Origin of the sequence: Streptomyces seoulensis, from assembly GCF_004328625.1 — a bacterium.
Classification (GTDB): domain Bacteria; phylum Actinomycetota; class Actinomycetes; order Streptomycetales; family Streptomycetaceae; genus Streptomyces; species Streptomyces seoulensis.
Genome location: NZ_CP032229.1, coordinates 2,089,227 through 2,314,600 on the forward strand (window position 1 = coordinate 2,089,227; position 225,374 = coordinate 2,314,600).

The window sequence follows — 225,374 nt, forward strand, 5'->3', positions numbered from 1 at the left end:
GTTCTTCTCCTCGTTCAGCGGGGGCTCCTGGAGCAGGATGCCGACGCTGTACCCGGGGGAGATGAAGGCGTCACCGTTGGAGGGCTGCTGCAGCCCCGCCATGATCTGCAGCACGGTCGACTTACCGGCACCGTTCGGACCGACGACGCCGATCTTCGCCCCCGGCAGGAAGTTCAGGGTGACGTCGTCGAGGATCACCTTGTCGCCGTGCGCTTTGCGCGCCTTGCGCATGGTGTAAATGAACTCAGCCAAGAGAAACCGTCCGGCAGCTTGAAATCTGGCAGTGGGCAGATACACCCCATCTTGCCTGACCGCCACCCCTGGGGGGAAACGCGATCAGCCGGGGCACTCTGACCTGGGGCTTCGCTGACGCGGGCTGCGGCTCACCTGTCACTGTCGGTCGCCAGCGGTCGGCCTCGGGCACCCTCGAGGCATCCCTGGCCACGGATCACGAGTGCCGGATCAGATACCGGACAGCGTCGTGGCCGCTGACTGGAACCACGCTCCGTGAGAGTACGGCTCAGGCGGGGCGACCTCCATGCCGAGTTCGGCGGCCGCCAGGGCATGGTCGGCCTCGTCCATAGGCAGGGCGAGCAGCTCGTGGAGCTCGCCGACCAGGCGGGCAACCAGCTGAGGGTGGGTGGTGGCGGCGTAGTCGGCGAGGGCGGCGGCGTGGTCGGGGAACTCGTCGACAATGTCCTGGGAGAACCAGCCACCGAGCAGTTGCGAGGTCTCGGGGAAGCGGGTGCGCCATTCCCAGTGCGTCTGCGGCGACGACGGCTCCGGTACGACGCCTTCCTCGACGCTCCTCTTCAGGTGGTCGGCCACCACCGTCAGCCAGCCGCCGATCTCCGACTGGGGCATTCCGGTGTCGGGGATCGCGTAGAACTCGCCCAGTTCCTGCCGGAGGCGGCCCGGAGGGTTGCGGCTGTACTCGCGCAGCTGGCGTTCCGCCTCCGCGATGGCCGAGGGGCGGGTGTGCCAGGTGTGACGGAGGTATGCGTCAAGGGCACGGCTGCGATGCTCCGGGGTGTCGTCGGCGCGCTGTCCCAGGTATGCGCGCATCACCTGGTCCAGCTCACCGTACCGGCGGTCGTGTTCAAGGGGCTTCATGGACATCTGCGTGCGGCCCCTACAGGTAGAACGGGATGGTCGTGTGGACGACGAAGCCGTGCGGACTCGACGGCTCGCGGCGCAACACCACGCGTGCCGCGCGGACGTCGACAGGCCCGTGGCCGGCCAGGAGGTCGCCTTCGAGCTGGACCCGCCCCACGGGTTCGTCGCGGGAGGGCCAGGCGGCCTCGATGGTGAGGCGGGCTCGGGTGCCCTGGGCCAGCCAGCGGTGAATGACCTGCTCGTTGGCGTTCACCACCTGCTGGGTGGCCCAGTGGGCGGTCACCCGGTCGGGATAGGAAGCGGAACGGCTCAACAAGGGGGGCGTCCTCTCAGTAGTCGGAGAAGTTCCAGAACATGCCGATCTCGGTGTCCGAGACGACGATCAGACCGCAGTCCTCCGAGTGGACGCTGAGCGGGCTGTACCCCCAGTTCGGGACCGAGAAGTCGAGCGTTCCTGGCGCGGCGCCGGGCCGGTCGACGTTGGTGTGGTAGGTGGCCGTGTCTCCGTATCGCGCGAGAATCGTGCAGGCCAGGACTCGTAGTTCTTCCTCGCTCTCCGTGAAGCGCCGAAGGTTGGAGAGCGTGCAGCCGTCGTCCGTGAGGGCCAGGAGCAGGTTCTCGGCACTGCGCCGGTCGATCTCCCGGAGGCGCGTCCTGATGTAGTCCGGGGAGTGGGAGACGAAGGGGTAGGTGGGGAACACGGCTCGCTCTGCGCTCTGGGCAGCGTCGTCAAGGCCGGCCCAGCCCCGCGGGTCCCCGACCCGCGCCATCAGCGCGAGGACGTCGAGGACCCAGTCCTCGTGACGACGTGGGCCGGTGGCGTCGTACGGGTACGCATCCTCGAAGAGGTGACGTACCGCGGCTTCCCAGGACGCCTGGTCGACGGACATGCGATGGGGGGCCTTTCTGGGGAGCACTAAGATTTGGACGGCATTGATGTCATGACGGTGAACGGCGGAATGCGACTGCTGTCGTACCGGATCCGCGTGTCGATGCCCGTGACGTCGTACGCCTTGGCGTTGATGCCACCCTGCTTGTATCCGGACAGAGGGTCGTTCGGGTCCACCGGCTGCTTGCTCACGCTGCGGCCACTGGTCTCGCCGTTGGGTGCCGTGGAGTAGAACGATTTGACATCTCCGTCGGACGCCGGCGGCGGGCCCTTGATCCACCTTTCGATATCGGCCTTGTTCTTGTTGAGGTTGTACTCGGTCAGGTCTTCCGCTCGCTGATAGTTCGGAAAGGCCGAAGAACCGCTGGGCATCGGCTTGCCGTGCGGCCATGCCTGCGTCGGGCCGCTTGACTGCTGGTCGCGCAGTCGCTGCGCGAGCTGCTCGTCGGTCTTGCCGACGTGCTTGTCCAGGGTATGGCCGTTCGCCATGTACTCGTTGGCGGCGAGGTTCAGGTCGTATTTACCTTTCGAGTCGACCTTCAACCAGACCTGTGAGTCCTTGAACTCCTCCAAGGCTCGCGTGCCGAAGCCGTGGGCGCGGGCGACGCCGGCCTCGAATCGGGGGGCGCTCAAAAACGCCTCGTCCAGAGGACTTTTCAGTGCCTCCATGCGGGTGGTCAGACCCCCCAGGATGCCGGTGTAGGTGTCGACGATCCGGTTAAGTCTTGCCGTGTCGAAGTTCAGCACGGTTTTGACGTCGAACGACAGGAGCAGACCTGCGCCTTTGCCGATGACCGACGTCACCTTGCCAAGTAGATCTTTCGGGTTCTTGGGCTTCTCCAGGTCGTCGATGATCTCTTTGGCAGCTTTCAGCATGGCGCGGTGGAGTTCGTCAGCGACGTCACGGTTGAGGTCGACGGCAGCCTCGGCATACTCGCGCAGGATGGTGCCGATGCTGTCCGCCGTGTCCTTGAGTACGGCCAGGACGGGCTCGCTGCCGGTGGGAAGGCGAGGCGTTCCGGGGCCGGAGTTGGCGATCTGTGCCCACTGGTAGCCGTGCCGCTGCTGTCCCCAGGCTGTCCCTCCCCACAGGGCGCTGCAGAACGTCCGCATGGCGGCTTCCCAGTCGGCTTGCTGGTGATTGGTGATGGTGCCGACCGCCTGGGTGAGCTGGTCCGCCACCAGCGAGGCGCAGATGGAGGCGTTCATCCAGCTGTGGCACAGGGAGTTCAGGTAGTGCTGTTGCGGGAAGGGGTGGACGTCCGCCACTCGTCCGACTCGGAACACGTGCTTGCACAGTGGCTGAAGGATGTCCCGGACGATTTCGGGGATGAGCTCCATTGCGCCGCGCAGGATGTCGTCGCCACCGTCGTCATCACCCCACTTGATGTCCGGTATCTGACCGAACTTCGGGGCCTGATCGATGACGGCGGGGCGGGGGCGCTGCTCGGGAATGATTCCTGGTTTGGGGTGGGCCGCCGCGTCTGCCTGGGTGTAGGCATTGGCGGTCTCGGTGAATCCGACGGCTACGCCACCGACGCCGAGCACGGACTTTCCCCATACCTCCAGCCAGCGGTCGCCGATCTTCTTGTACTCGCGGGCGAACTGTTGAGCCTCGGTGCCTGCGCCTCCGGCGTCGGGGTGTTCGCGCAGCTCCTCCAGGAGCTTGTTGGCGCCTCGTACCAGAAGGTCCTGCTGCGCGGCGACTCGGCCGGAGACCGACCAGAGGTCGCTCGGCTTCACGTCGATGGCGCCACTGTCGCCCGGTGACCGGGCGGGGGTGGACGATCCGGCCATCAGACGCCGCCTCCCCAGCCTTCGAGTACGGACCTGTTGGCCGCGGCGTAGTTGAGGTGTCCAGTGACTACGATCTCATGGAGCCACGCCTGAGCCGCCTTGAGGTCGTCCGCTGAGCGACTCCACTTGTCCATCTCGTCGATGAAGGCATCCCGGGCCTCGCCGTCCCAGCTCAGGACGACCTTCGCGGCCCGCCCGTACAAGGCGTCCAGCTTCTCGTTGAGGGTGCGGAGGATATCCTCCAGGTCCCCCGACAGGTGCTGGAGCGCGGCGAGGTCGACGGTGATCCGGTCTTCGTCCGTCATGCTGCTGATCCCCCGTGGTTCAGATATCGAGAATGCGGCTCCGCGGCTGGCTGCCGTGCGGGCCGGCGTTCGGCGCGGGCGCCGGGTCAGGCACGGTCAGGGTGCTAGCGGCGGCGGACACGTCCTCGGCGTCCTGCATCCGCCGGATCCGGGCCAGAGTGTCGAGCTCCTGCTCGGTGAAGCCGTCACGCGAGGCACGCATGGCGGCTTCGAGGAGGACCATCACCTGGCGGATGCGTACCGCGTCCTCGGCGACGCCACGGTGCAGGGAGCGGTAAGCGGTCGCGGTGGGTCCCTGCCAGCCCGCGGCGACCTTGTCGACGATCTTGTCCATGCGGCGAGTCTGCTGTTCGAGGTGGCGCCGCATCGTGTCGAGCTCGCCCGCCAGCCTGGTCAGGCCGTCCTCCGAGACATCCAGATCGGCGTTCCCCACCCTGAGCCCCCGCTCGCCGCGATGTTCGTGCATGTGTTCTCTTGCTCGGTCACCGAGCCTAACGGGCGGGTCCAGCCGATCGTAGCGAAGGCATGGACAGGACTGGATATCGACGAGGCCCCAGGGCGCTGCCGAGAATTCAATGGCTGTCCGAGCCCAGCGACGGCCAACAGCCATCAGGGTCCCGCGCCCAAGCGGGCACTCACTCCCCCGCCTTGTTCTCCCGCCCCCGCAGAATCACCAGCACCGCCCCGCCGATGACGACCAGGCCGATCGCCGCGCCCGTGATCACCGGGGTCAGGGCGGAGCCGCCCGTCGCTGCCAGGTCCGTGCCCGTCGGAGCCTCGCCCGGGAGGGTGATGGGGGTCGGTTCGCTCAGGGTCTGGGCGGAGGCGGCTGTCGCGGGGCCCTGGGTGGCGCAGTCCAGTACGCCGGTGAAGCGTTGGGTGAAGCCGTTCGGGCCGGTGACGGTGACGTCGTAGGACTGGTCCTCCTTGAGGGGGACCGTGATCGTTTCGATCTTGCCGGGGGCGACCGTGTGGGAGGTGCCCATGAGGTCGAAGGTGAACGGCTCGTCGCCCTTGTCGGCGACCGTGACGTCCACGCCACCCTTGGCGCAGTTCTTGCGGGCCGAGACCGCCGGTACGGCACCCTCGGCGGCCCAGGAGGCGTCGACCGTGGCCGAGACCGTGGACTCGCTGGAGCCGGCGAGGATCTGCGTCTGGCTGCGCGACTCGGAGGCGAAGGCGCGGCCCACCGGGACGGTGGTGGACGCCTGCACGCCCACCTGCACCGCTGCGTCCGGCGCGCCCTCGGGTACGTCGAAGTACAACTGGCTGCCGTCGTGCGCCGAGGTGATCACCTTGCCGGTGCGGTCGATGATCCGCATCCCCTGGGCCGCCGCGTCCGCCGGCGGCGAGACGATCACGCCGGCGGCGTCGGTGTGCACGGTGACCGGTCCCAGCAGGTCACCGGGGCGGCCGGAGACCGCGGGCGGGTCCAGCGTGAGCGAGGCCCGGGGCTCGGCCGAGGGGCTCGCGCTCTTCTCCAGGTAGTCCGCGAGCTTCTCCGCCTGCGGGTCCACCGCGTCGACCTTCGCCGCGTCCGAGTAGCGCCAGATGGCCACCTGGGTCCCGGCCGCCGCGTCCTGCTCGGTCAGCCCGGTCGCACCGGCCTTGCGGGCGAGCGCGTCCAGGTCGTTCACCTGGGGGTAGGAGTTCTGGAGTATCCAGCGGATGCGCCCGGCGTTGACGTTGGTGCCCAGCGAGGTGCCGCTCCAGGGGGTCTCCTGGTACTTGGCGTCGCGCTGCGTGGGGTTATGCAGGTCGACGCAGTACGTCTGGAGGGTGCCGCCGCCGTCCACGGACATGTCGAACAGGCCCGCCGGTACCCGCAGGTCGGTGCCGCCGTCCTCGTGGATCACGGCCTCGCCGTACGCCTTGAGGCCGTTGATCGTGGCCGTCGCCCCGTTCTGCGTCTGCGGTCTGTCGTCGGCCAGGGCCGTGCCGGCGCCGGACAGCACACCCGCCGCCGCCAGCCCGCAGGCCAGGGTCAGGGCACCGGCCTTCACGGGCGCGGTGGACCGGGTCAACCCAGAGAACGCAGAGAGCACAGAATTCCCCTTCGAGCAGGACCCGTTGGACTTGGGGGGCGGTCCCACCAGCAGAAATCACCAACCCCTAGGGGGTGTTCGCCTGGGCATCCTATGGATCAACGAACCCCGTACCCGGCGGTCGGACGGTCGCAGGACTGATCCGAGCTGTAATCGTTATCGCGAAGGCGTGTCACGAGCTGGGCTTATCGACAAATCCACCACTTTGGATGGGGTGTTCTCGGCGCATTCGCCGATAAGCCACCTCTCGGCCAGCCGACGGGTGACGTCATGTCACCAACACTGTCTCCGGATCCTGTTGAGCATCCGGTTCCGAAGGCGGCGGCGTCTCCCACTGCGGCTCCGGACGCGTCTCCGCCCGAGCTGGTGTCTCCGGTTTCGCCGAGCGCCGGAACGCCGCCGTCCCCCGCGTCAGATCGTGGCCGATCGTCACCGCGTCGATGTCGGCCGACGCCCACGCCTGCTGCTGCCCCTCGCGCATCTCGGTGCGCACCTTCAGCCGGCCCTGCACCACGAGCGGCTGCCCCACCTCCACCGACGCGGCCACGTTGACCGCGAGCTGGCGGTTGGCCCACACCGTGAAGAAGTTGGTGTGCCCGTCGGTCCAGACGTTCTTCTCCCGGTCCCAGTACCGCGCGGTCACCGCGAGCCGGAACCGGGCCGACGGGCCGTTCGGCAGCTCCCGGTACACCGGCCGCGTCGCCACATTGCCCACCACGCACAGCACGGTCTCGTTCATCGTGATCCCCTCCCTCGCCCGGCGCTCCCCGCCGGACAGCCGGTGCCGCGACGGGCCAGTCCCGTACGGCTTCCTGATGCCGTGCGGCGCGCACCCGGTCTCACTCATGGCGCGCCGCACGACCGCCGATCACGAAGCCCGCCCATCCCCCCGCCCGGAGACCCGGGCCGGGCAGGCGGTGCGATCGCCGTGGCACCAGACTGCGCCCACCCGGCCCCACCCCGCCGAGCGCTGTGGACAGCCCCACGATTGTGGACAACTCCGTCACCCGATCAGGTGGCCACGCTGTCCACAGGCCGCCACAGCCCACCCCGGCCGCCCCCTTCAGCCCGCCAGGCCCCTACCGCCCGACCCCCACTCCCGCGATCCGCCCGTACTGCTCCCGAACCTCCCGGTACCGCAGCAACTCCGCCGCCACCGGGTCCAGCACCCGAGCCCGTCCACAGCTCGCCGCCGCCTCCCGCAGCCGCCGCTCCGCCTCCTGCCCGTACCGCCGCGCGGGCCCCCGCGCCGCCAGCCGGCACCCCCACTCCACCAGCGGCCCCCCGACGATCCCGCACAGCATCAGCAGCACCGGCACGCCCAGGTTCGGCGAGAGCACCCCCGCGATCTGCCCGACCAGCCACGCCCCGCCCACGATCTGCAGCAACGTCATCGCCGCCTGCACCAGTACCGCCACCGGCCACCAGCCCGGCCGGGGCGGGCGGCCCGGCGGCAGCCCGGCCTGCTCCGCCAGCTCGTCCAGTGACTCCGACAGGCCCTGCGAGCCGCGTACGGCCGCCTCGCGCACCGCCTGCGCCCAGGGCGTGGGCAGCTCGGCCGCGGCCTGGTCGGACACCGTGCGGACCGCCTGCTCCACCCGCTGGCGCGCGGTCGCCTCGGCGTCGGTCTGACGGCGCACCGGAAGGCTGCCGGTCTGCGGGCCGCCCCGGTCCTGGTACCAGCGCCACAGCCGCAGCCAGGGCGTCCCGCACGCGCGGTTGGCGCTGCGCAGCCAGGCGCGTTCGGCGGCCTCCCCGGCGGCGGTGGCGCCGACCGCGTCCGCGAGCCGCCCGGAGAACTCCTCGCGCGCCTCCTCGCTGAGCCCGACGCCCTGCCCGGCCGCGTACACCGGCCGCAGGCCGACGGCGGCCGCGTCCACGTCGGCCGAGACCCGGCGGGCGGCAGCACCGCGCTCGGCCACGATCTTGCCGAGCGTCTCGCGCAGGTCGCCCACGCCGTCCCCGGTGAGCGCGGAGAGGGCGAGGACGGTGGCGCCGGGTTCGTCGTACTCGCCGAGCGCGATGCCGTCCTCGTCCAGCAGGCGGCGCAGGTCGTCGAGGATCTGCTCGGTCGCCTCGGCGGGCAGCCGGTCGGTCTGGTTGAGGACGACGATCATCACCTCGGCGTGGCCCGCCATCGGCCGCAGATAGCGCTCGTGCAGCGCGGCGTCGGCGTACTTCTCCGGGTCGACCACCCAGATGACCGCGTCGACCAGCTTGAGCACCCGGTCGACGTGCTCGCGGTGCTGTACGGCGGCGGAGTCGTGGTCGGGCAGGTCGATCAGGACCAGCCCGCGCAGCTGCGCCTCGGCCTCCGCGCTCTGCAACGGGCGGCGGCGCAGCCGGCCGGGGATGCCCAGGCGGTCGATGAGGGTCGCGGCGCCGTCGCTCCAGCTGCACGCGATGGGCGCGGCGGTCGTCGGACGGCGCACGCCGGTCTCGGAGATGGGCACCCCGGCCAGCGTGTTGAACAGCTGCGACTTGCCGCTGCCGGTCGCGCCCGCGATGGCGACGACGGTGTGCTGCCCGGACAGCTTGCGCCGCGCGCCGGCCTCGTCCAGGACGCGCGCGGCCTCGGCGAGGGTCTGGTTGTCGAGGCGGGCGCGGGAGAGGCCGACGAGTTCGCGCAGCGCGTCGAGCCGGGAGCGCAGGGGGCCGTCGTAGGCCAGCGGGGCCGGGGGGCCGCTCGTCGTCCCGCGCGCGGGGGCCTCCCGGGGCGGGCCGCCCTCGGTGACGCGGCGGGCGATGAGGCCGTCGTCCCAGGAGACCTCGTCATCGGGGCGCTGATCGCCCTCCACGCGCGCGTGGGGCTCCTCGTCGGCGGGGGCCGTGGCATCGACGTGATCCATCTGGTCCTTCTGGGCGGCGGCGGTCACCGGTCACCTCTCCTTCTGCAGTACGGACAGCGCGGCGATGAGTTCGGCCTGCGACTCGGCGTGGACGTCCAGGGCGTCGATGGGGGCGAGGCGGCGCTCGCGTTCGCCGTGCAGCACCCGGTCGACGTGCTCGGTGAGCAGGCGCCCGGCGCGGTCGCGCAGCCGCAGCGCGCCGTGCGCCCCGATCCGCTCGGCCAGCCCCTCGCCCGCCGTACGCGCCCGGCGCCCGCCGAGGACGACGGCTGCGGCGAGCGCGGCGACCGTCTCGGCGTCGGGGGCGTTGCCGCGCTCCAGCTCGCGGACCTCGTCCTCGGCGTACTCCTCCAGCTCGCGCCGCCAGCGCCGTACGGCGAGGCCGATGCGGTGCTCGGCGCTCTCCGGGGAGGGGTCGCGGTCGGTGAGTTCGGGGGCGCGGGCGGCGGGTTCGCGGCGCCAGGACTCGTCCACGCGCTCGTCGGCGGCGGTGACGGCGCACAGCAGCAGCGCGCCGAGGCTCTCGGTGAGGGCGTCGAGGAGTTCGCCGGCGGTGCAGTCCAGCGGGAAGGCGCGCCAGCGCTTGAGGGCGTCCCCGGCGAGGACCGTGCCGGACTGGAGCCGGCCGCGCACGCGCGCGTGCTCGCTGTCGTAGGCGCCGTCCACGGCGGACGTGAGGCGGAGGGCGGCCGCGTACTGGGCGGCGGCGGCGCTCGCCAGCTCCGGCATGCGGGCGCCCAGCGAGTCGAGCAGACCGTACGCCGTACGGGTGAGGGCGCTGCGACGGGCGCCGGGGTCCTGGGCGTGGTGGTGCAGCCAGGTGCGCAGCGACGCGACGGCGGAGGCGGGCAGCAGACCGCCGCCCCAGGCCGACTCGGGCAGCTCGGGCACGGTGAACCGGGGGACCTCGCCGAGGCCGGCCTTGGTGAGCAGGGCGCCGTACTGCCGGGAGACCTCGGCGACGACCTGGTGCGGGACGCGGTCCAGGACGGTGATCAGGGTGGCGCGGTACTCCTTGGCGGTGCGCAGCAGGTGCCAGGGGACGGCGTCGGCGTACCGGGCGGCCGTCGTGACCATGATCCAGATATCGGCGGCGCAGATGAGCCGGCCGGCGAGTACGCGGTTGTCGGCGATCAGCGAGTCGACGTCCGGCGCGTCGAGCAGGGCGAGTCCGCGCGGGAGGGTTTCGGCGGTCTCGACGTGGAGCACGCGCGCGTGCTCGTCGACGGGCGTGTCGCTGTCCTTGGCGGGTTTCTCCTGATGCGGCACCCAGCGGCGGGTGAGGTCGGGCAGTACGCGCATGCCGCTGAACCAGTGCTGGTCCTCCGGGTGGCAGACGAGCACGGGGGTACGGGTGGTCGGCCGGAGCACGCCCGCCTCCGTGACCCGCCGTCCCACCAGGGAGTTCACCAGCGTCGACTTCCCGGTCCCGGTCGATCCGCCGACGACGGCCAGCAGGGGCGCCTCGGGCGAGCGCAGCCGGGGTACGAGGTAGTCGTCCAGTTGGGCGAGCAGTTCGTCCCGGTTGGCGCGCACGCGCGGGGCTCCCGCCAGGGGGAGCGGGTAGCGTGCGGCGGCGACACGGTCGCGCAGAGCAGCGAGTGCGTCGAGTAGCTGAGGGCGTACGTCCAAGGTCACCACATGCGAAGAATGCCCAATTTTAGGGGAATTCTGAAGCATATGGACATGCCTGCGCGCCGAAGGGACAGACCGGACGGAAGGGATGACTGGGACGCGGGCCCCCTCCCGGCATAACGAGTGCACAACACCCGGCGCGTCAGGGCGCAAAAGCGATGCATGATTCGTACCCGCCTGCGATTATCTTGACCGCTTCACCGAACCTCCACATCGAGCCACGGAGGCGCGGCGACGGGGTCAAGGAACGGGGAGCTTTATCCTTGACCCGCACCAGGCCCCCGTAGCTCAGTGGATAGAGCAGGCGCCTTCTAAGCGCTTGGCCGCAGGTTCGAGTCCTGCCGGGGGCGCGTCTTCTGGCCCTTCCTCCGGGAAGGGCTTTTTGCTGGTCGGGCACAGTTTCGGCGAGCATGACGAGGCCCCGGCCTCTCCCCTGACGATCATGGGAAGACTCCGGGGCCGTCCGGCTGTCACCGGGTTCTGGCGGGTGGCCGTGTCGAATACGTGTCGAAGTTTTCGTGGGCTCCGTCAGCCGACATCCGGCCGCTCGGGCAGATCTCCGGCAGCCTCCAGTCGCCGTTTGAGATCAGGAAGCTGTCCCTCGACGCACCGGGCGTAGGTGGCCAGAAGCACGGGCACGCTGTTGCCGGCCCAGTCGGCGACCTGGGCGGGCGGGATCCCGTCGTTGAGCCACTTGGTCAGGCGCGTATGCCGGATGTCGTACACCCGCTTGCCTGTGGGCGACTCGAAGACGTGAGCGGGCATCACTGCTTTGCGGGCGCCGCGCCAGGCTCGGCGGATGACGGAACCAGCGAGGACACTGCCCTTCTCCCCCTGAAACAGCAGGTCGCCGGGCCGAAGCTCCTCGTTCTCGATGTGCCGCCGCAGGATGCGCGTCAGGGCCGGATGACCCGGAACGGTGCGCGTCTCCCCCTCGGCACGACCCTTGAGGTCCCGCTCCTCATGGATCTTGCCGGTGTCGGTCCACTGCTTGCCCACTTCCGGCGTGGCTGTGTGGATCAGCAGCTCGCACCACTGGTCGCGGCTGTCGGGGTCCGGCAGCGTTACGTCCTCCACCCGCATCGCCACGGCTTCCTCGGGGCGCGGTCCGCAGTAGTACAGCGTGGCGAAGAAGGCGTGCAGCCTCTTGCCTCCGCGCGGCCGACACCGGACCCAGTCGAGGAGGGCCGCAGCCTGATCCGGGTTGACCAAGGACCGCTTGTCCACAGCGTTGGTGGTCTTGGTGGCGGCCGTCGTCTCCTTCCCCTTGGGAAGCGGGTTGGTCCGCAGGATGCGCCGTCGGATCGCGTACTTCATGGCGACGTTGAGAATCCGGCGATGCCGCTTACGAGACCACGCGGCGGCCTGCCTGCCGTCGAGAAGCGTGTCGAGGGCCCGCAGAACCTCATCGACCTTGTCCGGCTCCTCCCAGGCCGAGACGGGCAGCGAGTTCCGCTCCACCCATTTGAGGATGACCGCCACATCGCCGGGAGCCGCAGCGCGCTGGTTCTTGTTGAAGGCCCACTCGCGAAGGGCCGTGCGGACGGCTGCCGGTTCGAACTGGGCGGGCTTGGTTCGAAGCAGTGCGATCGTGGTGGCCGTCATCGTCTTGGCGAGGTTCTTCCGGCTGTTGCCGCCGAGTTGAGCCCAGCGCGCGTCCACGTACTCGACGGCGAACTTGTACCAGCCCATGGCGGCCGACTTGGAGCGGCGCGACACCGGCAGGCCGGTGGCGATGACGAACGCTTCCCCCTTGCCGGTCGCGGAGATGAGTTCCGAGCGGAAGCCTTCCGCGAGTGCGACCGTGCCGAACGGCTCGCGCCAGCGCTTGCCCGCCACCACCCAGCGCACGGTATGGGTGGTCTTCCTGGCGCCCTTGTAGGTGAGGATCTTGTAGATCTTGACGTCGTAGGTCGTCTCCGTCGTCTCCATCAGGCGGCGTCCTCACGGTCGTCCAGCCAGCGTTCGAGGTCGCTTCGCCGGACTCTGAGGTCGCCGTTCGGGAGCTTGATGCAGCGCGGTGCGCGTCGTTTGGCCCGCCAGTCGTAGAAGGTCGAGCGCGAGACGGCGAGTTCCTCGCAGACCTCCGCGAGGGTGAGCATGTTCCGTGACCGAACGGCCGTGGTCATTCCACGCTCCCTTCGGCCCGGAGGGCGTCTCGGGCGGTCTCCCGGTTGGTCTGGAGATCGCGGGCGATGGTGGCCGCGAGGGCCGCTTCGCCGGGAGTGTGGCCGTGGCCGGCGTACTGCCAGTCGGCCAGGACGAGGACCGTGTCCGGGTCGCGGTCGGCGAGGCCGAGGGCAGCGGCTTCCTGGACGGCTCGGTAGTCGGCGCGTTCCTGGCGGAGGCTGCCGAGGGTGGTGGAGTAGGTGCGCGACTTGGACGAGAAGTGTCCGCGGAAGCCGAGCATGTGCGCCCAGGCCCAGAGACGTCGGTCCGGGTACAGGACGTCCAGGTCGCGGCACGCCGTGATCAGACGCCGAGCGTGGTCGGGGACGTCGTGACGGTCGAGTTCCGCGAGTTCGCCGATACGGCGGTCGAGGGTGCCGGTGTTCTCAGCGGCCTTGGTCGCGTACTTGGCGACGTACGAGGCAACGGCCTGCTCGGTGATGTCAGAGCCGTCCCCGAAGGCTTTGACCGGGCGGACATCGAGTTGTCGGCCCCAGCAGAAGGTCCGCGCTGGCTGGTCGCCGGCGGCCGGGACCGAGACGGACGTGTACGAATGCGAGGCGGCAGCGCGAACCGCGTCGGTGAGGAGATCAACCGTGGCCCAGCCGGGCGGCGGCGCTCCGGGGCCGTCGGGACCGTCGAGCCGCACGACAGCGTGGAAGTGCAGGGCGCCGCGCTTCTGGAACTCCGCGACCTTGCTGTACGAGACGCGCAAGTGGTCAGCGAGTTCCCGGCGAGGCAGGCCCGCGCGAGCGGCGAGTTCGCGGCGGAGGCGCGTGGTGAAACGCTGCCAGAGCTGACCGGCATGGTTGTTGAAGAGGACCGCGCCCGCGTAGTCGTAGGTGTCCGGGTCGAGCGGTGTGCCCAGTTCGGAGCTGTCCGGGGCGTGCGGGGTGCCGCAGCGGCACGCGCCGCGGTCGGGGCGGTTGTGTACCGGGCCGAAGGAGGGGGCCGTGAGGGTGGCGAAGACGCGCGGGTGTTCACGGACGGCGGCGGGGATGTCCCGTCGGTCGTCTCCGGCGAGGCCCGCACGGATCAGGTGGTACGTGTCGCCCGCGTAGGTCCAGGCGCAGGCGGGGCAGCGGGACGCACGGCGGTTGCCGCAGGCGAGGCGGAGTCGGCCGCCCGGCTCGTTGGCGGTGGAGTAGTGGTGCAGCGTCTCGCCGGTGGTCTTGTCCTTGTGGAGGGTCCAGCCGGTGAGGTGGACCGGGTCGGAGCAGCCACCCGTGCGACGGACCTGGTCTTCCCAGCGGGTGTAGTCGGAGGCCGAGGCGACCCGGAGGACGTCTCCGAGGGTGATCGGGTCGAGTCGTTGCGCGGACGTTGCCGGCTTTTGTGTCCTGGGTGTGGCCCGGTAGGCCATGCTGAAGGTTCCTTCCGGTTGAGAGATCGGACAGGGACGGCTCCTGGGCGGCGGATGCTTGGCGGTATCGAGGCCGCCCAGGAGTCGGTCAGCGGCGCTTGGCGTCCGAGGCGAGCAGGGAGCGCAGGACGACCGCGCAGACGGCGACCGAGGCACCGGTGATGGCGACCGCCAGGAGCAGCGAGACCAGGACGGTGCCGAGGACCAGGACGACGGCCGTACCGCCGCCGACCAAGGCGAGGGCGGTGCCGGGCGTGAGCTGGACGACCGGGCGGGCCGGCGCGGGGGCGACAGGTGACGGCGGGGCCGGGGTGTCCTGGCTGCCGACGGTGACGCTGGTCGGTTCGATCACGGCGGGCAGGCTGGTCGGCTGCGGCATGGTGGGGAACTTGGGCCGGAACATGGGCGGTTCTCCTTTCGTGACGGGCTACTTGACGGCGGTGTTGATGACGGGGGCCAGCACGCTGTCGGCCAGGAGGTAGCCGCCGAGGAGGAGCACGGCGATGAGCCACCAGGGCGGGCGGATGAGCTTGACGCCGAGGCAACCGACGGCCAACAGGGCAAGCCAGAGAGGGACGTTCATGGACGGTGTCTCCTAGCGGACGTGGCAGCGGTGGGTGCGAGCGGCGAGCTGGGCGGCCATTTGGCTGGAGTAGTCGGCGGACCAGCCGCAGCGGTCGGCGGTGCAGACGGCGGCGTACGTGGTCCGGCCGCTGCGGTCCCGGTGCGTCCCGATCTGCACGGGACCGATCCGCATCACGGAGTGGAAGTTCTCGCGGGCAGGCATCGCGGGGCTCTCCTTCCGGTCAGACGAGCTGGGCGGCGATCGCGTCAGCGAGTTGGGACGGGACGCCGAGGCGGGATCGGAGGGTGTCGGGGTCGATCGGAGATCCGGTGCGAGCCCGGTACTCGTCGGCGACCTTGCGGGCGTGCTCGATGAGGACAGCGGGGATCTGCGTAGGGGGTGCCACCAGCGACGTCGAAGCGGGTTCGTCCGTGACGGGAGTGGGGACCACGTCGGGCTCGGGTACTACTTCCGGTTCCAACTGCTCGCCCTCCGGCGCGTCGGCAACGGCTGCCAGTGGAGCCTGGTTCGGCTCCGTCTCGGGCGAGTGGGCAAGGAGCGTGCCGCCGAGAAACGCGACTGCGGGCCATCCGGCGATGCCAAGACGGAGCAGTGCGGGCGGGTTCGCCAGGTCGAGGAACCCAGCAGTGGCGACGTTGGCGCCGAGCGAGGCGAACAGCGCGACGACGAACCAGCACCAGGCCAGCCGGGACGGTCCTTCGCTGCGCAGACGTCGCCAGGCGGCGACCAGGAGCAGGTCGACGCTGACCGGGTACGCCCACGCCTTCCATCCGTTCTGCCCGGCAGCGGCGGCCAGGTCGTGCAGGTGGGCGAAGGAGAGGGCGCCGGCGATGACGGCCTGGACCAAGACCGCGTCGACCCGGAGACCGCGACGGGCTCCCATCAGGAGTCACCAGGGCGGGCGGGGCCGCCGTCGGAGTCGTAGCCGTCGGGGAACATGCCGGGCGGCGGCTCGGGCAACGACACGGCGAGGCCCGGGCTGACGACCTCCACGAAGTCGAGGTCGGCGCCGTCCATGTCGGCGTACAGGGCGAGTTGACCCAGCAGGAGCACGGTTCGGGCGAAGTCTTCGCAGGCGGGGCACATGACGGTTCTCCCTTGTTTGGGCATGGCGGGGTAGGGACATGGCGCGGGAGTGGTCGGCCTAAGGGGCCGGAGGAGTCAGGCAGTGGCCGAGGACGCCTTGGCCAGCGACACGGGCGCGGCGGCGGAGGCGGAGAGAACGGGCCGGAATGCGGCCAGCTCAGGCAGAACCGGTGTCCGTTCGGCGTACCGGTTGCAGACGTTCACGGCCTGACGGAGCGAGGTATGCGGGGCGCGGATGCGATGCCAACCCCCGGAGGAGTCCCCCGCGATGGCGAGCCCCCGCATCTCGGCAGGGATCTGGATAGCGGCGAGAACAGCGTCCGGGGCGATGTCACCGAAGGCCATGTTGGCGGACGTCTCGTCGTTGACACGGTGGGCGGTGCGGCCGGTGAGCTGGGCACGGAGCATGGTGATGCCCTTGCCGAGTTCGGAGCCGAAGCGCTGCCCGCAGATTTCGAGGTAGATGCCGGCCGCGCGGCCGAGCTGGGCGAGACGGACCAGAGCGGTGATGATCCGGTCTCTGCGCTTCTCCTCGTCCTTGCTGGCGTACAGGGCGAGTTCCGCGACCTCGTCGACCAGGACCACGACTGGGACCGGGCGCAGGTCGTCGGGGAGGTCCCAGATGTCGGCGGCGATCTCCGCATCCGGCACGTCAGAGGTGATCCGCTGCTGAGACCGTATGAGCTGGTAGACACCTTCCATACGGCTGACCAGGGCATCGAGCACTTCAGCGGCGGTGTCGGCGTCGTCCGCCAGCGCGGAGAACCGACGGGCCAGGGGGTACAGCTCCACCCCTTGCTTGCAGTCGATACCGACGAGGGCGACATCCATCGGTGCGAGTCCGGCGACCAGGTTGCGTTGGTAGACGGACTTCCCGGACTCCGTGGCGCCGAGGGTGAGGGCGTGGGGTATCGCCCGGTAGTCGCGGTAGTGCACCGAGCCGTCCTGCCGTAGGGCAACCGGGACTCGCATGGGTCGTGGGTCGGTCTCGGCCGGCATCTGCACCCGCTTGAGCACGTCGTAGCCGGTCATCCGCAGCTCGACGACGCCGGACCGGAGCTCCCGCGAGGCGACGCCGTACATCGAGAACGAGTGCCGTAACCGGTCCGAGGCGGCAGCGACGTCGAAGGCGTCCTGTCCGGGGCGCAGCTTGAGCCGCAGGACCAGGCCGGTGCGGGTCGGCCTCATCCGCAGGATGCGCGGCGAACGCGGTTCCGGTATCGGCCGGTTGGTGGCTCGCGCCAGGGCGAGGCGCCACCGCGCGGCCGGAACCGTCAGCCCGCAGGCGTCCATGACCGACCTGTACCGGACCAGGACTCGCACCACGGCCAGCGTGACCCCGAAGGTCAACCAGTACCAGGCGGGGCGCCGCCACCGCAGAACGCCTACGGCAGCGGCGACCAGCACCAGGGAGACCGCGTAGACGGTCATGATCAGGCCGCCTCAGCACCTGCGGCAGCGCCCGCGAGGGACGTGACCGCGACCGCGCGGAACGCGATGCCGTGCCGCTTCTGCCCGTTGAAGTCGTTCTCCCACGGCCGGGCGATCAGACCGGTGAGCGCGACGGGCGTACCCATGGCCAGCTCACCGGAGATACCCGGCTCCGGAACGGTGACAGAAAGGATCTCCACCTCCTCGTTGGCCGCGAACATCACGTCCACCGTCATGAGCTTCGCCCCGGTCTCGGTGTCGGTGGCGATCTCACCGGTACGGCGGTCACGGACCTTGACCTGCGGGGACTTGGCGACCATGACGACGGCGCCGGAGGTGTCGACGGGGATCTGACGCACAGAGATCACTCCTCTATAGATGCCGCACTCCTGCACTCATGTACATGAGTGATACGAAGAAGAGTGCATGACTCCTGTACATGAGTCAACCCGCCGCGAGGAAGAACTCACGACGGGTTGCGAGAAGTTGAGCGACCGTCAGTCGTCGGCAGGGATCCGGTACTCGAAAACGAACTGGTCAGCGGCCATGAGGGTGTCGCACACCTCGACCACGAGACCCGCGGTCGTACGGGCTTCGCGGATCAGGTGGACCACGGGAGCCCCTGGGCTCAGTGCCAGCTCCGAGGACTCCGCCTTGGAAGCTGGCCGCGCTTGCAGCGTCTCGACGAACTCCGCGAACTCGTGTCCGTGGTCTTCCAGTCGGGCATAGATGCCACCGCCGCCCGGGTTCTCGGCGAACAGTTCCGGGATGTCCTTCACTACGCCCCAAGGCAGGTAGGACGTCGCGGACTCGACCGGAGTGCCGTTGCGGAAGTAGAGACGCCGACGAGCCAGCACCTGCGCGCCGGCAGGGATGCCCAGACGCTGGGCGGCGTCCTCGGGGGCGTCCATTGGGCCGATGTAGAGAACGCTGACCTTGGCGGTGGCGCCGGACTGTGCCGACTCGGCGAGGTAGGCCGCCTGCCCGCCCTGCCGAAGCGAGCGCCGGAAGCGGTCCGAGGACCGGTGCCGCACTGGAGGTCGGCTCTTCACAATCGAGCCCTTGCCATGCCGGGTCTCGACCAGCCCGCTGGCCCGCACTTCGACCATGGCTTTACGGATCGTCCCTCCGGAGACGCCGTACCGCTCCACCAGCTCGGATTCACTCGGCACCATGTCACCGGGCTTGAGGATTCCCGCCCGGATCTGCTGCACGATCTCGTCCGCGATCTGCACGTACCGAGGCCCGGAACCGACCCCTCCCGCCGCAGTTCCCATAGTCCTTCTCTGCCTCCTATGCTCCTTTACATGAGTCAACCACAGGAAGCGAACCCGTCTCCCCTGCACTCCGTGTCCGTAGCCGGAGTGGTGGTGCGCGAGGACGGCCGCCTCCTGGCGATCCGCCGAGCCGACAACGGTGCCTGGCAACTCCCCGGCGGCATCCTCGAACTCGACGAGACCCCCGAGGCCGGCGTGGCCCGCGAGGTCCTGGAGGAGACCGGCATCCACGTCGAGGTGGACGAACTGACCGGCGTCTACAAGAACTTGTCCCGCGGCATCGTGGCCCTGGTCTTCCGCTGCAAGCCGTCCGGCGGCATCGAGCGCACCTCTAGCGAGTCGACGGCTGTCTCGTGGCTCACGCCAGACGAGGTCAGCGAGCGTATGTCGGAGGTCTTCGCGGTCAGGCTGCTGGATGCCTTGGACGGCAACGGGCCGCATGTGCGGAGCCATGACGGCAAGCGCCTGATCCCAGAGGGATAAGACTTTCTCTACTTCATCAAGGCGGCTCGCTCCGCTCCCCGCGCGCGGCCCGGCCCCCGGCCGGGCCTGCGCTCCTGCCTTCGTCCCGCTCCAGCCCGGCCGGCGCCCGTGCCGCCTGCACAGCGATCAGCCTTCCGACGTCCCCCCTGGCCATGTCCGACCTCGAACGAGGCGAGCCATCGGCCAAACCCGATGCACCGGGCACCTGTTCACCTCTACTCACGGTGACCTTCGGGAGATCGCTACCGCTCGACACGGTTCCAATGAGAACATCATCACCATGGAGCAGAGGGACTTCTCGGTGACGGACTTGAGCCTTGACAGCCAAAACCCCCGACACGCCATGCCCACACCAACGACACGTGAGGCTATCTCAGCCCTCCTCCAGAAGGACCCTGAAAAGCTAGCGCGACTAGCACAGGATATTGCCGAAAAGGGTTTGAACCCAACAGAGTTGCCGATCGTCGTCCACGAGGATGGCAAAGTAGTCGTCATTGAGGGTAATCGTCGGCTGGCCACCCTAAAAGCATTATCCGACCCGTCCCTAGTGGATGACCACAAGATTCGCCAGCAGATGGGCATCATCGCTCGTCGCCACTCCATTCCTCGCACCATGCGTTGTGTAGTCGCAAGGAGTCGCGAGGAAGCAAACCATTGGATCACACTCAGGCATACTGGAGAAGCCGAAGGTGTCGGAGTAGTGCCGTGGACCTCCGAACAGAAGACTCGGTTCGCTCAGAAAGAAAATGCCACTGCTAGAGCTCTCCGGTTTATCGAACAGGTTTCGGAGTGGTATAGCACCGACAGTAGCCTGCTGCAGGATATAGCGACGGTCCGTTCAACTAGGCTCACCACCTTGGCGCGTCTACTGTCTGATCCCAAAGTTCGAAACTCCCTAGGCTTCGATTTTCAGAATAGCGGCATTTTGGCCGACTATGACCCAGAAGTAATGCACAGCTCAGTTCGCAAGCTTTTCTCCGATCTAGCGACGCACCTCTCCGTCACTCGAGTAAAAAGCAAAGAGCAGCGCCGCGATTACATTGGCGCGATCAAGGATCACTTGCCACAAGCCTCAGAGCGACTCCCCCAACCTCGCCTGATTTCCCCAAGGGTACAGAGTGCGGATCACGGAGATCGTAAGGAGACAAAGAGTGCCGAATTGCAGCCAGCCGCACCCGCGCCTGCCGCTAGCCCGCCCAAAAGGGATAAACGGGTATTCCAGAACGTCATTCTGAAGAATGTCAGCCCTAGGACCGCCAAGGTACTGAATGAAGCAAAGAAGATCGTAATCGCCGATTCCCCTAACGTCGCTGCCATCATGATCAGAGCTGTAATCGACATCACTGTGACCGAGGCGGCAGAACGACAGGGATGGCGTCGACGTCAGGACAAACTTAGAGAACGCATTGGCGTGGCTCTTCGGCACATTGACCCGGACGATGCAGATAAGCAGCTCGATGAAGCGCGCAGGATGTCTCAGAACGACGGCGCCTTGTCTGTGAAGAACCTGCATAGCTTCATCCATCAGTGGGACGTGCATCCCATGATTTTGGACATCACAACTCTAAGTGCGGTTTATACACCCATGCTCATGAAGTTGGATCAATACTTGGGGGAAAATCCCAAGTGATGCGATATATCAGCCCTCTTCGCTACCCGGGCGGAAAAGCCCGCTTGGCGAATTACATAAAGCATCTAATAGACTCGCAGGGACCGCGACCTACCCACTATGCAGAACCCTTCTGTGGAGGCGCTGGCGCGGCACTTAAGCTATTAGTCGACGGCAGCGTAGATCACATTCATTTGAATGACGCCGACCCAGGTATCGCCGCCTTCTGGCGCAGCGTTTTCGGTGCTACCAGCGACCTTGCAGCCATGGTACGCAGCGCTGACGTCACGATCGATGGCTGGCACAAAGCCGCCGCAGTGTACGCCAGTCCGATCGGCAAGACAGACCTGGACTTGGGCTTCGCCACTTTCTTCCTCAACCGTTGCAACAGGTCAGGAATTCTCAGAGCTCGCCCCATTGGGGGCTACGAGCAAGCCGGAAAATGGAAGATTGATGCACGCTTCAATCGTGAGGCACTCGCGGAGCGAATTGAATTCCTGGGGACTTACCGAGACAGGGTCTCTCTGTCGCAGCAAGACGGCCGGCAGCACGTTCGCAGTCTGGAGTCTTTGGGAGAGCATGTCTTGGCGTACGTTGATCCGCCATATCTAGTACAGGGCGACCGGCTGTACATGGATTCCCTCAGCTCCGAGGATCACAGCGAACTAGCACAGGTTCTCTTTAAGAGTCCCATCAAGTGGTTCTTGACGTATGACGCCGAAAGTCGCATTACGGATAGCCTGTACCCTGATCACCGGTGTATGCAATTTGAGATAGCTCATAGTGCGCAGGTACGGCACCTAGGCGTTGAGTACGCTGTTTTCAGCAACAGTCTCAGCATTCCTGATTTCGATGGCGTCATCGGGAAGGACGATTATCTGTGGTTGATGAGTTGAGGGCATAATGAGCGTCGTACACTTCCCTGAGTATCGGGCCTACGAGCAGGACAGAATTAAGGCCAGTGATGCCATGATGGCTTTGTTGGCCGGCTCACGACTAGCAGAGAACACGCTACGTTTGACTGACGGCAGCTCTCGCTTTCTGCCTGAAATATTTCCTGCTGTCCCTCACATTCAACGCATGAATCTCACCACGGCGAACGCCCGAACGTTGCTCGCTGACGCTGAGCAACACCTAAGCGCCATGGCTGTCCCTTATGCGCTTGCCATTCACGAGGACTTCGTCCAGACGTGCTTCGGGCTGTTAATCAAAGCAGGTTTAACGACCCGCGGAGAGGTTGCCGGTACTAATGCCTCATCAATGCATAGACTATTCGAGCAAAAAGCGGGTCAGCAGCTCCCGAGAGAACCATTGGAACAGTTTCATTTGATTCGCCAGATGCGAAATGCCGTGATTCACGCGGGAGGGAAACCCAAACAGGGTCTCGTAACGGCAGCCAATAACCTTTCACCTAACGCGCTCGCTGATTGGATTAAAGTTGCTGGCGAGCATCCATCTGCTCGAGTCACGCTAGGAGTTCCGGTTACTTTTTCTCACGGCGAACTCATTTTGGCTCTCGCGGTGACAAAGCGGATCTCACAGAAAATGAACTTCGCACTCAGAGATAGACTACCGCGAGAGATTTGGACGGACTGCGCCCTTATTGATTTCACTGCAGAGCATCCGAATTTGAATCATCTCTCGCAGCGAAAGAGGAAGCTTACTGGATTCCTTCGCACCTACTACCAACCGCTCAATCTGACGGAAGCAGAAATCGCTTCAGGAATACAGAGAGCAGGATGGTAGAAGTAAAAAGAGGGCGCTCTCCCAGTTAAGCTACCAGCCGGGACTCGAACCCGGACCTCCCTCTTCTGTGGATGCCAGCGGTCGTGAACCACAACGGGCTTCTTAGGCCTCGCACCCCATCTGCAGAACACATTAGCATACCCTGATGCGGCCTGGCCAAACCTCAGGTCTCCTCGGTTCAAGGCAAGTTGGGGTCGAGCGTGTGACCAGCCGATGAGCCAGCGATGGAGATCCAGGACGCTTCCCTATCGACAGGGCCGGCACATGCCGCTTCCCAAGCGAAGGGCTCTGGCGCCATCGTCACGTGCCGACCGTCGCGGCGTGCTCTGGTCGACGGCACTGGCAGCGTGGCTGAGGTCTGTGGGGGTGCAGCGACGCATACGCGCGCCTGGTCCGTTGGCGCACCCGCCGTCGTGGCTGGCTTTCGTCGGCTGAGCTTCGTGCCACTGCCGTGCCAGACGCAGCGGTCAGCCACGGTCAACGAGTGTGTCTGAAGGTCGAGTTGCTGCGCATCGCGTCAGGCATCGAAGCCGCAGGTCACCGGCCCGACGCCTCACCCTCTCTCCTAAAGCGGTGCTGGCACAACGCCATGGCTGACACGGCAGCGGCAGAGTGCCAGCGGGACTCAGTCCTCGCCAACCTGCAGCAACACCACGGTGAAGGACCCGCCGGTCCCGGCAACGACCCCATCGAAGGTATGCCGGGTGACCGGGTTCCACGCTCGCGCTCCGGGCGAGAGGTCGGTAATGTTCGTGTACCAGGCGGCCTCATAGCCCAGCAGACGGACAACCCGTTCCGCCGCTCTACGGGCGTGGGCGCAATTTCGGCGTGCTGGGCCCGGGAACACGAGGTCGTAGGTCGCCAGGTAGGTCAAGAGATCCGCTGCGCGCTCAGCATCGATCTGCAAGAGTGCGTCGTCGATCTCTACTGGTGTGTCCGGGCCAACTGCACCTTCCACTGCATACTGCTTCCAAGCTTCTTCGGCCTCGGCGGCCACTTGGCGAACGAGTCCCGGAACGGATCCGCCTGCCTGGTCGACCACGCGGCCGAAGACCCCGTCTTCTCGCGACAGAGAGCCAGTAAGAGCGCGCAATTCCGCAGCTACGTCCACCGTGCCATTCTCTACTGAGCCAGCCCCGACCCGGCCACGGCTGTGCCGCATCGTGCGATCCGGCGGTGAGTGTCTAACTGCGTGACAACGCCGGCGGACAGCGGCGGACAAGCACGGACGCCCGCGGATCACCGCCGCAGGTGAAAGACGCACTCGCCGCAGGTCGAGCCTCCACCCAAGTTGCTTCGGGACGAAGAAGTCCCGAGCTAAAGGCCATCGCGCTCGATGAGCGAGCCGTCAGGGCTCACGGTGAAGAAGCGCGGCGGACTCATGGCTTCCATGGCCCCTTGCAGCACCGCTTGCTGCTCTGCGGGATCAAGGCCGTGCGGATCCCGGACCCGGAATCCGTGCAGGTGGATGTTGTCCGCGTCGATGTCGTCCGATTCGAGGTGGCCCTCCAGGACGAAGCCGCAGAGTGCTCGCAGTGCGTCTTCGCCAAGTTCCAAGGGGTGGAAGGGCAGTGGGTACGGCTCTTCGTCCTCGTCCGGCCAGGGGATGACGTCGGCCGGGCGATCCCCGGACCAGTAGGGCAGCTCAAAGGGGAGGGGTTCGCCGATGTTCTCGATGATGCCGCTGTCCGGGGACAGGCTCACGGAGCGGACGAGCCGACCGTCCTCCCATACGGCGAACGCGAGCCAGTCCACGGCGCTGTGCATGGCGTGAAGCACGAGCCGTCGGCCGGCGCTTGCCGCCACGAGGTGCTCCGGCAGTTCCGAGGGAGCGTCGATCATCACCCTCTGGTCACCGATGAACTCCAGGCCCGGCCAGCTGGCCGCGTAAGCCGTCCCCTCCGGCGGGTAAACGCCGCCGCTGAGCTTCGAGCCCTTGCTCTCCTCGATCTCCCAGCCTGGGTAGAGCCGCCGCATCATGTTGGCGGTCTGTTCCAGATCCGCTGCGCCCACTTCGCGCAGCAGCCGCGGCACGTCGCCATCGGCGTACACCAGAAATCCCGTCTTGGCTCCCAAAGCCCCTCCCCATGGTGTTGCCCTCGCTGGCGGATGCACGGTAGCCGCCCACACCGACAACGGAGCCGACTCGCTCGGTCCGCGCGGGTCGGGCTGGGCCGTCCCTGGGCCGTGCGAGGGCACCCAAGGCCGACCAACGGCGACCGACAGTGACAGACGAAGCGCAGCCCGCAGCCGCGAAGTAACAGTTCAGAGCGCTCAGACTCAACGCGTTTCCGCCCAGGGGTGGCCGTACGGCAAGATGGGGTGTTTCTTTCCGTCGGCATGCGTCAGGCTGCTGGTCGCTGAGGCACAAGGAAGTCGAGCAAGATCCGCCCAACGAACGAAGGGAGGAACCCAGTTGATGCCTAGGCTCCTGCCTCCGTTCGAATGGACCTGTCTTGGCAGGCGCCGTTTCGTGGCAGTCTTCAGAGCTTGTGCGGATCGCTGACAGCCAACAGGCAGCCTCGGCTGATTGCGACCCGCGAGACGTCGCGCAGTGCACTGGCCAAGTCCCGTGCCAGGCTGCGGATCTCGTCCGGTTCCGCGCCCGCGTCGTCGAGCGTGTCCGGGACTTGGTCCAGCAACTCAGTAGCGAAGTCGAGTTGGGCCGACTCGACGTCGTCTGCCAAGCGGGAGATGTAGCCACTACGGTCGTCGGTGCTCAGGTAGCAGGGCTTGTCTTCCGGACCCACCCAAGGAAGAAGCCGGAGTTCGCTCGGGGCTGTCATGGCGAGGGATGCCTCTCGTTGATCACGTGGTGGGAGGTGAAGACCGCGTCGACGCCATCTCCCGGAAACGCCAGGAGAGCGGCCTCTGTGATGCGTCCAGTGAAGTCGGTGGCGACACGGGTGACGGCGAGGACAGCCGTCGCGGAAGGGATCTTCAGGGCCGAGGCTTCGTCCGGTGTCGCTGAGCGAGCGCAGACCGTCTCCCGGATGGCGGCCGGTGGTGGACCGACGACGGCGAATCTTGCGAGCGCTTCTCGGCGCGCGGGGTCGTGGTCGAGTACTCCGGCTGGCGCCAGGTCTCGTGGCGTGTAGATGCGGGCCAGTCCTTGGGGCGTCTCGCCGTCGAGGCTGAGGCAAGAGAGCTCCGCAAGGGGGCTGCCTGTCGGCACCATCAAGAGAGCTGCGAGGCTGCCGCGGGCCGAGACCGTGGCGCTACGAACGGTGATGTGCAACGCCGGTCCAGTGGCCGTCAATGGGTCCAGCGTTCCCCAGCCGCCGACGTACATGATCTTGCGTGGTGCCCGTCGGACGAAGTTGCCCTTGCCGTGGATCTTCTCTACGAGGCGTTCGCCCTGGAGCACTGCGAGGGCATGGCGCAGCGTCACCGTGCTCACGGCGTACCGCTCAGCCAAGGCCACCTCAGACGGCAGTCGTTCGCCGGCTTGGAGACGGCCGGAGGTGATCTGCCGCCGTAGATCGTCGGCGATGTCATGGTGGCGAGGAGGCATCAGTACCATCACCGCCTTCTCATCGGCCGCGCGGCGACGAGTCGGGTGCGCGTGTGCATGGTCAGCAGCTCGCCCGACTCGAAGACCAGTTGCTTCGCCCCGTGTGGGAGCTGGAGCAGATCGCTCACGCGGCAGGCACAGCCGCCGAGTTGAATGACGTCGCCGCGCTGCACCGTGCTGGCGGTGATTTCGACGCTCGTTACCGGTGCGCTGCCGGCGATCGGGGGCCTCACCGCGTCACCCCCACGGGCGCAGGCAGGTCGACGGCCCGATGGCACAGGCAGTCGCACGCTTCGTAGATCACCGGGAGATCGATCGGTGCCGGTGCCGGGGGCGACTCCACGCAAGCGGAGTGCGTACCGATGTGGCACGCAGTCGAGCGGTAGGGGCCCGGCATGCCTTCCGTGATCGATGACTGTCGGCAGGGCGGCATCAGTGGACCCCCGCAAGGGCCGACCATGCTTCGGCGGGGAGGTGAGGGACGACAACCAGAGCGCGCGGCCGTGCGCGCCTCTCCCATGCCAGCACGTACGGGCGGACCAGGGCGACTTCCTCACCCCCAAGGGAAGCCAGACAAGACTTCGTTGTGGAAGGCCGACGCAGGACGACGGTCGATGCGTCGGTGGGCGCGAGGGAGGAGGCCGACGGGTCGGAGGGCCGTAAGGGGCGGCGATGCCTGCCCTTGGTCGAGGTCCGCACCCTAGATAGGGAAAGGGCACGGCGGATACGGTTGAGCACGCTGCTCAGCTCCTATCGCTGATGGCTCGGTCCCCCGACATCGCCCGTCGTGGGGACCGCTTTGCGTACGACCGCCCAGAGTGTGCGGGCGTTCAAGCTGGTGGCGAGGAGGCCGAATTGGTCGGCCGCAGACACCGCGTCCAGGACCTCTCGCCATGTCTCGGCGGAGATGTCGTCCGGCATCTCCGCTGCGGCCGTCGTGTGCCGGGGGTGTTCCTCCACTCGCGTGAGAAATCCGAGGGCGGACAGCCGGGCGGCGATGGCCTCCGCGCGAACTCCCGAAGCGGGCACAGGGCAGCCTCCGTCAACCGGCGATCACTTTCAGTAAAGCTAGTTAACTAGATTAGGGCTAGTGGACTAGATTTTCCATATGTCTGAGCAACCGCCGTACCTCCGCATCGCCGATGAGCTGAGGCGCCGGATCGCGGAACGTGTGTGGGAGCCGGGAGACCGTCTGCCGTCCCGCGCTCAGATCGGCCAGGAATGCGGCGTGGGCGAGAACGTGGTGCGCCGGGCGCAAGAGTTGCTGATCTCCCAGGGAGTGCTGGAGGGCCGCGCCGGTTCAGGCACGTACGTCGCCGAGCCACGACAGCGCGTGCGGGTCGTACGGTCATCGGCGCGGGAGCAGCCCGCGGGCTCGCCTTTCCGGGCGGACATGAAGGCCGTCGGCAGACAGGGCGACTGGGAGAGCCGGACGGACGCCAAGGTGCCGGCTCCCGCGGACATCGCGGCGCGGCTGGGGGTCGACGAGGGCGCGTTGTGCGTGCGGACGTCTTACGAGTTCCTGGCAGACGGCAGGCCCGTGCAACTGTCCACGAGCTGGGAGCCGTACGACCTCACCGCTGGCACCCTCGTCGTCCTTCCCGAGGGAGGGCCGCACGCGGGCGCCGGGGTCGTGAACCGTATGGCCGCGATCGGTATCAACGTCAGCCATGCGGTGGAGCAGCCGGAGCCCAGGCAGGCGACCGCCGAGGAGGCATCCCTACTCGGCATCCAGAAGGCTGCGCTCGTCACACACATCCGGCGGACGTACTACAGCGACCAAGGGCAGCCCGTGGAGACAGCGGACATCGTCGTGCCCGTCGCTCACTGCGAGATCGTCTACGAAATCCCGATCAACCGCTGAGCGGTCACCCCCTACAAAACCCCATGGCAGCGCGGATGATTGGGGGCATGGGGATCGATGTGGAACTGCACTCTGCTCGGCCGACTCGTAGCTGGAAGAAGTCTCGCGCGACGTTCTTGCGCGGGTCTTACGGGCACGGTGATGCGTTGGCCGATGCCTTGGGCGCGCTTCACTGTCTCGGTGTCCCTGGGCGGCTTACCGCTGTCGACCTCTACGGAGACACGGTGATGAACGAGCAGGACGCCGAAGTTGCCCTCGCCGAAGTGCCAGGCTTGAGGGAACGGTGCGCGGACGAGCGGCAGCGCGCGGCGCTGGATGATCTCGCGTCGGTGCTGAAGGAGTGTGTCTCCACCGCGGGCAGTTACGTATGGTTCGCCGGCGACTGAGCAGCACGCCGGTTCTGGTGCACTGTCGAATGGGTGTCGAAGGGCGGGCATCGTGGTGCCAAAGGTGAGAAAACGCGCAGGTCATCCAGGGGGCGAACGTCATCACACCAGGCGCCTTCTAAGCGCTTGGCCGCAGGTTCGAGTCCTGCCGGGGGCGCGTCTTCTGGCCCTCCCTCGGGAGGGCTTTTTGCTGGTCGGGGGAGGTTCAGGCCGGCCGCCCCCTTAGCCTGCGCCGTATGAGCCCCGACGATGTTCCCGCTTGCCCCACCTGCGGGCTGCCCATGGAGGCCGGTGGCCTCGTGCTGTCGAGGCGGGTGGACGACGGGCAGCGGGTTTGCCGGTTGCTCTGGCGGTGTGGCCGTCGGCACGTCCGGTGGGGCTGGGTCGACCGGCCGGAGGAGGGGCTGGAGGTGTGTCCTGTTCCGGAGCTTTTTCGCTGACGTGGGCGGGTCGTCGGAAGGGCTCACGAGGTCCGCTGAGGCGGGCATGTCACAGATCGCCGGGCCGGACCGTCTCCCCACCGGAAGGAACCTCGACCGGTAGGGAAGTGGCACGGATGGACCTCGCTCTCTGGATCAGCGCCTGGGTGCTGGCCGTTGTGGCTCTCGTCGGAGGCGTCAGCAAGACCTTTGTGGCGAAGGAGAAGCTGGCCGGCGTACATGGGGGAGGGTGGACCGAGGGGGTCGGGGAGCGGAGTGTCAAGGTGCTCGGGGTGCTTGAACTGCTCGCTGCCGCAGGGCTCGTACTGCCCGCGCTCCTGGACCGCGTGCCCGTCCTCGTCCCGGTGACCGCCGCCTGCTGGGTGCTGTTGATGATCGGGGCGATGGTCACCCACGGGCGGCGCCGCGAGTTCGGGTTCGTGGTGCTGAACCTGGCCTACCTCGCACTCGCCGCCTTCATCGCCTGGGGGCGGTTCGGGCCGGAGTCGTTCACCGGATGATCGGGCGCCTCCCACCTCGGACACATCCTCCTTAATCACCCCAGCCCCAGATTCACCCCCTGTAAAAGGGTGATCCCCCACCTTTCCCCCGTGACCCCCTCCCCCGCGCGCCGTTGTACGGGAAGTGCGGCGGCGATCTCGGCCGCTCCACTCCCCCCGAGCGACACAAGCGACATAAGGAGAACGTGATGTCTCGCATTGCGAAGGCAGCCGTCGTGGCCCTCGGCACCGGTGCCGTGATGGTCGGTGGCGCCGGTCTGGCGCTGGCCGACGCGACCGCCGGGGGCGCGGCCGTCGGCTCGCCCGGCGTGGCGTCCGGCAACGTGGTCCAGGTTCCGGTCAACATCCCGGTCAACCTGTGCGGCAACACCATCGACGTGGTCGGCCTGCTGAACCCGGCCTTCGGCAACACCTGCGCCAACGTCAGCACGCCGGCGCCCATGCAGGAGGCCCCCGAGGGTTACGGCTACGGCAACTGAGCCCCGCCCCCTCCGCGAAGAGCCCCGGCACCCTGAGCGCCGGGGCTCTTCGCATGCCCCCAGAAAACGCCCCCTCACCCGTACCTGTAGATCCCGCTCACATCCTCCAGCGAGTCCGGCGTGACGTTCCACGGCGGCATCTTGTCCAGCCGTGCCACGACCCGTCCCCGCTGCTTGTCACCGGGGCCCGGCTGGGTCGCCGGCAGGTAGCGGTGGGTCTTGTGGGCCTGTTGCCAGCGGTACCACTGGTAGTCGATGAAGGCGTGGTGCAGCCAGAACACCGGGTCGTTGACCGAGGCGCCGCCGAGCATCACGCCCCCGACCCACCGGTGCACCCGGTTGTGGTTGTGCCAGGAGGCGCTGCCGCCGCCCGTCCCCCACCCCTCCAGCTTGTTGCGGAAGCCCCGGGTGACGGTCGAGTCCCACGGGGAGACGTCGTACGCCGGGTCGTCCAGCGCCCACTGCAGCTCGCTCTTGGTGGGGAGCTGGAGCGGGGAGGCGGCGCGGCCGAGGTCGCGGGTGAGGTACTTGCCGTCGGTGATGCCCTCCTTGATGGTCCAGTGCCCGGCCGCGTACGCGAACGGCCCGGTGGTCACCTGCCGGTCGCTCTTGCGGCCGTTACCGCCGAGGAGGTCCTTGGTCCAGGGCGCCGAGGCCGTACCTCGGTCGCGGGTCCAGTCCCAGTACGGCACGGTCACCGAGGAGTCCACCCGGCGCAGCGCCCGCTCCAGCTCCAGCAGGAAGCGCCGGTGCCAGGGCAGGAAGGAGGGGGCCATGTGGGCGGCGCGCAGGCCCTTCTCGCCGTCCGCCGTGTAGTAGTCGATGTGCGTCCGCACGAACGCGTCGTACTCGCCGCGCCGTTTGACCTCCAGCATGGCGTTGACGAAGCGCCGCTTCTCGTTCGCGGTGAGCGCGGCGGCGTTCTTACGCACGTACGCCATGCGCGCCCCCCATCCCGTGTCCCGTGTGCCCGCCGCCGACCGGTCCCGGGGCCATCTCGCGCAGCCGCTGGCCGGGGCCGATCTCGTCCACGGCGGCCCGCGCCGCCTCCAGCGGGGTGGCGTACGAGGTGTAGTGGTCGACCATGCTCATCCAGGTGCCGTCGGCGCGGCGCATCAGGTGCAGCGGGCGCCCGTCGACGGTGATCTGCCACTCGCCCTCGTCGGCCCGGCGCGCGGCGGCCGGGACCAGGAAGCCCTGGATGCGGTGGCCGCGGTAGGTCTCGTCGAAGGCCCTGTCCTCCGCACTCCCGGCCGGGGGCAGTGGGCGGGACGCGGCGACCACCGGGGCCAGTCCCAGGGCGGCCACCGAGGCCAGCAGGCCGCGCGTCACCTCCCGCCGTGACGGTTTACCCCCTCTGACCTGCCGTTCCGTCCCCACGGCCACACCACCGGCACCGACGACCATCACTCACTCCCTCGTCCGCAGTTCGGCTTGTCACAGCGGTAACCGCGCGAGGGCGCCCGGGGTCACCGCACAGCGGCCATCCGGGGGGCGAGCAGGAGTCAGCGCAGGCTGCGGGCCGGGAGCATGACGTGGGCCGCGGTCATCAGCGTCTCGTCGGCGCCGGCGAAGGCGGCCAGCGCGGCGGGGTCGACGGTCACACCGGGGCGGCCCTCGGGCCAGGCGCGGGTGGTGAAGACGAGGTAGGCGTGGCCGCGCCGGGCGACGGCGTCGAGCCACTCCGGCGGGGCGTCGGCCTGGGCGACGAGCTGGGGCATCCGGACGACCGCCTGGCCGGCCTCGACGAGCAGGGTGACGGGGAGGCTCGGCCGGGTGGCGCCGTCGACGACGGTGCCGATGGTCAGGCCGTTCATCTCCAGGAGCTGGGTGACGGCGGCTGAGGTGGCGCGCGGTCCGCCCTCGGCGTCCCCGAGGGAGTACGCCAGCAGGTAGGGCATGTCGCCGCCGTCGGGGGCCTCGCCGCTCCAGGCCAGGACGACGAGGGTGCCGAGCTCGGCGGCGCGGAAGGCTTCGCTTGTGGTTGAGGTCACCGCGCGACCCTATCCACGGCCGGCGGGCGGACCGGGGGGCCGCTCACTCGTCCGGGGGACGGCCGGGAGGTGCTCCACACGATCGGGGGAAGCGGCCTCGAAACCGGGCGACGCGCTCGAACACCAAGCGCTCGGACACCAATCACTCGGACACCGAGCGCACGGACACCGAGCGGGCGGACACCGAGCGCACGGACACGAAGGGAGGGCCGGTCCGCGCGGCGCGGTCCGGCCCTCCCTTGGCCACACTCGCTCAGCTCTGCAGCGGCAGCCCGCCGAGCATCGGGTTGTGCGTGTTCAGGGCGGTGGTCGCGCCCTTGACGGTGCTGAGTACGGAGTCCTTGTTCTCGGTGTTCAGCGCGTCCGACTGGTGCTGGAGCGGCATCACGTCACGCACCTTCAGACCGCCCTTGGCGATCTGGTCCACGGCGCCGTTCAGGCTGCTTGGCGTCAGGTCGCCGGAGTAGGCGAACGCGGGCGCGGCGACGCCGGTGAGGGCGATGGAACCGGCCAGGACGGCGGCGGCCTTCAGGGACTTCATCATGTTCCTCTCCTCGGCAACTCGCGTCGCCCCGGGGTGTTCCGACGCCATGCCCAACGAGTCACGGCCGGGGCGGAAACCCTGTGTGCACAAGACATATGAAATCCCGTGCACCCAGGGGGTACCCACATACGACAGCGGCCCGGCCGTCCGTGCGGACAGCCGGGCCGAAGTGCGCGTCGGACGACCTCAGTCGTTGACGCAGGTGTTGCCGAAGGCCGGGTTCAGCAGGCCGATGACGTCGATGGTGTTGCCGCAGACGTTGACCGGCACGTGGACCGGGATCTGGACGACGTTGCCCGAGAGAACGCCCGGCGAGTTCGCGGCGACGGCCTGCGCGCCGGAGTCGGCAGCGGCGATACCGGCACCGCCGGCGACGGCCGCCACGGCGGCGGAGGTCAGGACCAGACCCTTCGCAATACGCGACATGGAGAGGTGCTCCTTGGAAATCGAGACAAACATCCGGGCGGGCTGCCCGACGCACTGTCAACGCGAGCCGCCGCGAGGGGTTGTGCCGCCAAAGGGGTGATCTCCGCGAGAACGGTGGCCGCGTCCGCCGCACGCTCGCGTCGTTGCGCCGCTCCGGCCGCCGCGCTCACTAGAGTCGCGGCCCTCTCCTCCGTACCAGGTCCGGACGCCGCGCGTGGCGGGCACCGGCTCACGTTTCAGGGAGGCGCCGTGCCGCGCCGTCGTACGCCGGGCGCACGGAAGTGGCCGGGCGCGGGTCCACCGGACGACGTACCGGAGCGCACGACCGGCGCGGCAGGGCGCGTACGGGTCCGGCGCCAGGCCGGCTACGCCAGGCCGTCCGGACGCGGGACCGAGGGTGGCCGATCTCGGGCGCGTCGCGCGGGCGCGGCGGTGACCCGCCGGGCCATCTGCTCGTTCCCCACCGGGACGCGGCGAGGGCCGGTGTGCTCTTCACCGCGGAGGACGCCCGGCAGCGAGGCGCGGTCCCGACCAGACCTAAGCGCCCCTGTGAGCGAGGTATCCCGCCCATGCACCAGCCAGTTTCCGACGCCCGAGAACGGGTGCTGCATGTTTCGCAGCCCGTCGACGGCGGAGTCGCACGGGTCGTGCTCGACCTGGCGCGCGCCCAGCTCGCGGCCGGCGTGCGCGTCGTGATCGCCTGCCCAGGCGGCCGACTGGCCACGGAAGCACAGGAGATAGGCGCCGAGGTGCGGCTCTGGCGGGCCACCCGGTCACCGGGTCCCGCGCTGCCCGGCGAGGTACGGCGGCTCGCCCGCCTCGTCGGGGAGGTACGGCCCGCACTGGTGCACGCGCACAGCGCCAAGGCCGGTCTGGCCGGCCGTCTCGCCCTGCGGGGCCGTATTCCGACCGTCTTCCAGCCGCATGCCTGGTCCTTCGAGGCCGTCGGCGGTCTCACCGGCGCGCTCGCCCTGCGCTGGGAGCGGTTCGCCGCGCGCTGGGCCGAGCGGGTGGTGTGCGTCAGTGAGGCGGAGCGCGAGACCGGCGTACGCGCCGATGTGCGCGCCTCGTACGCCGTGGTGCCCAACGGCATCGACCTCGGGCGGTTCTCCCCCGCGCCCGCCCCGGCGGCCCGCGCCGGACTGCCGGGGCTCGGGGCCGGACCGCTGGTGGTGTGCGTGGGACGGCTGTGCCCGCAGAAGGGCCAGGACGTGCTGCTGGCCGCGTGGGAGCGGGTGCTGACCGTGCTGCCGGAGGCCCGGCTGGTGCTGGTCGGCGACGGACCCGACCGGGAGACGCTGGGCCGGTTGGCGGGCCCCCGCGTTCAGTTCGCCGGTGAGGTGGCCGACGTACTGCCCTGGTACCGGGCCGCCGATCTGGTGGTGCTGCCCTCGCGCTGGGAGGGCATGGCCCTGGCCCCGCTGGAGGCGCTGGCCTGCGCCCGGCCCGTGGTGCTCAGCGACGTGGACGGCGCCCGCGAGAGTCTGCCGCCCGCGCTCGCCGGACGCTGCCTGGTGCCGCCGGAGGACCCGGACGCGCTGGCCGCCGCCGTCACCGGGCTGCTGTGCGACGCGCCGCTGCGCGCGGACCTCGGCGCCCAGGGCCGCCGGCACGTCCTGACCACGCACGACGTACGGCTGACCGGGGAGCGGATCGCGGACCTCTACCGCGACCTCCTCGGCACCCTGCCGTACGTGTCCACCGAGCGCAGGGAGTCGACCCACCCGTGACCGCGGAAAGCATCGTCCCCTCGCCCAGCGCCTCCGGCATGGACTCCGGGTACGCCGTACGGCCCGCGCGGGGTTTCCGGTTCCCGGCCCGGCGCCCGCACTCCCCCCTCGTCTCCCCGCTGCCGCTGCTCACCGCCGACCTCGCCGCCGCCGTGGCGGGCGCGGTCGTGCTGGACGCGGCCGTGCGCGGGCCGCTCGTCGTGGCCGCGCTGATCGGCACCGCCCTGCTGCCGCGGCCGCGTCCGGCCCGCGCGGTGACCGGCGTGCTCGACGAACTCCCCTCCGTCTGCGGCCGGATCGCGGTGGTCTGGCTGGCGCTCGGCGCGCTGACCGCCGCCCTGGAACCCGCCCATGCCCTGGCCCTGTCCGCGCTGGCCGTCGGCTGGTGCGCGCACGCGGTGGTGGCCTGCGTCGGCCGGGCCGCCGTGCACCGGCGGCGCCGGGTGCTGCGGCTGCGCCGGCCGAGCACCGCGCTGGTGATCGGCCCCGCCGCGACCGCCCAGCGGGTCGCAGCCGCGCTGCTGCGGCAGCCGGACTGCGGGGTACGCCCCGTCGGCGTGGTCACCGACCACCCGGACGGCAGCGCCGGGCTCCCCGTGCTGACCTGCGGCGAGCAGGTCGAGCGGGCGCTCATCCAGAACGGCGTCGGCACCGTCCTCACCGTCGACCCCGCCGTGCGCACCGAGAAGGGCCCGCTGCTGCGGGCGCTCGCCGAGTCGGGCTGCGCGGTGTGGGAGGTGGACGCGGACTGCCCGGCGTACGAGATGCGGGAGCAGCTCGCCGGGTTCTCGGTGCGGCGGCTCGGTCTCGGCGCCCGGCGGCGCGGCAGCGCGGGCAAGCGACTGCTGGACCTGGTGGTGTCGGGCACCCTGCTGGTGCCGGCCGCGCCGCTGCTGCTGGTCTGCGCGCTGGTGCTGCGGCTCAGCCAGGGTCCGGGCGTGGTGTTCCGGCAGGAGCGCATCGGCAAGGACGGCCGCCCCTTCACCCTGCTGAAGTTCCGCACGTACCGCCCGGTGGACGAGCGGGAGTCGGCGACCCGGTGGAGCGTGGCGGACGAGCGGCGGATGAACCCGTTCTGCCGGTTCCTGCGCCGGACCTCGCTGGACGAGCTGCTCCAGCTCTGGAACGTCTTCCGGGGCGACATGAGCCTGGTCGGCCCGCGCCCCGAACGCCCGTACTTCGTCACGCAGTTCAGCCAGTGCTACCCCGGTTACGCGGCCCGGCACCGGATGCGGGTGGGCATCACCGGGCTCGCCCAGGTCAGCGGGTTGCGCGGGGACACCTCGATCGAGGACCGGGCACGCTACGACAACGCCTACATCGACAACTGGTCGCTGTGGCAGGACGTCTGCATCCTGCTGCGCACGGCGGCCGCCGTCGTACGGTCCACCGGGAGCTGACGGATGAGCCTCGCGCTGCCGCTCGGCCGCCCCCGGCACTGGTCCCCGCTGCTGCCGGTGCTCGCCGTGCTCGTCCTGCTCGCGCTGCCCCTCTCCTCCAGCGAGGGGGGCGGCGCGGGCCCGGCCGACGCGGCGTCCGCGCTGGTCGTCGGCGCCTGTCTGGTGCGGCTGCTGCGGGAGCGGGCCCGCCCGCTGTCCGCCCGGTCCGCGCTGGTGCTGGGGCTGCCGGTGGCCGGGGCGGCGCTGGCCGCGATGGGCGCCGCCTCCCCGGGCGCCGGTCTCGCCGGACTCGGCCGCTACCTCCAGGTCTTCGTCCTGGTTCCGGCCGCCGTGCTCCTTCTGATCCGCGACCGCCGGGACTTCCGGCTGCTGGCCTGGGCGCTGGTGGGGCTCGCGCTCTGGCAGGGCGCGGTCGGCGTCAAGCAGTACGTCACCGGGACCGGTGCCTCGTACCAGGGCCGGATGATCCGCGCGGTCGGCACCTTCGGGCCGTACGACGTGATGGGGATGGCCACCGTGGTGGCGTTCGGGCTGCTGTGCGCGGTGGGGCTGGCGCTGGGGAGGGCGCCGGTGCGGGAGCGGGCGGCCGCGGCCGGGTGCGCGCTGGCGCTGCTGGTGCCGCTGGCGCTCTCCTTCAGCCGGGGCGCGTGGATCGCCACCGCCGTCACCCTCACCGCGCAACTGCTGCTGGCCGGGGTCCGCCGGGCGCTGAAGGTGGGCGCGGTGGTGGTCGCGGCCGGGGTGGTGCTGGTGGGCGGTCTCGGGGTGGGCACGGCGATGCTCCAGGAGCGGATCGACAGCATCACCAAGGTCGCCGACGCCCCCGACCAGTCGGTCACCGACCGGTACACCATGTGGGCGGCTGCCACCGGGATGTGGCGCGAACACCCGCTGACCGGCGTGGGGTTGAAGGGCTTCCCGGAGTACCGGGACGGCCACGCCTCGCTCGCGCTGTCCTCGGGCAGCGACACCGAGGGCGCGGGCGTCGGTTTCCGCCGGGAGCCGCTGCTCTCCCCGCACAACATGTACCTGCTCGTCCTCGCCGAGCAGGGCCTGATCGGGCTGCTGTGCCTGGCGGGCGGCTGGCTGGCGATGCTGGTGCTCGGGCTGCGCGGCCTGCGGGCCGCCCACCGTACGGGCCGGGGCCTGGACTGCGCGCTGATCGGCTGCGGTCTGCTGCTCTGGCAGCTCGTGGACTTCGTGTACGCCGACATCGGCGGCCCCTCCACCGTGCTGACGGCGGTGTGCCTGGGCCTGGTGGCGTGGTGGGCGCTGGTGGGCGCGGCCCCGGCCGTGCCGGACGGGGGTGCGCGATGACGCTGACGCCCGCTCCCGGACCGGAGACGACGACCCGGCAGCCTCCGCCGGCCGAGCCCGAACACGCGCCGGTGACACGGCGGTTCCTCGCCCGCGCCGCCCTGCTCACCGCCTCCCTGTCCGCCGCCGGCGCCCTGCTCGGGCTGGTCCGGGACCAGTCGCTGGCCCGGCTGTTCGGGGCCGGGCGGGACACGGACGCGTTCCTGGTCGCCTGGACGGTGCCCGAGTTCGCGGCCACCCTGCTGATCGAGGACGGGCTGGCCTTCGCGCTGATCCCGGCGTTCAGCATGGCGCTGGCCCGCCGCGCGCAGGGCGCTCCGGGAGATCCCGTACGGGCCCTGGTCCGGGGGACGCTGCCCCGGCTGACGCTGGCCTTCGTCGTGGTGGGGGCGGTGCTCGCGCTCGGCGCGCCGCAGCTCGTGCAGGTGCTCGCGCCCGGTCTGCCCGACCCGGCGCTCGCGGTGGACTGCACCCGGCTCACCGCGACCTGTGTGCTCACCTTCGGGCTCGCCGGGTACTTCAGCGCGGCCCTGCGCGCCCACCGCCGCTTCCTGGCACCGGCCGCGATCTACGTGGCGTACAACACGGGCATCGTCACGGCGATGTTCGCGCTCGGCGGGGTCTGGGGGGTGCGGTCGGCGGCGGTCGGGGTCGCGGCGGGCGGGGTGCTGATGGTCCTCACCCAACTCCCTTTCCTGGTGGGCCGGTTACGCAGCCGCCGGACGACGGAGGTGACGCCGGAGCCCCTCCCGGCCAAGCCGCCCTCGGTGAACCTGCCGCTGATGGCCACGGTGCTGCTGTTCGCGCTGTGCCGGCAGTCGCAGGTGCTGATCGAACGGTTCCTCGCCTCCAGCCTGCCCTCCGGGGCCATCTCGCACCTGAACTACGCCCAGAAGATCGCCCAGATCCCCATGACCATGTCGATGATGCTCTGCACGATCACCTTCCCGGTGGTCGCGCGGGCGCTCGCCGAGGGCGACACCGAGCGTGCCCGGGTCCGGGTGGAGCGGGACCTCGCGGTCGCCTCCGGCCTGGTGCTGCTGGGCACGGCGGCGGTCGTGGCGTGCGCCCCGCAGATCGTCCAACTACTGTTCCAGCGCGGCGCGTTCACTGCCGGGGACACGGCGGCGACAGCGGGCGTGATGCGCGTGTACGCCGTCGGCCTGCTCGGCCAGACCCTCACCGGTGTCCTGGTCCGCTCCTACTTCTCGGCGGGCCGCCCCACCTGGTACCCGCTCGGCGCGATGTCCGCCGGGGTACTCGCCACCTGCGCCATCGGCGCGGCCACCGTCGGCACCTGGGGCGTGACCGGCATCGCCGCCGCCAACGCCACCGGCATCACCCTCACCGCCGCCCTGCTGCTCTCCGGCATGCGCGGCCCCCGGCACGGCAGGCGGCGCGGGGTGCAGATCCGCACCCGGCACGTGCTGCGTGAGCTGAGCCGCCCGGCCGGAGCCGCGCTCGGGGCCGCCCTCGCCGGGGCCTGGGCCGCGACCCTGCCCGTGGGGGCACTGGCGGGGCTCGCCGCCGGGGGCCTCACCGTGCTCACCGTCTTCGTCCTGCTCGGCTGGGCCCTGGGCGCCCAGGGCTTCGCACCCGCCCTCCGTTCCGTACGCACCCGCACCCGAAGGCTCGCTCATGCCGTCTTCCGTTGAGTCCGCGCCCGTCCTCCGCACCGGCTCCCCCCGGCCCCGCGGAGGGGGGCCCGTCCCGTGGATCGCCATGTACCACTCGGTCGGCGACTGCTCCGACGACCCCTATCGCGTCACCGTGACCCCGGCCCGGCTGGAGCGCCAGCTGCGCTGGCTGCGCGGGCGGGGGCTGCGAGGCGTGTCGGTGGGCGAGCTGCTGGCCGCCCGCGCGCGGGGCGCCGGACGCGGTCTGGTCGGACTCACCTTCGACGACGGGTACGCCGACTTCGTCACCGACGCGGTGGCGCTGCTGGCCCGCTGGGAGTGCACGGCCACCCTGTTCGTGCTGCCCGGCCGGCTCGGCGGGGAGAACACCTGGGACCCGCTCGGCCCGCGCAAGCCCCTGCTGACCGCCGACTCCGTGCGCGAGGCCCACCGGGCCGGGGTGGAGATCGGCTCCCACGGCCTGACCCACGTCGACCTCACCGACGCCGACGACGCCGTCCTGCACGCCGAAGTCAGCGACAGCCGCGCCCTGTTGACCGAGCTGACCGGCGCCCCCGTCCAGGGCTTCTGCTACCCGTACGGCACGGTCGACCGGCGTGTGACCGAGGCCGTGCGGGAGGCCGGTTACGACTACGCCTGCGCCATCGACCCCGGCGAGCTGAGCGGCCCGCACGCGCTGCCCCGCGTGCATGTGGGGCAGAACGACAACGCCCTGCGGCTGTTCCTGAAGTACCGGCTGCACCGGCTGCGCCGCCGTCCGGTGGCGGGGCTGTGATGCGGGCGCTGCACATCATCACCGGCCTCGGGGTCGGCGGCGCCGAGCAGCAACTGCGGTTGATGTTGCGCCACTTGCCGGTCGAGTGCGACGTGGTGACGCTGACCAACCCCGGCCCGGTGGCCGCCGGGCTGCGGGCCGACGGGGTGCGGGTGACCGACCTCGCCATGAGCGGCAACCGCGACCTGGCCGCGCTGCCCCGGCTGGCCCGGCTGATCCGGCGCGGCCACTACGACCTGGTCCACACCCACCTCTACCGGGCCTGTCTCTACGGCCGCCTGGCGGCACGGCTCGCGGGAGTACGCGCGGTGGTCGCCACCGAACACTCCCTGGGCGACTCCCAGATGGAGGGCCGCCCGCTCAACTCCGGTGTACGCACGCTGTATCTGGCCGGGGAGCGCCTGGGCCGTTCGACGGTCGCCGTCTCCCCCACGGTCGCCGCCCGCCTGACCCGCTGGGGCGTACCGGAGCCGCGCATCGCGGTCGTCCCCAACGGCATCGACCTGGAGCCCTTCCGCTTCGACCCGGAGCGGCGGACGCGGGTCCGGGCCCAGCTGGGCATCCCTGAGGACGCGTTCGTCATCGGGGGTATCGGACGGCTGGCCCCCGGCAAGCGGTTCGACATCCTGATCGAGGCGCTCGCCCAACTGCCGCCCGACTGTCGCCTGTTGCTGGTGGGAGGCGGAGCCGAAGAAAACGCTCTCCGCCGTACCGCCACCGGCGCCGGGGTGGCCGGCCGGGTGCTGTTCACCGGCGAGGTCCCCGGCCTCCCCGACGGCTCGGCCGGCCTCGACCTGCCCGCGCTGACCTCCGCGATGGACGTGCTCGCCGCCCCCTCCCCGGAGGAGGCGTTCGGGTTGGCCGTCGTGGAGGCGCTCGCGGCCGGACTCCCGGTGCGCTACGCCTCCTGCCCCGCCGTCGAGGACCTCCCGCCCGGGGCAGCGCCCGACGCCGTGCGCGTACGCGGCGGCGCCGACGCGTACGCCGCCGCACTCGCGGACGTCCGCGCCGCCGGACCGGGCCCGCGTGCCGTCCCGGAGGCGGCCCGCCACTACTGCATCACCCGCAGCGCCGCCCGGCTGATGGACGTCTACGCGGCGGCGCTCACCCCTGCTCTCCCCTCGCCCCGACACCCTCACGGAGGCAGCCCCTCATGACCGACAACCCCACCCGGCGCCGTCGCACCGGCCGACTGCCGGGCTCACGTTCCCTGCCGCCCTGGTCGCTGGTGGCCGCCGGGGTCGTCGCGGGCGGGCTGATCGGCGGCGGGTACGGCCTGCTCAAGGCTCCCACGTACACCGCGACCAGCTATGTCGTCGCCGTGCCCGCCGAGCACTCCGACACCTCCACCGCGCTCGGCTTCGCCCAGGCGTACGGCAGGGTCGCCACCCAGCCCGCCGTGCTCGCCGCGGCGCAGGAGCGGGCCGGGGTGCCGGTGACGACCCTGGCCGCGAGCGTGCGCACGGCCACCTCGCCGGACGCCCCGATGGTCGCCGTCTCCGCCACCTCGGAGCGGCCCGCGCAGGCCGCCGCCATGGCCAACGCGGTCGCCGCCGCGCTCAGCGAGCAGGCCGACGCGAGCGAGAAGGCCACCCATGTCGAGCTGCTCCCGTTCTCCCGCGCGGTCCGCCCGGCCGAGCCGTCATCGGCCTCCGCCGGAGTGACCACGCTGGTCGGCGCGGGGGCGGGCGGGCTGCTCGGCGGGCTCGCGCTGCTGGTCCGGCCGGGACGCCGGGAGGAACCCGGGACCGCGCTCCCGGCCCCGCTGCCCGGCCCGGCCTACGCCGCCGACGTCCACAGCCGGCTGTGACGGCGACGTACGCGGCGCGCCCCGCCTCCTTGGCGCGTCCCGCGCTCACCACCCAACTCCTCACCGACGAGATGGCGTTCGCCGCCCTCGCCCCGGCCTGGGGCCTGCTGCACCGGCGCTGCGCCACCGCGACGCCGTTCCAGAGCCACGCCTGGCTGCACTCCTGGTGGCAGTCGTACGGCAGGCCCGGCAGGCTCCGCGTCGTCCTGGTCCGTTCGGGCCGCGACCTGCTGGCCGCCGCCCCCCTGACCCTCACCCGGCACCCCTTCCCCGCCCTGGTCCCGCTGGGCGGCACCGTCTCCGACTACGGCGACGTGCTGCTCGACGACGCCGACGACGGCCGCGCCCTCACCGCCCTGACCGACGCCCTGTGGACGGCCGCCCGCACCGCCCTGATCGACCTGCGCGAGGTACGCGCCGGGGGCGCGGCGGAACGCGTCTACGACCGCTGGCCCGGGCCGCGCCGCCGGGTCCCGGACTCCCTGTGCCTGGAGCTGCCCCCGGTATCGATGGACGAGCTTCTCACCCGGCTGCCGTCCGGCAAGGCCCAGCGGGTACGGGCCAAGCTGCGCAAGCTGTCCGCGCTCGGGGTGGCCCGGCGCACGGCCGGTCCCGGCGAGGCGGAGGCGGCGGTGGCCCGGCTGCTGGAGCTGCACCGGCTGCAGTGGCAGGGCCGGAAGGTGACGCCCGAGCATCTGCGGCCCCGCTTCCGGGAGCACCTGATGCGCGCGGTGGAGCCGATGGTCCGCTCCGGGGACGCGGTCGTCACCGAGTTCCGCATCGGCGAGGAGGTCGTCGCCGTCGACCTCACCCTGCTCTCCCCGGGCCTCGCGGGCGGCTACCTCTACGGCGCCCATCCCTCGCTGCGCGAACGCAAGGCCGACGTCGCCGTCATACTGCTGGACGCCTGCGCCACGCACACCGCCGCGGGCTCCCACGGCACGCTGAGCCTGATGCGCGGCGACGAACCGTACAAGCACCACTGGCGCCCCGACCCGGCGCCCAGCGGGCGGCTGCTGCTGGCCCGGCGCCGTACCGCGCCGCTGCTGTCGGCCGCGCTGTCCGACGCGACGGCCCGGCGCCACGGCAAGGCGGCCCTTGCCCGCCTCGGCGAACGCCGGCCCTAACGGGCGTCCGGCGTCCCGTCGAAGCGGAGGCAGACCCGGCCCCCGAGCCAGAACTCCACCCAGTTCCCCATCGCCACCTCCGAGCAGTCGGCGGGGATCTTCGCCCCGGACGAGGGGGTGGGGGTGGGCGTCGGCTCAGGGGCCGGAGTCACCGGGGCCGTGGGCGTCGGGGTCGGAGTGGGCGTGGGGGTGGGGGTGGGGGTCGGTGTGGTCAGGCCCGTGCGCCCGTACAGCGACGTCCGGTACACCTTGGCCGCCTGCGGGTTGGCAGGGCACTGCCAGACGCCGTGCGGGCAGTAGTCGGTGAGGGTGTTGTAGAGCGCCCGGTGTTCGTCCATCCAGGCGAGCATCCGCCGCATGTACTCGGGGTTGTCGCCGTTGCGGAACAGCCCCCACTCCGGGTACGAGACCGGCTTGCCGTGCGCCTTGGCGAAGTCGACATGCGCCTGGAGGCCGTAGGGCTCGGAGATCTGCTCGTCGAAGGGCATCCCGGCGGGCTGGTCGTAGGAGTCCATGCCGATGATGTCGACGGTGTCGTCACCGGGGTAGCACTCGGTCCACGGCACGGCGTCCCGGCCTCTGCTCGGCGTGAAGTCGAAGCGGAACCGCTGTCCCGGCACCGCGCGCATGGTGGCGACGATCCGGTTCCAGTACGCCTTCCACGCCGTGGGGTCGGGCCCGCAGCGGTGGGTGTAGGTGATGCCGTTCATCTCCCAGCCGAGCACCAGCACGGTGTCCGGCGCCCCGAGCTTGACCAGCTTCTCGGCGAGTACGCGGAAGTGCTGGTCGAACTGCCCGGCGGCGGCCTGCTTCAGCAGCAGCCGTACCTCGGCGTCGGAGAGGTGCTCCTCGTTGCGCTCCTGCATCGGCACGTTGAGGACGAGGGTGCGGTCGGCCTTGTCGCGCCGCCACCGCGCCCACGGTTCCAGGAAGCCGGGCGGGCCCTCGATGTCCCGCCACTGTCCGCCGGGCAGATAGGTGTGCGCGACCTTCAGCGCGGCGCCGCCCAGCCAGCTGCTCAGGGCGGGCATCCGGGCGATCCCGAGCGGGCCGGAATCGAGGAACGCCCCGAAGTCGGGACCCCGGTTGACGGGCGGGGGTGCCGGGGTCGCGGTCGGCGCGGGGGCCGGTCCGGGCGCCGTCCGCTGCGGTCCGTCCGCGACGCCGGGTCCTGCCAGGACGACCGACACGGTGATCGCCGCGACGAGGAGGGACAGCCGCCCTCGCCGGGTCCTGCGCCACTGCGGAGCCATCTCGGCCCCTCCCTCCACCCGGCCCTGCCCTCGCGCCCTGTCCGGCGCCTGTACTGACACCCAGTCACACGCACCGGGTACTCGCCAGCGCGGTTGGGGCTTGCGGGTGGCCACGGCCCCCGCCCGGGTGAACGGCGAAGGCCCCGCCGGGGTTATCCGCGCGGGGCCGCCCGGCTGGCCGCTCCCGGCCTGTCGGCGTGGCGAGCCGCCGGACGGGACGCGGCCGGAAAGGATGCGTACGGCGCCGTGGCGGTACGGCGCCGTCACCTCTGGGTGCCGGGCGCTCGGGTCCGGCACCCGGTGGTCAGCGGTGCCGGGACATGGTCCGGCCACGCCGGAACAGCAGGACTCCGGCCGCGATCAGCATCGCACCTGCGCCCGAAGTCGCCCACAGCATGCGGGAGTTGTTGCCCGTGTGCGGAAGGCTGGGCGGGGTGGTGTGCTCACCGGGAGGCGGGGTGGTGTGACCACCCGGAGGGGGCGTGGTGTGCCCGCCGGGAGGCGGTGTCGTGTGGCCGCCGGGAGGAGGCGTGGTCTCCTCGCCGCCGTACGGAGGCGGAGTGGTCTCGTTCCCGCCGTAAGGAGGAGGCGTGGTCTCGTTCCCGCCATAGGGGGGAGGCGTGGTCTCGTTGCCCCCGTAGGGCGGAGGGGTGGTCTCCTCCCCGCCGTAGGGGGGAGGAGACGTTTCTGCACCGCCGTAGGGAGGCGGAGTGGTCTCCTCGCCCCCGTAGGGCGGAGGCGTCGTCTCGTCGTCGCCGTACGAGGCGGGCGGCTTGGTCTCCTCGGCGCCGTACGCGGGCGGGGGCGTCGTCTCGTCGTCCCCGTACGAAGGGGGCGGCGTCGTCTCGTCGTCGTCGCCGTACGAGGCGGGCGCGGTGGTGGCCGGGGCGCTCGGCTCTTCGTGGCCGTAGGAGGGCGGCGGGGTGGTCTCGTCGTCCCCGTACGAGGCCGGCTTGGTCTCCTCGGCGCCGTACGCGGGCGGGGTCTTGACCGGGGTGCTCGGCTCGTCGTCGTCACCGTAGGACGACGGCGCGGTGGTGCGGGGCGCCTTGGGGAGGGCGTCCTTGACACAGGCGTTGCCGACGGCCGGGTTCAGCGCGGCCGACACATCGACGGAGCGCCCGCAGATGTCGACCGGGACGTGCACCGGCACGTGCAGGGTGTTGCCGGACAACGCGCCGGGAGAGCCCTGTGCGGCTCCGTGCGCTCCCGAATCGGCGAGCGCCTGACTGACGTACAAGGACAGCACACCCGTCGCGGCGGCGGCCACGACCATGCCCTTGCTCAGGGTCTGTCGCAATCTCGTGGTCTTCCTGCTCGTAGAAGTGGGAAGGCCGGCCCCGGAACGCGGATTCACATGGGATCAACGGTCCGGGGCCGGCCTGAACGCAGCCGTGGGGCTGGTGCCTTGCGTTATGTGCGTCAGCCGTTGACGCAGGCGTTGCCGAACGCCGGGTTCAGCAGCGCGATGACGTTGACGGAGTTGCCGCACACGTTCACGGGGATGTGGATCGGCACCTGGACGACGTTGCCGGACAGCACGCCCGGCGAACCGACCGCGGCACCCTCGGCCCCGGCGTCGGCGAAGGCGGGAGCCGCCCCACCCAGAGCCAGGATGGCGCCGGCGATGACAGCAGCGCTCTTCTTCATGGTCTTTCCCTTCTCTGCGGTCATGCCCTGTGACGGCCGAAACCGAGCGAGCACAGCTTGAACGGCTCGCACCATGACCGGCAGGCTGTAGAACGAGGAATAGACGGCGGAAGAAACTATGGAACGCGCGCCGCCGGTCAATTCACTCGAACGCCCCCAGGGAATTGACAGCATGGAGCAGCGAAAACCGCCCGGGGCACGGAAATCCGTGCCGCCGGGCGGTTTTCTCGAAGCGCTCGCGCCCGCGTCAGTTGTTGGCGACGCCGTTGCCCGCGAGGACGGAGACGTCGTCGACGAGGTGCGACAGCGGCTCGTCGTTCTTCGCCTGGGTGGAGTTCTCGGCGCACTGCTGGTTCTGCGGCGAGGACAGGACGGGGATGTCCTGGACACCGACGTTGACCAGGGCCAGCACCGACTGGACGTTCGCCTTCACCGGCAGGCCGACGCAGAGCTTGTTCAGGGAGCTCTGCACGAGCGTGGCCTGCGGGCTGAGGTCGCCGTTGGTCACGTTGTTGCCGAACGCCTCGGTGGCGCCGTTGCCGCTGAACGACGTGGTGCCCGTGTCGTTGCCGATGGCAAGCGCCTGAGGGGCCACCGCCGCCGACACGCCCATGACGGACGCGGCGACCGCCGCCGCGGCCATTGCCTTCTTCAGCATTTCGCTTTCCTTTCCTGGCTGCTCGCCAGACGCTTTCCTGGCTGCTTCGCCAGACGTTCGTTCCTGCGGAGACATCAACCCACGGGGCGCCGATTGGTTGCGGCAAGTCACCCGATCGGATCGCTTCCGGTGCACGGAGGAGACGGAATTCCCGCCGGGGCGGGCGGCCGGTTTTCCGCGCGTCGGTCGGCCGTTGGAGTGAACGGAAGCGGCCGGGAGCAACCCCGTCCCCGGCCCGGCAGTTGAGCCGGGCACTCCGATGGACGGGGTTTCTCCAGAAGGGAATCGCAAGTGATCAAGAAGGTTCTGGCCGCCGCCGCGGTCGCCGCGTCCGTTGCCGGCGTCTCCGCCGCCGCCGCGTCGCCGGCCCTGGCCATCGGCAACGACACCGGTACGACCTCGTTCAGCGGCAACGGCGCCTCCCAGGCGTTCGGCAACTCCGCGACCTACGGCAACATGAGCCCGCAGATGGCGCTCATCCAGGGCTCGCTCAACAAGCCCTGCATCGGCCTGCCCGCGAAGGTCAACGCCCAGTCCCTGGTGGGTCTGCTCAACGTCGGCGTGCAGGACATCCCGATCCTGTCCTCGCCGCAGAACCAGCAGTGCGTCGAGAACTCGACCCAGGCCAAGGGCGACGAGCCGCTGTCGCACATCCTGGACGACATCTCCGCGCTGTCCGGCAACGGTGCCGCCAACAACTGACGCTCCCGCAACACCGACGGGCCGCCGATGCGATCGGCGGCCCGTCGGTGTTTCCCGGGGCAGTCGATCCGAGGGGGGCGTTTGTGCACTCATCGGACTGCGCTGCCCCGATAGGGTCAAAGACCGCAACCCCGGCGCCCGCTTCCCCGTTGACGATCACGCAGCTCCTCCCCGGAGTCCGCCTTTCGAAGGGAACCAACATGAAGAAGCTGTGGGCAACCGCGGCCGTCGCCGCCTCCGTCGCCGGTCTCGCGGGCGCGGCCGCCCCGCAGGCCCTGGCCATCGGTGACGACCACGGCACCACGTCGTTCAGCGGCAACGGCGCCTCGCAGTCGTTCGGCAACTCGGCCACCTACGGCAACATGAGCCCGCAGCTGGCTCTGGTCCAGGGTTCGCTGAACAAGCCCTGCATCGGCCTGCCCGCGAAGCTCAACGCCCAGTCCCTGGTGGCCCTGGTCAACGTCGGCATCCAGGACATCCCCGTCCTGTCCTCGCCGCAGAACCAGCAGTGCGTCGAGAACTCGACCCAGGCCAAGGGCGACGAGCCGCTGTCGCACATCCTGGACGACATCTCCGCGCTGTCCGGCAACGGTGCCGGCAACGGCTGATCGAGCCCCCCGCAGCGGCGGCCCACCGGTTCCGACCGGTGGGCCGCCGCCGTGTGTACGGGAGTTCGCTAGGAGACGATGTCCTTGCGGGTGAAGCCCCGGAAGGCCAGGGCGAAGAGGACCAGGGCGTAGGTGACGGAGACCGAGGCGCCCTGCGCCATACCGGCCCACTCCGCGTGCGGCTGGAGGAGGTCCGCCCAGGCGAACTGCCAGTGCGCGGGCAGGAAGTCCCGCCAGTGGCCGAGCGCGGTCACCGCGTCCAGGACGTTGCCGACGATGGTCAGCCCGACCGCGCCGCCCACCGCGCCGAGCGGGGCGTCGGTCCGGGTGGAGAGCCAGAACGCGAGCCCGGCGGTGACCAGTTGCGAGACGAAGAGGTACAGCACCACCACGCCGAGCCGCCCGACCGCCGTCCCCGCCTCCACCGCCCCGCCGGTCGGCACCAGCAGCGGACCCCAGCCGTACGCGGCCGTGCCCACCGCCAGCGCGACCGTGGGCAGCAGGATCATCGCGGCCAGGCTCATCCCGAGCCCCACCACCAGCTTGGACCACAGCAGCCGGGCCCTGGGCACCGGAGCCGCCAGCAGATAGCGCAGCGAGGACCAGCCGGCCTCGGAGGCGACCGTGTCCCCGCAGAACAGGGCGACCGGGATCACCAGCAGGAAGCCGGCCGAGACGAAGAGGCTGACGGCGGCGAAGTTGGCGCCGGACGCGGTGGCCGTGTCCATCAGGGTGATCCGGCGCCCCCGTCCGGCCGGGTCCCCGCCGATCGCGAACGCGGCCAGCAGGACCAGCGGCAGCGCGGCCAGGATCGCGCCCATGACCAGCGTGCGGCGCCGCCCGAGCTGGCGGACCAGCTCCACGCGTACGGGCAGGGTGCGCGAGGCGCGGTAGCCCGGTGCCGTCTCCGCGGTCTCGGTGAGCGTGCTCACGCGGAGCCTCCGATCAGGGTGAGGAAGGCGTCCTCCAGACGCCGGTGCGGGCCGACGGAGAGCACGGGCACCTCCAGGCGGACCAGTTCCACGACGAGTGCGCCCGCCGTGGTGCCGGGTTCGAGGCGGACCAGCAGCCCGTCCTCGGTCCGTACGGCGGAGGCGACGCCGTCCAGGGCGGCCACCTTCTCCACGACCGGCTCGGCGACGGGGGTGCCGGTGCCGACGAACAGGGTGTCGCCGGAGCCGGTGATCTCGCCGACCGGGCCCGTCTGGACCAGCCGGCCCCGGTCCATGACCACCAGATGGGTGCAGGACTGCTCGACCTCGGCCAGCAGGTGGCTGGAGACGATGACGGTGCGTCCGGCGGCCGCGTACCGGATCATGACCTCGCGCATCTCGCGGATCTGCGGCGGGTCCAGGCCGTTGGTGGGCTCGTCCAGGATGAGCAGGTCGGGCAGGCCGAGCATGGCCTGGGCGATGGCCAGGCGCTGGCGCATGCCCTGGGAGTAGGTGCGGACCGCGCGGGCCAGGGCGTCGCCGAGGCCGGCGATCTCCAGGGCCTCGGCGAGGTGGGCGTCCTCGGGCGGGCGGCCGGTGGCCCGCCAGTACAGCTCCAGGTTCTCCCGGCCGGTCAGGTGGGGCAGGAAGCCGGCGCCCTCCACGAAGGCGCCGACGCGGGAGAGGACCGTGGCGCCGGGGCGGATGGCGTGGCCGAAGACGCGGATCTCGCCGCCGTCGGGCCGGATCAGGCCCATCAGCATGCGCAGGGTGGTGGTCTTGCCCGCGCCGTTGGGCCCGAGCAGGCCGAGCACCTGGCCCTTCTCGACGCGGAAGGAGAGGTCGCGTACGGCGTACCGGTCCGACGACTTGGCGTAGCGCTTGCTCAAGTCGGTGATGACCAGCGGGACTTCGGCCAGCTCGGGGTCGGGTGCGGGGGCCGTGGTGCGGCGCCGGGCGGTGAGGAGGAGGGCGAGGGCCGCCGCGGCACCGGCGAGGGGGAGCCACCAGACCCAGGAGGGCAGCGGGGTCGCCGCGGTGGTCACGCCGGGGGCCGTGGGGACGCTCAACGGGCCCTTGAGGGAGACCGTGTAGGTCGCGGGGGCGGTCGGTGAGGCGTAGGCGAGGTCGGTGGTGGCGAGGACCAGGCGGAGGCGGTGGCCCTGCTGCACCTCGTGGTCGACGGGCGGGAGGGTGACGGTGACGTCCTTGCCCGCCTTGGCGCCGGTGACCCTCAGGGGGGTGACGAGCTGGCCGGGGAGTACCTGGCTGCCGCCGGGGCCGACGTCGTAGAGCTTGGCGAAGAGGACCGCGTCGGCGCTGGTGGACTTCACGTGGACGCGGGCGGTCGGGGTGCCGGTGACACGGAGGGCGGTGCGCTGCGGCGGTGCGTCGAACTTGGCGTACTGGCCGGGGAAGTCGAGGGAGACGCCGGTGCCGAGGGCGGAGAGCTGGGCGAGGCCGCCGCCGCCGAGGCCGGGCAGCGCGGAGACGGCGGGCGGGCTGGCGCCGGCCGGGTTGGCGACGCGCTGCTCGCGGCCGGTGAGGGGGATCGTGCGGGGGTCGCCGCGCAGGCCGGGGTAGGTGTCGGCGGTGGCGCCCCGGCTGCGGGTGCTGCCGTCGGTGGAGTCGACGCCCCCGGTGCGGGTGATCCGGAAGGCGGGGCCGGTGCCGGCCGACGTGCCCTTGAGGTAGTGGTCGAACCAGTCCCGCACCCGCCCCTGGACGCGGCCGGTCTCCAGGTCTCCCCCGTCGTGGCCGCCCGCGATCCAGTCGACCTTGACGGGCGCGCCGTTGGCCCGGATCGCGCGCTCGGCCGCGTCGGACTGGGCGAGGGTGAACAGGGAGTCGGTCTGGCCCTGGAAGAGCAGGGTGGGGACCTTGATCCGGTCGGCGACGGCGGCGGGCGAGCGCTTCTCCAGCAGGGCGCGGGCGTCGGCGTCGGGGACGCCGGACTGGGCGACGCGCTGGTACATCGCGCACAGCGCGGGCTCGAACTGGGCGCATCCGCCACCGGAGTTGAAGAAGACGCCGGTCCACAGCCTCTTGAACACGCCGTTCGGGAACAGGGCGTCGGAGAGGTCCCAGTAGGTGACGGCGGGCGCGATGGCGTCCACGCGCGGGTCGTGTCCGGCCGCCAGCAGGGAGATCGCCCCGCCGTACGAGCCGCCCGCGATGCCCACGCGCGGGTCGCCGGGCTTGTCGAGGCGGACCTCGGGCCTCCTGGCCAGCCAGTCGATCAGACGGGAGACGTCGGTGACCTCGTGCGCCGGGTCGTTGAGCCCGATCCTGCCCGTCGAGTGGCCGAACCCCCGGGCGGACCAGGTGAGTACGGCGTACCCGTGCCCGGCGAGGTCCTCGGCCTGGGCGCGCAGGTCGTCCTTGCTGCCGCCGAAGCCGTGGGCGAGGAGGACGGCGGGCCGGCGGCCGCCGCCCGGGGAGGTGAAGTAGGAGGTGTCCACGCGGGTGCCGTCGGCCATGGTCAGGACCCGGTCGGTGCGGTGCGGGCCCGGCGTGTCGGACGCGGTCGCCGTCCAGGTTCCGGTGGCGGCGAGCAGTACGGCGGCCCCCAGCGCGGCGGCGGCCCGCCGGGGCCGCTTCAGCAGCCGGGGCACTCGAAGATCCATGACCCAACGGTACGGGCCGCCCTCCCCGCCGGACGGCCCCGCCGGGCTGAACCCCCGGCCCTCCTTCGGGAGTACGGGTCCGGGCGGGCGTACCGCGGGTGCGGTAGACCGGGGTGCGGGGTCAGGCGCGGGTGTCCTCGGGGAGCGAGACCAGCCAGTGGGTGTCGCGGCGGGGCCGCAGGTACAGCGCCCAGTACAGGGTGGCGACGGCGGTGATGCCGCCGGTCCACAGCAGGTAGGCGGGGTCCTGCTGGACGAGGACGTAGCCGAGGACGGCGATGAGCAGCACGGGTACGGCCGGCCACAGCGGCATCCGCCAGGCCGGGGTGTGCCGGTGGCCGTCGCGGCGGCCCAGCAGGGCGGCGATCGCGACGAGCAGGTACATCGCGGTGACGGAGACCCCGGTGACGCCGTAGAGGGTGTCCAGGTCGACGAAGCAGAGCAGCGCGCCGGGGACGCCGACGGTGAGCGTGGCGACCCAGGGCGAGCCGAACCGGCCGAGCCGGGAGAGCAGGCTGTTGACCGGGGTGGGCCACGCCTTGTCGCGGGCGGAGGCGAACAGGACGCGGGAGTTCTGGATGACCATCACGATGCCCGCGTTGACGATGGCGAGGGCGACACAGAGGCTGACGAACGTGCCGACGGCCGTGTTCGACCAGGCCGTCACCATCGCGCTGAGGTCCCCGCCGGTCAGTTCTCCCAGGTCGGTGGCGCCCATGGTGATGGCGGCGACCGGTACCAGGATGATCACGGTGGAGATGGCGAGGGTGGCGAGCACGGTACGGGCCACGTCCCGGCGCGGGTGCTCCAGTTCCTCGGAGAGGTAGACGGCGGTCGAGAAGCCCTGGGTGACGAAGAGGGCGATGGCGAGTCCGGAGACGACCAGGGCGGCGGTGACGGGGTCGGTGCCGCCGTGGGCCCCGGCCACCTGCATGGACACCAGGCTCCCGGCGCCCCGGTGGGCGTGGGAGAAGCCGAGCACCGCGACGACGGCCGCCGCGATGACCTCCAGGACCAGGAAGACGCCGGTGATCCAGGCGTTGGCGCGCAGGTCGAGCAGTCCGGCGAGGGTGGCGAGCAGCATGACCCCGGCGCCGGTGAGGGCGGGGTCCACGTGGACGAGGGGGGCGATGTAGTCGGCGGTGCCCATGGCGATGACGGGCGGCACGATCACCACGACCAGCAGCGACAGCACGAACACCAGCCAGCCCGCGAGGCGCCCGGCGAGGGTGGAGACCATGGCGTACTCGCCGCCCGCGCTGGGGATGAGGGTGCCCAGCTCGGCGTAGCAGAACGCCACGGCGACACAGAGCAGCGAGCCGATGGCGATGGTGAGCGCGGTCGCGGTGCCGAGGGTGCCGAAGAGGTCCGGGACGACCACGAAGAGGGTCGAGGCGGGCGTCACGCAGGAGAGCGTCAGCAGGGTGCCGCCGACGACGCCGATGGAACGCTTGAGTTGCCGCCGGCCGTCGCCGGTCTCTGCGGCGCTGGCTGGCTCGGCGGGGCGGAGCGTGTCGGTCATGCGGCGTCCGATCGACTCGTGCGGTGAGGACTCGGGCGGGAGCGGTATCGCCTCCGGCGGCTCGCTGTGTGTCGTACGTCTCGCTCCCGGCGCTGCATGGAACACCGACGAAAACCACCACGTCAATGGGTGTCGTCCTACGAAATCCGCACCCCCGACGCCCTACCGGCGACCGAAACAGCAACATCTCGCAGACACCCGCGCCGTTGTCGGGCGTACGGGAACCGCAGTCCGTGGCCGAAAAAAGCCGGGCCCGAAGCCAGCGAAAGCTGCCTTCGGGCCCGGATGACGGTGTCGGCTCAGTGGTTGCGCGGGAAGCCCAGGTCGACGCCTGCCGGGGTGTCGGAGGGGTCGGGCCAGCGGGTGGTGACGACCTTGCCGCGGGTGTAGAAGTGGGTGCCGTCGTTGCCGTAGATGTGGTGGTCGCCGAAGAGGGAGTCCTTCCAGCCGCCGAAGGAGTGGTAGCCGACGGGGACCGGGATGGGGACGTTGACGCCGACCATGCCGGCCTCGATCTCCAGTTGGAAGCGGCGGGCGGCGCCTCCGTCGCGGGTGAAGATGGCGGTGCCGTTGCCGTAGGGGGAGGCGTTGATGAGGGCGACGCCGTCCTCGTAGGTGTCCACGCGCAGCACGGACAGCACCGGGCCGAAGATCTCGTCCTGGTACGCCTTCGCGCTGGTCGGCACCTTGTCGAGCAGGGAGATGCCGATCCAGTGGCCGTCCTCGTGGCCCTCGACGGTGTAGCCGGTGCCGTCGAGCACGACCTCGGCGCCCTCGGCGGCGGCGCCCGAGACGTAGGAGGCCACCTTGTCGCGGTGGGCCGCCGTGATGAGCGGGCCCATCTCCGAGGCGGGGTCGGTGCCGGGGCCGATCTTGATCTTCTCGGCGCGCTCGCGGATCTTCCGCACCAGCTCGTCGCCGATGGAGCCGACCGCGACGACCGCCGAGATCGCCATGCAGCGCTCGCCCGCCGAGCCGTAGGCGGCGGACACGGCGGCGTCGGCGGCCGCGTCGAGGTCGGCGTCCGGCAGCACCAGCATGTGGTTCTTGGCGCCGCCGAGGGCCTGGACGCGCTTGCCGTGCGCGGAGGCGGTGCTGTGGATGTAGCGGGCGATCGGGGTGGAGCCGACGAAGGACACCGCCTTCACGTCCGGGTGCTCCAGCAGCCGGTCCACGGCCACCTTGTCGCCGTGCACGACGTTGAAGACACCGTCCGGCAGCCCGGCCTCGGCCAGCAGTTCCGCCAGCTTCAGGGCGGCCGAGGGGTCCTTCTCCGACGGCTTCAGCACGAAGGTGTTGCCGCACGCGACGGCGAGCGGGAACATCCACATCGGCACCATCGCCGGGAAGTTGAACGGGGTGATGCCCGCGACCACGCCGAGCGGCTGCCGGATCGCGGCCACGTCGACGTTGGTGGCGACCTGGGTGGACAGCTCGCCCTTGAGCTGGACGCTGATCCCGCACGCCAGGTCCACGATCTCCAGGCCGCGCGCGACCTCGCCCAGCGCGTCGGAGTGCACCTTGCCGTGCTCGGCGGTGATCAGCGCGGCGATCTCGTCGCGGTGCTCGTCCAGCAGTGCCCGGAACCTGAAGAGGATGGACGTGCGCTGGGCCAGCGAGGACTGGCCCCAGGTCGTGAAGGCGTCCTTGGCGGCGGCGACCGCCGCGTCCACCTCCTCGACGGAGGCGAAGGCGACCTTGGTGGTGACCTCGCCGGTCGCCGGGTCGGTGACCGGCCCGTACGTGCCCGACGCCCCCTCGGCGGTCTTGCCGCCGATCCAGTGGTTGACGATCTTCGTCATGTCCTCGGGCTCCTTGTCACAGATGACGGCGGCGGGCCGGCAGATGCCGTTCGTACAGCTCGCGTGCCTCGACCGCGGACGGCCTGGTCGCGGTCTCGGCCACAGGAACATCCCACCAGGCCGCGGCGGGAGGCGCGCCCGACACACTGTCGGACGTTTCGGTCTCCACGTAGACACAAGTGGGAGTGTCGGCGGCGCGCGCCTCGGCGAGGGCGCCGCGCAGCTCGGAGACCGTCCGGGCGCGCAGCACCCGCATGCCCAGGCTGGCCGCGTTGGCGGCGAGGTCGACGGGGAGCGGCGGGCCGGTGAGGGTGCCGTCCCCGGCCGGACACCGGTAGGCGGTGCCGAAGCGCTCGGCGCCGACCGACTCGGACAGCCCGCCGATGGACGCGTACCCGTGGTTCTGGATCAGCAGCATCTTGATGGCCACGCCCTCCTGCACGGCGGTGACGATCTCGCCCGGCATCATCAGATACGTCCCGTCGCCGACCAGCGCCCAGACGTTCCGCTCGGGAGCGGCCAGCTTCACACCGAGGGCGGCCGGGATCTCGTAGCCCATGCAGGAGTAGCCGTACTCCAGGTGGTACTGGTCGCGGGCGCGGGTCCGCCAGAGTTTGTGCAGGTCGCCGGGGAGGGAGCCGGCCGCGTTGACGAGGATGTCGCTCGCGTCCACCAGGGCGTCGAGCGCGCCGATCACCTGGGTCTGGGTCGGGATCGCGTCGGGGTCGTCGGCGGCGAAGCAGGCGTCTACCCGGCGCTCCCAGTCCACCTTGGCCGCCGTGTAGCTCGCGAGGTACGCGTCCGGCACCCGGTACCCGTGCGTCCCCAGCGCCTCGGTCAGCTCGGTCAGCCCGCTGCGGGCGTCGGCGACCAGCGGAAGACCGGCCATCTTGTGACTGTCGAAGGGCGCGATGTTCAGGTTGACGAAGCGCACGCCGGGGTCGGCGAAGAGGGTGCCGGAGGCGGTGGTGAAGTCGGTGTACCGGGTGCCGATCCCGATCACCAGGTCGGCCGCGCGGGCGAGTTCGTCGGCGGTGTGGGTGCCGGTGTGGCCGATGCCGCCCACGTCCTGGGGATGGTCGTGGGGCAGGGAGCCCTTGCCGGCCTGGGTGGCGGCGACCGGGATGCCGGTGGCGGCGGCGAACTCCGCGAGCGCGTCCTCGGCGCGGCTGTGACGGACCCCGCCGCCCGCGACGACCAGGGGACGCCGGGCCGCCCTGATCTCCCGTACCGCTGCAGTGAGTTCGGCCGGGTCGGCGCCGGGCCTGCGCACGGTCCAGACCCGGTCGGCGAAGAACTCCTCGGGCCAGTCGTACGCCTCCGCCTGCACGTCCTGCGGGAGGGCGAGGGTGACGGCGCCGGTGTCGGCCGGGTCGGTGAGCACCCGTACGGCCGCGAGCGCGCTCGGGATCAGGGCCTCGGGGCGGGTGATCCGGTCGAAGTACCGGGACACCGGGCGCAGGGTGTCGTTCACCGACACATCGCCCGCGTGAGGGAGTTCGAGCTGCTGGAGGACCGGGTCGGCGGGGCGCGCGGCGAAGACGTCGCCGGGGAGCAGCAGGACGGGCAGGTGGTTGATCGTGGCGAGGGCGGCGCCGGTGACGAGGTTGGTGGCGCCGGGTCCGATGGAGGTGGTCACCGCGTGGGTGGCGAGGCGGCCCGACTGGCGGGCGTAGCCGACGGCCGCGTGCACCATCGCCTGCTCGTTGCGGCCCTGGTGGTAGGGCATCAACTCCCGGTATTGCAGCAGGGCTTGGCCGATCCCGGCGACGTTGCCGTGGCCGAAGACGCCCCAGGTGGCGCCGATGAGCCGCTGCCGTACGCCGTCGCGTTCGGTGTACTGGGCGGCGAGGAAGCGGACGAGCGCCTGCGCGACCGTGAGCCTGGTGGTCACCGGTAACCCCCTCGGTGGTCGGGGTGGAAACTGATCCGCCATTCCCGGTCCGCGCCGGGTCCGGCCATCACGTTCAGGTAGTACATGGCGTGGCCCGGCTGGGCGATCGACGGGCCGTGCCAGCCGTCGGGGACGAGCACCGCGTCACCCGTGCGGACCTCGGCGAGCAGGTCGGCGCCGCCCGCGCGGGAGGGGAAGACGCGCTGGTAGCCGAGGCCGCCGTCCTCGATCTCGAAGTAGTAGATCTCCTCCAGCTCGGACTCCTCCCCCGGCCGGTGCTCGTCGTGCTTGTGCGGCGGGTACGACGACCAGTTGCCGCCGGGGGTGACGACCTCCACGGCGATGAGTTGGTCGCAGTCGAAGGTGTCGGCGGCGGCGAAGTTGCGCACCTGGCGGGTACAGGTGCCGCTGCCGCGCTGTTCGACGGGGACCTCCGGCGCGGGGCCGTAGCGGGCGGGGAGTCGTCGCTCGCACTTCGCTCCTGCCAGGGCGAAGCGGCCTCCCGCGCCGGAGGCGATCTGGACCCGGCTGTCGCGGGGGGCGTACGCGAAGTCGGAGACTGCCGCGAACACGTTCTCCCGGCCCCGGATCTGAAACTCGTTCTCGTCAATTTGTACGGTACATGCACCTTGCAGGGGGAGCACGATCCACTCGGTGTCACCGGTGCCGAAGGTGTGGGCGGCGCCCGCCGCCAGCTCCACGACGCGCAGTCGTGTGTGTGCCCAACCCTCCTGACCTGGCCCGATGTCGAGCGCGTACGGGCCGTTCGCGGCCTCGCCGTGCGGCAGATGGAGTCGGGTGCTGGTCATGCGGGCCCTCACAGCAGTCCTGCGGCGGTGTCCACGGCGGCGGCCACGTCGCCGTGCGCCGGGTACAGCAGTGTGCGGCCGACCACCAGGCCGCGCACGGTGGGCAGTCGCAGCGCGCCGCGCCACTTCTCGTAGGCGGCGGCCTGCTCCTGCGGGGAGCCGCCGGTCTCGCCGCCGAGCAGGACGGCGGGCAGTGTGGTGGTCGCCATGACGTCGGCCATGTCGTCCGGGTTCTCCGTGACGGGCACCTTCAACCAGGTGTACGCGGAGGAGCCGCCGAGCCCGGAGGCGATGGCGAGGGAGGTGGTGACCGCCTCGGCGGACAGATCGTTGCGCAGACGCCCGTCCGGGCCGCGTCGGCAGAGGAACGGCTCGACGAACAGCGGGAGTCGGCGCTCCGCCATGGCGTCGACGGCGCGGGCGGCGGACTCCAGGGTGGTCAGCGAGCCGGGGTCGGCGGGGTCGATGCGCAGCAGCAGCTTGCCCGCGTCGAAGCGGCTGCGGGCGATGTCCTCGGGGCGGTGTCCGGTGAAGCGGTCGTCCAGTTCGAAGCGGGCGCCCTGGAGACCGCCCCGGTTCATGGAGGCGAGGACGACCTTGCCCTCGAGGGCGCCGAGCAGCAGCAGGTCGTCCAGCACGTCGGCGCTGGCCAGCACCCCGTCGACACCGGGTCGGGACAGCGCCACGCACAGCCGGTGCAGCAGGTCGGCCCGGTTGGCCATGGCGAAGGGCCGGCCGCCCGCGCCGAGCGCGCCCCGCGCCGGATGGTCGGCGGCCACGATCAGCAGCCGTTCGCTCGCCCCGACCAACGGCCGCCGCACCCGCCGCGCGGCCGCCTCCGCGATGGCCTCGGGGTGCCGGGTACGGAGGTGGACGAGGGCGGCGACGTCGACGCGGGCGGTACTCATCGCGGGGCTCCGGAAGCGGGGCAGACTCCCGAGGCACTCCAGCCCCATGCGCCGGCCGCCCCCGCCCGGCCAGGGCTCACCGCACCGCCCCCGCAGCCAGCGCCGACGCCACCTCGTCCGGGGTGGGCATCGCCGAGGAGCACTCCAGCCGCGAGGCCACGATCGCGCCGGCCGCGTTGGCGTGCCGCACGACCCTCTCCAGGTCCCACCCCGCCAGCAGGCCGTGGCAGAGCGAGCCCCCGAACGCGTCGCCCGCGCCGAGGCCGTTGAGGACGGTGACCGGCAGCGGAGGCACCTCCGCGCGCTCCCCGTCGCGGTGGACGGCGAGGACGCCCTTGGGCCCCTGTTTCACCACCGCCAGCTCCACCCCCGCGTCCAGCAGGGCGCGGGCGGCGGCGTGCGGTTCGCGGGTGCCGGTGGCGATCTCCACCTCGTCCACGTTGCCGACGGCGACGGTGGCGTGCCGCAGGGCCTCGGCGTAGAAGGGGCGGGCGGAGCCGGGGTCGTCCCAGAACATCGGCCGCCAGTCCAGGTCGAAGACGGTGATGCCGGACCGGGCGCGGTGGGCGAGGGCGCCCAGGGTCGCGGTGCGGCTGGGCTCCTCGCTCAGGCCGGTGCCGGTGACCCAGAAGACGCGGGCGGCGCGGATCGCGCCGAGGTCGAGTTCGCCGGGGTGGATCTCCAGGTCGGGGGCCTTGGGCAGCCGGTAGAAGTAGAGCGGGAAGTCGTCCGGCGGGAAGACCTCGCAGAAGGTGACCGGGGTGGGCAGGCCGGGCACCGGGGTGACCCAGCGGTCGTCCACACCGAAGCCGCGCAGCGCCTCGTGGAGGTACGTACCGAACGGATCGTCACCGGTACGGGTGATGACGGCGGTTCCGAGTCCGAGGCGGGCGGCGGCGACGGCGACGTTGGTGGCGGAGCCGCCGAGGAACTTGCCGAAGGAGGTCACCCGGTCGAGCGGGACGCCGGTCTGGAGGGGATAGAGGTCCACTCCGATCCGTCCCATGGTGATCAGGTCGTACGCCATCGGCTCCCCTTCGCAAGGACTCGTCAGGACCCCCGGCCGGACTCTCCCCCGGCTTTCTAGTCCGGTCCGGTGAGCCCTGTCAACGTTTTGTCCAGACATTCGGACCACGTATTGACACCTTTTCGGACGGCCCGCACGCTGGCGCCCATGACGTCGATGCCGTCCTCCCCGCTGTCCCGTGTCCGCGTCGGCTCGGCGCCCGACTCCTGGGGTGTCTGGTTCCCGGACGACCCCGCCCAGGTCCCGTGGCGGCGCTTCCTGGACGAGGTGGCCGCGGCCGGCTACGAGTGGATCGAGCTGGGCCCCTACGGATACCTGCCCACCGACCCCGTCGTACTCGCCGAGGAGACCGCCCGGCGTGGCCTGAAGGTGTCGGCCGGAACCGTGTTCACCGGGCTGCACCACGGCCCGGCGGTGTGGGAGAAGACCTGGGAGCACGTCTCCTCGGTCGCCGAACTGACCCGGGCGACCGGCGCCCGCCACCTCGTCGTCATCCCCTCCTTCTGGCGGGACGACCGCACCGGCGCGGTGCTGGAGCCGGCCGAACTGACCCCGGCCCAGTGGCGCGACCTGACCGGACAGACCGAGCGGCTGGGCCACGAGGTGCGCGAGCGGTACGGCCTGACGATCGTCGTCCACCCCCACGCCGACACCCACATCGACACCGAGGCCCACGTCACCCGCTTCCTCGACGCCACCGACCCGGCCCTGGTCTCCCTGTGCCTGGACACCGGCCACTACGCCTACTGCGGCGGGGACAGCGTCGAGCTGATCGAGACCTACGGGGAACGGCTCGGCTACCTCCACCTCAAGCAGGTCGACCCCGAGATCCTGGCCCGGGTGCGCGCGGAGGGCACGCCCTTCGGGCCGGCGGTCGCGCGGGGCGTGATGTGCGAACCCCCCGCCGGGGTCCCCGCGCTGGGCCCGGTGCTGGAGGCGGCGGCCCGGCTGGACACCGATCTGTTCGCCATCGTCGAGCAGGACATGTACCCCTGCGCGCCGGACCGGCCGCTGCCGATCGCCCGCCGCACCCGCGCGTTCCTGAGGTCGTGCGGCGTATAAGCGCACCGCCTGCCCCCCGATAAACGCACCGCGCGCCCGGAAGAGCGACGGCCTGGCCCGTACGGGTCAACGCGCCACGCCCGCCGCACCCCCACTTCCTCCGCTGTGGTTCTGTCACGAACGCACCCCTCCTGTCACATATGTCTCGCGTACGCGGGTTCTCCGTCACACCCGGCCCACAGCCGCTTGCTCGTGGTCACTCTGCGTCGTTGACCGGGCACAGGCTTGGTGATCACCAGCACAGCGCCGGGCTCCCCCGACGGCCGTCCCCCGGCCGCCGCCGCGGCGCGCGCAGGAGGTGCGACTCATGACCGACCGCAGGCTCTGGTCCTACAAGGAGATCGCGGCACACATCCGGGTGCAGCCGGACACCGTTCGGTCCTACCGGAAACACGGTCTGCTCCCACCGCCGGACCACGTGGAGAGCGGCAAGCCCTATTGGTACGCCGACACCGTGCGCGCCTGGGTCGCCGCCCGGCCCGGCAACCGGGGCCGCAGAGAGGGCTGACCTCCGCGCCACCCGACCGGGAACGCCCGTACGCCTCCCCCGTGGGACGGCGTGCGGGCGTTCGCCGTACTGCGACAAAGCGGGCGTATACATAGGGTGCCGGTGAATTCCCCCCGCACTCGGCACCCCCTTGGGGAATACCCCCTAGGGGTATAGTGTTCGAAGAGTAAGACCCCAGTACGACGAGGAGAACGACATGAGCGCCCAGACCGACACCCCCGGCTCCGTCACCGCCGTCTACCAGGTGAGCGGCATGAGCTGCGGCCACTGCGAGGGCTCCGTCTCCGCCGAGATCTCCGAGATCCCCGGCGTCAGCTCGGTGAAGGCCGTCGCCTCCTCCGGCGAGGTCACCGTCGTCTCGGCGGCCCCGCTCGACGAGGAGGCCGTGCGCGCCGCCGTCGACGAGGCCGGCTTCGAGCTGACCGGCCGGGCCTGAGCGAGAAACCCTTCCCCGACCGGGCCGTACCGACCAGCTCATACTGGATTCCGTAAGGTCCGGTCCGATGTCTGGAGTCCGGGCATGACCAGCACCACCGCAGAGACAGGGCGTACGGCGCCCATAGCGGACGAGAACCGGGTCGAGCTGCTCATCGGCGGCATGACTTGCGCGTCCTGCGCCGCGCGGGTGGAGAAGAAGCTCAACCGCATGGACGGCGTGAGCGCCACCGTGAACTACGCGACGGAGAAGGCGAAGGTCAGCTTCGGCGACGGCGTCCATGTCGCGGACCTGATCGCGGTCGTCGAGAAGACCGGGTACACCGCCGAGGAACCCCCGCCCCCGGAGCCGGAACCGGCCATCGGCGCGGACGGGTCCGCCGGGCCGGCCGAGCGCGACCCCGAACTGGCCGCGCTGCGGCAGCGGCTGCTGGTCTCCGCCCTGCTCGCCGTGCCCGTGATCCTGATGGCCATGGTCCCGCCGCTCCAGTTCGACAACTGGCAGTGGCTCTCGCTGACCCTCGCCGCGCCCGTGGTCGTCTGGGGCGGGTGGCCCTTCCACCGGGCCGCCTGGACCAACCTGCGGCACGGCGCGGCCACCATGGACACCCTGGTCTCGGTCGGCACACTCGCCGCGTTCGGCTGGTCGCTGTGGGCCCTGTTCTTCGGCCACGCGGGCATGCCCGGCATGCGGCACGCCTTCACCTTCACCGTCGCCCGCTCCGAGGGCACCTCCGTCATCTACCTGGAGGTCGCCGCCGGGGTCGTCGCGCTGATCCTGCTCGGCCGCTATCTGGAGGCCCGCTCCAAGCGCCGGGCCGGTGCCGCGCTGCGGGCGCTGATGGAGCTGGGCGCCAAGGACGTGACCGTACTGCGGGACGGGCGCGAGACGCGGATACCGGTCGGCTCGCTCGCCGTGGGCGACCGGTTCGTGGTGCGGCCCGGCGAGAAGATCGCCACCGACGGCACGGTGCTGGAGGGCACCTCCGCCGTGGACGCCTCCATGCTGACCGGCGAGTCCGTGCCGGTCGACGTCTCCCCCGGCGACCAGGTCACCGGCGCCACCGTCAACGCGGGCGGACGGCTGCTGGTCGAGGCGGACCGGGTCGGCGGGGACACCCAGCTGGCCCGGATGGCCCGGCTGGTGGAGGACGCGCAGAACGGCAAGGCCGAGGTGCAGCGTCTTGCCGACCGGATCTCGGGTGTGTTCGTGCCCGTGGTCATCCTGATCGCGCTGGGCACCTTCGGCGTCTGGCTGGGCGTCACCGGGGACACGGTCGCCGCGTTCACCGCCGCCGTCGCCGTACTGATCATCGCCTGCCCCTGCGCCCTGGGCCTCGCCACCCCGACCGCGCTGATGGTCGGCACCGGGCGGGGCGCGCAGCTCGGCATCCTCATCAAGGGCCCCGAGGTGCTGGAGTCCACCCGGCGCGTGGACACCGTCGTGCTGGACAAGACCGGCACCGTCACCACCGGGCGGATGACGCTCCAGGAGGTGTACACCGCCCCCGGCGAGGACGAGAAGCAGGTGCTGCGGCTGGTCGGCGCCCTGGAGCACGCCTCCGAGCACCCCGTCGCCCGCGCCGTGGCGGAGGGCGCCGAGGAGCGCGTCGGCACGCTGCCCCCGGCCGAGCACTTCGAGAACGTCCCGGGCCGGGGCGTACGCGGCCGTGTGGACGGCCACGAGGTGGCCGCCGGACGGCTCTGGGACGACCTGCCCGGGGACCTGGCCGCCGCGCGCTCCCGGGCCGAACAGGAGGGCCGTACGGCCGTCGTGGCGGGCTGGGACGGCGTGCCGCGCGCGGTGCTCGCCGTCGCGGACGCGGTGAAGGACACCAGCGCCGAGGCGGTACGCGAACTGCGCGCGCTCGGTCTGACGCCGGTGCTGCTCACCGGGGACAACCGCACGGTCGCCGAGGCGGTCGCGCGCGAGGTCGGCATCGACGAGGTCGTCGCCGAGGTGCTGCCCGAGGACAAGGTGGACGTGGTCCAAAAGCTGCAACGCGAGGGACGCACCGTCGCCATGGTCGGGGACGGGGTGAACGACGCGGCCGCGCTCGCCACCGCCGACCTCGGTCTCGCCATGGGCACCGGCACCGACGCGGCGATCGAGGCCGGGGACCTCACCCTGGTCCGGGGTGACCTGCGGGTGGCCGCCGACGCCATCCGGCTCTCCCGGCGCACCCTGGCCACCATCAAGGGCAATCTGGTGTGGGCCTTCGGCTACAACGTCGCCGCGCTGCCGCTGGCCGCCGCCGGACTGCTGAACCCGATGATCGCGGGGGCGGCGATGGCCTTCTCCTCGGTGTTCGTGGTGACCAACAGCCTGCGGCTGCGCCGGTTCCGCTGAAGCGGGCCAGGAAGTGCCGTGAGTGGCCGGAAGAAGTCCCCCGAGGAGAAGTAAGAGTCCCTCTGGAGTCCGGCCCCTGCCTCACATATCCTCTTCACAAGGCTCGCGCATCTTCCTTACGCTTGGGTCCCGATCGCCGTATCGGGGCTCTTGCGCACCTATGGGACGTATGCAAGAGACGCAAGTCACAGTGACGCGAACGTAACCATCGAAGGGGTTCGAAGGTCTAAGTTGGCGGTGTCAGTCCAGCGTCTTGGGGGGCGCCGGCTGGCATCTGGAGTCGTCTTGGGGGACTTCTCCGGATGGGGGTACCCCCTGCTCGAACGAAGTTGAGAGCTTGGGGGAGCGTAGCCGGGGCACGTACACCGGGAAGCTTTGAGCGGCCCTCCCAGCGTGCGCTGTCCCGGCAGACCGCACACACGTTTCACATCACTGACAGCGAATTCAGGCGCTGTCTCTCCAAGCGCCCGGCCCGGATCCCGTGGGGGGAATCCGCACCGGGGCATGGGAAGGCGCCCTGGACGTCGGCCCGTGGGGGGACCGACGCCAGGGCGCCTTCCGCTTTTCTACGTGTTCAGCGCTGCTCGACCGGCACGAAGTCACGCTCGACGACGCCCGTGTAGATCTGGCGCGGGCGGCCGATGCGGGAACCCGGCTCCTTGATCATCTCGGTCCACTGGGCGATCCAGCCCGGCAGGCGGCCGAGGGCGAACAGGACCGTGAACATCTCGGTCGGGAAGCCCATGGCCCGGTAGATCAGACCGGTGTAGAAGTCCACGTTGGGGTAGAGGTTGCGCGAGACGAAGTAGTCGTCGGAGAGCGCGTGCTCCTCCAGCTTGAGCGCGATGTCCAGCAGCTCGTCGGACTTGCCGAGCGCGGAGAGGACGTCGTGCGCGGCGGCCTTGATGATCTTGGCGCGCGGGTCGAAGGACTTGTACACCCGGTGGCCGAAGCCCATCAGGCGGACGCCGTCCTCCTTGTTCTTCACCTTGCGGATGAAGGTGTCGACGTCGCCGCCGTTGGCCTGGATGTTCTCCAGCATCTCCAGCACCGACTGGTTGGCGCCGCCGTGCAGCGGGCCCCACAGCGCGTTGATGCCGGCGGAGATCGAGGCGAACATGTTGGCCTGCGAGGAGCCGACCAGACGGACCGTGGAGGTCGAGCAGTTCTGCTCGTGGTCCGCGTGCAGGATCAGCAGCTTGTCCAGCGCGGAGACGACGACCGGGTCGAGGTCGTACTCCTGGGCCGGCACCGAGAACGTCATGCGCAGGAAGTTCTCGACGTAGCCGAGGTCGTTGCGCGGGTAGACGAACGGGTGGCCGATCGACTTCTTGTAGGCGTACGCCGCGATCGTCGGGAGCTTGGCGAGCAGCCGGATCGTGGAGAGGTCGCGCTGCTTCTCGTCGAACGGGTTGTGGCTGTCCTGGTAGAAGGTGGACAGCGCCGAGACCACCGAGGACAGCATGGCCATCGGGTGGGCGTCGCGCGGGAAGCCCCGGTAGAAGTTCTTGACGTCCTCGTGCAGCAGGGTGTGCCGCGTGATGTCGCCCTGGAACTTGGCCAGCTCGTCGACGGTCGGCAGCTCACCGTTGATCAGGAGGTACGCCACCTCGAGGAAGGTGGAGCTCTCGGCGAGCTGCTCGATCGGGTAGCCGCGGTAGCGGAGGATGCCCGCCTCGCCGTCGAGGTAGGTGACGGCGGATTTGTACGCGGCCGTGTTGCCGTAACCGCTGTCCAGGGTCACCAGACCGGTCTGGGCGCGGAGCTTCCCGATGTCGAAGCCCTTGTCGCCGACGGTGCTGTCGACCACCGGATAGGTGTACTCGCCGTCGCCGACCCGCAGTACTACCGCGTCGTTCTTGGTGTGCTCGCTCACGTCTTCCCTCACCGACTTAGTGCCTCATCTTCGAGGTGCCCTGACTGTCTCTACCATCCCCCATTTGGCTCAGGAGAGTGCACTCGGGGTCGCCACTTGGCCCACTGGCGGCACTCAGTGCCGTCAACCTGCTCATCCTGCCCCCTGGGCGGGGCATCCGGAAAGGCTCTGTGACCTTCATGACTCATTTGATCGATCATTTTCGCCGAGGTGTACGGAACCGGCGAGCCTGAAGTCGAGCGCCGTGCACCGCCGGCCGGCCGACACGGTGCGTACGGCCTGGCCGATCGCCTTGCGCGAACCCACCAGCACCACCAGCTTCTTGGCGCGGGTGACCGCCGTGTAGAGCAGGTTGCGCTGGAGCATCATCCAGGCTCCGGTGGTGACCGGGATCACCACGGCCGGGTATTCACTGCCCTGGGAGCGGTGAATGGTCACGGCGTAGGCATGGGCCAGTTCGTCCAGTTCGTCGAATTCGTACCCCACCTCCTCGTCCTCGTCGGTCAGTACCGTCAGGCGCTGTTCGACCGGGTCGAGCGAGGTCACCACGCCCACGGTGCCGTTGAAGACGCCGTTCGCCCCCTTGTCGTAGTTGTTGCGGACCTGGGTGACCTTGTCGCCGACCCGGAACACCCGGCCGCCGAACCGCTTCTCCGGCACATCGGGGCGGCCCGGGGTGACGGCCTGCTGGAGCAGGGCGTTGAGGGCGCCGGCGCCCGCCGGGCCCCGGTGCATCGGCGCGAGGACCTGCACGTCCCGGCGCGGGTCGAGGCCGAAGCGGGCCGGGATGCGGCGGGCGGCCACGTCCACGGTGAGCCGGCCCGCCTCCTCGGTGTCGTCCTCGACGAACAGGAAGAAGTCGTCCAGCCCCTCGGTGAGCGGATGTCGGCCCGCGTTGATCCGGTGCGCGTTGGTGACCACCCCGGACCGCTGGGCCTGACGGAACACGCGGGTGAGCCGGACGGCGGGCACCGGACTCCCCTGGGCCAGCAGATCCCGCAGCACCTCCCCGGCGCCGACGCTGGGCAGCTGGTCCACATCGCCGACGAACAGCAGATGGGCGCCGGGCGGTACGGCCTTGACCAGCTTGTTGGCGAGCAGCAGGTCCAGCATGGACGCCTCGTCCACCACCACGAGGTCGGCGTCCAGCGGGCGTTCGCGGTCGTAGGCGGCGTCCCCGCCGGGCCTCAGCTCCAGCAGCCGGTGCACGGTGGACGCCTCGGCGCCGGTCAGCTCGGCCAGCCGCTTGGCGGCGCGTCCGGTCGGCGCGGCCAGCACCACCTTGGCCCGCCGGGCGCGGGCGAGTTCGACGACCGAGCGGACGGTGAAGGACTTGCCGCAGCCGGGGCCGCCGGTGAGGACGGCGACCTTCTCGGTGAGCGCGAGCCGCACGGCCGCCTCCTGCTCCGGCGCGAGGTCGGTGCCGGTACGGCCCCTCAGCCAGGCGAGCGCCTTGTCCCAGTTCACGTCCCGGAAGGCGGGCATGCGGTCCTCGCCGGTGCGCAGCAGCCTCGACACCTGGGCGGCGAGGGAGAGTTCGGCCCGGTGGAAGGGGACGAGGTACACGGCGGTGACGGGCTCCCCGCCGTCCGGTCCGGGCACCCGCTCCCGTACGACTCCGGGCTCCTCGCCCTCCTCACCGGGAGCGGCCAGCTCGGCCAGGCACTCGATGACCAGGCCGGTGTCGACCTGGAGGAGCTTGACCGCGTCGGCGATGAGGCGTTCCTCGGGCAGATAGCAGTGGCCCTGGTCGGTGGACTGGGAGAGGGCGTACTGGAGCCCCGCCTTCACGCGTTCGGGGCTGTCGTGCGGGATGCCGACGGACTGGGCGATCTTGTCGGCGGTGAGGAAGCCGATGCCCCAGACGTCGGCGGCGAGCCGGTACGGCTGGTTCTTCACCACGGAGATCGAGGCGTCGCCGTACTTCTTGTAGATCCGCACGGCGATGGAGGTGGAGACCTCGACGGTCTGGAGGAAGAGCATCACCTCCTTGATCGCCTTCTGCTCCTCCCAGGCGTCGGCGATCCGCCTGGTGCGCTTGGGCCCGAGGCCGGGGACCTCGATCAGGCGCTTCGGCTCCTCCTCGATCACCGTCAGGGTGTCCAGGCCGAAGTGCCGGGTGATGCGGTCGGCGAAGACCGGGCCGATGCCCTTGACCAGGCCGGAGCCGAGGTAGCGGCGGATGCCCTGCACCGTGGCGGGGAGGACGGTCGTGTAGTTCTCGCAGGTGAACTGCTTGCCGTACTGCGGGTGCGAGCCCCAGCGGCCCCGCATCCGCAGCGACTCCCCCACCTGGGCGCCGAGCAGCGCGCCGACCACGGTGAGCAGGTCGCCGCCACCCCGGCCGGTGTCGACGCGGGCGACGGTGTAGCCGGTCTCCTCGTCGGCGTAGGTGATGCGCTCCAGCACCCCCTCCAGCTCGGCCAACTGCCGTTCGCCGGTGGTGTTCCCCGTCTGCCGAGACGCCTGCTGAGCCATGGACCGACGGTACCGGCGGGGGCGGACAGTGCACCCCGCATCCGAAGTGCTCATCTGAGCGGGGTTCATCACGATCTGATTTCAGCCACCCCGGAGGGTCTTGCCGGGAGCCCGTGTAATCGATTCCAATCCTCCGGAACACATCGTTGTAAACGATTCCACAAGGAGGTGGAGCCGTCGATGGCGAGCATCAAGGACGTCGCCGCCGCGGCGGGTGTCTCCGTCGCCACGGTCTCGCGCGTGCTGAACGCTCATCCCTCGGTGAGCGCCGACGCGCGCTCCCGGGTCCTGGCCGCCGTGGCCGCACTGGGCTACCGGCCCAACGCCGTGGCCCGTTCCCTGCGCACCGACCAGACCCACGCCCTCGGCCTGGTGATCGGCGATGTGCTCAACCCGTACTTCACCGAGCTGGCCCGGTCGGTGGAGGAGGCGGCCCGCGCCCTCGGGTACAGCGTGATCATCGGCAACGCCGACGAGCGCCCCGATCTCCAGGACCACCACGTCCGCACCCTGCTGGACCGCCGGATCGACGGTCTGCTGGTCTCCCCGGCCCCCGGTGACTCCCCGCTGCTGCTGGACGCGGCGCGCGCGGGCACCCCGGTGGTCTTCGTGGACCGCTGGATCCCCGGCGCCGAGGTCCCGGTGGTCCGGGCCGACGGACGGCGGGCGGTACGGGATCTGGTGGCGCATCTGCATCTGCTCGGGCACCGGCGGCTCGCCATCATCGCGGGCCCGGCGGGCACCACGACCGGCAGCGAGCGGGTGACCGCCTTCCGGGACGCGCTGGCCGCGTACGGGCTGCCGCTCACCGACGAGCTGGTCGGCCACGGCGACTTCCAGGCGGCCAGCGGACGCCGGGTCACCGAGGGCTTCCTCGACCTGCCCGAGCCGCCCGACGCGGTGTTCGCCGCCGACAACCTGATGGCACTGGGCGCGCTGGACGCGATCCGGGCGCGCGGGCTGCGGATGCCGGACGACATCGCGCTGGCCGTGTTCGACGACATCCCGTGGTTCGTGCACACCGACCCGCCGATCACCGCCATCGCCCAGCCCACCGGCGACCTCGGCCGGGCCGCCGTACGCGCCCTGGTCGACCGGATCGAGGGGCGGACCGCGGAGTCCGTGACCCTCGACGCCCGGCTGGTGGTGCGCCGCTCGTGCGGTGCGCCGGCCCCCGTACTCATCCCTCCCACGTCCCCCATGCGAAGGAGCACACCGGTGCAGAGGAGCACACCGTGAGCGATCCCGACGAACTGCTGCGCGTCGAGGGCATCCGCAAGGCATTCCCCGGTGTGGTCGCGCTGGACGGCGTCGACTTCGGCCTGCGCCGGGGCGAGGTCCATGTCCTGCTCGGCGAGAACGGCGCGGGCAAGTCCACGCTGATCAAGACCCTCTCCGGCGCCAGCCCGCCGGACTCCGGGCGCATCCTGGTCGACGGCACCGAGGTCCGGGTGCGCTCCGCGCGGGACGCGGAGGCGCTCGGGATCGCCACGATCTACCAGGAGTTCAATCTGGTCCCCGATCTGACGGTGGCCGAGAACATCTTCCTGGGCCGCCAGCCGCGCCGGTTCGGCATGGTGGACCGGGGCAGGATGGAGGCGGACGCCGAGGCCCTGCTCAAGCGGGTCGGCCTCGACGTCCACCCGCGCACCCGGGTCCGCGAACTGGGCATCGCCCGGCTGCAGATGGTGGAGATCGCCAAGGCGCTCAGCCTGGACGCCCGGGTGCTGATCATGGACGAGCCGACCGCGGTGCTCACCTCCGAGGAGGTCGGCCGGCTGTTCACGCTGGTGCGCTCGCTGCGCGCGGACGGCGTCGGCATCGTCTTCATCACCCACCACCTGGACGAGATCGCCGCGCTCGGCGACCGGGTCACCGTGATCCGGGACGGCCGCAGCGTCGGCCGGGTCCCGGCGTCCACGCCCGAGGACGAGCTGGTCCGGCTGATGGTGGGCCGTTCCATCGAGCAGCAGTACCCGCGCGAGCGCCCCGAGCGGGGCGAGCCGTTGCTCGCCGTCGAGGGGCTGACCCGGGACGGCGTCTTCCACGACGTGAGCTTCGAGGTGCGCGCCGGTGAGGTCGTCGGCATCGCCGGGCTGGTGGGCGCGGGCCGTACCGAGGTGGCGCGGGCGGTGTTCGGCGCCGACCCGTACGACGCGGGCACGGTGAAGGTGCGCGGCACCGTGCTGCGCCGGCACGACGTGGACGCGGCGCTGACCGCCGGGATCGGCCTGGTGCCCGAGGACCGCAAGGGCCAGGGCCTGGTGCTCGACGCCTCCGTGGCGGAGAACCTGGGCCTGGTGACCCTGCGTTCGGCGAGCCGGGGCGGGCTGGTGGACCGCAAGGGCCAGCACGCGGCGGCCGGGCGGATCGCCGAGCGGCTGAACGTGCGGATGGCGGGCCTCGGCCAGCACGCGCGCACCCTGTCCGGCGGCAACCAGCAGAAGGTCGTCATCGGCAAGTGGCTGCTGGCCGACGCGCGGGTGCTGATCCTCGACGAGCCGACGCGCGGCATCGACGTCGGCGCCAAGGTCGAGATCTACCAGCTCGTCAACGAACTCACCGCGGCCGGTGCCGCCGTCCTGATGATCTCCAGCGACCTGCCCGAGGTGCTCGGCATGAGCGACCGGGTGCTGGTGATGGCCCAGGGCCGGATCGCGGGCGAACTCGACGCCGCCGAGGCCACCCAGGACGCCGTCATGTCCCTCGCCGTGGGCACCCCCACGATCGGAACCAGTAGCGAAACGGAGGCCCCCGGTGGCCACTGACACCCTCAAGAGCCGGGCGGACTCCGGCAGTTCCACGGCGGGCGGCTTCGGCCGGCTGCTGCTCGACAACGGCGCGCTGACCGCGCTGATCGTCCTCGTCATAGCCCTGTCGGTGCTGTCGGGCGACTTCCTGACCACCGACAACCTGCTCAACATCGGTGTGCAGGCCGCCGTGACGGCGATCCTCGCCTTCGGTGTGACCTTCGTGATCGTCTCGGCGGGCATCGACCTGTCGGTGGGCTCGGTGGCCGCGCTGTCGGCGACCGTGCTGGCCTGGAGCGCCACGTCGCACGGCGTTCCGGTCGCCCTCGCGGTGGTCCTGGCGCTCGCCACGGGCATCGCGGCTGGCCTGGTCAACGGCTTCCTGACGGCGTACGGGAAGCTGCCGCCGTTCATCGCGACGCTGGCCATGCTGTCGGTGGCGCGCGGTCTGTCGCTGGTGATCTCCGGGGGCGTGCCGATCCCGTTCCCGGACTCCGTCTCCCACCTCGGGGACACCCTCGGCAACTGGCTGCCGGTGCCGGTGCTGGTCATGGTGGTGATGGGGCTGCTCGCGGCGTTCGTGCTGGGGCGGACCTACATCGGCCGGTCGATGTACGCGATCGGCGGCAACGAGGAGGCCGCACGCCTGTCCGGCCTGCGGGTGAAGCGGCAGAAGCTCGCCGTGTACGCGCTGTCCGGTGTGTTCGCGGCCGTCGCCGGTGTGGTGCTGGCCTCCCGGCTCTCCTCGGCGCAGCCGCAGGCCGCCGACGGCTACGAGCTGGACGCCATCGCGGCAGTCGTCATCGGCGGAGCCTCGCTGGCGGGCGGCACCGGCAAGGCGTCGGGCACCCTGATCGGCGCGCTGATCCTCGCGGTGCTGCGCAACGGCCTCAACCTGCTCTCCGTCTCGGCGTTCTGGCAGCAGGTCGTGATCGGTGTGGTCATCGCGCTGGCCGTGCTGCTGGACACCGTGCGCCGCAAGGCCGGGACGACCCCGGCGGCGGCCGGTACCGGTGGCGGGAACCGGGGCAAGCAGGCGGCGACGTACGGGCTCGCGGCCGTGGTGACGGTGGCGATCGTCGGCGCGACCTCCTTCCTGCACAGCGGCTCGGCTTCCGCGAACCCCAAGCTGGGTCTGTCGCTGTCGACGCTGAACAACCCGTTCTTCGTGCAGATCCGGGACGGCGCCCAGGCGGAGGCGAAGAAGCGGGGCGTGGACCTCACCGTCACCGACGCCCGCGACGACGCCTCCCAGCAGGCCGACCAGTTGCAGAACTTCACCAGCTCCGGCTACGGCGCGGTCATCGTCAACCCGGTGGACTCCGACGCGGCCGGCAACTCGGTGAAGGCCGCGGGGAAGGCCGACATCCCGGTGATCGCGGTGGACCGGGGGGTCAACAAGGCGAAGGTGGCCGCGCTGGTCGCCTCCGACAACGTGGCCGGCGGCGAGCTGGCCGCGAAGACGGTCGCGGAGAAGCTCGGCGGCAAGGGCCGGATCGTGGTCCTCCAGGGCCAGGCGGGCACCTCCGCCGCGCGTGAGCGGGCCGAGGGCTTCGCCAAGGGGCTCAAGCAGTTCCCCGGCATCAAGGTGCTGGCCCAGCAGCCGGCCGACTTCGACCGGGCCAAGGGTCTGGACGTGATGTCCAACCTGCTCCAGGCCCACCCCGACGTGCAGGGCGTCATCGCGGCCAACGACGAGATGGCCCTCGGCGCGATCAAGGCGCTCGGCGCCAAGGCGGGCAGGTCCGTGCAGGTCGTCGGCTTCGACGGCACCCCGGACGGACTGAAGGCGGTCAAGGACGGCAGTCTGTACGCGTCGGTGGCGCAGCAGCCGACCCAGCTCGGCCGGATCGCCGTCACCAACGCTCTCAAGGCGCTGGACGGCGGCAAGGTGGCACCGATGGTGAAGGTGCCGGTGAAGGTCGTCACCCGCGAGAACGTGGCCGGCTTCACCGGCTGACCGCGCCTCACCTCTTCGTAGGGAGCCTTGATGTACGACTACGACCTGCTGGTCGTGGGGTCCGCCAACGCCGATCTGGTGGTCGGCGTGGAGCGGCGGCCGGGTGCCGGGGAGACGGTGCTCGGCGGTGACCTGGCCGTCCACCCGGGCGGCAAGGGCGCCAACCAGGCGGTCGCCGCCGCCCGCCTCGGCGCCCGTACGGCGCTGCTGGCGCGGGTCGGCGACGACGGCCACGGCCGGCTGCTGCGGGACTCGCTCCGCTCGGCCGGGGTGGACACGGCGGCGGTGCTGACCGGCGGGGCGCCGACCGGGGTCGCGCTGATCACCGTCGACCCGTCCGGGGACAACAGCATCGTGGTCTCCCCCGGCGCCAACGCCCGCCTCACCGAGGACGACGTGCGGGCGGAGGTGCTGGGCGCGGCAAGGGTGGTGTCGGCTCAACTGGAGATCCCGCCGGCGACGGTCGCGGCCGTGGTGCGGGCGCTGCCCGAGGGCACCCGGTTCGTGCTGAACCCGTCCCCGCCGCGCCCGCTGCCCGGCGAGGTGCTGGCCGCCTGCGATCCGCTGGTGGTCAACGAGCACGAGGCGCGGGTGCTGCTCGGTGACGAGGAGACTGGCGGGACGGGCGAGCCCGGTGAAGTCCCGGCCGACCCGGCCGACTGGGCACGGCGCCTGCTGGCCCTCGGCCCGCGTTCGGTGGTGGTGACGCTGGGCGCCGAGGGCGCGCTGGTCTGCGACGCCTCGGGCGTGCGGGCGGTGCCGTCGGTGGCGGTGGCCGCCGTGGACACCACGGGTGCCGGGGACGCGTTCACGGCCGCGCTCGCCTGGCGGCTGGGCGCGGGCGAGGAGCTGCCGGTGGCGGCGGCCTACGCGGCCCGGGTGGGCGCGGCGGCGGTGACCCGGCGCGGGGCGCAGGAGTCGTACCCGACGGCGGCGGAGGTCGCGGCGCTGGACGCCTGAGAAAGTTTCGAGGGGGCGTCCCCGGTCTCATCGACCGGGGACGCCCCCTCGGCTTTCCCCCTGCGTGCCGGAGCTTCGCAATCCCCCCACGGAATTCCCCCCGAAGCCCTGACGCGTAGTACGACACGGGATGGGGGCGAAGGGTTGTACGCCCGGGAGCGGTTTTTTCGCGGGCTCCTAGTAGCTCAGTCCGTACCCCAGGGGATACAGCTCCTTCGCCGGGTCGTCCGCACGTGCGATCGGCACCGGGAGCTTGCCGCGTGGCTTCACGCGGCCCGCGATGACCCGTGCGGCGGCGCGGAGTTCGACGTCGGTCCAGCAGTAGGCGGCCAGGTGCGCCTTGACCTCCGTGAGCTGGGCGATGTCGTACGGGTTGCGGATCGCCAGCGCGACGACCGGACGGCCGGTGGCCAACAGCCTTTGGGCCAGCGTGCGTTGGGAGCTGGACGCCGTGACGTTGTACGTGGCCACGACGACCGCGTCGGCGTCCTGGGCGGCGGTGACCGCCTTGGTGATGGCGTCCGCCGTGGGGGCGGTGCCGGTGGACAACGCCGTTGCCGTGAAGCCCAGTCCGTTCAGCGCGGCGGCCAGGACGCCGGTGGGCGGGCCGGTGGTGCCGGACGGGGAGGCCGGGTCGGCGCCGACGACCAGGACCCTCGGCTGCCTGCGCCGGTCCAGCGGGAGCAGCCGGCCCTCGTTGGCCAGCAGGGTGGTGGTGCGGTCGGCGATGTGGTCGGCGGCGGCGAGGTGCTGCTTGTTGCCGACGGTCCGGTCGACGCCGGCGCGGGTGACGCGGGTGCCCTGGAAGAGACCGAGCCGCGCCTTCATGCGCAGGATGCGGAGAACCGATTCCTCGATACGGGCCTCGGTCAGCTCGCCGTTGCGGACGGCGGCCAGCACCGCGTTGTAGGCCACCTCCATCGAGGGCGGGTTGAGCAGCTGGTCCACCCCGGCCTTGAGCGCGAGCACCGGCACCCGGTCGTCGCCGTACTTGGTGCGGACGCCCTCCATGCCGAGGGAGTCGGTGATGACCACGCCGTCGTAGCCGAGTTCGCCGCGCAGGATGCCGGTGACGATGGGGTGGGAGAGGGTGGCGGGGTCGCCGGAGGGGTCGAGCGCGGGGAACTGGATGTGCGCGGTCATCACCGAGTCGATTCCCGCGGCGACGGCGGCCCGGAACGGCACCGCGTCCAGGGTGTCCCACTGCTCCCGGCTGTGCGTGATGACGGGCAGGCCGGTGTGGCTGTCGACGGCGGTGTCGCCGTGGCCCGGGAAGTGCTTGGCGGTGGCCGCGACCCCGGCCGCCTGGTAGCCCTTCACCTCGGCCGCCACCAGGGTGCCGACGAGGGCCGGGTCGGCACCGAAGGACCGTACGCCGATGACCGGGTTGGCCGGGTTGACGTTGACGTCGGCATCCGGCGCGTAGTCCTGGTTGACGCCCATCGCGCGCAGCTCGGTGCCGGAGATGCGGCCGGCGGTGCGGACGTCGGTGCGGGAGCGGCCGGCGGCCAGTGCCATGGCGCCGGGGAGCAGGGTGGCGGGCTTGCCGATCCGGCAGACGGCGCCGTGCTCCTGGTCGGTGGCGATGAGCATGGGCAGCCCGCGCGGGCGGGTCAGGGACGAGCGCTGGATGCCGTTGGAGAGGTCGGCGATCTGGTGCGGGTCGCGGGTGTTGTGCGCCCAGGTGAAGTAGATGATGCCGCCGACCCGGTACCGCTCGATCAGCTCGTCGGCGGTGCGGACGCCGAGTTCCGCCAGGTTGGCGTCGATGTCCGCCTGGTCGGGGGCGGTGGCGGAGTGGCCGTAGATCCGGGAGACGAAGAGCTGGCCGGCCTTCTCCTCCAGCGTCATCCGGGCGATGACCGCGCGCAGCGCCGCGTCGTCCGGGGTGGCGGCGTGGGCCGTGCCGGAGGCGGCGGGGACGGCGAGCGCGGCGCCGAGGCCGGCCGCGCCGGCGAACAGGGAGCGTCTGGAGGGTCCCGCGGTGTTTCCCGTGCTTCCCGTGCTGGTGTGGTGCACGTGCGCCCCTTCCGAAGGAGAGAACCGCTGAAGGAAACTTTCGGAAGTCACCAATATCCGGGAAGTTTCTTTCCGTCAAGGGAACTCACGGGCCGTCACCCGTCGCGTCCGGAATCGGCGAAGGGGGCGCCGGACGAAACCCGGCGCCCCCTCCCCCGCCTCACCTACGGGCGCAGCGCGGGCTCGCGCTCCACGTCCCGTACGTCCAGCCTGCTGTCGAACCGGGCCAGCGGCTCGGCCGCCGACGGGTCGGCCTGGACCGCCGGGGACGCCACCCCGGCCCACTTGAGGATGCGGGCGGTGGCGAAGGCCCGCTCGTCGGCGACGAGCCCGGCGACGTTCGCGCCGTGGTTCATGCCGGGCGCGGTGAACACGTACGCGTCACGGGCGCCCGCGCCGGGGCGGAACCGCTCCGAGCCCCAGGGGTCGTTCTGCCCGTACACCCAGAGCATGTGCCGGGCGTCGTGCCGGACCCAGTGGTCCACGTCCCGCATGGCGCCCTGCTGGAAGCGCATCGGGATGGAGCGGGGCACGAAGTTGCGCGGCGGCTGGTAGCCGTAGCGGATCAGCTTCCGCTCGATGTGCGGGAAGTGGATGGTGGGCGCGCCGAGCTGGGTGCCCGCCTGGTAGTAGTACGGCGTGTACTGCTCCAGGCCCTGGTCGGTGTAGGCGGAGAAGCCGGAGATGGTGTCGACCGAGTCCCAGATCGCGTCGTCGGTCGCGGTGGCCGCGCCGGACGGGACGGAGTCGCAGTCGGCCAGGCCGCTGTACTGCCAGAAGCCCCACACGTAGTCCAGGACCACGGCCTCGTACGCCTTGTCCAGGGAGCCGATGGTGGTGAAGGTGTAGCCGTTGTCGGCGGCGTACTGGGCGTACTTCTTCTCCAGCGGCTCGCGACGGACGAGCGCCTCGCGCTGGACGGCGTTCAGCTTGTCGCGGCACTCCTTGGTGCCGACGCGCTCGAAGAAGCGGTCGTAGGCCGAGTCCTCGTCGTTCACCACGTCGTTGGGGGCGACGTAGGCGACCACGCCGTCCATGTCGCGGGGGTAGAAGCGCTCGTAGTAGGTGGCCGTCATGCCGCCCTTGGAGCCGCCGGTGGCCAGCCAGTTGGCGGAGTACAGCGGCTTCAGCGCCTGGTACACGGCGTGCTGGTCGCTCGCCGCCTGCCAGATGTCCAGCTTGGACCAGTCGGCCGGGGCCGGGCGGGACGGGGTGAAGAAGCGGTACTCCAGCGAGACCTGGTTGCCGTCCACGATCTGGGTGGGCTCGCGGCGGGACGGCGTGGTGGAGACGTTGTAGCCGCCGGTGTAGAAGACGGTCGGGCGACTGGTGTCCTTGTGCAGCACGGTGATCCGCTGCTGGAAGGTGCCCCGGTCCGGGTGCCGGTGGTCGACCGGCTGGGTGAAGTTCAGGACGAAGTAGCGGTAGCCGGTGTACGGCTTCTCCTCCACCAGGCTGATGCCGGGTATCGCCAGCAGCCGGTCCTTGATGTCCGTGGGTGCCGGCGGTGCGGTGGTGGCCGCCCCCGCTGTGCCCGCCGTGCCCAGTGTGCCGATGAGCACCGTGAGCGCCAGCAGCCATCTCAGCGCCTTGCGCATGCGCACTCTCCCCTGTGAGACAGATGTCCGCCGGAAGCTATCCGAGCAACTGCTCTCACACCAGAGGGGGTTGGCCGCTCCGCGCGATCAGCACAGAATCCAGCCGGAGGCCACGGCGCCCCGGCCGGCCGCTCCGCGCACCCGCACGCACCGGTGCCCGGCATGCACGGTCACCGGCCCGGCGTGGTGCTTGTAGTGGCCCCGGTCGGTCACCGGCCGGTTGCCCCGCGCCTGCACGCTGACCAGCAGGATGCCGGAGCCGGGCTTCTTGGGGACGGTGGTCGCGCACACGAAGCCGTTGCTCCGGTAGAGGTGGACGGTGCCGGTCAGGAAGGGCAGCGTCCGCACCTCACGCCCCGCGCACCGCCCCACGGCCGCCGCCTGGGCGGTGCCGGGGGCCGCGAGGGCGAACACCCCGGACAGGGAGAGCGCGGCCGTGCCGAGTGCCGCCCACCGCCGTATCGCCCCACCGTCCACCGCTCGTCCTTCCCCGCCCCATGGGCACACTTTTGCGATCTACGTACTGATGTACGGACGCTTCGGATGTGCCGGATGGTTGCGCGGACCCCGGCGATCACGCCCCTCAGGAGGTGACGCCGACCGGCTCCTCCGGCTCCGACTGCCCGATGAAGGTCCGCCACATGTCCGCGTACCGGCCGTCACGGGCGAGGAGTTCGGTGTGGTGGCCGTCCTCCACGACCCGGCCGTGCTCCATCACCACGACCCGGTCGGCGCGGGCGGCCGTGGTCAGCCGGTGCGCCACCACCAGGGTGGTACGGCGGCCCGCGAGGCGGTCGGTGGCGTGGTTGACCTGCGCCTCGGTGGCCAGGTCCAGCGCGGCGGTCGCCTCGTCCAGCAGCAGCACGTCGGGGTCGACCAGCTCGGCGCGGGCCAGCGCGATCAGCTGGCGCTGGCCGGCCGAGAGGTTGCGGCCGCGCTCGGCGACCTCGTGCAGATAGCCGCCGTCCAGGGTGGCGATCATCTCGTGCGCGCCGACCGCCCGCGCCGCCGCCTCCACCTCGGCGTCGGTGGCGTCGGGCCGCCCGTACGCGATGGCGTCGCGGACCGTGCCGGGGAACAGGTACGCCTCCTGCGGCACCACCCCCAGCCGGTGCCGGTACGAGGTGAGGTCGAGCGCGCGCAGGTCGGTGCCGTCGGCGGTGACCCGGCCCGAGGTCGGGTCGTAGAACCGCGCCACCAGCTTGACCAGGGTCGACTTGCCCGCGCCGGTCTCGCCGACGAAGGCCACGGTCTGCCCGGCCGGGATGGCGAGATCGATCCCGGTGAGCGCCTCCTCCTCGTCGCCGTACGCGAACGTGACGTCCTCGAAGGCGATGTCGCCGCGCAGCGAGAGCACCTCCAGCGGGGCGTCGGCGGACCCGGTGGACGCCGGTTCGCGCAGCAGCTCCTGGATGCGGCCCAGCGAGACGGTGGCCTGCTGGTAGCCGTCGAAGACCTGGGACAGCTGCTGCACCGGGGCGAAGAACAGGTCGATGTAGAGCAGGTAGGCGACCAGCGCGCCCGTGGTCAGCGTGGCCGCCTCCACCCGCCCGGCGCCCGAGATCAGCACGGCGGCGGCCGCCACCGAGGACAGCAGCTGCACGAAGGGGAAGTAGATCGAGATCAGCCACTGGCCCCGGACGCGGGCCTGCCGGTAGGAGTCGCTGCGCTCGGCGAACCGGCGCCCGCCGTCCCGCTCGCGGCGGAACGCCTGCACGATCCTCAGGCCCGCCACCGACTCCTGGAGGTCGGCGTTGACCACCGACACCCGCTCCCGCGCCAGCTCGTACGCCTTCACGCTGGCCCGGCGGAAGAAGAAGGTGGCGAGGATCAGCGGGGGCAGGGTGGCGAACACGACGAGCGCGAGCTGGACGTCCAGCACCAGCAGGGCGCCCATGATCCCGAAGAAGGTGACGACCGAGACGAACGCGGTGACCAGGCCGGTCTGCAGGAACGTGGACAGCGCGTCCACGTCCGTGGTCATCCGGGTCATGATCCGGCCGGTCAGCTCGCGCTCGTAGTAGTCCAGGCCGAGCCGCTGGAGCTGGGTGAAGATCTTCAGCCGTAGCGCGTACAGCACCCGCTCGCCGGTACGGCCGGTCATCCGGGTCTCGCCGTACTGCGCGGTCCACTGCACCAGCACGGTGAGTAGGCCGAGCAGGGAGGCCGCCCAGACCGCGCCGAGGGCGGTACGGGTCACGCCCTCGTCGATGCCGTGCCGGATCAGCACCGGCAGCAGCAGGCCGGAGCCCGCGTCGACGGCGACCAGCGCCAGGCTGACCAGCAGCGGGCGCCCGAAGCCGTGCAGCAGGCGGCGCAGTCCGTAGGAGTCCTCGGCGCGCACCGCTCGGGCCTCGTCCACGTCCGGGGTGTCGGTGGCCGGGGGCAGCGCCTCGACCTGGGCGAGCAGCTCGGGGGTGGCCGGGGTGCCGGAGAGGGTCTCCTCCCTCGGCGTGCGGTCGCCGGTCCACAGCCGGGGGGTGACCCCGCGCTCGGCGTCGAACTCGGCGTCCAGCTCCTCGCGGAGCGTGGTGTCCTCGGCCTGCTGGGCCGGGCGGGCGTGGCCCGGCGAGGGGGCGCCCAGTTCGTCGGGGTCGGTGAGCAGCCTGCGGTAGAGCGGACAGCGCTCCTGGAGTTCCTCGTCGGTGCCGAGGTCGACCAGCCGGCCGCCGTCCAGCACGGCGATGCGGTCGGCGAGGCTGAGGGTGGAACGGCGGTGCGCGATGAGCAGAGTGGTGCGGCCCGCCATGACATGGGCGAGCGCCTCGTGGATCTCGTGCTCGACCCTCACGTCCACCGCCGAGGTGGCGTCGTCCAGCACCAGCAGGCGGGGGTCGGTGAGCAGGGCGCGGGCGAGCGCGAGGCGCTGGCGCTGGCCGCCGGAGAGGGTCAGGCCGTGCTCGCCGACCTTGGTGTCGTACCCCTCGGGCAGCTCGCGGACGAAACGGTCCGCCTGGGCGGCGCGGGCGGCGGCCTCGATCTCGTCCTGGGTGGCGTCGGGACGGCCGTACGCGATGTTCTCGCGGACCGTGGTGGAGAACAGGAAGGAGTCCTCCGGGACCAGGCCGATCGCGGCGCGCAGCGAGTCCAGCGTCAGCTCGCGGACGTCGTGGCCGCCGACCAGGACGGCGCCGTGGGTGACGTCGTAGAAGCGTGGCAGCAGCAGGGAGAGGGTGGACTTGCCGGAGCCGGAGGAGCCGACCACGGCCAGGGTCTCGCCGGGGCGGATCTCCAGGCTGAGCCCGTCCAGCACCGGGCGCTCGGGGTCGTAGCCGAAGGAGACGTCGTCGAACTCGACGGAGGCGGGGGCGTCGGCGGGGAGGGCCTTGGTGCCGCCCTTCAGGGACGGCTCGGTGTCGATCAGCTCCAGCACGCGTTCGGTGCCCGCGCGGGCCTGCTGGCCGATGGTGAGGACCACGGCGAGCATCCGGACCGGGCCGACGAGCTGGGCGAGGTAGGTGGAGAAGGCGACGAAGGTGCCCAGCGTGATGTGCCCGCGCACCGCCAGCCAGCCGCCGAGGGCCAGCATGGCGACCTGCCCGAGCGCCGGGACGGCCTGGAGGGCGGGGGTGTACTTGCTGTTCAGCCGGATGGTGCGCAGCCGCCCCGCGAACAGCCTGCGGCCGACCTCGCGCAGCTTCCCGGTCTCCTGCTCCTCCTGCCCGAACCCCTTCACCACGCGCACGCCGCTCACCGCGCCGTCGACCACGCCCGCGACGGCGGCGGCCTGGGCCTGGGCGTACCAGGTGGCGGGGTGGAGCCGGGTCCGGCTGCGGCGGGCGATCCAGCCGAGCGCGGGGGCCACGGCGAGCGCGACCAGGGTCAGCGGGAGCGACAGCCAGGCCATGATGCCGAGCGAGATCAGGAAGAGCAGGACGTTCCCGATGGTCATCGGGAGCATGAACAGCAGGCCCTGGATCAGCTGGAGGTCGCTGGTGGCGCGGCCGACGACCTGCCCGGTGGACAGCTCGTCCTGGCGGCGGCCGTCGAGCCGGGTGATCGTGTCGTACATCCCGGTGCGCAGGTCGTACTGCACGTCCAGGGCGAGCCGGCCGCCGTAGTAGCGGCGGACGTAGGTGAGGACGTAGATCAGCACGGCGGCGGCGACCAGGGCGCCGGCCCAGGGGGCCATGTCGCGGGTGTGGTCGCCGATCACGTCGTCGATGATCACCTTGGTGATCAGCGGGACCACGGCCATGACGGCCATCCCGCCCAGGGAGGCGCCCAGCGCCAGGACGACGTCCTTGGGATGGCGCCAGGCGTATCCCGCCAGCCGTCGCGCCCATCCTCGTTGCGGTCCCACCCGGGTGTCCTCCGTCGCTCTGCCCGATCTTCCGTGAGACACAAACACGGGGGTGCGAGGGGGTATTCCGGGCACTGGCGTGTCGCCCGGCGGGCGGGGTGCCCCGGTCTGTGCTGGAATGCGTCGCGTCGTACGGACCCTGCGCTGGAGGCGGGCATGGACAAGGGCAACATCGACACACCGGACGCGGCCGACCTGGACGCGGCTGCCCGGCGCTACTGCGCCTCGGAGGGCTGGGCCCTGCCGGACGGCAGCTACCCCGTCAGGCCGGCGGACCGGCACGGCGCGGAGGATCTGCGCCGGGCGATCCACGCGGTGGGGCGGGGGCGACGCGATCCGCACGACGAGATCCGGCGGCACGTGGAGGAGCGGGCGGGGGCGCTGGGGCTGACGGCGGAGATCCCGTCGGACTGGAACGCGGACGGGAGTCTTGGCTGAGGGAGTGACGGCGGGGGCCGCGAGCGCCGGTCACCGTGGGGCGGGCACGGTGACCGGCAGGGGGGGGCGCCCGGTGAGGTTCAGCCCTGCGGCGGGGTGGCGACGAACGCCTCGCGCGGGGTGTTGGTGGGGACGTAGGCGGCGGACCTGACGGCCGTCGGGACGAGGTCCTTGTGGATGACCTTGGCGACGTTCTGGATGGTGGTGACGCCGTAGTCCATCGTGCTGTTGTCCTGGGTCAGCACGGTGATCGTGTAGTCGTGGCCGCCGCCGTTGAAGGTGCCGAGGCTGTGGACGCGCCAGCCGTGGGTGGAGCGCTGGAGCCAGCCGTTCTTGACGTGCACGGCGACGGTGGAGGGTGCGCCGGCGGGGGTGCCCCAGCGCTGGGACGAGACGACCTTGCCCATCAGCTTCTGTATGTAGGCACGGGAGTTGTCGCTCAGCACGGAGTTCTTGGCGGTGACGAGCTTCAGCAGCTTCTGCTCGTCGGTGACGTTGATCTGGGTCAGGCCCCAGTAGCCGTTCGCGCCGGGCGTCGTCTTCGTCATCCCGGCGGCCGCCAGGAAGCCCTTGACCTTCGTCGTGCCGAGCTGCTTCCACAGCTTGCTGGTCGCGGTGTTGTCCGACTTCGTGATCATCGCGGTGGCGAGCGAGGTCTCGGTGCTCGTCAGGTACCGGTTGTGCTTCTTCGCGTCCCACAGCAGGGTGGCCAGCACGGTGACCTTGACGGTGCTGGCGGAGTCGTACGCGCTGGTCGCCCGCAGCGTGCACGTCGTCTTCGTGCCCGCCTCGTACACCCCGAGCGCCACACTCCCCTTCCGCGTGGCGAGCGCGGCCCCGATGTCCTTGCTGAGCTTGGCCGCGAGCCCGGCCTTGGCGGAGGTGCAACTGACCGCCGTAGCGGCGGATGCGGGGGCGGCCCCGAGGACGGGCACGAGCAGCGCCCCTCCGACCACGGCAGCGAGCGCGCCTTTCCGGGCGCGGGGTGATATCCGATGCGTCATGCACGGATTGACTCTTGGGGAGGGGGGAGGGTTGCACTGGTGTTCGTGGAGGTCTGGGGGGCGGCACCTCCGCCCGACGTGATCATGACGCGATCTCTGCCGCCTCTTGACGTTCTCTTCGATTGCAAACGACCGTCCCCACCAGGGTCGTTGGGTTGGCGCGTCGACGGAGCGGACGAGAGCGGCACATGGGCGACCGGGGCAGCGACGGCAAGATACTCGACATCAAGATCGCCGATCTGAAGAAGACGGCTCCGCGTCTCCAGACGCACAGTCACGACGGAGAAGATCGGGCACGCCGCGTCCATCCTCTCCGACGGCATGGCGAGCGTCCACGAAGCGATGAGCTACCTGCAGAACGTGCTCGGCTTCTCCCCGCTCGCGGCCGGGCTGGCCTTCGGCGTGCTGGGCGCGGGTACGGTCCTCGGCGGCTCGGCGGCGCCCCGGGTCATCGCCCGGCTGGGCAACAGGCGGACGCTGATCGTCGGCGGCCTCGTCCAGGCGGCGTCCACGGCCGCACTGCTGGGCCTCGGCGAAGGACACGGCTCACTGGCGCTCCTGCTCGCCGCCACCTTCACCGGCGGCGTCGGCAACATGCTCGTCATCGTCGGCTTCATGGCCACCGCCGCCTCCGGCCTGGCCGACCACGAACAGGGCCTCGCCACCGGCCTCACCACGATGACCCAGCAGATCGGCATCACCATGGGCACCCCGATCATGAGCGCGACCGCCACCACCGCAACGCCCGGCACGACCGCCCCAGCCGTCCTGACGGGCCTGAAGACGGCGATCACGGTGAACACGGCCTAGGGGCCCCAAGCAGCCCTCAAGACAGCCGACTTGCCAGATCTCGTCACACAACGGCCACTCCCCCTTCACCGTCACTTAGGCGTGTCCATGTCACGCTCGTTGTCCGTTCAGTCAACCCGCGTAGATCGGCACCCTCATGCCCGTGACGCACATGCACCGTTGGAAGGCTCCGGCGCTGGCCGTTTCGGCTCTGCTTGTCGGACTCACCCTGCCCGCCGCGGCCGCCGGCCCGGCGAGCGCGACGACGACCTCGTACGACACCACGTACTACAAGAACGCCGTCGGCAAGACGGGCGCGAGTCTCAAGTCCTCGCTGCACACCATCATCAGCAGCCAGAGCAAGATCTCGTACTCGGCGGTCTGGGACGCGCTGAAGGTCACCGACCAGGACCCGAACAACAGCAACAACGTGATCCTGCTCTACAGCGGCGTCTCGCGTGCCAAGTCCCTGAGCGGGGGCAGCACCGGCGACTGGAACCGCGAGCACGTGTGGGCCAAGTCGCACGGCGACTTCGGCGAGGTGACCGGCCCCGGCACCGACCTGCACCACCTGCGCCCGGCGGACGTGTCGGTCAACAGCGTCCGCGGCAACAAGGACTTCGACGACGGCGGCAGCGCGGTCAGCGGCGGGGGCGGCAGCCTCACCGACTCCGACTCCTTCGAGCCGCGCGACGCGGACAAGGGCGACGTGGCCCGGATGATCCTCTACATGGCCGTCCGCTACGACGGGGGCGACGGCTTCGCCGACCTGGAGCCCAACGAGAAGGTCGACAACGGCAGCAACCCGTACATCGGGAAACTGTCCGTCCTCAAGCAGTGGAACGACGAGGACCCGCCGAGCGCCTTCGAGGAGAAGCGCAACCAGGTCATCTACGACACCTACCAGCACAACCGGAACCCGTTCATCGACCACCCGGAGTGGGTCGACGCGATCTGGTAGGAGCAGCACGACGGTGGTGAACTCCCCCGCGCGAAGGGGGAGTTCACCACCGTGCGGCCGGTCAGCCCAAGTGCGTGGGCGCGAACATCCGCAGTACCGCCGGCAGTACGACCACCGACGGGCCCGGTGCGGCCAGCGCCTTGGCGAGGTCCGCTTCCAGGGTCTCCGGGGAGGTGCGGACGCCCGGTACTCCGAAGGACTCCGCGAGGGCGACGTAGTCCGGGCGGGTCAGCTCGGTGGCGGTCGGCTCGCCGAAGGCGTCCGTCATGTACTCGCGGAGGATGCCGTAGCCGCCGTCGTCGACGATGAGCCAGGTGACGGGGAGGCCGTACTGCTTGGCCGTCGCCAGCTCGGCGATGGAGTACAGCGCGCCCCCGTCGCCGGAGACGGCGAGGACCGGGCGGGTCGGGTCGGCCGCGGCCGCGCCGAGGGCGGCGGGGAAGCCGTAGCCGAGGCCGCCCGCGCCCTGGGCGGAGTGCATGGTGTTGGCGCCGCGCGGGTCGAAGGCGGACCAGGCCCAGTAGGCGAGGATCGTCATGTCCCAGAAGGACGGCGAGCCGGCCGGGAGCGCACGGCGGACGGAGGCCAACACGTCCTGCTCCAGGCTGAGTTCCTGACCGGCGATACGGTCACCGATCCGGGCGAGCACGTCCCGGACCCGTTCCGGCGCCGTGCCGTCGGTCCGCTCGGACACCGTCTCCAGCAGGGCCTGGAGCGCGAGGCGGGCGTCGGCGTGGATGCCCAGCGCCGGGTGGTTGGACTCCAGCTTGCCGAGGTCGGCCTCGATCTGGATCACCCGGCCGCGCGGCTTGAACGTGTGGTAGTTCGAGGAGAGTTCACCGAGCCCCGACCCGACCACCAGCAGGACGTCCGCGTCCTCCAGCAGGTCGGTCATGTGCCGGTCCTCCAGCCAGGACTGGAGGGACAGCGGGTGCTCCCAGGGGAAGGCACCCTTGCCGCCGAAGGTGGTCACCACGGGGGCGTCCAGCTTCTCCGCGAGCCGGCGCAGCTTGCCCGAGGCGTCCGCCCGTACGACCCCCCCGCCCGCGATGATCGCGGGTCGCAGCGCACGGGACAGCAAGTCGGCTGCCACAGCCGTGAGTTCGACGCGCGGGACGAGTTCCTCCGGGGTCGCGTCCGGGGCCGTCACCACCGGCAGCGAGGTCTGAGCCAGCAGCACGTCCTGCGGGATCTCCACCCACACCGGCCCGTGCGGAGCGGTCAGCGCCGAACGCCAGGCTTCCGCGATGGCCGACGGGATCTGCGACTGCGAGCGCACCGTGTGAACCGACTTCACCACCCCCCGGAACGATGCCGACTGATCCGGGAGTTCGTGCAGATAACCGTGCCGGCCACCGCCCAGGCCGGCGGTCGGGATCTGGCTGCTGATCGCCAGCACCGGCGCCGACGCCGACGCCGCCTCCTGGAGCGCCGCCAGCGAGGTCAGCGCGCCCGGCCCGGTGGAGAGCAGCAGCGGCGCCGCCTCCCCGGTGATCCGGCCGTACGCGTCCGCCGCGAAGCCCGCGTTGTTCTCCACCCTGAGGCCGACGTAGCGCAGCGAGGAGCGGCGCAGCGCGTCGAACATGCCGAGCGCGTGCTGGCCGGGCAGGCCGAAGACGGTGGTCGCGCCGAGCCCGGCCAGGGTCTCCACGACCAGGTCGCCGCCGTTGCGCCCCGGCGGGGGATTCAGGGCCGCCTCTGTCTGCGCCTCGGTCGGGCGGAGTTCCAGGTCGTGGTCGTGCGTCACGTCGCTTACGCGTCCTTCCGGGCCGCCGCGATCTGACGGCTCATGATGGTGGTGAGTTCGTACGCCGTGTGCGAGGCCGCGACCGACGTGATCTCGGCGTGGTCGTAGGCCGGGGCGACCTCGACCACGTCGGCCGAGACGAGGTTGCAGGAGGCGAGGCCGCGCAGGATCTCCAGCAGCTCGCGGGAGGTCATGCCGCCCGCCTCCGGGGTGCCGGTGCCCGGGGCGTGCGCCGGGTCGAGGCAGTCGATGTCGATGGAGATGTACAGCGGGCGGTCCCCGATGCGCTGGCGGAGCTGGTCGGCGACCTCGTCCGCGCCCCGGCGGTAGACGTCGGCGGAGGTGACGATGCCGAAGCCCATCTTCTCGTCGTCCGTCAGGTCCTGCTTGCCGTACAGCGGGCCGCGCGTGCCGACGTGGGACAGCGCCTCGGTGTCGAGGATGCCCTCCTCCACCGCGCGGCGGAACGGGGTGCCGTGGGTGTACTCGGCGCCGAAGTAGGTGTCCCAGGTGTCGAGGTGCGCGTCGAAGTGCAGCAGCGCCACCGGGCCGTGCTTCCTGGCGACCGAGCGCAGCAGGGGCAGCGCGATGGTGTGGTCACCGCCCAGCGTCATCAGGCGGGCGCCGGTGCCGAGCAGGTCGTCGGCGGCGGCCTCGATGGTGTCGACGGCCTCGTTGATGTTGAACGGGTTCACCGCGATGTCGCCGCCGTCCGCGACCTGCGCGAGGGCGAAGGGCGAGGCGTCCTGGGCGGGGTTGTACGGGCGCAGCAGCCGGGACGCCTCGCGGATGGCGTTGCCGCCGAAGCGGGCGCCGGGCCGGTACGAGACGCCGGAGTCGAACGGCACGCCGACCACGGCGACGTCCGCGCGGCCGACCTCGTCCAGCCGGGGCAGCCGGGCGAAGGTCGCGGGGCCCGCGTAGCGCGGGACGCGGGAGGAGTCGACGGGCCCGCGGGGCGTCTCGGAGCTGCTCATTCTGAAATGCCTTCTTCCTTGCGCTTCGTCGCGCATGTACTGCTTTCCGTACGACTCTACTGGTGAGCCGGTACCGGTTCGGACGGGAGTTCGGGGGACTTGCCGGCGAGGCGGTCGCGCCAGACGGCGAGGACGCGTTCGTCGGTGGGCCTGGTCGCCAGGGAGACCACCAGATAGGCGGCGAGGGAGGCGAGCAGGCCGTAGTAGACGGGCTCGTTGGCGAGGATGCCGTAGCCGGCCATCAGACCGATCACCGCGAGGCCGCCGACGATCACGGCGGCGAGCGCGCCCTGCACGGTGCCGCGCTTCCACAGCAGGCCGCCGAGGATCGGCACCAGCAGCCCGCCGACGAGCAGGTTGTAGGCGACGGTCAGCGCCTCGACCACGTTGTTCAGCGCGATGGCGGTGCCGATCACACCGACGCCCATGATCAGGATGAAGACGCGGTTGCCCCTCACCTCGTCGTGCTCCTCGCCGCCGGGGCGGACGATGCCGCGCAGCCGGGACCAGATGTCGTTGTTGGCGACGGTCGCGCAGGCGATCAGGGCGCCGGAGGAGGTGGACATCACGGCGGCGAGGGCGGCGGCCAGCACCAGACCCCGTACACCGATGGGGAGTTCGTCCTTGACGATGGTGGCGAAGGCGTCGTCGGGGCTGGCGAGCCCCGGGTAGAGCACCTTGGCCGCGGTGCCGATCACCGAGCCGGCCACCGCGTAGACCAGACAGTACGTGCCGGACGCGGTGCCTCCCCACCGGGCGGTGCGGTCGTCGCGGGCGGTGAACACGCGCTGCCAGATGTCCTGGCCGATCAGCATGCCGAAGGTGTAGATCAGGACGTAGGTGAAGATCGTCTCGCCGCCGATGCCCAGCGGGTCGAAGTACGAGGTCGGCAGCTTGGCCTTCATCCCGGAGAAGCCGCCCGCCTTGACCACCGCGATGGGCAGCAGCAGGAGCAGCACGCCGATGGTCTTCACCACGAACTGCACCATGTCGGTGAGCGTGATCGACCACATGCCGCCGAGGGTGGAGTAGGCGACGACGATCGAGCCGCCGAGGACGATCGCCAGGGTGCGGTTCATGTCGAACAGCACGTCGAAGATGGTGGCGTAGGCGATGGTCGAGGTGACCGCCAGCATCAGGGTGTACGCCCACATGACCACGCCGGAGATGACCCCGGCCCGGCCGCCGTAGCGCAGGTCCAGCATCTCGGAGACGGTGTAGACCTTCAGCCGGGCGATGCGGGCCGAGAAGAACACCGACAGGGCGAGCAGGCCGAGGCCGATGGTGAAGACCATCCAGGCGCCGGAGAGGCCGTACTTGTAGCCGAGGCCGACCCCGCCGATGGTGGACGCGCCGCCGAGCACGATCGCGGCCATGGTGCCGGAGTACATGACCGGGCCCAGTCTGCGGCCGGCCACCAGGAACTCGCTCTTGGACTTGGCACGGCGCATGCCCCACCAGCCCATGGCCAGCATCCCGGCGAGATAGACGACGATCACTGTGTAGTCGACGGCCATGGGCTGGGGCCCTCCTTCGCGCGCTTGTCCGGTGGCGTGTCGTGCTCTGGCGTGGGGGTGTCGACGGCAGCGGTTCGCGGGGACATCCGCCCGTACCCGCGGCTGCCGTTCCGCTAGACGATAGGTGGCCGGAAAGCGACTGCGAAGTGTACGTTTCATCCATATGAACGGGGTGGACCGGAGGATGTGCACACCATGTCGGAGCCGACCGCCCCGTCCGTCCCGCCGACCCCGCCCGTACCGCTCTCCGCGCTGCTGGCCCGCGAGGACCTGGGTCTGCGCCAGATCGCCGGTCCCCCGGCGCCGGACACCGTGATCCACTGGGCGCACACCTCGGAGATGGCCGACCCGTACCCGTATCTGCTGGGCGGCGAGCTGCTGCTGACGGCGGGGGTGCACGTGCCGGAGGCTGCTGGAGCCGATGGGGGTGCCCCCCGCTCGAGCGAAGCCGAGAGCTCGGGGGACTACTTCGAGGACTACGTGTCCCGGATCGTCGCGGCCGGCGGCGCGGCCCTCGGCTTCGGGCTGGCCCCGGTGCACGACACGGTGCCACGCGCGCTGGTCGCCGCCTGCGAGGCGTACGGGCTTCCGCTGCTGGAGGTGCCGCCCCGGACCACGTTCTCCGGGGTGGCCCGCGCGGTGTGGCAGCTGATGGCGCAGGCCCGGCTCGCCGAGCTGCGCCGGGTCACCGAGGCCCAGCAGAGCCTCGCGGCCGCCGCCTCCCGTCCCGACCCGGTCCCCTCGGTGCTGCGCCAGCTCGCCCAGCGCCTCTCCGCGCACGCCCTGCTGTACGGCCCGGACGGCACGGTGATCGCGAGCGCGGGCCGCGCCCCGGTGCCGGGCACCCAGGAGGCGCTGCGGAAACTGACGGCGGTGGTACGGCCGGACACCGCACGGGAGGCTCCCGCCTCGGCCACCGATGCCCTGGCGGACACCCAGCTCGCCGCCTACGCGCTCGGCGGGAGCAGCGGGTTCGTGCTCGGTGTTGCCACGCGCGGGCGTGAACCGGCCGACCACACCATCGCCTCCGTCGCCGCCGTCCTGCTCTCCCTGCTGACCGGCGAGCACCAGAGCGGGGCGGGCGCGGCCCGGTCCTCGGCACTGGTGCGGCTGCTGCTGGGCGCGGCCCCGGCGGAGGTGGCCGGGCTGCTGGGGAGCGGCGGGCGGTGGCTCGTCGTGCACGCCCGCCCGGAGCACGGCACCCCCGACCCCGTGGGCGCGACCGCCCTCGGCGCGGCGCTCGGCTCACCCCTGATCGACCTGGGCCGGGACGTCGTACGCGTCCTCGTGCCCGCCGGGCGGGAGCCGGCCGCGCAGCCCGGCTGGACGCTGGGCGTCGGCGCGCCCGCCGAACCCGACGGCTGGCCGGCCGCCGACGCGCAGGCCGCCCGCGCGCTGGCCCGCGCCCGCGCCACCCGCGCCCCGCTGGTCCGGCACGGCGTCCGGCCGGGCCTGACCGAACTGGTGCCGCGCGCGGACGCGGAGGAGTACGCGCGAACCCTCCTCGCCCCGCTCGCGGCGGCCCCGGCGCTCACCGAGACCCTGCGCACCTGGCTTTCCCTGCACGGGAGTTGGGACCGTACGGCCGTCGCGCTGGACGTGCACCGCAACACCGTCCGCCAGCGCGTCACCCGCTGCGCGACCCTCCTCGGCACGGATCTGGACGATCCGGACGTACGCATGGAGCTGTGGTTCGCGCTGCGCGACCGATGATCCACCGGGATCGCCCGGAAGAGGGGCGTCCCGGAGACGGCGGATCGTTCGCTGCCCCACAATGGGGGGCATGCCGATATCCGGGACGCCCAGCCGTGCTCAGCTCGTCGACCATCTGGTGAGAACGCGGATCGCGGGGGACGTGGCGACACCCCGCGAGAACAACCTCTCCCACTACCGCAGGCTGGCCAACGGCGACCGGCACTACTGGCTCGGCCTGGAGCTGGGCGACCGCTGGACCGACGAGCAGGACGTGCTCGCGGTGATGGCCGAGCGGGTCGGCGTGAACGACGACGCCGAGCACCGGTACGGGCAGGACACCATCGACCCGGAGCTGACCGTCGCCGCGCTGGAGCGGCTCGCGCTGCGGCTGCGCAAGGCGGCCGAGGACCGCCAGCGGGTGCTGTTCGCCACCGGGCATCCCGGCGGCCTGCTGGACGTGCACCGGGCGACCGCCGCCGCGCTGCGCGCCGCCGGCTGCGAGATCGTCGTCATCCCGGAGCGGCTGCAGACCGACGAGGGGTACGTCATGCAGTTCGCGGACGTGGCCGTGCTGGAGCACGGCGCGACCTTGTGGCACACCCACTCCGGGGACCCGATGCGCGCCATCCTCACCGGACTCGAACGCGAGGGCCGCGAACTGCCCGACCTCGTCGTGGCCGACCACGGCTGGGCGGGATACGCGGCCCAGCACGGCGTCGACGCGGCCGGGTACGCCGACTGCAACGACCCGGCGCTGTTCCTCGCCGAGGCCGAGGGCACGCTCCAGGTGGCGATCCCGCTGGACGACCACGTGGTCAGCCCCCGTCACTACGACCCGATGACGGCGTACCTGCTGGACCAGGCCGGACTGGCCTGATCCTGTCCCCGGACGCGGGAGTGCGACCCCCTCGGGGGCCGCACGTCTCGCTCAGATTGCGGTGTTGTCAGCGACCGTGACCGCCGCCACCGTGACCGCCACCACCGTGACCGCCGCCGTAGCCGCCGCCGTGACCGCCGCCGTAGCCGCCGCCATGGCCGCCACCGTAGCCGTAGCCGCCGTGGCCGTAACCGTTGTGGCCGTAACCGCCGTGGCCGTAGCCACCCCAGTAGTTGTCGTTGTCACCCCAGTTGTTCCAGTTGTTCCAGTTGTTGCGGTGGTGACGGCCCCAGCCGTCATCGTTCCACCAGCCGCGGTCGTGGTTGTACCTGTTGTGACCGTCCCGGTAGTCCCGGTCGTAGGAGCTGTGGTGCCCGTTCTGGGTCGCCGAAGCGGTGCCCGCGGCGCCCACCGCTGCTCCGCCGGCCAGCAGAAGGCCGGTGGCGGACAGGGCGACAAGACGCCTCGCGCGCGTTGATCGCATGAGAAATTACCTTCCATCTCCATCGTCTCTCGCGATCCCGATCTGGGTGCGAGGTGGATGGCCGTCACCGCGAAGAGGAAGATTGCGGCACGGTCTTCAGGTTTCACCGCAGTGAACTGAGCGGCACGGTCGTGCTCCGCCGACGCCTTACAGACCACCTGTGCGCGTTCACGCGACCAGATGCTGCGGCTGAGGTCCGGGAAGCCGGAATCCTCGTCACCGGGCATGCCGTGTGCTGCGGCTTTCACTCATGAAGCCTAGTCCCGGATGCGTCGCGCGTCCTGTTGAGCGGTCTACTGAGTGACCAGGTGTCTCAGGTGCCACGCGCACGCTGCGGCAGCTCTCGCGACCAAGGGTGTCCGAGCAGGTCAACTTCGGCTCCGGGCAACCGTTTTGACGCCTCAGCGGGGTACGCGGACCACGCCCTCCTGGACGACGGAGATGGCGAGGGCGCCGTCCCGCGTGTAGATGCGGGCCTGGCCCAGACCCCGGCCGCCGTGTGCGGAAGGGGACTCCTGGTCGTAGAGGAGCCACTCGTCGGCGCGGAAGGGGCGGTGGAACCACATCGCGTGGTCCAGGGAGGCCCCGACCACGTCCCCGACGGCCCAGCCGCCGCGCCCGTGGGCGAGCAGCACCGAGTCGAGCAGGGTCATGTCGGAGACGTAGGTGGCGAGGACGACGTGCAGCAGAGGGTCGTCGGCCAGCTTGCCGTTGGCGCGGAACCAGACCTGGCTGTGCGGCTCGCGCGGGGCGCCGAACTCCCCGTACGGCGGCTCGTCCACGTACCGCAGGTCGATCGCCTCGCGGGCCTCCAGGAAGCGCTCCACGACCTCAGGGTCGAGGTGGGCGTAGCCGCGCAGGCGCTCCTGGGACGTCGGCAGGGTGGCCGGGTCGGGCGCCTGGGGCATGGGGGCCTGGTGGTCGAGGCCGTCCTCGTACGCCTGGAAGGACGCGGAGAGGTGGAAGATCGGCTTGCCGTGCTGGACGGCGACCACGCGGCGGGTGGTGAAGGAACGGCCGTCGCGGATGCGGTCGACGCTGTAGACGATCGGCGCGCCGGGGTCGCCGGTGCGCAGGAAGTACGCGTGCAGCGAGTGGGCGGCGCGGTCGGCGGGGACCGTGCGCCCCGCCGCGACCAGCGCCTGCGCGGCGACCTGGCCGCCGAAGACGCGGGGGACGACGGCGGAGCGGGACTGCCCGCGGTAGATGTCCTCCTCGATCCGCTCGAGGTCGAGCAGATCGAGGAGGTCCTGAAGTGCCTGGCTCATGTCGTGTGGTTGTACCGGCCAGTCATTTCGGGGGCCTTACAGACCCATGTCCTTGGCGATGATCGACTTCATGATCTCGCTGGTGCCGCCGTAGATGCGGTTGACGCGGTTGTCCGCGTACAGGCGGGCGATCGGGTACTCGTTCATGTAGCCGTAGCCGCCGTGGAGCTGGAGGCAGCGGTCGATCACGCGGTGGGCGACCTCGGTGCAGAACAGCTTGGCGGAGGCGGCCTCGGCGGGGGTCAGCTCGCCGGCGTCCAGCGCCTCGGTGGCACGGTCGGCGACGGCCTCGGCGGCGTCGACCTCGGCCTGGCAGGCGGCCAGCTCGAACTTGGTGTTCTGGAAGTGCGAGACCGGCTTGCCGAAGACGGTGCGGTCCTGGACGTAACTCTTGGCGAAGCGGACGGCCGCCTTGGCCTGGGCGTAGGCGCCGAAGGCGATGCCCCAGCGCTCGGAGGCCAGGTTGTGGCCGAGGTAGGAGAAGCCCTTGTTCTCCTCGCCGAGCAGGTCCTCGACGGGGACCTTGACGTCCACGAAGGCGAGTTCGGCGGTGTCGGAGGTCTTCAGGCCGAGCTTGTCCAGCTTGCGGCCGACCGAGTAGCCCTCGGACTTGGTGTCCACGGCGAAGAGGGAGATGCCGAACCGGCGGTCGTCCTCCTTCGGGGCGGAGGTGCGGGCGCAGACGATGACCTTGTCGGCGTGCACACCGCCGGTGATGAAGGTCTTGGCGCCGTTGAGGACGTAGTGCGTGCCGTCCTCGGAGAGCTTGGCGGTGGTCTTCATGCCCGCGAGGTCCGAGCCGGTGCCGGGCTCGGTCATCGCGATGGCCCACATCTCCTCGCCGGTGACGAACTTCGGCAGGAAACGCTTCTTCTGCTCGTCCGTGGCCAGCATCTTGATGTACGGCAGGGCGAGCAGCACGTGCACGCCGGAGCCGCCGAACTGGACGCCCGCGCGGGCGGTCTCCTCGTAGAGGACCGCCTCGAACTTGTGGCTGTCGAGGCCCGCGCCGCCGAACTCCTCGGGGACGTTGATCCCGAAGATGCCCAGCTCGCCGAGCTTGTAGTAGAAGTCGCGCGGAGCCTGACCGGCGGCGAACCACTCGTCGTAGACCGGCACGACCTCGGACTCGATGAAGTCCCGGAGAGTCTCCCGGAACGCCTCGTGATCCTCGTTGAACACCGTACGGCGCACGCCGCCACCTCCACGTACCTCGGCATGACACAGGGCATGTCTAAGCGCTTGCTCAACCGAAGGTACCGGCGAGTACGTTCACCGTCCAGGGTGAGCTTCCCCACCCCGGGCGACGCTCAGTTCCCGGCCTTGCCGTATCGCCGGAAGTCGGCGGTGTCGATCAGCCAGGGGCCGAAGGGGACGGTGTCGCCGAAGATGTACACGTCCTTGCGGACGTAGCGGCCCTTGCAGGGGTCGGAGTGGGCTTCGATCGTGCCGGTGCGGGGGTCGACGATCAAGTAGTGGGCGATGCCCATGGCGGGGTAGTCGGCCAGCTTCTCGGTGTAGTCACTGGCCGGGTTCGACGGAGACACGATCTCGACGACCCCCAGCACCTGCGCCGCATCGACCGCGATGCCCTCTTCGTCGAGGGCGTCCTCGGGAATGACGACCGCGTCGGGGAGACGCATACGGCCGATCGCCGGGTGTTCGATCTCGGGGCCGCTCGCGCAGATATAGCCGGGATGGGTGCGGAGAAGCTGTTCATCCAGCTGCTTGCAGATGCGGCGAACCGTGCCCTCATGACGCTTCGACGGGCACATCATGGCCAGTACCGGGCCCGACGGACCGATCTCGACGCTCCAGGCTCCTTCGAGCCGCTCGGCGTAGGCGCCGAGCTCCCCGGCGATCGCGCGCATCTTCGCGTAGTCCATGAGGTCAGCGTACTGAGATGCCTCCTGCTGCGGGCCCGTTCAGGACCCGGCCGCCTCGAACGCCCCCCGGGCCATCCGGTGCAGCAGGGTCGCTGTGGCCGCTCGGCCGGGGAGGGTGCCGGCTCGGCCGAGGTGGGGGGTGGAATTGAGGAGGCCGAAGACGGAGTGGACGGCGGAGCGGGCGGCGGGTTCCGTCAGGGCGGGGTGGGTCTCGCGGACGACGCCGACCCAGAGTTCGACGTACTGGCGCTGGAGCTGGCGGACGAGCTTGCGGTCGCTGTCGCGCAGCCGGTCCAGCTCGCGGTCGTGCAGGGTGATCAGGGGGCGGTCGTCCAGGGCGAAGTCGATGTGGCCCTCGATGAGGGAGTCCAGGACGGCGAAGGCGCCCGCCTGTCCGTCCGCCTCGGCGACCCTGCGCCGCGCGCCGGTGAGGAGCTGGCCGCTGATGCCCACCAGCAGCTCGGCGAGCATCGCGTCCTTGCCGGGGAAGTGCCGGTAGAGGCCGGGGCCGCTGATGCCGACCGCCGCCCCTATCTCGTCCACGCCCACGCCGTGGAACCCGCGCTCGGCGAAGAGGCGGGCGGCCTCCTTGAGGATCTGCTGCCGCCGGGTCGGGGCGTCGGTTCTGCTGGCCATGCGGGTCATTGTAGACAGCGAGGTTAGCGGTCGTTAACCTGAGGGAAATGCGTTAACGCTCATTAACAAGGTGAGGGGTTCGCAGGATGCACGAGGCACCGGAGCTGACGAGCGCGGCAGACCCCGCGTCGACGGCCTGGCAGGCCAATGAACAGGCCCATCTCGCCCTGGGCGAGGAACTGCGCGCCAAGCTGGCGGCCGCGGCCCTCGGCGGCGGCGAGAAGGCGCGCGCCCGCCACACCGCGCGCGGCAAGCTGCTGCCGAGGGACCGGGTGGACGCCCTGCTCGATCCCGGCTCCCCCTTCCTGGAGCTGGCCCCTCTCGCGGCCGACGGGATGTACGAGGGCCAGGCCCCGGCGGCGGGGGTGATCGCCGGCATCGGCCGGGTCAGCGGCCGCGAATGCGTGATCGTCGCCAACGACGCGACCGTCAAGGGCGGCACGTACTACCCGATGACGGTGAAGAAGCACCTGCGCGCCCAGGAGGTGGCCCTCGACAACCGCCTGCCCTGTGTCTACCTGGTGGACTCCGGCGGCGCCTTCCTGCCCATGCAGGACGAGGTCTTCCCCGACCGCGACCACTTCGGCCGCATCTTCTACAACCAGGCCCGCATGTCCGCGGCCGGCATCCCGCAGATCGCCGCCGTCCTCGGCTCCTGCACGGCCGGCGGCGCGTACGTCCCGGCGATGAGCGACGAGGCGGTGATCGTCCGCGACCAGGGCACGATCTTCCTCGGCGGCCCCCCGCTGGTGAAGGCCGCCACCGGCGAGGTCGTCACGGCGGAGGAGCTGGGCGGCGGCGAGGTCCACTCCCGCGTCTCCGGCGTCACCGACCACCTCGCGGAGGACGACGCGCACGCGCTCAGGATCGTGCGGAACATCGTCGCCACCCTCCCCGCCCGCAAGGACGCCCCCTGGGAGGTGACGGCGGCCGTCGAGCCCAAGGTCGACCCCTTCGGGCTGTACGGCGCGGTCCCGGTCGACTCCCGCACCCCCTACGACGTCCGCGAGATCATCGCCCGCGTGGTGGACGGCTCGCGCTTCAGCGAGTTCAAGTCCGAGTTCGGCCAGACCCTGGTCACCGGCTTCGCCCGCATCCACGGCCACCCGGTCGGCATCGTCGCCAACAACGGCATCCTGTTCTCCGAGTCCGCCCAGAAGGGCGCGCACTTCATCGAGCTGTGCGACCAGCGCGGCATCCCGCTGGTCTTCCTCCAGAACATCTCCGGCTTCATGGTCGGCAAGGACTACGAGGCGGGCGGCATCGCCAAGCACGGCGCCAAGATGGTCACCGCCGTCGCCTGCACCCGCGTACCGAAGCTGACGGTCGTCGTCGGCGGTTCCTACGGCGCGGGCAACTACTCGATGTGCGGCCGCGCCTACTCCCCCCGCTTCATGTGGATGTGGCCCGGCGCCAAGATCTCCGTCATGGGCGGCGAACAGGCCGCCTCGGTGCTCGCCACGGTCAAGCGGGACCAGATGGAGGCGCGCGGCGAGGAGTGGCCCGCCGAGGACGAGGACGCCTTCAAGGCCCCGATCCGCGCCCAGTACGAGGGCCAGGGCAGCGCCTACTACGCCACCGCCCGCCTCTGGGACGACGGCGTGATCGACCCGCTCCAGACCCGTCAGGTGCTCGGACTCGCCCTGACCGCCTGTGCCAACGCGCCGCTGGGAGAGCCCCGGTTCGGCGTCTTCCGGATGTGAGAGGGAGGGGAACTTCCGTGTTCGACACAGTGCTGGTCGCCAACCGGGGCGAGATCGCCGTACGGGTCATCCGTACGCTCCGTGCGCTCGGCGTGCGCTCGGTGGCGGTCTTCTCCGACGCCGACGCCGACGCGCGGCACGTCCGGGAGGCCGACACGGCCGTCCGGATCGGCCCGGCCCCGGCTTCGGAGAGCTATCTGTCGGTGGAGCGGCTGCTGGAGGCCGCCGCCCGCACCGGCGCCCAGGCGGTCCACCCCGGCTACGGCTTCCTCGCCGAGAACGCCGGCTTCGCGCGCGCCTGCGAGGAGGCGGGGCTCGTCTTCATCGGGCCGTCCGCCGACGCCATCGCCCTGATGGGCGACAAGATCCGCGCCAAGGAGACGGTGGCGGCGTACGGGGTGCCGGTCGTGCCGGGCTCCAGCGGCAGCGGCCTGACCGACGCCCAACTGGCCGACGCGGCCCGGGAGATCGGCACCCCCGTGCTACTCAAGCCCTCGGCGGGCGGCGGCGGCAAGGGCATGCGTCTGGTGCGGGACGTCTCCGCCCTGGAGGACGAGATCGCGGCCGCCCGCCGCGAGGCCCGCGCCTCCTTCGGCGACGACACCCTGCTGGTGGAGCGGTGGATCGACCGCCCCCGGCACATCGAGATCCAGGTGCTCGCCGACGGCCACGGCAACGTGGTCCACCTCGGCGAGCGCGAGTGCTCGCTCCAGCGGCGCCACCAGAAGATCATCGAGGAGGCGCCCAGCGTCCTGCTCGACGAGGCGACCCGCGCCGCGATGGGCGAGGCGGCCGTGCAGGCGGCCCGCTCGTGCGGCTACCGGGGCGCGGGCACGGTGGAGTTCATCGTGCCGGGCAACGACCCGTCCTCGTACTACTTCATGGAGATGAACACCCGTCTCCAGGTCGAGCACCCCGTCACCGAGCTGATCACCGGCCTGGATCTGGTCGAGTGGCAGCTGCGGGTGGCCTCCGGCGAGCCGCTGGGCTTCGCCCAGGAGGACGTGACCCTCACCGGGCACGCGGTGGAGGCGCGCATCTGCGCCGAAGACCCCTCGCGGGGCTTCCTCCCCTCCGGCGGAACGGTCCTGCTGCTGACCGAGCCGCAGGGCGACGGCGTCCGCACCGACTCCGGGCTCAGCGAGGGCACCGAGGTCGGCAGCCTGTACGACCCGATGCTGTCCAAGGTGATCGCCTACGGCCCCGACCGCGCGACCGCCCTGCGCAAGCTCCGCGCGGCCCTCGCGGAGACGGTCACCCTGGGCGTCCCGACCAACGCGGGCTTCCTGCGCCGCCTCCTCGCCCACCCTGCCGTGATGGCGGGCGAACTGGACACCGGGCTGGTGGAGCGCGCGGTGGACGACCTGATCCCGTCCGGCGTGCCGGAGGAGGTCTACGAGGCTGCGGCGGCCGTGCGCCTGGAGGAGCTGCGCCCCTCGGGCGAGGGCTGGGTGGACCCCTTCTCGGTGCCGGACGGCTGGCGGCTGAGCGGGACTCCGAAGCCGGTGTCGTTCCCGCTGCGTGTCGGGGGACTCGAACCCGTCACCCGGACCGCCCGCGCTGCCGAGGTCACCGATGACCGGGTGACCGTCACCCTGGACGGCGTCCGGCACACCTTCCGCCGCGCCGCCGACTGGCTCGGGCGGGACGGGGACGCCTGGCAGGTGCGGGACCACGACCCGGTCGCCGCCTCGCTGAGCCGCTCCGCGCACGCGGGCGCCGACTCGCTGACCGCGCCCATGCCGGGCACGGTGACGGTGGTGAAGGTGGCCGTGGGCGACGAGGTCGAGGCCGGGCAGAGCCTGCTGGTGGTGGAGGCGATGAAGATGGAGCACGTCGTCTCCGCCCCGCACGCCGGCACGGTCGCCGAACTCGACGTGACGCCCGGCAGCACGGTCGCCATGGACCAGGTGCTGGCCGTCATCGCGCCGAAGGAGGAGACGGAGTGAACGCGCTGCCCATGGTCGTCCCCGAGCCCGGCCTGCCCACGCGGGTCCGCATCCACGAGGTGGGCGCGCGCGACGGCCTGCAGAACGAGAAGACGGCCGTACCGACGAAGGTGAAGGCGGAGTTCATCCGCCGCCTGCGCACGGCGGGCCTGACCACCATCGAGGCGACCAGCTTCGTGCACCCCAAGTGGGTGCCCCAACTGGCCGACGCCGAGGAGCTGTTCCCGCAGATCTCCGACGTGGACGCCGAACTGCCCGTGCTGGTCCCCAACCAGCGCGGCCTGGACCGGGCGCTCGCCCTCGGCGCGCGCCGGATCGCGGTGTTCGCCAGCGCCACGGAGTCCTTCGCCAAGGCCAACCTCAACCGCACGGTGGACGAGTCGCTGGCGGTGTTCGAGCCGGTGGTGCGGCAGGCCAAGGACGCGGGCGCCCATGTGCGCGGCTATGTGTCGATGTGCTTCGGCGACCCCTGGGAGGGCGAGGTACCGCTCCCCCAGGTGGTCCGGGTGTGCACGGCCCTGCGGGACATGGGCTGCGACGAGCTGAGCCTCGGCGACACCATCGGCGTCGCCACCCCGGGCCAGGTCCGCGCCCTGCTCACCCTGCTCGACGAGGCGGGCCTGCCCACGGCGGAACTCGGCGTGCACTTCCACGACACCTACGGCCAGGCGCTCGCCAACACCTACGCGGCGCTCCAGCACGGCGTCACCACCGTCGACGCCTCCGCGGGCGGCCTCGGCGGCTGCCCCTACGCCAAGTCCGCCACCGGCAACCTCGCCACCGAGGACCTGGTCTGGATGCTGCGCGGCCTCGGCATCGAGACCGGCGTCGACCTGGAGGCGCTGACCGCCACCAGCGTCTGGATGGCCGGCCACCTGGGCCGCCCGAGCCCCTCCCGCACCGTCCGCGCCCTCGGCCCCACGACCCAGCCCGACAAGGACCAGTGATCAGCATGGACCACCGCCTCAGCCCCGAGCTGGAGGAACTCCGCCGCACGGTGGAGGAGTTCGCGCACGACGTCGTGGCGCCGAAGATCGGCGACTTCTACGAGCGGCACGAGTTCCCGTACGAGATCGTCCGCGAGATGGGCCGGATGGGCCTGTTCGGGCTGCCGTTCCCCGAGGAGTACGGCGGGATGGGCGGCGACTATCTGGCGCTGGGCATCGCGCTGGAGGAGCTGGCCCGGGTGGACTCCTCGGTGGCCATCACCCTGGAGGCCGGCGTATCGCTGGGCGCCATGCCGATCCATCTGTTCGGCACCGAGGAGCAGAAGGCCGAGTGGCTGCCCCGGCTGTGCTCGGGCGAGATCCTGGGCGCCTTCGGGCTGACCGAGCCGGACGGAGGCTCGGACGCGGGCGCGACCCGTACGACGGCCCGGCTGGACCCGGACACCGACGAATGGGTCATCAACGGCAGCAAGTGCTTCATCACCAACTCCGGCACCGACATCACCGGCCTGGTGACGGTCACCGCGGTCACCGGCCGCAAGCCGGACGGCAGGCCGCTGATCTCCGCGATCATCGTCCCCTCGGGCACACCGGGCTTCACGGTCGCGGCGCCCTACTCCAAGGTCGGCTGGAACGCCTCCGACACCCGTGAGCTGTCCTTCCAGGACGTGCGGGTCCCGGCCGCCAACCTGCTCGGCGAAGAGGGCCGTGGCTACGCGCAGTTCCTGCGCATCCTGGACGAGGGCCGCATCGCCATCGCCGCGCTGGGCACCGGGCTCGCGCAGGGCTGCGTGGACGAGTCGCTGCGGTACGCCAAGGAGCGGCACGCCTTCGGCCGGGCCATCGGCACCAACCAGGCCATCCAGTTCAAGCTGGCCGACATGGAGATGAAGGCCCACACCGCCCGTCTCGCCTGGCGTGACGCGGCGGCCCGGCTGGTGGCCGGCGAGCCTTTCAAGAAGGAGGCGGCCATCGCCAAGCTGTACTCCTCCACCATCGCCGTCGACAACGCCCGGGACGCCACCCAGGTCCACGGCGGCTACGGCTTCATGAACGAGTACCCGGTGGCCCGCATGTGGCGTGACTCCAAGATCCTGGAAATCGGCGAGGGCACCAGCGAGGTCCAACGCATGCTGATCGCCCGTGAGTTGGGCCTTACCGGCTGACCTCGGAGAAGACTCCGACGGGGGCGGATGCCCCAGCCCTGGACAATGAGCAAGGTTAGGCTAACCTTGCTGCGAATTGGTCAGGCGGTGTCCGCCCCGGTCGAAAGCAGTCATACCCATGCCCCACACCCGTGCCACCCACCTCACTCGCCGCGGCATCCTCGCCGCGGGCGGCGCCCTCGGTCTCGGCGCCGTGCTCGCCGCCTGTGGCGACGACAAGGGGAAGAGCGGTGGCTCCGAGGGCGGGGCCAAGCCCGGCAAGTCCGGCGCGTGGAGCTTCAAGGACGACCGCGGGCAGACCGTGAAGCTGGACTCGGTCCCCACGAAGATCGTCGCCTTCACCGGTGTCGCCGCCGCGCTGTTCGACTACGGCATCGAGGTCAAGGGCGTGTTCGGCCCGACCAAGACCAAGGACGGCAAGGCCGATGTGCAGGCCGGCGACATGGACGTCAGCAAGCTGACCGTCTTCGGCAATGTCTTCAACCAGTTCAACGTCGAGGAGTACGCGGCCTTCGCCCCGCAGGTCCTCATCACCACCACCTTCGACCCCAGGGGCGCCCTCTGGTACGTGCCCCTGGAGTCCGCCGCGAAGATAGCCGAGCTGGCGCCCAGCGTCGCCGTCTCGGTCTACGACCGCCCGCTCACCGCCCCGCTCCAGCGGATGTGGGAGCTGGCCGAGTCCCTCGGCGCCGACACCAAGTCCGCCAGGATCACCGACGCCAAGAAGCGCTTCGAGGCGGCCACGGCCCGACTGCGCAAGGCGGCCAAGTCCCGCCCCGAGATCAAGGTGATGGCCGGCTCCGCCGCGCAGGACGCGTTCTACGTCTCCGGCACCAACCTCTCCGCGGACCTGGAGTACTTCAAGTCCCTCGGCGTGAACTTCGTCGAGCCCTCGGAGGCGGCCAAGAAGCCCACCGGCGGCTGGTTCGAGACGCTGAGCTGGGAGAACGTCGACAAGCACCCGGCCGACGTCATCATCATGGACGACCGTTCCTCGGCCATCCAGCCCGCCGACATCACCAAGGCCACCTGGAAGAAGCTGCCCGCCGTCAAGGCCGGCCAGGTCATCCCCCGCTCCGCCGAGCCGATCCTGTCCTACGACAAGTGCGCCCCGCTGCTGGAGAACCTCGCCAAGGCCATCGAGACGGCCAAGAAGGTCGGCTGACCCCTGCCCGAATGACCCCTTCCTGACGTTCAGGAGCCCCGCATGACGACGGCCGTAGCCGCCCCGTTCCGTTTCTTCGCCCTCCAGGTGGCCCGGACGAGGCGGCTCGGTCCGTCTCTGCTGCGGGTCACCTTCAACGGGCCCGAGCTGGCCGGGTTCCACTCGCTCGGCCGCGACCAGTCCCTCTCGCTGTTCCTGCCGCACCCCGGCCAGAGCGAGCCCGCCGTCCCGCTGGAGCTGGGCGACGACTGGTGGCACGGCTGGCGTGAACTCCCGGACGACGTACGGGCGGTGATGCGCTCGTACACCCTGCGCGCGCTGCGCCGGGACCCGGACGAGATCGACGTCGACTTCGCCCTGCACGGCACCGAGCCCGGCGCCCCGGTCCCGGCCGGCCCCGCCTCCCGCTGGGCCGCCGGTGCGGTCGCGGGCGACCGGGTGCTGCTGCTCGGCCCGGCGCTCGCCGACAACCGGGCGATCCGGTTCCGGGCCCCGGAGGACACCGATCTGATCGTCATGTGGGGCGACGAGACCGCCGTACCGGCCGCGACCGCCGTACTGGAGTCGCTGCCGGCGTCCGCCCGGGTGCACGCCTGGCTGGAGGTGCCGCACGCCGGGGACATCCAGGACGTGCGCACCGAGGCGGACGCCCGCGTCACCTGGCTGGTCCGGCGCCAGGGCGCCCCCTCGGCCGTTGAGGCCCTGCGCGCGGCCCCACTCCCGGCGCACACCAGCCCGTACGTCTGGCTGGCCGGTGAGGCGAGCCAGGTGCGGGAGCTGCGCCGGCACGTCGTCGGAGAGCGCGGCACCGACCGGCGGCGGGTGACGTTCGTCGGTTACTGGCGGCGCGGGATGACGGAGGAACAGCTCCGCGCGAGCGCCGCGTAGGCACGGAGACCCTCGGGGTGACCGTCGTCACGGGAAGGGTGTGATCACGCATTGACTTAGGTTAGGCTTACCTAAGTTGAAGCCGCGGAACTTCACGCCCCCTCGTGTTTCCCTCGGAGGACCCCCTCATGCGCTCGCACCTGCTCAATGGCCTCACCGCGGAGACGTACCGCCGCTCCGTGACCGAAGGAGTAGAGCGGGTGGCGGCCAAACTCGCCACCGCCGCACGCCCGTTCACCGGCGTCACGGTCGACGACCTCGCTCCCCGCGTCGACTCCGTGGACCTCGACCAGCCGCTCGGCGACACCGCCGCCGCGCTGGACGAACTGGAGGAGGTCTACCTCCGGGACGCCGTCTACTTCCACCACCCGCGCTACCTCGCCCACCTCAACTGCCCGGTGGTCATCCCGGCGGTGGTCGGCGAGGCCGTGCTCTCCGCGGTCAACTCCTCCCTGGACACCTGGGACCAGTCGGCCGGCGGCACGCTCATCGAGCGGAAACTGATCGACTGGACCAACGCCCGCATCGGCCTGGGACCCGCCGCCGACGGCGTGTTCACCTCCGGCGGCACCCAGTCCAACCTCCAGGCGCTGCTGCTGGCCCGCGAGGAGGCGAAGGCAGAGTCCCACGACCGCCTGCGCATCTTCACCTCCGAGGTCAGCCACTTCAGCGTGAAGAAGTCCGCCAAACTCCTCGGCCTCGGCCCGGACGCGGTCGTCGTCATCCCGGTCGACCACGACAAGCGGATGCACACCGTCGCGCTCGCCCACGAGCTGGAGCGCTGCGTCCAGGACGGGCTCGTCCCGATGGCCGTCGTCGCCACCGCGGGCACCACCGACTTCGGCTCCATCGACCCGCTCCCCGAAATCGCCGAACTCTGCGAGCAGTTCGAGGTGTGGATGCACGTGGACGCCGCCTACGGCTGCGGGTTGCTCACCTCGCTGAAGCACCGGAGGCGCATCAACGGCATCGAGCGCGCCGACTCGGTCACCGTCGACTACCACAAGTCCTTCTTCCAGCCGGTGAGTTCCTCCGCCGTCCTGGTACGGGACGCGGCCATCCTCGGGCACGCCACCTACCACGCGGAGTACTTGAACCCCCGCCGCATGGTCCTGGAGCGCATCCCCAACCAGGTCGACAAGTCCCTCCAGACCACCCGCCGCTTCGACGCCCTCAAGCTGTGGATGACGCTGCGCGTGATGGGCGCCGACGGCATCGGCGGACTCTTCGACGAGGTCTGCGAACTCGCCCAGGAGGGCTGGCGGATGCTCGCCGCCGACCCCCGCTACGACGTGGTCGTGGAGCCCTCGCTGTCCACCCTGGTCTTCCGCTACATCCCGGCGACCGTGACCGACCCGGCCGAGATCGACCGCGCCAACCTGTACGCCCGCAAGGCCCTGTTCGCCTCCGGGGACGCCGTGGTCGCGGGCACCAAGGTCGGCGGCCGCCACTACCTGAAGTTCACCCTGCTCAACCCCGAGACCACCGCGGCCGACATCGCCGCCGTCCTCGATCTGATCGCCGGCCACGCCGAGCAGTACCTGGGAGAGTCCCTTGACCGCGCTTCCTGAAGCCAGCCCCGTCCTTGACTTCGTGGGGATCGGCCTCGGCCCCTTCAACCTCGGCCTGGCCTGCCTCACCGAGCCCATCGAGGAACTGAACGGCGTCTTCCTCGACTCCAAGCCCGACTTCGAGTGGCACGCCGGGATGTTCCTGGACGGCGCCCACCTCCAGACGCCGTTCATGTCGGACCTGGTCACCCTGGCCGACCCGACCTCGCCGTACTCCTTCCTCAACTACCTGAAGGAGAAGGGCCGGCTGTACTCGTTCTACATCCGGGAGAACTTCTACCCGCTGCGCGTCGAGTACGACGACTACTGCCGCTGGGCCGCGAACAAGCTGACCAGCGTCCGCTTCAGCACCACGGTCACCGAAGTGACGTACGAGGACGGCGTGTACGCGGTGCGCACCGACACCGGTGACACCTACCCCGCCAGGCACCTGGTCCTCGGCACCGGCACCCCGCCGTACATCCCGGAGGCGTGCGAGGGCCTGGGCGGCGACTTCATCCACAACTCCCGCTACCTCGCCACCAAGGCGGAGCTGCAGAGGAAGCGCTCCATCACACTGGTCGGCAGCGGGCAGTCGGCCGCCGAGATCTACCACGACCTCCTCAGCGAGATCGACGTCCACGGCTACCGGCTCAACTGGGTCACCCGTTCCCCGAGGTTCTTCCCGCTGGAGTACACCAAGCTCACGCTGGAGATGACCTCCCCGGAGTACATCGACTACTTCCACGCGCTCCCCGAGGACACCCGCTACCGGATCACCGCCCAGCAGAAGGGCCTGTTCAAGGGCATCGACGGCGAGCTGATCAACGAGATCTTCGACCTGCTCTACCAGAAGAACCTCGGCGGCCCGATCCAGACCCGCCTGCTCACCAACTCCGCGCTCAACAGCGCCACTTACGAGAACGGCACCTACACCCTCGCCCTCCGCCAGGAGGAACAGGGCAAGGACTACGAGCTGGACAGCGAGGGCCTGGTGCTGGCCACCGGCTACCAGTACCGCGAGCCGGAGTTCCTGAAGCCGGTCCGCGACCGCCTGCGCTACGACGGCCACGGCAACTTCGACCTCGGCCGCAACTACGCCATAGACGTCACCGGCCGCGGCGTCTTCCTCCAGAACGCCGGCGTCCACACCCACAGCATCACCAGCCCCGACCTGGGCATGGGCGCCTACCGCAACGCCTCCATCATCCGCGAGCTGCTCGGCTCGGAGTACTACCCGGTGGAGAAGACCATCGCTTTCCAGGAGTTCGCCGTATGACCTTCACGATCCGCCCGCTCGACCCCCTGAAGGACGCGAGCCTGGTGCACGGCTGGGTGACCGATGCGAAGGCCGGGTTCTGGATGATGCAGGACGCGAAACTGGTGGACGTCGAGCGTGCCTACATGGAGATCGCGGCCGACGAGCACCACCACGCCTTCCTCGGGCTGGACGACGGGGTGCCGGTGTTCCTGATGGAGAGCTACGACCCCGCGCACCGCGAGCTGGCCGGGCTGTACGAGGCGCGGCCGGGCGATGTCGGGATGCACTTCCTGGTGGCGCCCACGGACACGCCCGTGCACGGGTTCACCCGGCGGGTCATCACCGCTGTGATGGCGCACCTGTTCGCCGACCCGGGCACCCGGCGGGTCGTGGTGGAGCCCGATGTGCGCAACACCGCCGTGCACAAGCTGAACGAGGCCGTCGGGTTCGTGCCCGAGGGCGAGATAGAGAAGCCGGAGAAGCGCGCCTTGCTGAGTTTCTGCACCCGGGACCGGTTCGAGGCGGCGACGGGGGTGGCGGCATGACCCTCGCCGACTCCGTGGCCCACCTCTCCCCCGAGCGCTGGGACCTGGCCAACCGCCTGCTGCTCCGCAAGGCCCTCGCCGAGTTCGCGCACGAGCGCCTGCTCACCCCGGAGGCCGAGGGTGACACGTACGTCGTCCGCAGCGACGACAAGCTCACCTCGTACCGCTTCTCCGCCGTGCGCCGGGGCCTGGACCACTGGCAGGTGGACGCCGACTCGATCAGCCGCAGCCGGGAGGGCGCCGAACTGCCGCTCGCCGCGCTGGACTTCTTCATCGAGCTGAAGGAGACCCTGGGGCTCAGCGACGAGATCCTGCCGATGTACCTGGAGGAGATCTCCTCCACCCTGTCCGGCACCTGCTACAAGCTGACCAAGCCCCGCGTCAGCGCGAGGGAACTGGCCGGCGCCTCGTTCCAGGACATCGAGACCGGGATGACCGAGGGCCATCCCTGCTTCGTGGCCAACAACGGGCGGCTCGGCTTCGGCGTCCAGGAGTACCTGGCGTACGCGCCGGAGACCGCGAGCCCGGTGAGACTGGTCTGGCTGGCCGCGCACCGCTCGCGCGCCGCCTTCACCGCCGGCGCGGGCGTCGAGTACGAGGAGTTCTTCCGGCGCGAGCTGGGCGAGGCCACCCTGGAGCGGTTCCGGGGCGTGCTCACCGGCCAGGGCCTCGACGCGGACGACTATCTGCTGATCCCGGTCCACCCCTGGCAGTGGTGGAACAAGCTGAGCGTGACCTTCGCCGCCGAGGTGGCCCGCCGCAACCTGGTGTGCCTGGGCGAGGGCGACGACGAGTACCTGGCCCAGCAGTCCATCCGGACGTTCTTCAACCGGACGCATCCCGGGAAGAACTATGTGAAGACGGCGCTGTCCGTGCTCAACATGGGCTTCATGCGCGGTCTGTCGGCCGCGTACATGGAGGCGACCCCGGCGATCAACGACTGGCTGGCCCGGCTGATCGAGAACGACCCGGTGCTCTCCGCGACCGGCCTCACGATCATCCGCGAGCAGGCCGCCGTCGGCTACCGGCACCTGGAGTACGAGCGGGCCACCGACCGCTACTCCCCCTACCGCAAGATGCTGGCCGCGCTGTGGCGCGAGTCCCCGGTGTCCCGCCTCGCCGAGGGCGAGTCGCTGGCGACGATGGCCGCCCTGCTGCACACCGACCACGACGGCGCCTCGTTCGCGGGCGCGCTGATCGAGCGCTCGGGGCAGGCACCCGCCGACTGGCTGCGCGGCTATCTGCGGGCCTACTACGTGCCGCTGCTGCACAGCTTCTACGCCTACGACCTGGTGTTCATGCCGCACGGCGAGAACGTCATCCTGGTGCTGGAGGACGGCGCGGTCCGGCGCGCGGTGTACAAGGACATCGCCGAGGAGATCGCCGTGATGGACCCGGACGCGGCCCTGCCGCCGGAGGTCCGCCGCATCCGGGTGGAGGTGCCCGAGGACAAGAAGCTGCTGTCGATCTTCACGGACGTGTTCGACTGCTTCTTCCGCTTCCTCGCCGCCAACCTGGCCGCCGACGGCGTGCTGACCGAGGACCGGTTCTGGGACGCGGTCGCGGAGATCACCCGCGAGTACCAGGAGGCGAACCCGCAGCTCGCGGAGAAGTTCGAGCGGTACGACATGTTCGCCCCGGACTTCGCGCTCTCCTGCCTGAACCGGCTCCAGCTGCGCAACAACAAGCAGATGGTGGACCTCGCCGACCCGTCCGGCGCGCTCCAGCTCATCGGCACCCTGGAGAACCCGCTCGCCGGGCGCTAGCGCCGCCTGCGCGAAGACCACGGGCACCCCGGAGACGGTCCTCCGGGGTGCCCGTACCCCTGTCACCGTGCTGTCAGCCCGTCGGCCAGGGGACCTCCGGTGAGCGGTAGTAGTTGATGCCGAGGGCGTCCCAGCGCGGGGCCTGCGCGGCCAGCCGCACCCGGTAGGCGTCCCAGTCGTGGGTGGCGGCCGGTGACCAGCCCAGCTCCGCCGCGCCCGGCAGCCGGGGGAACGCCATGTACTCGAGGTCGGGGGACTTCTTCAGCGTCTCCGACCACAGCGGAGCCTCCACACCCCTGACCGCCGAGGCGGGCGCCCCGTCGAGATAGGCGCCCGGGTCCCAGTCGTAGGACCGCCGCACCTCCACCAGGCCGGCCCAGTCCAGGCCGAGCGGGGTGTCCTTGGTGTACTTCATGTCGAGGTAGACCCGGTCGGCCGGGGACAGGATCAGCCCGGTGCCGTTCCGCGCGGCCTCGGCGACCTGTGCCTTCTCGGCCGCGCTGGTGCGGTCCAGGCCCCAGTACTGGGCGAGGGCGCCCTTGACCGGGTGGGCGCCGGTGAGCTGGTGCCACCCGATGACCTTCTTGCCGTACTTGGCGACGAGCGGCTGCACCCGGTCCATGAAGGTGACGTAGTCCGCGTGGCTGGTGGAGTGCGCCTCGTCACCGCCGATGTGCAGATAGCGGCCCGGGGTGAGCGCGGCCAGCTCGCGGATCACGCCGTCCACGAAGTCGTAGGTGACCTGCTTGGACACGCACAGCGAGCTGAAGCCGACCTGGGTGCCGGTGTAGAGCGGGGGCGCCACGCCGTCGCAGTTCAGCTGGGCGTAGGAGGCGAGGGCGGCGTTGGTGTGGCCGGGCATGTCGATCTCGGGGACGACCTCCAGATAGCGGCCGGCCGCGTACCGGACGATCTCCCGGTAGTCGGCCTTGCTGTAGTGGCCGCCCTTGCCGCCGCCGACCTCGGTGGAGCCGCCGTACGCGGCCAGGCGCGGCCAGGAGTCGACGGCGATGCGCCAGCCCTGGTCGTCGCTGAGGTGCAGATGCAGCTCATTGATCTTGTAGAGGGCCAACTGGTCGATGTAGCGCTTGACCTGGGCGACGCTGAGGAAGTGCCGGGAGACGTCCAGCATGGCGCCCCGGTAGGCGTAGCGCGGGCGGTCCTCGACGGTGCCGCCGGCGATCCGCCAGGGGCCGGGCTGGACGGTCTTCCTCTCGACGGCCGCCGGCAGCAGCTGACGCAGGGTCTGCACGCCGTGGAAGAGGCCGGCGGGCGCGGCGGCGGTGATGGTGACGCCACCGGCTCCGCTGTGCAGCCGGTACCCCTCGGCGCCGAAGTCGCCCTTCTGGAGGTGGAGTCGGATGCCTCCCCTGCCGCCGTGGTCCGTGAGCGGCAGCGGATAGCCGGTGGAGGGCCGCAGGATGCCGGTGAGATAGGCGCCGATCCGGCGGACCTCGGCGGAGCCGTCCACCCGGACGGCGGTCGCGCGGGTGATGCGGTACGGGGTGCCGCCCGGCCGGACCGAGGCGGGTGCCGGGATCACCCGGTCCAGCGCGGGCGGGGCGGCCGCCTGGGCGACGGGGTCGGCGGCGAGGGTGAAGACGCCGGCCGTCGCTACGAGCAGCAGCGATCCGAGGATTCGGTTCGTTCGGTTCGTTCGGGGAGTGGTGCCGTGGTGCCGTCTCACATGCGCTCCCTTCGGATGTGGTCGGGACAACTCTCCCGCAGATCCGGTGAAACGATCCCGCCCGTGGCGGCAACGGTCCAGCGGGACAGCCCTTTGTTCTCGGCGGCGACACCCGCGCGTCATGACCGCGGTGGCCACGACGCGCGGGCACGCGGGCCTACTTCGCCCTGCGGGCCACGGTGAAGTGGTCAATGCGCTCACCGGTCTCGGCGATGCCGGACACGGTCAGCGTGGTGTGCCGGCCCCTCGGCGCGGGGGTGACGTCCACGCGCAGGAAGGAGTAGTCGAGGTAGCGCACCCGGGACCAGGCGACGGTCTCGGGCTTCTTGCCGTCCTTGAGGTTGACGAAGGAGGACACGGACTCGACCTCGTGTTCGTTCCCCTCGTAGGTGTCGGGCGCGGTGAAGGCGTACAGGCTGCGGCCGGCCGCGCCCGCGGTGACGTAGACGACGCCCTCGGTCTCGGGGTAGGCGGTGCCGCCGATCGGGAGCTTCTTGGTGACCGTGTCGCCCTTGATCACGTCGGTGCGCTCGTACTGGTGGTTGTGGCCGTTGATGACCAGGTCCACCGTGTACTTCTCGAACAGCGGCACCCACTCCTGGCGCACCCCGCCCTCGGAGGCGTGCGCGGTGGAGGTGCAGTAGGCGCAGTGGTGGAAGAAGACCACCACGAAGTCGACGTCCCGCGCGGCCCGGAACTTCTTGAGCTGCGCCTCCAGCCACCTGGTCTGCGTGCCGCCGGAGATACCGAGGTTGGCCGGGATCTCGTACGAGATGTCGTTGGCATCCAGCGAGATGACGGCGGTGTTGCCGTAGACGAAGGAGTAGACGCCGGGGAGGTTCGCCGCGTCGGGGCCGTTGTCCGGGAGGGACCAGCGGGCCTCCTCGCCGCCGTAGCCGTTGGGCGAGTACCAGGCTTCCATGTCGTGGTTGCCGTAGGCGGGCATCCAGGGGATCTGCTTGGCGACGGACTCGGTCTGGTGCAGGAACTGGTCCCAGGTGCGCGAGTCGAAGCCGGTGTCGGTGGTCTTGCCGGCGCCGGAGGGGTCGCCGTAGGCGATGTCGCCCGCGTGCAGGTGGAAGGCGGGGTTCTGGCCGAGGATCAGGGCGTTGTTGGCGAGGCCGTGGTAACCGACGCCCTCGTCGCCGAAGGCGGTGAAGGTGAAGGGCGCCTTGTGGGCGGGGGCGGTGGTGAAGGTGCCGAGGGTGCCGAGCAGGTGGGGCTCGGCCGGGTCGAAGCCGTGGTGGCCGACGCCGTAGTAGTAGGTCTGGCCGGGGCGCAGGTGACTGAGCCGCGCGTGCACGTAGTACTGGGTGTGGTCGCCGCTCGCGCCGACACCCGCCGGGGTGTGGAGGGTGCGCACCTCGGCCTCGATCTTGCGGGAGAGGTCCCAGGGGTGGGCGCCGATGCGGATGAAGGGGCGCTTGACGGCGACCGGCACCTGCCAGGAGACGGTGACCTCGGTGCGCGGGTCGTTGCCCCAGGCCAGATGGCGGCCGAAGGGCGCGGCCAGCGCGCCGTCGACGTGCTCGGCACGGCGCGGCGCCGGGGCCGCGGGGGTGGTGGCGGCGGCCGGGGTCACGGCGCCGGGTACGAAGGCGCCGCCCGCGACGGTGCCGAGGGTGACGGCGCCGCTCCTGATCAGGGTGCGCCGGGAGAATCTGCTCCGCAGGTACTCGTGCCGCTCGGCCATGCTCATCCGCTCGGCCAGCTTCTCGGGTACGCCCATACGAGGAATGTCCATGACCAGCAAAACTCGTGGCCGGGGGCAACGGTGTACAGGACGGGAAGTGGACACCGGGCGAACAGCGCGCCATGACCGCGCCAACAGGTGCCTGCCCGGAATCGGGCACGATTCTTGCGAAACCGGCGTCCGTACCCGAAGATCTACCGGGTGCACGAGGAACTTGTCGATCATCTGACGCGCTCGACCCCGCTCAGCCGGGGCGAGGCGCTGCGGGTGATACAGGACGTGCTCGCCTTCTTCGACGAGACGACCCAGGACTACGTCCGTCGTCGACACCGGGAACTGCAGGCCCAGGGCATGCAGAACGCGGCGATCTTCGAACGGATCGATGCGGACCTGAAATACCGCGCGGTGGCACCGCCCGAGCTCACGCTCCGGCAGCTGCGCCGCATGGTCTATGGCTGAGAAGCCAGGGTGAGGGAGCTTTTACATGTGCGGAATTGTCGGATACATCGGTAAGCGGGATGTCGCTCCCCTGCTGCTGGAGGGTCTCCAGCGCCTGGAGTACCGGGGCTACGACTCGGCGGGCGTCGTCGTCAGCTCGCCCAAGACGCCGGCCCTGAAGATGGTCAAGGCCAAGGGCCGGGTCCGTGACCTGGAGGCCAAGGTCCCCGCGCGCTTCAAGGGCACCACCGGCATCGCCCACACCCGCTGGGCCACCCACGGCGCCCCCTCCGACGTGAACGCCCACCCGCACATGTCGGCCGACGACAAGGTCGCCGTCGTCCACAACGGCATCATCGACAACGCCTCCGACCTGCGCCGCAAGCTGGAGGCGGACGGTGTGGAGTTCCTCTCCGACACCGACACCGAGGTCCTCACCCACCTGATCGCCCGCGCGAGCGCCGAGAAGCTGGAGGACAAGGTCCGCGAGGCGCTCCGCGTGGTCGAGGGCACCTACGGCATCGCCGTGATGCACGCCGACTTCCCCGACCGCATCGTGGTGGCCCGCAACGGCTCCCCGGTCGTCCTCGGCATCGGCGAGAAGGAGATGTTCGTCGCCTCGGACATCGCCGCGCTGGTCACACACACCCGCCAGATCGTCACCCTGGACGACGGCGAGATGGCCACCCTGAAGGCCGACGACTTCCGCACCTACACCACCGAGGGCACCCGCACCAGCGCCGAGCCCACCACCGTGGAGTGGGAGGCCGCCTCCTACGACATGGGCGGCCACGACACCTACATGCACAAGGAGATCCACGAGCAGGCCGACGCCGTGGACCGCGTGCTGCGCGGCCGCATCGACGACCGCTTCTCCACCGTGCACCTGGGCGGCCTCAACCTGGACGCCCGCGAGGCCCGTCGCATCCGCCGGGTCAAGATCCTCGGCTGCGGCACCTCGTACCACGCGGGCATGATCGGCGCCCAGATGATCGAGGAGCTGGCCCGCATCCCCGCCGACGCCGAGCCGGCGTCCGAGTTCCGCTACCGCAACGCGGTCGTCGACCCCGACACCCTGTACGTCGCGGTCTCCCAGTCCGGTGAGACGTACGACGTGCTGGCCGCCGTGCAGGAGCTGAAGCGCAAGGGCGCCCGGGTCCTCGGTGTGGTCAACGTGGTCGGCTCGGCCATCGCCCGCGAGGCCGACGGCGGCATCTACGTGCACGCCGGGCCCGAGGTGTGCGTGGTCTCCACCAAGTGCTTCACCAACACCACGGTCGCCTTCGCGCTCCTCGCGCTGCACCTGGGCCGCACCCGCGACCTCTCGGTGCGCGACGGCAAGCGGATCATCGAGGGCCTGCGCAAGCTGCCCACCCAGATCGCCGAGATCCTCAAGCAGGAGGAGCAGGTCCGCGAGCTGGCCGAGGAGTACGCCCAGAGCCGCTCGATGCTCTTCATCGGCCGTGTCCGGGGCTACCCGGTGGCCCGCGAGGCGTCCCTGAAGCTCAAGGAGATCACCTACATCCACGCCGAGGCGTACCCCGCCTCCGAGCTGAAGCACGGCCCGCTGGCCCTGATCGAGCCCGCCCTGCCGACGGTCGCCATCGTCCCGGACGACGACCTGCTGGAGAAGAACCGCGCCGCGCTGGAGGAGATCAAGGCCCGCAGCGGCAAGATCCTCGCGGTCGCGCACCGGGAGCAGGAGAAGGCGGACCGCACCATCGTGGTCCCGAAGAACGAGGACGAGCTGGACCCGATCCTCATGGGCATCCCGCTCCAGCTCCTCGCGTACCACGCGGCGAAGGTGCTGGGCCGCGACATCGACAAGCCGCGCAACCTGGCCAAGTCGGTGACGGTGGAGTAGGTCTCCCCGCATACAGAGAAACGGACCCTCGCGCGAGCCTCGTGGGGGTCCGTTTCTGTGCCGCTGTGCGTGCCGCTGGCCTCGGCCGGCGGCCGTCACCCACCGGCCGGCAGCACGACTCACCCGCGGCGTCGGCCGTTGTATGCCCGACACGGGGGTGCGGAACACTCCTACGCGCGAGTAGCTTCCCGGCGCGCCAACCAGTGTGCCGCCAGGGCAGGTTGAGGTCTCAGGGAATCACGATCACGGGCCGCCGGGCCCGCTTGGTGAGCCGTCCCGCCACGGAGCCGAAGATCCGCCCGGCGATGCCGTGCGTGGAGCCGACGACGATCGCGTCCGCCTCGTACTCCCGCCCGACCTCCTCCAGTTCATGGCAGATGTCGCCGCCGCGCTCCACGAGGATCCACGGCACCTCGCTCAGGTGGTCGGCACAGGCGAGCTCCAGGCCGAGCACCTCGGTGCGGTGGTCGGGGACGTCCACGAAGACGGGCGGCTCACAGCCGGCCCACACCGTGGTGGGCAGCCGGTTGGCCACATGGACGATGATCAGACCCGAGCCGGAGCGGTGGGCCATGCCGACCGCGTAGGCGAGGGCGCGCTCGCTGGAGGTGGAGCCGTCGAAGCCGACGACCACTCCGTGCCGGAAGGCGGGATCGCAGGAAGGGCGTGTCTCGTCCGCCGCCAGGGGCTCGGGCGCCGTGGGTTCGGCTACCGGCCGCTTGCGGTCCGCTGGTTCGAAGAATTCGTGACCGGCCATGGCTGTCTCGGCGTCGTGATCCTTGTATGAAGGGGGACATCGTGCGGCGGAGCTGTGTCCGGGAAACGTCTTCCCCTGCCCATACCCCCAAGGGTACGGCGGCAAGCCTCTCCGTCGCAGTTCCCGCACACGCTCCGTGAGCGCGCCCTCCGGGAGGCCCCCGGGGGTTCCAGGGAGCATGCACGAGCGGCGCCCCTTACGCAATGGTCGCTGCCCCGTACAGGCGGTTTGCCGGGACCCGCCCCTCATGGGGTGACCGTCCGGCCGTCCGCGCGTTGAACCCCCTGGAACCGACGCCCCAGGAGCCCCCAGATGCCCGCACCCCGCTCCGCGCCCGGCCCCGACACCGCGCGCGAGGTGATCGGCTGGGCGGTGTTCGCCTGCGTGCTGGTGCCGGTGATCCTGCTGTGGTGCGGCACGGCACCGGTGGCGGCCGTCGGGGCGGGGCTGGGACTGGCCGGCGTCACCCTCGCCTGCCGGGCGCTGCTGCGCCGCTCGCTGCGGGAGGCCGCGCGGGGAGTCGCAGATCACAGAGGAGCCAGTACACCGGTCGACTGACCGGTTTCCACACCCTCGAACGTTGGTTTTCAGCCAAGTTCCTAATATCGCTCCGGAGGGGTCCCAACCACCCCTCAACCCCCGTTCCACCTGCACAAACAAGGGTCGTCCGCACCGTCGCACCCTATGCGGTTTGGCCACCCCGCCCAGGCGTACTTCCCTGCACGCCCCGCGAGTGCAACCCTTCGTGATCGAATGCTTCACGCCAAGTTGTCATGTCGACAATGCACCGCGTGTGGAACTGGCCACCGGCAGACCACGGGAGCCAGTAGATTCGATCTTGATGTCTTACGGCGGGGGACTCGTGCAGGACCGAGGGGAAACGTGCAGGAGCGACAGACCCGAAGCGTAAAGGGAGCCGCGACCACCGAGGGGGGCTTAGCAGTATGAGCCACGACTCCACCGCCGCGCCGGACGCCACCGTCCGCAAACTCGCCGGGCGACGCCGCAAGGAGATCGTCGCGGTGCTGCTGTTCAGCGGCGGCCCCATCTTCGAGAGTTCCATACCGCTTTCGGTGTTCGGGATTGACCGCCAGGACGCCGGAGTGCCGCGCTACCGACTGCTGGTGTGTGCCGGCGAGGACGGCCCGCTGCGGACCACGGGGGGACTGGAACTCACCGCGCCGCATGGCCTGGAGGCGATCTCCCGCGCGGGCACGGTCGTCGTACCGGCCTGGCGCTCGATCACCTCGCCGCCACCGGAGGAGGCGCTCGACGCGCTGCGCCGGGCGCACGAGGAGGGGGCCCGCATCGTCGGCCTGTGCACCGGGGCGTTCGTCCTGGCCGCGGCCGGCCTGCTGGACGGCCGCCCGGCCACCACCCACTGGATGTACGCGCCGACGCTGGCCAAGCGCTATCCGTCGGTGCACGTCGATCCGCGTGAGCTGTTCGTCGACGACGGCGACGTGCTCACCTCGGCCGGTACGGCGGCCGGGATCGACCTGTGTCTGCACATCGTGCGGACGGACCACGGCAACGAGGCCGCCGGTGCGCTGGCCCGCCGCCTGGTGGTTCCGCCCCGCCGCAGCGGCGGTCAGGAGCGCTACCTCGACAGGTCTTTACCCGAGGAGATCGGCGCCGACCCGCTGGCCGAGGTCGTCGCCTGGGCGCTGGAACACCTCCACGAGCAGTTCGACGTGGAGACGCTGGCGGCACGCGCCTACATGAGCCGCCGTACGTTCGACCGCAGGTTCCGCTCGCTCACCGGCAGCGCGCCGCTGCAGTGGCTGATCACCCAGCGGGTGCTGCAGGCGCAGCGGCTGCTGGAGACGTCCGACTACTCGGTGGACGAGGTCGCCGGGCGCTGCGGGTTCCGCTCGCCGGTCGCGCTGCGCGGGCACTTCCGCCGCCAGCTCGGCTCGTCGCCCGCGACGTACCGGGCCGCGTACCGGGCGCGCAGGCCGCAGGGTGAGCAGCGGCCGGCCGAGCAGGAGCTCGCGCAGCACGGGATGCCGCAGGGTCCTTCGGGTCTGCCGGGCCACGGCCCGGTGGCGGTGCCGTCGGTGCTGCACCCGGACCGGGACGGCGGGGTGCCGCTGCAGAGCCGCCGGCACACGGCGGGCGCGGTGAGTCTGCTGCCGGGGCCGCGCGGCAGCGGCTGAGGATCGTCACGGTCGCGAGGGGGTGTGGGAGGGCTCGGCCTTCCCACACCCCCTCCGCCGTGCGTACGCGCGGGTCCAGGTGCCCGTGGGTCCCCTTAAGGTGAGACACATGAACGATCGCATGGTGTGGATCGACTGCGAGATGACCGGCCTCTCGCTGTCCGACGACGCGCTCATCGAGGTGGCCGCCCTCGTCACCGACTCCGAGCTGAACGTGCTCGGCGAGGGGGTGGACATCGTCATCCGCCCGCCGGACGCCGCGCTGGAGACGATGCCGGAGGTGGTGCGCCAGATGCACACCGCGTCCGGGCTGCTGGAGGAGCTGGCCGGGGGTACGACGCTGGCCGACGCCGAGGAGCAGGTGCTCGCGTACATCCGTGAGCACGTCAAGGAGCCGGGCAAGGCCCCGTTGTGCGGCAACTCCGTCGGCACCGACCGCGGCTTCCTGCTGCGCGACATGGCGACGCTGGAGTCCTACCTCCACTACCGGATCGTGGACGTCTCCTCGATCAAGGAGCTGGCCCGGCGCTGGTACCCGCGCGCGTACTTCAACAGCCCGGAGAAGAACGGCAACCACCGCGCGCTGGCCGACATCCGCGAGTCCATCGCCGAGCTGCGCTACTACCGCGAAGCGGTCTTCGTCCCCCAGCCCGGCCCGGACTCCGACACCGCGAAGTCCATCGCCGCGAAGTACGTCCTCCCGCCCGCGTGACCCCCCACCCGGAAACGTGTGCGCGAGCACCCCTCAAGACCCTGTAGACTTCTTCTCGGCCGGTCGGGGAAACGACAACTTCCACCGCCGGTCGTGGTGGGTGTAGCTCAGCTGGTAGAGCACCTGGTTGTGGTCCAGGAAGTCGCGGGTTCAAGTCCCGTCACTCACCCTGAACGACTTTGGGGCCGATCCGTTTCGACGGACCGGCCCCAAAGTCGTTGCCGCGCCACTGCCTCCCCCTGCCATCCTGCGTGTCATGTCCGCACGAAACCGCCACCTGCCTCCCGGCTACTCCTGGCCGCTGACCTCGACCGACCTCACCGAGTCGCTGGGCCCGCTGATGACCCACGTCACGGAGGTACGGTTCCTCACGGGGCGGGACGCCGGCACCATCGTCCTCGGCGTGGCCTGGGTGCCCCCGCGCTCGTCCAATGACGACCGCGGCACCGACCCGGACTCGGTCGGCTTCCGCATGGACGTCCCCATGATCCCCACCCCGGCCCGCGCCCCCACGCGCGCCGTCCTCCGGACGCGGGCCCTCCCCCAGCTCCACACCTGGATGACCCAGGCCCTCACCGCCGGCGAGACCTGGCACCTCGCTCCCCACGACCACCTGTGGCGCCTGACCGACGGACACCTCACCCACCGGGACGAGACCCCTTAGGGCGTGTCCGGAAAGTGGCGCCGTCTGCCCGGAGGGCAGGGCTCGCGGCGTCTGGTGCGTGCGCTCGCAAGGCGGAGGGTCGTCCTCGTACCGGGCGTACGAGGACGATCCCGACAACGCCGCTGGGGGTCCCCCCTGCTCGCAGAGCTTGGGGGAACGTGCCAGGCGTCGCGAGCCAGGCGGGACTTTCCGGACACGGCCTAGGGCCGCGGCGGACGGGGCACGTGTCACCCGGCGGCTCTACGAAGACTCCCGCCCCACCAGCTCCGTAGCCAGCACCGCATGCCGCCTCTCCAGCCCCCGTGTCCCCGCCGGACGGCGGTCCGCGATCTCGGTCAGGAGGAGGTCGATCATCGCGCGGCCCATTTCCTCTATGGGCTGGCGGACGCTGGTCAGGGGTGGGTCCATGTGGCGGGCGATGGCGGAGTCGTCGTAGCCGACGAGGGCGACGTCGGACGGGATGCGGCGGCCGGCTTCGCGGAGGGAGTGGCGGGCGCCGGCCGCGGTGACGTCGGAGGCGGCGAAGACGGCGTCGAGGTCGGGGCGGCGGGAGAGCAGGGCGGACATGGCGCGGCGGCCGCCCTCCTCGGTGAAGTCGCCCGGCTCGATGAGGAGTTCGTCCACCTCAAGGCCCGCGTCCCGCAGCGCGTCGCGGTAGCCGTCGACGCGGCGCTGGGCGCCGTAGACGTCGGGGCGGCCGGTGATGTGGGCGACCCGGCGGCGGCCGCGGGCGAGGAGGTGCTCGACGGCGGAGCGGCCGCCGCCGTAGTTGTCGGAGTCGACCGAGGTGAGCGTCTCCCCCGCCGACCGGGGGCCGCTGATCACGGCCGGGATCTCCAGCCGGTCCAGCAGGTCCGGCAGCGGGTCGTCGGCGTGCGTGGAGACCAGGAGGACCCCGTCGACCCGGTGGGCGGAGAGATAGTCCGCGAGCCGTTGCCGCTTGCGGTCGCTGCCCGCGAAGATCAGCAGCAACTGCCACTCGGTGTCGGCCAGTTCCGCCCCCACCCCGCGCAGCATGTCGGAGAAGTACGGCTCGGCGAAGAAGCGCGTCTCCGGCTCGGGCACGACCAGCGCGATGGAGTCGGTGCGGTTGGCCGCCAGCGCGCGGGCCGCGGTGTTGGGGACGTACCCGAGTTCCGCGACCGCCGCCTGCACGGCCGCGCGGGTGGCGTCGCTGACCCTCGGGGAGCCGTTGATCACGCGGGAGACCGTGCCCCGGCCCACGCCGGCCCGGACGGCCACCTCCTCCAGCGTCGGCCGCCCGCCGCCCCGGCCGCCCCGCACTCCGTGGCTCGTCATGGCCTCCGCCTCTCTCCGCGTACTGGTCCAACAGTGGCCCAAGCCGTCCGCACCAAAACCCGTGGCCGGTTAACAGCCCTATAACTGAACCGTGTTGGCCGTGCGCACTCCCTTGACACCCCGTCCCGAACGGACGACTCTTCAACCCATCACATGTGGGAGCGCTCCCACACTACCTGACACCTACACAACCCGCACGTTCCCCGCCCGAGCCGCAGCGAGTACGAACGGGCCCAGATCCACGCGATTTCCATGCAGTTGGCCGGGGGGTCGGCACGTCAGGCAACAGGAGGACGCAATGCGTACGAGCATCCGCAGGTCTCGCGGAACGGTGGCCATGGTGGCCGCGGCCGCGCTGGCCACGGGCATGCTGGCGGGCTGCGCCAGCGACTCGGACGACGGCTCGTCGGATTCGGGCAACGGCGACGGCAAGGGCAACATCACGCTGACGGTCGGCACCTTCGGGGTCTTCGGCTACAAGCAGGCCGGTCTGTACGACGAGTACATGAAGCTGCACCCGGACATCAACATCAAGGAGAACGTCACCACTCGTACAGACGTGTACTGGCCGAAGGTGCTCACGCGCCTCCAGGCCGGTTCGGGCGCCGACGACATCCAGGCCATCGAGGTCGGCAACATCACGGAGGCCGTGCAGACGCAGGCCGCCAAGTTCGTCGACATCGGCAAGGACGTCGACAAGTCCCAGTGGCTGGACTGGAAGCTGGCCCAGGCCACCACCCAGGACGGCAAGACGATCGGCCTCGGCACCGACATCGGTCCGATGGCGGTCTGCTACCGCAAGGACCTCTTCGCCAAGGCCGGTCTGCCCACCGACCGCGCCAAGCTCGCCGAGCAGTGGAAGGGCGACTGGTCCAAGTACGTCGACCTCGGCAAGCAGTACATGAAGAAGTCGCCCAAGGGCACCAAGTACGTCGACTCGGCGGCCTCGGTGTACAACGCCTCCCTGGGCGGCTCCACCGAGCGCAACTACGACAAGGACGGCAAGGTCGTCTGGGACAAGTCCCAGGGTGTGAAGGACGCCTGGGACGACGCGATGACCGTGGCGACCAGCAACATGTCGGCCAAGCTGAAGCAGTTCGACCCCACCTGGGACAAGGGCTTCGCCAACGGCTCCTTCGCCACCGTGGCCTGCCCCGCCTGGATGCTCGGCTACATCGGCGAGAAGGCCGGCGACTCGGGCAAGGGCAAGTGGGACGTGGCGGCGGCGCCGACCGCGTCCAACTGGGGCGGCTCCTTCCTCGGCGTGCCGACGGAGAGCAAGCACCAGAAGGAGGCCGTCGCGCTGGCCAAGTGGCTGACCGCGCCGGAGCAGCAGGCCAAGGTCTTCGCCAAGCAGGCCAGCTTCCCCTCCACCCCGTCGGCGTACGCGGGCCTGAAGCCGCAGGCGGACACCACCGCGTACTTCTCCGACGCGCCGCTGACCCAGATCTTCTCCGACGCGGCGAAGACCATCCCGGCCCAGCCGCTGGGCCCGAAGGACAAGCCGATCGACACCGCGATCAGTGACATCGGCATCCTCCAGGTCGAGCAGAAGGGCAAGTCCCCGGCCCAGGGCTGGGACGCCGCGTCCAAGGAGATCAAGGACGTGCTCGGCCAGTGACCTCCAAAGAGGCTCTCGCGCATCCCGCGTCGAGCGCCGAGACCGCGCCCGGCATCCCGCCGGGCGCGGTCCGGGGCGCTCGGGGTCGCGGTGCGCCGGACGGCGCCCCCTCCTGGCGCAGCCGGCTGTACCGCTGGGACACGAAGGCGTCGCCGTACGCGTTCGTGACCCCCTTCTTCGTGCTGTTCGGTGTGTTCACACTCGTTCCGCTGCTGTACACGGTCTGGTACTCGCTGCACGACGTGCAGCTGTCCGCGCTCGACCACCAGAGCTGGACGGGCCTGGCCAACTACAAGAACCTGCTGTCCTCGGACTTCTTCTGGAACGCGCTGCGGAACACCTTCACCATCGGTGTGATCTCGACCGTCCCGCAGCTGATGGCCGCGCTCTGGCTGGCCCACATGCTCAACTACAAGCTGCGCGGCTCGACCGTGTGGCGCGTGGTGATGCTGACCCCGTACGCCACCTCGGTGGCGGCGGCGACGCTGGTGTTCACGCTGCTGTACTCGTGGGACGGCGGCATGGTGAACTGGATTCTGCACTTCTTCGGTGTTGACCCGGTCAACTGGCGTGAATCGGACTGGGGATCGCAGTTCGCGGTGTCGAGCATCGTGATCTGGCGCTGGACCGGCTACAACGCGCTGATCTACCTGGCCGCCATGCAGGCCATCCCGGCGGACCTGTACGAGTCCGCCGCGCTCGACGGCGCCAACCGGCGCCAGCAGTTCTGGCACGTGACGATCCCGCAGCTGCGGCCGACCGTGCTGTTCACGATCGTCGTCTCGACCATCGGCGCCACCCAGCTCTTCGGTGAACCCCTGCTGTTCGGCGGGGTCAGCGGGACCAAGGGCGGCTCGGAGCACCAGTACCAGACGCTCGGGCTCTACATGTACGACCAGGGCTGGATCATCGGCAACCTCGGCAAGGCGTCCGCGATCGCGTGGACGATGTTCCTGGTCATGCTGATCATCGCCGCGGTCAACCTGCTGCTGACCCGCTGGCTGAGGAGGTCCGATGACCGCGGCTGACCTCGTTCTTCCCGAGGCGCGCTCCGGTCGGCGCCGGGCCACGAAGGCGGGCAAGCAGTTGCACGCCGGCCCGGTGACGTATGTGGCGCTGACCGTGTTCGCGCTGGTCTCGCTGGCACCGCTGGTGTGGACGGCGATCGCGGCCTCGCGCACCGACCGGCGGCTCGCCCAGGCCCCGCCGCCGCTGTGGTTCGGCGGCAACCTGTTCAAGAACCTCGAGACCGCCTGGGACCAGGCCGGGCTCGGCACCGCGATGCTCAACTCGGTGATCGTGGCGGGCGCGATCACGGTCAGTACGGTGGTCTTCTCCACCCTGGCCGGCTTCGCCTTCGCCAAGCTGCGGTTCCGGTTCTCGGGGCTGCTGTTGCTGCTGACCATCGGCACGATGATGATCCCGCCGCAGCTCGCCGTCGTCCCGCTGTACCTGTGGATGAGCGACCTCGGCTGGTCCAACCAGCTCCAGACGGTGATCCTGCCGAGCCTGGTGACCGCGTTCGGCACGTTCTTCATGCGGCAGTACCTGGTGCAGGCGCTGCCCACCGAGCTGATCGAGGCGGCGCGGGTGGACGGGGCGAGCAGCCTGCGGGTCGTCTGGCACGTGGTGTTCCCGGCGGCGCGGCCCGCGATGGCGGTGCTCGGCCTGCTCACCTTCGTGTTCGCCTGGAACGACTTCCTGTGGCCGATCATCGCCCTGAACCAGCAGAACCCGACCGTGCAGGTGGCCCTGAACGCCCTCGGCACCGGGTATGTACCGGACCAGGCGGTCATCATGGCGGGCGCACTGCTCGGCACCCTGCCGCTGCTGATCGCCTTCCTGCTGTTCGGCAAGCAGATCGTGGGCGGCATCATGCAGGGCGCGATCAAGGGCTGAGCCGTCCCGGCAAAGGGGCCGGGACACCGACGACCCGGCCCCTCCCCCATTCCTCAGGTTTCCCCGAGTCTTCCCGACGTCATCCCGAATCTCGATGGGAGCGCTTCCATGCCCGACCCCTCCTCCACGGTCTCCCCCGTGGCCCCCGAGGTCACCTTCCCGCCGGCCTTCCTCTGGGGGGCGGCGACCTCCGCGTACCAGATCGAGGGGGCGGTGCGCGAGGGCGGCCGTACGCCCTCGATCTGGGACACCTTCAGTCATACGCCCGGCAAGACCGCGGGCGGTGAGACCGGTGACGTGGCCGTCGACCACTACCACCGCTACCGCGACGACGTGGCCCTCATGGCGGACCTCGGGCTCGGCGCGTACCGCTTCTCCGTGTCCTGGTCGCGGGTGCAGCCGACCGGGCGGGGTCCGGCGGTGCAGATCGGGCTGGACTTCTACCGGCGGCTGGTGGACGAGCTGCTGGAGAACGGCATCAAGCCCGCCGTCACCCTCTACCACTGGGACCTCCCGCAGGAGCTGGAGGACGCGGGCGGCTGGCCGGAGCGGGACACCGCGCACCGGTTCGCCGAGTACGCGCACCTCGTCGGCGAGGCGCTGGGCGACCGGGTGGAGAACTGGATCACCCTCAACGAGCCCTGGTGCAGCGCCTTCCTGGGCTACGGCTCCGGGGTGCACGCCCCCGGCCGGACCGACCCGGTGGCCTCGCTGAAGGCGGCCCACCATCTCAACCTGGCCCACGGGCTGGGCGCTTCGGCGCTGCGCGCGGCGATGCCGGCCCGCAACCAGATCGCGGTCAGCCTCAACTCGGCCGTCGTGCGCCCGGTTTCGCAGGACCCGGCGGACCTGGCGGCGGCCCGGCGCATCGACGACCTGGCCAACGGGGTCTTCCACGGCCCGATGCTGCACGGCGCCTATCCCGAGTCCCTGCTCACCGCGACGGCCCCGCTCACCGACTGGTCCTTCGTGCTGGACGGCGACCTCGCCACCAGCAAGGCCCCGCTGGACGCGCTGGGCCTGAACTACTACACCCCGGCGCTGGTCTCGGCGGTCACCGACAAGGTCAGCGGCCCGCGCGCCGACGGCCACGGCGCGAGCGAGCACTCCCCCTGGCCCGGCGCCGACGACGTGCTCTTCCACCAGAGCCCCGGCGAGCGCACCGAGATGGGCTGGACCGTCGACCCGACCGGCCTGTACGACCTGCTGATGCGCTACACCCGCGAGGCCCCCGGACTCCCGCTGTACGTCACGGAGAACGGCGCCGCCTACGACGACAAGCCGGACGCGGACGGCCGGGTGCACGACCCCGAGCGCGTCGCCTACCTGCACGCCCACCTCTCGGCGGTCCGCCACGCCCTGCGCGACGGCGCCGATGTACGCGGGTACTACCTGTGGTCCCTGATGGACAACTTCGAGTGGTCCTACGGCTACGAGAAGCGGTTCGGCGCGGTCTACGTGGACTACGCGACGCAGCAGCGGACCCCGAAGTCCAGCGCCCTCTGGTACGGCGAGGCGGCCCGCACCGGGACGCTGCCCTCAGTGGAGTCGGCGGGCTGAGCAGCGCACATGGGTGAGGCCCGGCGGTCTTCCCGGCCGCCGGGCCCCACTTTCGTCCGCGCCTAGTTGAACGCGGCGAACGCCTTGGCGAAGGCGAACTTGTCCTGCGTGATCGAGCTGCACGTGGCGTCGGCGGTGGGCTTGGTGCCGCCGTCGCACTGCTTGTCACGGGTGCCGGACCACATGGACAGCGAGCCGATGCCCTTGGACTTGGCGAAGTCCACCAGCTGGCTCGCGTCGTCGACCTTGAAGATCTCGGTGGACACGTCGTTGACACCGATCATCGGGGTGACGCCGACCGTCTTCCAGGCGTCGTCCTCGGAGAGCGCGAGGACGCCCTTGATCTGGGCCTGGGTGGCGGTCGCGGCCTGGATCGCGTAGTCGCCCATGTCGCCGCTGTACGCGGGGCCGTAGTCCATCGCCATGATGTTGACGCCGTCGACGTGGACGCCGTTGGCCTTGGCGTCGGCCAGCAGGTTCACGCCGTCCTGGGTGAGGCCCTCGGGCATCACCGGGAGGGTGTAGGAGACGTCCAGGCCGGGGTGGGCGGCCTGGAGCTTGGCGATGGCCTGGGCGCGCTTGGTGTTGGCTGCGGTGTTGGGCAGCGCGCCGCCCTCGACGTCGAAGTCGACCTTGGTCAGCTTGAAGGCGTCCACCGCCTTGCCGTACGCGGCGGCCAGGGCGTCGGCGGAGGAGCAGGTGGTGGCCAGCTCCGAGCCGGAGGCGCCGCCGAAGGAGACCCTGACGTCACCGCCCTTGGCGCGCAGGTCGCCGATCTGGGCGGCCACACCGTCGGCGGTCAGGTCGCTCACCCCGCCCCACTTGGGGGTGCAGCCGCCGCCGTCGGTGACGAAGGCCAGGTTGAAGTTCTTCACGCCGGTGGCGTCGGCGGTGCCCAGCAGGTCGAAGGCCGGGTAGAGCGAGGTGTCGACGTACGGGGCGAACCCGGCCGCCGCCTTGGTGCCGTTGCCCGCGCTCTTGGTGGGGACCGGCGTCTCCGGCCGGCTCGGGGTGCTCTGGGTGGGCGCCGGGGTCTCGGGCTCGGTGGGGCGGCCGCTCGGCTCGGGGGTGGCAGCGGGGTCGGCGGCGCACTCGGAGCCGTCGATGCGACAGCCGGTGGGGTCGCCCGCGCCGTCCACGACGAAGCCGACGGTGACCGACTTGCCGGCGGCCAGCCCGTCGGTGTCCCACTTGGCGGCCTTCACGGTGACGTGCTGCCCGCTCACGCTGGACTCGGCGTTCCACAGCGAGCCGAGCTTGGAGCCGGCCGGGAGGTCGAACTCCAGGCTCCAGTCCTTCTTGGCCGCTCCGGTGTCGTTGGTGACGACGTACTGGGCGCTGTACCCGGTCGACCACTCGCTGGTCTTGATGTACGCGGCGCCGACCCCGGCGGCGTGCGCGACCCCGGTCACCAGGACCGCGCCGCCACCGGCCACGGCCGCCGCGACCACGCCGCCTATCGCCTTGTTCCTGCCACTGATCCTGCGCCGGTGCGTGCTCATTGGCGTGCCTGTCCTTCGTGCGGGGGTGGGGGGTGGTGGCAGCACGCTATCGATGCGGAATCCGGCAATCGGCTTATCCGGGACGGTGGTTGAAAGGCTTAGGGTGCGCTTAAGGAAGGCATCGGGACCGGTTAAAGATCGCGTCCGGTCAGCGGGCCGACACGGGTTTGCGCCGCCTGCGTACAGTGCCCCGGTGGCCGCGTCCGGCGGGCTTGCGGGCGTCGAGCTGGAGCCAGATCCGCACCTCGGTGCCGCCGAGCACGGAGGAGCCGATGCGGACGTCGCCGCCCGTGGACTCGGCGAGACGGCGCACGATGTCCAGGCCGAGCCCGGTCGAGCCCGCCGCGCCGGAACCCCGGCCCCGGGCCATCGCCGCGCGCGGGTCGGGTATGCCGGGCCCCGCGTCGGAGACCAGCACGATCACCGCGTCCTCGGCGTGGTGGACGTCGACCGCGAAGGCGGTGCCCTCGGCGGTGTGCCGGAAGACATTGCCCAGCAGGGCGTCCAGGGCGGCGGCCAGGTCGGCGCGGGCCACCGGCACCCGTACCGGCCGCTCGGCACCGGCCACCCGCCACTTGCGGCCCTCGTCCTCGGCGAGCGCGGACCAGAACTCCATGCGCCCGCGCACCACTTCGGCCACGTCACAGCCCGCGCCCGGCCCGGCGGCCGCCGTCTGCGGCTTGGCCTCGCGGGCGGTACGGATGATCGCGTCGACCTCGCCCTCCAGCTGGGCCACGGCGGCGCGGGTCTGTTCGGCGGCGGCGCCGGCGCCCAGCGAGGCGGCGTTCAGCCGGAGCACGGTGAGCGGGGTGCGCAGCCGGTGCGAGAGGTCGGCGGCCAGTTCCCGCTCGTTGGCGAGGAGCGCGACGACCTGATCGGCCATGGAGTTGAACGCGACGGCGGCGAGCCGCAGTTCGGTCGGCCCCTCCTCGGGGACCCGGGCGCCGAGCTGCCCCTCGCCCAGTTCGTGCGCGCCCTCCACCAGCCGCCGGGCCGGGCGCACCATGCGCACCCCGAGCCGGTCGGCGACCGCGACGGAACCGGCGATCAGCGCGAGCCCCACGGCGGCGAGCACCGCCCAGGCCGTGCCCACCCCGTTGCTCATCGCGGCCTCGGGCACCCACACCTCGACCACCGCGATGGCGCCGGAGCCGAGCGCGACCGGCTGGAGAAGCGCGGAGCCACCGGTGACCTCGGCGGTGGACGCGCGGCCCATCCGGCGCACCGCCTCGATGTCCCGCCCCGCGGCCCTGCCCCGGCCCAGGTCGAGCGCGCCCCGGCCGCCGTCGGCGGGCAGGTGCACGGACATCCCGGAGTCGGCCCCGGCCGCCGCGACCACCCGCTCCAGCTCGTCCCGGTCGGTGGTGATGGAGAGCGCGGGCGCCACGGCGGCGGCCTCGCGCTCGGCGCCGGCGAAGGCGCGGTCGCGGGCCATCTCCTTGACGACCAGGCCGAGCGGGACGGCGAAGGCGACGACGACCATGGTGGTCACCGCCAGGCAGACCTTGACCAGGGCCCATCTCATCGGGGCTCTCCCACCACGGGCGGCTCCAGCTTGACCCCGACCCCGCGCAGGGTGTGCAGATAGCGGGGGCGGGCGGCCGTCTCGCCCAGCTTGCGCCGGAGCCAGGACAGATGGACGTCGATGGTCTGGTCGTCCCCGTAGGACTGCTGCCAGACCTCGGCGAGCAGCTCCTTGCGCGGGACGACCACGCCGGGGCGGCCGGCGAGGAAGGCGAGCAGGTCGAACTCGCGCCGCGTCAGGTCGAGCCGGGCACCGTCCAACTCGGCCTGGCGGCGCAGCGGGTCGACGGTGAGGCCGCCGACCCGGATCACCGGGGAGGGCGGTGCCTCGGCGGCGCCGGAGCGGGAGCGGCGCAGTACGGCGGCGATGCGGGCGGAGAGGTGCTCGACCGAGAAGGGCTTGGTCAGGTAGTCGTCCGCCCCGGCGTTGAGCAGCCGGACGATCTCCGTCTCGTCGTCCCGCGCGGTGGCGATGATGACGGGCACGTCGGTGATGCCGCGCAGCATCTTCAGCGCCTCGGAGCCGTCCAGGTCGGGCAGTCCGAGGTCGAGGATGACCACGTCGAACCGGAGATGGGCGACCTCGCGCAGCGCCTCCAGCGCGGTGCCGACGCTGCGCACCACGTGGGCGGCGTCGGTGAGATGCCGGATCAGCGCCGAGCGGACGAACTGATCGTCCTCGACCACGAGCACACTTGCCATGCGCCGCACCGTACGCCATGCGGACCTGCGAAGTATTGGCCTGTGGACAACTCCCTGTGGACAACTCCCCGCGGACGACACCGGTGGACAACTGGGGCCGCCTGCGCGGCGGATGGCGGCTGAGGCAGTATGGCCCCGATGCGCAGAGGACTCGTACACGTACTGGCGTGGCTGCTGGCCACCGCGGCGGCCACCACGCTGTCCTGGTGGGGCGTGCGCACGGTGATGGCGGGCACGGCGTACGACCCCCCGCGCGCCGTGCCGATCACCGCGGCCGAGGCGGCGGCGCACGCCTCCACCGCGACGCCGACGCCCCCCTCGCCCACGCCGACCCGCACCCCCCGCCGCACCTCACCGCCCCCGTCCCCCGTCCCGACCCGCACCGCGCCCTCGGCCACCCCGGCCCCGACTCCCCCGGCGCCGCCCGCCACCACCCCGGCCGGCGACGTCAAGGCGTACGACACCGGCGGCGGCCGGGCGGTGTTCGACCTGGGCCCGGCGAGCGCGACCCTGGTCTCCGCGACCCCGGGCACCGGCTGGTCGATGCAGGTGTGGAAGACGGAGACCTGGATTCGCGTGGAGTTCAGCCGCAGCACCGACCGCGTGACGGTCTTCTGCGACTGGCACGACGGGCCACCGCATGTGGACGTGCAGACGTACTAGCAGACGTACTAGGGGAGTTCAGCGGAACACGGACGGCGGCGGGGCCGGTGAGGCGACTGCCGAGGTGTCTGTCACCGGGGTCGCGCCGCCGGTGAAGTCCACGAGTTTCGCGCCGTGTTCGAGGCGGGCCGGGTGGGGGTCGGAGGCGGCCCTGCGGGTGAGTTCGGCGAGCGGGAGCGGGGTGTCGGAGGCGACCAGGATCGCGTTGCCGAAGCGCTTGCCGCGCAGTATCGCCGGGTCGGCGATCAGGGCGAGTTCGGGGAAGCGGGCCGCCGCCGTGGCGATCTGGGCGCGCAGGTGGGCGAGCGGGGGCCCGTCGGCGAGGTTGGCGGTGTAGACGCCGCCGGGGCGCAGGGCGCGGCGGACCCCGTCGAGGAACTCGGTGGACGTCAGGTGGGCCGGGGTGCGGGCGCCGCTGAAGACGTCGGCGACGATCAGGTCGGCCCAGCCGTCCGGCACCTTGGCGAGCCCCTCGCGGGCGTCGGCCGAGCGCACCCGTATCCGGGCGCCGGGGTCGAGCGGGAGTTCGCGGCGCACCAGTTGGACCAGGGCCGCGTCGCGCTCCACCACCTGCTGGGTCGAGCGGGGCCGGGTCGCGGCGGTGTAGCGGGCCAGGGTCAGCGCGCCGCCGCCGAGATGCACGGCCCGCACCGGCCTGCCGGGCGGCGCGGCCAGGTCGATGACATGGCCGATGCGGCGCTGGTACTCGAAGGACAGGTGCGCCGCGTCGTCCAGGTCGACGTGCGACTGAGGGGCGCCGTCGATCAGCAGCGACCAGGCCCGCGCCCGGTCCGGGTCGGGTATGAGTTCCGCGAGGCCGCCCTCGACGGCCTCCACCACGGCTTCGGCGACCGCCCTGCGCCGGTTGTCCCTGGACCTGCCCATCGGACCATTCTCGCAGGCGGCGCGGGCACCCGCCGCACGGGTCAGCGGCAGCTGTCGGCGGCCTCGATCAGCCGGGCCGCCTCGCCGAGCGCCCGGCGCAGGGTGGCCGGGTCGGTGGCGAGGTCGGCCTCGCCGGGCGGCAGCAGCCAGTCGGAGCCCTGCACGGGCGGCTCGGGGTTCAGCCGGAGGCCGCGCCCGGAGGTACGCGTGCAGGTGCTGCCCGGCACGTCCCAGTCGCCGGCCGTGCCGGGCGGGACGAGGAAACCGAGGGTGTCGCGGCCGTCGTCGTGCAGCACCAGGCCCACGCCCTCGGCGGCCTCGCGGCGCAGGATGTCGACGGCCTCCAGGCCCTGCCGGGTGGGCACCGTGACCAGATCGCACGCCGCGTCGCCGGGCGGTCGCGCCCACGGCGCCACCAGCCACGGATCGATGTTCGGACGGGTCTCCATGCCGGCCTCCAGCACGCTGCCTGTTGCGGTCCGTGAGGTACAACGCGGGACGGCGTCAAGGGCTACGGCACAAGTGCGCCGCAAAGGATGGCAGTTCATGGCGGATCGCGGATGAGATATCCGTTTTGTAGCCAAACACTGCGTGTCGGTCCGGACACAGCCTGTACGTTCTTGCCCCGCCGGACCCACCGTGTCACACGGGCGACCATGCCCGTGCAAGGCCCGTTCCGGCATGGTTCGACGGTTCGCACGAGAGGACCGGCCATGGCGTCGTCAACCGATACCCCGGCGCAGCCCGACCGGCCGCCCCGCCCCAACACCGCCTTCCGGCAGGTGCGCGGCCGCCGTTCCCCCGCCGAGTTCGCCGCCCTGGTACGGCGTGCGGCGCGGGAGATCGGCGAGCGGGTGAGCTGCGACGCGCGGTACGTCGGGAGAGTCGAGGCGGGTGAGATCCGCTGTCCCAACTACGCGTACGAGCGGGTGTTCCTGCACATGTTCCCCGGCCGCACCCTCACCGACCTCGGCTTCGCGCCGCGCTCGGCCGTGCGTGGGCGCGGCGCGCGCCCGTCCGCCCCACCGGGCGCGCTCCCGGTGGCCGCGTACGAGCATCCTTACGACCCCCTGAACCACGAATCCCTGAACCACGAGGAGAGCGACGTGCTGCGTCGCGCATTCATGACCGGTACGGGTGCCACGGTGGCGGCCGCCGCCACGCTGGGCCCGCTGGGCATCGCCACGGGTGCCTCGGCCGCCGCGCGGCGGCCGGGCGCCTCGGAGGCGGCCGCCGTCGAGGAGGCGGTCCGGAACATCCGGCTGCTGGACGACAAGCACGGCGCGGACGGCCTGTACCGGCGCGCGGCGGAGCCGCTGCGCGCCGCGTACGCCCTGCTGGACGCGGGCGCGACCCGGCAGACCACCGCCGAGCGGCTGCACGCGGGCGCCGGTGAACTCGCCATCTCGGTGGGCTGGCTGGCCCACGACTCGGGCCGCTTCGACGACGCCCGCTCGCACTACGCGGAGGCGCTGGCCACCGCCCGGATGACCGGGGACCCGGGGCTGGAGGCGCACGCGTTCTGCAACACCGCCTTCCTCGCGCGGGACGCCGGGCGCCCCCGCGAGGCGGTGCGCGCCGCGCAGGCCGCGCAGCGGGCCGCCCGCCCGCTGGGCTCGTCCCGGCTGATGTCCCTGCTGGCGCTGCGCGAGGCCGGCGGCTGGGCGGGGCTCGCCGACCGCACCGGCTGCGAGCAGGCCCTCGTCCGGGCGCAGGCGCTGTTCGGGCGCGGCAGGTCCGAGGCCGACCCGGAGTGGATGAGCTTCTACGGCGAGGCCGAGCTGGCCGGTCTGGAGGCGCAGTGCTGGTCGACGCTGGGCGACTGGCGCCGGGCGACCCGGCACGCCCGCCGCGCGGCCCGGCTCCAGGACCCGCACTTCTCCCGCAACATCGCCCTGTACACCGCCGAACTCGCCGACGACCTGGCGCGCGACGGCCACCCCGACGAGGCGGCCACCGCCGGGCTGCGGGTGCTGGACCTGCTCGCCCAGGTGCAGTCCTCGCGCATCCACACCATGCTGGCGGGCACCGCGCGCGTCCTGCTCCCGCACCGCCGCGCCACCGGGGTGGCGGACTTCCTGGACCGGCACGCCTCGCTGCCGCGCCCCCGGCGGGGGTAGCGGCGCTCAGCCAGCCAGGTGCCCCGTCTCGTTCCAGCTCTCGATCGCCGGCTCGCCGTAGGCCCAGCCGAGGGTGGAGAGGGAGGTGGGGTTGAGGCGCAGGCGGGCCGCGAAGTCGATGGGGAGGCCGAGCCAGCGGGCGCCGATGGAGCGCAGGATGTGGCCGTGGGCGAAGATCAGGACGTCGCGGTCGGCGGAGCGGGCCCACCGGACGACCTCGTCCGCGCGGGCGGTGACCTCCGCGAGCGTCTCGCCCTCGGGGACCCCGTCGCGCCAGATCAGCCAGCCGGGCCGGGCGTCCTGGATCTCGGCCGGGGTCATGCCCTCGTAGGCGCCGTAGTCCCACTCCATGAGGGTGTCCCACACCTCGGCGCGGTCCCCGAACCCGGCCAGCTCGCAGGTCTCGTGCGCGCGGACCAGCGGGCTGGTGCGCACCTCCACGTCCGCGAACCCGGCCTGCGGGGTCTGCCGCAGCCGCTCGCCGAGCAGCTTGGCCCCGCGCCGGCCCTCCTCCAGGAGCGGCACGTCGGTCCTGCCCGTGTGCTTGCCGGACAGCGACCAGGCCGTCTGTCCGTGCCGGGCCAGCAGGATGCGCGGTGCCATGGGGGACCTTTCCGGAAAGAGGGACGCCGTGTGGGCGCCGGGGAAACCCGTTCGCCGGGTCCTTCCATGATGGCGCACCCTGGGCGCGGGCAACCCGGTGGGCGATCGGTGCGTCTTCGAGAGCCGGAACGCCCGCGCGGACGGGCGGACCGACACCGTAAAGTGTCACGGCGCCCGCGGGGGGTGCCAGGCCAGCGCGAAGGGGGAGGGCGATCGGATGCCGCAGACCGAGGCAGCGGACACGGGGGCGGTGTCGCGTATCCGCCCGCGCTGGTGGACCGAGCTGCCGCTGATCCTGCTGGTCTACGGCTGCTACACGGCCGGCCGGCTCCTCGCGCGCGGGGACGTCTCCTCCGCCGTGGACCACGGTCTGGCCATCCTCGGCATCGAGAAGGCGCTCTACCTGAACGCCGAGCACCCGCTGAACCGCCTCTTCACGGCGGAGCCCTGGCTGGGTGTGCCGGCCGACTTCTGGTACGCCTCGCTGCACTACGTCGTCACGCCCGCGGTGCTGGTCTGGCTGTTCCGGTCACGTGCCGAGCACTACCGGGCGGCCCGCACCTGGCTGATGACGTCCACGTTCATAGGTCTCATCGGCTTCGTCCTGCTGCCCACCTGCCCGCCCCGTCTGCTCGCCCCCGCCCACGGCTTCGTGGACACCATGGCGCACTACAGCTCGTACGGCTGGTGGGGCGGCGAGGCCAGCGCCCCGCGCGGTATGGGCGGGATGACCAACCAGTACGCGGCGATGCCGAGCCTGCACGTCGGCTGGGCGCTGTTCTGCGGTGTGGTGCTGTGGAAGTACGGGCGCTCCCGCTGGACCAGGATCGCCGCCGTCGGCTACCCGCTGCTGACCGCGATCGTGGTCATGGGCACCGCCAACCACTACTTCCTGGACGCGGTCGCGGGCGCGGCCGTGATGGGCGCGGGCCTGCTCCTGGCCCCGTACGTGACGCGGGCCGCGACCGCCGCGCGGCTGAGGCTCACCGCCTGGGCGGCGCCGCTCACTGGGGCCGGAAACACCGGTCCCGCACCGATTGTCAGTGACGGATGCCAGACTTCCGCGGGTGAGCGAATTCCACGGCAGCGCGACTCGCGGCTCGAACCCGCGGCCGGAACCGACGCCGCCCCCAGCGACGCGGGGGACGGCGCTGCGGCACCGGCTCGCTGAGCTGCGCGGTCCCGACGTACCGGCCAAGGCGCTGGACGCGCGTGCCCTCGCGGCGCTCGCGGCCAACCCGGGCTGCCGCAGACGCGCGATCCTGGACGGCGCCGGGGTGGACAAGGCCGCGCTCGCGGGCGCGCTGGGCGCCCCCTCGGACTACGGGCAGTCCCAGTTCGCGCTGATCCGGGGCAACACCTTCGAGGCCCGCGTGAAGGCCGACGGCGGCGCCGAGCTGCTGCGGCTCACCCGCACCCTGCTGGACCCGGCCGCCGAACCGCCCGCCGGCGCGGCGGTGCCGGACCTGAGCGCGCCGGGCCCCGAGGGCCGTACCGCGCGTACGGCGCTGGCGCTGCGCGAGGCGGTCGCGGCGGGCGGCTGGACGCTGCTGGACCATCCGATGCTGGCCCTGGACGTGGCGGGCTCGCCCGCCTTCCTGGAGCCGGACGCGGTCGTGGTGCACCCCGACGGCGGCTGGACGGTGGTGGAGATCAAGTCGTTCCCGATGCTGGACGGCTCGGCCGACCCGGCGAAGGTGGGCGCCGCCGCCCGCCAGGCCGCGGTGTACGTGCTGGCGCTGGAGGCGGTCGCCGCCCGGCTGACCCCGCCGCCCGCCGTACGGCACGAGGTGCTGCTGGTGTGCCCGAAGGACTTCTCCAACCTGCCCACCGCGCGCGCGGTGGACGTGCGCGCCCAGCGGGCGGTCACCGCGCGACAGCTCGACCGGCTGACCCGGGTGGAGACCATCGCCGAGGAGCTGCCCGAGGGCACCTGCTTCGACCCGGAGCGCCCGGCCGGTGAGCTGACGGCGGCCGTGGACGCGGTCCCGGCGGCCTACGCGCCCGAGTGCCTGTCCTCGTGCGAGCTGGCCTTCCACTGCCGGGAGCGGTCCCGCGCGGCGGACGCGGTGACCCGGCTGGGCCGTCCGCTCCGCGCCGAGCTGGGCGGTCTGGGCACGGTCCACGAGGTGCTGTCGGCGGCGCGCGGCGAGAGCGGCGACCCCGACGACCCGGTGGTGGCCGCGCTGCGCCGGGCCGCCGCCCTGCGCGCCGAGGCGCTCGCCGCGGCGGCGGACCGGGAGGCCGTGCCGTGTCCCTGATCGCCACCCTGGCCCGCCTGGAGGCCGTCGCCACCGGCCGCGCCCAGCCCGCCGCGACCGTCCGGCACCGCCGTCTGTCCGACCGTCCGCTGGTGTTCGTCCCCCTGACCACCGCCGGTGAGACGGGCGCCCCGCTGGGCGCGCTGGTCGGCACCGACCGGGACGCGCCGCGGCTGCTGGTCGTCCCGCAGCCCCGCGACCGCGACCAGCGCTTCGCGTTCCTCGCCGAGCTGGCCGACGTCGTGCTGCCGCACCTCGACTCCTTCGCCGAAGCGGTGGAGACGGCCGAGCGCACCGACACCGACCCGGAGACCGGCAAACGGGTCAAGGTCGAGGTCGACCTGTGCGTGGACGCGCCCCAGATCGTGGTGCCGAGCCGCGCGGGCCTGGACCTCGTCCGGCTGCTGGGCCGCTCCATGCGCTTCCGGCGTACGGCCGAGCAGGAGCCGGAGACTCCGTATCCGGCGCCGCCGCGCGTGCCGTTGCTGGGCCGCTGGCTCACGCACTACGGCGAGCGGTCCCGGGTGCCGGGTTCCTCGCTGCTGCTGGCGCTGACCGACGTGCTGTCCCGGCACTGGGCCACGGGCCAGTCCACGGTGGAGGACCAGCACTTGGGCGCCCTGCTGGCCTGGATCGACCCGCCCCGCGGCGAGTCCGGCGCCGAGGCGGCCGCGCGGGCGGAGCGGGAGCGGGACGCGGCAGGCCAGTTGCTGTGTCCTCCGGCGGGCCCGGCCACCGACCCGGCGTTCGACAACAAGCTGCTGGCCCCGGCCATCGAGCGGTACGACCGGGCGCGCACCGCGCTGGCCGCCGCCGAGGACGCCCTGCGCGCCGAGGATCTGCTGGCCGCCCTCACCGCCGCCGAGCGGGACATCCGCGAGCTGGTCGAGAGCCGTACGAGGCCGACCTGGGACGCGGTCTGGCGGGGGCTCGACCTGCTGCGGGCGCTCCCCGAGGGCGGGCACGTCGAGGAGCGGTGGACCCGGGACCGCTGGTCGTTCACCGCGCACCGGGACCGGATCACCGCGGGCGAACCCCCGCAGCCGCGCCGGGACGACGCGGTGACCGCCGCCAACAAGCTGGCCGGCCGCGAGCGCGAGCAGGCCCGGCTGGAGGCGCAGGAGGCGCTGGACGACCCGCTGGTGATGGCGGCCCGGCGGCTGGCCGGGGAGGCGTTCGCGGGCGAGGTGACCGAGGTGGTCATGGCGTACAGCGAGGGCAGGCGGCCGAGCCCGCGCCCGCTGGTGACCGTGCGCACCGAGGACCGCCCGCACCTGGGCGAGCGCGCCAAGGTGTACCGCGCGCTGAACGGCAAGGCGCAGACGGCGGAGTTCGCCGGGTACGAGGGCGCGCCGGAGGACGGTGTGCTGGTGCTGCGGATCATGGACAAGATGGGCCGGGGCAAGGAGCCGGAGCCCGGTTCGCTGCCCGGGAAGGGCGACGCGGTGTGCTTCACGCTCTTCGAGCACGAGCAGCGCGGCGGCGCCAAGCTGCCCGACCCGGAGCAGACCCCGTGGACGCACGGCGGACCGCCCGGTGAGCCCGTCGCGGAGATCCCGGACGCGGTGACCGAGGAGGACGTGCTGTGACGACCGTGGACTTCGACCCCGCGGCCGCCGCCACGCGTGCCACGGACGCGATCCTCGCCGACACCCTGCACGGCACCGAGCGCGGCGTGGTGGTCGACTCCCCGCCCGGCGCCGGCAAGTCGACGCTGGTGGTCCGGGCCGCGCTGGAGCTGGCCGGGGCGGGCCGCCCGCTGATGGTGGTCGCGCAGACCAACGCCCAGGTGGACGACCTGGTCCTGCGCCTCGCCGAGAAGGCGCCCGACCTCCCGGTGGGCCGCCTGCACAGCAGCGACACCGACGCCTACGACAAGGCGCTGGACGCGCTGCCGAACGTCCGTACGTCGGCCAAGGCGGGCGATCTGGGCGGGCTCCCGGTGGTGCTGTCCACGGCCGCCAAGTGGGCGCACGTCACGGTGGACGAGCCGTGGCGGCACGCGATCGTGGACGAGGCGTACCAGATGCGCTCGGACTCGCTGCTGGCCGTGGCGGGGCTCTTCGAGCGGGCGCTGTTCGTCGGCGACCCCGGCCAGCTGGACCCGTTCTCCACGGTGGGCGGCGACCAGTGGGCGGGCCTGTCCTACGACCCGTCCGCCTCGGCGGTGTCCACGCTGCTCGCGCACAACCCCGGCCTGCCCCAGCACCGGCTGCCGGTGTCCTGGCGGCTGCCCGCGTCGGCGGCGCCGCTGGTGTCGGCGGCCTTCTATCCGTACACGCCGTTCCGCAGCGGGACCGGGCACGGGGAGCGGCGGCTCGCCTTCGGGGTGCCGTCGGACGGGTCGGCGCCGGACCGGGTGATCGACGAGGCGGCGGAGTCCGGCTGGGGGCTGCTGGAGCTGCCGGCCCGGCACACTCCGCGCACCGACCCGGAGGCGGTGCGGGCGGTGGCCGCGGTGGTGCGGCGGCTGCTGGACCGAGGGGGCGCGGCCCTCTCCGAGCGCGCGGAGACTCCGGCTCCGCTCACCGCCGACCGGGTCGCCGTGGGCACCGCCCACCGGGACCAGGCGGCGGCGGTCCGCGCGGCCCTGGCCGACCTGGGCGTCACCGGCGTCACCGTGGACACCGCGAACCGGCTCCAGGGCCGGGAGTACGACGTCACGGTGGTCCTGCACCCGCTCTCCGGCCGCCCCGACGCCACCGCCTTCCATCTGGAGACCGGCCGCCTCTGCGTCCTCGCCTCCCGCCACCGCCACGCCTGCATCGTGGTCTGCCGCGCGGGTGTGAGCGACCTCCTGGACGCCTACCCGTCCACGGAACCGGTCCAGCTCGGCACGCTGGTGAAGTTCCCTGATGGCTGGGAGGCGAACCACGCGGTCCTGGCGCACCTGGCCGAACACCGCGTGCCGTACCGGCCCTGAAACGGAGGCCCTGACCCCGTGTGCGGGTCTGGCCCTGGGGCGGTCTTGCGTGGGCGCGGGACAATGGACGGTGGTCCGGCCGCAGGCGGGGCCGAGTGCAGCGAACGTACGAGGAGGAGATGAAGACATGGCGGAGCCCTCGCCGCGTCGGAACCCATCGCGGCTACGCCCCGCGCCCCTGCTCTTCGAGCCCGCGGAGGCGGCCGCCGATCCGGAGCATTTCTTCGACCTGGAGTCGATCGACGACCCGCGCGCCCTGCTGACGCGGGCCACCGACCTGACCCAGGCGTTCCGCGCGGCGGCCGACCGGGCGATGGAGTTCCAGGCCGTGGCCGCGGCCCAGCTCGCCGACCCGCGCCGGTTCGACCGGCTGACGGCGGCGGACATCGCCGAGCGGGCGGAGTGGACCGAGGACTACGCCAAGAAGATGGTGGAGTTCGGCCGGGACCTGCTGCGGGGCACCGACCCCGAGGGCCGCAGAGCGGTCGACCCGCACTAGGGCCGTCGCGAGGGGCCCGCGCATCTGGCATATGCCAGGCGGGCAAGATACCCCCTCCCGCCCCCCGGTGTCCCCAATTTCCGCAACCCAGGGAAACCGTTCCCTCACCGCCGGTACACCTGTGTGCATGACCAGCGCACCGGACGTCACCGCCGCCACCGTCGAGGGGGCCGCCTGGCTCGCCTCGGCCGGAACGTATCCGCGCAGCACGCTCGCCTTCTGGGAGGAGCGGCCCGGCGCCCCCGTGGTGCTGCCCTGCGGCACGGTCTTCGACGTGGTGAGCGCGCCCTCGGTGTTCGGGCGGCGGATGCTGGACCGGTTATGGGGGGCGGACGGTCCCGGCTGCGGCCCGGTCGCGGTGCACCGGGGCCGGACCCTGCTGTTCGCGGCGCCGGGCACCGCCCATCGACTGCCCTCCCTGCTGGCCTGGGAGGAGTGGGGCCCGCGCACCCACGCCGTACCGCCGCTGCTCTGCCACGGCACCGGGGACGCGGTGACCGTCCCGGCGCTGGAGGGCGAGGCCGAGGCCGGCCCGGCGGGGTCCCGCTGGCTGGTCGCCCCGGACACCCGGCACCCCTGGCTCCCGGGCCCCGAGGTGGTGCTCTGGGCGGCGGTGCGCGCGGCCCGTACGGCGGCCCGGGTATCGATTTTTCCTCCCGCCGACCAGGGTGCTAAGGTCTACGACGTCAGCAGGCGCCGCTAGCTCAGTTGGTTAGAGCAGCTGACTCTTAATCAGCGGGTCCGGGGTTCGAGTCCCTGGCGGCGCACAGACGACGAAGGCCCTCGCGTGAGCGGGGGCCTTTCGTGTACCCCGGCTCATGCGTGCACCCCAGGCTCACGCGCCCTCCCCCGGCGTGATCCGTACCGTCCACGCCCCGGCCGGGGTGCGCTCCTCGACCTCCACCTTCACCCCGTCCCCCGGCACGGTGAAGCTCTCCCCCAGCGACACCGGCGCGTCCGCCAGCGGCGGGTAGACGGAGTTCTCCCAGCACGCCTCGGTGTGCGGGTGGGCGTCCACCACGTCGACCGGACCGTCCCCGGACTCGACGCCGGCGCGCACCCGGTAGACGAGGATGCCCTGCCTGCACGCCGTACGGTCGTTGCCCACCGGGCCGCGTGCCTCGAAGGCGAGGGCGGTGTCCGCACCGGTGCGCACCACGGCGAGCTTGGTGCCGTTGCCGAGCCCGAAGCCCGGCGTGCCGGACGCACCCCGCACCGGGACACCGGGCCCGGCGGCGAGCGGCTCCAGGGTGAGCCGGGTCGGGCCGGCCCCCCGGACGCAGGCCACCTGGCGGGGGTCCAGCCAGCCCAGCTTCCACTTGTGCCAGCCGAAGAGGTCCGGGGCGGCGCCGAACTGGCTGCCCATCAGGTCCCAGTCGCCGACATGGGTGTCCCAGTCGTCCTTGGCGTCGGTCGGACGGTGGTAGAGGTCGGGGAGGTCGAAGACGTGCCCGGTCTCGTGGGCGAGCACCAGCCGGTCGGGCGGGTGCTGTTCGAAGACCGTGACGACCCGGCGCACGTCGGTGCCGTCGAGGCGGACGGGCGAGTCGAGGTTGACGACCTTGGTGGCGTCGGAGTCGACACCGGGTGCGTCCGGGTCGGCGACCAGATAGACCACCTGATAGCGGGAGAAGTCCAGTGCCTTGTCGGCCACGGCGAACGCGTCCCGCAGATAGGCGGAGCGGTCCGAGGGCGCCCAGTCCCGCTTTATGCGGTACGCGGTGGACGGGCGCGGCATCTTCAGCCAGCGGTCCAGCGGGTGCGGGCGCAGGGTGAAGCGGCCGTAGGAGGACTGCTCGAAGTAGCGGCTGGTGGCCGGGAAGTGGTCGGCGGTCAGCTCGCCGGGGGTGGTGCGCGGGACGGCGTCCGGGAAGGACAGGAAGACCAGGGCGGCGTTCAGCGTGCCCTGCGGGCGCGGGTAGGCGGAGTTCCAGGTGTCCAGGCCCTCGGAGTGGTGAGCGTCGGTGCGGTGCAGCGCGCAGGGCTCGGGCGAGAAGGGCTCGGCCACCGAGGGGCCGGTGAGGATCGAGGTCGCGGCGAGCGCCGACATCGTGGTGGCCACGGCGGCGGTGCTGCGCAGCTTGGGCACGTCTGGGACCTCCGGTCGCGGTTCGGGACACCGCCACCCAGACTGTGTGCTTATGTTGCGCTATGCCCTGTTTACCTGAACCGGAAGGGTGAGTGCGCCCGTTTGCGCCCCCGGCGGCCACCCCGGCGGCCACCCGGCGGTCGACACCCCGAACCACTCACGGAACGTCACAAGTGATCGCGGGCCTCAAGAACCCGTCCAGGTCCGGGCAGAAACGATCTGTCAGGAGGGCCGGTCGGTCCTGGAGACTGGAGACCGGCTGGAAGGGGCCGGGACCAGCCTCTATGATCGGCACACTTTCCGGCACGGACAGGGATCGAGTGCACTGCGGGAGCGAGCGGTGAGCGGAACGTCCGAAGGGCCGACGCCCACGGCAGACCTCGATCGGTCAGCCGTGACCGACGGTGACCACATGACCTACCACCGGGTCTTCACCACGGCCCCGCTCCCCATGGCCGTGGTGACCCCGGACGGGCTGGTCAGGCACGCCAACACCGCGCTGGGAGCGCTGCTGGGCACGACCGCCGAGGCGCTGGCCGGCCGCCCGGCCGCCGACCTCGTCGACCTGGCCCCCGACCCGCGCACCCGGCACGCCTACCGCGAGGTGCTGGCCGGCCGTCAGGACCGGCTGCGCTGCACCCGGCGCCTCAAACAACCGGACGGGGACCCCGTTTGGGTGCGCATCACCGTCACTCCTCTGACCGAGGGCACACCCGGCGCCCTGCTGTCCGTCGCCGACATCAGCGCCCGTCGTGAACTACAGGCGCGGCTAAGGCACTTGCGGATGCACGACCCGGTGACCCGGCTGCCCAACCGCACCCTGTTCTTCGAACGGCTCTCCGCCGCGCTGGAGGCGGAGCCGGAGGACGGCGCCGGGACCGGGCGGATCGGCCTGTGCTGTCTGGACCTGGACGGGTTCAAGGCGGTCAACGACACCCTGGGCCACCGCGTCGGCGACCGGCTGCTGGAGGCCGTGGCCAAGCGGCTGACCCATGTGGCCGAGGAGACCGAGGGCGCGCGGGCCGGTGCCCCGCTGGTGGCCCGGCTCGGCGGGGACGAGTTCGCGCTGCTCGTGGAGGACTCCACCGGCACCGAGCAGCTCTCCGACCTGGCGGCCTCGGCGCTGCGCGCGCTGGAGGAACCGTTCGACCTGGCGGGGCGGCGGCTGTCGCTGACCGCGTCCATCGGGGTGGTGGAGCGGCACACGGCGGGCACGACGGCGACCGGTCTGATGCAGGCCGCCGACACCACGCTGTACTGGGCGAAGGCCGACGGCAAGGCCCGCTGGACCCTGTTCGACCCCGAGCGCAACGCGCACCGCGTCACCCGGCAGGCCCTCTCCTCCACGCTCCGTCCGGCCATCGAGCGCGGGGAGTTCGCCCTGGAGTACCAGCCGCTGGTCGGCATGGAGGACGGGCGGCTGAGCGGGGTGGAGGCGTTGGTGCGCTGGCATCACCCGCAGTTCGGGATGCTGACGCCGAATCGGTTCATCCAGCTGGCCGAGGAGGACGGCTCGATCGTGCAGCTCGGCCGCTGGGCGCTGGTCACCGCCTGCCGCCAGGCCCGGCAGTGGCAGCTCGCCCATCCGGACGAGCCGCCCATCTTCGTCAGTGTGAACGTGGCCGTGCGCCAGGTCTGGGACTCGGACCTGGTCGCGGACGTGGCGAGCACCCTCGCGGACACCGGGCTCGCCCCGCATCTGCTCCAGCTGGAGCTGACCGAGTCGGCCGTGATGGGCTCCGGGGGCCGCCCGATCCAGGCGTTGCAGGCCCTCAGCGACATGGGCGTGCGTATCGCCATCGACGACTTCGGCACCGGCTACTCGAACCTGGCCTACCTCAGCCGGCTCCCGGTCTCGGTGCTGAAGCTGGACGGGTCCTTCGTGCGCGGCTTCCAGTACGAGGGCGGCGATCCGGGCCCGGCCGGGGCGGGGACCACCGCCAATCCGGCGGACGAGGTGATCGTGGAGGCCATGATCCAGCTCGCCCACCGGCTCGGGCTGACCGTCACCGCCGAGTGCGTGGAGACCTCCGCGCAGGCCACCCGGCTGCGCCGGATCGGCTGCGACACCGGGCAGGGCTGGCTCTACTCCCGCCCGGTGCCGCCGGACCGCATCACGGAGCTGCTCGGCGTACAGAGCAGTTACGCGGCGGGCAGGCCGTAGGCGTCGGCGATCAGGTCGTAGGAGCGCAGCCGCAGGTCGCCGCGGTGGGCGTGGCTGGTGAGCATCAGCTCGTCGGCGCCGGTGCGCTTCTGGAGGTCGTCCAGGCCCGCGCGGACCTCGTCGGCGGTGCCGTGCACGATGTTGCGGGTGAAGGAGGACGCGAACTCCTCCTCCATCGGGCTGAATTCGTGCCGGGCCGCGTCCTCGGGGTCGGGGAAGAGTCCGGGACGGCCCATGCGCAGCCGGAGCATGTTCAGCGCGGTCGCGCGCACCTGGCGGCCCGCCTCGGCCTCGTCGTCGGTGGCGAGCGCGGAGACGCCGATGAGGGCGTAGGGCTCGGCCAGCACCTCGGAGGGGCGGAAGGTCTCCCGGTACAGGTCGAGCGCAGGGACGGTGTTCTGCGCGGAGAAGTGGTGCGCGAAGGCGAAGGGCAGGCCGAGCATGCCGGCCAGCTGGGCGCTGAAGCCGGAGGAGCCCAGCAGCCAGATCACCGGCCGGTGCGACGACTGCACCCCGCCGGGGGTACTGCCCTGCACCGGGCCGGGGATGGCGTGGATACGGGCGTAGGGGTGCCCGTCGGGGAAGTCGTCGTCGAGGAACCGGGTCAGCTCGGCGAGCTGCTGCGGGAAGTCGTCGGCGCCCTCGTTCAGGGTGTCGGAGCGGCGCAGTGCGGCCGCCGTCGCCCCGTCCGTGCCCGGCGCCCGGCCGAGGCCCAGGTCGATCCGGCCCGGTGCCATGGCCTCCAGGGTGCCGAACTGCTCGGCGATGACCAGCGGGGCGTGGTTGGGCAGCATGACGCCGCCCGAGCCGAGCCGGATGCGGTCGGTGTGGGCGGCGAGGTGGGCCAGGATCACGGCGGGCGAGGAGGAGGCGACGCCCGGCATCGAGTGGTGCTCGGCGACCCAGTACCGGTGGAACCCGCGCGCCTCGGTGCGGCGGGCCAGCTCCACGCTGGTGCGCAGCGCGTCGCTCGCGGTGCTCCCGGCCCCCACGGTGACCAGGTCGAGTACGGAGAGGGGGACGGGGGCGGTGCCGTGCACGGCGCCCCGGATCTCGTCTGCCGGCACGGTGGATGCCTCCTGTTTACGGCGTGCTCTGTCCTGTCGTGCCGTAACAGGAGGCAGTCCCCGCTTATTCCCCCGGCCTCGCCTCAGAGCTGGGTGGCGGGCTCCCGGGTGAAGAGGGTGCCGAGGGTGTCGGTGTGCAGCCGGCGGTCGGCCAGCCTGAGGCCCTCCCACACCGAGACCTGGGACGCGGTGAGCACCGGCTTGCCGAGCGCGGCCTCCAGCGCGGCCAGGTGGGCGGCGGTGCGCAGCGCGGTGTCGGGCAGCAGCAGCGCCTCGGCGTCCGGGGTGTCGGCGGCCCGTGCCAGGGCAAGCAGTTCGGCCTCGCCGCCCTCGGCGGCCCGCTCGGCGGTGAGGGCGTCGACCTCCTCGGCACCGGTCACCTCCAGGCCGCCGTCGGCCAGGAACGCGCCGAACAGCGCGGCGGCCTTGGGCGGGTAGGCGTGCGCGACGGCGACCCTGCGGGCGCCGAGCGCCTGGGCGGCGTGCACGAAGCCCAGGGAGGTGGAGGAGGCGGGGAGTCCCGCCTGCCGGGCCAGTTCCGTCGCCTCGGTGTGCGCGCCCTTCCAGCCGTGCGCGAAGCCGCCCGCCGGGCTGGTCCACACCACGGCCTCGGCGCCGGTCAGCCGCAGCCCCTCCATGGCCGCCGTGAGCCGTCCGGCGAACTCCGCACCGTGCAGCGGGTCCACCGCGTGGGCGTCCTCGCCGGTACCGGTGTGCACCAGGTCCAGCCGGACCGCGCCGGCGAGCAGTTGCTCGATGCGCGGGTAGTCGTCCTCGCCGCGATGCCCCGGGCAGAGGAATCCGATCGCTGTCATGTCGGCCTTTCTGTCTTCGTCCACGGTCTGTTCAGGGATCTCCCCTGCGTCTTCCCCCGCTTCCCGCGAGGGCGCCCCGTGTGGCCCGCACGGCGGTACGGGCACCCCCGCTCCCGGTTCGGGTACCCAGCGCGGGCGGGATCTTCTCCTCGGGGCGCGGCCCGTTGACTGCACCGGGCCGTCGGTGCCAGCGTGGGGCGACCGCGCGGGGAGAGGAGAGGTGGCAGGCCGATGACCCTCCCCACGCTGCTCGTCCTGGGCGCCGATCCACCGCCGAGGCTCGGCCGGCTCACCGGGCGGGCCCGCGTGCTGCACACGGACGACGAGGGGCTGGCCGCGCTGCTGCCCGAGGCGGACGTGCTGCTGGTGTGGGACTTCCGGTCCCGGGCGGTACGCGACGCCTGGCCCGGCGAGGGCCCCCGCCCGGCCTGGGTGCACACGGCGAGCGCGGGCGTGGACCATCTGCTCTGCCCCGAACTGGCCGCCTCCGACACGGTGGTGACCAACGCGCGCGGTGTCTTCGACCAGCCGATGGCCGAGTACGTGGCCGCCCTGGTGCTCGCGGCCGCCAAGGACCTCCCGCGCACGGTGGACCTCCAGCGGGACCGGGTCTGGCGGCACCGGGAGTCCCGCCGGGTGGCGGGCACCCGCGCCTGTGTGGTCGGCTCCGGCCCGATCGGCCGGGCCATCGCCGCCACCCTGAAGGCGCTCGGGGTGACGCCCGCGCTGGTGGGCCGGGTGCCGGGCGCCGGTGTGCACGGACCGGCCGACCTGGACCGGCTGATCGCCCGCGCGGACTGGGTGATCGCCGCCGCCCCGCTCACCGGGCAGACACGCGGCATGTTCGACGCCCACCGCTTCGGGGTGATGCAGCCCTCCGCCGTCTTCGTCAACGTCGGCCGGGGCGAGCTGGTGGACGAGCCGGCCCTCACCGAGGCGCTGCGCCGGCGCTGGATCGCGGGCGCCGCCCTGGACGCCTTCACCACCGAACCCCTGCCCCCCGACTCCCCGTTGTGGGACCTGCCCGGCCTGCTCGTCTCCCCGCACATGAGCGGCGACACGGCCGGCTGGCGGGACGAACTCGGCGCCCAGTTCGTGGACCTCTACGAGAGGTGGGCGGCCGGAACACCGCTGGTCAACGTGGTGGACAAGAAACGCGGTTACGTCCCCGGCCACTGAACTCCCCATCGCCGGCGGGAAATCGGCGCGCATGACCCGTTCGGGCCTGGGTAGCGGCGCCGCCATGGCTTCTCGACTTGGCAAGGACACGGAAAGAATCCGGCCGTCGGTACGCCGGAGAGAGAGACGGGCGGTGCTGCTGGGCGCGCTGGCACTGGGCGGGGTGGGAGCGCTGGGTGCGACGGGCTGTACGCGGGTGGCGGCCGACTCCGGCGCGAAGGGCGGGGAGCTGCTGGACCGGCTGCGGGCGCAGGGTGTCGTACGGCTGGGAATAGCCGGTGAGGTGCCCTTCGGGTTCATCGACCGGGACGGGAACCTCACCGGGGAGGCGCCGGAACTCGCCAGGGTGATCTTCAGGCGGCTCGGGGTGGAGCGGGTGCAGCCGGTGCCGACCGAGTTCGGCTCGCTCATACCGGGCCTGAACTCCCAGCAGTTCGACGTGGTGGCCGCCGGAATGTACGTCAACGCCGAGCGCTGCCGCCAGGTCATCTTCGCCGACCCGGACTACCAGATGAAGGACGCCTTCATCGTCCGCAAGGGCAACCCGAAGGGCCTGCGCTCCTACCGGGACGTGGTGCGGAAGAAGGCCCGGTTCGCCACCGGCGCGGGGTACGCCGAGATCCAGTACGCGGTCGAGGCGGGCTACAAGGAGAGCGACATCCTCATCGTGCCGGACCAGGTCGCCGGGCTGAACGCGGTGGAGGCCGGGCGGGTCGACGTGTTCGCCGGTACGGCGCTCACCACCCGCGAGGTGGTCAGGAAGTCCCGCAAGGCGGAGTCCACCGAGCCGTTCGCGCCCCTGGTGGCGGGCGAACCGCACGTCGACGGGGGCGCGTTCGCGTTCCGGCCGGTCGAGACCCGGCTGCGGGACGCCTTCAACACCGAGCTGCGCGAGCTGAAGCGAACCGGTGAACTGCTGCGCGTCCTCAGGCCGTTCGGATTCACCTCGGCCGAGATGACGGACCTCACCGCGAAGGAGCTGTGCGGCGGATGACCTCAGGACTGTGGGAACTCGTCCTCCGGGGCGTCTGGACGACCGTCCAGCTCCTCGTACTCAGCGCGCTGCTGGCGTCGGCGGTGTCCTTCGCCGTCGGTGTCGCGCGCACCGACCCGCGCCGGCTCGTGCGCTTCCTCGCGGGCCTGTACACCGAGGTGTTCCGCGGCACCTCCGCGCTGGTGATGATCTTCTGGGTGTTCTTCGTGCTGCCCGTCGCCTTCGGCTGGCAGCTGGTCCCGCTGTGGGCGGGCACCCTGGCCCTCGGCCTGACCTACGGCGCGTACGGGTCGGAGATCGTGCGCGGCGCCCTGAACGCGGTCGACCCGGCCCAGCGTGAGGGCGGGATCGCGCTCGGCTTCACCCGGTGGCAGCGGCTGCGGCTGATCCTGCTGCCGCAGGCGGTGCCGGAGATGGTGCCGCCCTTCTCCAACCTGCTGATCGAGCTGCTCAAGGGCACCGCGCTGGTGTCGGTGATGGGCATGGGCGACCTCGCCTTCAGCGCCAATCTGGTGCGGCTCGCCCTCCAGCAGAGCGCGGAGATCTACACGTACGTGCTGTTCATCTACTTCGTGATCGCGTTCGGGCTGACCCGGCTGATGCGCTCGCTGGAGAAGCGGCTGAAGGGTGGCGTCGCATGACGTGGGACTGGAACGCCGTGAGCGACTTCATGCCGTACTTCTGGCACGGGCTGCTGGTCACGCTCCAGGTGGTGGCGCTGGGCTCGCTGCTGTCGTTCTCGCTGGGGCTGGTGTGGGCGCTGCTGATGCGGGTGCCCTCGCGCTGGGTGCGCTGGCCGGTCGGTGTGGTCACCGAGTTCGTGCGCGACACCCCGCTGCTGGTGCAGCTGTTCTTCCTGTTCTACGTGCTGCCCGAGTGGGGTGTGACCTTCTCGGCGCTGACCACGGGCGTCGTCGCCATCGGGCTGCACTACTCGACGTACACGATGCAGGTCTACCGGGCCGGGATCGAGGCCGTGCCGGTGGGCCAGTGGGAGGCGGCGACCGCGCTGAGCCTGCCCCGGCGGCGGACCTGGACCGCGGTGATCCTGCCGCAGGCCCTGCGCCGGGTGATCCCGGCACTCGGCAACTACGTGATCTCCATGCTGAAGGACACCCCGATGCTGATGGTGATCACCGTGCTGGAGATGCTCGGCCGGGCGCGGCTGTTCTCGCAGGCGAGCTTCCAGTTCACCGAGCCGCTGACCGTGATCGGCGTGGCCTTCATCGTCCTGTCCTATCTGGCCTCCCTTCTCCTGCGAGCACTGGAGCGACGTCTTGTCCGCTGACATCACCCTGCCGAAGCAGACCCGGTCCGGTGAGCTGATCCGGCTGGAGCGGGTCACCAAGCGCTTCGGCGCCCACACCGTCCTCGACCAGCTGGACTTCTCCGTGGACGCGGGCAGACATGTGACCCTGATCGGCCCCTCCGGGTCGGGCAAGACCACGATCCTGCGGCTGCTGATGACCCTCACCCAGCCGGACGAGGGCACCATCACCGTGGACGGGCAGGCGCTGTTCCCGGCGCCGGAGAAGCAGGTGCGCGAGGTGCGGAAGAAGATCGGGATGGTCTTCCAGCACTTCAACCTGTTCCCGAACATGTCCGTGCTGCGCAACATCACCGAGGCGCCGGTCCAGGTGCTCGGGCTCGCCCGGGACGAGGCGGAGGCGCGGGCGCGCGAGCTGCTGGAGCTGGTCGGGCTCTCCGACAAGCTCGACGCGCGTCCCACCCGGCTCTCCGGCGGCCAGCAGCAGCGGGTCGCCATCGCGCGGGCGCTCGCCATGCGGCCACGGGTGCTGCTGCTGGACGAGGTGACCAGCGCGCTCGACCCGGAGCTGGTCGCGGGCGTGCTGGACGTGCTGCGCGACATCGCCCGCGGCACCGACATCACCATGCTCTGCGTGACCCACGAGATGGGCTTCGCGCGGGACATCTCCGACCAGGTGCTCATGTTCGACCAGGGCCGGGTGGTGGAGTCCGGGCCGCCGGAGAAGATCTTCGGCGACCCGGAGCAGGAGCGGACGCGGGACTTCCTGAGCGCGGTGCTGTAGCCGCGCGGGCGCGGCGCCGCAGGTGGTGCGGAGCATCCCCGGGGACCGGGTAGTATTTTCTCTGTCGCCGGCCGCGAAAGCGGAAGGCGGGAGTCATGCGCCGCTAGCTCAGTTGGTTAGAGCAGCTGACTCTTAATCAGCGGGTCCGGGGTTCGAGTCCCTGGCGGCGCACATCTGCCGAGGGCGGACCGGGAAACCGGTCCGCCCTCGCGGTTTTCCTAGACCGCCGAGTGGGCGGACACGGCGAAGAGTACGCAGCCCACGGTGATCGCCCCCATGAAGGCGACCAGTACCGCTGTGCCGAGGATCAGCCGCCCCCGGGCCGGCGGGAGCGCGGTGGCCCACTGGGGCCGCTCCGCCGGATAGCGCACCACCACGTGGTCGCCCGGCACCACGGTCGAGTCGCCGCCGATCTCGTCGAAGCGGACCCGCTCGCCCTCGCGGGTGGTGAACTCGTACACATGATGGAGCGTGCGGCGCGCGGCGGTGTCACGGCTGCCGTTGGTCTTCGTATAGGTGTTGAGACAGCGCCCCTCGGCGGTCAGGCCGCGGGTCCACGCCCGGTCGGTGCGCAGCGTGCGGCGGATCACCTGGACCGCGCCGGAGACACACCCGGCGACGATCAGTCCGGGCACGAGGTACAGCAGTGCTTCCATCAGGCCCCCCTGGGTCGGCACGCCGCTCCGGTGGACCGGCGTGCCGTGAACGTACCCATGGCGCGGGGCCGTCGGCCTCAAGCGAAGCTCAGAATGTGACGTCCGAGCAGGCGTAGAAGGCGTTCGTGGTGTCGGCCACGTTCCACACCGCGAGGATCACGTGGTGGCCGGACAGCCCCTTGGGCAGGGTGCCGCTGTGGCTGAGCGTGGACGGCGGGCGCTGGCCGTTGTACGGCACCGAGAGGAAGGGGGTGAGGTTGAGGTCGGACCGGGCCAGGGCGTGGTTCTGGTTCCAGCCCTGCTTGGTGACGTAGTAGGTGAAGTCGCTGGTGGCGTGCATGGCGGTGAACTGCCAGCGGAAGGTGTACGACTGGCCGCCGGTGACCTTGGTGGTGGGCCAGGCGCCGCCGGAGGGGGTGTTCGGGGCGTTGAGCTGGCCGAAGCGGCTGTTGCCGCCGCTGCAGAGCTGGCCGTCGCCGGGGCCGGAGCCGGGGAAGCCCTTGGGGCCCTCGACGCTCTGCGGCTCCCACTGGATGTCGCCGCAGTTGGTCACGGAGCCGTTCTGGCAGAGCTTCTGCCGGCTGACCGGCAGATCGGTGTAGCCGTGGCCGCTGGCGCCGCCGGTGGAGAGTACGAAGGCGCCGGCGGTGGCCATGCCGAGCACGGCCGCGGACAACGCTGACAACCTGGTCCTGGTACGCATGCTGCCGCTCCTGGGGAACGTCGTGGGGGAAGGTCACTGAGCCGGGCTGTGCGATGACGGTGCGATGGCACTGCGGTGCGATGACGCTGCGATGGTCCAGACCAAGTACCAGATTATTGCCGGGAGTTGAACGTGTCCATACCATTCGGCGGCATGCGTCAGGCCGGTTCCCGGCGGGCCGAGCAGAAGGCCACCGTGAGGTCGCGGACCAGCGCCTTGCGCTCGTAGTCGTCCAGCTCCACCAGCCCGCGCGTGGTGAGCCGGGTGACCGTGTCCTCCACCGAGTCCACCACCGAGCTGAGCATGGTGGCCCGCTGCTGGGCGTCCAGCGCGGCGATCCGGCGCCGCTGCATGGCGGCGGCCACCTCGGGCGCGTACTCCACCCGGACCGGCTGCACCGAGAACACCTCCACCCCGACCGGCGCCACGTCGGCCGCTACCAGCCGGGTCAGCGCGTCCCCGGCCGCGTCCGCCCCGCTGCGCACCCCGCCGGGCAGCTCCACCGGGACCCGCGCGAGGGCCGACTCGACGCATTCGCGCAGGTAGGTCTCGTGCTCCTCGATGCCGAGCAGCGCCCGCGCGGTGTCCCGCACGCGCCACACCACCAGCACCACCACCCGCAGCGCCACCCCGCCCGCGTCGGCCGCCGGCACCGCCCCGCTCCGCCAGTGCCGCAGCCGCACATCGGCCCGGCGCCGCCGCAGCAGCGGGTTGATCCACAGCAGCCCGGTGCGCCGTACGGTCCCCCGGTTGCGGCCGAACAGCCCCAGTACGTAGGCCCGTCCGGTGCGCCCGCGCGCCAGCCCGCCGAACCCGAGCAGCCCCAGCGCACCGGTTCCCGCGTACGCCGCCCACTGCGCGGTGCCGAGCCCCGCGCCGGCGTGCGTGCCGAGCACCTCACCGGGCAGCATCCCGGCCCACCAGGTGGTGGCCACGCACCCGGCGACCCCGCCGAGCCCGGCCAGCACCCCGGCCGCGCCGGGCAGCACCCGCGCCGGACGCTCCTGGAGCTCCGGGTCGGGCCGCACTTCGGGGCGTCTGCGGACCGGCGCCGCACGGACGGCCCGGGGCTGTTCGCCGGTGCCCCGGCGGCGGTTCACCACGGCGGGACGCCGCGCCCCGGGGGCGGGTTCGTCGCGGAAGAGGAGGTGGACGGGGATCTCGGTGGTCGCCTCGTTGTGGATCAGCCGGGGCGGCCGGACGGCCGTCCCGGCGCCGCCCGGCAGGCTCTCGGGGTGATCGTCGGGCTCGTGCGTGTGGGGTGTGGTGGTGCTCATGGGTGCCTCCAGCCTCCGCGCCGGGTGCGTCATGACAGGGGATGCCGGGCCGCGCGCGGACGCGGGGCCCGGGGGTGACCGGGCGCCTCAGCCGAACAGACGGCGCCAGGTCTCGGGGCCCGGATAGCCGTCCGCCGCTCCGCCGCGCCAGCCCTGGGCGCGCTGGAAGGCTTCGACGGCACGCCGGTCGGACTCGCTCCAGCGGGGTCCGGGCCCGGTCGCGTAGAAGCTGCCGAATCCTTTCTTCACCAGTTGCCGCCCCAACAGGGTGACCTGGGCGTTGTCCGCGCCCGCCTTGAAGTACTGCTTGCCGGGGAAGGCCGGGACGCCGCCGGGGCCCGCCGAGCCCGCGGTGATGTCCTTGCCCGCGCCGGTGACCAGCAGTTCCCAGGTACGCGGGCCGGGCAGCCCGTCGGCGTCGGCGCCGGTCCAGCCCTGGGCCTGCTGGAACGCCTGGGTGGCGCGCCGGTCGGCCTCGCCCCAGACCGGGCCGGGCCCGGTCGAGTAGTACGAGCCGCCGCCCCGGGCGACCAGCATCTCGCCGAGCTGGGTGACGTACTTGTTGTTCGCGCCGGGACCGAAGTAGGAGGTGCCGGGGAAGGGCACCGGGGTGGCCGTCGGCTCGGCGCCCGCCGTGCCCGCGGTCACTCCCTTGTAGCGGTAGGGGACGTACTTGGTGGTGTTGTTCCAGTAGGGGTAGGGCGTGCTCTGGCGGCGGGTGTGCGGGGGCGTCTGCTCGTAGGCCGTGTAGGCGGTGTGGGTGTAGTCGGTCCAGCCGCCGAAGATCACTACGTGCGAGCCGCCCTCGGGGTCGGCGGCGTTGTGGAAGAGCAGGATGTCGCCGGGCTGGAGCTCTCCCTTGGTGATCTTCACGGCGAACTGGCCGAGGCTGCCGGTCCACTCGTTGGAGAGCAGCCCCCAGGCCATGGAGACATAGCCCGAGCAGTCCTGGCGGTACCCGTCCGACCAGAACTTGGTCATGCTGTACGGCACCTGCGCGGTGACCCACTGCTTGGCCCGGTTGATGATCGCCGTCCGGGTGGTGGCGGGGGCCTTGGTCTGCGGCCGGGCGGGTGAGCCGGCCGGGCCGTGCAGGGGTGCGGTGCCGCCCTGCGGGGTCGCGGACCCGCCGTCCGCCGCCGGGGCGCCGGGGCGGTGCGGGGCCGTGTGCGGGGGCGGCGCCTGGGCGAGCGCGCCGGCCGCGGGGGCGGCGCCGAGGACGGCGGACGCGGCGGCGGCCACGACCACCGCGCCCCGGGCGGCCGGGCGGACGCCGGTACGGGCGGACGCCGGGCGGGGGGCGAGCCGCCGCCACCGGACGCAGCCGAGGCAGTCGCAGTCGCTCACCGGATCGAATTCCTCGAAGACCGGAGCCGTCATGCGATCTGCCTCACATTCGGGATGGATATGTCCGCGTGTGTGCACGTTGATCAGTCTCACAACTGTCCGCGTGGCGCGCATGTTGACGGTCCGAATGGTGCACACCCCCGGCCGGCCCCCGGCGAGGCGCCTCGGCGGCGGTCAGGAGCACCCTGGCTGGTCCTGTAGAGTTTTCCCGTCAGCAGGCGCCGCTAGCTCAGTTGGTTAGAGCAGCTGACTCTTAATCAGCGGGTCCGGGGTTCGAGTCCCTGGCGGCGCACAGACAACGAGCAGGCCCCCCGTGCGAACGGGGGGCCTGCTTGCGTTTCCGTTCACCGCAATGAACGGTTTTGACCGGTAAACAACAGGTTTCGCATCTTGCGATCATGCTCGTCGGCGTAGAACCCTGTTGTCCACGATGCCGTGGAAACACGGCAGTTGGGGGGAAGTACCGGTCGCGCACCGCGCCCAGGGGGGCCATCTCGCGCCGCGACCGGAGCATCGCCGTTCCCTGCCCTGCTCACGGTGAGTCATGGCATGGTCACGGTCGCATGCCGTGAAGTCGTCCGCGCCAGCCTGGGGAGGTCCGTCGCGGGCGGAAGGACTGACGAAACACGCGCCGATCCGCGCGTGTGGGGGGATGACACATGACGGACGATCCGTCACGCACCACCAGACCGGGACCCGTCGCGCACCGGCCCGGCCGGACCGCGAAGGGCCTGCCGCGCTACGACTACGAGCACTACAGCCGTCTCGCCGGCCCGCTCACCCAGCCGCCGGACGGGCGGCCGTACACCGTCCGCTACCGCTCGCTGCTCGCGCAGGAGCCGCACCGGGTGCGGGCCGCGCTGATGCTGGGCGCGGCCCCGCTGCTCTCGCTCGTCCTGCTGGGCTGGCTGCTCCAGCCGGAGCACTGGACCGAGCGCGACCACCCCGCCTACGGCTTCCTGCCGGCGCTGGACACCCTGATGCTGGTCTCGATCGGCCTGATCGAGCTGTTCCGCTGCCTGAACGTGCTGTCCAACGCGCACGCCACCCTCGTCGCCCGTGACCCGGTGCCGGTGGTGCCCGAGGCCGGGACCCGGGTGGCCTTCCTGACCTCCTTCGTGCCCGGCAAGGAGCCGCTGGAGATGGTCACCCGGACGTTGGAGGCGGCCGTCCGGCTGCGTCACCGGGGGCTGCTGCACGTCTGGCTGCTGGACGAGGGCGACGACCCGGCCGTCAAGGAGGTCTGCGCCCGGCTCGGCGTCCGCCACTTCAGCCGCAAGGGCGTGGCGAAGTGGAACCAGCCCTCGGGCCCGCACCGCGCGAGGACCAAGCACGGCAACTACAACGCCTGGCTGGACGCGCACGGCGACGCCTACGACTTCTTCGCCTCCGTCGACACCGACCACGTCCCGCTCCCCAACTACCTGGAGCGGATGCTCGGCTGGTTCCGCGACCCGGACGTCGGCTTCGTCGTCGGCCCGCAGGTGTACGGCAACTACGACACGTTCGTCACCAAGGCCGCCGAGTCGCAGCAGTTCCTCTTCCACGCGCTGATCCAGCGCGCCGGGAACCGCTACGGCGCCCCGATGTTCGTCGGCACCTCCAACGCGGTGCGGATCGGCGCGCTGAAGCAGATCGGCGGGCTGTACGACTCGATCACCGAGGACATGGCGACCGGCTTCGAGATGCACCGCGCCACCAACCCGGCCACCGGCCGCAAGTGGCGGTCGGTCTACACCCCGGACGTGCTCGCGGTGGGCGAGGGCCCGAACGCCTGGACCGACTTCTTCACCCAGCAGCTGCGCTGGTCGCGGGGGACGTACGAGACGATCCTCAAGCAGTACGGGAAGGGCTTCGCCGGCCTGCCGCCGGGCAAGCTGTTCAACTACACGATGATGATCGTGTTCTACCCGATGTCCGCCCTCAACTGGATTCTGGCCGCCCTGAGTTGCGCGCTCTTCCTGGGCCTGGGCGCCTCGGGCGTGAACATCGACCCGACCGTCTGGCTGATGCTGTACGGCAACGCCTCCGCGCTCCAGATCGGCCTGTACCTCTGGAACCGGCGGCACAACGTCTCCCCGCACGAGCCGGAGGGGTCCGGCGGGATCGCGGGCATGATGATGTCGGCGCTCTCCGCACCGGTGTACGCCCGCGCGCTGCTGGACGCGGTGCTGCGCCGCAGGAGCGGCTTCGTGGTGACCCCCAAGGGCGACTCGGCCAGCCCGGACACCCTGTTCGGGACGTTCCGCATCCACTGGTTCTTCATCGCGGTGTTCGCGGGCTCGCTGACGGCGGGCTTCACGCTGGACCACGCCCACCCGGCGATGGTCACCTGGGCGGTCTTCGCGCTGCTGATCACGGCTTCGCCGATCCTGGTCTGGGGATGGTCGCTGCGGGGTGAGCGCGTGCCGGACACGGCCGCGGCGCCCGCACCGGAGCCGCCGCCCGTGCCGCGGGTCCCGGCGCAGCGCACGGCGCGGGACAGCGAGCAGACCCTGCGGATCGGCGTCGGCGGGCTGGGGGGACGGGACGAATGAGGGACCTCACCGGGCGCCGCCGCGCCCGCCGGCTGGGCATGGGCGCCGTGGTGGTCCTCGCGCTGGCCGGGATGAACGGCCCCTGGCTCTACCGCTTCGGCACCGAGCGGTACCACCGGTACGCGATCGACAGGCCGGAGTACAAGGCCGCCAACGGCCGCTGGGAGATCGTGGAGTTCCCCGAGGAGTACCGCCAGGACACCATCCACGCGGCGCTGCTGCGCACCGGCAAGGTGCTGCTGGTGGCGGGGTCGGGCAACAAGCAGGAGAACTTCGACGCCAAGCGGTTCGACACCCGGCTCTGGGACCCGGTCAGGGGCACGGTCGAGAAGATCCCCACGCCCAAGGACCTGTTCTGCACCGGCCACACCCAACTGGCCGACGGCCGGCTGCTGATCGCGGGCGGCACCAAGCGGTACGAGAAGCTCAAGGGCGATGTCACCAAGGCGGGCGGCCTGATGATCGTCCACAACGAGAACCCGGACCGCCCGGTCACACTGCCGGCCGGCACCCGTTTCACCGGGCGGGGCAACGGCCGCACCTTCGTCTCCAAGGACCCGGTCCTCGTCCCGCGCGCGAAGAAGGTCTTCGACCGCGCGGGCCGCTTCCTGCGCAACGACCCGGGCCTCGGCCGCATCTACGTCGAGGCGCAGCGCAGCGGCACGAGGTACGGGACCGGCACGCAGGACAACTACCGGGTGCGCGGGCTCACCGGCGCCGAGGCGCGCAACACGTACGGCATCGCGCAGAAGCTGGCGCTCGACAAGAAGGACTTCCAGGGCATCCGGGACGCCTTCGAGTTCGATCCGGTGGCCGAGCGGTACATCAAGGTCGACCCGATGAACGAGGCCCGCTGGTACCCGACGCTCACCACCCTGGCGGACGGCAAGGTGCTCAGCGTCTCGGGGCTGGACGACATCGGGCAGCTGGTGCCGGGCAAGAACGAGGTCTTCGACCCGGCGACCGGGAAGTGGGCGTACACGCCGAAGGTCCGGCAGTTCCCGACCTACCCGGCGCTGTTCCTGATGCAGAACGGCAAGGTCTTCTACTCGGGCTCCAACGCGGGGTACGGGCCGGACGACGTGGGCCGGAAGCCCGGCGTGTGGGACGTGGGCACCAACGAGTTCACCGAGCTGCCGGGGCTGAGCGATCCCGGCCGGCTGGAGACCTCGGGGACGGTGCTGCTGCCTCCGGCGCAGGACGAGCGGTTCCTGGTGATCGGCGGGGGCGGGGTCGGGGAGTCCGCGCTGGCCAGCAGGAAGACCCGGCTGATCGACCTCAAGGCGCGTGATCCACGGTTCGTGGACGGGCCCTCGCTCGCGAAGGGGACCCGGTATCCGCAGGTCTCGGTGCTGCCCGACGACACCGTGCTGGTGTCGGGGGGCTCGGAGGACTACCGGGGGCGGGGCGACTCCGACATCCTCCAGGCGCGGATCTACCACCCGGACAGCGGCCGCTTCACCCGGGTCGCCGACCCGCTGGTGGGGCGGAACTACCACTCCGGGTCGGTCCTGCTGCCGGACGGGCGGGTGATGTTCTTCGGCTCCGACCCGCTGTACGGGGACCGGGCGAACACCCGGCCGGGGAAGTTCGAGCAGCGGATCGAGATCTACACGCCGCCGTATCTGTACCGGGGTTCGCGGCCCTCGCTGGGTGCCGGGCCGGAGCGGATCGCGCGGGGCGGGTCGGGGACGTTCGTCTCCGCGCATGCTTCGAGCATCCGCAAGGTGCGGCTGATCCGGCCGAGCGCCGCCACGCATGTGACGGACGTGGACCAGCGGTCCATCGCGCTGGGGTTCAGCGTGTCGGGGGACCGGGTGACCGTGCGGGTGCCGGGCAACCGGAATCTGGTGCAGGCGGGGTGGTACATGCTGTTCGTGGACGACGACCAGGGGACGCCGTCGAAGGCGCGATGGGTGCGGGTGCCCTAGCCGCCGGCCAGCTTCAGGGCGTACTCCGGCCACCAGGCCCCCGCCTTCGGGCCCCCTCGGCATTCGCCGTCCGACTCTCCCGGGCGTTTGACCCAGAGGTAGGCGTCGACGAGGGGGTCCGCCGTCCTGGTGGTCGGAGGCTCGCCCAGGGCCCGGCCCGGCGGGTTGCACCAGCGCTCCTCCGGGGCGCCCGCCGTGTACGGGCCGTTGCCGTTGCGGCTGGTGTCGACGACGAAGTGCTTGCCGCCGACCTCGGCCGAGAGGCGCTTGCCGTAGGCGACGGAGTCCGGCGTGGAGTAGAAGTTGGAGACGTTGACGGCGAACCCGTCGGCGTCCGCCACGCCCGCCGCCTTAAGCGGGGCGTGGATCTGGTCGGGCCGGCCCCAGCCCGCGTTGCCCGCGTCCAGGTAGACCCTGGTGTGCTTCAGGGCCGCGAGCCGGGTGACCGCGCCCCGCAGGAGGTCGTAGCGCTCCTCGTGGAATTCCTCCGGGGTGCAGCCGTCCACCAGGTGGAGCAGGGCGTCCGGTTCGAGGACGACGGTGGCGGGGCGGTTCCCGATGCCGCGCGCCACCCCGTCGACCCAGGCCCGGTACGCGGCTCCGTCGGCCGCGCCCCCGCGCGAGTACTGGCCGCAGTCGCGGTGCGGGATGTTGTAGAGGACCAGCAGCGCGGTACGGCCGGACCGGGCGGCGGCCTCGGTGTACCCGCGTGCCTCCCCCTCCGGGTTCTCCGGGCCGAGCCACTCCCCCACCGGCTGCCCGGCGATCCGCCGTATCCGCGCGGCCTCCGCCGTCCGGCCGGCCTTCTCGTAGGCGGCGACCTGGCGGGCGGCGCTGCCGTCGGGGTTGACCCAGTAGGGGTCCCCCGGCTGTGCGGTGGCGGCCGGCGCTTTCCCGGCGCCCCGGTCGTCCCCCGGCGCACACCCCGCCGTCAGCAGTGCCGCCCCCAGCAGCACCGCGGACGCACGGGTCCCCCATTTGCCGTCCATGCGTTTCCCCCCTGGGCGCATCAGCTCCGGAGGGCCAATCGTGGCATACCGGCCGTGCCGGACATGGCCGGACGCGGAAGCCAACGCCCTTGAGGTGCCGGGGTGTTCAGGCTCCCGTACCGGTGAGGTACGCGGAGACGACCACGTTGGCCGTGTAGGCGCGGGTGGTCCGGTCGTAGGTGCCGCCGCAGGTGATCAGGCGGAGTTCGGCGCGGCCGGGGTGGCGGGTGCCGTAGGCGCGGGTGGCGTCGAAGTGGTCGGCGGGGAGCACCTCGACGTCGTCGATGGTGAACCGGGCGACCTTGCCGTCCGCGCGGACCACCCGGACGGTCTCGCCGGGTTCGAGGGTGCTGAGGCGGTAGAAGACGGCGGGCCGGGTCTCGGTGTCGACGTGGCCGACCAGCAGCGCGGTGCCGTTCGCGCCGGGTGTGGTCCCGGCGCCGTACCAGCCGACCACCCCGGGCTGGTCGAAGGGCGGCGGGTCGATGGCGCCCCGGCTGTCCAGTCCGCGCTTCACCACCGGTGCCTGGATGGCGAGTTGGGGGATGTCGACGCGCTGCGGGACGGAGTCGGGCAGCGGGGTCGCCGGGGCGGGCAGGGTGACGCCGCCGAGTCCGGCCACGTCGCCGTGCGTGGTGCCGGCCGGGCTGTCGGGCAGCCCGGTCGCCTCACGCCCCCAGAGCCAGAGTCCGAGCAGCAGCACGGCCCAGGCCACGGCCGTGACCATGCGGCCGGTGGCGCGCCCCTGCTCCTCGGCCATCCCGGCGCCCGCTCAGCCGTCGTTCCGGCTCCGGCGGGACCGGAGCGCCCCGACGGTGACCGCCGCGCAGCCGGCCAGGGCCAGCCCGGTCAGGGCCTGGGCGGCGCCGGGGCCCGAGCCGGTGGGGGCCACGGTGGCGAACAGGGTGCTGGTGTCCGCCCCGGCGGCCGTGCCGCCGCCGCCCGCGTGGACCGGGGCGACGGGGGACGGCCCGGTGTCCGGCCCCGAGCCGGTGTCGGAGTCCGTGTCGGGGCGGGTGCCCGGCCGGGACTCGTCGACGCTGATCCGGCCGGTGAACGAGTAGTCGGCGCAGGTGATCCGCACGTCGTACGCCCCCGCCTTGAGCGAGGTGCGGACCCGGGTCTGGCCGGACAGGTCGTCCTGGCCGCCGGTCAGCCGGGCGTCCGAGACGAACGCGCTGGACACCGCCGTGCCCTGCGAGGCCGTACAGCCGCGCACCCGCAGCGACACGTCGGTGCCGGGCAGCGGGATCGCCGGGGCCACGGTGAGCCCGCCGGTGCCGTGCGTGCCGCCGCCGTCCGCCGCGTGGGCGGCCGACGGGGTGAACGCGGTGGCGGCGATGATTCCGGAACAGAGAGTGAGGCGAAGTGAGCCCATCGTGAAACCTCCAGATAGTGGGAGGTTCCCCCGTCCGGCGCCCACCCGCATCCGGACAGGGCGTCCGGTTGCTCCGTACGGGTGGGACCGCGTTTGAGGTACTCGGTAACGCCCCAGGTCAGACGAGGTCCACGAGGTCCGCGATGGAGTCGACGACCTTGGACGGGCGGAACGGGTAGCGGTCGATCTCGTCCGCCTGGGTGACACCGGTGAGCACCAGGAACGTGCGCATCCCGGCCTCCAGACCCGCGAGTACGTCGGTGTCCATGCGGTCACCGATCATCGCGGCGGTCTCCGAGTGGGCGCCGAGCACATTGAGGCCGGCCCGCATCATCAGCGGGTTGGGCTTGCCGACGAAGTACGGCTTCTTCTTGGTCGCGGCGGTGATCAGCGCGGCGACCGAGCCGGTGGCGGGCAGCGCGCCCTCGGTGGAGGGGCCGACGTTGTCCGGGTTGGTGGCGATGAACCGGGCGCCGTCGTTGATCAGCCGGACCGCCTTGGTCATGGCCTCGAAGCTGTACGTCCTGGTCTCGCCCAGGATCACGAAGTCCGGGTCGTGGTCGGTGAGGATGTAGCCGACGTCGTGCAGCGCGGTGGTCAGCCCGGCCTCGCCGATGACGTACGCGCTGCCGCCGGGCCGCTGCTCGTTCACGAACTGGGCGGTGGCCATCGCGGACGTCCAGATGTTCTGCACCGGCACGTCAAGGCCCAGCCTCGTCAGCCGGGCGTGCAGGTCGCGCGCCGTGTAGATGGAGTTGTTCGTCAGTACCAGGAACGGCCGCTCGGCCTCCCGCAGCTTCTTCAGGAACGCGTCGGCGCCGGGGATGGGCACCCCCTCATGGATCAGAACGCCGTCCATGTCGGTGAGCCATGACTCGATGGGCCTGCGGTCTGCCATGCGTACGTCCTCCAGCGGGTGTCTGCCGACGGCTGAGGGGTCCAGGGTAGTGAGGGGGGAGGGGATGCGGAGGGTGGGGGCGGGGCGGGTTGCGGTGTCCGGGGATGTGGGGGGCTCGGTCAGCTGCGTTTGCGGGTGAGCAGCAGCGCGGTGGTGCCGAGGAGGACGAGGAGGGCGGCCAGCGCCGCGAGGAGGGCACGCGGGAGGGGGCCGCCGGTGTGGGCGAGTTCGGGGAGCCCGGGGTCGTCGGGGTCCTCGGCGTCGTACGGGGCGGACGGGGAGGGGTCGGCGGGGGCGGGGGTGGTGTCCGGGGCGTAGGGGTTCTCGGGGGCCGGGGTGACGCCCGCCTCCGTGGTGTCGGGGGCACGGAAGGGGCTGAGCGGGGGGTCGTCGGGGGCGGGGGTCTCTTCGGGGTCGGCCGGGTGGGCGGGCTCGTCGGTACGCGCCGGGCGGCCCGGGTCGTCGGTGTCCGGCGGGCGTCCGGGTTCCTCGGTTTCTCCCGCGCGGCCGGGCTCGTCGGTCCCCACCGTGCGGCCGGACTCATCGGTGGCCTGCGGACGGGCGGGTTCATCGGTGCCGATCGGACGAGCGGGGTCCTCGGTGCCCACCGGGCGGCCGGCCTCGTCCGTGCCGACCGGGAGGCCGGGTTCATCGGTACCCAGCGGGCGGCCCGCCCCGTCCGTGGCCGTCGGCCCGATGGGCCGGGTCGGCTCGGTCGGCGGGGCGGAGCCCTTCGTGCGGGCGGGGTCGGGTTCCTCGCCGTCGATGTCGAAGACGTAGTCCTCGGACTCCCCCACCCACTCCCCGTCCTGCCCCCGGCGCTGGACCAGCGCGGCCCTGGTGGTGACGTGGTCGGCGTACGTGTCGGAGGTGATCAGCAGGCGCAGCTTGACGGTGACCGTCTTGCCGGGGGCCACGGTGTACCCGGCGAAGCCGTCGGCCCCGACCACGCCGACCAGCTCCTGGTGATCGGTGCTCTCCAGCCGGACGGGGCGCCGCCTGCGTCCGTCGTAGAAGTCGAGTTTGGCCTGCGACGGCCGTAGAAGACCCTCGTCGTCGACGAGGACCACCACCGGGTGGATGTCCGCGCACGGCTGTGTCCCGGTGTTGACGAGGTCGATGTACCAGGTGCCGGGCGCCCCGCCGGCCTGGTAGGTGTCGGGGCCGCCGTGGACACGCGTACCGAGCGGGAAGGAGCCGTCGTCCCCCGCCGGGCAGGGCGCGACGGCGGCCGCGGAGGACACGGGCGCCAGCGCGGTGACCGCGACCAGGCAGAGACAGGCGGGCACGGAGGCGGCCGCGGACGAGCGGGACGGCGAGCGGGACAGGGACGACGACAGGGACCGGGCCAGAGACCGGGACAGAGGCAACGACAGGGCCGAGGACAATCGCATGAACACATGAACATGCCGGACCCCCGCCCCCGCGCCCCGCGCCACTCCGGCCCCGCCCCCGGCTCCGCCCGAACAGTGGACCCGTACTGCGCCAACCGGCAGCCCCCTCAGCCCCCCGCCCGCCCGAACACCGGCGCCAGCAGCAGCTGCCCCGCCCCCACGGCCACCACCCGCTCCCCGCCCGGCGCCAGCCGTACCGGCACCGCGTCCCCGAGCACCCCCTCCCGCCGGGCCCGCGCCGCGAGTATCCCGGCGACCCCCTCGACGTACTCCCCCGGCGCGGCGGCGACCGTCCGCCCGCCGAGCAGCACCCGGTCGATGTCCAGCAGCCCCGCCAGGTTCCCGGCGCCCACCCCGAGCACGCGCGCCGCCTCCCCGGTCTCGCCGCGCCCGACGGCCGCCAGGCACAGCGCCTCCAGGCACCCCCGGTCCCCGCACTCGCAGGGAGGCCCGTCGAGCTGGATCACCTGGTGCCCGAACTCCCCGGCCCCGGTCCGCGCCCCCCGGAGCACACTGCCGCCGATCACCAGGCCCGCGCCGAGCCCCGTACCGAGGTGCAGATAGGCGAACGAACCGCGCTCGCCCCCCGCCGCCAGCCCGAGCGCCGCCGCGTTGGTGTCCTTGTCGACCACCACCGGCACGCCGAGCCGCCCGGCGAGCGTGTCCCGCAGCGCGAACCCCTCCCACTCGGGGAACCCGGTCACCCGGTGCAGCACCCCGCCGGCATGGTCCAGCGGTCCCGGCAGCGCGACCCCGACCCCGAGCAGCGTCCCGGCGTCCGCGAGCCCCTCGCCGCCCAGCACCTGGGTGACCAGCGCGGTCACCTCGTCCGCCACCAGCGCGAGCACCGTCTGAGCGCCGCCGCCGAGTCCGGTGTCACCGCGCCGCTCGCCGACCACGGTGCCGTCGAGGTCGAGCAGCACCACCCGCAGCTCGTCCCGGTCCAGGTGCACGCCGACCGCGTGCCCGGCCTCGGGGACCAGGCGCAGCACGGTGCGCGGCTTGCCGCCGGTGGAGGCGCGGCGACCGGCCTCGGCGGCGAAGCCGTCCTCCCGCAGCCGCGCGGTGATCTTGCTGACGGCCTGCGGGGTGAGCCCCGTGCGCTCGGCGAGTTCCAGCCTGCTGATGCCCTCCGCCCCGGCGCCGCGCAGCAGATCGAGCACGAGTGCGGTGTTGTGGGACCGCACCGCGGGCAGATTCGCCCCCGCCGGGTTGCGCCCCGTCTTGTCAGTCCTGTTCACGGGTCCATTCTCCCCGCCGCTTGCACTTTGGCAACAGCGTTGCGAAAGTAGGAGTCATGACTGGTACACCCCTCCGCGTCGGCCTGATCGGCTACGGCCTCGCCGGCTCCGTCTTCCACGCCCCGCTGATCGCCGCCACGGACGGCCTCGTCCTGGACACGGTCGTCACCTCGAACCCCGAGCGCCAGGAGCAGGCCCGCGCCGAGTTCCCGGACGTCCGTGTCGCCGCCACGCCGGACGAGCTGTTCGAGCGCGCCGGTGAGCTGGACCTGATCGTCATCGCGTCCCCGAACAAGACGCATGTGCCGCTCGCCACGGCCGCCCTCAAGGCCGGTCTGCCGGTCGTCGTGGACAAGCCGGTCTCCGGCACCGCCGCCGAGGCCCGCGAGCTGGCCGCCCTCGCCGACGAGCACGGGGTGCTGCTCTCCGTCTTCCAGAACCGCCGCTGGGACAACGACTTCCTCACCCTCCGCAAGCTGCTGGCCGACGGCGCGCTGGGCGACGTCTGGCGCTTCGAGTCCCGCTTCGAGCGCTGGCGCCCGCAGCCCAAGGGCGGCTGGCGCGAGTCCGGCGACCCGGCCGAGATCGGCGGCCTGCTCTACGACCTCGGCAGCCACGTCGTCGACCAGGCCGTCACCCTGTTCGGCCCGGTCACCGAGGTGTACGCCGAGGCGGTCGTCCGCCGGGACGGCGCCGAGACCGACGACGACACCTTCCTCGCCCTGACCCACGCGAACGGCGTCCGCTCGCACCTCTACGTCTCCGCGACCACCGCCCAGCTCGGCCCGCGCTTCCGGGTGCTCGGCTCGCGCGCCGGCTTCGTGAAGTACGGCCTGGACCCGCAGGAGGCGGCGCTGCGCGACGGCGCCCGCCCCGGCACCGGGTCCGCGTGGGGCGTCGAGGAGGAGTCCCTCTGGGGCCGCCTGGGCGCCGGCGAGTCCCCGGTCACCGGCGGCGGCACCGCCGTCGAGACCGTGCCGGGCGACTACCCCGCGTACTACGCGGCCGTGGCCGCCGCCGTGCGGGGCACCGGCCCGAACCCGGTGACCGCGCTGGAGGCCGCCGAGACCCTCGACGTACTGGAGGCGGCCCGCCGCTCCGCCCGCGACAAGGTGACGGTGACCCTCTGATGACGCAGGCACAGAACACCCCGAGCGTGGCGGACCTGGAGGCGCAGGAACAGCGCCTGGTCTTCCGTACCTTCACCCACGACGACGCCTGGGCGCTGGGCTCCCTCCTGGTCGAGCTGGGCCGGGAGCGGCAGGCGCCGATCGCGATCGACATCCACCGCGCGGGCCAGCAGCTCTTCCACGCGGCGCTGCCCGGCTCGACCCCGGACAACGACGCCTGGATCGCCCGCAAGCGCCGGGTGGTGGAGCGCTACGGCAGCGCCTCCTACCTGGTCGGCTCACGCTTCCGCGCCAAGGGCACCACCTTCGAGGACTCGTCCCGCCTCGACCCCGACCGCTACGCGGCGCACGGCGGTTCCTTCCCGGTCACCGTCGAGGGCGTGGGCGTCGTCGGCTCGGTGACCGTGTCCGGGCTGCCGCAGATCGAGGACCACCGGCTGGTCGTCGAGGCGCTGGAGCGGTTCCTGGCGGGGTGATCCCCGCTCTTGACGGTGTGATCCCCGCGCGGCTCCCTCCGGTCGGGCCTGTCGTGCACGACGATCGTTCGTGCACGACATCCAGCCGGAGGGAAAGATCCGATGAGCGATGCGACGAGCGGGAGCATCTCCAAGGCCGAGATCGGCCGGTACGGCGTATGGAGCCTCGGCCTGCGCGACGAGGACCCGGGGCGGCGCGGTGAGATCGGGGAGGCGGCGGCCGAACTCCAGGAGCTCGGCTACGGCACCGCCTGGCTCGGCGGCTCCAGCGCGCCCGTCAACGCCCTGCCCCTGCTGGAGAAGACCGACCGGCTGATCGTCGGCACCAGCATCCAGAGCATCTGGCAGTACGACGCCCGGCAGAGCGCGGCCGGTTACGCCGAGGTGGAGGCCGCGCACCCCGGCCGCTTCCTGCTCGGCCTCGGTATGAGCCACGCCAAGCTGGCCGAGCAGTACCGGCGGCCGTACTCGGCGCTGGTGGAGTACCTGGACGAGCTGGACGCGGCCGGTGTCCCGGCCGGGCGGCGCGTGCTGGCCGCGCTCGGCCCGAAGACCGTACGGCTGTCGGGCGAGCGCTCCCTGGGGGCGATCCCGTATCTCGTCACCCCCGAGCACACCGCGCGGGCCCGCGAGATCCTCGGCCAGGAACCGCTGCTGGCACCGGAGTTCGGGGTCGTCCTGGAGTCCGACCCGGCCCGCGCCCGCGAACTGGCGCGCGGCCACCTGGAGATGTACCTCCAGCTCCCCAACTACACCACCAACTTCCAGCGGCTCGGCTTCACCGAGGACGACCTGCGCGAGGGCGGCAGCGACCGGCTGATCGACGCGCTGTACGCCTGGGGCGACGACGACGGCATCCGGGAGAAGGTGAACGCCTTCCTCGCCGCCGGTGCCGACCACGTCGCCCTCCAGGTGGTGCAGGAGGGCTCCCCCGGCGACCTGCCCCGCGCGGCCTGGCGGAAGCTGGCGGGCATCCTCCGCTGAACGCCCCCTCCTCCGGCCGCTCATGACAGCATCCCCCGCTCCACCGCGCTCCAGGTGGTGCTGGTGACGACGTACAGCGCGGCCGCCAGGGGGACGACGGCGACGGTCACCAGGGTGAGGAAGGACAGGAACGGCGCCACCTTCCCGACCGCGCCCTGCCCCGGAACGCCCGCCTGTACGGGGTTCTCGGCCGCCGTACGCCTGGCCCGCCGGAAGTTGACGGTGGCGACGGCCGCGACCACGGCGAAGAGGGCCAGGTAGACGAGGTCGGCCCCGCCGAGGACCCCGCCGCCCAGGGCGTCGGTCCAGTGGCCGCCGAGCGGGGCGGCCAACAGGTCGTGGTCGAGGAGGGTGTTGGGTCCGTCGCCGATCGTGGCGTTGGAGAACAGGTGGTACAGCAGGAAGAACGCGGGGAGTTGGAGCAGGCCCGGCAGCAGGCCGGAGAACGGCGAGACCTTCGCCTCGGTGTGCAGCTCCAGCATCGCCCGCTGGAGCCGCTCGGGATCGCGGGCGTGCTTCGCGCGCAGCTCGGTGATTCTGGGCTGGAGGGCGGTGCGGGCCCGCTGTGCGCGGGCGGCGGCGCGGGCGAGGGGGTGGGTGGCCAGCCGGACCAGCGCGGTGAACAGGACGATCGCGGCGGCGGTCGCGGAGGCGTGACAGAACGGCTGGAGCAGATAGGCGAGTTGCTCGACCAGGCGGGCGAAGAAAGACATGGGTGACCCTCCGTACGGGGTGGCGTCGTGCCGGGTGTGGACGCGGCCGGAAACGGCCGGTGGCAGGACGACCCGCGCGGGCGGGGCGGAGACAGGGGTGGTGCGGGGCCCTACGCGCAGGTCGTCGACAGGGCCCGGCCGGGCGCCCGTGGCCTGCGGCGCCCCCTCGCGTCGGGGTCGCGCTGCGCCAGGAACGCCGTACGGCGGGCCCTGTCGCGTATCGCGGTGCGGACGCGCGTCGGCGGGACGGCGGGGACGCGGCGGGCGGTGAGGACCGTACAGAGGGCGAGGGCGGTACCGGCGGCGGTGGTCGCGGCGAGCGCGACGGCGGTGCCGAGGCCGCCGGAGCCGAGGGGGGTGGCCTGGAGCAGGAGCAGCTGGAGCAGCACGAGCAGCGGCAGCAGGGCGCGCGCGACGGTGGAACGACCGTGCGTCACCGACACCACCCCCCTGCTCTCCCCTTGCCCCCATGACTACGGGCTGTACAGGCCCGTTCACCCCGTACAACGCCCGGTGTTCCGGCCCGGTTCCCGATCTTCGCCGCGAGTTGGGGAAATCTCCTCGTCGGGCGCCCTCCTCGGCTGTCACCCCTCGGCAGTACGGTGTCATGCATGCGCCCCGACACGCCTGCCGAGAACGTCGACCACACCGCTGAAGCGGCACGCCTGGAGCGGACCGCCGGCCTGTACCCCGAGGACGCGGAGGCCCTGCTGCTGCGCGCCGCGGCCCACCTCGAACTGTCCGGCGCCCGCCCCGCGGCGACCGCGCTCTACGACCGACTGCTGTCCTCCGCCGGCCCGTTGGAGCATCCGCAGCTCGTCCGCGCCCTGAAGGCGGCGAACCTGTGGGAGTACGGCCACGAGGCCGAGGCGCGCGCGATCATCGACGGCATCCGCACGGCCGCTCCGCGGGACCCGGCGCCGTGGGTGATCGTCGCGGAGGCGCTGGAGTCGCACGACGAACTGGAGGCGGCGCACGAGACGTTCCAGGAGGGCGCGGCCCTGCTGCTGACGGACGTCCCGGAGCCGCCGTACGCCACGCACCCGCTCCTCTTCGGCCGCCACCGGGTCCGCCGCATGCTCGGCCTCCCCCACGACACCTGGGACGCCCTCGCCGACACCCTCCACACCTCCCCGGTCTCCCTGGACGAACTCCACGACCCGAAGCGGGTGTGGTCCCTCGGCTCGGAGAACCCGGCGGAACTGGAGGCCGAGATCTCCCGCCTCCGAGCGGAGCTGTCCACGGCCCGCGAGGCGTTGTCCCGCCCCTACCCGGTGGCCGTCCTCCACTGGCCGTCCTCAGAACTGACGGAACTGGTCACGGCGTACCCGACCCTCGAATCGGAGTACACCTCCCACGCCGACCACCTGGCGACCATAGAGACGTCCCTGACCGAACTGGCCACCTCCGGCACCCCCAACCTCGGCATCGTCACCGGCACAGTCCCGTCCTACGAGGCCTTCGCCGCCTCGGAGGGCACGTCCCCTGCGGACCCGGCACTCCTCCCGGAGTACGCGACGACGCTGGCGGCACGGGGGCTGGCGGTGGCTTGGCCGCCGGGGCGGGGGGCGGGGTGCTGGTGTGGGTCGGGTGTTGTGTATGGGGAGTGTCACGGGGCGCAGTAAGACGCACTGGCCAACCCCTTCGGCCGTTGTCAGTAGTGGCTGTTACAACTAATCCACATTGACAGGCACCTGAGGGGGTTGCAGTGGCAGAGGCTAGGGGGCCGGCAGAGCCGGTTGCTGGGGTTTACGAGAAGCTGATCACTCAGGACGACGAGCGAGAGCTCGAGCAGCTTGAGGCTCTGGGTTGGAAGGCCATCAACGCGGCGGTCAGCGCGGAGTCCACGCCCCATGTGCTTGCCAGGCACATCGGGGCGCTGGTCGCCCAACGGCTCACCCAGCTGCCGCCGGAGCAGCGGGTGCCGTTTGCTAACGAACTCCTAGCCTCGCTCGCCGCTAGGGGCGCGACCGAAAGCGAGCCGGAGGCGGTCAGCGCCCTCATCGAGGGTCCGCAGCAACTGCTGGCGCTTGCTAGGCAGGAGGCTCCGGGAGCCTACTCCGTCCGTCCGCTAACCCCGCTGTCTGAGGCGTCGCTGTTGACGAATTCCCCGGAGGACTTGAGCCTCGGCACCGAGCTCCGAGCCGAACTTGCCACTGCGGACCGAATTGACCTTCTGTGCGCCTTTGTGAAGTGGTACGGGATACGAGTCCTTGAGGACGCCTTGCGCGCTGCCAAGGATCGTGGTGTGCCGATTCGGGTCATCACCACCACCTATATGGGTGCCACAGACCGCCATGCCCTAGACCGTCTCGTACGAGACTTCGGCGCCACCGTGAAGGTCAACTACGAGATCCGGTCCACCCGCCTGCATGCGAAGGCATGGCTCTTCCGTCGCAACACGGGCTTTGACACGGCATACGTGGGCAGCTCGAACCTTTCTCGGGCCGCGCTGCTCGACGGGCTCGAGTGGAATGTGCGCCTGTCGTCGGTGGCTACGCCGGCAGTCCTGGACAAGTTCGAGGCGACCTTTGACGCATATTGGAACGACACCGCCTTCGAAACCTACGACCCTGACCAGCACGGTGCCCGCCTGGACGAAGCTCTGGCGCAGGCGAGTGGCACTGGGACGGGAACGGACCTGAAGATCAACCTCTCCGGTCTTGAAGTACGTCCGTTCCCGCATCAGCGGGACATGTTGGAGCGCCTCACGGTCGAGCGGGAGTTGCGCGATCGCCACCGAAACCTCCTCGTTGCCGCCACGGGCACGGGCAAGACCGTGATGGCCGCCCTTGATTACCGCGGCTTGCGCAAGAACTTCGTGGGTGGCCAGCCGCGGCTCCTCTTTGTCGCCCACCGCAAGGAGATCCTGCGGCAGTCGCTCCGCACCTACCGAGAAGTGCTCGATGACGGATCTTTCGGCGAGCTTCTGCATGGCGGTCAGGATCCGCGGGACTGGAACCACGTCTTTGCCAGCGTCCAGTCCCTCAATGTGCAGCGTCTCGAGCAGTTGGCTCCTGATCACTTCGACATCATCGTCATCGACGAATTCCACCATGCCACTGCGTCTACGTACCGGCGGGTCATAGAGCACTTCAAGCCCAAGGAGTTGCTGGGGCTGACGGCCACGCCCGAGCGGATGGACGGACGCAACGTCCAGGATGAGTTCTTCGATGGCAGGATCGCCGCCGAAATGCGCCTCTGGGAGGCACTGGAAAACGACCTCCTCTGCCCCTTCCACTACTTCGGAGTGCCCGATGGCACGGACCTCACGAACCTGAACTGGCAGAAGGGTTCGTACACCGACCAGGACCTCGACAAGCTGTACACGGGCAACCACGCTCGCGCTCGCATCGCGGTGAAGCAGATCCAGGACAAGGTCTCCAACCCCGGGTTTATGCGGGCGCTCGGCTTCTGCGTCACCAAGGCCCATGCCCACTTCATGGCGGGCTTCTTCCGTGAAGTCGGCTTCCAGGCCGTAGCGCTGGACAGTGACTCTTCCTCGGACGCACGCGCCCAAGCACTTGCCGACCTCCGTGATGGCAAGCTTCAGGTGATCTTCTCCGTCGACCTGTTCAACGAGGGACTCGACATCCCCGACGTCGACACACTGCTGCTGCTCCGTCCCACTAATAGCGCGACGATCTTCCTTCAGCAGCTGGGCCGAGGGCTGCGGCGCACCGAGACCAAGCCGGTACTGACAGTCCTCGACTTTATCGGGCAGCACAGGGCTGAGTTCCGCTTTGAGGAGCAGTTCCGGGCTCTGACCAACCTGACCCGCAACCGACTGGTCGACCACATCGAGCATGACTTCCCGCAGCTTCCGTCGGGCTGCCAAATCATTCTCGAGGGCAAGTCCAAGGATTTCGTTCTGGACAACATCCGGACCCAGCTTGGGGCCACGGTGAAGACGCTGATCAAGGAGGTGAAGTCCTACCACACGCCTCTCTTGGCCGACTACCTGCGCGAGAGCAGGCGCGACATCAAAGAGTTGTACAAGAGCGACAACTCCTGGACCGCGGTACTGCGCCGCGCAGGGTTCCTCGAAGAGACCGCTCCCCCTGCGGAGGCAGCGCTACTCAAGCGAGTCCACGCATTTCTGCACGTCGACGACCCGGAGCGGGCGGATGCCTACCAGCGGCTGCTTCAGGATGACGCTCCCACCTACGCGGAGATGAGCCCCCTCGATCAGGCATACGCTCGCATGCTGTTCTTCAACATTTGGGACAACGCAGGCGGCTTCACCAGCTATCAAGAGGGTCTTGAGTCACTGCGTCCGCTGACCGCGTTCCGCGACGAGTTGTGTCAGCTGCTCACGTACGTCATGGAGCGTACGGACCACTTCCCCCTCTCCCTTTCCGGGCGCCTGAGTCAGGTGCCACTGAAGGTGCACAGCGCCTACAACCGCTCCGAGATACTCGCTGCGCTCGGTGTGGCCCGCCTCGGTGGCCAGATGCCGCGCTCGTTCGCGCAAGGGGTGCAGTGGGTCGATAAATTGCAGACGGATGCGCTGCTCATCACCCTGGAGAAAAACGAGAAGGACTTCTCCCCCACCGTTCGCTACAAGGATTATGCACTTAGCCCGACGCTGTTCCACTGGGAGTCACAGAATGCCACGGCTGTCGACTCTCGCACGGGTAAGCGCTACCAGCACCATGAAGCGTTGGGCAGTGAAGTGCTTCTCTTCATGCGCCGATACAAAAACACTGACATAGGCAAGTCCCAGCCCTGGATGCTGCTCGGGCCGGCCACTTATCACACGCACACCGGCAGCAAGCCGATGGCCATCACTTGGCGCCTAGAGCACGAGTTGCCGGCTGATGTGTGGACGTACTCCGCGGCCGTCACGGCAAGCTGAGACCGAACAGCAGGGCTTAGAGATTCCGCGGGTAGAGGACAAGGCGTCATGGTCGGCGGTCTGGCCGTGTGTCCCAGCGTTGGCTGGTCCAGGCTTCGCGGATGAGGCGTCGGATCACGATGATCGCGGTCATCAACGCGAGCAGTGCGTTGATGACGACCGCTCGACGTTCCGTGCAGGACAGGGTGAAGTTGAAGCCGCGGCTGTACCAGGAGTTGGTGCGCTCGACGACCCAGCGGCGAGTGTGGTTGATCGGGATCACGACGCCCTTGGGCTGGATCCGCCACTCGCAGCCGAGATCGGTCAGCAGTTTGCGGGTGACCGTGGAGTCGTAGCCCGCGTCAAGGTGCACCGTGATCTGCTCAGGCAACGCGAGCTCGAAACGCCCGAGCTTCTCTAGCGTCGGGCGCAGCAGCGGGGAGTCGTGGCGGTTCGCGCCGGTCACAACACAGCCCAACGGGATCCCGCGTCCGTCGGTCATCCGCGACCACTTGATCCCGAGTTTTCCCCGGTCAACCGGTGATTTCCCGGCGACCTCACCACCGCAGGGCGCTTTGGTGATCTGCCCGTCGACGGTGATGTCGGCCAGGTCCAGGCCCACGACACGGTCGTAGGTCTCCAACACGATCTGCTCCAGCCCTGCGAAGACACCGGCCGCGATCCACTCGTTGCGTCGGGTTCTCATCGTGGTTGCCGAGCACGATTGATCGGCGTGCTTCTCGTACGAGCCGCCGAAGACGAGTTTCGCGACGAGCTTGTCGAACATGATCCGGTCCGGGATCCGTGGGTTGTGACAGCCCCACGGATGTGTCTCGAGATGCGGTGGCAGGAGGGCCTCGAACTGGACCCACAAGGGCTCGATCGCCCATGCTTCGACGGCTGGCACCGGTGCTCCGTTTTCAGATGTAGAGATGTAGGAGTCCCGCGTCAAAACGGATCCCGGGCCCGCGTCACATCAGCCTGACGCCCCTACCTGTGAAATTTCTTACCAATTGACCAAACTCAGGATCAGTCGGTGGACGTCAGCTACTTCGGTGCCCACGGGTGCGTTCCGCTGCGCGTGGCCCTGCTGCCGGCCGCGGTGGCGGGCATCCTGCTCACCGCGCTGGCGGGCAGCACGCGGATCATGCAGTTGCGCGCGACCGCCCGCAAGCACCGCCGGGCCGACCACAGGGCTGTGAAGGCCGAGGCCAAGGACTCGTCAAAGGCCCGGCGGTAGCCCGGACTACCGGGAGCCCGCCACAGGCCGCTGCTTGTAGAAGGACTCCTCCAGGTAGGCGGCCTCGTGCGGCTGGTAGGGCTCCTCCAAGTAGGCGGCCTCGTCTTCGTCGAGTTCGACGTCCACCGCGGCGACCGCGTCGGCCAGCTGGGTCGGCTTGGTGACCCCAACGATGGGCGAGGTCACCGTCGGGTTGCGCATGACCCAGGCCAGGGCAACCTGGGCCGGGGACAGACCCCGCTTGCCCGCGATCTCGTGGACACGCTCGGCCACTGCCTGGTCCTCGTCGCGGTAGAGGATCTTGCCGCCCGCGTCGGTCTCGGCGCGCGCCGTGGCGGTGTCCCGGGCCCGCGTCAGCCTGCCCCGCGCCAGCGGGCTCCACGGGATCACGCCGATGCCCTGGTCGGCGCAGAGCGGGATCATCTCCCGCTCTGCTTCCCGGTGGATGAGGTTGTAGTGGTCCTGCATCGACACGAACCGGGTCCAGCCGTTCAGGTCAGCCAGGTACAGGGCCTTGGCGAACTGCCAGGCGTACATGGAAGAGGCTCCGATGTAGCGGACCTTCCCGGACTTGACCGCGTCGTGCAGCGCCTCGAGGGTTTCCTCGATCGGGGTGTCGTAGTCCCAGCGGTGGATCTGGTACAGGTCGATGTAGTCGGTCCCCAATCGCTTCAGGGAGGCGTCGAGCTCGGCGAGGATCGCCTTGCGGGACAGCCCGGCGCCGTTCGGGCCGGGGCGCATCCGCATCCAGACCTTGGTGGAGAGAACGACCTCCTCGCGCCGGGTGAAGTCCTTGACCGCCTGGCCGACGATCTCCTCGCTGCTTCCGGCGCTGTATCCATTGGCCGTGTCGAGGAAGTTGACGCCGCCCTCGAGGGCCTGCTTGATGATGTCCCGGCTGGCGTCCGCGCCCAGCGACCAAGGCTCGCCGCCCCGGTCCGGCTCGCCGAAGCTCATGCAGCCGAGGGCGATGGCGGAGACTTCCAGTCCGGTCGTTCCGAGTTTGATGTATCGCATGCTTCCGAACCTAGGAATTGGAGTGCGCTCTAACGCAAATACGTCTCGGTCCGGAATTCGGAGGTGTGGGGCATGTGTGCCCTGTCAGGTTTTGACCGTTTCGGCCAGACGTACCAGAGCACCCAGCGGTAGCGGATAACAAACTGTCAATTCTCGGCCGAGCGCGTGGGGCACTACTCAGCCCCCCGACGGCAAACCGCCCTCGCGGGTCCGTCGCCACGACCGATCATCGCTCGATCACTAGGAGATTCCGCTGGTCCCGGCGGTGGTATCGCGGCGCTCGCGACGGCGCCCCTACCCGCGGGATCTCTTAGCAGGGCGGGCCTTGGGGTGGGGCAGACGACCCCGTCGGTGGGTGCTTCTTGCCGCCCGTTAGCCTCGACCGCACGTATGGCGAACACGGCATACGAGGACGACAGGAGACAAGTCATGGCCAAGGTTCCTGGTGCGGTGGTCGCCGCCGTCGGTCTCGTCGGTGGTTACGGCGTCGCCCGTTGGACGAAGAGGCGGCCGCTCGGTGGGGTGGTGCTGGCCGGGGCCGGGGTCGTTGCCGCGCGGGAGTGGAACGCTCGGGCCGGGGCTCCTACGGCTGCCGCGCTGACCGGTGCGTACGTCGCCGGGTTCGCCGGGTCCCACCCCCTCGCCAAGAAGGTCGGCGCCTGGCCCTCCGTGCTCGGCGTGGCCGGCGCGGTCGCCCTCGCCTCCTGGGCGTTCGCCGACCGGCGGAGCTGAACACCACGTCCCCCGGTCGGGGCCGCCCGGCACATCCCTGGCGGCCCCGTGTCCACCTATCCCACCCCCACCCCCGAAGGCGCCGTGGACGACAGCGGCGTGGCCACGTCCTCCAGTGAGCGCCCCTCCGCCCGTACCGCCAGTGCCGCCGCGACCAGGCCCGCCACGCACATCAGGGACGCGCCGATCTGGAAGGCGAGGACCGTGTCGCCCACGTGGCCGGTGCTCGTCAGGTCGGCGAAGATCAGCGGGCCGCTGATGCCGCCCGCCGCCGTGCCCAGGGCGTAGAAGAAGGCGATGGACATCGCGCGGGTCTCCATCGGGAAGATCTCCGAGACGGTGAGGTACGCGCTCGACGCGCCCGCGGAGGCGAAGAAGAGGACCGCGCACCAGCAGGCCGTCAGGGTGGTCGCGCTGAGCGAGCCACGGTCGAAGAGCCATGCCGTGCCGAACAGCAGGAGGCCGGAGAGCAGGTACGTGGACGAGATCATCACCCGGCGCCCCACCGTGTCGAACAGCTTGCCCAGCAGCAGGGGGCCGAAGAAGTTGCCGACCGCGATGACCGCGAAGTAGTAGCCGGTCCGGTCGGCCGGGACGTCGAAGAAGCGGGTGAGGATGGCGCCGAAGCCGAAGGTGATGGCGTTGTAGAGGAACGCCTGGCCGATGAAGAGGGAGAAGCCGAGTACCGCGCGCCGGCGGTAGCGGCCGAAGACGGTGCGGGCGATCTCCAGGAAGGTGACGCTGCCCCGGCGGTGGATCTCCAGCCGGCCCTCGGGCGCGGGCAGCGCGTGCCCCTGCTGATCCTCGATCTTCCGCTCGATCCCGGAGACGATCTCCTCCGCCTCCCGGTCCCGGCCGTGGATCAGCAGCCAGCGTGGGCTCTCCGGTACGTGCCGTCGTACCAGCAGGATGACCAGGGCGAGCACCGCGCCGAGGGCGAAGGTGAGGCGCCAGCCGATGTTCTCCGGCAGGAAGGCGGTGTCCAGCGCCAGGATGGACAGCAGGGAGCCGCCCACCGCGCCCAGCCAGAAGCTGCCGTTGATCATCAGGTCCACCCGGCCGCGATAGGCGGCCGGGATCAGCTCGTCGATCGCGGAGTTGATGGCCGCGTACTCCCCGCCGATGCCGAAGCCGGTCAGGAAGCGGAACAGGAAGAACCACCACGCCTCGGTCGACAGCGAGGTCAGCGCGGTCGCCGCGAGATACACGGCCAGCGTGATCATGAACAGCTTGCGGCGCCCGAAATGATCCGTCAGGCGCCCCCAGAACAGGGCGCCGACGCACGCACCGGCCACGTACAGCGCGGCCGCGGTGCCGGTGACCTGCCCGGAGCTGATGGAGAGTCCGCTGCCGGGCTCGGAGAGCCGGCCCGCGATGTTGCCGACGACCGTGACCTCCAGGCCGTCGAGAATCCACACCGTGCCCAGGCCGACCACGATCGTCCAGTGCCAGCGGGACCAGGGCAGACGGTCCAGCCGGGCCGGGATGTCGCTGGTGGTCGAGCCACCTCCCGCCGCACCGCCGCCGTTCGCACCGCTTCCGGTCGAGCCGCCCGATCGTGACGGCGTCCCCGCTCCCGTACTCATCGGCACCCCTCGCTCCTCGGCACCCCTTCGTCGTCGAAGGACGACTTACGGGTGCCCGCGCCGCACGGGATCAGACCGGGCCGCCCGGCAGGCTCACCCCGCCGGGCGAGCCGTCAGCCGCCGAGCGCCCGCGACACGGTGTAGATGACCAGCCCGGCCAGCGAACCCACCACCGTGCCGTTGATCCGGATGAACTGGAGGTCGCGCCCGATGTGCGCCTCGATCTTCCGGGTGGTGTGCTCCGCGTCCCAGCCCGCCACCGTCTCGGTGATCAGGGAGGTGATCTCCTTGCGGTAGCTGGTGACCACGTGGACGGCCGCGCCCTCGACCCAGCGGTCGACCTTGCCCTGCATCTTGGGCTCGGTCGCCAGCCGCCGCCCCAGCGAGAGCAGCCCGGTCCGCACCCGCAGGCGCAGCTCGCTGTGCTCGTCCTCCGCCGCCGCGACGATCATCGACCGTACGGCGGTCCAGGCGGACGCGATCAGGTCCTGCACCTCGTCCCGGGCCAGCACCTCGCGCTTGAGCCGGTCCACCCGTGCCCGGGTCTCGGTGTCGGACTGGAGGTCGGAGGCGAAGTCGGTGAGGAAGCGGTCCAGGGCGGCGCGCGCGGGGTGCGAGGGCATCTCCCGCATCTCCGTGACGAAGCGCAGCAGTTCCTTGTAGACGCGGTCGCCGACCTTGCGGTCCACGAAGCGCGGGGTCCAGCCGGGCGCGCCGCCCTCGATGGCCACCATCACGTCGTCCCGGTGCCGCTCCAGCCACTCGTGGGCGCGGCCCACCACCAGGTCGACCACGCGCCGGTGGCCGCCGTCGGCCACGATCCGGTCCAGCAGCTTGCCCACGGCCGGTCCGATCTCCCGCGCGTCGGCCCGCCGGGTGATCGCCTCCCCCACCACCGCCTGCACGTCCGAGTCGCGCAGCACGGTCAGCGCGCCGCGCAGCGCGGTGGCCAGCTCGGCGGTGACCCGGTCGGCGTTGGCCGGCTCGGCCAGCCAGTCACCGAGCCTGCTGCCGATGCCGACGGCGGCGAGCCGCTGCCGTACGACGTCCTCGGAGAGGAAGTTCTCCCCGACGAACTCGCCCAGGGAGACGCCGAGCTGGTCCTTCTTGGTGGGGATGATCGCGGTGTGCGGGATGGGCAGGCCCAGCGGGTGCCGGAACAGCGCGGTGACCGCGAACCAGTCGGCGAGCGCGCCGACCATCCCGGCCTCGGCGGCCGCCGCGACATAGCCCGTCCAGTGTCCCGCCCCCGCGTGCCCGGCCCAGGTGGCCAGGGCGTACACGACGGCGACGAACAGCAGCAGTCCGGCCGCCGTGAGCTTCATGCGCCGTACGCCGCGCTGCCGCTCCTCGTCGGCCGCCGTGAAGGCGGTCATGGTCCGGTACGAACCGGCCCGCCCGGCAGCCGTCGGCCGGGGGGTGCGGCCCGGCTCCGCCTCTTCCGTTTGCGCGCGTTCCATCTCGCTCCGCCCGATCGGTGATCCCGCACACACATTGTCCCTTCCCGCCTCGGCAGGGAACGGCGGGGAGGCCCACGGCGTCAGACTGGAGGGGGGCCGGGGCAGGTTCCGGCGACCGGGGTGCCCGTCAACTCCGGTCCCCCATATGCCGCATCATGGTGTATTGATCGTCCGGCTTCCCGTCTCCCGAGGAGAACAACGCCAGCGTGACCAAGCGCCACGGTTATGCCCTGCTCAGTGCGTTCGTCGCACTCGTCGTCGCCCTTTCCGTCACCGTCCTCATCAGGTCGGCGGCCGGCGAGGGCACCTCGGGGTCCACGGCCACGGGCCGGCGCCCCCACGGTTCGTCCGCCGCGCCCGCCTCGGCGGGCACCTGGGTCGGCTCCTGGGCCGCGTCGCCCGTCGGCGCCGAGCCCGGCACCGAGGCCACCGGCCTCGCGGGCCGCTCGGTGCGCAACGTCGTGCACGCGCACACCGGCGGTACGAGCGCCCGCGTCACCCTGTCGAACCTGTACGGCCAGGCGCCGCTGACCATCACTCACGCCTCGGTGGCCCTCTCGGCGGGCCGGGGCACGGCCGCCGCCCGTGCGGAAACGATGCGGCGCCTGACGTTCGACGGCTCCTACGCGGTCACCATCCCGGCCGGCGGCCAGGCCGTCAGCGACGCGGTGCGGCTCGTCGTCCCGCACGACCAGGACGTGCTGGTCACCACGTACGCCCCCACGCCCTCCGGGCCGGTCACCATCCACCCGCACGCGCGGCAGATCTCGTTCGTGGCGCCCGGTGACCGCACCGAGGAGGCGACGGGCGTCCCGTACGCCGAGCGGAGCGGGTACTGGCGTTACCTGACCGCGCTGGACGTGCTGAGCAACGAGGCGGACGGCACGGTGGTGGCGTTCGGCGACTCCATAACCGACGGCATCACCTCGACCATGGGCGAGAACCGACGCTGGCCGGACGTGCTGGCCTCCCGGCTGCGTTCGGCCGCCGCGAGCGGGGCGGACGTGCCGCGCTACTCCGTCGTCAACGAGGGCATCACCGGCAACCAGGTGCTGGCCGACGGGCTGGGCCGGCCCGCCGAGAACCCGAGCGGGCTGTCCCGCTTCGGCCGTGACGCGCTGTCCCGGCCCAACGTCAAGGTCGTCGTCATCGACCTCGGCATCAACGACGTCACGCACTCCCGCTCGGCCGCCGACGGCAAGAAGATCACCGACGGGCTGCGCACCCTGGTCCGGCAGGCGCACGCGCGCGGACTGAAGGTCGTCGGCACCACCCTGACCCCGTTCGGCGGCCACCGGACCTGGACCCCGGCGCTGGAGCGGATGCGCGAGCAGGTCAACGCGGAGATCCGGGCCGGCGGGGTGTACGACGCGGTCGTCGACTTCGACCGCGCCCTGAAGGACCCCAGCGACCCGCACCGGATGCTCCCCCGGTACGACTCCGGCGACCACCTGCACCCCAGCGACCTCGGCTTCCACACCATGGCCGAGACCCTGAACCTCTCGCTCCTCAAGGGCGCCGGACAGGCGGAGCTGTAACCCCTGGCGGGTACGCGGAAGGGGGCCGGTGAATACTGGCCCCCATGACCCGCTTGATCCTCGCCACCCGTAACGCCGGAAAGATCACCGAGCTGAGGGCCATCCTGGCCGACGCCGGGCTGCCGCACGAGCTGATCGGTGCCGACGCCTTTCCCGAGATCCCGGACGTCAAGGAGACCGGCGTCACCTTCGCGGAGAACGCCCTGCTGAAGGCGCACGCGCTCGCCCAGGCCACCGGGCTTCCGGCTGTCGCCGACGACTCGGGGCTCTGCGTCGACGTGCTGAACGGCGCCCCCGGCATCTTCTCCGCCCGCTGGGCCGGCCGGCACGGCGACGACACCGCCAACCTCGATCTGCTGCTCGCCCAGCTCTCCGACATCGCGGACGAGCACCGGGCCGCCCACTTCGCCTGCGCGGCCGCGCTGGCGCTGCCCGACGGCACCGAGCGGGTGGTGGAGGGCCAGCTGCGCGGCACCTTGCGGCAGGCCCCGGCGGGGAGCGGCGGCTTCGGGTACGACCCGATCCTTCAGCCGGAGGGCGAGAGCCGTACCTGCGCGGAGCTGAGCGCGGACGAGAAGAACGCCATCAGCCATCGCGGTAAGGCGTTCCGTGCCCTGATCCCGGTGGTGCGGGAGCTGCTGGGCTGAATGCTGGTGCGGCCGGAGGGACTCGAACCCTCACGGGAGTTACCCCACTGGGACCTAAACCCAGCGTGACTGCCAATTCCACCACGGCCGCCTGCTGCTGCCCGGCCATGCTAGCGGCCGGGCGGCGGCTTCAGATGCCCAGATCCTTGATGATCTTCGCCACGTGACCGGTGGCCTTGACGTTGTACAGGGCGCGCTCGACCTTGCCGTCCTCGTCCACGACGACCGTGGAGCGGATGACACCGGTGACGGTCTTGCCGTAGAGCTTCTTCTCGCCGAAGGCGCCGTACGCCTGAAGGACCTTCTTGTCCGGGTCGGCGAGGAGGGTGACCTTGAGGTCCTCCTGCTCACGGAACTTGGCGAGCTTCTCCGGCTTGTCGGGCGAGATGCCGATGACGTCGTACCCGGCGCCGGACAGCAGGGCGAGGTTGTCGGTGAAGTCGCACGCCTGCTTGGTGCAGCCGGGGGTAAGCGCGGCGGGGTAGAAGTACACGATGGTCTTGCGGCCCTTGTGGTCCGACAGGGACACCTCGTTCCCGTCGGCGTCGGGCAGGGTGAAGGCGGGGGCAACGTCCCCGGGCTCAAGTCGCTCGCTCATCCGCCAAGCCTAACCGGGGGCCCTTGCCGTGCGGTGTGGCGCAGAGCTGACAGACTGTTCGGAACAGCACCAGGAGATTTCGGAGGCCGTACGGTGGCGGAGACGTCGGACACCAGAACACCGGCGCAGATCGAGGCGGACATCAAGCGCCGTCGTGCTGTGCTGGCCGAGACGCTCGACGAGATCGGGGTGCGGGTGCACCCCAAGACGATCGTCGGGGATGCCAAGGCGAAGGCCGTCGCCGGCGTCGACCGCGTCTTCGGACGGGCGTACGTCCAGGTCAATCGCGTGATGACCGAGGTGCGGGACCAGTTCGTGGACGACGACGGCGCGCCCCGCATGGAGCGCGTCGTACCCGCCGCGCTGATCGTCGCCGGGACGGTCGGGCTGATCGTCGCGGGCTCGCGCAAGCGCAAGCACCGGCGTCTGCTCTCGCGCTAGCACGGACCACCTTTCGCGACCGGGTCGCCGCGGCGAGGAGCCGTGGCGACCCGGAGGCGTGTCCGCGCCGCGCGGGCAGGTAGGTTCGGGGGCGTGAGCGCCAACAGAGACGAGCAGAGCACCTCCCAGCACGACAAGCTGCCCATCCGGATGCTGCACGACCGGGTGCTGGTGCGGCAGGAGACCGGTGAGGGCGAGCGCCGTTCGGGCGGCGGCATCCTGATCCCCGCGACCGCGGCGGTCGGGCGCCGGCTGGCCTGGGCCGCGGTGGTCGCGGTCGGGCAGAACGTCCGCACCGTGGAGCCCGGCGACCGCGTCCTGTTCGACCCGGAGGACCTGGCCGAGGTCGAGGTCCGGGGCGTGGCGTACGTGCTGATGCGCGAGCGGGACCTGCACGCGGTGGCCGCGGACCGGTTCGAGGGGTCGGAGGACTCCACCGGGCTGTACCTCTGAGCCATCGCCGGAACATACGAGAAGGGGCTGACGACCGTGGTCGTCAGCCCCTTCTCGTGTGCGGTCCTACTGGCGCCGGGCCGTCTGCGGGGCGATGAAGCCGCCGGGCAGACCGGTGGTACCGGGGTCGGCGCCGCCGCCCGTGCCGCCCGTACCGGGCTGGCCGCCGGGGTTACCGCCGCCGGTGGCGCCCCCGTCGGCGGCCCCGCCGTTGGTGGTGGCCGGGCCGCCGCCCGCGCCGCCGTCGGTGGTGGTGGCACCGCCGCCGCCCGTGGTCGGGTCGGCGGGGGTGGTGCCCTGGGAGGGGGTGCTGCCGCCGTTGCCCTGGCCGCCGTCGGTGGGCGTGGTGCCCTGGCTCGGGGTGCCGGTGGTGCCGCCGTTGTCCTGGCCCGCGTCGGTGCCGGGCGAGGTGGAGGGGCGGGTGCTGGGCGCGACCACGTCGGCGCCGGGCTGGAGTTCCAGGTCGAAGCTCGCGGCGGGCTTGCCGCGCAGCGCGTCCCGCGTGTACTGCGCCCAGATCTCGGTGGGCGGACCGCCACCGTTCATCCGGGCCACGCCGAGGGCGCCGTACAGCGGTACGTGCTTGGCGGTGACCGGGTCCTGGCCCATCACGGAGACGACCGTGGCGAGGTCCGGGGTGTAGCCCGCGAACCAGGCGGCGGTGTCCTCCTCGGCGGTACCGGTCTTGCCCGCGGCCGGACGGCCTGCGGCCTGCGCGGCCGTGGCCGTACCGCCCTCGACCACGCTCTTCAGCACCGAGGTGGTGGTGTCGGCGGCCTCGCGGGTGACGGCCTGCTTGGTCTGCCGGCCGGGCAGGTCGACCGGGACGTTGTCCTTGCTGATCTTCTCGATGATCGTGTACGTGCCGTGCCGGCCGTGGTTGGCCAGGGTGGCGTACGCCTCGGTCATCTCCAGCACGCTGGCGTTGGCGGTGCCGAGCGCGATGGACGGGGACGGGTAGAGGTCGGGGGTGTCGGCCGGGATGCCGAGGTCGATCGCGGTCTGCTTGACCTTGTCACCGGTGACGTCGGCGGCCATCTGCGCGTACACCGCGTTGACGGACAGGTCGGTGGCCTTGCGGACGGTGATCTGGCCGTAGGACTTCTGGTCCTCGTTCTCCGGGTTGTACCGGCCGCCGGACCAGCCCGTCACCAGACGCTTGTTGGTGCCGTCGTAGTACGTGTTGGGCGTGATGCGCTGGCCGTCCTGCGTGCTGGAGGAGTTCTGCACGGCCGAGGTGAACACGAACGGCTTGAAGGTGGAGCCGACCTGGTAGTCGCCCCGGGTCGCACCGTTGGTGTACTGCTGCACGTAGTCGATGCCGCCGTACATCGCGACGATCTTGCCGGTCTTCGGGTCGATCGAGGCGCCGCCCGCGCGGACGTAGGTGTCGGCCTTGCGGTTCTTCTTGTCCAGCTTGGAGATGAGCTGGTCGTCGACGGCCTTCACGAAGGCGTCCTGCTTGGGCTTCTGGATGGTGGTCGTGATCCGGTAACCACCCGCGGTCAGCTGGTCCTTGGTGAGGATGTCGTGGCCGACCAGGTACTGCTTGACGGCCTCGACCAGATAGCCGCGCTGGCCGGACATGCCGGTGGAGACGGTCTGCTCCTTCGGCATCGGGAACTTCATCCCGGTGCGCTCGGACTGGCTCAGCCAGCCCTTGGCGACCATGCCGTCCAGCACGTAGTTCCAGCGGGCGAGCGCGGCCGGCTTGTTCTCGGGGTGGGCGACGACGTCGTACTCGCTGGGCGCGTTGACCAGCGCGGCGAGGTAGGCGGCGCGGCCCGCGTCGAGGTCGATCGCGTCGACGCCGTAGTACGCCTGGGCGGCGGCCTGGATGCCGTAGGCGTTGCGGCCGAAGTAGCTGGTGTTGAGGTAGCCCTCGAGGATCTCGTTCTTCGACTTCTCCCGGTCCAGCTTGATCGAGATGAAGAACTCCTTGGCCTTGCGGGTGACCGTCTGCTCCTGGGCCAGGTAGTAGTTCTTCACGTACTGCTGGGTGATGGTGGAGCCGGACTGCTTGCCCTTGCCGAGGGCGGTGTTCCAGCCCGCGCGGAGCATCGCCTTGGGGTCGACGGCGGACTCGGTGTAGAAGTCGCGGTCCTCGGCGGCCAGGATGGCGTGCTGGGCGGGCTTGGCGATCTGGGCGAGGCCCACGTTCTCGCGGTTGACCTCGCCGTCTCGGGCGAGCTGGGAGCCGTCGGCGTAGAGGTAGACGGTGGCCTGCTTGGTGGCCAGGGCGTTGGCGGCCGGGATCTGGACCATCGAGTAGCCGAGGAACAGCAGCCCGATGACCACGATCACGCACATGACGAAGGTGCCGAGCACCATCCGCCAGGTGGGGAAGATCCGCCGCCAGCCGGTGCGCTTGGGCCGCTTGGGCTTCTTGCCGCCGCCGTCCCCGGTACCGCCGCCACCCTCGCCGCCGTCGCTGCCGTTGCCGCTCGCCTGGGGGGTCGCGGTGGGCTCGGACGGGGTGCGGGGCAGGACGCTGGTGGCTCCGGCCGCGGCGGCCGGGGCTGCGGGAGCCGGGGCCACGGGGGGCTTGGGCGCGTCGGCGCCGGGCTTGGGGGTGTCGCCGGACCGGGGCGCGTTGACCCGGCGGAGCACCTGCGTGCTCTCGGCGGGCGGCGGCTGGTCGGCCTTGACGCGCCGGAGCACCTGGGTGCTCTCGGGCGCCTGCTCCGGCTTGGCACCACCGGTACGGGGCTTCGCCGACCCGGCGGGGGCGCTGACCCGGCGCAGCACCTGGGTGCTCTCGGCGGGCGGGGTGTCCGCCGCCGGGCTCTTGGCCGGCGGGTTCTTCCCCGCGGGGGACTTCTCGGCGGGGGACTTCTCGGCGGGGGACTTCTCGGCAGTGGACTTCTCGGCGGGGGACTTCTCCGCCGGGGCCTCCTTGGCACCGGACTGCGCGGGCACGGCCGGGGCCTGCGCGCCCTTGGCACCCTCGGCACCCTCGTCCGGCTTCTCCGCCTCGGGCTTCCCGCCCGTCGCCGGAGAACCCGTCGCCGAAGATCCCGTCGGCCGGGGGGCGTTCGGGCTCTTCACCGGTTTCGCCTGCGGTTCCGCTGCTGCGGGCCCCTCAGCCGGCTGAGGTCCCCTCGGTGCCCCGCCCTCGTTCGGCTGCTGCGGCTGCGGCTCGTCGCTCATGTCGTGCACGGACTCCTGTTTCGTCGTACGTTCCCGTACGCCTCGTACGCCTTCTGCGCCCCCTGGTTGAAGACTCTCGCACCTGGTGAACCGTTCCCGGATTCCGGCACGCTTCGGTCACGGAAAACGCGTGGCCGTTCGCGGGGGCCGGGGGCTAGGCTCCTGCGCTTCGGTGTCGAGCAGTCCGAGGAGGTGGACCGGCGTGGACGCTGGACGGTTGTACGTGGCCGTCGCGGCAGGGGGATTCAGACGGTACGCGACCTACCGCGCGGCCACGGCGGCAGGGGTGTTCACCAATACCGTCTTCGGTCTGATCATCGTCTGCACCTACCGTGCCCTGTGGGACGCCCGTCCGCACTTGGGCGGATATGACCAGGCGCAGGCCGTGACCTACGTATGGCTGGGACAGGCCCTGCTCTCCACGCTGGCGATCGGCGGCGGGGGCGTCGAGGAAGAGTTGATGGAACGCATCCGTACGGGTGACGTGGCGGTCGATCTCTACCGGCCGGCCGATCTTCAACTGTGGTGGCTCGCGGCCGACCTGGGCCGGGCCTGTTTCCAGCTGCTCGGGCGGGGGGTGCTGCCCTTCCTCTTCGGGATGCTCTGCTTCCACGCCTATCTGCCCCCGGACGCCGGCACCTGGCTGGCGCTGCTGGTCACGCTGGCGCTGGCGATGCTGGTCGGCTTCGGCATCCGGTACCTGCTGGCGCTGAGCGCGTTCTGGCTGCTGGACGGCTCGGGGGTGACCCGGATCGCGCAGCTGGCGGGGTATTTCTGCTCCGGGATGCTGCTCCCGCTGAACGTCTTCCCGGGCACGCTCGGCGAGGTCGTGCGGGCGCTGCCCTGGTCGGCGCTGCTCCAGGCCCCGGCGGACGTGCTGCTGGGCCGGGCGGACCTGCTGGGGGTCTGGCTGTTCCAGGCCGGATGGGCGGTGGCGCTGCTGGGCGCGGGGCGCCTGCTCCAGTCGGCGGCGACCCGGCGGGTGGTGGTCCAGGGTGGCTGAGTACGGCCGGGTCCGCGAGGGTGTGCGGGCGTACGGGCTGATCGCCGGGATGTGGGTGCGCTCCACGATGGCGTACCGGGCATCGTTCGTGATGACCACGTTCGGCAACTTCGCGGCGACCTTCTTCGACTTCGTCGCGATCATGCTGATGTTCTCCCGCGTGGACTCGCTGGCGGGCTGGTCGCTGCCGGAGGTGGCGTTCCTGTACGGGCTGTCGGCGGTGGCCTTCGGGATGGCGGATCTGCTGATCGGGTCGATGGACCGGCTGGGGCGCCGGGTGCGGGACGGCACGCTGGACACCCTGCTGGTGCGTCCGGCGCCGGTGCTGGCGCAGGTCGCGGCGGACCGGTTCGCGCTGCGGCGGCTGGGCCGGGTGACGCAGGGGGCGCTGGTGCTGGGCTGGTCGCTGAGCCGGCTGGACGTGGACTGGACGCCGCTCAAGCTGCTGCTGATGCCGGTGATGATCGCGGGCGGCTGCGGGATCTTCTGCGCGGTGTTCGTGGCGGGCGCGGCCTTCCAGTTCCTGGCGCAGGACGCCTCGGAGGTGCAGAACGCCTTCACCTACGGCGGTACGACCCTGCTCCAGTACCCGCCCGCGGTGTTCACCGAGGGTCTGGTGCGCGGGGTGACCTTCGTGCTGCCGCTGGCCTTCGTCAACTGGGTGCCCGCCGCCTATGTGCTGGGGCGCCCCTGTCCGCTGGGGCTGCCGGGGTGGACGGCGTTCGTCTCCCCGCTGGTGGCGCTGGCCTGCTGTGCGCTCGCCGGGCTGGCCTGGCGGGCGGGACTGCGTTCGTACCGGAGCACGGGGAGCTGAACTGATGGCGGACGGCGAGGGGTTCATCGCGCTGGAGAAGGTCGGCAAGGTCTTCGAGGTGCGCAGGAAGACCGGGTTCCTGAAGCGGGAGCGGCGCGAGGTGCGGGCGGTGGACTCGATCTCGTTCACCGTGGCGCGCGGGGAGATGGTCGGCTACATCGGGCCGAACGGCGCGGGCAAGTCGACCACGATCAAGATGCTGACCGGCATCCTCACCCCGACCTCGGGCCGGCTGCGGGTGGCCGGGATCGACCCGTCGCGGGAGCGGACCCGGCTGGCGTCCCGGATCGGGGTGGTGTTCGGGCAGCGGACGACCCTGTGGTGGGACCTGCCGCTGATCGACTCCTACCGGCTGGCGCACCGCATGTACCGGATTCCGGACGCCCGGTACCGGGAGAACCTGGACCGCTGTGTCGAACTGCTGGAGCTGGCCGACCTGTTGGACGTGCCCGTACGCCAGCTCTCGCTGGGCCAGCGGATGCGCGGCGACATCGCGGCGGCCCTGCTGCACGACCCGGAGGTGCTGTACCTGGACGAGCCGACGATCGGCCTGGACGTCGTCTCCAAGGCGAAGGTGCGTGGCTTCCTGAAGGAGCTGAACGCCGAGCGCGGCACCACGGTCCTGCTCACCACCCACGACCTCCAGGACATCGAGCAGCTGTGCTCGCGGGTGATGGTGATCGACCACGGCCGCCTGGTGTACGACGGTTCGCTGACCGGGCTGCACACGGCCGGGGAGGGCGAGCGGACGCTGGTGGTGGACCTGGAGCGGGAGCTGCCGCCGGTCGAGGTGCCCTCGGCGCGGGTGGTGCGGGTGGAGGGGCCCCGGCAGTGGCTGGCGTTCCCGGCCGGACAGTCGGCGGCACCCCTGGTGGCCCATCTGGCGGCGGCCTACCCGCTGGTGGACCTCTCCGTCCGGGAACCCGACATCGAGGCGGTCATCGCCAAGATGTACGCGGAGAAGGCCGTCTCGTAGTCTGCTGTCATGACCGACGACGCTGCCCCGGACCGCCGTTCCCCCGGTCCCGTGCCGGACCTCCGCGCCTCCGACGCCGACCGGGAGCGGGTCGCCGAGATCCTCCGCGACGGCCTGGCCGAAGGCCGCCTGGACATGGCGGAGTTCGAGGAGCGGCTGGAGTCGGCGTACCAGGCCCGCACCTACGGCGAGCTGGCCCCGCTGACCAGCGACCTGCCGGCCACCCCGGCCGCCGCTCCCCCGGTCTCCTTCACCAAGCGGCCGGTGGACGACGGGAGTTGGGCGTCCCGGATCGTCGGCGGCGAGGGCTCCTCGACCGGGGCGGTGGCGGTGCTGTCCGGGTTCCAGCGCAAGGGGCGCTGGACGATGCCGAAGAAGTTCACCTGCTTCGCGTTCATGGGCGGCGGCGAGATCGACCTGCGCGAGGCGTTCTTCGCGGACCGCGAGGTCGAGATCAACTGCGTTGCCGTCATGGGCGGTCTGGAAGTGATCGTGCCGCCGGGTGTCGAGGTCGTGGTGCGCGGCATCGGCGTCATGGGCGGTTTCGAGCACCTGGACCGGGACGAGCCCGGCGACCCGGGAGCGCCGCGCGTGACCATCACCGGGTTCGCGTTCTGGGGCGGGGTCGGCGTGGAGCGCAAGCTCACCCGGGCCGAGCGGCAGCGGCTGAAGGAGCTGCGCCGCCGGGACCGCCTGGACCGCCGGGAGGCCCGGCAGGAACTCCGCCGGGGCCGCCGGGAGGACCGGGGGCGCTGAATCCCTACGGGGTGCAGACCTTGGTGAGTTCGCCGGCCGCGTCGGTGACCGGGCGGACGTCCGGGGTGTTTTCCCCGTTCCTGATCTCGGTCCGGACGTGGGAGACGGCCGAATTCAGGTCGTCCACCGCCTTGTTGACATCGGCGTCGTCCGTGCGGTCGCCGATCCGGTCCAGGTTCTGCTCTATGGAGTCCAGCGAGGCGTCGGCCCGCGAGGGGTCGTCCGCGGCGTTCTCCACGGCCTGCTGGAGGTCGGTGACGCTGTCCGCGATGGAGTCGGCGGTCTGCACACAGTCCAGGGCCTTGTGCACGGCGTCGCAGCCGGTGGCGAGGCCCACGGTGAGCGCGGCGGCCGCGAGCGCGGCGATGACGGTGGTACGGCGGCGGCCGGCGGCCATGCGTGTCCCTCCCCAGGTACGGCTGGCCGGGCGCGCGGGATCGAGCCGCGCGCCCGTACCGTCCAAGACGCCGTCCGCCGGGGCGGGGTTGCCTGGGGGTGTCCGTCTTTTTTGGGGTTCTCTTTACCCGCCCCGGTGCTACTCGGGCAGGGTCAGCGCGAGGGCGGCCCGCTGGAACTTGGTGAGTTCGGCGCAGCCGGCCACACCCAGGTCGAGCAGGGCGTTCAGCTCCTCGCGGGCGAAGGGCTCGGCCTCGGCGGTGCCCTGGATCTCGACGAAGCGGCCGTCGCCGGTGCAGACCACGTTCATGTCGGTCTCGGCGCGCACGTCTTCCTCGTAGCAGAGGTCGAGCAGCGGGACGCCGTCGACGATGCCGACCGAGACGGCGCCGACCGTGCCGGTGAGCGGCTGACGATTGGCCTTGACCAGCTTCTTGCGCTGGGCCCAGGCGATCGCGTCGGCGAGGGCGACGTAGGCGCCGGTGATGGCGGCGGTGCGGGTGCCGCCGTCGGCCTGGAGGACGTCGCAGTCCAGGACGATGGTGTTCTCGCCGAGCGCCTTGTAGTCGATGACCGCGCGCAGCGAGCGGCCGATGAGGCGGGAGATCTCGTGCGTGCGCCCGCCGATCCGGCCCCGGACCGACTCACGGTCGCCGCGGGTGTTGGTGGAGCGGGGCAGCATGGAGTACTCGGCGGTGACCCAGCCCTCGCCGCTGCCCTTGCGCCAGCGGGGGACGCCTTCGGTGACGCTGGCGGTGCAGAACACCTTGGTGTCGCCGAAGGAGACGAGGACGGAGCCCTCGGCGTGCTTGCTCCAGCCGCGTTCGATGGTGACGGGGCGGAGCTGGTCGGGGGTGCGGCCGTCGATGCGAGACATGCGGCTGAGCCTATCGGGAGTGACGCGAGGGGCTCCTCCCCCATGGGAAGAAGCCCCTCGTGCAGGTGAGCGCGAGGCTCACATCATGTCTTCGATCTCCGCGGCGATCGGGTCGGCGTCGGTGCCGATGACGACCTGGACGGCGGTGCCCATCTTCACGACACCGTGCGCGCCGGCGGCCTTCAGGGCGGCCTCGTCGACGAGCGACGGGTCGTGGACCTCGGTACGCAGGCGGGTGATGCAGCCCTCGACCTCGTCGATGTTCTCGATGCCGCCGAGCCCGGCGACGATCTTCTCAGCCTTGCTGGCCATGTTCTTTCTCCCTGGTCCGAACCGGTCCGAACGAGAACCGTCCGGAGACTGGTCTACACCACCACGGGGAACCCCGCCAAACCGCCCCCGGACCCCGGCGCGTCCGGCACTCCGCGTAGCCCTTCGATCGCTATTTCACGGGTTCCTTATATCCATGCCATCGTGCTACAACAGGTCTACACCACAAGTGGTGTAGACCACAGACGCTGCCGTCCCCTTCCATGGTCCCAGGGCGGCGCCCTGCCCATCTGGAGGAAGTTGTGACCACGGCCAGCGCCGCGCCCCCGGCCGAGAACAAAAAGGGCGCCAAGGTGATGGGCGTCCTGCAGCGGATCGGCCGCAGCCTGATGCTGCCGGTCGCGGTGCTCCCCGCCGCCGCCCTCCTGGTGCGGCTCGGCAACACCGACATGCTGGGCGACCCCTCCTTCCCGGCGTTCCTGACCAAGATCGCTTCCTTCATGGCCGCGGGCGGCAACGCGATCCTGGACAACATGCCGCTGCTGTTCGCGGTGGGCATCGCCATCGGCTTCGCCAAGAAGTCGGACGGCTCGACCGCGCTCGCCGCGGTCGTCGGCTACCTGGTCTTCAAGAACGTGCTGGCCACGTTCACCGACAAGAGCCTGCCGAAGGTGGCCACCGCCGTCGACGGCAAGGTCGTCATGGTGAACGCCCCGGTGGACGCCAAGGTCCTCGGCGGTGTGGTGATGGGCATCGTCGTCGCCCTGCTCTACCAGCGCTTCTACCGCACCAAGCTGCCCGACTGGGCCGGCTTCTTCGGCGGCCGCCGGCTGGTCCCGATCCTCTCCGCGCTCGCGGGTCTGCTCATCGGCATCGTGTTCGGCTACATCTGGCCGGTGCTCGGCGCGGGTCTGCACAACTTCGGTGAGTGGCTGGTCGGCTCGGGCGCGGTCGGCGCGGGCATCTTCGGTGTCGCCAACCGCGCGCTGATCCCGATCGGCATGCACCACCTGCTGAACTCGTTCCCGTGGTTCCAGGCGGGCGACTACCACGGCAAGAGCGGCGACATCGCGCGCTTCCTCGCCGGCGACCCGCACGCGGGCCAGTTCATGACCGGCTTCTTCCCGATCATGATGTTCGCGCTGCCCGCCGCCTGCCTGGCGATCGTGCACTGCGCCCGGCCCGAGCGCCGCAAGGTCGTCGGCGGCATGATGTTCTCTCTCGCGCTGACCTCCTTCGTCACCGGTGTCACCGAGCCGATCGAGTTCACCTTCATGTTCATCGCCCCGGTGCTGTACGCGATCCACGCGGTGCTCACCGGTGTCTCCATGGCGCTGACCTGGTCGCTGGGCATGCGGGACGGCTTCGGCTTCTCGGCCGGTGTGATCGACTTCGGCCTGAACTGGGGCATCGCGTCGAACCCGTTGGGTCTCATCCTGGTGGGCCTGTGCTTCGCGGTCGTCTACTACGTGGTCTTCCGCTTCGCCATCATCAAGTTCAACCTCCCCACGCCGGGCCGTGAGTCCGACGAGGAGCTGGCCGAGATCCAGAAGGCCGAGGCCAAGTAACCCGGCCGGCCTACGCGCGAGGGCCCCGGAACCTGATCAGGTTCCGGGGCCCTCGCGCGTAGGCCGGGGCTACAGCTCGTACGTCGTGCCGGGCGCCGCCAGCTCCACCGGCCCGGCGAAGGTCTCGCGGGCGTGGGCCAGGTTGACCTCGGGGTCGGTCCACGGCGGGATGTGGGTGAGGACCAGCATGCGGGCGCCCGCGCGGGTGGCGGTCTCCCCGGCCTCGCGCCCGTTGAGGTGCAGGTCGGGGATGTTCTCCTTGCCGTGCGTGAAGGCGGCCTCGCACAGGAACAGGTCGGTGTCCCGCGCCAGCTCGTCCAGCGCCTCGCTGACCCCGGTGTCCCCCGAGTACGTCAGGGACCGGCCCCCGTGCTCGATCCGGATCGCGTACGCCTCCACCGGGTGCCGCACCCGCTCGGTGTGCACGGTGAAGGGGCCGATCTCGAAGGTGGACGGCTTGACCGTGTGGAAGTCGAAGACCTCGCTCATGGAGGACGCGGACGGGGTGTCGGCGTACGCCGTGGTCAGCCGGTGCTCGGTGCCCTCGGGGCCGTGGACCGGGATCGGCTCGCAGCGGCCGCCCTCGTACCGGTAGTAGCGCGCCACGAAGTACGCGCACATGTCGATGCAGTGATCGGCGTGCAGATGGCTGAGGAAGATCGCGTCGAGGTCGTACAGACCGATGTGGCGCTGCAACTCGCCCAGGGCGCCGTTGCCCATGTCGAGAAGCAGCCGGAAGCCGTCGGCCTCGACGAGGTAGCTCGAACAGGCCGATTCCGCGGACGGGAACGACCCCGAGCAGCCGACGACGGTGAGCTTCATGGAGCGGAAACCTCCGTTGGCAGAAGCGGGTCGGAGAGCAGCAGGGCAGGGTTGTGCGGTTCGTCGAGCGTAAGGCGCGAGAGGACGGGTCGCTCCTTCGCCAGGGGCCGTTGTGGGCGAACTCACCTGTGCTGTCACCGGTTCGGCTGGACCGGGGGCGCATGGGGATCAGCCGAGGGCGCGCGGCGGGCGGCGCGCGCCGGTAACGTCCCGCTCATGGACACGACGTGGTGGCTCGCGCTGGTGGCGGTGCTCCTGCTGGCCCTGGTCGCCACGCTGGTGGACGGCTGGGGACGGGGGCACCGACAGCGCCGGGCCCGCCGACGGCCGCCCTCCACAGAAGAGTTGACGGGCCGTCCGCGCGCCGGTGACATCTGGTGGGCCGAGCCGCTGCCGTGCCTGGTGCTGGCGGTACGGGACGGGCATGCCACGGTCGCCCGGATCACCGGCCGCCCGGAGGAGGAGCGGCCGGACCTGATCCCGCTGCCGGGCGGTGTCCTCGGCGAGGGGGCCCGCTTCCTGGACGCCGGGGAGCTGCACGAGGTACCCGTGGAGGAGCTGCGGCACCGGGTGGGCGAGGTCGACCCGGTCCTGTGGGACCGGGTGCGCCACCTCGCCGGTTAGGGTCTTTCGTTTGGATCAGGCCGGATCAGGGAGCGAGGTCCGGTGCCGTGGATCGCAAGGCGGAGGAGGGAGTCATGGCGGAGCCATGGCGAGTGACGACAACGCGGCGAGGCGCGGTGCCGGGGCACGCGAGCCCGGCCTGATCCAAACGAGAGGCCCTAGCGGACCTGGACCGTCACCTTCCAGTGCTCGGCGGCGCGGGCCGAGGTCAGTTCGACGGTGCCGGGCTTGTCGGCGCGGTACGCGGCGTTCGCGTCGCCCGGCTGGAGGACGAACCCGGAGTTGACCGCGGTCAGCGCGCCGCCCTTCGCCTCGACCGGCTTCCAGGGGCGGGCCTTGTCGCCGTCGAGGGCGAGCCGCAGCTCACCGCCCTTGGCCAGGCAGAGGTCGCGGCCGGAGTCGGCGGCGGTCAGCTTCAGCGCGCTCACGCACTTCTCGCGGGACGGCTTCGGTGACACGCTCCGCCCCGCGTCCCTCCCTTCCGTCCCGCAGCCCGCGAGCAGCAGGGCCGCCGCGAGCGCGGCGAGGGCGAGCGGTGTCGTACGGCGCATGGGGTCCGCCTCTCCGTCCGGGGCCGGCCGGGACACCGGCACCACTTGGTACCGGTGTGACGCACGACTGCCCCGAACGGCTCCCTCAAGGGGAGCTAGGCCCAGAGCTGGCCCTGAAGGGTCTCGACGGCCTCTTCGGTGGTGGCCGCCGTGTAGACCCCGGTGGAGAGGTACTTCCAGCCGCCGTCGGCGACCACGAAGACGATGTCGGCGCTCTCCCCCGCCTTCACCGCCTTGCGGCCCACCCCGAGCGCCGCGTGCAGCACCGCGCCGGTGGAGACGCCCGCGAAGATGCCCTCCTGCTGGAGGAGTTCACGGGTACGGGCCACCGCGTCCGCCGAGCCGACGGAGAACCGGGTGGTGAGCACCGAGGCGTCGTACAGCTCGGGCACGAAGCCCTCGTCGAGGTTGCGCAGTCCGTACACCAGGTCGTCGTAGCGCGGCTCGGCGGCGACGATCTTCACGTCCGGCTTCTGCTCGCGCAGGTAGCGGCCGACGCCCATCAGGGTGCCGGTGGTGCCGAGGCCGGCCACGAAGTGGGTGACGGAGGGCAGGTCGGCCAGGATCTCGGGGCCGGTGCCGGAGTAGTGGGCGCCCGCGTTGTCGGGGTTCCCGTACTGGTAGAGCATCACCCAGTCCGGGTGCTCGGCCGCCAGCTCCTTGGCGACCCGGACGGCGGTGTTGGAGCCGCCCGCCGCCGGGGACGGGATGATCTCCGCGCCCCACATGCCCAGCAGGTCGCGGCGCTCACGGGAGGTGTTCTCCGGCATCACGCACACCATGCGGTAGCCCTTGAGCTTGGCCGCCATGGCGAGCGAGATCCCGGTGTTGCCCGAGGTGGGCTCCAGGATGGTGCAGCCGGGGGTGAGCCGGCCGTCCTTCTCCGCCTGCTCGATCATGTGCAGCGCGGGCCGGTCCTTGACGGAGCCGGTCGGATTGCGGTCCTCCAGCTTGGCCCAGATCCGGACGTCGGGGGACGGCGACAGCCGCGGCAGGCGCACCAGAGGGGTGTTGCCCACCGCGGCCAGCGGGGAGTCGTACCGCATGCGATCAGGCCATGCCGCCGGCCACGGCCGGCAGGATGGTCACGGTGTCGCCGTCCGACAGCTTGGTGTCGATGCCGTCGACGAAGCGGACGTCCTCGTCGTTCAGGTACACGTTGACGAAGCGGCGCAGCTGGCCGCCGTCCACCACGCGGCCCTGGATGCCCGCGTGCCGGGTCTCGAGGTCGGCGAACAGGTCGGCGAGGGTCTCCCCGGTGCCTTCGACCGCCTTCTGGCCGTCGGTGTACTGGCGGAGGATGGTCGGGATGCGGACCTCGATGGCCATGGTTGCGGGCTCCTGTTCGAAGGTGTTCGTCGGGGCTGCGGCTCGGTACGTCAGCAGAAGGCGCGCACCACAGTCAGAACCATGGGCTCATCGTATCGATTCCCGGTCCACCGACCGGAATCCTGTCCCGGATGGCGGACGGTTCGCGACCGGGGAGTGGGATCAGTACGCCTCGACGACCTCGACCTCCTCCTCGGTGACCGCTCCGTCCAGGATGCGGAACGAACGGAACTGGAAGTCGCCGAGGCCGTCGGCGTCCGCCGTGGAGACCAGGACGTAGTGCGCGCCGGGCTCGTTGGCGTAGCCGATGTCGGTGCGGGAGGGGTACGCCTCGGTCGCGGTGTGGGAGTGGTAGATGATCACCGGCTCCTCGTCGCGGTCGTCCATCTCCCGGTAGAGCTTCAGCAGGTCCTGGGAGTCGAACTCGTAGAACGTGGGCGAGCGGGCGGCGTTCAGCATCGGGATGAACCGCTCCGGGCGCCCGGTGCCCTCCGGCCCGGCCACCACACCGCACGCCTCGTCGGGGTGGTCCTCGCGGGCGTGGGCGACGATCCGGTCGTACAGGTCCTGGGTGAGGGTCAGCATGCGGGCCAGGATAGGGGGACGGGCCGTCCCGTACCGCAGTGCGGTACGGGACGACCCGCATGGCGGACGCCTTGAGCGGCGGCCGCCGGGGGTGCCACGAGTACTCCCGGCGGCCAGGCGTCCTGGATGGTCCCTCGGCGGGTCTAGCCCACCTTCTCCAGCGCCGGCTCGTCACGCTCGCCGCCCTGCGGCGTGCGGGACTTCATGACCTTCCAGCCGATGCCGAGCGCGACGGCCCAGACGGCCATCACGTACAGGCAGACGCGGGAGTCGGCATCGTACGCGATCAGGCCGGTCACGAAGACCAGGAAGGCGATGGCGATGTACGAGCAGACCGAGCCGCCCGGCGCGGGGAAGGACGAGGCGGGCAGCTTGCCCGCGGCGACCGCACGGCGGTAGAGCACGTGGCTGATCAGGATCATCAGCCAGGTCCAGATGCCGGCGGCGGTGGCGACGGAGGTGACGTAGCCGAACGCCTTCTCCGGGACCACGTAGTTCAGCACCACGCCGATGCCCATGAACAGCACCGAGACGGTGATGCCGAGCGCCGGGGTCTTGGTGGAGGACAGCTTGGCGAAGACGCGCGGGGCCTCGCCGTTGTCCGCCAGGGTGCGCAGCATGCGGCCCGTGGAGTACATGCCCGAGTTGCAGGAGGACAGGGCGGCTGTGAGGACGACGAAGTTCACGATGCCCGCGCCGGCCGGGATGCCGATCACCGCGAACGCCTTCACGAACGGGCTGACGCCCGGCGCGAACTCGGTCCACTTGACCACGCAGAGGATGACGGTGAGGGCACCGACGTAGAAGAGGGCGATGCGCCAGGGCAGGGTGTTGATCGCCTTGGGCAGCGTCTTCTCGGGGTCCTCGGACTCGCCGGCGGTGACGCCGACCAGCTCGACCGCGAGGTAGGCGAACATGACGCCCTGCAGGGTCATCAGCGAGGAGCCGACGCCCTTGGGGAAGAAGCCGTCGAACTGGTACAGGTTCGCCACCGAGGCGGTGTCACCGGCGGCGCTGAAGCCGAAGGTCAGCACGCCGAGGCCGATGACGATCATGCCGATCAGGGCCGTGACCTTGACCATCGAGAACCAGAACTCCAGCTCGCCGAAGAGCTTCACGGAGATCAGGTTGACGCCGAACAGGACCACCAGGAAGACCAGCGCCGTGACCCACCGCGGGACGGCCGGGAACCAGTAGTTGACGTAGATCGCGGCGGCCGTCAGCTCGGCCATGCCGGTCACGACCCACATCAGCCAGTACGTCCAGCCGGTGAAGTAACCGAAGAAGTCGCCGAGGAACTCGCGCGAGTACTCGGCGAACGAACCCGACACCGGGCGGTAGAGCAGCAGCTCGCCCAGGGCTCGCATGATGAAGAAGATGATCACGCCCGCGAGGGCGTACATGAGGATGAGGCTGGGACCGGCCTTGGCGATGTTCGCCCCGGCTCCCAGGAACAGACCGACTCCGACGGCGCCACCGATGGCGATCATCTGGACCTGCCGGCTGCCGAGCCCTCGCTCGTAACCCTCTTCAGGGGCTTCGGTGACCTTCTCAGAGGCCATGGTGGTGCGCCTTTCTCCATGCCGACCCGTGGCCTTCACTCGGCCTCGGATCGGGTCTCGATCCCCCCGGAACTGATGGAGTGAGCAGGTCAGGGACCCGCTCGTTGCCTGGCCGGCGATCGCCGGCTCGGTGGCGCACCCGGCGCGACATGGGTGGTGTCCGCCGGGCGATCGTGAAGATTTATCACGGCCGCAATATTGAGCAAAGAGGGGTCCGAGGGCGTCCTGTGGCGCACCGCACAGGAAGAATGGGACAAAGTGCGCCCTAATGCAGCAAAAGCGGCCGCACCGGTGACGCGATCGTTATCCGGAGTTGAGCGTCCTCTGAGCGAACGCGAAAGCGGCGCTCAGGGCATCAGCGTCGAGACGAGGGTCTCCTGAAGACCGCCGAGCCAGAGATAGGCCAGCACCATGGGCTTGCGCGGGTCCTGGTCCGGGAGGCGGTACAGCGGGTCCGTGTCCTCCTCGTCGGAGATCTCCAGCCGGGAGCCGATGGCCAGGCGCAGGTCGTTCAGCGCGGAGAGCCACTGCCGGGACTGCTCGGGCGACAGCTTGAGCACCGCCTCGCCGCCCTCCGCCGAGGACGCGATCTGGTCCAGGGTGCGGATGACGGCGAGCGCGTTCTTCCGCTTGCCGGCCCTCAGGTCGTTCTCGGTGTAGCGGCGGAACTCGGCGGAGTGCGCGCGCCGCTCCTCGGCCTCGGCCGGGTCACCCGGCTCCCGCTCGGGGTCGGTGTAGGCGTCCGGGAACAGCCGGCGCAGCACCGGATCGGCGGGCGGCTCGCTGGGGCCCTCGGCGAACAGCTGGGCGAGCGGGTCGTCGCCGGCGTCCTCGGCGGGGCCGGGTCCGATCAGCTCCAGGAGCTGGACGGCCAGCGAGCGGATGATGGAGATCTCGACGTCGTCGAGCGCGACGGTCGCGCCGCCGCCGGGGAGCGGTTCGAAGTGTCCGGGCATCTGTGTCGGTTTACTTCCGGTCCTGCTGGAGGGTGGCCCACAGTCCGTAGCCGTGCATCGCCTGCACGTCGCGCTCCATCTCCTCGCGGCTCCCGCTGGAGACGACCGCCCGGCCCTTGTGGTGGACGTCGAGCATGAGCTCGGTGGCCTTGTCCTTCGAGTAGCCGAAGTACGTCTGGAAGACGTAGGTCACATAGCTCATGAGGTTGACCGGATCATTGTGGACGATCGTGATCCAGGGGACGTCCGGCTCGGGTACGGCGAAGGTCTCCTCCGCCGATTCGGTGCGTTCGATCTCTACGGGCGCGGGTGACGTCACAACAGCCATGCTGCCACTCGGCCCAGAAATCGTCACACTGACGAAATGGGAGTACGCTTCGTCGTCATGAACACAGCGGACCTTGGGCTGCCGGTCGAAGTCCCGTCGACGGCGCTCTTCACGGACCAGTACGAGCTGACCATGCTGCAAGCCGCCCTGAAGGCCGGGACGGCCGAGCGGCGCAGCGTGTTCGAGGTCTTCACCCGCCGCCTGCCGCACGGCCGCCGCTACGGCGTGGTCGCGGGCACCGGCCGGGTGCTGGACGCGGTGACGAACTTCCGGTTCGACGCGCAGATGCTCGCCTTCCTGGGCGAGCGGGGGATCGTCGACGAGCCGACCCTGAAGTGGCTCGCGGACTACCGCTTTCAGGGCGACATCTGGGGCTACCCGGAGGGCGAGGTGTACTTCCCCGGCTCGCCGCTGCTGCGGGTCGAGGGCAGCTTCGCGGAGTGCGTGCTGCTGGAGACGGTGATCCTCTCCATCCTCAACCACGACTCGGCCATCGCGGCCGCCGCCTCCCGGATGTCCTCCGCCGCGGGCGGGCGGCCGCTGATCGAGATGGGCGCCCGGCGCACCCACGAGCTGGCCGCGGTGGCCGCCGCGCGCGCCGCCTACGTCGGCGGCTTCGCCACCACCTCCGACCTCGCGGCGGGCTTCAGGTACGGCATCCCGACCGTCGGCACCTCCGCGCACGCCTTCACCCTGCTGCATGACCAGGAGCGGGACGCCTTCCGCGCCCAGGTCGACGCGCTCGGCGCGGACACCACGCTGCTGGTGGACACCTACGACGTCGCGGAGGCCGTCCGTACGGCGGTGGAGGTGGCCGGTCCCGAGCTGGGCGCGGTGCGCATCGACTCCGGCGACCTGCTGCTGGTCGCGCACCGGGTGCGGCAGCAGCTCGACGACCTCGGCGCGACGGACACCCGGATCGTGGTCACCTCCGACCTGGACGAGTACGCCATCGCCTCGCTGGCGGCTGCGCCGGTGGACGCGTACGGGGTGGGCACCCAGCTGGTCACCGGGTCCGGGCATCCGACCTGCTCGATGGTGTACAAGCTGGTAGCCCGCGCCGAATCCGCCGACCCCTCCGCCGAGCTGGTGCCGGTGGCGAAGAAGTCCAGCGGCGGGAAGACCTCCATCGGGGGCCGCAAGTGGGCGGCACGGCGGCTGGACAAGTACGGGGTCGCGGAGGCCGAGGTCGTGGGCACCGGGCCGGTGCCGGACGAGCTGGCCGACCGGCAGCTGCTGGTCGAGCTGGTCAAGGGGGGCGACGTCGTGGCACGCGAGCCGCTGGACGCCGCCCGCGAGCGGCACATCGCGGCGCGGGGCAACCTCCCGCTCTCCGCGACCCAGCTCTCCCGGGGCGAGCCCGTTCTCCCGACGGAGTACCTGCACCTGCCCTCGGGTAGCTAGTGCGGGAGGCCGGAAGTCTCTAGGCTCGATTCCTTGGACCCCACTCGAAGGACACCACCATGCGCCGCGCCTTGATCGTCGTTGACGTGCAGAACGACTTCTGCGAGGGGGGCAGTCTCGCGGTGGCCGGCGGGGCGGACGTGGCCGCCGCGATCACCGAGCTGATCGGCCAGGCGGCCGGGTCCGGGTACCGGCACGTGGTGGCCACCCGCGATCACCACATCGCGCCGGGCGGCCACTTCGCGGACAACCCGGACTACGTCCACTCCTGGCCCGCGCACTGCGTCGCGGGCACGGAGGGGGTCGGCTTCCACCCCAACTTCGCCCCCGCCGTCGCCTCCGGCGCGGTCGACGCGGTCTTCGACAAGGGCGCCTACTCCGCCGCGTACAGCGGCTTCGAGGGCACGGACGAGAACGGGGTCTCTCTGGCCGACTGGCTCCGCGCCCGCGCCGTCGAAGAGGTCGACGTCGTCGGCATCGCCACGGACCACTGCGTACGGGCCACCGCCCTGGACGCTGCCTCCGAGGGCTTCCGCACGCACGTCCTGCTGGAGCTGACGGCGGGGGTGGCCCAGGAGACGACGGACAAGGCCCTGGAGGCATTGCGCGAGGCCGGTGTCCAGCTCACGGGCAAGCCGGTGGTGAACGCGTAATCCAGCCTGCGGCCACGACGCACCCGCACCCGCACCCGAAGGTCTACGGCTGAACCGCAGGGGACCGCAGCGCGCGGATCGGGCGCCACAGGCCCGTGCCCTCCGTCGGGGCCGTGCGCCATATGAGGCCGTCGGGGTGGTGGAGGACTGCTGTCACCTCGTCCGGGGTGGGTGGGGCTGTGTTGCCTCGCAAGAACACGGACCACAGGCCGAGATTCCTCAGCCGGGTCAGAGCCCTCGCACGATTGCCCGCGTGGACGAGTACCCGGACGCCGGCCGTGCCGTGGGGCAGGTTCAGGGCCACCACGACCGTTCCGTTCGGCAGCTTGCAGAAGCCTCCTGCGGCCATGCGGTCACATCCCCGTTCAGTCAGGTGTCAATAAGCGATCCACAGGACGCACCTAAACACGATCGGCGGCGACCCGCTAGGGGGTCACCGCCGATACGTCTCTGACCTGCGAAGATGTCGCTTACTTCGCCGCGGGCCCGACTTCCAGCTCGATCGTGGAGCCGTCGTCCGCCTGCTTCTTGATCTTGATCTTGGTGTTGGTGTCAGTGACCTTCACGCCACCGGTGGGGTTCGACGAATCCCAGTAGGTGTTCTTGCGGTCGTCGAAGACCGACACCCCGTTCTGCGCCTTGATCTTCGTCACCACGCCCGCCTTGTGCAGCGTGATGCCGTCCGTCGGGTCGAGCGAGAACGGCGAGTCGTACGCCTGCATACGGTTGCGCAGCAGCGTCCCGTCGGACCACTTCAGCGCCTTCGGGTGCGCGTCGACGGGAAGGATCAGACCGGTGCCCGGGTGCGCGTTCGCGTTGGTGTTGTTGTCCGCCTGGGAGGTGTCCCACTTCCAGATCAACAGGCCGTCCTGGTACGGGTAGTGCTCCACCCAGTCGGGCCGGTCGGTGCCGGTGTAGCCGAAGTTGTACGGGCCGACCTTCAGCGTCTTGTCGTACGACACGTACTGGCGGTTCTCCGCGAGGTAGTACTGCGCGTAGTCCTTGGTGAAGGAGGCGCCGATGCGGGAGAACCCGCTCGCGGCCCAAGCGGCGTCCGTCGTCTCGGCGTTGTCGGAGAACAGCGGGGTGCCGTCCGCGGTGACCGTGATCTCGTCGGCCGCGAAGCCCTTCAACGCCACGCCGCCGTCGGTCTGGTAGCGGAAGCGGAGCTGGATCTTCTGGCCGGCGTAGGCGTCCAGCGAGTACGACAGCTTCTTGTAGCCGTCGAGCGTGCCGGTCAGCGCGGGCTTGTCGGAGCCGTCGCGCGGGATCGGCTGACCGTCCACCGTGCCGTCCAGGGCGGTCCAGTTGGCGCCGTCCGTGGAGACCTCGGCGTAGAGGTAGTCGTAGCCCGCCTCGATGTCGTACCAGCCGTCCAGGCCCAGCGTGGCCTTGGACTTGCCGGTCAGGTCGACCGAACGGGTCAGCGTGTTCTTGAGGTCGTTACCACTGCCGCTCCACCACTGGGTGGCTCCCTGGGCCGGGGCGACGATCTCGGTCTTGACCGCCTTCTTCGGCAGCGTGACCAACAGGGCCTGGCGGTACTTGGTGTTGTACTCCGCGAGACCGAGCTTGTGCCAGGAGGAGACGCCCGCCTTGGCGGTGTCGTAGGTCAGCCAGCCGAGCTGGAGCTTGTCCCACGCGTTCATGTCGCCGGGCAGGTCGCCGATGGCTTCCTTGCCGGTGCCGAGCCAGGAACCGGAGGACATCAGGGTCCAGAAGCCGGTGGAGTTGTCGCCGCCGTCGGTGTCGTACTCGTCCGGCAGACCGAGGTCGTGGCCGTACTCGTGGGCGAAGACGCCGAGTCCGCCGTTCTCCGGCTGGATGGTGTAGTCGCCGACCCAGACGCCGGTGTCGCCGACCGGGGCGCCGCCGAGCTTGTTGCCTGCCGGGCCGGTCGCGCCCGCGTCGGTGCCGAACGCGTACCAGCGGTGCGCCCAGATGGCGTTGGTGCCCTCGGCGCCGCCGCCCGCGGACTCGTCCTCACCGGCGTGCACGATCTGGAAGTGGTCGACGTAGCCGTCCGGCTCGTTGAAGTCGCCGTCGCCGTCGTAGTCGTAGCGGTCCCACTGGTCGTACTGGGCCAGGTCGGCCTTGATGGCGGCGTCCGACTTGCCGGCCGCCTTCTGCCCGGCGACCCAGGACTTCAGACCGTCGCTGACCACGTTCCACACGCTGGTGCAGTTGGTCTGGCCGCAGGCGTTGTTGCCGTAACGGGCTTCGTTGTAGGGGACCTTGACCCAGTCCGAGACCTCGCCCTCGACCGAGTAGCGGCCCGAGGACTGCTTCTCGTAGTACTTCTTCAGCGACTCGGTCTTGGCACCGGTGCCGAAGTAGAGGTCCTGGTAGTGCTTCTGGTTGTAATCCGGCTGCCAGGCCGTGGAGTTGTCCTTCTTGCGGTCCGGCGCGGCGATCTTGTTGTGCAGCGGGCCGGGGGTGCCGCCGAACTTGGGGTCGGTCTGGTCCCCGAACTCCACCAGGATGGTGAAGATCTTGTCGGTCTTCTCCCGGCTCAGCTCGACGTACTTGCTGTCGCCCTTCTTGCCCTTGAGCTGGACGACCTTCGAGCCGTCGCGCTCCTTCGCCGTGGCCTTGCCGGCGATGAGCTGGTTCAGGGCCTCCTGGCGCTGAGCGTCCTGGGTCTTGCTCAGCGGGCCGTCGAGGTCGTGCTCCCGCTGTCCGGCCGGGGCCGGGTCGTGCCGGTTCTCGGCCGCCGGCCGGGCCATCGTGCCGGCCTCGGCCACGGCGAACGTGGCGAAGGTGGCCGACGACGCCGCCAGGGCCACGCCTATCGCCGCGGCTCTGAACATCCAGGGTCTGCTGGTCACTTGAGATCCTCCCCCGCGCCGCGCGCACGGCAGGAGGGTTCCGGACCTTGGAAGATTCCGTGCGCGCACGATCAACGCGTGTAGTCAAGTGCCGTAATTTGACTAGAGGTTCAGCAGAAAAGACAGACCTTGACTTGAACAGGACAAGTGCACTATGCGGAGTTGGCGTCCGCTTTACGAACACCTGCTACGGCAGAACGGGCGCGTGCATCCGCCCAGTTGAGGCGGACCATGACTCCGTGCGCCCCCTGTGCACCGCCCCCCGGGGTGAGGCGGGGCTTACCTGGCACAGGACTCGGGCATGCACGCGAAGAGAGCCGAAACGGCGCCCCCGCACCCCCCTCTGCCCCCGTCTTCCGAGGACACGATCGCCATGCCTCGTCCGACCGTCGCACAGCTCGTCTACGGTTCCTGCACCGTGGTCCTCTCCACCGTCGCCATGCTGGCCCTGTCCCAGACCAGTTCGGGCATCGGTGTCGCCGTCATCGCGCTGGCCGCGCTCGCGCTCGGGCTGCTGGTCGCCATGACGGTGCCGCTGCCCCGGCACCGCCCCACGCGGTCCGCCGCCGCCTCCGGGCCGGCGCCCGCCGAGCCCGCCCGGCTGTCCGAGCGCCGCCGCCCCGTCGGCGCCTCGGCGGAGTCGGTACGCGGCCGCGCGGCCTCCTGACGGCGGCCGCCTGACGGGACCACGCGCCGGAGCGGCGGGCCGGGGACTCCTCCCCCGCCCGCCGCTCCGGCGTGCCGCGCCCCGGCCCGCTCAGGTGGTGGCGACCACCACCGTCTTCGCCGCCTTGTCGTGCAGACCCTGCTTGTACGGGCGGTCGAAGTAGCTCCAGCCGCCGCAGATCGCGGTCCAGACACAGGCGCAGCAGAAGGCGAACGGCAGCCACAGCACCAGCGCCCGGATCAGCGAGGACTGCCGGGAGGGGGTGGCGCCGTCACGCAGGTTGGCCACCCGCATCTTGAACCAGCGCATGCCGAGCGTCTGTCCGGTGCGGGCGATCAGGATGGTGTCGTAGGCGACGTACAGCACGGCCGCGATGATCGACTGGCCGAGCGACTTGCCGACCTCCATCCGGTCGCCGTTCACGTCGTACTGGTGCACCCCGAAGGCCCAGGTCAGCAGCCATACCGCGATGCCGACGATGATCATGTCGATGATGCGGGCGACGGTGCGCTTGCCGCTGTCCGCGAGCGGGGGCATGCCGGCGAGGGGGTCGCCGGGGCGGCCGGGACCGCCTCCGTAGGGGCCGCCACCGCCGTAGGGGTCACCGCCGCCGTACGGACCGCCGCCGTAGGGCCCGCCCGACCCGTAGGGGTCACCCGAGCCGTAGGGGCCGCCGCCCTGGGGCGGGGGCTCGCCGCCGGGCGGCGGGGGCTGCTGGGCACCGTACGGGCGGTCGTACGGCGAGCCCGGCCCCTGCCCCGGGTCCGACGGGGGCCGCTTCCTCAGCGGGTCGTCGTCGGGGGGCTGCGGTCCGGAGCCGGGGGGCGGTTCACTGCTCATGGCACCGAGTCGACCGCGAACGCGGGGCCGCCGCACCCGGCGGGCGGCCGTACGGGGGACGCTATTCGGCCACGAAGGTGTGCGCCGCCTTGTCGTGCCAGCACTGGCGCCACGGCCGGTCGAACAGCCCCCACAGCAGGCCGATCACCCCGATCACCAGGACGCCGGACAGGCTGTGCACCAGCCAGCGGCGCAGCGCGGCCCCGAAGGACGGGGGCTGGTGCCCCTCGATGTCCCGCACCTGGATGCCGCACAGCCGCTTGCCCAGGGTGCGGCCCCAGCGGGCGGTCGGCAGCACCTCGTACACCACGCCGAAGACCAGCAGGACGCCGAGGACGAGGGCGAGCGAGACGCCGGTGGTGCCGTCGAGCAGCCAGACGGTGACGGTACGGCCGGACAGCCGGGCCGCCTCGATCTTGCTCTGCGTGTGGTCGACGGCGCGTACCCCCAGGGGGACGGCGGCTGCCGCCGTGACGGCGCCGATGAACACGGTGTCGATCAGGCGGGCGGCGAATCGCTTGCCGAGTCCGGCCGGGCGGGCCTCCGCCTGGCGCCGGGCCGCCGCGAGGAACGGGTCCTCCACCGGCGGCTTCCACGGCGCCACGGGCTGCTGCTGCTCCCCAGCCCCGGCCAGCTGATGCACCTGCTGCGCCCAGGACGCCTGGCCGCCGCCGGGTCCGGGGGCGAGGGGGCCTCCGGCCCGGGGCGGGAGTACGGGGTTCGCCGGGGCGCCCGCGTGCGGCGGCGGGCCGGGCCGGCGGGGGGCGTCCGCGCCCGGCAGTCCCTGCGACGGGACCGGCGGAGCCACGGCGGCCTGGGCGGGGCCCGAAGCCGCCCGCGCGGACCCGCCGGCCGCGAAGGGGCCTTGGCCCACGGGGCCTTGGGGCGTGGCGGGCCCGGACCCCGTGGGCCCGGTGGAGGCCGCTCTGGGCCACTCCTCGTCCCCGGGACCTCCCGCCGCTCCCTGAGCCTCGGCCGCGTCCTCCGCCCGCACCCGGCGGAAGGTCATCGTCCCGTCGTCCCGCTGACCTCCCGCGGCCGGACCCGGGGTCGGCCGCCGGAACAGGAAGGTGTCCGGAGGAGCCTCCCCCTGGGCCGCCGGGCCACCGGCGGAGCCGCCCTCCTCGAAGAAATGCGGACCCGTCTCCTCCACAGGGGGCGTGTCGGGGCCGGAGGTTGACGGGGCGGTGAGCGGTTCGCCGTCCGCGGGGGCGGGGCGGCTGGTGCCCGGCACCCAGGCGGTGCCGTTCCAGTAGCGGACGTAGCCGGGGATGGACGGGTCCGGGTAGTAGCCCTCACGGGGCCTGTCGTCACCGTGGGCCGGCGTAGGGGCGCTCATGTCCGTCGTCCCGTATCTGCTCGGGGGTGGAAGGGAGCCCCCACATCTATCAGACCCGGGGCGCCCCTCACCCCTCTCCGGCCGGAGCCGACCCCTTCCGGGCGATGCCGCGGTGGCGCGCGACGCCGGTTGGGAAAAAATTTCCGGGAACCCGCGTAATGACCGCGCCGCTGCCCCCTCTCTCCTGGCACGGGCCCGTCCGAGCGGCCCGCGGTCAGAGCGAAGGAGACAGGTCATGGAGCACACGGTGGTGGAGCGCGAACTGGAGCTGCGGCTCATCCTCTCGCCGGAGCGGAGCATCCCGGTCCCGGCCCGGCTCGGCTACCGGTCGGACGACCCGTACGCCGTCCACATCACCTTCCACATCAACTCCGACTTCCCCGTGCACTGGACGTTCGCCCGGGAGCTGCTGGTGGAGGGCGTGTTCCGGCCGTGCGGGCACGGGGACGTGCGGGTGTGGCCGACGAAGGTGAACGGCCGCAGCGTGGTGCTGATGGCGCTCAGCTCGCCGGACGGCGACGCGCTGCTGGAGGCGCCCACCCCGCAGGTGTCCGCCTGGCTGGAGCGGACGCTGCGGGCGGTGCCGCCGGGTGCCGAGGCCGCCCAGCTCGGGATCGACGACGCCCTCGACCAGCTGCTGGCGCGGTGAGGCACCCCGGCCCGACCGGCCCCGGCTCAGAAGAGCTTGCCGGGGTTGAGGATGCCGAGCGGGTCGAAGACGTCCTTCACGGCCCGCTGCATCTCCAGCCCCACGGGCCCGAGTTCGCGCGCCAGCCACTCCTTCTTCAGCACGCCCACCCCGTGCTCGCCGGTGATGGTGCCGCCGAGTTCGAGCCCGAGGGCCATGATCTCGTCGAAGGACTCGCGGGCCCGGCGGGACTCGTCCTCGTCGAGGGCGTCGAAGCAGACGGTGGGGTGGGTGTTGCCGTCCCCGGCGTGTGCGCACAGGCCGATGGTGAGGTCGTACTTGGCGGCGATCCGTTCGACGCCCTCCAGCATCGCGCCGAGTTTCGAGCGGGGCACGCAGACGTCGTCGATCATCGTGGTGCCCTTGACCGCCTCCAGCGCGACGAGCGACATCCGCCGCGCCTGGAGAAGGAGTTCGGACTCGGCGGCGTCGTCGGCGACGACCACCCCGGTGGCCCCGGCCGCCTCGCACAGGGCGCCGACGGCGGCGAGGTCGGCCGCGGGTTCGGGGGTGTCGAAGGCGGCCAGCAGCAGTGCCTCGGTGGACTCCGGCAGACCCATCCGGGCGAAGTCGTTCACCGCCTTGACGGTGGTGCGGTCCATCATCTCCAGCAGCGAGGGCACATGCCCGCCGGCCATGATCGAGCACACCGCGTCGCAGGCGTCGGCGGCGGTGGCGAACTCGGCGGCCAGCACCAGTTGCCGGGGCGGCTTGGGCCGGAGCCCGAGCACCGCGCGGACCACGATGCCGAGCGAGCCCTCGGAGCCGACGAACAGCCGGGTCAGGTCGTACCCGGCGACGCCCTTGGCGGTGCGGCGGCCGGTGGACATCAGGCGGCCGTCGGCGAGGACGACGTCCAGCCCGAGGACGTACTCGGCCGTCACCCCGTACTTGACGCAGCACAGGCCGCCGGACGCGGTGCCGATGTTGCCGCCGATCGTGCAGGTCTCCCAGCTCGACGGGTCCGGCGGGTAGTACAGCCCGTGCTCCTCCACCGCCCGGGAGAGCACGGCGTTGACGACCCCCGGTTCGACCACGGCGATCCGGTCGACCGGGCTGATCTCCAGGATGCGGTCCATCTTGGTGAGGGACAGCACGACGCAGCCCTCGGAGGCGTTGGCGCCGCCGGACAGCCCGGTGCGGGCGCCCTGCGGGACGACCGGCACACGCAGCGCGGTGGCGGTGCGCAGCACGTGCTGGACCTGTTCGACGGTGCGTGGCAGGACCACGGCGGCGGGGGCCCCGGCCGGGCAGAAGCTCGCCATGTCGTGCGCGTAGGAGGCGGTGACGTCGGGATCGGTGAGCACGGCACCGGCGGGCAGCCCCGCCAGCAGCGCTTCGATGAGGGGGCTCTCGGCGGGCGCGGTGTCGCCGTCGCGGGGTGCTTCGATACGGCTCATGATCACAGCGTGGCACTCGGGGCCATCGGTGTGAACCCCGCACGCGCCGCCCTTGGGCCACCCGGATGTGCTCGTCATATTGACGCACAGTGATCGGTATGGCGAAGAGACAGTACGGCGACGCGCGGCCCGGTACGTCCCTCGTGACCGATCCTCCGCCGCGCCGCCCCCGGCGATGGCTGCGCCGCACGCTGCTCACCGTGGCGGCGGGCGGAGCCGCGGCGGGCGTGGCGCTGACGCTGCTGCCGCGCGAGGCGCCGCAGCGGGCCCCGCACCGGCCCCCGGCCCCCGCGCCCGGACCGCAGGCGCGGGCGCTGACGGCGGTCACCACCGGCGTCCCGGCGGCGCTGCCCGACCTGACGGCGCTGATCGCCCGGCAGGAGAGCGGGGTACGGGCCCACCCCGCCGACGCCCGCGCCTGGGCGGTGCTCGGCGCGGCCTACGTGGCCCGGTCGGCCCGCACCGCCGACGCGGCCGACCTCCCGCGCGCCGAGCGGGCCCTCGGCACCTCGCTGAAGACACGCGCCGCGAAGAACACCGAGGCGCTGGCCGGGATGACCGCCCTGGCCAACGCCCGCCGGGACTTCGCATCGGCCAAGCGGTACGGGGAGCAGGCGCTGAAGCTGACCCCGAAGCGCTGGTCGGCGTACCCCCCGCTGATCGACGCCTACAACGGGCTCGGTGACTACACCGCCGCCCGGAGCACCCTGGACAAGCTGATGGCGCTGCGCACCGCGCCCGGGGACCGGCCGGCCGTGATGGCGCGGGCGTCGGCCGTGTACCGGGACCGGGGCTGGCGGGAGGACGCGCTGGCCCAGCTGACGGACGCGGCGGCGGCCGCCGGTACGCCCGCCGAGCAGGCCGCCTACCGGGCCGGAGTAGGCCAGTTGGCCTGGGAACGCGGCGAACTCCCCGAAGCGATGGCCCAGTTCACCGAGGCCCTCCGCCTGGACCCGGCCGAGGCGACGGCGGGCGCCGGCAAGGCACGCACGCTGGCCGCCCAGGGTCGCACCGCCGACGCGCTCACCGCGTACGACCAGGCCCTCGCCAAGCACCCGGACGCGGAAGTCACCCTGGAGCTGGCCGAGTTGTACGAGTCGCTGAGCCGTGCCCAGGACGCCGACGCGCAGTACGAGCTGGTGCGGAAGCGGGCGGAGAAGGCGGCCTCCGACGGGGTCGACGAGGAGCTGCTGCTCGGCCGGCTGGAGGCGGACCACGGCGATCCGCAGGAGGCGGTGACCCGGCTGCGCGCGGAGTACCAGCGGCAGCCCGGCATCGAGGTGGCCGACGCGCTGGGCTGGGCGCTGCACCGGGCGGGCGACGACGAGGAGGCGCTGAAGTTCGCCACCACCGCGACCGACAAGACCAAGGGCGGCGGGGTGCGCAGCGCGCTGCACGACTTCCACCGGGGCATGATCGAGTACGAACTGGAGCGGTACGGCTCCGCGCGGCGGCAGTTGGAGGACGCGCTGCTGGTGAACCCGGCGTTCTCCCCGCTGTGGGCGCCCGAGGCGCGGGCCACGCTGACGGACATGGGTGAGGTGACCGGGGGGCCGCTGCCCGCCGACGTGCTGTGAGTTGGGGGCGCGACCGCTCCTCGCGCCCCCAACTCAGTCTCGGTGGAGCCGGGTTACAGGTTGCCCCGCTTCTCCTGCTCCCGTTCGATGGCCTCGAACAGGGCCTTGAAGTTGCCCTTGCCGAAGCCCATCGAACCGTGGCGCTCGATGAGTTCGAAGAACACCGTCGGCCGGTCCTGGACCGGCTTGGTGAAGATCTGCAGCAGATAGCCGTCCTCGTCGCGGTCGGCGAGGATCTTCTGCTCGCGCAGCGTCTCGATCGGCACCCGGGTGTCGCCGACCCACTCGCCGAGGGTGTCGTAGTAGGAGTCCGGGGTGTCGAGGAACTGCACCCCGGCCGCGCGCATGGTGCGTACCGTCTGCACGATGTCGTTGGTGGCCAGCGCGATGTGCTGGACGCCGGGGCCGCCGTAGAACTCCAGATACTCGTCGATCTGGGACTTCTTCTTGGCGACGGCGGGCTCGTTGAGCGGGAACTTGACCTTCAGGGTGCCGTCCGCGACGACCTTGGACATCAGCGCGCTGTACTCGGTGGCGATGTCGTCGCCCACGAACTCCTTCATGTTCGTGAAGCCGAGGACGTTGTTGTAGAACGCCACCCACTCGTCCATCTTGCCGAGTTCGACGTTGCCGACGCAGTGGTCGATGGCCTGGAAGGTGCGGCGGGCGGGCGGCTCGACGATCGGGGCGGCGGCCTCGAACCCGGGCAGGTACGGGCCGTCGTAGCCGGAGCGCTCGACCAGGGTGTGCCGGGTCTCGCCGTAGGTCGCGATGGCGGCCAGGACGACGGTGCCGTGCTCGTCCTTCACCTCGTGCGGCTCGGTGAGGGGGCGGGCGCCGTGCTCGACGGCGTAGGCGAACGCGGCGCGGGCGTCGGGGACCTCGATGGCGAGGTCCACCACGCCGTCGCCGTGCTCGGTGACGTGCCGGTCGAGGAACTCGCCCCAGGGGGTGGCGGGGCGGATCACCGAGGTGAACACGAACCGGGCGGCGCCGTTCTCCAGGACGTAGCTCGCCGTCTCGCGGCTGCCGTTCTCCGGGCCGGAGTAGGCGACCAGGCGCATGCCGAAGGCGCTGGAGTAGTAGTGCGCGGCCTGCTTGGCGTTGCCCACGGCGAAGACGACCGCGTCCATTCCCTTGACCGGGAAGGGGTCGGCCTGCCGGGCGGTGTCGGGAGTGTGCTGAGTGGTCTGCGTCATGCTCGAAGGGTGGCCCCGCTCTGCAAGGTGCGCAATAGTTCGCGTAATCGCTGGTCACTCTGTTCAGCCTTACGGCGGTACCGGCGGGCTTTCTGTACAGGATGACCATCCGGGGAGGACGTCGTGGCGATCGATCAGCTGGACGGGCAGATCATCGTGCTGCTGGCCGAGGAGCCGAGGATCGGGGTGCTGGAGATGTCCCGGCGGCTGGGGGTGGCGCGCGGTACCGCCCAGGCCCGGCTGGACCGGCTGCGCTCGCGCGGGGTGATCCGGGGGTTCGGCCCGCAGGTGGACCCCTCGGCGCTGGGCTATCCGGTGACCGCGTTCGCCACGCTGCAGATCCGGCAGGGGCAGGGGGCGGACGTACGGGCGTACCTGGACGGGGTGCCGGAGGTGCTGGAGCTGCTCACCACGACCGGCACCGGGGACATGCTGTGCCGGCTCGTCGCCCGCTCCAACGCCGATCTGCAGCGGGTCATCGACCGGGTGGTGGGCTTCGACGGCATCGTGCGGGCCTCCACGGCGATCGTGATGGAGAACCCGGTGCCGCTGCGGATCATCCCGCTGGTGGAGCAGGCGGCGGGGGAGTTCCTGGAAGGCGACTAGCAGCTGGGGATCTTCCCGGTGCCCTTCTCCAGGGCGACCAGGGAGTCCACGGCGCCGTCGAGGCTGGTGACCGGGATCAGGCGCAGCCCCTTGGGCAGGTTGGTGTGGGCGTCGGCGCACTCGGCCTTCGGCACCAGGAAGACGGTGGCGCCGTCGCGCCGGGCGGCCTGCGTCTTCAGGGCCACCCCGCCGACCGCGCCGACCTTGCCGTCCGCGTCGATCGTGCCGGTACCGGCGATGGTGCGGCCGCCGGTGAGGTCGCCGCCGCTGCCGTCGCCGTCCAGCTTGTCGACGATGCCCAGGCTGAACAGCAGGCCCGCGCTGGGCCCGCCCACGTCGGCGAGGCGCAGGGTGACCTTCACATCGGCGGGGTCCTTCTTCAGGTGGTCCAGCGCCGCGGTGGTCGCCGCGTCCTGCGACTGCCGCATCTGGGCCGTGTTGTGCCGCTCGATCTCCTTGACGGTGTCCCCGGTCGGGTACACCGCGTCGTACGGCATCACCGCGCGGTCGCCGCGGAACCAGTTGTCGACGACCTGCCCGAGCGACACCCGCGTACCCGGCGAGGTCGCCTCGATGGTCGTCATCCGCAGCTCGCCCGAGGTCTTCCGCGTCGGGGTCCCGGAGACGGTGATCACCGGTGTCCCGGCGTTCTTCCCCAGCACGTTCGCCGTGAGCCCCGGCTGGGCCACCGAGAACGGCAGCGGCGCGAACACCGCCACGCCGATCAGCCCCACGACGGGCAGGGAGCACAGGGCGACGATCCGGGGACGCGAGAGACGTGAGAGCACGGAGTAAATCTAACGCGCGGCTACTTCCGCGAGCGGTGCCGGTGCGCCTACCTAAGCGCGTCCGCGACCTCGCGCGCCGCTTCCATCACCCGGCGGCCCACCCGCTCCGGGACCGCGTCGGTCAGCATGACGACTCCGACGCTGCCCTCCACGCCCGTGACGCCCAGGAGGGGGGCGGCGGCGCCGCTCGCGCCGGCCTCGAGTTCGCCGTGGGTGAGGGTGTAGCCGGGGTCGGCGGCCGGGGCGTGACGGGCGGCGAGGATGGCCTTGCCCGCGGCGCCGCGTTCCAGGGGGTGGCGGAAGCCCGCGCGGTAGGCGACGTGGTAGTCCGTCCAGGTCGGCTCGACCACGGCGACGGCGAGCGCCTCCGTACCGTCGACCAGGGTCAGATGGGCCGTGGCGCCGATGTCCTCGGCCAGCGAGCGCAGCGCGGGCAGGGCCGCCTCCCGTACCAGCGGATGCACCTGGCGGCCGAGCCGCAGTACCCCGAGACCGACGCGGGCGCGGCCGCCGAGGTCACGGCGGACGAGCGCGTGCTGCTCCAGCGTGGCCAGCAACCGGTACACCACCGTCCGGTTCACCCCGAGCTTGCCGGACAGCTCGGTGACGGTCAGGCCGTGGTCCGTGTCGGCGAGCAGCTTGAGGACGCGCAGTCCCCGGTCGAGCGTCTGGGAGGTCTCCGCGGTCACGACGCCCCCTCCTTCTGCGGTGAGGCCGGCGCCCTCCGAGCGTGCGCGCGTCACCGAGCCCCGTCGGCGACGCGTATCAGAGGCCGCCGATCGGCAGGACGGCCCGGCGGCTGACGGGCCCGTCGCTTCACGGCTGCGCTCCGCGGCGGCGCTGCCACGGGGCGTGTGCGTAGCGGGACAGTAGCGAGCCGGTCCGCTCAGCGGAAGACTCGGTCCAGAATCCGGTCAGGGCCCGTTCCGGCCTGCCAGGATTCGTCCGCATACGCGCCCGGCGCGCGCCTCAGCGCATCCGGGTCGCCCACTCCCCCATCTTGGCGATGCGCTGCTTGAGCTGGCCGGCGGTCGCCTCCGCGCTCGCCGGTCCGCCGCAGACCCGGCGCAGCTCGGTGTGGATCACGCCGTGCGGCTTGCCGCTCTGGTGGACGTAGGCGCTGACCATGGTGTTGAGCTGCTTGCGCAGCTCCATCATCTCCTTGTGGCTGACCACCGGGCGCCGCTCGGCGGGCAGTTCCAGCAGGTCGGCCTCGGTGTCCGGGCGCTTCTTGCTGTGCGCGATCTGCCGGGCCTGCCGCTTCTGCAGCAGCAGCTGCACCTGCTCGGGCTCCAGCAGTCCGGGGATGCCGAGGTAGTCCTGCTCCTCCTCGCTTCCCGGGTGGGCCTGCATGCCGAACTCGGCGCCGTCGTAGAGGACGCGGTCGAAGACGGCCTCGGACTCCAGCGCCTCGAAGGAGAACTGCTCCTGCTCCCCGGTGTCCTCGTCCTGCTGCTTGTTCGCCTCGTCCATCTCCTTCTCGGACTCGGCGTACGGGTCCTCCTCGCCCTGCTTCTTCGGCTTGTCGAGGGCGTGGTCCCGCTCCTTCTCCATCTCGTTGGCGAAGGTCAGCAGGTCGGGGACGGTGGGCAGGAACACGGACGCGGTCTCGCCGCGCCGCCGGGACCGCACGAAACGGCCGACGGCCTGGGCGAAGAACAGCGGGGTGGAGATGGTGGTGGCGTACACGCCGACGGCGAGGCGGGGCACGTCGACGCCCTCGGACACCATGCGGACCGCGACCATCCAGCGGTCGCTGCTCGCGCTGAAGTCGTCGATGCGCTTGGAGGCGCCCGCGTCGTCGGAGAGGACGAGGGTGGCCTTGGTGCCGGTCAGCTCACGGATCAGCTTGGCGTAGGCGCGGGCGGAGTCCTGGTCGGAGGCGATGACGAGGGCGCCGGCGTCCGGGATGGCCTTCCTGACCTCGGTGAGCCGCTGGTCGGCGGCGCGCAGCACGCTCGGCATCCACTCGCCGCGCGGGTCGAGCGCGGTGCGCCACGCCTGGCTGACCGCGTCCTTGGTCATCGGCTCGCCGAGCCGGGCGGCGATCTCGTCGCCCGCCTTGGTGCGCCAGCGCATCTGGCCGCTGTAGCTGAGGAAGATGACGGGGCGGACGACGTGGTCGGCGAGCGCGTTGCCGTAGCCGTAGGTGTAGTCGGCGGAGGAGCGCCGGATACCGTCGTTGCCCTCCTCGTACGTGACGAAGGGGATCGGGTTGGTGTCCGAGCGGAACGGCGTACCGGTCAGCGCCAGGCGCCGGGTCGCGGGCTCGAACGCCTCCAGGCACGCCTCGCCCCAGGACTTGGAGTCGCCGGCGTGGTGGATCTCGTCCAGGATCACCAGCGTCTTGCGCTGCTCGGAGCGGTTGCGGTGCAGCATCGGGCGTACGCCGACACCGGCGTAGGTGACCGCGACCCCGTGGTAGTCCTTGCCGACCGGGCCCGCGCTGTACTCCGGGTCGAGCTTGATCCCTATCCGCGCGGCGGCCTCCGCCCACTGCTTCTTCAGGTGCTCGGTCGGCGCGACGACGGTCACCTGCTGCACGACGTGGTGGTGCAGCAGCCAGGAGGCCAGCGTCAGCGCGAAGGTCGTCTTGCCGGCGCCGGGCGTGGCGACGGCGAGGAAGTCACGCGGCTGCTCCTGGATGTACTTGTCCATCGCCCCCTGCTGCCAGGCACGCAGCTTGCTGGCGGTGCCCCAGGGGGCCCGGCCGGGAAAGGCGGGGGACAGATGGTTCGAGGCGGAAGCGGCGGTGGTAGTCACGGTCTCCGGGGGGTGGGGACGCAGGGGCAACTCGGCTACGTATGACAACCGGGCCACCCTACCGGCGCCACCGGCTCCGCCGTGCTCGGACGGGGCGGGGGGCGGGGTGGGTGGGACTGAGGTCACAGGGGGAAACCGGGCGCCTGTGCTCAGCCCGAAGCCCGTAGCCGCGTCGTCACCCATGCCCCCACCAGCGCGACCGCCGCCATGGGCAGGAAGACCGCCGCGAAGGCGGGGGTGCCGTCGCTGCCCAGGGCGGCGAAGGCCGCGCCCGCAGTGGCGAGGAGGACGACGTTGGAGAGGGCGTCGGAGATCTGGAGGGCGGCGGAGTTGGCGCCGGCCTCGGAGGGGGCGGAGAGCTTGAGCAGGAGGACGCTGGTGGAGGAGATCACCAGCCCCATCCCGAAGCAGCCGAACCCCCACGCGACGGCGACGGTCCACACCGGTACGGCGGGTACGAGCACCGTGGGCGCGACGGCGACGGCGGCCGCCACCAGCACCATCCCGAAGGTCATCAGCCGCTCCCGGTACGGCTCCATCCGGTCCCGCGACTGCACCCACGACGCCGCAGCCCACGTCAGCCCGCCCGCCGCCAGTGAGAACCCGGCGAGCGTCGGCGACAGCCCCCGCTGGGTGACGAGCATCAGCGGTACGAAGGACTCCGCCGCGATGAACGACCCCGCCGACAGCCCGCGCAGCAGCACGACCGAGGGCAGCCCCCGCACCGCCCGGTACGTCCCCTTCGGCAGCAGCCGCAGCACGGCGGGCACCAGCAGGGCGGCGCCGAGGACGCCGGGCACCAGCGAGAGGGGCTTGAGATCCTGCGCCGCGTACTGCACGAGGCCCGCGCCCAGCGAGACGGCGAGCGCCAGCCGGATACGGCGCCGGTCGAAGGCGGGGGTGCCGGCGGCGTGGTCCACGGGTCCGGCCGCCCGGCGCCGGATCTGCGGGAGGGCGAGGCCCAGGGGCAGCAGTACGAGCAGCGGGATGCCGAGGAACACCCACCGCCAGCCGAGGTGCTCCGCGACGGCGCCGGAGGCGAGCGGTCCGACGATGGACGGCACGACCCACGCGGCGGCGAAGCCCGCCATGATCGCGGGCCGCAGCCGCTCGGGGTAGGCCCGGCCGACGACCACGTACACGGCGACGATCACCAGCCCGCCCCCGAACCCCTGCACCGCGCGCCCCAGGATGAACACCCACATCACCTGCGCGGTCCCGGACACCACCAGCCCGCCCGCGAACGCCCCGATCCCGGTGGCCAGCGCGGCCAGCGGCCCCCGCCGGTCCGCCCACTGCCCGGCGAGCACCATCCCGGTGAGGCTGGTCGTGAAGTACCCGGAGAACGCGAACGCGTACAGCGACACCCCGTCCAGCTCCCGCGCCGCGACCGGCATCACGGTCCCGATGGCCGTCGCCTCGAAGGCGATCAGCAGCACAACGGAAACGATCCCCACACTGAGCGCCCGATGCGCCCGCCCGAGCACCCCACCCAGGTCCTCCGGGCGGGCCGGGTCGACGACAACACTGTCGGAAGAATCAAGCGCGGCCATAGGGGCCAGAGTAAGGCCCGTACCGGTGATTGACCCCTGTCCAAAGCCCCACCGCCCCTACGACCTTCGCCGTACGCCCCCACCCCCCTGTGAACACCGCATGGCAGTCACATTGCACCCCTTGCCCCCTTCCTCCACCCCGCCCTACGTTCGTTCCACAACACCCGGCCGTGTGCCCGAGTGGCTCAGGGACTCGCCTGCAAAGCGAGTTACGCGGGTTCGATTCCCGCCACGGCCTCCAGCGGTTCGAGCAGGCAAGCAAAAGGGGCGGCACCTCAAGGGTGCCGCCCCTTTGCTCGTTCATCGTCAGCATCACGGCACCGACGGACACAGGTGGGCTGGTGCGCGGCACCCCTCAGAGCCCCCCGCCCGCCTCCCCCCGCAGCAGCTCCGTCCAGTAGTGCCAAGGCCCCCCGGCAGACGCCCCCGTCGGGTCCAGTACCGCCAGTGTGTCGAGCATCGTCGCTGCCAGTTGGTCGTACGCGAGGGTCGTCAGTTCGCCGGAGAGGTGGGTGTCGATGGTGCGGTGGTGGTGGAGGAGCCAGAGGGTGTAGGCGAGGGTGGAGGCGTCGGTGTTGAGGGGGTGGAGGGTGGTGCCGGAGTGGGTGAGGATGGCGCCGGTCCGGCCGTCGAGGACGAGGGTGGTGTCGGGGGTCAGGGCGCCGAGGCGGATCAGGTGGTCGGGCTCGGAGTCGTCGGCGTAGTACTCGGTGAGCGTCGCCAGCAGCAGCTCCGTGTCGACCACCTCCTCCGGCAGCCCCGTCTCACGCAGGAAGCGCCGCGTCGGCTCGTGGGTGAGCGTCGGCGGGAAGTCGGTCTCCTCGAAGCGGGCCACGCGCCCGTGCCCGAACTCCGCGTCCAGCAGCCGCCCCGGCATCTCCAGGGCCAGCCCGGCCGACCCCGGCGACGGGACCAGGGCGAGCGGGCGGATCAGCGCCGCCGCCTTCCAGTACGCCGGGACCGCGCCGTCCGTCCCCGCCTCGAACAGCGTCAGCAGCCGGCGGGACGCCTCACCGGCGACAGCCGGCCCGTACTGCCCCACGAGGGAGGCGAACCGGCCGCGCAGGCCCGCCAGTTCCTCGGTGACGGCGGCGAAGCGCAGCACGGTGGTGAGGGACGGTGCGAAGGGGCGCGCGCCGGTCGGGGCGGCGAGGTAGGCGGTGGTCAGCTCACCCGTCGCGCCGTCGAGCAGGATCGACTCGCGCTCCATCCCGGCCGGATTGAGCAACTCCCCGATGACCAGCCGGTCCCGCAGTTCGTCCGCCAGCCGGCACGGGCCCTCGGTCGCGTCGGCGAGCCTGCGCAGCCCGTGCGCGCGCAACGGGGCAAAGGTCAGCGGGCCGGTGTCCGGGGGCAGTCCGGGTCCGGCGAGCAGCCCGCGCGTCGGCGCGTGCGTGACCCAGCGGCCCAGCTCGGCCTCGGTCAGCGTGATCGCCGTGACCCCGGCATCGGTCATGCTCATGGCTCGCTCCCCCGCGATCGGACTCGGTACGGCGGGCTCCGCGCGCGGCGGCCGTCCCCCGGCCCCGAGAACCCCAGGAGTCCAAGAACCCTTGAACCCCGAGAACCCTTTAACCCCGAGAATCCTCGGACTCCAAGAACCCTAGACCGCACCACTGACAACGCCCCGAGCCGGAAGACGCCCGGGGACCCGATCGCGTTGCCTCAGCGGAGCCGGTTCATCCGAACAGGCGACCTCAGCCGAACAAACACCAGCTCACCGCGCGTTGACCACGGCCGCCTGCGGCCGGATCGGCAGCCGGTTCACCGGACGCCCGGTCGCCGCCCGGACCGCCGACGCGATCGCCGCCGGGGACGTCACCACCGGCACCGCGCTGACCGGCTTCGCGCCGAACGGCGCCACCACGTCCCGCTCCTCGACCAGCTTCACGATCCGGATCTCCGGCGCGTCCAGCGCGGTCGGCAGCGCGTACCCGGTGAGGTCGGGATGGCGGATCAGCCCGCGCGGCGTACGGAGGTTCTCGGTGAGCGCGATGCCCACGCCCTGCGTGACCCCGCCCTCGATGCGCGCCACCAGCTGCGCGGGGTTGAGCACCCGGCCCACGTCCTGCGCGACCGCCAGCTCCACCACCCGTACCGAGCCCAGCTCCACGTCGACGTCGACCACCGCGCGGATCGCGCAGAAGGCGAGCCCGACGAACGCGTCACCCTGCCCGGCGCCGTCCAGCGGCTCGGTGGGGTGCGGGCGGCACTGGGCGGTGGCCCACAGTTCCTTGCCCTCCAGCGCCTCGGTGACGGTGGTGGAGAGCACCCCGTCGTACGAGGTGATCTTGCCGTCGGCGATCTGGAGCAGCTCGGTGGACATGCCGAACTGGTGGGCCAGCGGCTGGAGGAGCTGGGTGCGGACCATCTTGGCCGCCCGCTCCACCGCCCCGCCGGAGACCCAGGTGTGGCGGCCCCGGCAGCCGGGACCGGCCGGGGGCTGGTCGGTGTCGACCGGGGCGACGTGCACCTCGTCGATGCCGAGCGTCTCCTGCACGATCTGCCGGGCCAGCGTGGTGAACCCCTGCCCGGACTCCACGGCCGCGCAGATCACGGTGGCGACGCCGTCGTGGACGCGCACGGTCGCGGTGGAGACCTCGTCGGTGCCCTCGGCGCCGAGCATGTGCACCATGCCGAGGCCGTAGCCGACGCCCCGGCGCACCGCGCCCGGCTCGCCCGCGCCCTCGGGGCCGCCGGGCAGCAGCCAGTCCTCCTCGGGGCCGTCCTTGGGCAGCGCCGGGAGCGGGAAGTCCCGTACGGCGGTGAGGAGTTCGGCGACCGGGGCCGGGCAGGTCACGGTCTGGCCGATGGGGAGCACGTCGCCGGTGGCCAGGACGTTGCGCAGCCGCACCTCGGCCGGGTCCAGGCCCAGCTTCTTGGCCAGCTTGTCCATCTGCGCCTCGTAGGCGGCGCACACCTGCATCGCGCCCTCGCCGCGCACATGGCCGGAGGGCGGGTTGTTGGTGCGTACGGCCCAGCCCTCGATGAAGGCGTTCGGCACGACATAGGGGCCGCACGCGAAGGAGACCGCGGCGGCCAGGGCGTCGGCGGAGGTGTCGGCGTAGGCGCCCGCGTCCAGCAGGATCTGCGCCTCGACCTTGACGAGTCTGCCCTCGGCGTCCGCGTGGTGGCGGTAGCGCAGCAGGGTGGGGTGGCGGTGGGCGTGGCCGAGGAAGGACTCCTCGCGGCTGGCGGTGAGCTTCACCGGGCAGCCGGTGCGCAGCGCGAGCAGGCCGAGCGGCAGCTGGAAGCCCTGGTCCTCGCGGTCGGCGGTGGCGCCGGGCACCCCGGTGACGACGATCTTCACCCGGTCGGCGGGCAGCCCGAAGCAGGCGGCGGCGGTGTTGCGGTCGCTGTGCGGGTCGGTGGAGGCGAGGTACAGCTCCACCCCGCCGTCCGGGCGCGGTACGGCGAGCCCGGCCTCGGCGCCGATGGGCGCGGGGTCCTGGCGGCCGATCCGGTACAGGCCCTCCACGACGATCTCGCCGGCCGCCTCGGGGTCGCCGTGGCGCAGCGGGATGTGCCGGATCAGGTTGCCGTCCGGGTGCAGCGGCTCGGCCTCGAAGGCGCGCTCGGGGTCGGTGACCGGGTCCAGCGGCTCGTACTCGACGATGACGGCGGCGGCGGCCATCCGCGCGGTGTCGGGGTGGTCGGCGGCGACGGCGGCGATGGGCTCGCCGTGGTGGCGGACCACCTCGGAGGCGAACACCGGGCGGTCCGGGGTGCCCCGGCCGTGCCGGGAGGTGCCGGGCACGTCCTCGTGGGTGACGACGGCCCGTACGCCGGGCATGGCGCGCGCGTGCGTGGTGTCGATGGAGACGATGCGCGCGTGCGCGTGCGGGGAGCGCAGCACGGCGGCCCACAGCAGGCCCTCGGCCCACAGATCGGCCGCGTACGGGAAGGTGCCCTCGGTCTTGGCGCGGGCGTCGGCGTGGGGCAGCGAGGCGCCCAGGCCGTGGGCCAGCGGCTCGGCCGCGGGGGCTTCCGCCGCCGTGGTCGCGGTGGCGGCTTCGTCGCTCACGCCTGGCCTCCGTCCTGGCCGTGGTGCGGGTCGTGCGGGGCACCGAACGCGCCGAAGGCGCCGGGTGCTTCGAACGCCGAGGGGTGTACGCCGCCGGAGCCGGGGCCCGCCTGGTGCGGGATGCGCCCGGCGGTGTCGTCCGGCTCGGCGTCGAGGCCGGCCTCACGCTCGGCGACGACGTCACGGACGGCGTCGAGCACGCCCCGGTAGCCGGAGCAGCGGCAGAGGTTGCCGCAGAGCGCCTGGCGGGTCTCCAGCTCGGTGGGGGCGGGGTTGCCCTCCAGCAGGTCGTGCAGGGTCATGGCGATGCCGGGTACGCAGAAGCCGCACTGCACGGCTCCGCACCGGGCCAGCGCCCGCTGGACGTCGGAGGGGCGGCCGCCGCTCGCCAGGCCCTCGACGGTACGGACCTCGCTGCCCGCGGCGGTGACCGCCGGGACCAGGCAGGAGGCCACGAGCCGGCCGTCGACCTGGACGTTGCACGCGCCGCACTCGCCCTGCGAGCAGCCGTCCTTGGCGCCCGCGAGACCGAGGCGCTCGCGCAGTACGTAGAGCAGCGACTCGCCGATCCAGGCGTCGGTGACGGGCCGGTCGGCGCCGTTGACGCGCAGCACGTAGGAGGCGAGGGGGTGTTCGTCCTGGGGCGGGGGTGGCGGTGCCTCGTCCCCAGTGGCCCCAGTGGTCTCGGCGTCCTCGTCGGCGCTGTCCGCCGCCTCGGCCGCGAGGGGCTCCTCCACGGCCTCGGGGGCCGCCTCGGCCTCCTCGGTCGCGTCCTCGCCCGACGGCCCCTCAGAGACGCCCTCAGGGGCCTCCACGGGGCTCTCGTCGGCCTCGGCGGGCTCGGCGGGCCCGTCAACCGGTTCGGCATCGGCGACGGGAGCGGCCTCCGCGTCAGAGGCGGTCTCCTGCTCGGCCGCCGCGGGCTCCTGCGGACCCCACGCCCCGCCGATCGTGTCCGTGACCCAGGGCGCGGCCGCGCCGCCGGGCAGGACGGGCGGGGCGGCGCCCCACTGCTCGGCCAGCGCGGAGGTGGTGAACTCGCCGGACTCGTCCGGCAGATCGCCCCCGGCGACCGGCACGGACCACTGCCCGGTGACGTCGTGACCGGACGCGGCGGCGCTCTCCCCGGGAGCCCAGTGCCCCTGCGACTCCGGCTGATAGGTGAACCGGTCGTCCCCGTGCGGCTGCTGGGCCGGGACGCTGTCCTGCGCGGGCCAGCCCTCCTGGGGCGCGCCCCACGCGTCCTCGCCCTCCGGCGGGGTCGTTATCCGGGGCGGCACGTAGCCGTGGCCCGGCGCGGCCAGCGGGCTGTCACCGGCCAGCAGGGCGTCGATGCCGCCCTCGGGGAGCTGGACGAAGGCGGTCGCGCCGTCGTCGTACTCGCCCTGGGGCAGCGGGTTCCAGCGGCCGCCGCCCCGGGACGTGTCGTCCTCGTGTCCGCGCTGGTCGTCGGTCACGACAGCGCCCTCCCCAGTGCTCGTCGTGCCAGCGCGGCGACGGTGCGCCGCAGGTGCAGTACCGCGGGCGGCAGCGGGACGACCGTGCCGTCCGGCTCCGGCACCGGGTCGGGGATGCAGGCCGCGGCGACGTACTCGCCGAACGCCTGGAGGGCTTCGGGGACGAGGGCGCGGTCGTTGTCCCAGTCGATGAGCTGCGCGACCCACTGCTCGGCGTCCAGCGGGCGCAGCGGCATCGGCGCTATGGCACCGACCGCGCACCGCACTCCGCGCCGGGCGGGGTCGAGGACGAGGGCGACCGAGGCGACCGAGCGGCCGGGCCCGGTGCGTCCGGTGGCCTTGAGGAAGACCTGGGGGGCGTGCAGCAGCGGAACCCGGACGTAGCCGATGAGTTCGCCGCCGCGGAGCATCTCGACCCCGGCCAGCAGGTGCGAGACGGGGACCTCGCGGCGGGCGCCGTCAGGGCCGGCGACGATCAGCGTCGCCTCCAGCGCGGCCAGCACCGGCAGCGCGTCGCCGGTGGGCGCGGCGGAGGCGATGTTGCCGCCGAGGGTGCCCGCGTTGCGGATGTGCGGCGGTCCGGCGGCGCGCGCGGCGGCGGCGAGCGCCGGGATGAGCGCGGCGAAGTCGGGGCGGCCCATGCGGGCGTGGGTGAGGCCGGCGCCGAGGAGCGCGTGGCCGTCCTGGTACTGCCAGCCGCGGATCTCGCTGATCCGGCCGAGGCCGACCAGCGCGGCGGGCCTGAGCTGCCCGGAGTTGACGGCCGCCATGAGGTCGGTGCCGCCGGCGACGGGGACCGCGGCGGGCATGGCGGTCAGGGCCGCCACCGCCTCGTCCAGCGTCGTGGGCAGCGTGACGGCCTGTGCCGCCTGCGGTGCGTGCGTGGTCAAACCGGCTGCCCCTTCCCGCTGCCCCACCTGGTCGCGCCTGTGCTGCCGTACGGTACGTGCTGACAGGGCGGACGTGGCAACTCTGGCACATCTTCGCAAGGCTCGGACGCGCGGGTCGGCCAAGGGGTGTTGACCCACTCCATCGGGCGGATGGTCCCGTTTACACCAGCATCTTCGGGTGGGTCCGAATGACCCTCTTCGGTGATTCCCGGGCGGTTCTCCCGTTACGTCTTCGGGCGGGCGTTCCAGGGCACGGGGGCGGTGCGTTCCGGCTCGACGGGCGGTCCGGCGAAGGGCCGTCCCGGCACTCCGGGGCGCCGCTGCCAGGGGTGGGGGCCGCCGGACGGGCGGTAGGCGACGCCCAGGGCGTCAAGTCGCCTGTAGTGGGCGCCCATCCGGCGCTCGAAGTCCGCGAGGTCCCGCTCGGCGGGCGCGGGCAGCGGGCTCCAGGCGACCTCGGCGAACGCGGCGAGCCGGGGGAAGACCTGGTAGTCGACGCGTCCGGCGTCCTCGGTCACCTCGGTCCACACGTTGGCCTGGGCCCCCAGCACATGGCGCGCCTCCTCGGCGGTGAGCCCGTCCGGTACGGGCTCGAACCGGTAGACGTCGGCCAGGGTGCGGACGTAGCCGATGGGCACCGGCTCGTCCTCGCCGGGCGCCTGCCGGTGGTCGAGGTAGACCTGCTGCTCGGGGCACATGACCACGTCGTGCCCGGCCCGCGCGGCGGTCTCCCCGCCCCGGTGCCCGCGCCAGGAGGAGACCACGGCGCCGGGCGGGAGCGGGCCGTCGAGGATCTCGTCCCAGCCGAGCATCCGGCGCCCGCGCGCGGCCAGCCAGGCGCCGAAGTGGCCGGCGAACCAGGAGCGCAGCCCGTCCACGTCGACGAGACCGAGTTCGGCGGCGCGGGCCCGCGCGGTGGCCGACTTCCGCCACTGGTCCGGCGGGCACTCGTCGCCGCCGAGATGCACGAAGGGCGACGGGAACAGCGCCAGCACCTCCTCCAGCACGCCCTCGTAGAAGCGCAGGACGGCTTCGGTGGGGGCGAGCACGTACGGGGAGATCCCCCAGTCGTCCCGGACGGTGACGGCGGCGGTGTCGACGGCGTCGGTGTTGCCGAGTTCCGGGTAGGCGGCGATGGCGGCCTGGGAGTGGCCGGGAAGATCGATTTCCGGGACGACGGTGATATGCCGTTCGGCGGCGTAGGAGACGATCTCCCGGATGTCGTCCTGGGTGTAGTACCCGCCGTGCGGTTTCGCCTCCCAGAGGGCGGACGAGCGGTGGCCGAATCTGGTCCGCGCGCGCCAGGAGCCGACCTCGGTGAGGCGGGGGTACCGCTCGATCCGGACACGCCAGCCCTGATCGTCCGTCAGGTGCAAGTGCAGCACGTTGAGTTTGTGCGCGGCCAGCAGATCGAGATAGCGCAGCACGCCTTCCTTCGGCATGAAGTGCCGGGCCACGTCGAGCAGCATCCCGCGCCAGCCGAACCGGGGCGCGTCGCTGATCCGCACCGGCGCCAGCCGCCAGCTACGGCCGGGCAGCGGGGCGCGCCGGAAGGCGTCGGGGCCGAGCAGTTGCCGTAGCGTCTGGGCGCCCCAGAACAGCCCGGCCGGACCGCCCCCGCGCAGGTCGGCGCCGGTGGGCGTGACGTCGAGCCGGTAGCCCTCGGCGCCGAGTTCCCCGGCGAGACGCGGGTCGACGGTGAGGCGTACGGCGTTCTGGGCGGCACCGTTCGCCGGGGCCAGGGGGAGGCCGGTGGCCGCGCCCAGGGTGGCGCGCAGCCAGCGCGCGGTGCTTTCGGCGCCCTCGCCCGAGGCCGCCATAACGGTGCCGGGGCCGAGCGTGAATCCCTCGCCCGGTCCCCCGTGCGCCTCCACCGGCGCGGGAATCACATCAGGAATCACACCGGTCACTTCAGCCCCCGCAATACCTCGGCGCACGGTCCGGAATCCGTATCAGGGGGACGTTGCCCCGGCGCCCGGTGAAACACGCGTGAAAAAACACCGGGAAGGGCGCCGGGGGCAATCCGCCGGCAGGCGGGGTGGAACGGGACGGACTACTTCTTGTCCTTGTCCCCGCCCTTGTCGCCACCGCTGCTCATGGACTCGTAGATCTCTTTGCACATGGGGCAGACGGGGTACTTCTTCGGGTCGCGGCCCGGCACCCAGACCTTGCCGCACAGCGCCACGACGGGGGTGCCGTCCAGGGCGCTCGCCATGATCTTGTCCTTCTGGACGTAGTGGGCGAAGCGCTCATGGTCGCCGTCACCGTGGGACACCTGCGGCGTCGGCTCGACGAGGGTCCCCGTACCAGTCCCGCGCTCGGGCTCAAGAGTGCTCATAAACCCAAGGGTACTGAAGCTCACGGCCATCAGTTGAGCGACGGGTCGTCCGGATACGTGGCCACCATCGCGAGGTCTCCGCGCTGCCGGCGCAGCACCTCCCGCCACAGCCGTTCGGGCGCCGGGGAGGAGATGTCGCCGGGCTCGGACTCGACCACGTACCAGGCGCCCTGGTCCAGCTCGTCCTGGAGCTGGCCCGGCCCCCAGCCCGCGTACCCGGCGAAGATGCGCAGCGCGCCGAGGGCGGAGGCGACCAGCTCGGGCGGGGTCTCCAGGTCGACCAGGCCGATCGCGCCGTGCACCTGCCGCCAGCCCAGCGGGGCCGCGCCCTCCCCCTCCCCGCCGCCGGGGACCACGGCGACGCCGAGCGCGGAGTCCAGCGAGACGGGCCCGCCCTGGAAGACCACGCCGGGCTCGCCCGCCAGGGCCGCCCAGCCGGCCAGCACGTCCCGCACGTCCACCGGGGTGGGGCGGTTGAGGACCACACCCAGGGAGCCCTCCTCGTCGTGGTCGAGGAGGAGCACCACCGCGCGGTCGAAGTTCGGGTCCGCCAGGGCGGGGGTTGCCACGAGCAGCCGCCCTGTGAGCGAGGACACCTCGGTCATGCCAGACATGATCCCGCATCCCGGGCCCGCGCGGGGGCGCAAGCCGCATGAACAGGGAGCACGTCCCCGCGGCGGCGCGGCGCCCCGGTGACCCGACGTACCCGGGGGGAAACCGTTCGTGTTGTGACACGGCTGGCGGGTACTCGGGCTTACGGGCGAAGGGTGATCGGCGATTACCCTGTCTCTCCGGCCCCTGCGCAAAGTGATCGGCCGACCCCTGCCCGACTCATCGGAACGCGAGATTCATGACCGTCAACGACGATGTCCTGCTTGTCCACGGCGGAACCCCGCTGGAGGGCGAGATCCGTGTCCGCGGTGCGAAGAACCTCGTGCCGAAGGCCATGGTCGCCGC

Annotated in this window: 209 protein-coding genes, 7 tRNA genes and 1 pseudogene (2 of these 217 cut by a window edge); 97 read left to right on the forward strand and 120 right to left on the reverse strand. The window is 71.5% G+C overall.

Annotation, left to right across the window (positions count from 1 at the left end; translation table 11 throughout):
* From ettA to D0Z67_RS09780, 11 genes are all read right to left on the reverse strand, one after another.
* Positions 1-252 carry the beginning of an energy-dependent translational throttle protein EttA gene (ettA, locus tag D0Z67_RS09730; protein WP_031182328.1) on the reverse strand. 1,413 nt of this gene lie to the left of the window's left edge, so the window shows 252 of its 1,665 coding nt (coding positions 1-252); it begins with the start codon at positions 250-252; the stop codon falls past the left edge of the window.
* 210 nt (positions 253-462) lie between these two features.
* Positions 463-1,119, reverse strand: coding sequence for a contact-dependent growth inhibition system immunity protein (locus D0Z67_RS09735; RefSeq protein WP_031182329.1), 657 nt, complete (start codon positions 1,117-1,119; stop codon positions 463-465).
* Positions 1,120-1,132: 13 nt separating this feature from the next.
* A complete protein-coding gene (locus D0Z67_RS09740; protein ID WP_031182330.1) occupies positions 1,133-1,432 on the reverse strand; it encodes an RNase A-like domain-containing protein in 300 nt (99 codons plus the stop codon).
* 13 nt (positions 1,433-1,445) lie between these two features.
* Positions 1,446-2,006: a putative beta-lysine N-acetyltransferase gene (locus D0Z67_RS09745; RefSeq protein ID WP_031182331.1), complete on the reverse strand. Its 561-nt coding sequence runs from the start codon at positions 2,004-2,006 to the stop codon at positions 1,446-1,448.
* A 26-nt stretch (positions 2,007-2,032) separates the two neighbouring features.
* Entirely contained in the window at positions 2,033-3,802 is a 1,770-nt protein-coding gene (locus D0Z67_RS09750; RefSeq protein ID WP_051887874.1) for an RNase A-like domain-containing protein, read from the reverse strand.
* On the reverse strand, positions 3,802-4,107 hold the full coding sequence (locus D0Z67_RS09755; protein WP_031182333.1) for a WXG100 family type VII secretion target: 306 nt from the start codon (positions 4,105-4,107) through the stop codon (positions 3,802-3,804). Before D0Z67_RS09755 ends, D0Z67_RS09750 begins: the two co-directional genes overlap by 1 nt.
* A 19-nt stretch (positions 4,108-4,126) precedes the next feature.
* Positions 4,127-4,573 (reverse strand): WXG100 family type VII secretion target, encoded by a 447-nt coding sequence (locus tag D0Z67_RS09760; RefSeq protein ID WP_051887876.1) that lies wholly within the window; start codon positions 4,571-4,573, stop codon positions 4,127-4,129.
* 169 nt (positions 4,574-4,742) lie between these two features.
* The gene (locus tag D0Z67_RS09765) at positions 4,743-6,131 is read right to left on the reverse strand and encodes a Cys-Gln thioester bond-forming surface protein (RefSeq protein WP_234312841.1); all 1,389 of its coding nucleotides are present in this window, start codon (positions 6,129-6,131) and stop codon (positions 4,743-4,745) included.
* Positions 6,132-6,420: 289 nt separating this feature from the next.
* Positions 6,421-6,891: a single-stranded DNA-binding protein gene (locus D0Z67_RS09770; RefSeq protein WP_031182336.1), complete on the reverse strand. Its 471-nt coding sequence runs from the start codon at positions 6,889-6,891 to the stop codon at positions 6,421-6,423.
* Between the two features lie 340 nt (positions 6,892-7,231).
* Positions 7,232-9,001: a YfjP family GTPase gene (locus D0Z67_RS09775; protein WP_078873461.1), complete on the reverse strand. Its 1,770-nt coding sequence runs from the start codon at positions 8,999-9,001 to the stop codon at positions 7,232-7,234.
* Between the two features lie 30 nt (positions 9,002-9,031).
* The gene (locus tag D0Z67_RS09780) at positions 9,032-10,642 is read right to left on the reverse strand and encodes a dynamin family protein (protein ID WP_031182338.1); all 1,611 of its coding nucleotides are present in this window, start codon (positions 10,640-10,642) and stop codon (positions 9,032-9,034) included.
* Positions 10,643-10,913: 271 nt separating this feature from the next.
* Between D0Z67_RS09780 and D0Z67_RS09785 the strand changes: the two genes are divergently transcribed.
* Positions 10,914-10,986, forward strand: a tRNA-Arg gene (locus D0Z67_RS09785).
* Between the two features lie 178 nt (positions 10,987-11,164).
* Here D0Z67_RS09785 and D0Z67_RS09790 read toward each other — a convergent pair.
* The 11 genes from D0Z67_RS09790 to D0Z67_RS09840 form a co-directional block, all read right to left on the reverse strand.
* Positions 11,165-12,568: a tyrosine-type recombinase/integrase gene (locus D0Z67_RS09790; RefSeq protein ID WP_031182339.1), complete on the reverse strand. Its 1,404-nt coding sequence runs from the start codon at positions 12,566-12,568 to the stop codon at positions 11,165-11,167.
* Positions 12,568-12,765: a helix-turn-helix transcriptional regulator gene (locus tag D0Z67_RS09795; RefSeq protein WP_031182340.1), complete on the reverse strand. Its 198-nt coding sequence runs from the start codon at positions 12,763-12,765 to the stop codon at positions 12,568-12,570. The genes D0Z67_RS09790 and D0Z67_RS09795 overlap by 1 nt, the downstream gene beginning before the upstream one ends.
* Positions 12,762-14,168 carry a replication initiator protein RepSA gene (repSA, locus tag D0Z67_RS09800; RefSeq protein WP_031182341.1) on the reverse strand — a complete coding sequence of 469 codons (1,407 nt, stop codon included), beginning with the start codon at positions 14,166-14,168 and terminating at the stop codon, positions 12,762-12,764. Before repSA ends, D0Z67_RS09795 begins: the two co-directional genes overlap by 4 nt.
* 88 nt (positions 14,169-14,256) lie before the next feature.
* On the reverse strand, positions 14,257-14,571 hold the full coding sequence (locus D0Z67_RS09805; protein WP_031182342.1) for a hypothetical protein: 315 nt from the start codon (positions 14,569-14,571) through the stop codon (positions 14,257-14,259).
* A 24-nt stretch (positions 14,572-14,595) separates the two neighbouring features.
* Positions 14,596-14,751: a hypothetical protein gene (locus D0Z67_RS09810; protein WP_107059610.1), complete on the reverse strand. Its 156-nt coding sequence runs from the start codon at positions 14,749-14,751 to the stop codon at positions 14,596-14,598.
* A gap of 12 nt (positions 14,752-14,763) precedes the next feature.
* On the reverse strand, positions 14,764-14,955 hold the full coding sequence (locus tag D0Z67_RS09815) for a mobile element transfer protein (RefSeq protein WP_031182343.1): 192 nt from the start codon (positions 14,953-14,955) through the stop codon (positions 14,764-14,766).
* 19 nt (positions 14,956-14,974) lie between these two features.
* Positions 14,975-15,637 carry a DUF2637 domain-containing protein gene (locus D0Z67_RS09820; RefSeq protein ID WP_031182344.1) on the reverse strand — a complete coding sequence of 221 codons (663 nt, stop codon included), beginning with the start codon at positions 15,635-15,637 and terminating at the stop codon, positions 14,975-14,977.
* Entirely contained in the window at positions 15,637-15,840 is a 204-nt protein-coding gene (locus D0Z67_RS09825; RefSeq protein WP_031182345.1) for a hypothetical protein, read from the reverse strand. Before D0Z67_RS09825 ends, D0Z67_RS09820 begins: the two co-directional genes overlap by 1 nt.
* Before the next feature lie 75 nt (positions 15,841-15,915).
* The gene (locus tag D0Z67_RS09830) at positions 15,916-17,271 is read right to left on the reverse strand and encodes an FtsK/SpoIIIE domain-containing protein (RefSeq protein WP_031182346.1); all 1,356 of its coding nucleotides are present in this window, start codon (positions 17,269-17,271) and stop codon (positions 15,916-15,918) included.
* A gap of 2 nt (positions 17,272-17,273) precedes the next feature.
* Positions 17,274-17,630 (reverse strand): SCO3933 family regulatory protein, encoded by a 357-nt coding sequence (locus tag D0Z67_RS09835; RefSeq protein WP_031182347.1) that lies wholly within the window; start codon positions 17,628-17,630, stop codon positions 17,274-17,276.
* 138 nt (positions 17,631-17,768) lie between these two features.
* Positions 17,769-18,548 carry a GntR family transcriptional regulator gene (locus D0Z67_RS09840; RefSeq protein ID WP_031182348.1) on the reverse strand — a complete coding sequence of 260 codons (780 nt, stop codon included), beginning with the start codon at positions 18,546-18,548 and terminating at the stop codon, positions 17,769-17,771.
* Between the two features lie 18 nt (positions 18,549-18,566).
* Between D0Z67_RS09840 and D0Z67_RS09845 the strand changes: the two genes are divergently transcribed.
* The 4 genes from D0Z67_RS09845 to D0Z67_RS09860 all read left to right on the forward strand — a co-directional run bounded on the left by D0Z67_RS09845 (position 18,567) and on the right by D0Z67_RS09860 (position 22,386).
* Entirely contained in the window at positions 18,567-19,031 is a 465-nt protein-coding gene (locus tag D0Z67_RS09845; protein ID WP_037775457.1) for an NUDIX hydrolase, read from the forward strand.
* A 280-nt stretch (positions 19,032-19,311) separates the two neighbouring features.
* The gene (locus D0Z67_RS09850) at positions 19,312-20,661 is read left to right on the forward strand and encodes a ParB N-terminal domain-containing protein (protein ID WP_131589627.1); all 1,350 of its coding nucleotides are present in this window, start codon (positions 19,312-19,314) and stop codon (positions 20,659-20,661) included.
* Entirely contained in the window at positions 20,661-21,536 is an 876-nt protein-coding gene (locus D0Z67_RS09855; protein ID WP_031182351.1) for a DNA adenine methylase, read from the forward strand. Before D0Z67_RS09850 ends, D0Z67_RS09855 begins: the two co-directional genes overlap by 1 nt.
* A 7-nt stretch (positions 21,537-21,543) precedes the next feature.
* Positions 21,544-22,386 (forward strand): hypothetical protein, encoded by an 843-nt coding sequence (locus D0Z67_RS09860; protein ID WP_131589628.1) that lies wholly within the window; start codon positions 21,544-21,546, stop codon positions 22,384-22,386.
* Positions 22,387-23,011: 625 nt separating this feature from the next.
* On the opposite strand, the gene D0Z67_RS09865 is transcribed toward D0Z67_RS09860, so the two are convergent.
* The 6 genes from D0Z67_RS09865 to D0Z67_RS30125 form a co-directional block, all read right to left on the reverse strand.
* Positions 23,012-23,497 carry a hypothetical protein gene (locus D0Z67_RS09865; protein ID WP_131589629.1) on the reverse strand — a complete coding sequence of 162 codons (486 nt, stop codon included), beginning with the start codon at positions 23,495-23,497 and terminating at the stop codon, positions 23,012-23,014.
* 206 nt (positions 23,498-23,703) lie between these two features.
* Positions 23,704-24,462: a DUF6928 family protein gene (locus D0Z67_RS09870; protein WP_031182352.1), complete on the reverse strand. Its 759-nt coding sequence runs from the start codon at positions 24,460-24,462 to the stop codon at positions 23,704-23,706.
* 407 nt (positions 24,463-24,869) lie between these two features.
* Complete coding sequence (locus tag D0Z67_RS09875; protein WP_338058802.1) at positions 24,870-25,073, reverse strand: hypothetical protein; 204 nt, start codon at positions 25,071-25,073, stop codon at positions 24,870-24,872.
* Between the two features lie 95 nt (positions 25,074-25,168).
* The gene (locus D0Z67_RS09880; RefSeq protein ID WP_031182354.1) at positions 25,169-25,900 is read right to left on the reverse strand and encodes a GntR family transcriptional regulator; all 732 of its coding nucleotides are present in this window, start codon (positions 25,898-25,900) and stop codon (positions 25,169-25,171) included.
* A gap of 8 nt (positions 25,901-25,908) precedes the next feature.
* Entirely contained in the window at positions 25,909-26,133 is a 225-nt protein-coding gene (locus tag D0Z67_RS09885) for a hypothetical protein (RefSeq protein WP_031182355.1), read from the reverse strand.
* A gap of 517 nt (positions 26,134-26,650) precedes the next feature.
* A complete protein-coding gene (locus D0Z67_RS30125) occupies positions 26,651-26,929 on the reverse strand; it encodes a hypothetical protein (RefSeq protein WP_031182356.1) in 279 nt (92 codons plus the stop codon).
* Between the two features lie 79 nt (positions 26,930-27,008).
* Here D0Z67_RS30125 and D0Z67_RS09905 point away from each other — a divergent pair, with 79 nt between their 5' ends.
* The 4 genes from D0Z67_RS09905 to D0Z67_RS09925 all read left to right on the forward strand — a co-directional run bounded on the left by D0Z67_RS09905 (position 27,009) and on the right by D0Z67_RS09925 (position 29,569).
* Complete coding sequence (locus D0Z67_RS09905) at positions 27,009-27,764, forward strand: GntR family transcriptional regulator (RefSeq protein ID WP_031182357.1); 756 nt, start codon at positions 27,009-27,011, stop codon at positions 27,762-27,764.
* A gap of 227 nt (positions 27,765-27,991) precedes the next feature.
* A complete protein-coding gene (locus D0Z67_RS30130; RefSeq protein ID WP_234312844.1) occupies positions 27,992-28,150 on the forward strand; it encodes a hypothetical protein in 159 nt (52 codons plus the stop codon).
* Between the two features lie 556 nt (positions 28,151-28,706).
* The gene (locus tag D0Z67_RS09920) at positions 28,707-29,090 is read left to right on the forward strand and encodes a DoxX family protein (protein ID WP_031182359.1); all 384 of its coding nucleotides are present in this window, start codon (positions 28,707-28,709) and stop codon (positions 29,088-29,090) included.
* A gap of 188 nt (positions 29,091-29,278) precedes the next feature.
* Positions 29,279-29,569: a chaplin gene (locus D0Z67_RS09925; RefSeq protein WP_031182360.1), complete on the forward strand. Its 291-nt coding sequence runs from the start codon at positions 29,279-29,281 to the stop codon at positions 29,567-29,569.
* A 74-nt stretch (positions 29,570-29,643) separates the two neighbouring features.
* Here the strand turns inward: D0Z67_RS09925 and D0Z67_RS09930 are convergent, their stop codons facing one another.
* The 5 genes from D0Z67_RS09930 to chpG all read right to left on the reverse strand — a co-directional run bounded on the left by D0Z67_RS09930 (position 29,644) and on the right by chpG (position 32,533).
* Positions 29,644-30,510, reverse strand: coding sequence for a tyrosinase family protein (locus D0Z67_RS09930; protein ID WP_031182361.1), 867 nt, complete (start codon positions 30,508-30,510; stop codon positions 29,644-29,646).
* Positions 30,494-30,976 carry a tyrosinase cofactor gene (locus D0Z67_RS09935; RefSeq protein ID WP_031182362.1) on the reverse strand — a complete coding sequence of 161 codons (483 nt, stop codon included), beginning with the start codon at positions 30,974-30,976 and terminating at the stop codon, positions 30,494-30,496. Before D0Z67_RS09935 ends, D0Z67_RS09930 begins: the two co-directional genes overlap by 17 nt.
* Before the next feature lie 98 nt (positions 30,977-31,074).
* Positions 31,075-31,563 (reverse strand): DUF5949 family protein, encoded by a 489-nt coding sequence (locus D0Z67_RS09940; RefSeq protein WP_031182363.1) that lies wholly within the window; start codon positions 31,561-31,563, stop codon positions 31,075-31,077.
* Between the two features lie 253 nt (positions 31,564-31,816).
* Positions 31,817-32,104, reverse strand: coding sequence for a hypothetical protein (locus D0Z67_RS09945; RefSeq protein ID WP_031182364.1), 288 nt, complete (start codon positions 32,102-32,104; stop codon positions 31,817-31,819).
* Between the two features lie 189 nt (positions 32,105-32,293).
* Positions 32,294-32,533, reverse strand: coding sequence for a chaplin ChpG (chpG, locus tag D0Z67_RS09950; RefSeq protein WP_030813959.1), 240 nt, complete (start codon positions 32,531-32,533; stop codon positions 32,294-32,296).
* A gap of 569 nt (positions 32,534-33,102) precedes the next feature.
* On the opposite strand from chpG, the gene D0Z67_RS09955 reads away from it, so the two are divergent.
* From D0Z67_RS09955 to D0Z67_RS09990, 8 genes are all read left to right on the forward strand, one after another.
* Entirely contained in the window at positions 33,103-34,263 is a 1,161-nt protein-coding gene (locus tag D0Z67_RS09955) for a glycosyltransferase (RefSeq protein ID WP_031182365.1), read from the forward strand.
* Complete coding sequence (locus tag D0Z67_RS09960) at positions 34,260-35,663, forward strand: exopolysaccharide biosynthesis polyprenyl glycosylphosphotransferase (RefSeq protein WP_031182366.1); 1,404 nt, start codon at positions 34,260-34,262, stop codon at positions 35,661-35,663. Before D0Z67_RS09955 ends, D0Z67_RS09960 begins: the two co-directional genes overlap by 4 nt.
* A 3-nt stretch (positions 35,664-35,666) precedes the next feature.
* A complete protein-coding gene (locus D0Z67_RS09965) occupies positions 35,667-36,980 on the forward strand; it encodes an O-antigen ligase family protein (RefSeq protein ID WP_031182367.1) in 1,314 nt (437 codons plus the stop codon).
* A complete protein-coding gene (gene murJ / locus D0Z67_RS09970; protein WP_031182368.1) occupies positions 36,977-38,635 on the forward strand; it encodes a murein biosynthesis integral membrane protein MurJ in 1,659 nt (552 codons plus the stop codon). Before D0Z67_RS09965 ends, murJ begins: the two co-directional genes overlap by 4 nt.
* Before the next feature lie 67 nt (positions 38,636-38,702).
* Entirely contained in the window at positions 38,703-39,392 is a 690-nt protein-coding gene (locus tag D0Z67_RS09975; RefSeq protein WP_037775462.1) for a polysaccharide deacetylase family protein, read from the forward strand.
* A complete protein-coding gene (locus tag D0Z67_RS09980) occupies positions 39,392-40,549 on the forward strand; it encodes a glycosyltransferase (RefSeq protein WP_031182370.1) in 1,158 nt (385 codons plus the stop codon). Before D0Z67_RS09975 ends, D0Z67_RS09980 begins: the two co-directional genes overlap by 1 nt.
* The gene (locus D0Z67_RS09985; RefSeq protein ID WP_031182371.1) at positions 40,546-41,202 is read left to right on the forward strand and encodes a YveK family protein; all 657 of its coding nucleotides are present in this window, start codon (positions 40,546-40,548) and stop codon (positions 41,200-41,202) included. The genes D0Z67_RS09980 and D0Z67_RS09985 overlap by 4 nt, the downstream gene beginning before the upstream one ends.
* Positions 41,199-42,329, forward strand: coding sequence for a GNAT family N-acetyltransferase (locus D0Z67_RS09990; RefSeq protein ID WP_031182372.1), 1,131 nt, complete (start codon positions 41,199-41,201; stop codon positions 42,327-42,329). The genes D0Z67_RS09985 and D0Z67_RS09990 overlap by 4 nt, the downstream gene beginning before the upstream one ends.
* Here D0Z67_RS09990 and D0Z67_RS09995 read toward each other — a convergent pair.
* The 4 genes from D0Z67_RS09995 to D0Z67_RS10010 form a co-directional block, all read right to left on the reverse strand.
* Entirely contained in the window at positions 42,326-43,582 is a 1,257-nt protein-coding gene (locus D0Z67_RS09995; RefSeq protein WP_031182373.1) for a glycoside hydrolase family 26 protein, read from the reverse strand. The two genes, D0Z67_RS09990 and D0Z67_RS09995, sit on opposite strands and share 4 nt — an antisense overlap.
* A gap of 304 nt (positions 43,583-43,886) precedes the next feature.
* A complete protein-coding gene (locus tag D0Z67_RS10000) occupies positions 43,887-44,882 on the reverse strand; it encodes a chaplin (RefSeq protein ID WP_031182374.1) in 996 nt (331 codons plus the stop codon).
* A gap of 122 nt (positions 44,883-45,004) precedes the next feature.
* On the reverse strand, positions 45,005-45,232 hold the full coding sequence (chpD, locus tag D0Z67_RS10005; protein ID WP_031182375.1) for a chaplin ChpD: 228 nt from the start codon (positions 45,230-45,232) through the stop codon (positions 45,005-45,007).
* Between the two features lie 247 nt (positions 45,233-45,479).
* Positions 45,480-45,890 (reverse strand): rodlin, encoded by a 411-nt coding sequence (locus D0Z67_RS10010; protein ID WP_031182376.1) that lies wholly within the window; start codon positions 45,888-45,890, stop codon positions 45,480-45,482.
* 291 nt (positions 45,891-46,181) lie between these two features.
* Between D0Z67_RS10010 and D0Z67_RS10015 the strand changes: the two genes are divergently transcribed.
* Both D0Z67_RS10015 and D0Z67_RS10020 read left to right on the forward strand, forming a co-directional pair.
* Entirely contained in the window at positions 46,182-46,592 is a 411-nt protein-coding gene (locus D0Z67_RS10015; protein ID WP_131589630.1) for a rodlin, read from the forward strand.
* Positions 46,593-46,792: 200 nt separating this feature from the next.
* A complete protein-coding gene (locus D0Z67_RS10020) occupies positions 46,793-47,200 on the forward strand; it encodes a rodlin (RefSeq protein WP_131589631.1) in 408 nt (135 codons plus the stop codon).
* Positions 47,201-47,268: 68 nt separating this feature from the next.
* Here D0Z67_RS10020 and D0Z67_RS10025 read toward each other — a convergent pair whose 3' ends face one another.
* The 8 genes from D0Z67_RS10025 to iolC all read right to left on the reverse strand — a co-directional run bounded on the left by D0Z67_RS10025 (position 47,269) and on the right by iolC (position 58,721).
* Complete coding sequence (locus tag D0Z67_RS10025; protein WP_131589632.1) at positions 47,269-48,132, reverse strand: ABC transporter permease; 864 nt, start codon at positions 48,130-48,132, stop codon at positions 47,269-47,271.
* Positions 48,129-50,759: an alpha/beta fold hydrolase gene (locus D0Z67_RS10030; protein WP_031182379.1), complete on the reverse strand. Its 2,631-nt coding sequence runs from the start codon at positions 50,757-50,759 to the stop codon at positions 48,129-48,131. Before D0Z67_RS10030 ends, D0Z67_RS10025 begins: the two co-directional genes overlap by 4 nt.
* 121 nt (positions 50,760-50,880) lie before the next feature.
* The gene (locus D0Z67_RS10035; RefSeq protein WP_031182380.1) at positions 50,881-52,281 is read right to left on the reverse strand and encodes an APC family permease; all 1,401 of its coding nucleotides are present in this window, start codon (positions 52,279-52,281) and stop codon (positions 50,881-50,883) included.
* Between the two features lie 299 nt (positions 52,282-52,580).
* Positions 52,581-54,083: a CoA-acylating methylmalonate-semialdehyde dehydrogenase gene (mmsA, locus tag D0Z67_RS10040; protein ID WP_031182381.1), complete on the reverse strand. Its 1,503-nt coding sequence runs from the start codon at positions 54,081-54,083 to the stop codon at positions 52,581-52,583.
* A 16-nt stretch (positions 54,084-54,099) separates the two neighbouring features.
* On the reverse strand, positions 54,100-55,977 hold the full coding sequence (gene iolD, locus D0Z67_RS10045; protein WP_031182382.1) for a 3D-(3,5/4)-trihydroxycyclohexane-1,2-dione acylhydrolase (decyclizing): 1,878 nt from the start codon (positions 55,975-55,977) through the stop codon (positions 54,100-54,102).
* Complete coding sequence (iolB, locus tag D0Z67_RS10050) at positions 55,974-56,786, reverse strand: 5-deoxy-glucuronate isomerase (RefSeq protein WP_031182383.1); 813 nt, start codon at positions 56,784-56,786, stop codon at positions 55,974-55,976. The genes iolD and iolB overlap by 4 nt, the downstream gene beginning before the upstream one ends.
* 8 nt (positions 56,787-56,794) lie before the next feature.
* Positions 56,795-57,694 carry a Cgl0159 family (beta/alpha)8-fold protein gene (locus tag D0Z67_RS10055; RefSeq protein WP_031182384.1) on the reverse strand — a complete coding sequence of 300 codons (900 nt, stop codon included), beginning with the start codon at positions 57,692-57,694 and terminating at the stop codon, positions 56,795-56,797.
* A gap of 76 nt (positions 57,695-57,770) precedes the next feature.
* Positions 57,771-58,721 carry a 5-dehydro-2-deoxygluconokinase gene (gene iolC / locus D0Z67_RS10060; protein ID WP_031182385.1) on the reverse strand — a complete coding sequence of 317 codons (951 nt, stop codon included), beginning with the start codon at positions 58,719-58,721 and terminating at the stop codon, positions 57,771-57,773.
* Positions 58,722-58,868: 147 nt separating this feature from the next.
* Between iolC and D0Z67_RS10065 the strand changes: the two genes are divergently transcribed.
* The 4 genes from D0Z67_RS10065 (at position 58,869) to D0Z67_RS10080 (ending at position 63,076) form a co-directional block, all read left to right on the forward strand.
* Positions 58,869-59,783 (forward strand): sugar phosphate isomerase/epimerase family protein, encoded by a 915-nt coding sequence (locus tag D0Z67_RS10065; protein WP_031182386.1) that lies wholly within the window; start codon positions 58,869-58,871, stop codon positions 59,781-59,783.
* 307 nt (positions 59,784-60,090) lie between these two features.
* Entirely contained in the window at positions 60,091-60,291 is a 201-nt protein-coding gene (locus D0Z67_RS10070) for a helix-turn-helix transcriptional regulator (RefSeq protein ID WP_031182387.1), read from the forward strand.
* A 196-nt stretch (positions 60,292-60,487) separates the two neighbouring features.
* Complete coding sequence (locus tag D0Z67_RS10075; protein WP_031182388.1) at positions 60,488-60,727, forward strand: heavy-metal-associated domain-containing protein; 240 nt, start codon at positions 60,488-60,490, stop codon at positions 60,725-60,727.
* A gap of 84 nt (positions 60,728-60,811) precedes the next feature.
* A complete protein-coding gene (locus tag D0Z67_RS10080) occupies positions 60,812-63,076 on the forward strand; it encodes a heavy metal translocating P-type ATPase (RefSeq protein WP_031182389.1) in 2,265 nt (754 codons plus the stop codon).
* A 574-nt stretch (positions 63,077-63,650) separates the two neighbouring features.
* Here the strand turns inward: D0Z67_RS10080 and D0Z67_RS10085 are convergent.
* Entirely contained in the window at positions 63,651-64,964 is a 1,314-nt protein-coding gene (locus D0Z67_RS10085) for a citrate synthase (protein ID WP_199812214.1), read from the reverse strand.
* 165 nt (positions 64,965-65,129) lie between these two features.
* Positions 65,130-67,430, reverse strand: coding sequence for an SF1B family DNA helicase RecD2 (gene recD2 / locus D0Z67_RS10090; protein WP_031182391.1), 2,301 nt, complete (start codon positions 67,428-67,430; stop codon positions 65,130-65,132).
* Between the two features lie 180 nt (positions 67,431-67,610).
* Between recD2 and D0Z67_RS10095 the strand changes: the two genes are divergently transcribed.
* The 4 genes from D0Z67_RS10095 to D0Z67_RS10110 are packed head-to-tail and all read left to right on the forward strand — an operon-like array spanning position 67,611 to position 73,100.
* Positions 67,611-68,669 carry a LacI family DNA-binding transcriptional regulator gene (locus D0Z67_RS10095; RefSeq protein ID WP_031182392.1) on the forward strand — a complete coding sequence of 353 codons (1,059 nt, stop codon included), beginning with the start codon at positions 67,611-67,613 and terminating at the stop codon, positions 68,667-68,669.
* On the forward strand, positions 68,666-70,198 hold the full coding sequence (locus D0Z67_RS10100) for a sugar ABC transporter ATP-binding protein (protein ID WP_031182393.1): 1,533 nt from the start codon (positions 68,666-68,668) through the stop codon (positions 70,196-70,198). The genes D0Z67_RS10095 and D0Z67_RS10100 overlap by 4 nt, the downstream gene beginning before the upstream one ends.
* Positions 70,188-72,140: an ABC transporter permease/substrate-binding protein gene (locus D0Z67_RS10105; protein ID WP_031182394.1), complete on the forward strand. Its 1,953-nt coding sequence runs from the start codon at positions 70,188-70,190 to the stop codon at positions 72,138-72,140. Before D0Z67_RS10100 ends, D0Z67_RS10105 begins: the two co-directional genes overlap by 11 nt.
* A gap of 30 nt (positions 72,141-72,170) precedes the next feature.
* The gene (locus D0Z67_RS10110) at positions 72,171-73,100 is read left to right on the forward strand and encodes a ribokinase (protein WP_031182395.1); all 930 of its coding nucleotides are present in this window, start codon (positions 72,171-72,173) and stop codon (positions 73,098-73,100) included.
* A 177-nt stretch (positions 73,101-73,277) separates the two neighbouring features.
* On the opposite strand, the gene D0Z67_RS10115 is transcribed toward D0Z67_RS10110, so the two are convergent.
* From D0Z67_RS10115 to D0Z67_RS10130, 4 genes are all read right to left on the reverse strand, one after another.
* Entirely contained in the window at positions 73,278-75,119 is a 1,842-nt protein-coding gene (locus tag D0Z67_RS10115; RefSeq protein ID WP_031182396.1) for a glycoside hydrolase family 3 protein, read from the reverse strand.
* 164 nt (positions 75,120-75,283) lie between these two features.
* Positions 75,284-76,717 carry a S28 family serine protease gene (locus D0Z67_RS10120; protein WP_031182397.1) on the reverse strand — a complete coding sequence of 478 codons (1,434 nt, stop codon included), beginning with the start codon at positions 76,715-76,717 and terminating at the stop codon, positions 75,284-75,286.
* A gap of 87 nt (positions 76,718-76,804) precedes the next feature.
* On the reverse strand, positions 76,805-77,194 hold the full coding sequence (locus D0Z67_RS10125) for a hypothetical protein (protein ID WP_031182398.1): 390 nt from the start codon (positions 77,192-77,194) through the stop codon (positions 76,805-76,807).
* Positions 77,195-77,300: 106 nt separating this feature from the next.
* Positions 77,301-81,020 carry an ABC transporter ATP-binding protein gene (locus D0Z67_RS10130; protein ID WP_031182399.1) on the reverse strand — a complete coding sequence of 1,240 codons (3,720 nt, stop codon included), beginning with the start codon at positions 81,018-81,020 and terminating at the stop codon, positions 77,301-77,303.
* A gap of 156 nt (positions 81,021-81,176) precedes the next feature.
* Between D0Z67_RS10130 and D0Z67_RS10135 the strand changes: the two genes are divergently transcribed.
* Positions 81,177-81,458 (forward strand): hypothetical protein, encoded by a 282-nt coding sequence (locus D0Z67_RS10135; protein WP_031182400.1) that lies wholly within the window; start codon positions 81,177-81,179, stop codon positions 81,456-81,458.
* 80 nt (positions 81,459-81,538) lie between these two features.
* Here D0Z67_RS10135 and D0Z67_RS10140 read toward each other — a convergent pair whose 3' ends face one another.
* Entirely contained in the window at positions 81,539-82,462 is a 924-nt protein-coding gene (locus D0Z67_RS10140; protein WP_037775467.1) for a serine hydrolase, read from the reverse strand.
* Positions 82,463-82,810: 348 nt separating this feature from the next.
* Between D0Z67_RS10140 and D0Z67_RS10145 the strand changes: the two are divergent.
* Both D0Z67_RS10145 and D0Z67_RS10150 read left to right on the forward strand, forming a co-directional pair.
* Positions 82,811-83,272: pseudogene (locus D0Z67_RS10145) on the forward strand (MFS transporter); the annotation flags it as partial.
* A 136-nt stretch (positions 83,273-83,408) separates the two neighbouring features.
* On the forward strand, positions 83,409-84,212 hold the full coding sequence (locus D0Z67_RS10150) for an endonuclease I family protein (RefSeq protein ID WP_031182403.1): 804 nt from the start codon (positions 83,409-83,411) through the stop codon (positions 84,210-84,212).
* Positions 84,213-84,273: 61 nt separating this feature from the next.
* Here D0Z67_RS10150 and D0Z67_RS10155 read toward each other — a convergent pair whose 3' ends face one another.
* From D0Z67_RS10155 to D0Z67_RS10165, 3 genes are read right to left on the reverse strand one after another with little or no spacing between them, the layout of a single operon-like run.
* Positions 84,274-85,959, reverse strand: coding sequence for a thiamine pyrophosphate-binding protein (locus tag D0Z67_RS10155; RefSeq protein WP_031182404.1), 1,686 nt, complete (start codon positions 85,957-85,959; stop codon positions 84,274-84,276).
* A 5-nt stretch (positions 85,960-85,964) separates the two neighbouring features.
* Positions 85,965-86,936: an agmatinase gene (speB, locus tag D0Z67_RS10160; protein ID WP_031182405.1), complete on the reverse strand. Its 972-nt coding sequence runs from the start codon at positions 86,934-86,936 to the stop codon at positions 85,965-85,967.
* A 56-nt stretch (positions 86,937-86,992) separates the two neighbouring features.
* Positions 86,993-88,453: a sodium:solute symporter family protein gene (locus D0Z67_RS10165; RefSeq protein WP_031182406.1), complete on the reverse strand. Its 1,461-nt coding sequence runs from the start codon at positions 88,451-88,453 to the stop codon at positions 86,993-86,995.
* 195 nt (positions 88,454-88,648) lie between these two features.
* On the opposite strand from D0Z67_RS10165, the gene D0Z67_RS10170 reads away from it, so the two are divergent.
* Positions 88,649-90,166 carry a PucR family transcriptional regulator gene (locus tag D0Z67_RS10170; RefSeq protein WP_031182407.1) on the forward strand — a complete coding sequence of 506 codons (1,518 nt, stop codon included), beginning with the start codon at positions 88,649-88,651 and terminating at the stop codon, positions 90,164-90,166.
* 70 nt (positions 90,167-90,236) lie between these two features.
* Positions 90,237-91,025: a phosphatase gene (locus D0Z67_RS10175; RefSeq protein ID WP_031182408.1), complete on the forward strand. Its 789-nt coding sequence runs from the start codon at positions 90,237-90,239 to the stop codon at positions 91,023-91,025.
* 67 nt (positions 91,026-91,092) lie between these two features.
* Here the strand turns inward: D0Z67_RS10175 and D0Z67_RS10180 are convergent, their stop codons facing one another.
* The 5 genes from D0Z67_RS10180 to D0Z67_RS10200 all read right to left on the reverse strand — a co-directional run bounded on the left by D0Z67_RS10180 (position 91,093) and on the right by D0Z67_RS10200 (position 95,299).
* Positions 91,093-91,509, reverse strand: a complete 417-nt coding sequence (locus tag D0Z67_RS10180; protein ID WP_131589633.1) for a hypothetical protein — start codon at positions 91,507-91,509, stop codon at positions 91,093-91,095.
* A gap of 401 nt (positions 91,510-91,910) precedes the next feature.
* Positions 91,911-92,777, reverse strand: coding sequence for an acyl-CoA thioesterase II (gene tesB, locus D0Z67_RS10185; RefSeq protein WP_031182410.1), 867 nt, complete (start codon positions 92,775-92,777; stop codon positions 91,911-91,913).
* A 36-nt stretch (positions 92,778-92,813) separates the two neighbouring features.
* Positions 92,814-93,971: an acyl-CoA dehydrogenase family protein gene (locus D0Z67_RS10190; protein ID WP_031182411.1), complete on the reverse strand. Its 1,158-nt coding sequence runs from the start codon at positions 93,969-93,971 to the stop codon at positions 92,814-92,816.
* 116 nt (positions 93,972-94,087) lie between these two features.
* A complete protein-coding gene (locus D0Z67_RS10195) occupies positions 94,088-94,663 on the reverse strand; it encodes a Uma2 family endonuclease (protein WP_031182412.1) in 576 nt (191 codons plus the stop codon).
* A gap of 39 nt (positions 94,664-94,702) precedes the next feature.
* A complete protein-coding gene (locus tag D0Z67_RS10200; protein ID WP_031182413.1) occupies positions 94,703-95,299 on the reverse strand; it encodes an SACE_7040 family transcriptional regulator in 597 nt (198 codons plus the stop codon).
* Positions 95,300-95,385: 86 nt separating this feature from the next.
* Between D0Z67_RS10200 and D0Z67_RS10205 the strand changes: the two genes are divergently transcribed.
* The 10 genes from D0Z67_RS10205 (at position 95,386) to D0Z67_RS10250 (ending at position 108,239) form a co-directional block, all read left to right on the forward strand.
* Positions 95,386-97,002 carry a carboxyl transferase domain-containing protein gene (locus tag D0Z67_RS10205; RefSeq protein WP_031182414.1) on the forward strand — a complete coding sequence of 539 codons (1,617 nt, stop codon included), beginning with the start codon at positions 95,386-95,388 and terminating at the stop codon, positions 97,000-97,002.
* A 17-nt stretch (positions 97,003-97,019) separates the two neighbouring features.
* Positions 97,020-98,951 carry an acetyl/propionyl/methylcrotonyl-CoA carboxylase subunit alpha gene (locus D0Z67_RS10210; RefSeq protein ID WP_031182415.1) on the forward strand — a complete coding sequence of 644 codons (1,932 nt, stop codon included), beginning with the start codon at positions 97,020-97,022 and terminating at the stop codon, positions 98,949-98,951.
* 11 nt (positions 98,952-98,962) lie between these two features.
* Positions 98,963-99,898 carry a hydroxymethylglutaryl-CoA lyase gene (locus tag D0Z67_RS10215; RefSeq protein WP_031182416.1) on the forward strand — a complete coding sequence of 312 codons (936 nt, stop codon included), beginning with the start codon at positions 98,963-98,965 and terminating at the stop codon, positions 99,896-99,898.
* Positions 99,899-99,903: 5 nt separating this feature from the next.
* Positions 99,904-101,064, forward strand: a complete 1,161-nt coding sequence (locus D0Z67_RS10220; RefSeq protein WP_031182417.1) for an acyl-CoA dehydrogenase family protein — start codon at positions 99,904-99,906, stop codon at positions 101,062-101,064.
* Positions 101,065-101,182: 118 nt separating this feature from the next.
* Entirely contained in the window at positions 101,183-102,229 is a 1,047-nt protein-coding gene (locus D0Z67_RS10225) for an ABC transporter substrate-binding protein (RefSeq protein ID WP_031182418.1), read from the forward strand.
* A gap of 42 nt (positions 102,230-102,271) precedes the next feature.
* A complete protein-coding gene (locus tag D0Z67_RS10230) occupies positions 102,272-103,117 on the forward strand; it encodes a siderophore-interacting protein (protein WP_031182419.1) in 846 nt (281 codons plus the stop codon).
* 128 nt (positions 103,118-103,245) lie between these two features.
* Entirely contained in the window at positions 103,246-104,688 is a 1,443-nt protein-coding gene (gene desA, locus D0Z67_RS10235; protein WP_031182420.1) for a lysine decarboxylase DesA, read from the forward strand.
* Positions 104,672-105,946 (forward strand): lysine N(6)-hydroxylase/L-ornithine N(5)-oxygenase family protein, encoded by a 1,275-nt coding sequence (locus D0Z67_RS10240; protein WP_031182421.1) that lies wholly within the window; start codon positions 104,672-104,674, stop codon positions 105,944-105,946. Before desA ends, D0Z67_RS10240 begins: the two co-directional genes overlap by 17 nt.
* Positions 105,943-106,473 (forward strand): GNAT family N-acetyltransferase, encoded by a 531-nt coding sequence (locus D0Z67_RS10245; protein WP_031182422.1) that lies wholly within the window; start codon positions 105,943-105,945, stop codon positions 106,471-106,473. The genes D0Z67_RS10240 and D0Z67_RS10245 overlap by 4 nt, the downstream gene beginning before the upstream one ends.
* A complete protein-coding gene (locus tag D0Z67_RS10250) occupies positions 106,470-108,239 on the forward strand; it encodes an IucA/IucC family protein (RefSeq protein ID WP_031182423.1) in 1,770 nt (589 codons plus the stop codon). Before D0Z67_RS10245 ends, D0Z67_RS10250 begins: the two co-directional genes overlap by 4 nt.
* A gap of 73 nt (positions 108,240-108,312) precedes the next feature.
* Here D0Z67_RS10250 and D0Z67_RS10255 read toward each other — a convergent pair whose 3' ends face one another.
* Both D0Z67_RS10255 and D0Z67_RS10260 read right to left on the reverse strand, forming a co-directional pair.
* Positions 108,313-109,926 (reverse strand): beta-N-acetylhexosaminidase, encoded by a 1,614-nt coding sequence (locus tag D0Z67_RS10255; RefSeq protein WP_031182424.1) that lies wholly within the window; start codon positions 109,924-109,926, stop codon positions 108,313-108,315.
* A gap of 157 nt (positions 109,927-110,083) precedes the next feature.
* The gene (locus D0Z67_RS10260) at positions 110,084-111,655 is read right to left on the reverse strand and encodes a purple acid phosphatase family protein (RefSeq protein ID WP_031182425.1); all 1,572 of its coding nucleotides are present in this window, start codon (positions 111,653-111,655) and stop codon (positions 110,084-110,086) included.
* A gap of 165 nt (positions 111,656-111,820) precedes the next feature.
* Here D0Z67_RS10260 and D0Z67_RS10265 point away from each other — a divergent pair, with 165 nt between their 5' ends.
* Both D0Z67_RS10265 and glmS read left to right on the forward strand, forming a co-directional pair.
* A complete protein-coding gene (locus D0Z67_RS10265; protein ID WP_031182426.1) occupies positions 111,821-112,078 on the forward strand; it encodes a hypothetical protein in 258 nt (85 codons plus the stop codon).
* 25 nt (positions 112,079-112,103) lie between these two features.
* Positions 112,104-113,921: a glutamine--fructose-6-phosphate transaminase (isomerizing) gene (gene glmS, locus D0Z67_RS10270; RefSeq protein ID WP_031182427.1), complete on the forward strand. Its 1,818-nt coding sequence runs from the start codon at positions 112,104-112,106 to the stop codon at positions 113,919-113,921.
* 229 nt (positions 113,922-114,150) lie between these two features.
* On the opposite strand, the gene D0Z67_RS10275 is transcribed toward glmS, so the two are convergent.
* The gene (locus D0Z67_RS10275; RefSeq protein WP_031182428.1) at positions 114,151-114,678 is read right to left on the reverse strand and encodes a universal stress protein; all 528 of its coding nucleotides are present in this window, start codon (positions 114,676-114,678) and stop codon (positions 114,151-114,153) included.
* 312 nt (positions 114,679-114,990) lie between these two features.
* Here D0Z67_RS10275 and D0Z67_RS10280 point away from each other — a divergent pair, with 312 nt between their 5' ends.
* From D0Z67_RS10280 to D0Z67_RS10300, 5 genes are all read left to right on the forward strand, one after another.
* On the forward strand, positions 114,991-115,236 hold the full coding sequence (locus D0Z67_RS10280; RefSeq protein ID WP_037775474.1) for a hypothetical protein: 246 nt from the start codon (positions 114,991-114,993) through the stop codon (positions 115,234-115,236).
* 386 nt (positions 115,237-115,622) lie between these two features.
* Positions 115,623-116,837, forward strand: a complete 1,215-nt coding sequence (locus D0Z67_RS10285) for a GlxA family transcriptional regulator (RefSeq protein ID WP_131589634.1) — start codon at positions 115,623-115,625, stop codon at positions 116,835-116,837.
* 109 nt (positions 116,838-116,946) lie between these two features.
* A complete protein-coding gene (gene orn, locus D0Z67_RS10290) occupies positions 116,947-117,549 on the forward strand; it encodes an oligoribonuclease (protein WP_037775476.1) in 603 nt (200 codons plus the stop codon).
* Between the two features lie 96 nt (positions 117,550-117,645).
* Positions 117,646-117,718, forward strand: a tRNA-His gene (locus tag D0Z67_RS10295).
* Between the two features lie 87 nt (positions 117,719-117,805).
* Positions 117,806-118,213 (forward strand): hypothetical protein, encoded by a 408-nt coding sequence (locus tag D0Z67_RS10300; protein ID WP_031182431.1) that lies wholly within the window; start codon positions 117,806-117,808, stop codon positions 118,211-118,213.
* Positions 118,214-118,453: 240 nt separating this feature from the next.
* Here D0Z67_RS10300 and D0Z67_RS10310 read toward each other — a convergent pair whose 3' ends face one another.
* The gene (locus tag D0Z67_RS10310; RefSeq protein WP_131589635.1) at positions 118,454-119,512 is read right to left on the reverse strand and encodes a LacI family DNA-binding transcriptional regulator; all 1,059 of its coding nucleotides are present in this window, start codon (positions 119,510-119,512) and stop codon (positions 118,454-118,456) included.
* A 298-nt stretch (positions 119,513-119,810) separates the two neighbouring features.
* On the opposite strand from D0Z67_RS10310, the gene D0Z67_RS10315 reads away from it, so the two are divergent.
* The 4 genes from D0Z67_RS10315 (at position 119,811) to D0Z67_RS10330 (ending at position 124,592) form a co-directional block, all read left to right on the forward strand.
* Positions 119,811-121,133, forward strand: coding sequence for an ABC transporter substrate-binding protein (locus D0Z67_RS10315; RefSeq protein ID WP_031182433.1), 1,323 nt, complete (start codon positions 119,811-119,813; stop codon positions 121,131-121,133).
* The gene (locus D0Z67_RS10320; protein ID WP_031182434.1) at positions 121,130-122,161 is read left to right on the forward strand and encodes a carbohydrate ABC transporter permease; all 1,032 of its coding nucleotides are present in this window, start codon (positions 121,130-121,132) and stop codon (positions 122,159-122,161) included. Before D0Z67_RS10315 ends, D0Z67_RS10320 begins: the two co-directional genes overlap by 4 nt.
* The gene (locus tag D0Z67_RS10325; protein ID WP_031182435.1) at positions 122,148-123,032 is read left to right on the forward strand and encodes a carbohydrate ABC transporter permease; all 885 of its coding nucleotides are present in this window, start codon (positions 122,148-122,150) and stop codon (positions 123,030-123,032) included. The genes D0Z67_RS10320 and D0Z67_RS10325 overlap by 14 nt, the downstream gene beginning before the upstream one ends.
* Positions 123,033-123,140: 108 nt before the next feature.
* Positions 123,141-124,592, forward strand: coding sequence for a GH1 family beta-glucosidase (locus D0Z67_RS10330; protein ID WP_031182436.1), 1,452 nt, complete (start codon positions 123,141-123,143; stop codon positions 124,590-124,592).
* Positions 124,593-124,654: 62 nt separating this feature from the next.
* Here D0Z67_RS10330 and D0Z67_RS10335 read toward each other — a convergent pair whose 3' ends face one another.
* The 3 genes from D0Z67_RS10335 to D0Z67_RS10345 form a co-directional block, all read right to left on the reverse strand.
* Entirely contained in the window at positions 124,655-126,094 is a 1,440-nt protein-coding gene (locus D0Z67_RS10335; protein WP_031182437.1) for a glycoside hydrolase family 18 protein, read from the reverse strand.
* Between the two features lie 148 nt (positions 126,095-126,242).
* Positions 126,243-127,619: a sensor histidine kinase gene (locus tag D0Z67_RS10340; protein WP_031182438.1), complete on the reverse strand. Its 1,377-nt coding sequence runs from the start codon at positions 127,617-127,619 to the stop codon at positions 126,243-126,245.
* A complete protein-coding gene (locus D0Z67_RS10345) occupies positions 127,616-128,320 on the reverse strand; it encodes a response regulator transcription factor (protein ID WP_031182439.1) in 705 nt (234 codons plus the stop codon). The genes D0Z67_RS10340 and D0Z67_RS10345 overlap by 4 nt, the downstream gene beginning before the upstream one ends.
* 138 nt (positions 128,321-128,458) lie before the next feature.
* Between D0Z67_RS10345 and D0Z67_RS10350 the strand changes: the two genes are divergently transcribed.
* Positions 128,459-128,983: a hypothetical protein gene (locus D0Z67_RS10350; protein WP_031182440.1), complete on the forward strand. Its 525-nt coding sequence runs from the start codon at positions 128,459-128,461 to the stop codon at positions 128,981-128,983.
* Positions 128,984-129,001: 18 nt separating this feature from the next.
* On the opposite strand, the gene D0Z67_RS10355 is transcribed toward D0Z67_RS10350, so the two are convergent.
* The gene (locus tag D0Z67_RS10355) at positions 129,002-129,868 is read right to left on the reverse strand and encodes a spermidine synthase (RefSeq protein ID WP_031182441.1); all 867 of its coding nucleotides are present in this window, start codon (positions 129,866-129,868) and stop codon (positions 129,002-129,004) included.
* A 41-nt stretch (positions 129,869-129,909) separates the two neighbouring features.
* On the reverse strand, positions 129,910-130,317 hold the full coding sequence (locus D0Z67_RS10360) for a hypothetical protein (protein WP_051887886.1): 408 nt from the start codon (positions 130,315-130,317) through the stop codon (positions 129,910-129,912).
* A gap of 264 nt (positions 130,318-130,581) precedes the next feature.
* On the opposite strand from D0Z67_RS10360, the gene D0Z67_RS10365 reads away from it, so the two are divergent.
* Positions 130,582-131,988: an NsdA family TPR-like regulatory protein gene (locus D0Z67_RS10365; RefSeq protein ID WP_031182443.1), complete on the forward strand. Its 1,407-nt coding sequence runs from the start codon at positions 130,582-130,584 to the stop codon at positions 131,986-131,988.
* 6 nt (positions 131,989-131,994) lie between these two features.
* On the opposite strand, the gene D0Z67_RS10370 is transcribed toward D0Z67_RS10365, so the two are convergent.
* Complete coding sequence (locus D0Z67_RS10370; protein WP_031182444.1) at positions 131,995-132,591, reverse strand: histidine phosphatase family protein; 597 nt, start codon at positions 132,589-132,591, stop codon at positions 131,995-131,997.
* A gap of 217 nt (positions 132,592-132,808) precedes the next feature.
* On the opposite strand from D0Z67_RS10370, the gene D0Z67_RS10375 reads away from it, so the two are divergent.
* The 7 genes from D0Z67_RS10375 to D0Z67_RS10405 all read left to right on the forward strand — a co-directional run bounded on the left by D0Z67_RS10375 (position 132,809) and on the right by D0Z67_RS10405 (position 139,041).
* Positions 132,809-133,762 (forward strand): phosphatase PAP2 family protein, encoded by a 954-nt coding sequence (locus D0Z67_RS10375; RefSeq protein ID WP_031182445.1) that lies wholly within the window; start codon positions 132,809-132,811, stop codon positions 133,760-133,762.
* Entirely contained in the window at positions 133,659-134,852 is a 1,194-nt protein-coding gene (locus tag D0Z67_RS10380; protein WP_382851103.1) for a hypothetical protein, read from the forward strand. Before D0Z67_RS10375 ends, D0Z67_RS10380 begins: the two co-directional genes overlap by 104 nt.
* A complete protein-coding gene (locus D0Z67_RS10385) occupies positions 134,843-136,441 on the forward strand; it encodes a hypothetical protein (protein ID WP_031182447.1) in 1,599 nt (532 codons plus the stop codon). Before D0Z67_RS10380 ends, D0Z67_RS10385 begins: the two co-directional genes overlap by 10 nt.
* Complete coding sequence (locus tag D0Z67_RS10390; protein WP_031182448.1) at positions 136,438-137,775, forward strand: AAA domain-containing protein; 1,338 nt, start codon at positions 136,438-136,440, stop codon at positions 137,773-137,775. Before D0Z67_RS10385 ends, D0Z67_RS10390 begins: the two co-directional genes overlap by 4 nt.
* 127 nt (positions 137,776-137,902) lie before the next feature.
* Positions 137,903-138,274, forward strand: coding sequence for a hypothetical protein (locus tag D0Z67_RS10395; RefSeq protein WP_031182449.1), 372 nt, complete (start codon positions 137,903-137,905; stop codon positions 138,272-138,274).
* A 31-nt stretch (positions 138,275-138,305) separates the two neighbouring features.
* A complete protein-coding gene (locus D0Z67_RS10400; RefSeq protein ID WP_107059613.1) occupies positions 138,306-138,977 on the forward strand; it encodes a bifunctional DNA primase/polymerase in 672 nt (223 codons plus the stop codon).
* A tRNA-Lys gene (locus tag D0Z67_RS10405) sits at positions 138,968-139,041 on the forward strand. Before D0Z67_RS10400 ends, D0Z67_RS10405 begins: the two co-directional genes overlap by 10 nt.
* A gap of 68 nt (positions 139,042-139,109) precedes the next feature.
* On the opposite strand, the gene D0Z67_RS10410 is transcribed toward D0Z67_RS10405, so the two are convergent.
* Positions 139,110-140,324, reverse strand: coding sequence for a M6 family metalloprotease domain-containing protein (locus tag D0Z67_RS10410; protein ID WP_051887887.1), 1,215 nt, complete (start codon positions 140,322-140,324; stop codon positions 139,110-139,112).
* A gap of 379 nt (positions 140,325-140,703) precedes the next feature.
* Between D0Z67_RS10410 and D0Z67_RS10415 the strand changes: the two genes are divergently transcribed.
* Entirely contained in the window at positions 140,704-142,527 is a 1,824-nt protein-coding gene (locus D0Z67_RS10415; protein WP_031182452.1) for a putative bifunctional diguanylate cyclase/phosphodiesterase, read from the forward strand.
* On the opposite strand, the gene D0Z67_RS10420 is transcribed toward D0Z67_RS10415, so the two are convergent.
* Both D0Z67_RS10420 and D0Z67_RS10425 read right to left on the reverse strand, forming a co-directional pair.
* Complete coding sequence (locus D0Z67_RS10420) at positions 142,506-143,594, reverse strand: LLM class flavin-dependent oxidoreductase (protein ID WP_031182453.1); 1,089 nt, start codon at positions 143,592-143,594, stop codon at positions 142,506-142,508. The genes D0Z67_RS10415 and D0Z67_RS10420 overlap by 22 nt on opposite strands.
* An 83-nt stretch (positions 143,595-143,677) precedes the next feature.
* Positions 143,678-144,409, reverse strand: a complete 732-nt coding sequence (locus D0Z67_RS10425) for an aspartate racemase/maleate isomerase family protein (protein WP_031182454.1) — start codon at positions 144,407-144,409, stop codon at positions 143,678-143,680.
* Between the two features lie 231 nt (positions 144,410-144,640).
* Here D0Z67_RS10425 and D0Z67_RS10430 point away from each other — a divergent pair, with 231 nt between their 5' ends.
* The 6 genes from D0Z67_RS10430 to D0Z67_RS10455 all read left to right on the forward strand — a co-directional run bounded on the left by D0Z67_RS10430 (position 144,641) and on the right by D0Z67_RS10455 (position 148,804).
* On the forward strand, positions 144,641-145,588 hold the full coding sequence (locus D0Z67_RS10430) for a D-2-hydroxyacid dehydrogenase (RefSeq protein ID WP_031182455.1): 948 nt from the start codon (positions 144,641-144,643) through the stop codon (positions 145,586-145,588).
* A 64-nt stretch (positions 145,589-145,652) separates the two neighbouring features.
* On the forward strand, positions 145,653-146,582 hold the full coding sequence (ehuB, locus tag D0Z67_RS10435; RefSeq protein ID WP_078873467.1) for an ectoine/hydroxyectoine ABC transporter substrate-binding protein EhuB: 930 nt from the start codon (positions 145,653-145,655) through the stop codon (positions 146,580-146,582).
* Positions 146,579-147,223 carry an ectoine/hydroxyectoine ABC transporter permease subunit EhuC gene (gene ehuC / locus D0Z67_RS10440; RefSeq protein ID WP_051887881.1) on the forward strand — a complete coding sequence of 215 codons (645 nt, stop codon included), beginning with the start codon at positions 146,579-146,581 and terminating at the stop codon, positions 147,221-147,223. The genes ehuB and ehuC overlap by 4 nt, the downstream gene beginning before the upstream one ends.
* Positions 147,220-147,870 (forward strand): ectoine/hydroxyectoine ABC transporter permease subunit EhuD, encoded by a 651-nt coding sequence (gene ehuD / locus D0Z67_RS10445; protein WP_031182458.1) that lies wholly within the window; start codon positions 147,220-147,222, stop codon positions 147,868-147,870. Before ehuC ends, ehuD begins: the two co-directional genes overlap by 4 nt.
* A complete protein-coding gene (ehuA, locus tag D0Z67_RS10450; protein WP_051887883.1) occupies positions 147,860-148,633 on the forward strand; it encodes an ectoine/hydroxyectoine ABC transporter ATP-binding protein EhuA in 774 nt (257 codons plus the stop codon). The genes ehuD and ehuA overlap by 11 nt, the downstream gene beginning before the upstream one ends.
* A gap of 97 nt (positions 148,634-148,730) precedes the next feature.
* Positions 148,731-148,804: transfer RNA gene (locus D0Z67_RS10455), tRNA-Lys, on the forward strand.
* Positions 148,805-148,851: 47 nt separating this feature from the next.
* Here D0Z67_RS10455 and D0Z67_RS10460 read toward each other — a convergent pair.
* From D0Z67_RS10460 to D0Z67_RS10475, 4 genes are all read right to left on the reverse strand, one after another.
* The gene (locus D0Z67_RS10460) at positions 148,852-149,289 is read right to left on the reverse strand and encodes a DUF3592 domain-containing protein (protein ID WP_031182460.1); all 438 of its coding nucleotides are present in this window, start codon (positions 149,287-149,289) and stop codon (positions 148,852-148,854) included.
* A gap of 88 nt (positions 149,290-149,377) precedes the next feature.
* On the reverse strand, positions 149,378-149,992 hold the full coding sequence (locus D0Z67_RS10465; protein WP_031182461.1) for a lytic polysaccharide monooxygenase auxiliary activity family 9 protein: 615 nt from the start codon (positions 149,990-149,992) through the stop codon (positions 149,378-149,380).
* Positions 149,993-150,150: 158 nt separating this feature from the next.
* Entirely contained in the window at positions 150,151-151,269 is a 1,119-nt protein-coding gene (locus tag D0Z67_RS10470) for an SPFH domain-containing protein (RefSeq protein ID WP_031182462.1), read from the reverse strand.
* A gap of 87 nt (positions 151,270-151,356) precedes the next feature.
* Entirely contained in the window at positions 151,357-152,649 is a 1,293-nt protein-coding gene (locus tag D0Z67_RS10475; RefSeq protein ID WP_031182463.1) for a peptidoglycan-binding protein, read from the reverse strand.
* A 185-nt stretch (positions 152,650-152,834) separates the two neighbouring features.
* Between D0Z67_RS10475 and D0Z67_RS10480 the strand changes: the two genes are divergently transcribed.
* From D0Z67_RS10480 to glxA, 3 genes are all read left to right on the forward strand, one after another.
* Positions 152,835-152,908, forward strand: a tRNA-Lys gene (locus tag D0Z67_RS10480).
* Between the two features lie 367 nt (positions 152,909-153,275).
* Positions 153,276-155,153, forward strand: coding sequence for a glycosyltransferase family 2 protein (locus D0Z67_RS10485; protein WP_031182464.1), 1,878 nt, complete (start codon positions 153,276-153,278; stop codon positions 155,151-155,153).
* Entirely contained in the window at positions 155,150-157,084 is a 1,935-nt protein-coding gene (glxA, locus tag D0Z67_RS10490; protein ID WP_031182465.1) for a radical copper oxidase GlxA, read from the forward strand. Before D0Z67_RS10485 ends, glxA begins: the two co-directional genes overlap by 4 nt.
* Here glxA and D0Z67_RS10495 read toward each other — a convergent pair.
* The 6 genes from D0Z67_RS10495 to D0Z67_RS10520 form a co-directional block, all read right to left on the reverse strand.
* Complete coding sequence (locus D0Z67_RS10495) at positions 157,081-158,073, reverse strand: glycoside hydrolase family 6 protein (protein WP_031182466.1); 993 nt, start codon at positions 158,071-158,073, stop codon at positions 157,081-157,083. The genes glxA and D0Z67_RS10495 overlap by 4 nt on opposite strands.
* 106 nt (positions 158,074-158,179) lie before the next feature.
* The gene (locus D0Z67_RS10500; RefSeq protein WP_031182467.1) at positions 158,180-158,833 is read right to left on the reverse strand and encodes a class F sortase; all 654 of its coding nucleotides are present in this window, start codon (positions 158,831-158,833) and stop codon (positions 158,180-158,182) included.
* A gap of 12 nt (positions 158,834-158,845) precedes the next feature.
* A complete protein-coding gene (locus tag D0Z67_RS10505) occupies positions 158,846-159,451 on the reverse strand; it encodes a hypothetical protein (protein WP_031182468.1) in 606 nt (201 codons plus the stop codon).
* Between the two features lie 118 nt (positions 159,452-159,569).
* Positions 159,570-160,349, reverse strand: coding sequence for an HAD-IIA family hydrolase (locus D0Z67_RS10510; protein ID WP_031182469.1), 780 nt, complete (start codon positions 160,347-160,349; stop codon positions 159,570-159,572).
* 119 nt (positions 160,350-160,468) lie between these two features.
* A complete protein-coding gene (locus D0Z67_RS10515; protein WP_131589636.1) occupies positions 160,469-161,743 on the reverse strand; it encodes a hypothetical protein in 1,275 nt (424 codons plus the stop codon).
* Between the two features lie 107 nt (positions 161,744-161,850).
* Complete coding sequence (locus D0Z67_RS10520) at positions 161,851-162,984, reverse strand: ROK family transcriptional regulator (protein ID WP_031182574.1); 1,134 nt, start codon at positions 162,982-162,984, stop codon at positions 161,851-161,853.
* A 56-nt stretch (positions 162,985-163,040) separates the two neighbouring features.
* Between D0Z67_RS10520 and D0Z67_RS10525 the strand changes: the two genes are divergently transcribed.
* The 3 genes from D0Z67_RS10525 (at position 163,041) to D0Z67_RS10535 (ending at position 165,574) form a co-directional block, all read left to right on the forward strand.
* Positions 163,041-164,114 carry a Gfo/Idh/MocA family protein gene (locus D0Z67_RS10525; RefSeq protein ID WP_031182575.1) on the forward strand — a complete coding sequence of 358 codons (1,074 nt, stop codon included), beginning with the start codon at positions 163,041-163,043 and terminating at the stop codon, positions 164,112-164,114.
* Positions 164,114-164,590 carry a heme-degrading domain-containing protein gene (locus D0Z67_RS10530; protein ID WP_031182576.1) on the forward strand — a complete coding sequence of 159 codons (477 nt, stop codon included), beginning with the start codon at positions 164,114-164,116 and terminating at the stop codon, positions 164,588-164,590. The genes D0Z67_RS10525 and D0Z67_RS10530 overlap by 1 nt, the downstream gene beginning before the upstream one ends.
* Positions 164,591-164,692: 102 nt before the next feature.
* A complete protein-coding gene (locus tag D0Z67_RS10535; RefSeq protein WP_031182577.1) occupies positions 164,693-165,574 on the forward strand; it encodes an LLM class F420-dependent oxidoreductase in 882 nt (293 codons plus the stop codon).
* 20 nt (positions 165,575-165,594) lie between these two features.
* Here the strand turns inward: D0Z67_RS10535 and yidC are convergent, their stop codons facing one another.
* Positions 165,595-166,287, reverse strand: coding sequence for a membrane protein insertase YidC (gene yidC / locus D0Z67_RS10540; RefSeq protein ID WP_031182578.1), 693 nt, complete (start codon positions 166,285-166,287; stop codon positions 165,595-165,597).
* A gap of 110 nt (positions 166,288-166,397) precedes the next feature.
* On the reverse strand, positions 166,398-166,724 hold the full coding sequence (locus D0Z67_RS10545; RefSeq protein WP_051887913.1) for a DUF6412 domain-containing protein: 327 nt from the start codon (positions 166,722-166,724) through the stop codon (positions 166,398-166,400).
* Positions 166,725-166,898: 174 nt separating this feature from the next.
* On the opposite strand from D0Z67_RS10545, the gene D0Z67_RS10550 reads away from it, so the two are divergent.
* Together D0Z67_RS10550 and D0Z67_RS10560 are read left to right on the forward strand one after the other, a co-directional pair.
* The gene (locus D0Z67_RS10550; RefSeq protein WP_031182580.1) at positions 166,899-167,912 is read left to right on the forward strand and encodes an SEC-C domain-containing protein; all 1,014 of its coding nucleotides are present in this window, start codon (positions 166,899-166,901) and stop codon (positions 167,910-167,912) included.
* An 83-nt stretch (positions 167,913-167,995) separates the two neighbouring features.
* Positions 167,996-171,145 (forward strand): DEAD/DEAH box helicase, encoded by a 3,150-nt coding sequence (locus tag D0Z67_RS10560; RefSeq protein ID WP_031182581.1) that lies wholly within the window; start codon positions 167,996-167,998, stop codon positions 171,143-171,145.
* Between the two features lie 46 nt (positions 171,146-171,191).
* Here D0Z67_RS10560 and D0Z67_RS10565 read toward each other — a convergent pair whose 3' ends face one another.
* Positions 171,192-172,031 carry an IS5 family transposase gene (locus D0Z67_RS10565; protein ID WP_031182582.1) on the reverse strand — a complete coding sequence of 280 codons (840 nt, stop codon included), beginning with the start codon at positions 172,029-172,031 and terminating at the stop codon, positions 171,192-171,194.
* Positions 172,032-172,160: 129 nt separating this feature from the next.
* On the opposite strand from D0Z67_RS10565, the gene D0Z67_RS10570 reads away from it, so the two are divergent.
* Positions 172,161-172,364 carry a LapA family protein gene (locus D0Z67_RS10570; protein ID WP_037775543.1) on the forward strand — a complete coding sequence of 68 codons (204 nt, stop codon included), beginning with the start codon at positions 172,161-172,163 and terminating at the stop codon, positions 172,362-172,364.
* Positions 172,365-172,370: 6 nt separating this feature from the next.
* Here D0Z67_RS10570 and D0Z67_RS10575 read toward each other — a convergent pair whose 3' ends face one another.
* Positions 172,371-173,381 carry an aldo/keto reductase gene (locus D0Z67_RS10575; protein WP_031182583.1) on the reverse strand — a complete coding sequence of 337 codons (1,011 nt, stop codon included), beginning with the start codon at positions 173,379-173,381 and terminating at the stop codon, positions 172,371-172,373.
* 429 nt (positions 173,382-173,810) lie between these two features.
* On the opposite strand from D0Z67_RS10575, the gene D0Z67_RS10580 reads away from it, so the two are divergent.
* The gene (locus D0Z67_RS10580; RefSeq protein WP_031182584.1) at positions 173,811-174,113 is read left to right on the forward strand and encodes a hypothetical protein; all 303 of its coding nucleotides are present in this window, start codon (positions 173,811-173,813) and stop codon (positions 174,111-174,113) included.
* Between the two features lie 56 nt (positions 174,114-174,169).
* On the opposite strand, the gene D0Z67_RS10585 is transcribed toward D0Z67_RS10580, so the two are convergent.
* Together D0Z67_RS10585 and D0Z67_RS10590 are read right to left on the reverse strand one after the other, a co-directional pair.
* Entirely contained in the window at positions 174,170-175,699 is a 1,530-nt protein-coding gene (locus D0Z67_RS10585; protein ID WP_078873488.1) for an MFS transporter, read from the reverse strand.
* A 113-nt stretch (positions 175,700-175,812) separates the two neighbouring features.
* Positions 175,813-177,159: a DUF445 domain-containing protein gene (locus D0Z67_RS10590; RefSeq protein WP_420824431.1), complete on the reverse strand. Its 1,347-nt coding sequence runs from the start codon at positions 177,157-177,159 to the stop codon at positions 175,813-175,815.
* Positions 177,160-177,365: 206 nt separating this feature from the next.
* Between D0Z67_RS10590 and D0Z67_RS10595 the strand changes: the two genes are divergently transcribed.
* Complete coding sequence (locus D0Z67_RS10595) at positions 177,366-178,697, forward strand: SGNH/GDSL hydrolase family protein (RefSeq protein ID WP_031182587.1); 1,332 nt, start codon at positions 177,366-177,368, stop codon at positions 178,695-178,697.
* A 44-nt stretch (positions 178,698-178,741) separates the two neighbouring features.
* Positions 178,742-179,344: an RdgB/HAM1 family non-canonical purine NTP pyrophosphatase gene (gene rdgB / locus D0Z67_RS10600; protein ID WP_031182588.1), complete on the forward strand. Its 603-nt coding sequence runs from the start codon at positions 178,742-178,744 to the stop codon at positions 179,342-179,344.
* A gap of 4 nt (positions 179,345-179,348) precedes the next feature.
* Here rdgB and D0Z67_RS10605 read toward each other — a convergent pair.
* Both D0Z67_RS10605 and bcp read right to left on the reverse strand, forming a co-directional pair.
* A tRNA-Leu gene (locus D0Z67_RS10605) sits at positions 179,349-179,435 on the reverse strand.
* 39 nt (positions 179,436-179,474) lie between these two features.
* Positions 179,475-179,942, reverse strand: a complete 468-nt coding sequence (gene bcp, locus D0Z67_RS10610; RefSeq protein ID WP_031182589.1) for a thioredoxin-dependent thiol peroxidase — start codon at positions 179,940-179,942, stop codon at positions 179,475-179,477.
* Positions 179,943-180,035: 93 nt separating this feature from the next.
* On the opposite strand from bcp, the gene D0Z67_RS10615 reads away from it, so the two are divergent.
* Both D0Z67_RS10615 and D0Z67_RS10620 read left to right on the forward strand, forming a co-directional pair.
* Entirely contained in the window at positions 180,036-180,383 is a 348-nt protein-coding gene (locus tag D0Z67_RS10615; protein WP_031182590.1) for a DUF3618 domain-containing protein, read from the forward strand.
* Between the two features lie 150 nt (positions 180,384-180,533).
* The gene (locus tag D0Z67_RS10620) at positions 180,534-180,836 is read left to right on the forward strand and encodes a GroES family chaperonin (protein WP_135788791.1); all 303 of its coding nucleotides are present in this window, start codon (positions 180,534-180,536) and stop codon (positions 180,834-180,836) included.
* Between the two features lie 66 nt (positions 180,837-180,902).
* On the opposite strand, the gene D0Z67_RS10625 is transcribed toward D0Z67_RS10620, so the two are convergent.
* Positions 180,903-183,167, reverse strand: coding sequence for a transglycosylase domain-containing protein (locus tag D0Z67_RS10625; protein WP_234312863.1), 2,265 nt, complete (start codon positions 183,165-183,167; stop codon positions 180,903-180,905).
* 1,021 nt (positions 183,168-184,188) lie between these two features.
* Between D0Z67_RS10625 and D0Z67_RS10630 the strand changes: the two genes are divergently transcribed.
* The 4 genes from D0Z67_RS10630 to D0Z67_RS10645 are packed head-to-tail and all read left to right on the forward strand — an operon-like array spanning position 184,189 to position 187,535.
* A complete protein-coding gene (locus tag D0Z67_RS10630) occupies positions 184,189-184,989 on the forward strand; it encodes an ABC transporter permease (RefSeq protein WP_031182593.1) in 801 nt (266 codons plus the stop codon).
* 49 nt (positions 184,990-185,038) lie between these two features.
* Positions 185,039-185,803: an ABC transporter permease gene (locus tag D0Z67_RS10635; protein ID WP_107059623.1), complete on the forward strand. Its 765-nt coding sequence runs from the start codon at positions 185,039-185,041 to the stop codon at positions 185,801-185,803.
* Between the two features lie 4 nt (positions 185,804-185,807).
* A complete protein-coding gene (locus D0Z67_RS10640; protein WP_031182595.1) occupies positions 185,808-186,779 on the forward strand; it encodes an ABC transporter ATP-binding protein in 972 nt (323 codons plus the stop codon).
* A 9-nt stretch (positions 186,780-186,788) separates the two neighbouring features.
* Entirely contained in the window at positions 186,789-187,535 is a 747-nt protein-coding gene (locus tag D0Z67_RS10645; RefSeq protein ID WP_031182596.1) for a DUF1707 SHOCT-like domain-containing protein, read from the forward strand.
* A gap of 4 nt (positions 187,536-187,539) precedes the next feature.
* On the opposite strand, the gene D0Z67_RS10650 is transcribed toward D0Z67_RS10645, so the two are convergent.
* From D0Z67_RS10650 to D0Z67_RS10660, 3 genes are all read right to left on the reverse strand, one after another.
* The gene (locus D0Z67_RS10650) at positions 187,540-187,932 is read right to left on the reverse strand and encodes a hypothetical protein (protein WP_031182597.1); all 393 of its coding nucleotides are present in this window, start codon (positions 187,930-187,932) and stop codon (positions 187,540-187,542) included.
* A 138-nt stretch (positions 187,933-188,070) separates the two neighbouring features.
* Positions 188,071-188,808: a ribonuclease PH gene (gene rph / locus D0Z67_RS10655; protein ID WP_031182598.1), complete on the reverse strand. Its 738-nt coding sequence runs from the start codon at positions 188,806-188,808 to the stop codon at positions 188,071-188,073.
* Positions 188,809-188,886: 78 nt separating this feature from the next.
* A complete protein-coding gene (locus D0Z67_RS10660) occupies positions 188,887-189,120 on the reverse strand; it encodes a PTS sugar transporter subunit IIB (RefSeq protein ID WP_031182599.1) in 234 nt (77 codons plus the stop codon).
* A gap of 260 nt (positions 189,121-189,380) precedes the next feature.
* Here D0Z67_RS10660 and D0Z67_RS10665 point away from each other — a divergent pair, with 260 nt between their 5' ends.
* The gene (locus D0Z67_RS10665) at positions 189,381-190,646 is read left to right on the forward strand and encodes a PTS transporter subunit EIIC (RefSeq protein WP_031182600.1); all 1,266 of its coding nucleotides are present in this window, start codon (positions 189,381-189,383) and stop codon (positions 190,644-190,646) included.
* A gap of 69 nt (positions 190,647-190,715) precedes the next feature.
* Here the strand turns inward: D0Z67_RS10665 and D0Z67_RS10670 are convergent, their stop codons facing one another.
* Entirely contained in the window at positions 190,716-191,468 is a 753-nt protein-coding gene (locus D0Z67_RS10670; RefSeq protein WP_031182601.1) for an MBL fold metallo-hydrolase, read from the reverse strand.
* Between the two features lie 216 nt (positions 191,469-191,684).
* Between D0Z67_RS10670 and D0Z67_RS10675 the strand changes: the two genes are divergently transcribed.
* Positions 191,685-192,092, forward strand: coding sequence for a hypothetical protein (locus D0Z67_RS10675; RefSeq protein WP_031182602.1), 408 nt, complete (start codon positions 191,685-191,687; stop codon positions 192,090-192,092).
* Between the two features lie 158 nt (positions 192,093-192,250).
* Here D0Z67_RS10675 and D0Z67_RS10680 read toward each other — a convergent pair whose 3' ends face one another.
* From D0Z67_RS10680 to clpS, 7 genes are all read right to left on the reverse strand, one after another.
* Entirely contained in the window at positions 192,251-192,643 is a 393-nt protein-coding gene (locus tag D0Z67_RS10680) for a hypothetical protein (protein WP_131589637.1), read from the reverse strand.
* Positions 192,644-192,738: 95 nt separating this feature from the next.
* Complete coding sequence (locus D0Z67_RS10685; protein ID WP_031182604.1) at positions 192,739-193,689, reverse strand: PLP-dependent cysteine synthase family protein; 951 nt, start codon at positions 193,687-193,689, stop codon at positions 192,739-192,741.
* Positions 193,690-193,693: 4 nt separating this feature from the next.
* Complete coding sequence (locus D0Z67_RS10690) at positions 193,694-193,972, reverse strand: MoaD/ThiS family protein (RefSeq protein ID WP_031182605.1); 279 nt, start codon at positions 193,970-193,972, stop codon at positions 193,694-193,696.
* A gap of 162 nt (positions 193,973-194,134) precedes the next feature.
* A complete protein-coding gene (locus D0Z67_RS10695) occupies positions 194,135-194,557 on the reverse strand; it encodes a M67 family metallopeptidase (RefSeq protein WP_031182606.1) in 423 nt (140 codons plus the stop codon).
* A 143-nt stretch (positions 194,558-194,700) separates the two neighbouring features.
* Positions 194,701-196,119, reverse strand: a complete 1,419-nt coding sequence (locus D0Z67_RS10700) for an amino acid permease (RefSeq protein WP_031182607.1) — start codon at positions 196,117-196,119, stop codon at positions 194,701-194,703.
* Positions 196,120-196,466: 347 nt separating this feature from the next.
* Complete coding sequence (locus D0Z67_RS10705; RefSeq protein ID WP_031182608.1) at positions 196,467-197,075, reverse strand: DUF2017 domain-containing protein; 609 nt, start codon at positions 197,073-197,075, stop codon at positions 196,467-196,469.
* Between the two features lie 10 nt (positions 197,076-197,085).
* Positions 197,086-197,403 carry an ATP-dependent Clp protease adapter ClpS gene (gene clpS, locus D0Z67_RS10710; RefSeq protein WP_031182609.1) on the reverse strand — a complete coding sequence of 106 codons (318 nt, stop codon included), beginning with the start codon at positions 197,401-197,403 and terminating at the stop codon, positions 197,086-197,088.
* 57 nt (positions 197,404-197,460) lie between these two features.
* Here clpS and D0Z67_RS10715 point away from each other — a divergent pair, with 57 nt between their 5' ends.
* Positions 197,461-198,807, forward strand: coding sequence for a nicotinate phosphoribosyltransferase (locus D0Z67_RS10715; RefSeq protein WP_031182610.1), 1,347 nt, complete (start codon positions 197,461-197,463; stop codon positions 198,805-198,807).
* Between the two features lie 59 nt (positions 198,808-198,866).
* Positions 198,867-199,460 carry an isochorismatase family protein gene (locus D0Z67_RS10720; RefSeq protein ID WP_031182611.1) on the forward strand — a complete coding sequence of 198 codons (594 nt, stop codon included), beginning with the start codon at positions 198,867-198,869 and terminating at the stop codon, positions 199,458-199,460.
* Positions 199,461-199,503: 43 nt separating this feature from the next.
* Here the strand turns inward: D0Z67_RS10720 and D0Z67_RS30135 are convergent, their stop codons facing one another.
* A complete protein-coding gene (locus tag D0Z67_RS30135; RefSeq protein WP_031182612.1) occupies positions 199,504-199,809 on the reverse strand; it encodes a hypothetical protein in 306 nt (101 codons plus the stop codon).
* A 121-nt stretch (positions 199,810-199,930) separates the two neighbouring features.
* Positions 199,931-202,288: an immune inhibitor A domain-containing protein gene (locus D0Z67_RS10730; protein WP_031182613.1), complete on the reverse strand. Its 2,358-nt coding sequence runs from the start codon at positions 202,286-202,288 to the stop codon at positions 199,931-199,933.
* 373 nt (positions 202,289-202,661) lie between these two features.
* Between D0Z67_RS10730 and D0Z67_RS10735 the strand changes: the two genes are divergently transcribed.
* A complete protein-coding gene (locus D0Z67_RS10735) occupies positions 202,662-202,955 on the forward strand; it encodes a hypothetical protein (RefSeq protein ID WP_031182614.1) in 294 nt (97 codons plus the stop codon).
* A 90-nt stretch (positions 202,956-203,045) separates the two neighbouring features.
* Here the strand turns inward: D0Z67_RS10735 and D0Z67_RS10740 are convergent, their stop codons facing one another.
* Together D0Z67_RS10740 and D0Z67_RS10745 are read right to left on the reverse strand one after the other, a co-directional pair.
* A complete protein-coding gene (locus tag D0Z67_RS10740; RefSeq protein WP_031182615.1) occupies positions 203,046-203,795 on the reverse strand; it encodes an RDD family protein in 750 nt (249 codons plus the stop codon).
* 61 nt (positions 203,796-203,856) lie between these two features.
* The gene (locus D0Z67_RS10745) at positions 203,857-205,134 is read right to left on the reverse strand and encodes an RDD family protein (protein WP_031182616.1); all 1,278 of its coding nucleotides are present in this window, start codon (positions 205,132-205,134) and stop codon (positions 203,857-203,859) included.
* Between the two features lie 235 nt (positions 205,135-205,369).
* On the opposite strand from D0Z67_RS10745, the gene D0Z67_RS10750 reads away from it, so the two are divergent.
* On the forward strand, positions 205,370-205,783 hold the full coding sequence (locus tag D0Z67_RS10750; protein WP_031182617.1) for an SsgA family sporulation/cell division regulator: 414 nt from the start codon (positions 205,370-205,372) through the stop codon (positions 205,781-205,783).
* Positions 205,784-205,809: 26 nt separating this feature from the next.
* Here the strand turns inward: D0Z67_RS10750 and D0Z67_RS10755 are convergent, their stop codons facing one another.
* Complete coding sequence (locus D0Z67_RS10755) at positions 205,810-207,228, reverse strand: FAD-binding oxidoreductase (protein ID WP_031182618.1); 1,419 nt, start codon at positions 207,226-207,228, stop codon at positions 205,810-205,812.
* 92 nt (positions 207,229-207,320) lie between these two features.
* Here D0Z67_RS10755 and D0Z67_RS10760 point away from each other — a divergent pair, with 92 nt between their 5' ends.
* Positions 207,321-208,799, forward strand: a complete 1,479-nt coding sequence (locus D0Z67_RS10760; RefSeq protein WP_031182619.1) for a tetratricopeptide repeat protein — start codon at positions 207,321-207,323, stop codon at positions 208,797-208,799.
* A 53-nt stretch (positions 208,800-208,852) separates the two neighbouring features.
* Here D0Z67_RS10760 and hppD read toward each other — a convergent pair whose 3' ends face one another.
* Complete coding sequence (gene hppD / locus D0Z67_RS10765) at positions 208,853-209,998, reverse strand: 4-hydroxyphenylpyruvate dioxygenase (protein WP_031182620.1); 1,146 nt, start codon at positions 209,996-209,998, stop codon at positions 208,853-208,855.
* Between the two features lie 123 nt (positions 209,999-210,121).
* On the opposite strand from hppD, the gene D0Z67_RS10770 reads away from it, so the two are divergent.
* The gene (locus tag D0Z67_RS10770; protein WP_031182621.1) at positions 210,122-210,604 is read left to right on the forward strand and encodes an Lrp/AsnC family transcriptional regulator; all 483 of its coding nucleotides are present in this window, start codon (positions 210,122-210,124) and stop codon (positions 210,602-210,604) included.
* Here D0Z67_RS10770 and D0Z67_RS10775 read toward each other — a convergent pair.
* From D0Z67_RS10775 to D0Z67_RS10790, 4 genes are all read right to left on the reverse strand, one after another.
* Positions 210,601-211,392: a S16 family serine protease gene (locus tag D0Z67_RS10775; protein WP_031182622.1), complete on the reverse strand. Its 792-nt coding sequence runs from the start codon at positions 211,390-211,392 to the stop codon at positions 210,601-210,603. The two genes, D0Z67_RS10770 and D0Z67_RS10775, sit on opposite strands and share 4 nt — an antisense overlap.
* 47 nt (positions 211,393-211,439) lie before the next feature.
* A complete protein-coding gene (locus D0Z67_RS10780; protein WP_031182623.1) occupies positions 211,440-212,081 on the reverse strand; it encodes an IclR family transcriptional regulator in 642 nt (213 codons plus the stop codon).
* A gap of 280 nt (positions 212,082-212,361) precedes the next feature.
* Complete coding sequence (locus tag D0Z67_RS10785) at positions 212,362-214,155, reverse strand: DEAD/DEAH box helicase (RefSeq protein ID WP_031182624.1); 1,794 nt, start codon at positions 214,153-214,155, stop codon at positions 212,362-212,364.
* Positions 214,156-214,304: 149 nt separating this feature from the next.
* Positions 214,305-215,708, reverse strand: a complete 1,404-nt coding sequence (locus D0Z67_RS10790; RefSeq protein WP_031182625.1) for an MFS transporter — start codon at positions 215,706-215,708, stop codon at positions 214,305-214,307.
* A gap of 166 nt (positions 215,709-215,874) precedes the next feature.
* Between D0Z67_RS10790 and D0Z67_RS10795 the strand changes: the two genes are divergently transcribed.
* Positions 215,875-215,949: transfer RNA gene (locus D0Z67_RS10795), tRNA-Cys, on the forward strand.
* 114 nt (positions 215,950-216,063) lie between these two features.
* Here the strand turns inward: D0Z67_RS10795 and D0Z67_RS10800 are convergent.
* The 7 genes from D0Z67_RS10800 to D0Z67_RS10830 all read right to left on the reverse strand — a co-directional run bounded on the left by D0Z67_RS10800 (position 216,064) and on the right by D0Z67_RS10830 (position 225,022).
* The gene (locus tag D0Z67_RS10800; protein ID WP_031182626.1) at positions 216,064-217,170 is read right to left on the reverse strand and encodes an SUKH-4 family immunity protein; all 1,107 of its coding nucleotides are present in this window, start codon (positions 217,168-217,170) and stop codon (positions 216,064-216,066) included.
* 255 nt (positions 217,171-217,425) lie between these two features.
* Complete coding sequence (locus D0Z67_RS10805) at positions 217,426-219,732, reverse strand: xanthine dehydrogenase family protein molybdopterin-binding subunit (protein ID WP_031182627.1); 2,307 nt, start codon at positions 219,730-219,732, stop codon at positions 217,426-217,428.
* Entirely contained in the window at positions 219,729-221,189 is a 1,461-nt protein-coding gene (locus D0Z67_RS10810; RefSeq protein ID WP_031182628.1) for a 2Fe-2S iron-sulfur cluster-binding protein, read from the reverse strand. The genes D0Z67_RS10805 and D0Z67_RS10810 overlap by 4 nt, the downstream gene beginning before the upstream one ends.
* On the reverse strand, positions 221,186-222,079 hold the full coding sequence (locus D0Z67_RS10815) for an FAD binding domain-containing protein (protein ID WP_031182629.1): 894 nt from the start codon (positions 222,077-222,079) through the stop codon (positions 221,186-221,188). Before D0Z67_RS10815 ends, D0Z67_RS10810 begins: the two co-directional genes overlap by 4 nt.
* A gap of 224 nt (positions 222,080-222,303) precedes the next feature.
* On the reverse strand, positions 222,304-223,977 hold the full coding sequence (locus D0Z67_RS10820; protein WP_031182630.1) for a beta-N-acetylhexosaminidase: 1,674 nt from the start codon (positions 223,975-223,977) through the stop codon (positions 222,304-222,306).
* 155 nt (positions 223,978-224,132) lie between these two features.
* The gene (locus D0Z67_RS10825; RefSeq protein ID WP_030810948.1) at positions 224,133-224,417 is read right to left on the reverse strand and encodes a DUF3039 domain-containing protein; all 285 of its coding nucleotides are present in this window, start codon (positions 224,415-224,417) and stop codon (positions 224,133-224,135) included.
* 29 nt (positions 224,418-224,446) lie between these two features.
* The gene (locus D0Z67_RS10830; RefSeq protein ID WP_031182631.1) at positions 224,447-225,022 is read right to left on the reverse strand and encodes a YqgE/AlgH family protein; all 576 of its coding nucleotides are present in this window, start codon (positions 225,020-225,022) and stop codon (positions 224,447-224,449) included.
* Positions 225,023-225,267: 245 nt separating this feature from the next.
* Here D0Z67_RS10830 and murA point away from each other — a divergent pair, with 245 nt between their 5' ends.
* Positions 225,268-225,374: the start of a UDP-N-acetylglucosamine 1-carboxyvinyltransferase gene (gene murA / locus D0Z67_RS10835; RefSeq protein WP_031182632.1), read on the forward strand. 1,234 nt of this gene lie beyond the right edge of the window; the window shows 107 of its 1,341 coding nt (coding positions 1-107); the start codon lies at positions 225,268-225,270; its stop codon lies beyond the right edge, outside the window.

Coding starts and splice junctions, on each gene's coding strand:
- D0Z67_RS09735 (WP_031182329.1), bottom strand. CDS start 1,119: ATGTCCATGAAGCCCCTTGAACACGACCGCCGGTACGGTGAGCTGGAC.
- D0Z67_RS09745 (WP_031182331.1), bottom strand. CDS start 2,006: ATGTCCGTCGACCAGGCGTCCTGGGAAGCCGCGGTACGTCACCTCTTC.
- D0Z67_RS09750 (WP_051887874.1), bottom strand. CDS start 3,802: ATGGCCGGATCGTCCACCCCCGCCCGGTCACCGGGCGACAGTGGCGCC.
- D0Z67_RS09755 (WP_031182333.1), bottom strand. CDS start 4,107: ATGACGGACGAAGACCGGATCACCGTCGACCTCGCCGCGCTCCAGCAC.
- D0Z67_RS09760 (WP_051887876.1), bottom strand. CDS start 4,573: ATGCACGAACATCGCGGCGAGCGGGGGCTCAGGGTGGGGAACGCCGAT.
- D0Z67_RS09770 (WP_031182336.1), bottom strand. CDS start 6,891: ATGAACGAGACCGTGCTGTGCGTGGTGGGCAATGTGGCGACGCGGCCG.
- D0Z67_RS09775 (WP_078873461.1), bottom strand. CDS start 9,001: ATGGATCACGTCGATGCCACGGCCCCCGCCGACGAGGAGCCCCACGCG.
- D0Z67_RS09790 (WP_031182339.1), bottom strand. CDS start 12,568: ATGGAGACGACGGAGACGACCTACGACGTCAAGATCTACAAGATCCTC.
- D0Z67_RS09795 (WP_031182340.1), bottom strand. CDS start 12,765: ATGACCACGGCCGTTCGGTCACGGAACATGCTCACCCTCGCGGAGGTC.
- repSA (WP_031182341.1), bottom strand. CDS start 14,168: ATGGCCTACCGGGCCACACCCAGGACACAAAAGCCGGCAACGTCCGCG.
- D0Z67_RS09805 (WP_031182342.1), bottom strand. CDS start 14,571: ATGTTCCGGCCCAAGTTCCCCACCATGCCGCAGCCGACCAGCCTGCCC.
- D0Z67_RS09810 (WP_107059610.1), bottom strand. CDS start 14,751: ATGAACGTCCCTCTCTGGCTTGCCCTGTTGGCCGTCGGTTGCCTCGGC.
- D0Z67_RS09815 (WP_031182343.1), bottom strand. CDS start 14,955: ATGCCTGCCCGCGAGAACTTCCACTCCGTGATGCGGATCGGTCCCGTG.
- D0Z67_RS09820 (WP_031182344.1), bottom strand. CDS start 15,637: ATGGGAGCCCGTCGCGGTCTCCGGGTCGACGCGGTCTTGGTCCAGGCC.
- D0Z67_RS09825 (WP_031182345.1), bottom strand. CDS start 15,840: ATGTGCCCCGCCTGCGAAGACTTCGCCCGAACCGTGCTCCTGCTGGGT.
- D0Z67_RS09830 (WP_031182346.1), bottom strand. CDS start 17,271: ATGACCGTCTACGCGGTCTCCCTGGTGCTGGTCGCCGCTGCCGTAGGC.
- D0Z67_RS09840 (WP_031182348.1), bottom strand. CDS start 18,548: ATGGGAACTGCGGCGGGAGGGGTCGGTTCCGGGCCTCGGTACGTGCAG.
- D0Z67_RS09845 (WP_037775457.1), top strand. CDS start 18,567: ATGCTCCTTTACATGAGTCAACCACAGGAAGCGAACCCGTCTCCCCTG.
- D0Z67_RS09850 (WP_131589627.1), top strand. CDS start 19,312: ATGGAGCAGAGGGACTTCTCGGTGACGGACTTGAGCCTTGACAGCCAA.
- D0Z67_RS09855 (WP_031182351.1), top strand. CDS start 20,661: ATGCGATATATCAGCCCTCTTCGCTACCCGGGCGGAAAAGCCCGCTTG.
- D0Z67_RS09860 (WP_131589628.1), top strand. CDS start 21,544: ATGAGCGTCGTACACTTCCCTGAGTATCGGGCCTACGAGCAGGACAGA.
- D0Z67_RS09880 (WP_031182354.1), bottom strand. CDS start 25,900: ATGCCTCCTCGCCACCATGACATCGCCGACGATCTACGGCGGCAGATC.
- D0Z67_RS09905 (WP_031182357.1), top strand. CDS start 27,009: ATGTCTGAGCAACCGCCGTACCTCCGCATCGCCGATGAGCTGAGGCGC.
- D0Z67_RS30130 (WP_234312844.1), top strand. CDS start 27,992: ATGAACGAGCAGGACGCCGAAGTTGCCCTCGCCGAAGTGCCAGGCTTG.
- D0Z67_RS09920 (WP_031182359.1), top strand. CDS start 28,707: ATGGACCTCGCTCTCTGGATCAGCGCCTGGGTGCTGGCCGTTGTGGCT.
- D0Z67_RS09925 (WP_031182360.1), top strand. CDS start 29,279: ATGTCTCGCATTGCGAAGGCAGCCGTCGTGGCCCTCGGCACCGGTGCC.
- D0Z67_RS09930 (WP_031182361.1), bottom strand. CDS start 30,510: ATGGCGTACGTGCGTAAGAACGCCGCCGCGCTCACCGCGAACGAGAAG.
- D0Z67_RS09935 (WP_031182362.1), bottom strand. CDS start 30,976: ATGGTCGTCGGTGCCGGTGGTGTGGCCGTGGGGACGGAACGGCAGGTC.
- D0Z67_RS09945 (WP_031182364.1), bottom strand. CDS start 32,104: ATGAAGTCCCTGAAGGCCGCCGCCGTCCTGGCCGGTTCCATCGCCCTC.
- chpG (WP_030813959.1), bottom strand. CDS start 32,533: ATGTCGCGTATTGCGAAGGGTCTGGTCCTGACCTCCGCCGCCGTGGCG.
- D0Z67_RS09955 (WP_031182365.1), top strand. CDS start 33,103: ATGCACCAGCCAGTTTCCGACGCCCGAGAACGGGTGCTGCATGTTTCG.
- D0Z67_RS09965 (WP_031182367.1), top strand. CDS start 35,667: ATGAGCCTCGCGCTGCCGCTCGGCCGCCCCCGGCACTGGTCCCCGCTG.
- murJ (WP_031182368.1), top strand. CDS start 36,977: ATGACGCTGACGCCCGCTCCCGGACCGGAGACGACGACCCGGCAGCCT.
- D0Z67_RS09975 (WP_037775462.1), top strand. CDS start 38,703: ATGTACCACTCGGTCGGCGACTGCTCCGACGACCCCTATCGCGTCACC.
- D0Z67_RS09980 (WP_031182370.1), top strand. CDS start 39,392: ATGCGGGCGCTGCACATCATCACCGGCCTCGGGGTCGGCGGCGCCGAG.
- D0Z67_RS09985 (WP_031182371.1), top strand. CDS start 40,546: ATGACCGACAACCCCACCCGGCGCCGTCGCACCGGCCGACTGCCGGGC.
- D0Z67_RS09995 (WP_031182373.1), bottom strand. CDS start 43,582: ATGGCTCCGCAGTGGCGCAGGACCCGGCGAGGGCGGCTGTCCCTCCTC.
- chpD (WP_031182375.1), bottom strand. CDS start 45,232: ATGAAGAAGAGCGCTGCTGTCATCGCCGGCGCCATCCTGGCTCTGGGT.
- D0Z67_RS10010 (WP_031182376.1), bottom strand. CDS start 45,890: ATGCTGAAGAAGGCAATGGCCGCGGCGGCGGTCGCCGCGTCCGTCATG.
- D0Z67_RS10020 (WP_131589631.1), top strand. CDS start 46,793: ATGAAGAAGCTGTGGGCAACCGCGGCCGTCGCCGCCTCCGTCGCCGGT.
- D0Z67_RS10030 (WP_031182379.1), bottom strand. CDS start 50,759: ATGGATCTTCGAGTGCCCCGGCTGCTGAAGCGGCCCCGGCGGGCCGCC.
- D0Z67_RS10035 (WP_031182380.1), bottom strand. CDS start 52,281: ATGACCGACACGCTCCGCCCCGCCGAGCCAGCCAGCGCCGCAGAGACC.
- mmsA (WP_031182381.1), bottom strand. CDS start 54,083: ATGACGAAGATCGTCAACCACTGGATCGGCGGCAAGACCGCCGAGGGG.
- iolB (WP_031182383.1), bottom strand. CDS start 56,786: ATGACCAGCACCCGACTCCATCTGCCGCACGGCGAGGCCGCGAACGGC.
- D0Z67_RS10055 (WP_031182384.1), bottom strand. CDS start 57,694: ATGAGTACCGCCCGCGTCGACGTCGCCGCCCTCGTCCACCTCCGTACC.
- iolC (WP_031182385.1), bottom strand. CDS start 58,721: ATGGCGTACGACCTGATCACCATGGGACGGATCGGAGTGGACCTCTAT.
- D0Z67_RS10065 (WP_031182386.1), top strand. CDS start 58,869: ATGACGTCGATGCCGTCCTCCCCGCTGTCCCGTGTCCGCGTCGGCTCG.
- D0Z67_RS10070 (WP_031182387.1), top strand. CDS start 60,091: ATGACCGACCGCAGGCTCTGGTCCTACAAGGAGATCGCGGCACACATC.
- D0Z67_RS10075 (WP_031182388.1), top strand. CDS start 60,488: ATGAGCGCCCAGACCGACACCCCCGGCTCCGTCACCGCCGTCTACCAG.
- D0Z67_RS10080 (WP_031182389.1), top strand. CDS start 60,812: ATGACCAGCACCACCGCAGAGACAGGGCGTACGGCGCCCATAGCGGAC.
- recD2 (WP_031182391.1), bottom strand. CDS start 67,430: ATGGCTCAGCAGGCGTCTCGGCAGACGGGGAACACCACCGGCGAACGG.
- D0Z67_RS10095 (WP_031182392.1), top strand. CDS start 67,611: ATGGCGAGCATCAAGGACGTCGCCGCCGCGGCGGGTGTCTCCGTCGCC.
- D0Z67_RS10110 (WP_031182395.1), top strand. CDS start 72,171: ATGTACGACTACGACCTGCTGGTCGTGGGGTCCGCCAACGCCGATCTG.
- D0Z67_RS10120 (WP_031182397.1), bottom strand. CDS start 76,717: ATGCGCAAGGCGCTGAGATGGCTGCTGGCGCTCACGGTGCTCATCGGC.
- D0Z67_RS10135 (WP_031182400.1), top strand. CDS start 81,177: ATGGACAAGGGCAACATCGACACACCGGACGCGGCCGACCTGGACGCG.
- D0Z67_RS10140 (WP_037775467.1), bottom strand. CDS start 82,462: ATGACGCATCGGATATCACCCCGCGCCCGGAAAGGCGCGCTCGCTGCC.
- D0Z67_RS10150 (WP_031182403.1), top strand. CDS start 83,409: ATGCCCGTGACGCACATGCACCGTTGGAAGGCTCCGGCGCTGGCCGTT.
- speB (WP_031182405.1), bottom strand. CDS start 86,936: ATGAGCAGCTCCGAGACGCCCCGCGGGCCCGTCGACTCCTCCCGCGTC.
- D0Z67_RS10165 (WP_031182406.1), bottom strand. CDS start 88,453: ATGGCCGTCGACTACACAGTGATCGTCGTCTATCTCGCCGGGATGCTG.
- D0Z67_RS10170 (WP_031182407.1), top strand. CDS start 88,649: ATGTCGGAGCCGACCGCCCCGTCCGTCCCGCCGACCCCGCCCGTACCG.
- D0Z67_RS10175 (WP_031182408.1), top strand. CDS start 90,237: ATGCCGATATCCGGGACGCCCAGCCGTGCTCAGCTCGTCGACCATCTG.
- D0Z67_RS10180 (WP_131589633.1), bottom strand. CDS start 91,509: ATGCGATCAACGCGCGCGAGGCGTCTTGTCGCCCTGTCCGCCACCGGC.
- tesB (WP_031182410.1), bottom strand. CDS start 92,777: ATGAGCCAGGCACTTCAGGACCTCCTCGATCTGCTCGACCTCGAGCGG.
- D0Z67_RS10195 (WP_031182412.1), bottom strand. CDS start 94,663: ATGGACTACGCGAAGATGCGCGCGATCGCCGGGGAGCTCGGCGCCTAC.
- D0Z67_RS10200 (WP_031182413.1), bottom strand. CDS start 95,299: ATGGCCAGCAGAACCGACGCCCCGACCCGGCGGCAGCAGATCCTCAAG.
- D0Z67_RS10205 (WP_031182414.1), top strand. CDS start 95,386: ATGCACGAGGCACCGGAGCTGACGAGCGCGGCAGACCCCGCGTCGACG.
- D0Z67_RS10215 (WP_031182416.1), top strand. CDS start 98,963: ATGGTCGTCCCCGAGCCCGGCCTGCCCACGCGGGTCCGCATCCACGAG.
- D0Z67_RS10220 (WP_031182417.1), top strand. CDS start 99,904: ATGGACCACCGCCTCAGCCCCGAGCTGGAGGAACTCCGCCGCACGGTG.
- D0Z67_RS10225 (WP_031182418.1), top strand. CDS start 101,183: ATGCCCCACACCCGTGCCACCCACCTCACTCGCCGCGGCATCCTCGCC.
- D0Z67_RS10230 (WP_031182419.1), top strand. CDS start 102,272: ATGACGACGGCCGTAGCCGCCCCGTTCCGTTTCTTCGCCCTCCAGGTG.
- desA (WP_031182420.1), top strand. CDS start 103,246: ATGCGCTCGCACCTGCTCAATGGCCTCACCGCGGAGACGTACCGCCGC.
- D0Z67_RS10245 (WP_031182422.1), top strand. CDS start 105,943: ATGACCTTCACGATCCGCCCGCTCGACCCCCTGAAGGACGCGAGCCTG.
- D0Z67_RS10250 (WP_031182423.1), top strand. CDS start 106,470: ATGACCCTCGCCGACTCCGTGGCCCACCTCTCCCCCGAGCGCTGGGAC.
- D0Z67_RS10260 (WP_031182425.1), bottom strand. CDS start 111,655: ATGGGCGTACCCGAGAAGCTGGCCGAGCGGATGAGCATGGCCGAGCGG.
- glmS (WP_031182427.1), top strand. CDS start 112,104: ATGTGCGGAATTGTCGGATACATCGGTAAGCGGGATGTCGCTCCCCTG.
- D0Z67_RS10275 (WP_031182428.1), bottom strand. CDS start 114,678: ATGGCCGGTCACGAATTCTTCGAACCAGCGGACCGCAAGCGGCCGGTA.
- D0Z67_RS10280 (WP_037775474.1), top strand. CDS start 114,991: ATGCCCGCACCCCGCTCCGCGCCCGGCCCCGACACCGCGCGCGAGGTG.
- D0Z67_RS10285 (WP_131589634.1), top strand. CDS start 115,623: ATGAGCCACGACTCCACCGCCGCGCCGGACGCCACCGTCCGCAAACTC.
- orn (WP_037775476.1), top strand. CDS start 116,947: ATGAACGATCGCATGGTGTGGATCGACTGCGAGATGACCGGCCTCTCG.
- D0Z67_RS10300 (WP_031182431.1), top strand. CDS start 117,806: ATGTCCGCACGAAACCGCCACCTGCCTCCCGGCTACTCCTGGCCGCTG.
- D0Z67_RS10310 (WP_131589635.1), bottom strand. CDS start 119,512: ATGACGAGCCACGGAGTGCGGGGCGGCCGGGGCGGCGGGCGGCCGACG.
- D0Z67_RS10315 (WP_031182433.1), top strand. CDS start 119,811: ATGCGTACGAGCATCCGCAGGTCTCGCGGAACGGTGGCCATGGTGGCC.
- D0Z67_RS10325 (WP_031182435.1), top strand. CDS start 122,148: ATGACCGCGGCTGACCTCGTTCTTCCCGAGGCGCGCTCCGGTCGGCGC.
- D0Z67_RS10330 (WP_031182436.1), top strand. CDS start 123,141: ATGCCCGACCCCTCCTCCACGGTCTCCCCCGTGGCCCCCGAGGTCACC.
- D0Z67_RS10335 (WP_031182437.1), bottom strand. CDS start 126,094: ATGAGCACGCACCGGCGCAGGATCAGTGGCAGGAACAAGGCGATAGGC.
- D0Z67_RS10340 (WP_031182438.1), bottom strand. CDS start 127,619: ATGAGATGGGCCCTGGTCAAGGTCTGCCTGGCGGTGACCACCATGGTC.
- D0Z67_RS10345 (WP_031182439.1), bottom strand. CDS start 128,320: ATGGCAAGTGTGCTCGTGGTCGAGGACGATCAGTTCGTCCGCTCGGCG.
- D0Z67_RS10350 (WP_031182440.1), top strand. CDS start 128,459: ATGCGCAGAGGACTCGTACACGTACTGGCGTGGCTGCTGGCCACCGCG.
- D0Z67_RS10355 (WP_031182441.1), bottom strand. CDS start 129,868: ATGGGCAGGTCCAGGGACAACCGGCGCAGGGCGGTCGCCGAAGCCGTG.
- D0Z67_RS10360 (WP_051887886.1), bottom strand. CDS start 130,317: ATGGAGACCCGTCCGAACATCGATCCGTGGCTGGTGGCGCCGTGGGCG.
- D0Z67_RS10365 (WP_031182443.1), top strand. CDS start 130,582: ATGGCGTCGTCAACCGATACCCCGGCGCAGCCCGACCGGCCGCCCCGC.
- D0Z67_RS10370 (WP_031182444.1), bottom strand. CDS start 132,591: ATGGCACCGCGCATCCTGCTGGCCCGGCACGGACAGACGGCCTGGTCG.
- D0Z67_RS10375 (WP_031182445.1), top strand. CDS start 132,809: ATGCCGCAGACCGAGGCAGCGGACACGGGGGCGGTGTCGCGTATCCGC.
- D0Z67_RS10395 (WP_031182449.1), top strand. CDS start 137,903: ATGGCGGAGCCCTCGCCGCGTCGGAACCCATCGCGGCTACGCCCCGCG.
- D0Z67_RS10400 (WP_107059613.1), top strand. CDS start 138,306: ATGCCAGGCGGGCAAGATACCCCCTCCCGCCCCCCGGTGTCCCCAATT.
- D0Z67_RS10410 (WP_051887887.1), bottom strand. CDS start 140,324: ATGTCGGCGCTCGCCGCGACCTCGATCCTCACCGGCCCCTCGGTGGCC.
- D0Z67_RS10425 (WP_031182454.1), bottom strand. CDS start 144,409: ATGACAGCGATCGGATTCCTCTGCCCGGGGCATCGCGGCGAGGACGAC.
- D0Z67_RS10430 (WP_031182455.1), top strand. CDS start 144,641: ATGACCCTCCCCACGCTGCTCGTCCTGGGCGCCGATCCACCGCCGAGG.
- ehuB (WP_078873467.1), top strand. CDS start 145,653: ATGGCTTCTCGACTTGGCAAGGACACGGAAAGAATCCGGCCGTCGGTA.
- ehuC (WP_051887881.1), top strand. CDS start 146,579: ATGACCTCAGGACTGTGGGAACTCGTCCTCCGGGGCGTCTGGACGACC.
- ehuD (WP_031182458.1), top strand. CDS start 147,220: ATGACGTGGGACTGGAACGCCGTGAGCGACTTCATGCCGTACTTCTGG.
- D0Z67_RS10460 (WP_031182460.1), bottom strand. CDS start 149,289: ATGGAAGCACTGCTGTACCTCGTGCCCGGACTGATCGTCGCCGGGTGT.
- D0Z67_RS10465 (WP_031182461.1), bottom strand. CDS start 149,992: ATGCGTACCAGGACCAGGTTGTCAGCGTTGTCCGCGGCCGTGCTCGGC.
- D0Z67_RS10470 (WP_031182462.1), bottom strand. CDS start 151,269: ATGAGCACCACCACACCCCACACGCACGAGCCCGACGATCACCCCGAG.
- D0Z67_RS10475 (WP_031182463.1), bottom strand. CDS start 152,649: ATGACGGCTCCGGTCTTCGAGGAATTCGATCCGGTGAGCGACTGCGAC.
- D0Z67_RS10485 (WP_031182464.1), top strand. CDS start 153,276: ATGACGGACGATCCGTCACGCACCACCAGACCGGGACCCGTCGCGCAC.
- glxA (WP_031182465.1), top strand. CDS start 155,150: ATGAGGGACCTCACCGGGCGCCGCCGCGCCCGCCGGCTGGGCATGGGC.
- D0Z67_RS10495 (WP_031182466.1), bottom strand. CDS start 158,073: ATGGACGGCAAATGGGGGACCCGTGCGTCCGCGGTGCTGCTGGGGGCG.
- D0Z67_RS10500 (WP_031182467.1), bottom strand. CDS start 158,833: ATGGCCGAGGAGCAGGGGCGCGCCACCGGCCGCATGGTCACGGCCGTG.
- D0Z67_RS10505 (WP_031182468.1), bottom strand. CDS start 159,451: ATGGGCTCACTTCGCCTCACTCTCTGTTCCGGAATCATCGCCGCCACC.
- D0Z67_RS10510 (WP_031182469.1), bottom strand. CDS start 160,349: ATGGCAGACCGCAGGCCCATCGAGTCATGGCTCACCGACATGGACGGC.
- D0Z67_RS10515 (WP_131589636.1), bottom strand. CDS start 161,743: ATGCGATTGTCCTCGGCCCTGTCGTTGCCTCTGTCCCGGTCTCTGGCC.
- D0Z67_RS10525 (WP_031182575.1), top strand. CDS start 163,041: ATGACTGGTACACCCCTCCGCGTCGGCCTGATCGGCTACGGCCTCGCC.
- D0Z67_RS10530 (WP_031182576.1), top strand. CDS start 164,114: ATGACGCAGGCACAGAACACCCCGAGCGTGGCGGACCTGGAGGCGCAG.
- D0Z67_RS10535 (WP_031182577.1), top strand. CDS start 164,693: ATGAGCGATGCGACGAGCGGGAGCATCTCCAAGGCCGAGATCGGCCGG.
- yidC (WP_031182578.1), bottom strand. CDS start 166,287: ATGTCTTTCTTCGCCCGCCTGGTCGAGCAACTCGCCTATCTGCTCCAG.
- D0Z67_RS10550 (WP_031182580.1), top strand. CDS start 166,899: ATGCGCCCCGACACGCCTGCCGAGAACGTCGACCACACCGCTGAAGCG.
- D0Z67_RS10575 (WP_031182583.1), bottom strand. CDS start 173,381: ATGCGATACATCAAACTCGGAACGACCGGACTGGAAGTCTCCGCCATC.
- D0Z67_RS10580 (WP_031182584.1), top strand. CDS start 173,811: ATGGCCAAGGTTCCTGGTGCGGTGGTCGCCGCCGTCGGTCTCGTCGGT.
- D0Z67_RS10585 (WP_078873488.1), bottom strand. CDS start 175,699: ATGAGTACGGGAGCGGGGACGCCGTCACGATCGGGCGGCTCGACCGGA.
- D0Z67_RS10590 (WP_420824431.1), bottom strand. CDS start 177,159: ATGGAACGCGCGCAAACGGAAGAGGCGGAGCCGGGCCGCACCCCCCGG.
- rdgB (WP_031182588.1), top strand. CDS start 178,742: ATGACCCGCTTGATCCTCGCCACCCGTAACGCCGGAAAGATCACCGAG.
- bcp (WP_031182589.1), bottom strand. CDS start 179,942: ATGAGCGAGCGACTTGAGCCCGGGGACGTTGCCCCCGCCTTCACCCTG.
- D0Z67_RS10620 (WP_135788791.1), top strand. CDS start 180,534: ATGCTGCACGACCGGGTGCTGGTGCGGCAGGAGACCGGTGAGGGCGAG.
- D0Z67_RS10625 (WP_234312863.1), bottom strand. CDS start 183,167: ATGGTGCTCGGCACCTTCGTCATGTGCGTGATCGTGGTCATCGGGCTG.
- D0Z67_RS10635 (WP_107059623.1), top strand. CDS start 185,039: ATGTGGGTGCGCTCCACGATGGCGTACCGGGCATCGTTCGTGATGACC.
- D0Z67_RS10640 (WP_031182595.1), top strand. CDS start 185,808: ATGGCGGACGGCGAGGGGTTCATCGCGCTGGAGAAGGTCGGCAAGGTC.
- D0Z67_RS10645 (WP_031182596.1), top strand. CDS start 186,789: ATGACCGACGACGCTGCCCCGGACCGCCGTTCCCCCGGTCCCGTGCCG.
- D0Z67_RS10650 (WP_031182597.1), bottom strand. CDS start 187,932: ATGGCCGCCGGCCGCCGCCGTACCACCGTCATCGCCGCGCTCGCGGCC.
- rph (WP_031182598.1), bottom strand. CDS start 188,808: ATGTCTCGCATCGACGGCCGCACCCCCGACCAGCTCCGCCCCGTCACC.
- D0Z67_RS10660 (WP_031182599.1), bottom strand. CDS start 189,120: ATGGCCAGCAAGGCTGAGAAGATCGTCGCCGGGCTCGGCGGCATCGAG.
- D0Z67_RS10670 (WP_031182601.1), bottom strand. CDS start 191,468: ATGAAGCTCACCGTCGTCGGCTGCTCGGGGTCGTTCCCGTCCGCGGAA.
- D0Z67_RS10675 (WP_031182602.1), top strand. CDS start 191,685: ATGGACACGACGTGGTGGCTCGCGCTGGTGGCGGTGCTCCTGCTGGCC.
- D0Z67_RS10680 (WP_131589637.1), bottom strand. CDS start 192,643: ATGCGCCGTACGACACCGCTCGCCCTCGCCGCGCTCGCGGCGGCCCTG.
- D0Z67_RS10685 (WP_031182604.1), bottom strand. CDS start 193,689: ATGCGGTACGACTCCCCGCTGGCCGCGGTGGGCAACACCCCTCTGGTG.
- D0Z67_RS10690 (WP_031182605.1), bottom strand. CDS start 193,972: ATGGCCATCGAGGTCCGCATCCCGACCATCCTCCGCCAGTACACCGAC.
- D0Z67_RS10695 (WP_031182606.1), bottom strand. CDS start 194,557: ATGCTGACCCTCACCCAGGACCTGTACGACCGGATCGTCGCCCACGCC.
- D0Z67_RS10700 (WP_031182607.1), bottom strand. CDS start 196,119: ATGGCCTCTGAGAAGGTCACCGAAGCCCCTGAAGAGGGTTACGAGCGA.
- D0Z67_RS10705 (WP_031182608.1), bottom strand. CDS start 197,075: ATGCCCGGACACTTCGAACCGCTCCCCGGCGGCGGCGCGACCGTCGCG.
- clpS (WP_031182609.1), bottom strand. CDS start 197,403: ATGGCTGTTGTGACGTCACCCGCGCCCGTAGAGATCGAACGCACCGAA.
- D0Z67_RS10715 (WP_031182610.1), top strand. CDS start 197,461: ATGAACACAGCGGACCTTGGGCTGCCGGTCGAAGTCCCGTCGACGGCG.
- D0Z67_RS10720 (WP_031182611.1), top strand. CDS start 198,867: ATGCGCCGCGCCTTGATCGTCGTTGACGTGCAGAACGACTTCTGCGAG.
- D0Z67_RS30135 (WP_031182612.1), bottom strand. CDS start 199,809: ATGGCCGCAGGAGGCTTCTGCAAGCTGCCGAACGGAACGGTCGTGGTG.
- D0Z67_RS10735 (WP_031182614.1), top strand. CDS start 202,662: ATGCCTCGTCCGACCGTCGCACAGCTCGTCTACGGTTCCTGCACCGTG.
- D0Z67_RS10740 (WP_031182615.1), bottom strand. CDS start 203,795: ATGAGCAGTGAACCGCCCCCCGGCTCCGGACCGCAGCCCCCCGACGAC.
- D0Z67_RS10745 (WP_031182616.1), bottom strand. CDS start 205,134: ATGAGCGCCCCTACGCCGGCCCACGGTGACGACAGGCCCCGTGAGGGC.
- D0Z67_RS10750 (WP_031182617.1), top strand. CDS start 205,370: ATGGAGCACACGGTGGTGGAGCGCGAACTGGAGCTGCGGCTCATCCTC.
- D0Z67_RS10760 (WP_031182619.1), top strand. CDS start 207,321: ATGGCGAAGAGACAGTACGGCGACGCGCGGCCCGGTACGTCCCTCGTG.
- hppD (WP_031182620.1), bottom strand. CDS start 209,998: ATGACGCAGACCACTCAGCACACTCCCGACACCGCCCGGCAGGCCGAC.
- D0Z67_RS10790 (WP_031182625.1), bottom strand. CDS start 215,708: ATGGCCGCGCTTGATTCTTCCGACAGTGTTGTCGTCGACCCGGCCCGC.
- D0Z67_RS10800 (WP_031182626.1), bottom strand. CDS start 217,170: ATGAGCATGACCGATGCCGGGGTCACGGCGATCACGCTGACCGAGGCC.
- D0Z67_RS10825 (WP_030810948.1), bottom strand. CDS start 224,417: ATGAGCACTCTTGAGCCCGAGCGCGGGACTGGTACGGGGACCCTCGTC.
- D0Z67_RS10830 (WP_031182631.1), bottom strand. CDS start 225,022: ATGACCGAGGTGTCCTCGCTCACAGGGCGGCTGCTCGTGGCAACCCCC.